Annotated in this window: 260 protein-coding genes, 2 tRNA genes and 3 pseudogenes (1 of these 265 cut by a window edge); 138 read left to right on the top strand and 127 right to left on the bottom strand. The window is 52.7% G+C overall.

Features of this window, described 5'->3' with window-relative positions; all coding sequences use genetic code 11:
• Window positions 1-84 precede the first annotated feature (84 nt).
• Window positions 85-1,761: a SulP family inorganic anion transporter gene (locus SynPROS91_RS07845; protein WP_186515929.1), complete on the top strand. Its 1,677-nt coding sequence runs from the start codon at window positions 85-87 to the stop codon at window positions 1,759-1,761.
• Window positions 1,762-2,844 (top strand): dihydroorotase, encoded by a 1,083-nt coding sequence (gene pyrC, locus SynPROS91_RS07840; RefSeq protein ID WP_186515928.1) that lies wholly within the window; start codon window positions 1,762-1,764, stop codon window positions 2,842-2,844.
• A gap of 134 nt (window positions 2,845-2,978) precedes the next feature.
• On the opposite strand, the gene SynPROS91_RS07835 is transcribed toward pyrC, so the two are convergent.
• Window positions 2,979-3,064: transfer RNA gene (locus tag SynPROS91_RS07835), tRNA-Leu, on the bottom strand.
• Between the two features lie 54 nt (window positions 3,065-3,118).
• Here SynPROS91_RS07835 and SynPROS91_RS07830 point away from each other — a divergent pair.
• The 4 genes from SynPROS91_RS07830 to SynPROS91_RS07815 all read left to right on the top strand — a co-directional run bounded on the left by SynPROS91_RS07830 (window position 3,119) and on the right by SynPROS91_RS07815 (window position 4,978).
• Entirely contained in the window at window positions 3,119-3,370 is a 252-nt protein-coding gene (locus SynPROS91_RS07830; RefSeq protein ID WP_186515927.1) for an NAD(P)H-quinone oxidoreductase subunit L, read from the top strand.
• A gap of 3 nt (window positions 3,371-3,373) precedes the next feature.
• Window positions 3,374-3,721, top strand: coding sequence for a DUF3007 family protein (locus tag SynPROS91_RS07825; RefSeq protein WP_186515926.1), 348 nt, complete (start codon window positions 3,374-3,376; stop codon window positions 3,719-3,721).
• A gap of 28 nt (window positions 3,722-3,749) precedes the next feature.
• Window positions 3,750-4,556 (top strand): tryptophan synthase subunit alpha, encoded by an 807-nt coding sequence (gene trpA, locus SynPROS91_RS07820; protein ID WP_186515925.1) that lies wholly within the window; start codon window positions 3,750-3,752, stop codon window positions 4,554-4,556.
• Window positions 4,557-4,708: 152 nt separating this feature from the next.
• Window positions 4,709-4,978: a YciI family protein gene (locus SynPROS91_RS07815; protein ID WP_186515924.1), complete on the top strand. Its 270-nt coding sequence runs from the start codon at window positions 4,709-4,711 to the stop codon at window positions 4,976-4,978.
• Here SynPROS91_RS07815 and SynPROS91_RS07810 read toward each other — a convergent pair.
• Complete coding sequence (locus tag SynPROS91_RS07810; RefSeq protein ID WP_186515923.1) at window positions 4,954-5,280, bottom strand: c-type cytochrome; 327 nt, start codon at window positions 5,278-5,280, stop codon at window positions 4,954-4,956. The genes SynPROS91_RS07815 and SynPROS91_RS07810 overlap by 25 nt on opposite strands.
• Window positions 5,281-5,382: 102 nt before the next feature.
• Here SynPROS91_RS07810 and SynPROS91_RS07805 point away from each other — a divergent pair.
• Window positions 5,383-5,838, top strand: a pseudogene (locus SynPROS91_RS07805) (Nif11 domain/cupin domain-containing protein); the annotation flags it as partial.
• Here SynPROS91_RS07805 and SynPROS91_RS07800 read toward each other — a convergent pair.
• The 5 genes from SynPROS91_RS07800 to SynPROS91_RS07780 are packed head-to-tail and all read right to left on the bottom strand — an operon-like array spanning window position 5,801 to window position 8,363.
• Window positions 5,801-6,373 (bottom strand): phosphate-starvation-inducible PsiE family protein, encoded by a 573-nt coding sequence (locus SynPROS91_RS07800; RefSeq protein WP_255439687.1) that lies wholly within the window; start codon window positions 6,371-6,373, stop codon window positions 5,801-5,803. The pseudogene SynPROS91_RS07805 and the gene SynPROS91_RS07800 overlap by 38 nt on opposite strands.
• Before the next feature lie 6 nt (window positions 6,374-6,379).
• Window positions 6,380-6,637 (bottom strand): hypothetical protein, encoded by a 258-nt coding sequence (locus SynPROS91_RS07795; RefSeq protein WP_186515921.1) that lies wholly within the window; start codon window positions 6,635-6,637, stop codon window positions 6,380-6,382.
• A gap of 40 nt (window positions 6,638-6,677) precedes the next feature.
• A complete protein-coding gene (locus SynPROS91_RS07790; protein WP_186515920.1) occupies window positions 6,678-7,007 on the bottom strand; it encodes a hypothetical protein in 330 nt (109 codons plus the stop codon).
• On the bottom strand, window positions 7,004-7,378 hold the full coding sequence (locus tag SynPROS91_RS07785) for a YkvA family protein (RefSeq protein WP_186515919.1): 375 nt from the start codon (window positions 7,376-7,378) through the stop codon (window positions 7,004-7,006). The genes SynPROS91_RS07790 and SynPROS91_RS07785 overlap by 4 nt, the downstream gene beginning before the upstream one ends.
• A gap of 58 nt (window positions 7,379-7,436) precedes the next feature.
• A complete protein-coding gene (locus SynPROS91_RS07780; RefSeq protein ID WP_186515918.1) occupies window positions 7,437-8,363 on the bottom strand; it encodes an RNA polymerase sigma factor RpoD/SigA in 927 nt (308 codons plus the stop codon).
• A 225-nt stretch (window positions 8,364-8,588) separates the two neighbouring features.
• Between SynPROS91_RS07780 and SynPROS91_RS07775 the strand changes: the two genes are divergently transcribed.
• Entirely contained in the window at window positions 8,589-9,080 is a 492-nt protein-coding gene (locus SynPROS91_RS07775) for a DUF2214 family protein (RefSeq protein WP_186515917.1), read from the top strand.
• A gap of 8 nt (window positions 9,081-9,088) precedes the next feature.
• Window positions 9,089-9,727 (top strand): peptidase, encoded by a 639-nt coding sequence (locus tag SynPROS91_RS07770; protein WP_186515916.1) that lies wholly within the window; start codon window positions 9,089-9,091, stop codon window positions 9,725-9,727.
• Here SynPROS91_RS07770 and hisIE read toward each other — a convergent pair.
• Window positions 9,724-10,392: a bifunctional phosphoribosyl-AMP cyclohydrolase/phosphoribosyl-ATP diphosphatase HisIE gene (gene hisIE / locus SynPROS91_RS07765; protein WP_186515915.1), complete on the bottom strand. Its 669-nt coding sequence runs from the start codon at window positions 10,390-10,392 to the stop codon at window positions 9,724-9,726. The genes SynPROS91_RS07770 and hisIE overlap by 4 nt on opposite strands.
• 67 nt (window positions 10,393-10,459) lie before the next feature.
• Here hisIE and SynPROS91_RS07760 point away from each other — a divergent pair, with 67 nt between their 5' ends.
• Window positions 10,460-10,963: a 6-carboxytetrahydropterin synthase gene (locus SynPROS91_RS07760; protein WP_186515914.1), complete on the top strand. Its 504-nt coding sequence runs from the start codon at window positions 10,460-10,462 to the stop codon at window positions 10,961-10,963.
• Between the two features lie 141 nt (window positions 10,964-11,104).
• Here the strand turns inward: SynPROS91_RS07760 and clpB are convergent, their stop codons facing one another.
• Window positions 11,105-13,696: an ATP-dependent chaperone ClpB gene (gene clpB / locus SynPROS91_RS07755; protein ID WP_186515913.1), complete on the bottom strand. Its 2,592-nt coding sequence runs from the start codon at window positions 13,694-13,696 to the stop codon at window positions 11,105-11,107.
• A gap of 158 nt (window positions 13,697-13,854) precedes the next feature.
• Between clpB and SynPROS91_RS07750 the strand changes: the two genes are divergently transcribed.
• Window positions 13,855-14,052 (top strand): hypothetical protein, encoded by a 198-nt coding sequence (locus tag SynPROS91_RS07750; protein WP_186515912.1) that lies wholly within the window; start codon window positions 13,855-13,857, stop codon window positions 14,050-14,052.
• Between the two features lie 295 nt (window positions 14,053-14,347).
• Here the strand turns inward: SynPROS91_RS07750 and SynPROS91_RS07745 are convergent, their stop codons facing one another.
• A complete protein-coding gene (locus SynPROS91_RS07745) occupies window positions 14,348-14,647 on the bottom strand; it encodes a hypothetical protein (protein WP_186515911.1) in 300 nt (99 codons plus the stop codon).
• 573 nt (window positions 14,648-15,220) lie between these two features.
• Here SynPROS91_RS07745 and SynPROS91_RS07740 point away from each other — a divergent pair.
• A complete protein-coding gene (locus SynPROS91_RS07740) occupies window positions 15,221-15,427 on the top strand; it encodes a hypothetical protein (protein ID WP_186515910.1) in 207 nt (68 codons plus the stop codon).
• 14 nt (window positions 15,428-15,441) lie between these two features.
• On the opposite strand, the gene SynPROS91_RS07735 is transcribed toward SynPROS91_RS07740, so the two are convergent.
• The 12 genes from SynPROS91_RS07735 to SynPROS91_RS07680 all read right to left on the bottom strand — a co-directional run bounded on the left by SynPROS91_RS07735 (window position 15,442) and on the right by SynPROS91_RS07680 (window position 24,949).
• Complete coding sequence (locus SynPROS91_RS07735; RefSeq protein WP_186515909.1) at window positions 15,442-15,672, bottom strand: TIGR03643 family protein; 231 nt, start codon at window positions 15,670-15,672, stop codon at window positions 15,442-15,444.
• Between the two features lie 89 nt (window positions 15,673-15,761).
• Window positions 15,762-15,965 (bottom strand): Nif11-like leader peptide family natural product precursor, encoded by a 204-nt coding sequence (locus tag SynPROS91_RS07730; RefSeq protein WP_186515908.1) that lies wholly within the window; start codon window positions 15,963-15,965, stop codon window positions 15,762-15,764.
• On the bottom strand, window positions 15,962-16,330 hold the full coding sequence (locus SynPROS91_RS07725; RefSeq protein ID WP_255439684.1) for a c-type cytochrome: 369 nt from the start codon (window positions 16,328-16,330) through the stop codon (window positions 15,962-15,964). The genes SynPROS91_RS07730 and SynPROS91_RS07725 overlap by 4 nt, the downstream gene beginning before the upstream one ends.
• 112 nt (window positions 16,331-16,442) lie before the next feature.
• Entirely contained in the window at window positions 16,443-16,802 is a 360-nt protein-coding gene (petE, locus tag SynPROS91_RS07720; RefSeq protein WP_186515906.1) for a plastocyanin, read from the bottom strand.
• Window positions 16,803-16,836: 34 nt separating this feature from the next.
• A complete protein-coding gene (locus SynPROS91_RS07715; protein WP_186515905.1) occupies window positions 16,837-17,838 on the bottom strand; it encodes an NAD(P)-dependent oxidoreductase in 1,002 nt (333 codons plus the stop codon).
• Entirely contained in the window at window positions 17,839-18,894 is a 1,056-nt protein-coding gene (gene hemE, locus SynPROS91_RS07710; protein WP_186515904.1) for a uroporphyrinogen decarboxylase, read from the bottom strand.
• Window positions 18,895-18,990: 96 nt separating this feature from the next.
• Window positions 18,991-21,288 (bottom strand): 1,4-alpha-glucan branching protein GlgB, encoded by a 2,298-nt coding sequence (glgB, locus tag SynPROS91_RS07705; RefSeq protein WP_186515903.1) that lies wholly within the window; start codon window positions 21,286-21,288, stop codon window positions 18,991-18,993.
• 81 nt (window positions 21,289-21,369) lie between these two features.
• Complete coding sequence (locus SynPROS91_RS07700; protein ID WP_186515902.1) at window positions 21,370-22,110, bottom strand: DUF3887 domain-containing protein; 741 nt, start codon at window positions 22,108-22,110, stop codon at window positions 21,370-21,372.
• Between the two features lie 36 nt (window positions 22,111-22,146).
• Entirely contained in the window at window positions 22,147-23,742 is a 1,596-nt protein-coding gene (locus tag SynPROS91_RS07695) for a CocE/NonD family hydrolase (RefSeq protein WP_186515901.1), read from the bottom strand.
• Window positions 23,732-23,968: a hypothetical protein gene (locus tag SynPROS91_RS07690; protein WP_255439683.1), complete on the bottom strand. Its 237-nt coding sequence runs from the start codon at window positions 23,966-23,968 to the stop codon at window positions 23,732-23,734. The genes SynPROS91_RS07695 and SynPROS91_RS07690 overlap by 11 nt, the downstream gene beginning before the upstream one ends.
• A 139-nt stretch (window positions 23,969-24,107) precedes the next feature.
• A complete protein-coding gene (locus SynPROS91_RS07685) occupies window positions 24,108-24,512 on the bottom strand; it encodes a DUF4332 domain-containing protein (RefSeq protein ID WP_186515899.1) in 405 nt (134 codons plus the stop codon).
• Window positions 24,509-24,949: a Ycf51 family protein gene (locus tag SynPROS91_RS07680; protein ID WP_186519625.1), complete on the bottom strand. Its 441-nt coding sequence runs from the start codon at window positions 24,947-24,949 to the stop codon at window positions 24,509-24,511. The genes SynPROS91_RS07685 and SynPROS91_RS07680 overlap by 4 nt, the downstream gene beginning before the upstream one ends.
• Window positions 24,950-25,037: 88 nt before the next feature.
• Between SynPROS91_RS07680 and SynPROS91_RS07675 the strand changes: the two genes are divergently transcribed.
• Genes SynPROS91_RS07675 through SynPROS91_RS07655 form a run of 5 tightly spaced genes read left to right on the top strand, consistent with a single transcriptional unit; the run spans window position 25,038 to window position 32,701 of the window.
• A complete protein-coding gene (locus tag SynPROS91_RS07675) occupies window positions 25,038-29,459 on the top strand; it encodes a translocation/assembly module TamB domain-containing protein (protein ID WP_186515898.1) in 4,422 nt (1,473 codons plus the stop codon).
• Between the two features lie 3 nt (window positions 29,460-29,462).
• Entirely contained in the window at window positions 29,463-30,353 is an 891-nt protein-coding gene (locus SynPROS91_RS07670; protein WP_186515897.1) for an ROK family protein, read from the top strand.
• Between the two features lie 40 nt (window positions 30,354-30,393).
• Window positions 30,394-31,716 (top strand): glutamate-5-semialdehyde dehydrogenase, encoded by a 1,323-nt coding sequence (locus SynPROS91_RS07665; protein WP_186515896.1) that lies wholly within the window; start codon window positions 30,394-30,396, stop codon window positions 31,714-31,716.
• Between the two features lie 5 nt (window positions 31,717-31,721).
• On the top strand, window positions 31,722-32,096 hold the full coding sequence (locus SynPROS91_RS07660; RefSeq protein ID WP_186515895.1) for a dihydroneopterin aldolase: 375 nt from the start codon (window positions 31,722-31,724) through the stop codon (window positions 32,094-32,096).
• Window positions 32,096-32,701 (top strand): triacylglycerol lipase, encoded by a 606-nt coding sequence (locus SynPROS91_RS07655; protein WP_186515894.1) that lies wholly within the window; start codon window positions 32,096-32,098, stop codon window positions 32,699-32,701. Before SynPROS91_RS07660 ends, SynPROS91_RS07655 begins: the two co-directional genes overlap by 1 nt.
• A 225-nt stretch (window positions 32,702-32,926) precedes the next feature.
• Here the strand turns inward: SynPROS91_RS07655 and SynPROS91_RS07650 are convergent, their stop codons facing one another.
• The 6 genes from SynPROS91_RS07650 to thrS all read right to left on the bottom strand — a co-directional run bounded on the left by SynPROS91_RS07650 (window position 32,927) and on the right by thrS (window position 41,052).
• A complete protein-coding gene (locus tag SynPROS91_RS07650; protein ID WP_186515893.1) occupies window positions 32,927-35,044 on the bottom strand; it encodes a M3 family metallopeptidase in 2,118 nt (705 codons plus the stop codon).
• 5 nt (window positions 35,045-35,049) lie between these two features.
• Entirely contained in the window at window positions 35,050-36,621 is a 1,572-nt protein-coding gene (locus SynPROS91_RS07645) for an NAD(P)H-quinone oxidoreductase subunit 4 (RefSeq protein WP_186515892.1), read from the bottom strand.
• Between the two features lie 56 nt (window positions 36,622-36,677).
• Window positions 36,678-37,625, bottom strand: coding sequence for a homoserine kinase (thrB, locus tag SynPROS91_RS07640; protein ID WP_186515891.1), 948 nt, complete (start codon window positions 37,623-37,625; stop codon window positions 36,678-36,680).
• 14 nt (window positions 37,626-37,639) lie between these two features.
• A complete protein-coding gene (glk, locus tag SynPROS91_RS07635; RefSeq protein ID WP_186515890.1) occupies window positions 37,640-38,713 on the bottom strand; it encodes a glucokinase in 1,074 nt (357 codons plus the stop codon).
• Window positions 38,714-38,791: 78 nt separating this feature from the next.
• The gene (locus SynPROS91_RS07630) at window positions 38,792-39,202 is read right to left on the bottom strand and encodes a DUF1824 family protein (protein ID WP_186515889.1); all 411 of its coding nucleotides are present in this window, start codon (window positions 39,200-39,202) and stop codon (window positions 38,792-38,794) included.
• Complete coding sequence (thrS, locus tag SynPROS91_RS07625) at window positions 39,202-41,052, bottom strand: threonine--tRNA ligase (protein ID WP_186515888.1); 1,851 nt, start codon at window positions 41,050-41,052, stop codon at window positions 39,202-39,204. Before thrS ends, SynPROS91_RS07630 begins: the two co-directional genes overlap by 1 nt.
• A gap of 25 nt (window positions 41,053-41,077) precedes the next feature.
• On the opposite strand from thrS, the gene SynPROS91_RS07620 reads away from it, so the two are divergent.
• A complete protein-coding gene (locus SynPROS91_RS07620) occupies window positions 41,078-41,395 on the top strand; it encodes a DUF2605 family protein (RefSeq protein WP_186515887.1) in 318 nt (105 codons plus the stop codon).
• Here SynPROS91_RS07620 and SynPROS91_RS07615 read toward each other — a convergent pair.
• The 4 genes from SynPROS91_RS07615 to SynPROS91_RS07600 form a co-directional block, all read right to left on the bottom strand.
• Entirely contained in the window at window positions 41,392-42,066 is a 675-nt protein-coding gene (locus SynPROS91_RS07615; RefSeq protein ID WP_186515886.1) for a glycoside hydrolase family 104 protein, read from the bottom strand. The genes SynPROS91_RS07620 and SynPROS91_RS07615 overlap by 4 nt on opposite strands.
• Window positions 42,067-42,312: 246 nt before the next feature.
• Window positions 42,313-43,323, bottom strand: a complete 1,011-nt coding sequence (gene trpS, locus SynPROS91_RS07610) for a tryptophan--tRNA ligase (RefSeq protein ID WP_186515885.1) — start codon at window positions 43,321-43,323, stop codon at window positions 42,313-42,315.
• 3 nt (window positions 43,324-43,326) lie between these two features.
• A complete protein-coding gene (locus tag SynPROS91_RS07605) occupies window positions 43,327-43,863 on the bottom strand; it encodes a hypothetical protein (protein ID WP_186515884.1) in 537 nt (178 codons plus the stop codon).
• Between the two features lie 76 nt (window positions 43,864-43,939).
• The gene (locus SynPROS91_RS07600; protein ID WP_186515883.1) at window positions 43,940-44,845 is read right to left on the bottom strand and encodes a cation diffusion facilitator family transporter; all 906 of its coding nucleotides are present in this window, start codon (window positions 44,843-44,845) and stop codon (window positions 43,940-43,942) included.
• Between the two features lie 159 nt (window positions 44,846-45,004).
• On the opposite strand from SynPROS91_RS07600, the gene SynPROS91_RS07595 reads away from it, so the two are divergent.
• A complete protein-coding gene (locus tag SynPROS91_RS07595) occupies window positions 45,005-46,345 on the top strand; it encodes a YcjF family protein (RefSeq protein ID WP_186515882.1) in 1,341 nt (446 codons plus the stop codon).
• 163 nt (window positions 46,346-46,508) lie between these two features.
• The gene (psbA, locus tag SynPROS91_RS07590) at window positions 46,509-47,585 is read left to right on the top strand and encodes a photosystem II q(b) protein (protein WP_186515881.1); all 1,077 of its coding nucleotides are present in this window, start codon (window positions 46,509-46,511) and stop codon (window positions 47,583-47,585) included.
• A 128-nt stretch (window positions 47,586-47,713) separates the two neighbouring features.
• Here psbA (SynPROS91_RS07590) and SynPROS91_RS07585 read toward each other — a convergent pair whose 3' ends face one another.
• The gene (locus SynPROS91_RS07585; RefSeq protein WP_186515880.1) at window positions 47,714-48,769 is read right to left on the bottom strand and encodes a metallophosphoesterase; all 1,056 of its coding nucleotides are present in this window, start codon (window positions 48,767-48,769) and stop codon (window positions 47,714-47,716) included.
• A 183-nt stretch (window positions 48,770-48,952) separates the two neighbouring features.
• On the opposite strand from SynPROS91_RS07585, the gene psbA (SynPROS91_RS07580) reads away from it, so the two are divergent.
• Window positions 48,953-50,032, top strand: coding sequence for a photosystem II q(b) protein (gene psbA, locus SynPROS91_RS07580; protein ID WP_006854385.1), 1,080 nt, complete (start codon window positions 48,953-48,955; stop codon window positions 50,030-50,032).
• A gap of 149 nt (window positions 50,033-50,181) precedes the next feature.
• Here the strand turns inward: psbA (SynPROS91_RS07580) and SynPROS91_RS07575 are convergent, their stop codons facing one another.
• The 5 genes from SynPROS91_RS07575 to nth form a co-directional block, all read right to left on the bottom strand.
• Window positions 50,182-51,003: a PfkB family carbohydrate kinase gene (locus tag SynPROS91_RS07575; RefSeq protein ID WP_186515879.1), complete on the bottom strand. Its 822-nt coding sequence runs from the start codon at window positions 51,001-51,003 to the stop codon at window positions 50,182-50,184.
• Entirely contained in the window at window positions 51,004-51,513 is a 510-nt protein-coding gene (locus SynPROS91_RS07570) for a hypothetical protein (RefSeq protein WP_186515878.1), read from the bottom strand.
• An 82-nt stretch (window positions 51,514-51,595) separates the two neighbouring features.
• On the bottom strand, window positions 51,596-51,865 hold the full coding sequence (locus SynPROS91_RS07565; protein WP_186515877.1) for a hypothetical protein: 270 nt from the start codon (window positions 51,863-51,865) through the stop codon (window positions 51,596-51,598).
• A 63-nt stretch (window positions 51,866-51,928) separates the two neighbouring features.
• Complete coding sequence (locus SynPROS91_RS07560; protein ID WP_186515876.1) at window positions 51,929-52,165, bottom strand: high light inducible protein; 237 nt, start codon at window positions 52,163-52,165, stop codon at window positions 51,929-51,931.
• A gap of 58 nt (window positions 52,166-52,223) precedes the next feature.
• Window positions 52,224-52,877 carry an endonuclease III gene (gene nth, locus SynPROS91_RS07555; RefSeq protein ID WP_186515875.1) on the bottom strand — a complete coding sequence of 218 codons (654 nt, stop codon included), beginning with the start codon at window positions 52,875-52,877 and terminating at the stop codon, window positions 52,224-52,226.
• 50 nt (window positions 52,878-52,927) lie between these two features.
• On the opposite strand from nth, the gene SynPROS91_RS07550 reads away from it, so the two are divergent.
• Entirely contained in the window at window positions 52,928-53,152 is a 225-nt protein-coding gene (locus SynPROS91_RS07550) for a hypothetical protein (protein WP_255439681.1), read from the top strand.
• Between the two features lie 307 nt (window positions 53,153-53,459).
• Entirely contained in the window at window positions 53,460-53,684 is a 225-nt protein-coding gene (locus SynPROS91_RS07545) for a hypothetical protein (RefSeq protein WP_186515873.1), read from the top strand.
• Here SynPROS91_RS07545 and SynPROS91_RS07540 read toward each other — a convergent pair.
• Both SynPROS91_RS07540 and SynPROS91_RS07535 read right to left on the bottom strand, forming a co-directional pair.
• Window positions 53,669-54,205, bottom strand: coding sequence for a rhomboid family intramembrane serine protease (locus SynPROS91_RS07540; RefSeq protein WP_186515872.1), 537 nt, complete (start codon window positions 54,203-54,205; stop codon window positions 53,669-53,671). The genes SynPROS91_RS07545 and SynPROS91_RS07540 overlap by 16 nt on opposite strands.
• The gene (locus SynPROS91_RS07535) at window positions 54,202-54,891 is read right to left on the bottom strand and encodes an SIMPL domain-containing protein (RefSeq protein WP_186519624.1); all 690 of its coding nucleotides are present in this window, start codon (window positions 54,889-54,891) and stop codon (window positions 54,202-54,204) included. Before SynPROS91_RS07535 ends, SynPROS91_RS07540 begins: the two co-directional genes overlap by 4 nt.
• Window positions 54,892-55,069: 178 nt before the next feature.
• On the opposite strand from SynPROS91_RS07535, the gene SynPROS91_RS07530 reads away from it, so the two are divergent.
• The gene (locus SynPROS91_RS07530; protein ID WP_186515871.1) at window positions 55,070-56,602 is read left to right on the top strand and encodes an NAD(P)/FAD-dependent oxidoreductase; all 1,533 of its coding nucleotides are present in this window, start codon (window positions 55,070-55,072) and stop codon (window positions 56,600-56,602) included.
• 241 nt (window positions 56,603-56,843) lie between these two features.
• Here the strand turns inward: SynPROS91_RS07530 and SynPROS91_RS07525 are convergent, their stop codons facing one another.
• The 3 genes from SynPROS91_RS07525 to SynPROS91_RS07515 all read right to left on the bottom strand — a co-directional run bounded on the left by SynPROS91_RS07525 (window position 56,844) and on the right by SynPROS91_RS07515 (window position 58,763).
• On the bottom strand, window positions 56,844-57,497 hold the full coding sequence (locus SynPROS91_RS07525) for a class I SAM-dependent methyltransferase (protein ID WP_186515870.1): 654 nt from the start codon (window positions 57,495-57,497) through the stop codon (window positions 56,844-56,846).
• A gap of 47 nt (window positions 57,498-57,544) precedes the next feature.
• Window positions 57,545-57,760 carry a TIGR02450 family Trp-rich protein gene (locus SynPROS91_RS07520; protein ID WP_186515869.1) on the bottom strand — a complete coding sequence of 72 codons (216 nt, stop codon included), beginning with the start codon at window positions 57,758-57,760 and terminating at the stop codon, window positions 57,545-57,547.
• A 466-nt stretch (window positions 57,761-58,226) separates the two neighbouring features.
• Complete coding sequence (locus SynPROS91_RS07515) at window positions 58,227-58,763, bottom strand: hypothetical protein (RefSeq protein ID WP_255439680.1); 537 nt, start codon at window positions 58,761-58,763, stop codon at window positions 58,227-58,229.
• A gap of 451 nt (window positions 58,764-59,214) precedes the next feature.
• Here SynPROS91_RS07515 and SynPROS91_RS07510 point away from each other — a divergent pair, with 451 nt between their 5' ends.
• Window positions 59,215-59,856, top strand: a complete 642-nt coding sequence (locus SynPROS91_RS07510) for a hypothetical protein (protein ID WP_186515867.1) — start codon at window positions 59,215-59,217, stop codon at window positions 59,854-59,856.
• A 163-nt stretch (window positions 59,857-60,019) separates the two neighbouring features.
• On the top strand, window positions 60,020-60,196 hold the full coding sequence (locus tag SynPROS91_RS07505) for a DUF4278 domain-containing protein (protein ID WP_186515866.1): 177 nt from the start codon (window positions 60,020-60,022) through the stop codon (window positions 60,194-60,196).
• A gap of 97 nt (window positions 60,197-60,293) precedes the next feature.
• On the opposite strand, the gene SynPROS91_RS07500 is transcribed toward SynPROS91_RS07505, so the two are convergent.
• Window positions 60,294-60,560: a hypothetical protein gene (locus SynPROS91_RS07500; RefSeq protein WP_255439679.1), complete on the bottom strand. Its 267-nt coding sequence runs from the start codon at window positions 60,558-60,560 to the stop codon at window positions 60,294-60,296.
• 104 nt (window positions 60,561-60,664) lie between these two features.
• On the opposite strand from SynPROS91_RS07500, the gene SynPROS91_RS07495 reads away from it, so the two are divergent.
• On the top strand, window positions 60,665-61,342 hold the full coding sequence (locus SynPROS91_RS07495; protein WP_186515865.1) for an SDR family oxidoreductase: 678 nt from the start codon (window positions 60,665-60,667) through the stop codon (window positions 61,340-61,342).
• Window positions 61,343-61,469: 127 nt separating this feature from the next.
• On the opposite strand, the gene SynPROS91_RS07490 is transcribed toward SynPROS91_RS07495, so the two are convergent.
• Entirely contained in the window at window positions 61,470-62,405 is a 936-nt protein-coding gene (locus tag SynPROS91_RS07490; RefSeq protein ID WP_186515864.1) for a bestrophin family ion channel, read from the bottom strand.
• Window positions 62,406-62,461: 56 nt separating this feature from the next.
• On the opposite strand from SynPROS91_RS07490, the gene SynPROS91_RS07485 reads away from it, so the two are divergent.
• Complete coding sequence (locus SynPROS91_RS07485) at window positions 62,462-63,598, top strand: FAD/NAD(P)-binding protein (RefSeq protein WP_186515863.1); 1,137 nt, start codon at window positions 62,462-62,464, stop codon at window positions 63,596-63,598.
• A 225-nt stretch (window positions 63,599-63,823) separates the two neighbouring features.
• On the opposite strand, the gene SynPROS91_RS07480 is transcribed toward SynPROS91_RS07485, so the two are convergent.
• Complete coding sequence (locus tag SynPROS91_RS07480) at window positions 63,824-64,225, bottom strand: DUF1499 domain-containing protein (protein WP_186515862.1); 402 nt, start codon at window positions 64,223-64,225, stop codon at window positions 63,824-63,826.
• Between the two features lie 138 nt (window positions 64,226-64,363).
• On the opposite strand from SynPROS91_RS07480, the gene SynPROS91_RS07475 reads away from it, so the two are divergent.
• On the top strand, window positions 64,364-65,686 hold the full coding sequence (locus SynPROS91_RS07475; protein WP_186515861.1) for a Rieske 2Fe-2S domain-containing protein: 1,323 nt from the start codon (window positions 64,364-64,366) through the stop codon (window positions 65,684-65,686).
• A gap of 21 nt (window positions 65,687-65,707) precedes the next feature.
• On the top strand, window positions 65,708-65,977 hold the full coding sequence (locus SynPROS91_RS07470) for a cupin domain-containing protein (protein ID WP_186515860.1): 270 nt from the start codon (window positions 65,708-65,710) through the stop codon (window positions 65,975-65,977).
• A 52-nt stretch (window positions 65,978-66,029) separates the two neighbouring features.
• Here the strand turns inward: SynPROS91_RS07470 and SynPROS91_RS07465 are convergent, their stop codons facing one another.
• Window positions 66,030-66,278, bottom strand: coding sequence for a DUF1651 domain-containing protein (locus SynPROS91_RS07465; RefSeq protein ID WP_186515859.1), 249 nt, complete (start codon window positions 66,276-66,278; stop codon window positions 66,030-66,032).
• Window positions 66,279-66,457: 179 nt separating this feature from the next.
• Between SynPROS91_RS07465 and SynPROS91_RS07460 the strand changes: the two genes are divergently transcribed.
• On the top strand, window positions 66,458-67,462 hold the full coding sequence (locus SynPROS91_RS07460; RefSeq protein WP_186515858.1) for an NAD(P)-dependent alcohol dehydrogenase: 1,005 nt from the start codon (window positions 66,458-66,460) through the stop codon (window positions 67,460-67,462).
• 49 nt (window positions 67,463-67,511) lie between these two features.
• Here SynPROS91_RS07460 and SynPROS91_RS07455 read toward each other — a convergent pair whose 3' ends face one another.
• Window positions 67,512-67,862 carry a hypothetical protein gene (locus SynPROS91_RS07455; protein ID WP_186515857.1) on the bottom strand — a complete coding sequence of 117 codons (351 nt, stop codon included), beginning with the start codon at window positions 67,860-67,862 and terminating at the stop codon, window positions 67,512-67,514.
• 198 nt (window positions 67,863-68,060) lie between these two features.
• On the opposite strand from SynPROS91_RS07455, the gene SynPROS91_RS07450 reads away from it, so the two are divergent.
• From SynPROS91_RS07450 to SynPROS91_RS07440, 3 genes are all read left to right on the top strand, one after another.
• The gene (locus tag SynPROS91_RS07450) at window positions 68,061-68,225 is read left to right on the top strand and encodes a hypothetical protein (RefSeq protein WP_186519827.1); all 165 of its coding nucleotides are present in this window, start codon (window positions 68,061-68,063) and stop codon (window positions 68,223-68,225) included.
• Between the two features lie 255 nt (window positions 68,226-68,480).
• Window positions 68,481-69,176, top strand: coding sequence for an AhpC/TSA family protein (locus tag SynPROS91_RS07445; RefSeq protein ID WP_186515856.1), 696 nt, complete (start codon window positions 68,481-68,483; stop codon window positions 69,174-69,176).
• Complete coding sequence (locus SynPROS91_RS07440; protein WP_255439678.1) at window positions 69,148-69,753, top strand: pyridoxamine 5'-phosphate oxidase family protein; 606 nt, start codon at window positions 69,148-69,150, stop codon at window positions 69,751-69,753. Before SynPROS91_RS07445 ends, SynPROS91_RS07440 begins: the two co-directional genes overlap by 29 nt.
• Here SynPROS91_RS07440 and SynPROS91_RS07435 read toward each other — a convergent pair.
• A complete protein-coding gene (locus tag SynPROS91_RS07435) occupies window positions 69,743-70,216 on the bottom strand; it encodes a hypothetical protein (protein WP_186515855.1) in 474 nt (157 codons plus the stop codon). The two genes, SynPROS91_RS07440 and SynPROS91_RS07435, sit on opposite strands and share 11 nt — an antisense overlap.
• 136 nt (window positions 70,217-70,352) lie before the next feature.
• Between SynPROS91_RS07435 and SynPROS91_RS07430 the strand changes: the two genes are divergently transcribed.
• Genes SynPROS91_RS07430 through SynPROS91_RS07420 form a run of 3 tightly spaced genes read left to right on the top strand, consistent with a single transcriptional unit; the run spans window position 70,353 to window position 72,270 of the window.
• Window positions 70,353-70,589, top strand: coding sequence for a DUF1830 domain-containing protein (locus SynPROS91_RS07430; protein ID WP_186515854.1), 237 nt, complete (start codon window positions 70,353-70,355; stop codon window positions 70,587-70,589).
• Window positions 70,590-70,614: 25 nt separating this feature from the next.
• On the top strand, window positions 70,615-71,865 hold the full coding sequence (locus SynPROS91_RS07425; RefSeq protein ID WP_186515853.1) for a glutathione S-transferase family protein: 1,251 nt from the start codon (window positions 70,615-70,617) through the stop codon (window positions 71,863-71,865).
• A gap of 60 nt (window positions 71,866-71,925) precedes the next feature.
• Entirely contained in the window at window positions 71,926-72,270 is a 345-nt protein-coding gene (locus SynPROS91_RS07420) for a molecular chaperone DnaJ (protein WP_186515852.1), read from the top strand.
• A gap of 264 nt (window positions 72,271-72,534) precedes the next feature.
• Here the strand turns inward: SynPROS91_RS07420 and SynPROS91_RS07415 are convergent, their stop codons facing one another.
• Window positions 72,535-72,753: a chlorophyll a/b-binding protein gene (locus SynPROS91_RS07415; protein WP_186515851.1), complete on the bottom strand. Its 219-nt coding sequence runs from the start codon at window positions 72,751-72,753 to the stop codon at window positions 72,535-72,537.
• 83 nt (window positions 72,754-72,836) lie between these two features.
• Here SynPROS91_RS07415 and SynPROS91_RS07410 point away from each other — a divergent pair, with 83 nt between their 5' ends.
• Together SynPROS91_RS07410 and SynPROS91_RS07405 are read left to right on the top strand one after the other, a co-directional pair.
• A complete protein-coding gene (locus SynPROS91_RS07410) occupies window positions 72,837-73,256 on the top strand; it encodes a nuclear transport factor 2 family protein (protein WP_186515850.1) in 420 nt (139 codons plus the stop codon).
• A 305-nt stretch (window positions 73,257-73,561) separates the two neighbouring features.
• Window positions 73,562-74,044, top strand: coding sequence for a DoxX family protein (locus SynPROS91_RS07405; RefSeq protein ID WP_186515849.1), 483 nt, complete (start codon window positions 73,562-73,564; stop codon window positions 74,042-74,044).
• 13 nt (window positions 74,045-74,057) lie between these two features.
• On the opposite strand, the gene SynPROS91_RS07400 is transcribed toward SynPROS91_RS07405, so the two are convergent.
• A complete protein-coding gene (locus SynPROS91_RS07400; RefSeq protein ID WP_186515848.1) occupies window positions 74,058-74,225 on the bottom strand; it encodes a hypothetical protein in 168 nt (55 codons plus the stop codon).
• Between the two features lie 262 nt (window positions 74,226-74,487).
• Between SynPROS91_RS07400 and SynPROS91_RS07395 the strand changes: the two genes are divergently transcribed.
• Window positions 74,488-75,366, top strand: coding sequence for a GNAT family N-acetyltransferase (locus SynPROS91_RS07395; protein ID WP_186515847.1), 879 nt, complete (start codon window positions 74,488-74,490; stop codon window positions 75,364-75,366).
• A gap of 11 nt (window positions 75,367-75,377) precedes the next feature.
• Here SynPROS91_RS07395 and SynPROS91_RS07390 read toward each other — a convergent pair whose 3' ends face one another.
• The gene (locus SynPROS91_RS07390) at window positions 75,378-75,605 is read right to left on the bottom strand and encodes a hypothetical protein (protein ID WP_186519618.1); all 228 of its coding nucleotides are present in this window, start codon (window positions 75,603-75,605) and stop codon (window positions 75,378-75,380) included.
• A 94-nt stretch (window positions 75,606-75,699) separates the two neighbouring features.
• Between SynPROS91_RS07390 and SynPROS91_RS07385 the strand changes: the two genes are divergently transcribed.
• On the top strand, window positions 75,700-76,359 hold the full coding sequence (locus tag SynPROS91_RS07385; RefSeq protein WP_186515846.1) for an SOS response-associated peptidase: 660 nt from the start codon (window positions 75,700-75,702) through the stop codon (window positions 76,357-76,359).
• Between the two features lie 200 nt (window positions 76,360-76,559).
• Here SynPROS91_RS07385 and SynPROS91_RS07380 read toward each other — a convergent pair whose 3' ends face one another.
• The 6 genes from SynPROS91_RS07380 to SynPROS91_RS07355 form a co-directional block, all read right to left on the bottom strand.
• Entirely contained in the window at window positions 76,560-77,111 is a 552-nt protein-coding gene (locus SynPROS91_RS07380; RefSeq protein WP_370586756.1) for a hypothetical protein, read from the bottom strand.
• Window positions 77,112-77,791: 680 nt separating this feature from the next.
• Window positions 77,792-78,589, bottom strand: coding sequence for a sulfite exporter TauE/SafE family protein (locus SynPROS91_RS07375; protein ID WP_186515845.1), 798 nt, complete (start codon window positions 78,587-78,589; stop codon window positions 77,792-77,794).
• A 456-nt stretch (window positions 78,590-79,045) separates the two neighbouring features.
• Window positions 79,046-79,366 carry a hypothetical protein gene (locus tag SynPROS91_RS07370; protein WP_186515844.1) on the bottom strand — a complete coding sequence of 107 codons (321 nt, stop codon included), beginning with the start codon at window positions 79,364-79,366 and terminating at the stop codon, window positions 79,046-79,048.
• A gap of 41 nt (window positions 79,367-79,407) precedes the next feature.
• Complete coding sequence (locus tag SynPROS91_RS07365) at window positions 79,408-80,157, bottom strand: fatty acid desaturase (RefSeq protein WP_186515843.1); 750 nt, start codon at window positions 80,155-80,157, stop codon at window positions 79,408-79,410.
• The gene (locus SynPROS91_RS07360; protein ID WP_186515842.1) at window positions 80,144-81,100 is read right to left on the bottom strand and encodes an orange carotenoid-binding protein; all 957 of its coding nucleotides are present in this window, start codon (window positions 81,098-81,100) and stop codon (window positions 80,144-80,146) included. Before SynPROS91_RS07360 ends, SynPROS91_RS07365 begins: the two co-directional genes overlap by 14 nt.
• A gap of 81 nt (window positions 81,101-81,181) precedes the next feature.
• Window positions 81,182-82,000: an oxidoreductase gene (locus SynPROS91_RS07355; protein ID WP_186515841.1), complete on the bottom strand. Its 819-nt coding sequence runs from the start codon at window positions 81,998-82,000 to the stop codon at window positions 81,182-81,184.
• Between the two features lie 44 nt (window positions 82,001-82,044).
• Between SynPROS91_RS07355 and SynPROS91_RS07350 the strand changes: the two genes are divergently transcribed.
• A complete protein-coding gene (locus tag SynPROS91_RS07350) occupies window positions 82,045-82,344 on the top strand; it encodes a hypothetical protein (protein ID WP_255439675.1) in 300 nt (99 codons plus the stop codon).
• On the opposite strand, the gene SynPROS91_RS07345 is transcribed toward SynPROS91_RS07350, so the two are convergent.
• A complete protein-coding gene (locus tag SynPROS91_RS07345) occupies window positions 82,339-82,503 on the bottom strand; it encodes a hypothetical protein (protein WP_186515839.1) in 165 nt (54 codons plus the stop codon). The two genes, SynPROS91_RS07350 and SynPROS91_RS07345, sit on opposite strands and share 6 nt — an antisense overlap.
• Window positions 82,504-82,616: 113 nt before the next feature.
• On the opposite strand from SynPROS91_RS07345, the gene SynPROS91_RS07340 reads away from it, so the two are divergent.
• Window positions 82,617-83,426, top strand: a complete 810-nt coding sequence (locus tag SynPROS91_RS07340) for a prohibitin family protein (protein WP_255439674.1) — start codon at window positions 82,617-82,619, stop codon at window positions 83,424-83,426.
• 810 nt (window positions 83,427-84,236) lie between these two features.
• Here SynPROS91_RS07340 and SynPROS91_RS07335 read toward each other — a convergent pair.
• Window positions 84,237-84,614, bottom strand: coding sequence for a DCC1-like thiol-disulfide oxidoreductase family protein (locus SynPROS91_RS07335; RefSeq protein WP_186515838.1), 378 nt, complete (start codon window positions 84,612-84,614; stop codon window positions 84,237-84,239).
• Window positions 84,615-84,663: 49 nt separating this feature from the next.
• Between SynPROS91_RS07335 and SynPROS91_RS07330 the strand changes: the two genes are divergently transcribed.
• Window positions 84,664-84,966: a TIGR03894 family protein gene (locus SynPROS91_RS07330; protein ID WP_186515837.1), complete on the top strand. Its 303-nt coding sequence runs from the start codon at window positions 84,664-84,666 to the stop codon at window positions 84,964-84,966.
• Between the two features lie 149 nt (window positions 84,967-85,115).
• Here the strand turns inward: SynPROS91_RS07330 and SynPROS91_RS07325 are convergent, their stop codons facing one another.
• A complete protein-coding gene (locus SynPROS91_RS07325; RefSeq protein ID WP_186519613.1) occupies window positions 85,116-86,576 on the bottom strand; it encodes a glycosyl hydrolase family 57 in 1,461 nt (486 codons plus the stop codon).
• 149 nt (window positions 86,577-86,725) lie between these two features.
• Here SynPROS91_RS07325 and SynPROS91_RS07320 point away from each other — a divergent pair, with 149 nt between their 5' ends.
• The 4 genes from SynPROS91_RS07320 to SynPROS91_RS07310 all read left to right on the top strand — a co-directional run bounded on the left by SynPROS91_RS07320 (window position 86,726) and on the right by SynPROS91_RS07310 (window position 87,923).
• Complete coding sequence (locus tag SynPROS91_RS07320) at window positions 86,726-86,944, top strand: Nif11-like leader peptide family natural product precursor (protein ID WP_186515836.1); 219 nt, start codon at window positions 86,726-86,728, stop codon at window positions 86,942-86,944.
• A 341-nt stretch (window positions 86,945-87,285) separates the two neighbouring features.
• Complete coding sequence (locus tag SynPROS91_RS12075) at window positions 87,286-87,492, top strand: hypothetical protein (protein ID WP_222929388.1); 207 nt, start codon at window positions 87,286-87,288, stop codon at window positions 87,490-87,492.
• A gap of 3 nt (window positions 87,493-87,495) precedes the next feature.
• Window positions 87,496-87,684, top strand: a complete 189-nt coding sequence (locus SynPROS91_RS07315; protein ID WP_006853144.1) for a hypothetical protein — start codon at window positions 87,496-87,498, stop codon at window positions 87,682-87,684.
• A gap of 83 nt (window positions 87,685-87,767) precedes the next feature.
• Window positions 87,768-87,923 (top strand): hypothetical protein, encoded by a 156-nt coding sequence (locus SynPROS91_RS07310; RefSeq protein ID WP_186515835.1) that lies wholly within the window; start codon window positions 87,768-87,770, stop codon window positions 87,921-87,923.
• Between the two features lie 300 nt (window positions 87,924-88,223).
• Here SynPROS91_RS07310 and SynPROS91_RS07305 read toward each other — a convergent pair whose 3' ends face one another.
• Complete coding sequence (locus SynPROS91_RS07305) at window positions 88,224-88,382, bottom strand: hypothetical protein (protein ID WP_186515834.1); 159 nt, start codon at window positions 88,380-88,382, stop codon at window positions 88,224-88,226.
• A 104-nt stretch (window positions 88,383-88,486) separates the two neighbouring features.
• On the opposite strand from SynPROS91_RS07305, the gene SynPROS91_RS07300 reads away from it, so the two are divergent.
• From SynPROS91_RS07300 to SynPROS91_RS07285, 4 genes are all read left to right on the top strand, one after another.
• On the top strand, window positions 88,487-88,726 hold the full coding sequence (locus SynPROS91_RS07300; protein WP_186515833.1) for a hypothetical protein: 240 nt from the start codon (window positions 88,487-88,489) through the stop codon (window positions 88,724-88,726).
• A 527-nt stretch (window positions 88,727-89,253) separates the two neighbouring features.
• Complete coding sequence (locus SynPROS91_RS07295) at window positions 89,254-89,571, top strand: hypothetical protein (RefSeq protein WP_186515832.1); 318 nt, start codon at window positions 89,254-89,256, stop codon at window positions 89,569-89,571.
• A gap of 695 nt (window positions 89,572-90,266) precedes the next feature.
• Window positions 90,267-90,551: a DUF427 domain-containing protein gene (locus tag SynPROS91_RS07290; RefSeq protein ID WP_186515831.1), complete on the top strand. Its 285-nt coding sequence runs from the start codon at window positions 90,267-90,269 to the stop codon at window positions 90,549-90,551.
• 201 nt (window positions 90,552-90,752) lie between these two features.
• Complete coding sequence (locus SynPROS91_RS07285) at window positions 90,753-90,968, top strand: hypothetical protein (protein WP_255439670.1); 216 nt, start codon at window positions 90,753-90,755, stop codon at window positions 90,966-90,968.
• A gap of 1,170 nt (window positions 90,969-92,138) precedes the next feature.
• On the opposite strand, the gene SynPROS91_RS07280 is transcribed toward SynPROS91_RS07285, so the two are convergent.
• Window positions 92,139-92,300, bottom strand: a complete 162-nt coding sequence (locus SynPROS91_RS07280) for a hypothetical protein (protein ID WP_186515830.1) — start codon at window positions 92,298-92,300, stop codon at window positions 92,139-92,141.
• A gap of 854 nt (window positions 92,301-93,154) precedes the next feature.
• Here SynPROS91_RS07280 and SynPROS91_RS07275 point away from each other — a divergent pair.
• Window positions 93,155-93,349: a hypothetical protein gene (locus tag SynPROS91_RS07275; RefSeq protein ID WP_186515829.1), complete on the top strand. Its 195-nt coding sequence runs from the start codon at window positions 93,155-93,157 to the stop codon at window positions 93,347-93,349.
• Window positions 93,350-93,553: 204 nt separating this feature from the next.
• On the opposite strand, the gene SynPROS91_RS07270 is transcribed toward SynPROS91_RS07275, so the two are convergent.
• From SynPROS91_RS07270 to SynPROS91_RS07245, 6 genes are all read right to left on the bottom strand, one after another.
• Window positions 93,554-93,919 carry an AbrB family transcriptional regulator gene (locus tag SynPROS91_RS07270; RefSeq protein WP_186519609.1) on the bottom strand — a complete coding sequence of 122 codons (366 nt, stop codon included), beginning with the start codon at window positions 93,917-93,919 and terminating at the stop codon, window positions 93,554-93,556.
• A 384-nt stretch (window positions 93,920-94,303) separates the two neighbouring features.
• A complete protein-coding gene (locus tag SynPROS91_RS07265) occupies window positions 94,304-94,534 on the bottom strand; it encodes a hypothetical protein (RefSeq protein WP_186515828.1) in 231 nt (76 codons plus the stop codon).
• Window positions 94,535-94,724: 190 nt separating this feature from the next.
• Entirely contained in the window at window positions 94,725-95,027 is a 303-nt protein-coding gene (locus tag SynPROS91_RS07260; protein ID WP_186515827.1) for a hypothetical protein, read from the bottom strand.
• A gap of 164 nt (window positions 95,028-95,191) precedes the next feature.
• Window positions 95,192-95,602: a YccF domain-containing protein gene (locus tag SynPROS91_RS07255; RefSeq protein ID WP_186515826.1), complete on the bottom strand. Its 411-nt coding sequence runs from the start codon at window positions 95,600-95,602 to the stop codon at window positions 95,192-95,194.
• Window positions 95,603-95,612: 10 nt separating this feature from the next.
• Window positions 95,613-96,311 carry an isoprenylcysteine carboxylmethyltransferase family protein gene (locus tag SynPROS91_RS07250; protein WP_255439669.1) on the bottom strand — a complete coding sequence of 233 codons (699 nt, stop codon included), beginning with the start codon at window positions 96,309-96,311 and terminating at the stop codon, window positions 95,613-95,615.
• Window positions 96,312-96,434: 123 nt separating this feature from the next.
• Complete coding sequence (locus SynPROS91_RS07245; RefSeq protein ID WP_186515825.1) at window positions 96,435-96,674, bottom strand: DUF2973 domain-containing protein; 240 nt, start codon at window positions 96,672-96,674, stop codon at window positions 96,435-96,437.
• A 117-nt stretch (window positions 96,675-96,791) separates the two neighbouring features.
• On the opposite strand from SynPROS91_RS07245, the gene SynPROS91_RS07240 reads away from it, so the two are divergent.
• On the top strand, window positions 96,792-97,013 hold the full coding sequence (locus SynPROS91_RS07240) for a hypothetical protein (protein ID WP_186515824.1): 222 nt from the start codon (window positions 96,792-96,794) through the stop codon (window positions 97,011-97,013).
• A gap of 40 nt (window positions 97,014-97,053) precedes the next feature.
• Here SynPROS91_RS07240 and SynPROS91_RS07235 read toward each other — a convergent pair whose 3' ends face one another.
• From SynPROS91_RS07235 to SynPROS91_RS07215, 5 genes are all read right to left on the bottom strand, one after another.
• Window positions 97,054-97,869, bottom strand: coding sequence for an alpha/beta fold hydrolase (locus SynPROS91_RS07235; RefSeq protein ID WP_255439668.1), 816 nt, complete (start codon window positions 97,867-97,869; stop codon window positions 97,054-97,056).
• On the bottom strand, window positions 97,866-98,393 hold the full coding sequence (sodC, locus tag SynPROS91_RS07230) for a superoxide dismutase family protein (RefSeq protein ID WP_186515823.1): 528 nt from the start codon (window positions 98,391-98,393) through the stop codon (window positions 97,866-97,868). Before sodC ends, SynPROS91_RS07235 begins: the two co-directional genes overlap by 4 nt.
• 48 nt (window positions 98,394-98,441) lie before the next feature.
• On the bottom strand, window positions 98,442-99,665 hold the full coding sequence (locus SynPROS91_RS07225) for a glycosyltransferase family 2 protein (protein ID WP_186515822.1): 1,224 nt from the start codon (window positions 99,663-99,665) through the stop codon (window positions 98,442-98,444).
• Window positions 99,666-99,912: 247 nt separating this feature from the next.
• Window positions 99,913-100,704, bottom strand: coding sequence for a DUF924 family protein (locus tag SynPROS91_RS07220; RefSeq protein WP_186515821.1), 792 nt, complete (start codon window positions 100,702-100,704; stop codon window positions 99,913-99,915).
• Window positions 100,704-101,000: a hypothetical protein gene (locus SynPROS91_RS07215; protein ID WP_186515820.1), complete on the bottom strand. Its 297-nt coding sequence runs from the start codon at window positions 100,998-101,000 to the stop codon at window positions 100,704-100,706. The genes SynPROS91_RS07220 and SynPROS91_RS07215 overlap by 1 nt, the downstream gene beginning before the upstream one ends.
• 69 nt (window positions 101,001-101,069) lie before the next feature.
• Between SynPROS91_RS07215 and SynPROS91_RS07210 the strand changes: the two genes are divergently transcribed.
• The 3 genes from SynPROS91_RS07210 to SynPROS91_RS07200 all read left to right on the top strand — a co-directional run bounded on the left by SynPROS91_RS07210 (window position 101,070) and on the right by SynPROS91_RS07200 (window position 102,115).
• Complete coding sequence (locus SynPROS91_RS07210; protein WP_370586755.1) at window positions 101,070-101,465, top strand: hypothetical protein; 396 nt, start codon at window positions 101,070-101,072, stop codon at window positions 101,463-101,465.
• A 104-nt stretch (window positions 101,466-101,569) separates the two neighbouring features.
• The gene (locus SynPROS91_RS07205) at window positions 101,570-101,740 is read left to right on the top strand and encodes a hypothetical protein (RefSeq protein WP_255439667.1); all 171 of its coding nucleotides are present in this window, start codon (window positions 101,570-101,572) and stop codon (window positions 101,738-101,740) included.
• A 21-nt stretch (window positions 101,741-101,761) separates the two neighbouring features.
• The gene (locus tag SynPROS91_RS07200; protein ID WP_186515819.1) at window positions 101,762-102,115 is read left to right on the top strand and encodes a hypothetical protein; all 354 of its coding nucleotides are present in this window, start codon (window positions 101,762-101,764) and stop codon (window positions 102,113-102,115) included.
• 201 nt (window positions 102,116-102,316) lie between these two features.
• On the opposite strand, the gene SynPROS91_RS07195 is transcribed toward SynPROS91_RS07200, so the two are convergent.
• Window positions 102,317-102,475, bottom strand: coding sequence for a hypothetical protein (locus tag SynPROS91_RS07195; RefSeq protein WP_186515818.1), 159 nt, complete (start codon window positions 102,473-102,475; stop codon window positions 102,317-102,319).
• A 137-nt stretch (window positions 102,476-102,612) separates the two neighbouring features.
• Here SynPROS91_RS07195 and SynPROS91_RS07190 point away from each other — a divergent pair, with 137 nt between their 5' ends.
• From SynPROS91_RS07190 to SynPROS91_RS07120, 15 genes are all read left to right on the top strand, one after another.
• Window positions 102,613-102,849 (top strand): hypothetical protein, encoded by a 237-nt coding sequence (locus tag SynPROS91_RS07190; RefSeq protein ID WP_370586754.1) that lies wholly within the window; start codon window positions 102,613-102,615, stop codon window positions 102,847-102,849.
• A gap of 340 nt (window positions 102,850-103,189) precedes the next feature.
• Window positions 103,190-103,348, top strand: coding sequence for a DUF2256 domain-containing protein (locus SynPROS91_RS07185; protein WP_186515817.1), 159 nt, complete (start codon window positions 103,190-103,192; stop codon window positions 103,346-103,348).
• A 117-nt stretch (window positions 103,349-103,465) separates the two neighbouring features.
• On the top strand, window positions 103,466-104,362 hold the full coding sequence (locus tag SynPROS91_RS07180) for a metal ABC transporter substrate-binding protein (protein WP_370586800.1): 897 nt from the start codon (window positions 103,466-103,468) through the stop codon (window positions 104,360-104,362).
• Between the two features lie 14 nt (window positions 104,363-104,376).
• Window positions 104,377-105,129: a metal ABC transporter ATP-binding protein gene (locus tag SynPROS91_RS07175; RefSeq protein ID WP_186515815.1), complete on the top strand. Its 753-nt coding sequence runs from the start codon at window positions 104,377-104,379 to the stop codon at window positions 105,127-105,129.
• A complete protein-coding gene (locus SynPROS91_RS07170) occupies window positions 105,129-105,992 on the top strand; it encodes a metal ABC transporter permease (protein WP_186519597.1) in 864 nt (287 codons plus the stop codon). Before SynPROS91_RS07175 ends, SynPROS91_RS07170 begins: the two co-directional genes overlap by 1 nt.
• 139 nt (window positions 105,993-106,131) lie before the next feature.
• Window positions 106,132-106,416, top strand: coding sequence for a DUF3721 domain-containing protein (locus SynPROS91_RS12215; protein ID WP_255439665.1), 285 nt, complete (start codon window positions 106,132-106,134; stop codon window positions 106,414-106,416).
• A 166-nt stretch (window positions 106,417-106,582) separates the two neighbouring features.
• A complete protein-coding gene (locus tag SynPROS91_RS07160; RefSeq protein WP_186515814.1) occupies window positions 106,583-106,924 on the top strand; it encodes a c-type cytochrome in 342 nt (113 codons plus the stop codon).
• 15 nt (window positions 106,925-106,939) lie between these two features.
• Complete coding sequence (locus SynPROS91_RS07155) at window positions 106,940-107,899, top strand: permease (protein WP_186515813.1); 960 nt, start codon at window positions 106,940-106,942, stop codon at window positions 107,897-107,899.
• Window positions 107,900-107,903: 4 nt separating this feature from the next.
• Entirely contained in the window at window positions 107,904-108,593 is a 690-nt protein-coding gene (locus SynPROS91_RS07150; protein WP_186515812.1) for a TIGR03943 family protein, read from the top strand.
• Complete coding sequence (locus SynPROS91_RS07145) at window positions 108,590-109,978, top strand: hypothetical protein (protein ID WP_186515811.1); 1,389 nt, start codon at window positions 108,590-108,592, stop codon at window positions 109,976-109,978. The genes SynPROS91_RS07150 and SynPROS91_RS07145 overlap by 4 nt, the downstream gene beginning before the upstream one ends.
• A gap of 11 nt (window positions 109,979-109,989) precedes the next feature.
• Window positions 109,990-110,706, top strand: a complete 717-nt coding sequence (locus SynPROS91_RS07140; protein WP_255439663.1) for a metal ABC transporter ATP-binding protein — start codon at window positions 109,990-109,992, stop codon at window positions 110,704-110,706.
• Complete coding sequence (locus tag SynPROS91_RS07135) at window positions 110,699-111,481, top strand: metal ABC transporter permease (RefSeq protein ID WP_186515810.1); 783 nt, start codon at window positions 110,699-110,701, stop codon at window positions 111,479-111,481. Before SynPROS91_RS07140 ends, SynPROS91_RS07135 begins: the two co-directional genes overlap by 8 nt.
• Window positions 111,482-111,529: 48 nt before the next feature.
• Window positions 111,530-112,423, top strand: coding sequence for a metal ABC transporter substrate-binding protein (locus SynPROS91_RS07130; RefSeq protein ID WP_186515809.1), 894 nt, complete (start codon window positions 111,530-111,532; stop codon window positions 112,421-112,423).
• Window positions 112,424-112,463: 40 nt separating this feature from the next.
• Window positions 112,464-113,408 (top strand): hypothetical protein, encoded by a 945-nt coding sequence (locus SynPROS91_RS07125; protein ID WP_186519592.1) that lies wholly within the window; start codon window positions 112,464-112,466, stop codon window positions 113,406-113,408.
• Window positions 113,409-113,453: 45 nt separating this feature from the next.
• Window positions 113,454-113,717, top strand: coding sequence for a 2TM domain-containing protein (locus SynPROS91_RS07120; protein ID WP_186515808.1), 264 nt, complete (start codon window positions 113,454-113,456; stop codon window positions 113,715-113,717).
• Between the two features lie 87 nt (window positions 113,718-113,804).
• Here the strand turns inward: SynPROS91_RS07120 and SynPROS91_RS07115 are convergent, their stop codons facing one another.
• Window positions 113,805-114,185 carry a hypothetical protein gene (locus SynPROS91_RS07115; RefSeq protein WP_186515807.1) on the bottom strand — a complete coding sequence of 127 codons (381 nt, stop codon included), beginning with the start codon at window positions 114,183-114,185 and terminating at the stop codon, window positions 113,805-113,807.
• A 640-nt stretch (window positions 114,186-114,825) separates the two neighbouring features.
• Between SynPROS91_RS07115 and SynPROS91_RS07110 the strand changes: the two genes are divergently transcribed.
• Both SynPROS91_RS07110 and SynPROS91_RS07105 read left to right on the top strand, forming a co-directional pair.
• Window positions 114,826-115,338 carry a hypothetical protein gene (locus SynPROS91_RS07110; protein WP_186515806.1) on the top strand — a complete coding sequence of 171 codons (513 nt, stop codon included), beginning with the start codon at window positions 114,826-114,828 and terminating at the stop codon, window positions 115,336-115,338.
• A 686-nt stretch (window positions 115,339-116,024) separates the two neighbouring features.
• Complete coding sequence (locus tag SynPROS91_RS07105; protein ID WP_186519590.1) at window positions 116,025-116,213, top strand: hypothetical protein; 189 nt, start codon at window positions 116,025-116,027, stop codon at window positions 116,211-116,213.
• A 113-nt stretch (window positions 116,214-116,326) separates the two neighbouring features.
• Here SynPROS91_RS07105 and SynPROS91_RS07100 read toward each other — a convergent pair whose 3' ends face one another.
• The gene (locus SynPROS91_RS07100) at window positions 116,327-116,923 is read right to left on the bottom strand and encodes a PCC domain-containing protein (protein WP_186515805.1); all 597 of its coding nucleotides are present in this window, start codon (window positions 116,921-116,923) and stop codon (window positions 116,327-116,329) included.
• Window positions 116,924-117,017: 94 nt separating this feature from the next.
• On the opposite strand from SynPROS91_RS07100, the gene SynPROS91_RS07095 reads away from it, so the two are divergent.
• Window positions 117,018-117,254 carry a CopG family transcriptional regulator gene (locus SynPROS91_RS07095; RefSeq protein ID WP_186515804.1) on the top strand — a complete coding sequence of 79 codons (237 nt, stop codon included), beginning with the start codon at window positions 117,018-117,020 and terminating at the stop codon, window positions 117,252-117,254.
• Between the two features lie 8 nt (window positions 117,255-117,262).
• On the opposite strand, the gene SynPROS91_RS12210 is transcribed toward SynPROS91_RS07095, so the two are convergent.
• Window positions 117,263-117,802 (bottom strand): transporter substrate-binding domain-containing protein, encoded by a 540-nt coding sequence (locus SynPROS91_RS12210; protein ID WP_255439661.1) that lies wholly within the window; start codon window positions 117,800-117,802, stop codon window positions 117,263-117,265.
• Window positions 117,778-118,350: a transporter substrate-binding domain-containing protein gene (locus SynPROS91_RS12205; RefSeq protein ID WP_255439660.1), complete on the bottom strand. Its 573-nt coding sequence runs from the start codon at window positions 118,348-118,350 to the stop codon at window positions 117,778-117,780. Before SynPROS91_RS12205 ends, SynPROS91_RS12210 begins: the two co-directional genes overlap by 25 nt.
• Before the next feature lie 307 nt (window positions 118,351-118,657).
• On the opposite strand from SynPROS91_RS12205, the pseudogene SynPROS91_RS07085 reads away from it, so the two are divergent.
• From SynPROS91_RS07085 to SynPROS91_RS07075, 3 genes and pseudogenes are all read left to right on the top strand, one after another.
• Window positions 118,658-118,846: pseudogene (locus SynPROS91_RS07085) on the top strand (serine/threonine protein phosphatase); the annotation flags it as partial.
• On the top strand, window positions 118,843-120,342 hold the full coding sequence (locus SynPROS91_RS07080) for a hypothetical protein (protein WP_186515803.1): 1,500 nt from the start codon (window positions 118,843-118,845) through the stop codon (window positions 120,340-120,342). The pseudogene SynPROS91_RS07085 and the gene SynPROS91_RS07080, both read left to right, overlap by 4 nt.
• A gap of 48 nt (window positions 120,343-120,390) precedes the next feature.
• A complete protein-coding gene (locus SynPROS91_RS07075) occupies window positions 120,391-120,549 on the top strand; it encodes a hypothetical protein (RefSeq protein ID WP_186519825.1) in 159 nt (52 codons plus the stop codon).
• Here SynPROS91_RS07075 and SynPROS91_RS07070 read toward each other — a convergent pair.
• On the bottom strand, window positions 120,546-121,016 hold the full coding sequence (locus SynPROS91_RS07070; protein ID WP_186515802.1) for a CBS domain-containing protein: 471 nt from the start codon (window positions 121,014-121,016) through the stop codon (window positions 120,546-120,548). The two genes, SynPROS91_RS07075 and SynPROS91_RS07070, sit on opposite strands and share 4 nt — an antisense overlap.
• A 31-nt stretch (window positions 121,017-121,047) precedes the next feature.
• Here SynPROS91_RS07070 and SynPROS91_RS07065 point away from each other — a divergent pair, with 31 nt between their 5' ends.
• Window positions 121,048-121,596 carry a CDP-alcohol phosphatidyltransferase family protein gene (locus tag SynPROS91_RS07065; RefSeq protein WP_186515801.1) on the top strand — a complete coding sequence of 183 codons (549 nt, stop codon included), beginning with the start codon at window positions 121,048-121,050 and terminating at the stop codon, window positions 121,594-121,596.
• Here the strand turns inward: SynPROS91_RS07065 and SynPROS91_RS07060 are convergent.
• The gene (locus SynPROS91_RS07060; RefSeq protein ID WP_186515800.1) at window positions 121,562-122,485 is read right to left on the bottom strand and encodes an NAD-dependent epimerase/dehydratase family protein; all 924 of its coding nucleotides are present in this window, start codon (window positions 122,483-122,485) and stop codon (window positions 121,562-121,564) included. The two genes, SynPROS91_RS07065 and SynPROS91_RS07060, sit on opposite strands and share 35 nt — an antisense overlap.
• A 107-nt stretch (window positions 122,486-122,592) precedes the next feature.
• Here SynPROS91_RS07060 and hisA point away from each other — a divergent pair, with 107 nt between their 5' ends.
• The 20 genes from hisA (at window position 122,593) to fba (ending at window position 140,465) form a co-directional block, all read left to right on the top strand.
• Complete coding sequence (gene hisA, locus SynPROS91_RS07055) at window positions 122,593-123,363, top strand: 1-(5-phosphoribosyl)-5-[(5-phosphoribosylamino)methylideneamino]imidazole-4-carboxamide isomerase (protein WP_186519588.1); 771 nt, start codon at window positions 122,593-122,595, stop codon at window positions 123,361-123,363.
• 143 nt (window positions 123,364-123,506) lie between these two features.
• Window positions 123,507-123,881: a Fur family transcriptional regulator gene (locus SynPROS91_RS07050; RefSeq protein ID WP_370586799.1), complete on the top strand. Its 375-nt coding sequence runs from the start codon at window positions 123,507-123,509 to the stop codon at window positions 123,879-123,881.
• Window positions 123,882-123,950: 69 nt separating this feature from the next.
• Entirely contained in the window at window positions 123,951-125,588 is a 1,638-nt protein-coding gene (locus SynPROS91_RS07045; RefSeq protein WP_186519584.1) for a DUF3685 domain-containing protein, read from the top strand.
• 38 nt (window positions 125,589-125,626) lie between these two features.
• Complete coding sequence (locus tag SynPROS91_RS07040; protein WP_186519582.1) at window positions 125,627-126,181, top strand: thylakoid membrane photosystem I accumulation factor; 555 nt, start codon at window positions 125,627-125,629, stop codon at window positions 126,179-126,181.
• A 58-nt stretch (window positions 126,182-126,239) separates the two neighbouring features.
• A complete protein-coding gene (locus SynPROS91_RS07035) occupies window positions 126,240-127,406 on the top strand; it encodes a F420-0:Gamma-glutamyl ligase (protein ID WP_186515799.1) in 1,167 nt (388 codons plus the stop codon).
• Window positions 127,407-127,423: 17 nt separating this feature from the next.
• On the top strand, window positions 127,424-128,494 hold the full coding sequence (locus SynPROS91_RS07030) for a hypothetical protein (RefSeq protein ID WP_255439659.1): 1,071 nt from the start codon (window positions 127,424-127,426) through the stop codon (window positions 128,492-128,494).
• 17 nt (window positions 128,495-128,511) lie between these two features.
• On the top strand, window positions 128,512-128,967 hold the full coding sequence (gene ruvX, locus SynPROS91_RS07025) for a Holliday junction resolvase RuvX (protein WP_186519578.1): 456 nt from the start codon (window positions 128,512-128,514) through the stop codon (window positions 128,965-128,967).
• Window positions 128,968-128,986: 19 nt separating this feature from the next.
• The gene (locus SynPROS91_RS07020; RefSeq protein ID WP_186515798.1) at window positions 128,987-129,532 is read left to right on the top strand and encodes a DUF3727 domain-containing protein; all 546 of its coding nucleotides are present in this window, start codon (window positions 128,987-128,989) and stop codon (window positions 129,530-129,532) included.
• Window positions 129,532-130,041, top strand: a complete 510-nt coding sequence (locus SynPROS91_RS07015; RefSeq protein ID WP_186515797.1) for a YqeG family HAD IIIA-type phosphatase — start codon at window positions 129,532-129,534, stop codon at window positions 130,039-130,041. The genes SynPROS91_RS07020 and SynPROS91_RS07015 overlap by 1 nt, the downstream gene beginning before the upstream one ends.
• On the top strand, window positions 130,038-131,153 hold the full coding sequence (gene proB, locus SynPROS91_RS07010) for a glutamate 5-kinase (protein WP_186515796.1): 1,116 nt from the start codon (window positions 130,038-130,040) through the stop codon (window positions 131,151-131,153). The genes SynPROS91_RS07015 and proB overlap by 4 nt, the downstream gene beginning before the upstream one ends.
• 4 nt (window positions 131,154-131,157) lie before the next feature.
• On the top strand, window positions 131,158-132,198 hold the full coding sequence (lpxD, locus tag SynPROS91_RS07005) for a UDP-3-O-(3-hydroxymyristoyl)glucosamine N-acyltransferase (protein WP_186515795.1): 1,041 nt from the start codon (window positions 131,158-131,160) through the stop codon (window positions 132,196-132,198).
• A 28-nt stretch (window positions 132,199-132,226) separates the two neighbouring features.
• Window positions 132,227-133,300 carry a 3-isopropylmalate dehydrogenase gene (gene leuB, locus SynPROS91_RS07000; protein WP_186515794.1) on the top strand — a complete coding sequence of 358 codons (1,074 nt, stop codon included), beginning with the start codon at window positions 132,227-132,229 and terminating at the stop codon, window positions 133,298-133,300.
• A gap of 74 nt (window positions 133,301-133,374) precedes the next feature.
• Window positions 133,375-134,277: a phosphoribulokinase gene (locus SynPROS91_RS06995; protein WP_186515793.1), complete on the top strand. Its 903-nt coding sequence runs from the start codon at window positions 133,375-133,377 to the stop codon at window positions 134,275-134,277.
• 52 nt (window positions 134,278-134,329) lie between these two features.
• The gene (locus SynPROS91_RS06990) at window positions 134,330-134,659 is read left to right on the top strand and encodes a hypothetical protein (protein WP_186515792.1); all 330 of its coding nucleotides are present in this window, start codon (window positions 134,330-134,332) and stop codon (window positions 134,657-134,659) included.
• A 5-nt stretch (window positions 134,660-134,664) separates the two neighbouring features.
• Window positions 134,665-135,489: an A24 family peptidase gene (locus SynPROS91_RS06985; RefSeq protein ID WP_255439991.1), complete on the top strand. Its 825-nt coding sequence runs from the start codon at window positions 134,665-134,667 to the stop codon at window positions 135,487-135,489.
• 196 nt (window positions 135,490-135,685) lie between these two features.
• Window positions 135,686-136,564: an acetyl-CoA carboxylase, carboxyltransferase subunit beta gene (gene accD, locus SynPROS91_RS06980; RefSeq protein ID WP_186515790.1), complete on the top strand. Its 879-nt coding sequence runs from the start codon at window positions 135,686-135,688 to the stop codon at window positions 136,562-136,564.
• Window positions 136,561-136,959: a hypothetical protein gene (locus SynPROS91_RS06975; protein ID WP_186515789.1), complete on the top strand. Its 399-nt coding sequence runs from the start codon at window positions 136,561-136,563 to the stop codon at window positions 136,957-136,959. Before accD ends, SynPROS91_RS06975 begins: the two co-directional genes overlap by 4 nt.
• A gap of 19 nt (window positions 136,960-136,978) precedes the next feature.
• Window positions 136,979-138,058 carry a Gfo/Idh/MocA family protein gene (locus SynPROS91_RS06970; protein ID WP_186515788.1) on the top strand — a complete coding sequence of 360 codons (1,080 nt, stop codon included), beginning with the start codon at window positions 136,979-136,981 and terminating at the stop codon, window positions 138,056-138,058.
• Between the two features lie 139 nt (window positions 138,059-138,197).
• A complete protein-coding gene (locus tag SynPROS91_RS06965) occupies window positions 138,198-139,265 on the top strand; it encodes a class I fructose-bisphosphate aldolase (RefSeq protein ID WP_186515787.1) in 1,068 nt (355 codons plus the stop codon).
• A 126-nt stretch (window positions 139,266-139,391) separates the two neighbouring features.
• Window positions 139,392-140,465, top strand: a complete 1,074-nt coding sequence (gene fba, locus SynPROS91_RS06960) for a class II fructose-bisphosphate aldolase (RefSeq protein WP_186515786.1) — start codon at window positions 139,392-139,394, stop codon at window positions 140,463-140,465.
• Window positions 140,466-140,518: 53 nt separating this feature from the next.
• On the opposite strand, the gene SynPROS91_RS06955 is transcribed toward fba, so the two are convergent.
• The 3 genes from SynPROS91_RS06955 to purS all read right to left on the bottom strand — a co-directional run bounded on the left by SynPROS91_RS06955 (window position 140,519) and on the right by purS (window position 142,698).
• On the bottom strand, window positions 140,519-141,499 hold the full coding sequence (locus tag SynPROS91_RS06955) for an LD-carboxypeptidase (RefSeq protein WP_370586753.1): 981 nt from the start codon (window positions 141,497-141,499) through the stop codon (window positions 140,519-140,521).
• 288 nt (window positions 141,500-141,787) lie between these two features.
• Window positions 141,788-142,447 carry a phosphoribosylformylglycinamidine synthase subunit PurQ gene (gene purQ / locus SynPROS91_RS06950; protein ID WP_186515785.1) on the bottom strand — a complete coding sequence of 220 codons (660 nt, stop codon included), beginning with the start codon at window positions 142,445-142,447 and terminating at the stop codon, window positions 141,788-141,790.
• A complete protein-coding gene (gene purS, locus SynPROS91_RS06945) occupies window positions 142,444-142,698 on the bottom strand; it encodes a phosphoribosylformylglycinamidine synthase subunit PurS (RefSeq protein ID WP_186515784.1) in 255 nt (84 codons plus the stop codon). Before purS ends, purQ begins: the two co-directional genes overlap by 4 nt.
• A 101-nt stretch (window positions 142,699-142,799) precedes the next feature.
• On the opposite strand from purS, the gene SynPROS91_RS06940 reads away from it, so the two are divergent.
• The gene (locus SynPROS91_RS06940; protein ID WP_186515783.1) at window positions 142,800-143,036 is read left to right on the top strand and encodes a hypothetical protein; all 237 of its coding nucleotides are present in this window, start codon (window positions 142,800-142,802) and stop codon (window positions 143,034-143,036) included.
• A complete protein-coding gene (locus SynPROS91_RS06935; protein ID WP_186515782.1) occupies window positions 142,990-143,568 on the top strand; it encodes an isoprenylcysteine carboxylmethyltransferase family protein in 579 nt (192 codons plus the stop codon). The genes SynPROS91_RS06940 and SynPROS91_RS06935 overlap by 47 nt, the downstream gene beginning before the upstream one ends.
• 336 nt (window positions 143,569-143,904) lie before the next feature.
• Here SynPROS91_RS06935 and cobW read toward each other — a convergent pair whose 3' ends face one another.
• Window positions 143,905-144,999 carry a cobalamin biosynthesis protein CobW gene (cobW, locus tag SynPROS91_RS06930; protein ID WP_186515781.1) on the bottom strand — a complete coding sequence of 365 codons (1,095 nt, stop codon included), beginning with the start codon at window positions 144,997-144,999 and terminating at the stop codon, window positions 143,905-143,907.
• Window positions 144,999-145,517 carry a pentapeptide repeat-containing protein gene (locus SynPROS91_RS06925; RefSeq protein WP_186515780.1) on the bottom strand — a complete coding sequence of 173 codons (519 nt, stop codon included), beginning with the start codon at window positions 145,515-145,517 and terminating at the stop codon, window positions 144,999-145,001. The genes cobW and SynPROS91_RS06925 overlap by 1 nt, the downstream gene beginning before the upstream one ends.
• 85 nt (window positions 145,518-145,602) lie before the next feature.
• Between SynPROS91_RS06925 and SynPROS91_RS06920 the strand changes: the two genes are divergently transcribed.
• From SynPROS91_RS06920 to ilvD, 3 genes are read left to right on the top strand one after another with little or no spacing between them, the layout of a single operon-like run.
• Window positions 145,603-146,220 (top strand): uracil phosphoribosyltransferase, encoded by a 618-nt coding sequence (locus SynPROS91_RS06920; RefSeq protein ID WP_186515779.1) that lies wholly within the window; start codon window positions 145,603-145,605, stop codon window positions 146,218-146,220.
• Between the two features lie 24 nt (window positions 146,221-146,244).
• On the top strand, window positions 146,245-146,535 hold the full coding sequence (locus SynPROS91_RS06915; protein WP_186515778.1) for a hypothetical protein: 291 nt from the start codon (window positions 146,245-146,247) through the stop codon (window positions 146,533-146,535).
• Window positions 146,536-146,588: 53 nt separating this feature from the next.
• Entirely contained in the window at window positions 146,589-148,262 is a 1,674-nt protein-coding gene (gene ilvD / locus SynPROS91_RS06910) for a dihydroxy-acid dehydratase (RefSeq protein WP_186519574.1), read from the top strand.
• 128 nt (window positions 148,263-148,390) lie between these two features.
• Here the strand turns inward: ilvD and SynPROS91_RS06905 are convergent, their stop codons facing one another.
• The 7 genes from SynPROS91_RS06905 to glpX all read right to left on the bottom strand — a co-directional run bounded on the left by SynPROS91_RS06905 (window position 148,391) and on the right by glpX (window position 155,327).
• Window positions 148,391-148,774, bottom strand: a complete 384-nt coding sequence (locus SynPROS91_RS06905; RefSeq protein ID WP_186515777.1) for a hypothetical protein — start codon at window positions 148,772-148,774, stop codon at window positions 148,391-148,393.
• Window positions 148,771-149,307, bottom strand: a complete 537-nt coding sequence (locus tag SynPROS91_RS06900) for a CIA30 family protein (protein ID WP_186515776.1) — start codon at window positions 149,305-149,307, stop codon at window positions 148,771-148,773. Before SynPROS91_RS06900 ends, SynPROS91_RS06905 begins: the two co-directional genes overlap by 4 nt.
• 26 nt (window positions 149,308-149,333) lie before the next feature.
• Window positions 149,334-150,050 carry a 6-phosphogluconolactonase gene (gene pgl, locus SynPROS91_RS06895; protein WP_186515775.1) on the bottom strand — a complete coding sequence of 239 codons (717 nt, stop codon included), beginning with the start codon at window positions 150,048-150,050 and terminating at the stop codon, window positions 149,334-149,336.
• An 8-nt stretch (window positions 150,051-150,058) separates the two neighbouring features.
• Window positions 150,059-151,477: an NADP-dependent phosphogluconate dehydrogenase gene (gene gndA / locus SynPROS91_RS06890; RefSeq protein WP_186515774.1), complete on the bottom strand. Its 1,419-nt coding sequence runs from the start codon at window positions 151,475-151,477 to the stop codon at window positions 150,059-150,061.
• 115 nt (window positions 151,478-151,592) lie between these two features.
• On the bottom strand, window positions 151,593-152,888 hold the full coding sequence (locus SynPROS91_RS06885; RefSeq protein WP_186515773.1) for a glucose-1-phosphate adenylyltransferase: 1,296 nt from the start codon (window positions 152,886-152,888) through the stop codon (window positions 151,593-151,595).
• Window positions 152,889-152,981: 93 nt separating this feature from the next.
• Complete coding sequence (locus SynPROS91_RS06880) at window positions 152,982-154,295, bottom strand: glutamyl-tRNA reductase (protein WP_186515772.1); 1,314 nt, start codon at window positions 154,293-154,295, stop codon at window positions 152,982-152,984.
• 27 nt (window positions 154,296-154,322) lie between these two features.
• Complete coding sequence (glpX, locus tag SynPROS91_RS06875) at window positions 154,323-155,327, bottom strand: class II fructose-bisphosphatase (RefSeq protein WP_048348193.1); 1,005 nt, start codon at window positions 155,325-155,327, stop codon at window positions 154,323-154,325.
• A 138-nt stretch (window positions 155,328-155,465) separates the two neighbouring features.
• Between glpX and rpe the strand changes: the two genes are divergently transcribed.
• A complete protein-coding gene (gene rpe, locus SynPROS91_RS06870) occupies window positions 155,466-156,134 on the top strand; it encodes a ribulose-phosphate 3-epimerase (RefSeq protein ID WP_186515771.1) in 669 nt (222 codons plus the stop codon).
• A gap of 762 nt (window positions 156,135-156,896) precedes the next feature.
• On the opposite strand, the gene SynPROS91_RS06865 is transcribed toward rpe, so the two are convergent.
• Window positions 156,897-157,139: a hypothetical protein gene (locus SynPROS91_RS06865; protein WP_186515770.1), complete on the bottom strand. Its 243-nt coding sequence runs from the start codon at window positions 157,137-157,139 to the stop codon at window positions 156,897-156,899.
• An 80-nt stretch (window positions 157,140-157,219) separates the two neighbouring features.
• Here SynPROS91_RS06865 and mfd point away from each other — a divergent pair, with 80 nt between their 5' ends.
• Window positions 157,220-160,762: a transcription-repair coupling factor gene (gene mfd / locus SynPROS91_RS06860; protein ID WP_186515769.1), complete on the top strand. Its 3,543-nt coding sequence runs from the start codon at window positions 157,220-157,222 to the stop codon at window positions 160,760-160,762.
• 86 nt (window positions 160,763-160,848) lie between these two features.
• On the top strand, window positions 160,849-161,013 hold the full coding sequence (locus tag SynPROS91_RS06855) for a hypothetical protein (protein WP_186515768.1): 165 nt from the start codon (window positions 160,849-160,851) through the stop codon (window positions 161,011-161,013).
• A 167-nt stretch (window positions 161,014-161,180) separates the two neighbouring features.
• On the opposite strand, the gene SynPROS91_RS06850 is transcribed toward SynPROS91_RS06855, so the two are convergent.
• From SynPROS91_RS06850 to SynPROS91_RS06835, 4 genes are read right to left on the bottom strand one after another with little or no spacing between them, the layout of a single operon-like run.
• Window positions 161,181-162,530: a S41 family peptidase gene (locus tag SynPROS91_RS06850; RefSeq protein ID WP_186515767.1), complete on the bottom strand. Its 1,350-nt coding sequence runs from the start codon at window positions 162,528-162,530 to the stop codon at window positions 161,181-161,183.
• Window positions 162,531-162,538: 8 nt separating this feature from the next.
• Window positions 162,539-163,759 (bottom strand): (E)-4-hydroxy-3-methylbut-2-enyl-diphosphate synthase, encoded by a 1,221-nt coding sequence (ispG, locus tag SynPROS91_RS06845; RefSeq protein WP_186515766.1) that lies wholly within the window; start codon window positions 163,757-163,759, stop codon window positions 162,539-162,541.
• Window positions 163,759-164,364 (bottom strand): uracil-DNA glycosylase, encoded by a 606-nt coding sequence (locus tag SynPROS91_RS06840; protein WP_186515765.1) that lies wholly within the window; start codon window positions 164,362-164,364, stop codon window positions 163,759-163,761. Before SynPROS91_RS06840 ends, ispG begins: the two co-directional genes overlap by 1 nt.
• A gap of 20 nt (window positions 164,365-164,384) precedes the next feature.
• Window positions 164,385-164,789, bottom strand: coding sequence for a VOC family protein (locus SynPROS91_RS06835; RefSeq protein ID WP_255439658.1), 405 nt, complete (start codon window positions 164,787-164,789; stop codon window positions 164,385-164,387).
• A gap of 121 nt (window positions 164,790-164,910) precedes the next feature.
• On the opposite strand from SynPROS91_RS06835, the gene SynPROS91_RS06830 reads away from it, so the two are divergent.
• The 6 genes from SynPROS91_RS06830 to SynPROS91_RS06805 all read left to right on the top strand — a co-directional run bounded on the left by SynPROS91_RS06830 (window position 164,911) and on the right by SynPROS91_RS06805 (window position 171,447).
• The gene (locus SynPROS91_RS06830) at window positions 164,911-166,089 is read left to right on the top strand and encodes a pyridoxal phosphate-dependent aminotransferase (RefSeq protein ID WP_186515763.1); all 1,179 of its coding nucleotides are present in this window, start codon (window positions 164,911-164,913) and stop codon (window positions 166,087-166,089) included.
• Window positions 166,090-166,107: 18 nt separating this feature from the next.
• Window positions 166,108-167,022: a putative selenate ABC transporter substrate-binding protein gene (locus tag SynPROS91_RS06825; protein ID WP_186515762.1), complete on the top strand. Its 915-nt coding sequence runs from the start codon at window positions 166,108-166,110 to the stop codon at window positions 167,020-167,022.
• Entirely contained in the window at window positions 167,019-167,780 is a 762-nt protein-coding gene (locus tag SynPROS91_RS06820) for a phosphonate ABC transporter ATP-binding protein (RefSeq protein WP_186515761.1), read from the top strand. The genes SynPROS91_RS06825 and SynPROS91_RS06820 overlap by 4 nt, the downstream gene beginning before the upstream one ends.
• Window positions 167,777-169,306, top strand: coding sequence for a phosphonate ABC transporter (locus tag SynPROS91_RS06815; protein WP_186515760.1), 1,530 nt, complete (start codon window positions 167,777-167,779; stop codon window positions 169,304-169,306). The genes SynPROS91_RS06820 and SynPROS91_RS06815 overlap by 4 nt, the downstream gene beginning before the upstream one ends.
• Window positions 169,307-169,331: 25 nt before the next feature.
• Window positions 169,332-170,006 carry a GDSL-type esterase/lipase family protein gene (locus SynPROS91_RS06810; protein ID WP_186515759.1) on the top strand — a complete coding sequence of 225 codons (675 nt, stop codon included), beginning with the start codon at window positions 169,332-169,334 and terminating at the stop codon, window positions 170,004-170,006.
• A 592-nt stretch (window positions 170,007-170,598) separates the two neighbouring features.
• Window positions 170,599-171,447, top strand: coding sequence for a sigma-70 family RNA polymerase sigma factor (locus SynPROS91_RS06805; RefSeq protein ID WP_186515758.1), 849 nt, complete (start codon window positions 170,599-170,601; stop codon window positions 171,445-171,447).
• Here the strand turns inward: SynPROS91_RS06805 and SynPROS91_RS06800 are convergent.
• The gene (locus SynPROS91_RS06800; RefSeq protein WP_255439656.1) at window positions 171,374-172,126 is read right to left on the bottom strand and encodes a DUF92 domain-containing protein; all 753 of its coding nucleotides are present in this window, start codon (window positions 172,124-172,126) and stop codon (window positions 171,374-171,376) included. The two genes, SynPROS91_RS06805 and SynPROS91_RS06800, sit on opposite strands and share 74 nt — an antisense overlap.
• An 86-nt stretch (window positions 172,127-172,212) precedes the next feature.
• Here SynPROS91_RS06800 and SynPROS91_RS06795 point away from each other — a divergent pair, with 86 nt between their 5' ends.
• Window positions 172,213-172,662, top strand: a complete 450-nt coding sequence (locus tag SynPROS91_RS06795; protein WP_186515757.1) for a translation initiation factor 2 — start codon at window positions 172,213-172,215, stop codon at window positions 172,660-172,662.
• Here the strand turns inward: SynPROS91_RS06795 and SynPROS91_RS06790 are convergent.
• From SynPROS91_RS06790 to SynPROS91_RS06760, 7 genes are all read right to left on the bottom strand, one after another.
• Entirely contained in the window at window positions 172,593-173,393 is an 801-nt protein-coding gene (locus SynPROS91_RS06790; RefSeq protein WP_186515756.1) for a 16S rRNA (uracil(1498)-N(3))-methyltransferase, read from the bottom strand. The two genes, SynPROS91_RS06795 and SynPROS91_RS06790, sit on opposite strands and share 70 nt — an antisense overlap.
• Window positions 173,394-173,398: 5 nt before the next feature.
• The gene (locus tag SynPROS91_RS06785; RefSeq protein WP_186515755.1) at window positions 173,399-174,331 is read right to left on the bottom strand and encodes a glycosyltransferase family 2 protein; all 933 of its coding nucleotides are present in this window, start codon (window positions 174,329-174,331) and stop codon (window positions 173,399-173,401) included.
• Window positions 174,332-174,431: 100 nt separating this feature from the next.
• Window positions 174,432-174,587, bottom strand: coding sequence for a hypothetical protein (locus SynPROS91_RS06780; protein WP_006171625.1), 156 nt, complete (start codon window positions 174,585-174,587; stop codon window positions 174,432-174,434).
• A gap of 38 nt (window positions 174,588-174,625) precedes the next feature.
• The gene (locus tag SynPROS91_RS06775; protein ID WP_186515754.1) at window positions 174,626-175,318 is read right to left on the bottom strand and encodes a DevA family ABC transporter ATP-binding protein; all 693 of its coding nucleotides are present in this window, start codon (window positions 175,316-175,318) and stop codon (window positions 174,626-174,628) included.
• A 4-nt stretch (window positions 175,319-175,322) separates the two neighbouring features.
• Window positions 175,323-176,495, bottom strand: coding sequence for an ABC transporter permease DevC (devC, locus tag SynPROS91_RS06770; RefSeq protein ID WP_186515753.1), 1,173 nt, complete (start codon window positions 176,493-176,495; stop codon window positions 175,323-175,325).
• Window positions 176,492-177,397 carry an HlyD family efflux transporter periplasmic adaptor subunit gene (locus tag SynPROS91_RS06765; protein ID WP_186515752.1) on the bottom strand — a complete coding sequence of 302 codons (906 nt, stop codon included), beginning with the start codon at window positions 177,395-177,397 and terminating at the stop codon, window positions 176,492-176,494. Before SynPROS91_RS06765 ends, devC begins: the two co-directional genes overlap by 4 nt.
• Complete coding sequence (locus SynPROS91_RS06760) at window positions 177,394-178,131, bottom strand: phycocyanobilin:ferredoxin oxidoreductase (protein WP_186515751.1); 738 nt, start codon at window positions 178,129-178,131, stop codon at window positions 177,394-177,396. Before SynPROS91_RS06760 ends, SynPROS91_RS06765 begins: the two co-directional genes overlap by 4 nt.
• Window positions 178,132-178,782: 651 nt before the next feature.
• Between SynPROS91_RS06760 and SynPROS91_RS06755 the strand changes: the two genes are divergently transcribed.
• Window positions 178,783-179,289, top strand: coding sequence for a hypothetical protein (locus tag SynPROS91_RS06755; RefSeq protein ID WP_255439655.1), 507 nt, complete (start codon window positions 178,783-178,785; stop codon window positions 179,287-179,289).
• 234 nt (window positions 179,290-179,523) lie between these two features.
• Here the strand turns inward: SynPROS91_RS06755 and SynPROS91_RS06750 are convergent, their stop codons facing one another.
• Window positions 179,524-179,787, bottom strand: a complete 264-nt coding sequence (locus SynPROS91_RS06750) for a Nif11-like leader peptide family natural product precursor (protein ID WP_255439653.1) — start codon at window positions 179,785-179,787, stop codon at window positions 179,524-179,526.
• Window positions 179,788-180,429: 642 nt separating this feature from the next.
• On the opposite strand from SynPROS91_RS06750, the gene SynPROS91_RS06745 reads away from it, so the two are divergent.
• Window positions 180,430-181,626 (top strand): pitrilysin family protein, encoded by a 1,197-nt coding sequence (locus tag SynPROS91_RS06745; protein WP_186515749.1) that lies wholly within the window; start codon window positions 180,430-180,432, stop codon window positions 181,624-181,626.
• Window positions 181,623-182,885, top strand: a complete 1,263-nt coding sequence (locus tag SynPROS91_RS06740) for a pitrilysin family protein (protein ID WP_186515748.1) — start codon at window positions 181,623-181,625, stop codon at window positions 182,883-182,885. The genes SynPROS91_RS06745 and SynPROS91_RS06740 overlap by 4 nt, the downstream gene beginning before the upstream one ends.
• Window positions 182,886-182,982: 97 nt before the next feature.
• Here the strand turns inward: SynPROS91_RS06740 and SynPROS91_RS06735 are convergent, their stop codons facing one another.
• Complete coding sequence (locus SynPROS91_RS06735; protein WP_186515747.1) at window positions 182,983-183,228, bottom strand: hypothetical protein; 246 nt, start codon at window positions 183,226-183,228, stop codon at window positions 182,983-182,985.
• A 353-nt stretch (window positions 183,229-183,581) separates the two neighbouring features.
• Here SynPROS91_RS06735 and SynPROS91_RS06730 point away from each other — a divergent pair, with 353 nt between their 5' ends.
• Together SynPROS91_RS06730 and SynPROS91_RS06725 are read left to right on the top strand one after the other, a co-directional pair.
• Window positions 183,582-184,049, top strand: a complete 468-nt coding sequence (locus tag SynPROS91_RS06730) for a hypothetical protein (protein ID WP_186515746.1) — start codon at window positions 183,582-183,584, stop codon at window positions 184,047-184,049.
• A gap of 302 nt (window positions 184,050-184,351) precedes the next feature.
• Window positions 184,352-184,576: a hypothetical protein gene (locus tag SynPROS91_RS06725; RefSeq protein ID WP_186515745.1), complete on the top strand. Its 225-nt coding sequence runs from the start codon at window positions 184,352-184,354 to the stop codon at window positions 184,574-184,576.
• 249 nt (window positions 184,577-184,825) lie between these two features.
• Here the strand turns inward: SynPROS91_RS06725 and SynPROS91_RS06720 are convergent.
• The 6 genes and pseudogenes from SynPROS91_RS06720 to SynPROS91_RS06695 form a co-directional block, all read right to left on the bottom strand.
• Window positions 184,826-184,899: transfer RNA gene (locus SynPROS91_RS06720), tRNA-Pro, on the bottom strand.
• Window positions 184,900-184,913: 14 nt separating this feature from the next.
• Complete coding sequence (locus tag SynPROS91_RS06715) at window positions 184,914-185,261, bottom strand: hypothetical protein (protein ID WP_186515744.1); 348 nt, start codon at window positions 185,259-185,261, stop codon at window positions 184,914-184,916.
• A 67-nt stretch (window positions 185,262-185,328) separates the two neighbouring features.
• Window positions 185,329-185,490, bottom strand: a complete 162-nt coding sequence (locus tag SynPROS91_RS06710) for a hypothetical protein (RefSeq protein WP_186515743.1) — start codon at window positions 185,488-185,490, stop codon at window positions 185,329-185,331.
• Window positions 185,491-185,494: 4 nt separating this feature from the next.
• Window positions 185,495-186,217 (bottom strand): peptide-methionine (S)-S-oxide reductase MsrA, encoded by a 723-nt coding sequence (gene msrA, locus SynPROS91_RS06705; protein WP_186515742.1) that lies wholly within the window; start codon window positions 186,215-186,217, stop codon window positions 185,495-185,497.
• A gap of 24 nt (window positions 186,218-186,241) precedes the next feature.
• The gene (locus SynPROS91_RS06700) at window positions 186,242-186,493 is read right to left on the bottom strand and encodes a hypothetical protein (protein ID WP_048346672.1); all 252 of its coding nucleotides are present in this window, start codon (window positions 186,491-186,493) and stop codon (window positions 186,242-186,244) included.
• Between the two features lie 74 nt (window positions 186,494-186,567).
• Window positions 186,568-188,319, bottom strand: a pseudogene (locus tag SynPROS91_RS06695) (ABC transporter ATP-binding protein).
• Between the two features lie 209 nt (window positions 188,320-188,528).
• Between SynPROS91_RS06695 and trpD the strand changes: the two are divergent.
• The 8 genes from trpD to SynPROS91_RS06655 all read left to right on the top strand — a co-directional run bounded on the left by trpD (window position 188,529) and on the right by SynPROS91_RS06655 (window position 198,715).
• Window positions 188,529-189,575 (top strand): anthranilate phosphoribosyltransferase, encoded by a 1,047-nt coding sequence (gene trpD, locus SynPROS91_RS06690; RefSeq protein WP_186519568.1) that lies wholly within the window; start codon window positions 188,529-188,531, stop codon window positions 189,573-189,575.
• Window positions 189,576-189,605: 30 nt separating this feature from the next.
• Window positions 189,606-190,745 (top strand): glutamine-hydrolyzing carbamoyl-phosphate synthase small subunit, encoded by a 1,140-nt coding sequence (gene carA, locus SynPROS91_RS06685; protein WP_186515741.1) that lies wholly within the window; start codon window positions 189,606-189,608, stop codon window positions 190,743-190,745.
• An 85-nt stretch (window positions 190,746-190,830) separates the two neighbouring features.
• A complete protein-coding gene (locus tag SynPROS91_RS06680; protein ID WP_186519566.1) occupies window positions 190,831-191,187 on the top strand; it encodes an STAS domain-containing protein in 357 nt (118 codons plus the stop codon).
• Window positions 191,184-191,591, top strand: a complete 408-nt coding sequence (locus tag SynPROS91_RS06675; RefSeq protein ID WP_186515740.1) for a Mini-ribonuclease 3 — start codon at window positions 191,184-191,186, stop codon at window positions 191,589-191,591. Before SynPROS91_RS06680 ends, SynPROS91_RS06675 begins: the two co-directional genes overlap by 4 nt.
• An 11-nt stretch (window positions 191,592-191,602) precedes the next feature.
• The gene (rlmB, locus tag SynPROS91_RS06670) at window positions 191,603-193,291 is read left to right on the top strand and encodes a 23S rRNA (guanosine(2251)-2'-O)-methyltransferase RlmB (RefSeq protein WP_186515739.1); all 1,689 of its coding nucleotides are present in this window, start codon (window positions 191,603-191,605) and stop codon (window positions 193,289-193,291) included.
• Between the two features lie 55 nt (window positions 193,292-193,346).
• Entirely contained in the window at window positions 193,347-193,592 is a 246-nt protein-coding gene (locus SynPROS91_RS06665; protein ID WP_186515738.1) for a DUF1816 domain-containing protein, read from the top strand.
• Between the two features lie 43 nt (window positions 193,593-193,635).
• Window positions 193,636-195,099, top strand: coding sequence for an Asp-tRNA(Asn)/Glu-tRNA(Gln) amidotransferase subunit GatA (gatA, locus tag SynPROS91_RS06660; protein ID WP_186515737.1), 1,464 nt, complete (start codon window positions 193,636-193,638; stop codon window positions 195,097-195,099).
• A gap of 88 nt (window positions 195,100-195,187) precedes the next feature.
• The gene (locus tag SynPROS91_RS06655) at window positions 195,188-198,715 is read left to right on the top strand and encodes a DNA polymerase III subunit alpha (RefSeq protein ID WP_186515736.1); all 3,528 of its coding nucleotides are present in this window, start codon (window positions 195,188-195,190) and stop codon (window positions 198,713-198,715) included.
• Window positions 198,716-198,742: 27 nt separating this feature from the next.
• On the opposite strand, the gene SynPROS91_RS06650 is transcribed toward SynPROS91_RS06655, so the two are convergent.
• From SynPROS91_RS06650 to ruvA, 3 genes are read right to left on the bottom strand one after another with little or no spacing between them, the layout of a single operon-like run.
• The gene (locus SynPROS91_RS06650) at window positions 198,743-199,159 is read right to left on the bottom strand and encodes a PAM68 family protein (RefSeq protein WP_186515735.1); all 417 of its coding nucleotides are present in this window, start codon (window positions 199,157-199,159) and stop codon (window positions 198,743-198,745) included.
• A 27-nt stretch (window positions 199,160-199,186) separates the two neighbouring features.
• The gene (gene rpsO, locus SynPROS91_RS06645) at window positions 199,187-199,456 is read right to left on the bottom strand and encodes a 30S ribosomal protein S15 (protein ID WP_186515734.1); all 270 of its coding nucleotides are present in this window, start codon (window positions 199,454-199,456) and stop codon (window positions 199,187-199,189) included.
• 56 nt (window positions 199,457-199,512) lie between these two features.
• Window positions 199,513-200,172 carry a Holliday junction branch migration protein RuvA gene (gene ruvA / locus SynPROS91_RS06640; RefSeq protein ID WP_186515733.1) on the bottom strand — a complete coding sequence of 220 codons (660 nt, stop codon included), beginning with the start codon at window positions 200,170-200,172 and terminating at the stop codon, window positions 199,513-199,515.
• 1,891 nt (window positions 200,173-202,063) lie between these two features.
• Here ruvA and SynPROS91_RS12200 point away from each other — a divergent pair.
• Together SynPROS91_RS12200 and SynPROS91_RS06635 are read left to right on the top strand one after the other, a co-directional pair.
• The gene (locus SynPROS91_RS12200) at window positions 202,064-202,189 is read left to right on the top strand and encodes a hypothetical protein (RefSeq protein ID WP_255439649.1); all 126 of its coding nucleotides are present in this window, start codon (window positions 202,064-202,066) and stop codon (window positions 202,187-202,189) included.
• Window positions 202,190-202,325: 136 nt separating this feature from the next.
• Entirely contained in the window at window positions 202,326-202,799 is a 474-nt protein-coding gene (locus SynPROS91_RS06635) for a hypothetical protein (RefSeq protein WP_186519564.1), read from the top strand.
• Window positions 202,800-202,817: 18 nt separating this feature from the next.
• Here SynPROS91_RS06635 and SynPROS91_RS06630 read toward each other — a convergent pair whose 3' ends face one another.
• The gene (locus SynPROS91_RS06630) at window positions 202,818-203,732 is read right to left on the bottom strand and encodes a DMT family transporter (RefSeq protein WP_186519562.1); all 915 of its coding nucleotides are present in this window, start codon (window positions 203,730-203,732) and stop codon (window positions 202,818-202,820) included.
• A gap of 101 nt (window positions 203,733-203,833) precedes the next feature.
• Here SynPROS91_RS06630 and dnaG point away from each other — a divergent pair, with 101 nt between their 5' ends.
• The 3 genes from dnaG to SynPROS91_RS06615 all read left to right on the top strand — a co-directional run bounded on the left by dnaG (window position 203,834) and on the right by SynPROS91_RS06615 (window position 207,257).
• Window positions 203,834-205,915, top strand: coding sequence for a DNA primase (dnaG, locus tag SynPROS91_RS06625; protein WP_186515732.1), 2,082 nt, complete (start codon window positions 203,834-203,836; stop codon window positions 205,913-205,915).
• 785 nt (window positions 205,916-206,700) lie between these two features.
• Window positions 206,701-206,958 carry a hypothetical protein gene (locus SynPROS91_RS06620; RefSeq protein WP_186515731.1) on the top strand — a complete coding sequence of 86 codons (258 nt, stop codon included), beginning with the start codon at window positions 206,701-206,703 and terminating at the stop codon, window positions 206,956-206,958.
• Entirely contained in the window at window positions 206,958-207,257 is a 300-nt protein-coding gene (locus tag SynPROS91_RS06615; protein ID WP_186515730.1) for a hypothetical protein, read from the top strand. The genes SynPROS91_RS06620 and SynPROS91_RS06615 overlap by 1 nt, the downstream gene beginning before the upstream one ends.
• A gap of 44 nt (window positions 207,258-207,301) precedes the next feature.
• Here SynPROS91_RS06615 and SynPROS91_RS06610 read toward each other — a convergent pair whose 3' ends face one another.
• From SynPROS91_RS06610 to SynPROS91_RS06600, 3 genes are all read right to left on the bottom strand, one after another.
• Window positions 207,302-208,576, bottom strand: a complete 1,275-nt coding sequence (locus SynPROS91_RS06610) for a Y-family DNA polymerase (protein WP_186515729.1) — start codon at window positions 208,574-208,576, stop codon at window positions 207,302-207,304.
• Window positions 208,577-208,592: 16 nt separating this feature from the next.
• Window positions 208,593-209,036, bottom strand: a complete 444-nt coding sequence (locus tag SynPROS91_RS06605) for a LexA family transcriptional regulator (RefSeq protein ID WP_186515728.1) — start codon at window positions 209,034-209,036, stop codon at window positions 208,593-208,595.
• A gap of 375 nt (window positions 209,037-209,411) precedes the next feature.
• Window positions 209,412-210,167 carry a GAF domain-containing protein gene (locus tag SynPROS91_RS06600; protein ID WP_186515727.1) on the bottom strand — a complete coding sequence of 252 codons (756 nt, stop codon included), beginning with the start codon at window positions 210,165-210,167 and terminating at the stop codon, window positions 209,412-209,414.
• 293 nt (window positions 210,168-210,460) lie between these two features.
• Between SynPROS91_RS06600 and SynPROS91_RS06595 the strand changes: the two genes are divergently transcribed.
• A complete protein-coding gene (locus SynPROS91_RS06595; protein ID WP_186515726.1) occupies window positions 210,461-210,874 on the top strand; it encodes a hypothetical protein in 414 nt (137 codons plus the stop codon).
• A 19-nt stretch (window positions 210,875-210,893) separates the two neighbouring features.
• Here SynPROS91_RS06595 and SynPROS91_RS06590 read toward each other — a convergent pair whose 3' ends face one another.
• Genes SynPROS91_RS06590 through SynPROS91_RS06570 form a run of 5 tightly spaced genes read right to left on the bottom strand, consistent with a single transcriptional unit; the run spans window position 210,894 to window position 213,330 of the window.
• Window positions 210,894-211,277 (bottom strand): hypothetical protein, encoded by a 384-nt coding sequence (locus SynPROS91_RS06590; RefSeq protein ID WP_186515725.1) that lies wholly within the window; start codon window positions 211,275-211,277, stop codon window positions 210,894-210,896.
• A gap of 42 nt (window positions 211,278-211,319) precedes the next feature.
• Window positions 211,320-211,754: a 23S rRNA (pseudouridine(1915)-N(3))-methyltransferase RlmH gene (locus tag SynPROS91_RS06585; RefSeq protein ID WP_186515724.1), complete on the bottom strand. Its 435-nt coding sequence runs from the start codon at window positions 211,752-211,754 to the stop codon at window positions 211,320-211,322.
• Between the two features lie 27 nt (window positions 211,755-211,781).
• Entirely contained in the window at window positions 211,782-212,213 is a 432-nt protein-coding gene (locus SynPROS91_RS06580; protein ID WP_186515723.1) for a hypothetical protein, read from the bottom strand.
• Entirely contained in the window at window positions 212,210-212,689 is a 480-nt protein-coding gene (locus tag SynPROS91_RS06575) for a pentapeptide repeat-containing protein (protein ID WP_186515722.1), read from the bottom strand. Before SynPROS91_RS06575 ends, SynPROS91_RS06580 begins: the two co-directional genes overlap by 4 nt.
• A 35-nt stretch (window positions 212,690-212,724) precedes the next feature.
• Window positions 212,725-213,330 (bottom strand): AAA family ATPase, encoded by a 606-nt coding sequence (locus SynPROS91_RS06570; RefSeq protein ID WP_186515721.1) that lies wholly within the window; start codon window positions 213,328-213,330, stop codon window positions 212,725-212,727.
• Window positions 213,331-213,396: 66 nt separating this feature from the next.
• Here SynPROS91_RS06570 and SynPROS91_RS06565 point away from each other — a divergent pair, with 66 nt between their 5' ends.
• Window positions 213,397-213,819, top strand: coding sequence for a YraN family protein (locus tag SynPROS91_RS06565; protein ID WP_186515720.1), 423 nt, complete (start codon window positions 213,397-213,399; stop codon window positions 213,817-213,819).
• Here the strand turns inward: SynPROS91_RS06565 and SynPROS91_RS06560 are convergent, their stop codons facing one another.
• Window positions 213,820-214,434: a uridine kinase gene (locus tag SynPROS91_RS06560; protein WP_186515719.1), complete on the bottom strand. Its 615-nt coding sequence runs from the start codon at window positions 214,432-214,434 to the stop codon at window positions 213,820-213,822.
• A 62-nt stretch (window positions 214,435-214,496) separates the two neighbouring features.
• On the opposite strand from SynPROS91_RS06560, the gene rsmA reads away from it, so the two are divergent.
• The 4 genes from rsmA to SynPROS91_RS06540 form a co-directional block, all read left to right on the top strand.
• Window positions 214,497-215,330, top strand: coding sequence for a 16S rRNA (adenine(1518)-N(6)/adenine(1519)-N(6))-dimethyltransferase RsmA (rsmA, locus tag SynPROS91_RS06555; protein ID WP_186515718.1), 834 nt, complete (start codon window positions 214,497-214,499; stop codon window positions 215,328-215,330).
• Between the two features lie 4 nt (window positions 215,331-215,334).
• Window positions 215,335-216,267, top strand: coding sequence for a 4-(cytidine 5'-diphospho)-2-C-methyl-D-erythritol kinase (gene ispE, locus SynPROS91_RS06550; protein ID WP_186515717.1), 933 nt, complete (start codon window positions 215,335-215,337; stop codon window positions 216,265-216,267).
• 11 nt (window positions 216,268-216,278) lie between these two features.
• Window positions 216,279-216,596 (top strand): DUF3082 domain-containing protein, encoded by a 318-nt coding sequence (locus SynPROS91_RS06545; protein ID WP_186519560.1) that lies wholly within the window; start codon window positions 216,279-216,281, stop codon window positions 216,594-216,596.
• A 200-nt stretch (window positions 216,597-216,796) separates the two neighbouring features.
• Window positions 216,797-216,844: the 5' end (the start) of a pyruvate dehydrogenase complex E1 component subunit beta gene (locus SynPROS91_RS06540; RefSeq protein WP_186515716.1), read on the top strand. It continues 936 nt past the right edge of the window; only the first 48 of its 984 coding nucleotides appear in the window; the start codon lies at window positions 216,797-216,799; its stop codon lies beyond the right edge, outside the window.

The raw sequence follows: 216,844 nt of genomic DNA, 5'->3' as shown, positions 1-216,844 counted from the left end.
TTTAGAGACCATTTTCCTTGCCAGCCTCAACGGACTTCTCTGTGAAGAGGCTTAGCATCATTCAACTTCAAGGACGAGACTCTGGTGCTCCTGAATCACATCAGCACCCGCAACATCCGGGGTGATGCCTTTGGTGGGCTAACCGCAGCTGTGGTTGCACTTCCAATGGCGCTGGCTTTTGGAGTGGCTTCTGGTGCTGGTGCGGCAGCAGGGCTGTGGGGTGCTGTGATTATTGGCCTGGTGGCGGCACTGTTTGGCGGGACATCCACGCTGATCTCTGAGCCCACTGGTCCGATGACGGTGGTGTTCACTGCGGTGATTCTCAATTTCACCAGCCAAATCCCAGACCGAGCGACAGCGTTGGCTCTGGCTTTCATGGTGGTAATGCTCGCAGGCCTTTTCCAAATCCTGTTTGGGCTGTGTCGATTAGGCAGATACATCACGATGATGCCTTACACCGTGATTTCAGGCTTTATGTCTGGCATTGGTGTGATTCTGGTCATTCTTCAGTTGGCCCCATTTTTGGGACAGAGCAGTCCAACTGGTGGTGTGATCGGGACGCTAACCAGTCTTCCTCAATTGATTTCGGGCGCACAACCACTGGAGTTTTTATTAGCTCTGATTACCTTGCTAATCCTTTGGTTTACCCCTGAAAACTGGAAGCGTTTTTGCCCTCCCCAACTTCTCGCTCTTGTTGTGGGAACAATCCTTTCACTTACAGTATTTGCGAATGCGGGATTGAGCCGAATTCCAGAGTTTTCAGCTGATTTCCCTAGTTTTCAGCCCCCTACCTTTTCAGCAATCACCCCGGATTTGCTTCGATTAATGGTGGTGAACGGAGCTGTGTTGGGCATGCTCGGTTGCATTGATGCCCTGCTTACTTCTGTTGTGGCAGACAGTCTGACGAGGACGGAACACAATTCTAATAAAGAATTAATAGGACAGGGCTTGGGGAATTTGGTGTCTGGTTTGTTTGGTGGCTTGCCAGGCGCCGGCGCCACGATGGGAACGGTTGTCAATATTCAGGCAGGTGGCCGTTCTGCTCTTTCAGGAATTGTTAGAGCGATCATCTTGATGCTTGTCATTTTGGTGGCAGCACCTTTGGCTTCGCGCATTCCCTTAGCTGTGCTTGCAGGTATTGCTCTCAAGGTTGGATTTGACATTATCGACTGGAGTTTTTTAATGCGTGCTCATCATCTATCGATGAAGGCGGCATGCATCACCTATGGAGTGATTGGACTCACGGTTCTTGTTGATCTGATTTGGGCGGTCTTTATTGGAGTTTTTGTTGCCAATGTTTTAACGATTGAACGCATGACGGCCCTTCAGTCCAAGGGCGTGAAGACGATTAGTACGACCGATGATGATGTGACTCTTCCGCTTGTAGAACAAGCACTGCTCGATCGAGCTTCTGGGCGATTGTTGCTCTTTCAGCTCACCGGTCCAATGATTTTTGGTGTTGCTAAAACCATCAATCGTGAGCACAACGCGATTGATGCCTGTGAAGCTGTTTTGTTTGATCTCAGCGAAGTCTCTCACCTTGGAGTGACTGCCTCACTAGCGCTTGAGAATGCGATTAAGGAGGCTGTCGAGGTGGGACGTTCGGTTTATGTGGTGGTCTTGCCAGGCGCAACTCGTAAGCGTTTGGAGAAACTTAAGTTGCTAGCCCTTCTTCCTGAGAATCATGTCAGCGCAAATCGCTATGAGGTGTTGCTGAATGCAGTGAATCAATTGCCTGCGCTTCAGGAGATATCTTCTTAGATGAGCTTCGCGGATCGTCTGGTCATGCGTCGTCCGGATGACTGGCATGTCCATCTCCGAGATGGACCCATGTTGGAAGCGGTGCTGTTTGCAACGGCCAGAGTGTTTGGAAGAGCGGTTGTGATGCCGAATCTTCGCCCCCCTATTACCACCGTTGGAGCGGCTCGAAGGTATCGCAAGAGGATCGAGGACGCGCTGAGCGAGGGCTTGGTTTTTACACCGTTGATGACTGCGTATCTGACGGATGACCTTGATCCAAATGAGTTGGAGAGAGGTTTTGTTGAGGGGGTGTTTGCAGCAGCGAAGCTCTATCCAGCCAATGCAACAACCAATTCAGCGGATGGTGTGAGCGATCTGGTTTTGATTGCGCCTTTGCTGGAAAGGATGGAGGCGATCGATATGCCCTTGCTGATCCATGGAGAAGTCACCGATCCAGACGTGGATGTGTTTGATCGGGAGGCGGTTTTTATCGAACGCCATCTCATCCCTTTGCGTGAGCGTCACCCTGGATTGCGGATTGTTTTAGAGCACATCACCACAGAGCAAGCTGTGGATTACGTGGCCAATGGAGACCAACGTTTGGCGGCCACAATTACGCCCCATCACCTCCATCTCAACCGCAATGCGATGTTTGTGGGTGGCTTGAAAAGCGATTTTTACTGTCTTCCTGTAGTCAAGAGAGAATGTCACCGTCGCGCTTTGGTGAAGGCGGCGACGAGCGGCCTTCCTTGCTTCTTCCTCGGGACGGATTCAGCCCCCCATCTCCGCTCGGGTAAAGAGTCTGCTTGCGGTTGTGCCGGGATTTTCAACGCCATGCACGCCATTGAGAGCTATGCCGCTGTGTTCGAACAGGAGGGTGCTCTGGATCGCTTGGAGGCTTTTGCAAGTGAATTTGGTCCGCGCTTCTACGGTTTGCCCTTAAACACTGACACCATTGCGTTGGTGCGTCAGACGCAGATCGTGCCCCAGCAGCTCACTCTTCCTCCAGGCGGTTTAGAAGAATTGGACTCAGGAGAAGCGCCTGTTTTGTTTCATGCCGGTGAGTCTTTGGCTTGGTCTGTTGACTTGATGGATCGGGCTTAGGGAATCTGCATCAAGTTCAACACCTCTTAAGCACCTCGAAGACACATTGAATTGAATCTGGGATATCAGGCCCCCTTCTGTTTTCAGCTCGTATTTCTGGAATTTGTGATCTGTTTAGACCACGTCTTGACTGATGGGGGCGGGGGGACTTGAACCCCCACAGACATTTCTGCCCAAACGATTTTAAGTCGCGTGCGTCTACCGATTCCGCCACGCCCCCGCGTGCCATGGCTCGCTCCGACATCTTAGATTCACCCCAACCAGGTCGTCTTCTGTGTCCATCGAGAATCTCCTGTCTTCGGTCTCCTTAGACACGCTGCTTGTAATCGGTGGCTATGCCGCTTTGGGTGGCCTCTACTTAGTAGTCATGCCACTCGCACTCTTCTTTTGGATGAATTGGCGTTGGCACGTCATGGGGAAAATTGAGCGCTTCTCTGTGTATGGGCTGGTTTTCTTCTTCTTCCCAGGAATGATTGTGTTCGCACCATTCCTTAATCTCCGCCTCAGCGGTCAAGGGGAGGTTTAGTCCTTGACGCGTGCCGGTGTTCTCAAGCTTGGTCTAGGTCTTTTACTCGCTGGGGGTGTTGGTTTTTGGCTGTTTAAGGCCGCAGGATTTGAGGGGTTTTCAGCGGGAATCGCTGCTGAGGCCGTGTTGGTGGTAATTGTCGTGGGCTGGACAGGCTCCTACCTGTTCAGGGTGGTGACGGGGCAGATGACGTACATGCAGCAGCGACGCCGCTATAGAAAGGAGTACGACCAACTCACAACCGATCAGCTTCAGGCTCGTTTTGATGCTTTAAGTCCGGATGAGCAGCAAGCCCTGCTCGCCTCTCTCAATTTGGATGAGTCTGAATCGGAACAGACCACAGAACCGTAGGCTCCGTTAATCAGACCCTCTGCTTTCTGTGACGGAACAACTTTCCAGGATTGAAGCGGTTTTCTCCCGAACGGCTCAGGAACAACGCATGGCATTGATGCCATTTCTGATGGCAGGGGATCCAGATCTAAGTGCAACCGCTGAAGTGCTCCTGAGCCTTCAAGCCAATGGCGCTGACATTGTGGAGCTTGGCATCCCCTACACGGATCCATTGGCTGATGGGCCTGTGATTCAGGCTGCTGCCTTTCGGGCCTTGGCGCAAAAGACCACGCCAGCGAAAGTGATCGAGATGTTGGCTGGCTTGAAAGATCAGCTCAGCATGCCTGTGATTCTGTTTACATACACCAACCCGCTCCTCAATCGAGGACCGGAGCGCTTCTTTAAGGAAGCTGCTGCTGCTGGTGCTGCAGGCTTAGTGGTGCCTGATCTTCCTTTAGAGGAAGCAGAGAGATTGTCGCCTTTGGCTGCAAGGTTTGGATTGGATTTGGTCTTACTCGTTGCACCAACAACACCACAAAATCGCATGAAGAGGATTGCTCAATCCAGTCGTGGGTTCACGTATTTGGTGAGTGTGACCGGTGTGACCGGAGAGCGCGTCAAGCTCCAGGATCGAGTAGCGACTTTGGTCAGCGATTTAAAGGCCTGTAACAGCGGTCCGGTGGCTGTTGGGTTTGGGATTTCTGGTCCTGAACAAGTTTTGCAAGTGAAACAGTGGGGGGCTGATGGTGCAATTGTTGGCAGTGCTTTGGTTAAACGAATTGCTGCTGCATCGCCAGGGAATGCTGCACTAGAAGCGGGAGAGTTTTGCCGGCAACTGAGGGAGGCTGCTGGATGATCTGGCTAGCGGATAGATGCTGTTGTTGCAACGGGATCGAATCGAAGGCTCCTTAAGGAAATCGTCAATAACGATTCAATGAATACAAGTAGTTTGTGCACCTAAAAGATGCCATTCTATCGCTAACAAAATACTTAAAGAGGGATGGACCAATGGCACGTTTTGTTCTTTGGGGAACATATTGTGATGGCGCACTTCAAAAGCGTGAGCCTTTTCGCGATGAGCATCTTGCTGGACTGCGTGAGCTCAAAGAACAGGGAATATTAATCACGCTGGGCCCTACAGAAGGCAGCACGCACGTGTTTGCGATTTTTGAATCAGACAGTAAAGCAAGCGTTTGTGCTCTGCTTGAACAAGACGTGTATTGGCGTGAAGGGATTTGGACTCAGTTGGATGTTTATCCCTGGGTCCAGGCATTTTGAGCTTGTTGCCAAACCCATTCGGCCACAATCACATCCCCTCCCTCACCAAGGGCATCGGCGTAACCACTCATTTGTCCGATTCCTGCTCGGGCGACTTGCGCGATGGCCTCACTGCTATCGAGTCCACGCTTTGTCAAAGCTTTGATCTTCAGTGTGCGGCCTCGACGAATAATGTTTTCGCCATTGGGGTGGCAGCTCGCGCAATTGTTTTGAAATAACGAGGCTCCAGACTCAACGGCAAGTGCTGTTGACGGCCACAAGAGCATCACGGCAAGCAGGATTGATGAGAGGAGTCGAATCATGCTCACAGAGGGTGGTAGAGCAATAGTTTGCTGCCTTGTTTGGCGGCATGCTGATGCTTGTCTCGATTGTTGGCAGGATTAGAGAATTGATGGACGTTCCAGTTGGCCGAAAAGGATCTTCAGCGATTCCTGCAGAAGGTGAATCATCTGAATGGCTTGGTTCAGTCACTTCACGAGCATCCTGAGCGACGTCGGCAGCTCGCTGCTTGTGACGATCACAACTCAGTGGTGAAACTTGCCCGTTCCTGGGGGTTTGAGATCGCTCGACGATGGGGGGATGGAGAGGGGGCAGCCCTTGATAGGCCTTCTAACAACTTGTTTCTTGGGCAGGATTTAGATCCTGGAGAGGAGCAAGAGCGGATGCTTTGCCAAGGTCCTGATTGGCGGTTGATGCGGATCGAGTCGTGCGCGGCTTCCAGCCCCGAAGGGTTCTGGTACGACCAGGCTGAAAACGAGTGGCTGACCCTGATGCGTGGCAGTGCCAGATTGCAATTCAAGGATCCCGATGAATGGCTCGATCTCAGCGTGGGTGATCAGCTCTTGATTCCAGCCCATCGTCGCCACCGCCTGGTGAGGACAGATCCGCATCCTGGGACGCTATGGCTCGCTCTGTATTGGCCTGTGAACTCCACTCCTCCTGTCTTGCCGCTGAATCAAGAGGGGTTGAGCGTTTGACGAGCCAGTAGGAGCCAGCAAGGGCAATCGAAGCAATACCAAGCCCTATAAGGAGTTGCGGTTTGTTTTCCGATCCTGCAGGTAAAACAATCACTTTTCTGGCAACAGCCGTTAGAGCTGTTACCAGAACGAGTTCAATCTGGATGACATGTTTCCTGAGGTAGCTGGTGACGTTCTGAAGGACTTCCAGGGCAATCAGGACGGTTAGCAGATCTCCAAGAATTTTGATGAGCCCATCACCGAGCCAATAGGAATTGCTATCGGTGTCAATCAGCGCAAGGCTGACTCGGATGGTGAGTTGAGTCAGGGCCGCCACAATCACCACGGCTGTGATGACCGTGAGCAGCTTGGCTACTTGTTGCTCTGCGGAGTCAACGAGCAGTAGGAAAGTTCGACGCTTGCGACGGGCCTGAGGCACGGCTGATCAGTTGGTGAATGGGTTGTAGTAAGGCTTGGCAGGGGTCGTACCTGCTGGGTTTTCGATCTTGGTATCACAGGTGATCGAACCGTCGTCTCCCGTCACGCAATCAGTTGGAACCACAGTGCTGCCCTGCCCTGAACGGCTATTGGGACCTAGTAACCATGTTTCAGTTTGAGCCTGCGCAATCTGGGGCGCAACAACACAAAGACCAGCACCAGCCATGAGTCCGACGCTGAAGACGAGGGAAGCGGATAAACGCAAGGCAGCAAGGCATCTGGTACTACTTTGCCTGTGATCTCGTTTAGTTGCCGCGATCGTCGCGGATTTCGCGCAGAAGGAGATCGAGTTGGCCAAATGGATCAGTGTCTGTCGTTAAGTCTCCTGCGGAGGCGCTGGCATGGGCTGGGGCATTGTTGATCCAATCGGCTTCGATGCTGCAGAGCTTCGCTGCGACACGGGGGAGCCCTCCGAGGCGATGCTCCATTTCAAGCACTTGCATCAGAGCGGGCATGCGAGTTGAAGTCGCTCGGAGGCTACGGCGAAGATCGGCTTGGGTTCGGCCCTGCTGTTTCAGCCAATCCTTCAGAACTAAGGCCAGTTCTTCCTCAACGTCGGGAGACCAGGGATTCATGAGCGTCCGAGGGGAAACCATCGATCCAGTCTGCGTTGTGCCCGTAGACGGATTTCTGGTGTGATGTGTTTACTGCATAAACCGATCACAGCTGTCAAGGCAACAAGGTCATCGCTAAACCCTGCGACAGGAAGAAAGTCGGGAATGAGGTCGGTTGGTATGAGCAGGTAGGTCAGCCCTGCCAGCATGGTGAGCCTGGCTTGAGGAGGAGTGGCCTGATCCAGCACCATCTCAAGGGCTTCGAGGGCTGGAGCCGCAATCGTTCTTCCCGCGCGCCTGAGCAACCGTTGAAAAGCTCCCTCATCAATGACGGAGCTGTCGATCACGTCAGCTTCAAAAACGGAATCGGTGCCAGAAGAGGCATCAGTCATGAATGATGCAGCGTTGAGCAGTCAAGGCGCCTCCACTATCACTTAATTCGCTGGATTCTTAGTAGGCGGGTTCCACTAAACCATGTTGGATGCTGGTTTTACGCAGTTTGCGCAATGCCCTTTGCACCACCTGGCGGCAATATTCTCTGCTGCAATTCATCTGTCGAGCAACTTCGGCAAGGGTGCGCCACTCGTGGCTTCCATCAAGCCCAAACCGAAGCATGACGATGGTTCTCTCTTTTGGAGTCAGGTTCGAATTGTCGAGCAGCTTCCAGGCGGAGTCTGTGCGCTCAGCAATTTCAGCTCGCTCCATCGGTGGGATTTCGTCGCTTGGCAGCACATCCACCAATTCCGATGGATCGGATTTCGACTTCACCACACCCTGAAGGCTCACCGTGACACTGCGAAGTTCACAGCCCAACAAGTCCTCGACTTCGCTGATCGGCAGCTTCATGCTTTCGGCCAATAGCTCCGCGGATGGGGCAAGTCCATTGCTTTGCATGAGACGCGCTTTGGCAGCACGTAATTTCGTCAGTTTTTCATTGACATTTACAGGGATACGAATCGTTCTGCTTTGCGTAGAGAGGGCGCGGTTCAAACCTTGACGAATCCACCAATAGGCGTAGGTAGAAAAACGATGGCCTCGGGTGGGATCGTATTTTTCAACAGCTCTGGTCAGTCCGAGAGTGCCCTCTTGGATGAGGTCAAGAAGATCAAGTCCCTTGCCTTGATAACGCTTTGCAAGATTGACAACCAGCCTTAAATTGGCCGTAATCATTTGATTTTTTGCCTTTTCTCCTCGCTTAATTGTGCGTTTCTCTTCGTCGTTGTAAACGCATGCATCTCCTTCTCCACCTGCCATCGTGCAGCGCCCGGTGAGAGTTGCCATGGCCTGCACCTTGCGGCCCAGGGTTAATTCCTGCTCAGGCGTCAACAGTTGATGCCGACCTATTTCGCCGAGAAAAGCACTCAGAGAACTCACCATCTGTGACTCCTGATTTTCTTGAACTTAGGGCGAAAGTCTTTCTATCCAGATTGCGTAATAAAGACTGCGGAATTTATATTTATACCTTAATTCATCTTTTTATCGTTTTTCATTATTGCTCCTGATTTCTTTTTGTTGCGCGCTGGTCAGAGGCCTGCAGGTGGTCCTTACCCCAGCGCGAGTGGCAAGCCAGCAGCTACGGTCAGCCCCACTGAATCATTTGTTATGCAGCTGGCCACTTTGCTGACTCCAGAAATCGCCAAAAGCGCTGGTGTGGCCTATGTGCACTATCTAAGTTTCATGCTTTGTTTTGCCGCTCTCGTCGTGGAGCGTCGCTTATTGCGTCCAGACCCCGATCGTCGGGCAGCCACGGCGATGGTGATCACCGACGTCATCTACGGGATCGCCGCTTTAGCACTGCTGATTAGTGGCATTTTTCGTGTCCTGTATTTCGGGCAAGGCAGCGAGTTCTACACGACCAATCCCTTGTTCTGGTGGAAGATCGGTCTGTACCTATCCGTGGGTGCTTTGTCGTTATATCCCACAGTGACTTACATCCTCTGGGCGATTCCTTTGCGCAAGGGAGAACTCCCCAAGGTGTCTGAGGCGCTTGCTACCCGCTTGGGCTGGATTGTCAACATTGAGCTGGTGGGATTTGCTCTGGTGCCTTTGTTGGCAACACTGATGGCTCGTGGTGTCGGACTGCCGGCGTCGTGATGTAAAGCATGCAAGTTGACCCCTGTCCTCCAGTTCAGGCTCAGCAGATCAGGCCCGATTCGTTGCGACGTAGTGATCTGACCAATGCGCCTGGGTATGGCTCCAGATTGGCGATTAGCTCATCTGGATTCCCTGTTTTGCCGCGCTGGTGCGTCTGGGTTCAGCCAGCCGAAAGCGCTGAGCCCAATCGCTGGGAAAGGCGATGGTTCGGCGCTGTTGATCGTGCTCTCGATGAGTGGTCTGCTGTTTTGCCGATTGTCCGGGTTGACGATCCTGAGCGGGCTCATGTCCGAGTGGAACGTCGCAGGCCGCCCCGGCGACGTCTGGCTGATGGATGGCGAGCAAGCAATGGCAGAAGCGTGCTTCAGGTGTTGGAGGTGCAACGGCAGGGGGTGTGGCGTCTTGAGCCCCTAGTCACTGTGATGGTGTCACCTGAGTTGAGATCTGAGTCTCAACAGGCCACAGCGCTTCATGAGTTAGGGCATGCGTTCGGACTGTGGGCCCATAGCTTGGTGCCGAGTGATGCGATGGCACCTGTCCAAGGAGCCTCCCCGGTGTTGAAGTTGTCTCCCCGTGATCAGCTCACCCTGGAGTGGATGCGACAGCAGCCGAGTCGATTTGGTTTGCCTTTGCCTCCGAGGCCCTAGGAACGCCTGGGCGCTCCCCGGCGGCTGGCCAGAACGGCTTGGACATCCCTCCAGCTGACGTTGTGATGGGCTAGAGCCACCTGGAGGTGAAAAATTAAATCAGCCGCTTCACCTGCGATTTCGTTGGCGTTGTTGTCTTTGCATGCCATCACAAATTCTGCGCTTTCTTCGCCGATTTTTTTGAGAATTCGATTGTCACCCCCTTCAAGCAATCGATTGGTGTAACTCCCTTCATCTGGGTAGTTCCGCCGATCTTCAATTACTCGCATCAATTCGGTGCAGGCATCGGCTGGTGGGGGTGCTGCCTCGGGTCCTCCTTGGCTAGGTACTGGACCATCGTCATAAAAACAGCTGCGTGCTCCTGTGTGACAGGCCACATCGCCGGCTTGTTCGATCGTGAGGAGCAGCACATCAGCGTCGCAGTCGTAGCGAAGGCCCTTGAGGCGTTGGATGTGACCACTGGTCGCTCCCTTATGCCACATCTCTTGTCGAGACCGGCTCCAGTAGTGCACTTCACCAGTACTCATTGTGAGTTCCAGTGCTGCACGATTCATCCAGGCCTGCATGAGGATGGCTCCGTCTAGCCAGTCTTGAGCGATCGCAGGAATTAGCCCCTTGTCATTGAAGCGGAGTTCGTCAATGAAGGCGACATCAGCGGCTGGCATCGGGCCTCGGTGCATGTAGATGTAGACAAGGTCAATTCTCCCGCAGTGTGCTCCCTCATTCGAGCTGATGTTTCTGCCTCCCGCCGGCTTCACCTGCAGCAAGCATTTCGAGGGGTATCCCTGCTGTCATAGGCAGTGGCAACACTCCGGACATTGTCATTTCGTCCATGGCTACAGCCGCAGCTTCACGTTTTGGTTTGCCGCCAAAGAGCTGGATATTTGTGGCTTTGTGGTGGATTTCTCAAGCTTGCGTCCCTTAGAGAAGCAGTTGAGAGATCAGTTTGATCACACTTTTTTGGTCAACCAAGATGATCCTTTGCTGGAACAGTGGCGATCTCTGCATGCGCAGGGAGCCCTAGACCTTCGGGTGATGAAAAATGTAGGAATGGAAAATACAGCACAATTATTGTGGAACTGGGCCAATGAACTCCTGAACGAACGTGACCTTGGCCGAACTTGCTGTTGGAAAGTAGAAGCAAGAGAAAATGTTAATAATGAAGCAACATATTCTTCAGTACCCGAGTGGTTTGAATCTTCGAACTCGGAGAACTCTGCTTCTACTGCGATCTAATACCTCTCATTGCTTGAATAGTATTGATCGTGAATTCATTATTAATTAATTCATTAAAAGGGCCACAAGATTCAGGATGTTTAAGTTTAATCTTTGCTATTCCGAATTCTTAGGATCGCCTTTCCTGATTTGAGCGTGCTTTTAGAGCAGGCTTAGGCGTTTTTCTTTGACTTGGATTTGAACGCTGCTGCCTTCCTCATAAGCACCGGCGAGGATTGCTTTGGCAATGGGTGTTTCCAGCTCGCGCTGAATGGCTCGTTTGAGGGGCCTCGCTCCATAAACGGGGTCATAGCCGGCATTGGCTAACCAGTCGGTGGCCTCTTCGCTGATGTTGAGTTCCAGCTTGCGCTCGTTGAGGCGTTGTCGTAACCGTTCCACTTGTAGAGCAACGATTTGGCGCAATTCATCGCGACGAAGACTGTGGAAAATGATGGTGTCGTCGATTCTATTTAGGAATTCTGGGCGGAAGTGGCTGCGTAGCGCTTCATTCACCCGATTCTCCATCTCTTGATGTTGGTTGTCATCACCTCCTAAGTCGAGGATGGATTGACTGCCGATGTTGCTCGTAAGAATTAGCACTGCATTGGTGAAATCAACAGTGCGGCCTTGGCCGTCGGTGACGCGACCATCATCCAGGATTTGGAGCATCACATTGAAGACATCCGGATGAGCTTTTTCGACTTCATCGAACAAGATCACTGCGTAGGGTCTGCGCCGCACAGCTTCTGTGAGCTGTCCTCCAGCTTCATATCCCACATATCCGGGAGGTGCTCCGATCAATCGGCTCACCGTGTGTTTCTCCATGTACTCCGACATGTCGATGCGAACCAAGGCGTCTTCGCTATCAAACAGTTGGGCCGCCAAGGCTTTCGAAAGCTCTGTTTTACCCACTCCGGTGGGGCCTAAAAATAAAAAACTGGCGATGGGTTGATTTGGATCGCTAAGACCAGCTCTGGATCGCTGAATGGCGTCGGCTACTGCCGTGACTGCTTGGTGTTGTCCCACCACACGTTCATGGAGTTGGTCTTCGAGTTTGAGTAGTTTTTCCATTTCGGATTGCACAAGCTTGGCAACGGGAATTCCTGTCCACTTCGCAATCACCTCAGCGATGTCGTCTTCGCTGACCTCCTCTCTGAGCAGTGATTTTTCGGCAGTGTCATCGGTTTCTGCCAAGGCTTGTTCCTGGGCTTGCAGTTGCTTTTGGAGTCCAGCGAGCGTTCCGTATTCCAACTCTGCAGCCTTGTTGAGGTCATAACTCCGCTTGGCTTGTTCAACCTGTAGCTGCACGCGTTCGATCTCTTCCTTTAGAGCAGAGAGCTCATCAATGGCACCTTTTTCTTGCTGCCATTGAGCATTAAGAGTGCTTTGCTGTTCAGATAAGTCGGCAAGTTCTCGTTCCAATCGCTGCAGTCTCTCTTGACTGGCCGCATCAGACTCGCGTCCTAGCGAGAGCTTTTCCATTTCCAGCTGCAGGATTTTGCGATCGATCTCGTCGATCTCTTCTGGTTTGGAGGTGATTTCCATCTTGAGCCTGGCGGCTGATTCATCGACAAGGTCGATCGCTTTGTCTGGAAGGAAGCGATCGGCGATGTATCGACTACTCAAAACAGCTGCTGCGACAAGGGCGCTGTCAGCAATGCGGACCCCGTGGTGCACCTCGTAGCGCTCTTTCAGTCCACGCAAAATTGAAATGGTGTCTTCGACGGTGGGTTGATCGACCAGCACTTGCTGAAAGCGACGCTCGAGTGCAGGGTCTTTCTCAATGTGTTGCCGGTGCTCATCAAGGGTGGTGGCTCCGATGCAGCGCAGTTCACCTCGCGCAAGCATGGGCTTCAACAGGTTGCTGGCGTCCATGGCGCCCCCGGTGGCACCTGCACCCACCACGGTGTGGATTTCATCGATGAACAAGACAATTTGTCCCTCGGAGTTGGTGACTTCCTTGAGCACGGCTTTAAGGCGTTCCTCGAATTCCCCGCGATATTTGGCTCCAGCGATTAGCGCTCCCATATCAAGGGCAATCAGCTGACGATTTTGCAGTGCCTGAGGCACATCCCCATTCACGATGCGTTGGGCTAGCCCTTCCACAATGGCTGTCTTGCCCACCCCTGGTTCACCAATCAGGACAGGATTGTTTTTGGTGCGACGGCTGAGAATTTGAATCGTTCGCCTGATTTCTTCATCGCGACCGATCACGGGATCGAGTTTGCCGTCGCGGGCAGCGCTGGTGAGATCGCGACCGTATTTTTCGAGAGATTCGTAGGTCCCCTCGGGGTTTTGGTCGGTCACTTTCTGACTGCCTCGCACGGCATTAATAGCGGTTTTTAAACGTGAGGTATCGGTTCCAGCTTGGCTGAGAAGTTGACGGCCACAGCGGCCATCGTCTGCGAGGGCCAGCAGTAGATGCTCAATCGAAATAAAGCTATCGCCATAACTTTGTTTCAGCGTTTCAGCCCGATCGAGCAAGCCATTGAGGTCCTTACCTAGAAACACCGAGTCAGGGGCGTTGGTGAGTGATGGCTGCTGACTGAGATAAGTGTCTACAGCCGTTTGGAGCGCTGGTGTCGAAACCCCTGCCTTGTCGAGGATTCGCCCCGCCAAGCCTTCTTGGTCCAACAAAGCCCTCAACAGGTGCTCACTTTCAAGCTGTTGATGCCGGCGGTTCTGGGCCAGCTGCTGGGCGGCCATGATCGCGGCCCAGGCTTTTTCGGTGAACTGTTCAGCTGTCGGTTGCATGCTTCTGTCTACGTATTAATGATTGAAACCGTATGTGGATCTTTTGTCTTTGTAGAGCGGAGAACCGATCCAGATCTGTCGGACTTTGCGCCAGTCTGCGGCTTACCGACCTGCACTTGTAGGGTCAGCCGACTCTTCTCGATAAGTGGGACATAAGGATGGCAACTGATCCAGCTCTGCTGACAGCTCTAGTGGAGCGTGTTCATGCCCTGTACGGAGCCCAACTCAGTGATGTGGAACGCAAGTGCTGGACAGTGGTGCACGAACATCTCCATGGCGCCATGCCTACGGAATACGATGTCCGTGAGATTGACGAGGATCTTTATCTTGCGTTGTTGGAGGCAGTTCGCAGCTGATTTCAACTCCCTTTAAGAACTGAATGGAGTTGTCTCAACGAATGACGCGTTACCAACATCCGGCATGCATTCCAATGTCCATAACCGTGAATCAATGGTTTGTGGCATTGCGTTGTTCGTACCCAAACCTAAGGAGTGATCTCAGCTTTTACATTATAAATGTGAATAGAATTTTTGGAAAAATAGAGTTATTGGAAACTCAATGATTGAGCTGTATTGATTTGTTGGTGTAGAGATGCTTAAAGCTGGCAATTGCTTCTCTTTGGTTTTTTTGATCAAAGAGATGTTTCTGTCTTCAAGTCCTTGATTTGGGGTGACCAGATGGATAACCATTCAAAGCATTTGCCTGTTTGTCGCTTGCGAAAAATTCGTGCCATCTGCTTAGCGCTTCTTGGCGTTGACCAATTGGGCGGGATGCCATGATCAGTCCCGCTTCCACAAGTGCGCCTGAGCCAGCCTCAGGCATTTCTAAGCGCACTTGCTGTAGGGCTTCATCGTGCTCGGTTCGCCAGGTCTCGCCATTGTTTTGATACTCCTCCCAGGCCTGGGAATAGGTCATTTCGCTTGGGCTTGGGCGGTTGCTGATGTCAGCCATCTCTCTCGCTCTGGTATCACTAACTCAACCTTAGTCAATCATTGCTTAGGTAAAGACCGTGTCATTCGGTCTTGATTCTTCCATGTGTCTACCGCTACTTGTTTAAAAGTTTGATATTTGCGGTACAGGAAATCACTGTATGAGATTGATGTGCCTTGTCTTGACCTTGAATTGAGTTGTATTAAATTATTTCTTGTAGCAATGATCATTTGATGCTGCTATCTGTAGGAACATTGTGCAATGTTATTGATTAGGGTCTTTGTTGATCCTGATGGTATACCCGGGACTCATGTCCCCTAAGCTCAACAAGTCTGAAGAGAAGGCTCCGAAAGTCTCCTTCATGCTTGCCCCAAATCTCCAATCTCCATATTACGTTGTCGGCTGTGCCAATGCAGCGGCTGTTGACGCTTCAACCCTTTTTAAGACGTTCCGTGTGTTGATCGTCATCCTTGTCTGGTACATGATGCTGTTCTTGGTAAGTGAATCAGATCATTCAAGAACGTATCAGTTGTATAGAAGATGATGCTCTTGGTTGAGTGAGCTATTAGCCTAAGGAAAAGATTATTGAATTCGATGAATCCTAAACAAGTTGGGGCTCTTCGCCGGGCTGGTATTTACTTTGTCGTTGGCTATGGAGGCTTGGTTCTCATTAACAACAGCGGACTGGAGCTTGACAACATGTGGATTGCTTACTTGCCGATGTTTATTGCTGTTTATTTTTTCTCGCGTTGGGCTGATGCCAAAATTGAGAGTCGCTCAAGCAACCCATCTGACGATTAATTTCTTGATATTGCCTAGTGGTGACATGCTGCTCTGAAGCGTTCGGCATTGCTCGTGGCCGCATGCTTCGTTTTGCGGCCAGAGACACGTTGACGCCAGCTGCGGAAGGATCCTGGTTTTAATGTCTGGCGCATCAAGCTGATCACATCTTTCTCCATGAGACCGAACTGATATTCAATGGCTTCAAACGGTGTGCGGTCTTCCCATGCCATCTCAATGACCCGATCCAATTGTTCGCTGGTCATTGCATTCGCTTTGATCAACGCCTGACGTCCCTACAGATGCTCCACGCTAATGGTGAGATTTGTACCTCGTGATCTGGAGGTTTGTCTGGTTATTGGATGGTGCTTTGCTCGAACCACTTGCTGATGGTTTCGGCTTGAGCATCTTGGTTGAGGTCGTCTAGGCACAATGAAAAGCCAAGGCGCTTGCCAAGCTCAACGATGTCTTTTGTTTCGCTACAGCCGTTGAGCTCACGCTGAAGAGCCGGACTTCGTTCTGCAGCATGCAAGAAGTCTTTCCAACCCTCTCGGCTCATCGCTGCCAGCCTTTCTCAGCCTTCAGTTCTACGTAGGCGGCTACATCAATAATATCTTGCTCGCTCAACTTTCCTACAAACGAGGGCATCGCATTTTTTCCATTTTCAATTTGGTGCTCGATGGCTTCAATGTGATCGTCGCCGTACTCATTGAGATGAGCTTGCAGATCGCTTTGACTCAACGTTCTGGATGCACTGATCACGTTGCCACCACCCATATGACATGCCGCACAATTCGCAGAAAAGAGCTGGCCTCCATGTTCGAGGTCAACGGCAGGAGTGCTGGCCGCAAATGCAGCTGAAACTCCCAACAGATTGAGGCTGATGCTGAGCACCAATGCGAACACGGAAATGGACTTGGGCATCACCACCAGCTTTGCTTTCTCAAACCCTATCCATTTCGGAACCCAAAAAAAGAGTCCGGTGGGCATCTGTTAAAACGCTCGCCGGACTTGTGTTCAACTGCTGATCTAAAGATCACTCAACGATAACTTTGCCGACCATGCCAGCGCCACGGTGGGGCTCGCAGTAGAAGTCAAAAGTTCCGGCTTCGGTGAAGGTCTCTTCCCAGGATTCGCCAGGAGCAAAGGCTAGATCGCTGTGGCTGAGTTCATCATGGCCATCAAACACGGCGTTGTGAGGCGCCAGCTTGTTGTTGACGAATTTGACGGTGTCACCAGCTTTGATGTTGAGAGTGTTTGGCTCGAAAGCCAGCATTCCGGAATCTGTACCGAGCTTCACTTCAACAGTTGCAGCATTGGCTGTACCAACGGCAAGCCCTAGAACGAGAGCGAAAGCAATCGCGGCTGAAAGGAGAGAACGCAAACGGCTGATCATGAGCTCATATACACTTCTGCCACTTTAACGCTGTTCAGACGTTTCCACGATGTGGAAGCCCTGAATCGATCAGAACTGTTTCAAGATCTGGCCCAAAGCTTCGACCACCGAAGCGTTCAGGCTGGGTGACGGGATCATGAACGAAGTGACGCTGGTGAATTGAAAACCGATCCCATGCGTTGATTTCGATTGGAAGGATTTTGATCAGCCCTTCAATTAGCCAGCTCCAAAGGGGTATCCCAGGAGTTCGCGACACACCTCTCCAGCGACAAAGCGTGGCAACTGCATCGTTCACGCTGATCCATGGTTGCCCCATCACTATTCTGCGGACTGGTCCTTGGCCAGGTTCCGGATTGGGCTGATGAGGCGTGGTCGCCAGGATTCCGCAGATTGCTGCAATGTCAGCCGCATGGATGAAATGAAAGCTGGCATCGGCTCTTAGCCAGCGAGCGAGCCACAACCATTTGCTTGCTTCCGCTAGGCCTTCCGTGAGGTAACTGGTTGGGAAGGGACTTGTCCCATCCACCCTTCCGCCGAAGACCAATGTTGGAAATACCGCAACAATGCGTTCAGCTAGGGGGTGTTGCTCAAGCTCCCTTAAGCATTGGGCTTTGGTTTGGATGTATTCGGTGCCGTAGGCCAGTGCTTCTTGAAGCGGCTGCAAGGAACGATCGAGAATGCTGGCGGTGGAGAAATAGATGATCTGTTCAATGACTGCTGGATTCAGAAGGGCCAGCATCCTCTTGACGGCCACAACATTCACTTGATGGGCACGCTCAGGATCTCCCCATGCGGTAGCCGTATGAATCACCCGGGTCACGGAGGAGAGTTCGCTGGCAAAACGATCTGTTTCACGCAGATCTCCCACTAACAGTCGGACACGTGGTTGATCCGCTGAGATCGCCGAAAGTTTGGCTGGGTCACGCAGCCAAAGCAGTAACTCGGCATCGGAATGTTCCAGTAGCCAAGCCGCTGTGTATTGGCCGACGCAACCACTTGCGCCGGTAATCAGGATTCGAGCGGGTGCCGGGATCAATCAGCCTCTCCCGATACGATCCATCACAGTCTTGCCAGCTTCAAAGAAAGCGCGGCCGTTCTCCTCAGGAGTGCCAGGCAAAATTCCATGGCCCAGATTCAGGATGTGGCGGCGACCACGGGCCTTACGCACGCAATCATCGATGCGATCGCGAATGGCCTCAGGTGTGCCAAACAGCAATCCTGGATCGACATTGCCTTGCACTCCGATGTGGTCGGGAAGGCGGGCGAGTCCCTCAGCCATGTCCACCGTCCAATCCAGTGAAATGATGTCGACACCTGTGCGACCCATTCGTTCTAAAACCCCTGCGCTTCCAGAGATGTAAAGGATGAACGGGGTGTCGGGATGCGTTTGTTTGACGAGATCGACAACTTTTTTCTGATACGGAGCAGCAAAGGTGTCGTAATCGGCTGGGCTGAGCTGTCCTGCCCAAGAGTCAAACATTTGTACGACCTGCGCTCCGGAATCAATTTGATAACGCAGGTAGGTGGCAATCGAAGTCGCGAAGTGATCGAGGAGTTTGTGCAGGAGTTCTGGCTCCTGAAAGGCCATCTTTTTAATGACGGCATAATTCTTGCTGCTTTTCCCTTCCACCACATACGCCGCCAGGGTCCAGGGTGCGCCTACAAAGCCAAGGACGGCAGCCTGATTTCCAACACTGCTGCGGAGGCGTCCAAGGACTTCGCCCACAAAAGGCATGCTCTCTTCAGGCTGAAGAGGTCTAAGCGCTTCAACTTGACTGAGGCTCCGGATCGGATCACCAATTTGAGGGCCTTTGCTTTCAACAATGTCGAACTCAATCCCCATGCCAGGTAGAGGGGTCAGGATGTCTGAGAACAGAATGACTCCATCAGGCTGAAAGGCCTTGAAAGGCTGCATCGAGATCTCGTAAGAGAGATCAGGGTTTTCAGATCGTTCTCGGAAGCTGGGGTGGCGATCGCGAAGGTCGCGATAGACCTTCATGTAGCGCCCTGCCTGACGCATCATCCAGACAGGAGGACGCTCTACCGATTCTCCGCGGGCGGCACGGAGCAGTAGGGGCAGGGTGTCGCTCATGAATGCGTGAAGATCCAGGCGGCAACCTACCTGACGAAACTGACCAAATCGCTTTGCTTTTCGGCGATTCGGCCAGTTTTGTCACATCACCTGAACCTAATCACTCCCTTTTTTGCTGGCTTCAGCCAAACTTTTCTTGGCATCGTGCTTAAACACCATCACGCTGAGAGGTGGCAGGCAGAGATCCAAGGAGTTTTCGTAGCCATGGATCCCCCATTCATCGCTTCTCTTCCCACCAAGATTTCCAAGGTTGCTGCCACCGTATTTAGCAGCATCGGTATTGAAGATTTCTTCGTAGAAGCCAGAGATAGGAACTCCCACCTTGTAATGGGAATGGCTTTGGGGTGTGAAGTTGGCCACGACGATTAACCAAGAGCCACTTGTGCTTTCTCGGCGCATGAAGCTAATCACGGAATGGCGATTGTCATTGCAGTCGATCCACTGAAAGCCGTACTGATCAAAGTCGTCTTTCCAGAGAGCAGGCTCTTGCTTGTAGAGCGCATTGAGTTCTTTCACCATGCGATGAACACCCGCGTGCGGCTCGAAGTTCAGCAAATCCCACTGCAAATCTCCCCAAACGTTCCATTCAGAACGTTGGCCGAACTCCATACCCATGAAGATCGTTTTCTTGCCTGGATGGGTCCACATGTAGGCCAATAAGGCACGTGTATTGGCGTACTTCTGCCAGTCATCTCCTGGCATCTTGTGAAGGAGATGGCTCTTTCCATGCACGACTTCGTCGTGACTCAGGGCAAGCATGAAGTTTTCGGTGTACGTGTACCAGATCGAAAACGTGATGTTGTTTTGATGAAACTGGCGGAACCACGGATCCAGCTCGAAGTAATCGAGCATGTCGTGCATCCATCCCATGTTCCATTTGAGATTGAAGCCAAGTCCGCCATTCTCTGTGGGCTGGGTCACCATGGGCCAGGTGGTGGATTCTTCAGCGATAGAAAGAGCACCTGGGAAATGCTCGAACAGAACGTGATTGGCTTGTTGCAGGAAGCGGACGGCTTCGGTGTTTTCTCTGCCCCCTTGTTCGTTGGCTAACCACTCACCATCGGGTCGCAAATAATCTCGGTAAAGCATCGATGCCACGGCATCAACCCGGATGCCATCGATGTGGAACTGGTCAAACCAGAAGACGAGATTGGCAACCAGGAAATTTCGAACCTCATTCCGGCTGTAGTTGAAGATCAGCGTCCCCCATTCCTTGTGCTCGCCAATCCGTGGGTCGGCATGTTCGTACAGGTGGCAGCCATCGAAGAAGGCAAGCCCATGACTGTCTTTGGGGAAGTGACCAGGCACCCAATCGATGATCACCCCGATGCCCTCGGCGTGGCAGCGATCCACGAAGGCGCGAAATTCGTCGGGAGTGCCGTAGCGGCTTGTGGGTGCATACCAACCAGTGACTTGGTATCCCCATGACCCATCGAAAGGATGCTCTGTGATTGGCATCAATTCGATGTGGCTGAACCCTTGCTCTTTGATGTAAGGAATCAGACGATCGGCAAGCTCGGGATAGGTGAGCAAGCGGGCACCTGGCTTTAGATCAGCGGCAGGCACCGGTGGGCGTGGAGTTCCATCGGCTTCGATGAATGGATCGTCAGCTGAGGCGTGAATCCAGCTGCCAAGGTGCATCTCGTAGACCGAGATCGGCTGATCGAGAGGGTTGCGTCTATCTCGGCCGCTGATCCAGGCGTCATCATTCCACTGAAATCCATCGAGATGACTAACGATGGAGCTGGTATCAGGCCTGACTTCATGCTGGAAGCCGTAGGGGTCAGCCTTCTGATAGCAGTGGCCGTCTTGGGTGCGGATTTCGTATTTGTAGAAATGTCCTTCCTCAAGCTCGGGAACGAACAATTCCCAAATGCCGCCCAGCCTTTGCTGCATGGGGTGATAGCGGCCATCCCATGAGTTGAGATTTCCGATGACGCTGACGGTGAGGGCGTTCGGTGCCCACAGGCAGAACATCACACCTTGAATGCCACCTTGTTGGCATTGGTGGGCCCCCATCCGACGCCAAATGTGATGGTGATTGCCTTCTGCAAACAGATGGCGATCCATCTCGCCCATCCACTCATGCCGAAAGGCCCAAGGATCGAATTGCTCGTGCTCGAGCCCGCCTCGGCGGATCTTCAATTTGTAGTTATGCCCTGGATCCCTTGAACATTTGGCTTCAAAAACCCATGGATGATGAGGAGTCTGCATCGATAGGCGTTCGCCATCGAGGATCAACTCAACGGTTTCAGCTTCTGGAACCCAAGCCCTAACAATCCATTGGCCCGACTCCAGCTGTTGGGGCCCAAGAAGAGAAAAGGGATGATCGTGTCGGCATTCAGCCAGCCTCTGGCTGTCCTGAACCATCCAGTCGAGAACAGCGCCGGTCATGCAGGGGAATGGACTTCGTTAGGCCGGGAGCTTAGGCGGAAAACCCGCCTTGGCTGCATGGATTCCCCCGAGTTTTTGGGATCAGACCAGATCCTCTGAGAAGTCCACGTTGATGATCCGGCCTTGAGCATCGAAAATGACAAACAAGTTGTCGGTCACGGTTCCAAATTCAATGGTGACCAGAACGAGTTGTTGTTCGGCTCCTCTGCTGGAAATCACAGCGTTTTTGATCCGCTTTACACCACCTAGGACGCGGCTCAATTTGCTCCACTTGCGCTCTAGATCTTCTGGAGAAATCTCTTTTTGAAAATCAAGTGAAAGGTAGTAGCGAGCTGCAATCCAGCGTTGTGCGTTGAGATCGCGAACAAATTTGAGAGCCGTTGTCTCGATCGGCAGCGTTTCACCCAGCCACTTCCAGGCCACTAGCTTGCCTTCATCGTCAAGAACGAGAAGCAGCTCCTTGCTTCCCTGGTCGGTTTGGGCAATCACATCCACGGTGGTGTCATCCATTCCTGGATAAATCGCCACAACACGCGTGGATTGGATGCGATGCGCATGGTTTAAGCGCCCCTTCACGGCTTCAACGGTGGTTGCGTTTTGCAGTGGGGTGGATAGGCGATCAAATAAAGCCTGGGCGTTACGGGTTTGTAGGGCCGTCAACAATGAATCTGCTGCTTCACTGGCTTCACTGGCACTCAGAGGAGTACGTGGGGCCAGCGCTCCCTGGGCCAAAAGCTGTTCTCCTCGTGCCTCTGGCACAGGGAACGCCTGCAGCATCGGTGCCGCGAGAGCGCAGACCAGAAGGCAGGAAGAGAGCTTCATGAATGTGGGGCAACAATGGAGTTAGTTTGCCGGAGTTCATCCGGCTTGGGGAACGAGCAGTGGCGCCATTTGCAGTGTCGCCTCATCCAGGTGTAAGCAAAGGGTGATGACGCGGCAATCGCTGTTGGCTGGGCCAAAGCATTGCTCCCCATCTCCTGGATTGACACCAATGGCCGGCCATGAGGCCCCCGCAAGCGAGAGCCGAAGTCGATCTCCAGGTTGGAAGCTCACGAGCAACGGCTGCAGTTCCAGTGTGATGTTGCCGAATTCGGAGTCAATGGCCCGTCTCACTCGCAACACACCTGTTGAGAGCTGCTGCACCTCCTCTCCATCAGCGGGGAGTCTTGAAAGTGCAGCGCAAAGATCAAAGGCTGGCTGATCTGCAGACACCTTTAATTTCAAGAGCGGGCGACCGCATAGCTGGAGAGCTGTTTGGAGCGGCGTGGAGCTAAAGACGGCTACGTCCGAGCGTTGATCAACCACCCTCCGGTCGCACGGCCCAGCCGTAGGACTCAAATGCCCGCCAACGGCCGGTGCGGGTCGCCATGGGTCATGAACGATGACGCAGGTTCCAGATCCAGACATCGCTGTATCGAGCAATGTCCCATCGCTGAGATCAAGGCAAGCCAACCCTTTGCTGCCCAGATGCCAACAGGCGCTGGGGCACTCGTTTCCACTTTGACGAGACCAGGTGGCATCGCCTTGATCCCAAAGCCTGATCTCTGCTGTCTGGTCTTGGCTGTGGGTCGGGGAACTTTTGAGATTTTGATTGAAAAAATCCAGCAGAAGTTGGTTGGTTTCTGGCCACCACTGCAGATGGGTGGCTGGGCCGATGTGAAGTTCTGGATTGCCGCCCCTGGATCGGGCCGTATTGAGAAGGTCGAGGAGACCTCGCAAATGGGGATCCCACCAGCCGCCGATCAGCAGCATGGGTTTGCGGAGCCAGGCTTCTGGTGGGCGATGGAGAGTCCAGCCTTCGGCCTGATCTGCAGGTTGTTTCAACCAGCGCAAGGCCATTCCCTCGGGGTCATGTCGCTCCAAGAGCCTTTCTCCTTCGTGGAGATAGCGACCATCGACCAAAGCGCTGTGGATCTCGTCCCAGACGACTGGATCGTTGCGGCGCTTGGCTTGCAGGGCTGCAAGCTGCAAGCCCCAGCCAAGGCCGAGGTGCCACCAGTGAGCGCCTCCTTCGCAACTCCAATGCTCCCGTTCATCCAAGCCGCACATGGCTGGTGCGAGGCAATCTGGAGCTGGGCAGTCCGGTGGTGCAAGCAGCTGAGTTAGCCCTTGATAGGACAATCCAAAAAGGCCAATGCGGCCATTGCATTCGGGCCGCTCGCGCAGCCAAGTCAGGGTCGCGGCGGTATCGACAGCTTCTTGGCCGAACCCTTGAAACGTCCCATCCGAACTCCCCTGTCCGCGAACATCTTGGACGACGATTGCAAATCCTTGGTCGGTCCACCAGAGCGGGTGGGGGAGGGTCACGGTGGAAGCAATCGCCCGTCCGTAGGGCTGTCTCATTAGCAGGGTGGGCCATGGACCAGCCCCCTGTGGGGTCCAGATGCGCGACACCAAAGACACGCCATCAGGGGTGATCAATGTCGCGTCAGCGAACCTCTGATCAGCGGACATCCGAGCAATGCAGTCCGATCACGTAAGTAGCCAAGATTTCTGCATTGGTTGTGCTCAGGTTGCGTTGACTTGCCAGCTGATTGATGGCTTCAGATGACAATGCTGACTGGCCATTGCTGTTCATGGCTCTGAAGGACTGGCAAAGCGCTTTGGCTTCCGCTGGGTTTCGCTTAACGCTCTCTAAAAGGCTGGATTGAGCGAGCCCTGCTGAAGCGAATATCAACATCGAGAGTGATAAGCATCGAATCGTCAGTTGGCTCAAAGTCCAAGTCTTGACGAAAGCTTGTTGGAGGGGACGCATGGTTCCTCCTTTAATAACTAGAGCTATTCCATAGGGGTGAGACCAGGGTTGCAGCCTTGAGCGGTCAGTTCGTGGTTTGCCTGGCTTTCGCCAGCAGGATCCAGTGTTTGGCAATCGCAAGATCCACAACCGGAGCTCTGCCGCTTCCTAGTTGGCGTTCCAGGCGTCCGGTGCGGTTCGTAATCTCCTGCGGGGAGGAGGTGGCGATGGATGCGACCGTTGCAAAGCCTGAGTGCATCAATAAAGCCGCATCGGCTGGGGCAAGTTCTAAACAGCACACCAGCTCAGCGATGCCGCGGAGGCGTTTGAGATTGCGTGCTGTGGAACGCCCAGTTGCGACAAGACGGCTGAGGTTTTGATCTGTGAGCTCGCGTAACTGCCCCCAGTTGGTAATACCAGCCTTTTGCAAATCAAGCTGCTCATCGCGAAAACCCTGCGGCAATGCATGGAGAGGGGCATTTGCGGTCATCCCTGACTGAAGTCTCGTTTGGTTTCTCCGAGCACCACGGGTTTTGAGGTTCCTTCGCTCACGGCCTGAAGCTGCCGAAGTCGAACACGCACTTCCCTGCTGCGGCCTCCGGGGCGGAGGTTCTCAGCGATCTGGTTCAGGGTGGGTGTAATCGCTTCTTGTTCAAAATCATTGGAAGCCTGTGCCACCACAAGATCGGTGCCGTTATCAAACACAATTGGCACTTGTCGAGCTCCTTCCACGCGCACTGGGGGCGAATAACTAATTGAAAAAGCCCAGCAACTCACCGCTAATAAGAACGTAAAGCTACTGACGCCAACAAGGCGAAAACGCAGTCCCCAACGGGTAACGAACGCAACCACCGTTAGAACAGAGAGGCCCAGACCACTCCAGGCCAGCCATTTGCTGGATACCTCCAATAATTCAGGCAGCGGCATGGGCTGGTTACTGTCAAATCTCCTCCCTATATTGCGTCGACCTTGGCTGGGATGACGCTCATCAATGGGGAGCACAGGCAAAAGCGCGATGGCTCCACGAGTGGTGATCTCTGGGCTTGGCCTCACAGTTGTTGCTGCTGCTGCCGTTTGGATCACTGCTGACCGATTAATTGCACGGGCGGTGAATGGCCTGCGTCCTTCCCTTGAACAGCAATTTTCAGTACCACTTGGGCATCCGATTGAGATCGGCCCTTATCGCGGTCTTGGTCTTGATGGAATTGGGATCGGACCGATCAAAATTCTTCCTGGAACGAAGGATGCCTCAACCCTTCGTGTCCAGAAACTCAGCTTGGGGATTGATCCTCTCTCCAGTATTCGCCATTTGCGGCTGGTGGTCGTAGCCCGACTGAAAGGGACCAACGTCTCCCTAAGCCGCAATCAGCAAGGGCAGTTTTGGGTGCCAGGCCCTCGGCCAAACGGTGAGTTTCTTCATCGAGTCGACCTGCGAGTGCGGCTGATCGATCCAGCTCAAATTCGTGTTGAGCCATCCGACCTTCAACTCTCTTTGGCGGGAGCTACCCGTCTCCGTCTCAATGAGAAATGGGCTGATGGTGCTTTTCAAATTGGTCTCCCCGATCGAGGCTCGGTGAAGGTGAGAGGGAGGGCTCACTGGGATCGTCCTGAATTTCTGCTCACGACGCGTCTGAAGCGGATTCGCCTGGACCGCTTGCAAGGGTTGCTTCCGATGGCGCAGCCCATCCAACTGAGGGGCCAAGTAGGTGGTGATCTCAGTTTCGAATGGAATCGAGGTCAGACCAGCTGTGGTGGTGGACTTTCCATCGTGGGCTTGAGGGCCAGCGGTAAGCCGCTTCAGCACACGCTTGCATCGCGACAGCTGCGCCTCCACTGTGATGTGGATCGACTCACGATTCCCCGCAGTCAGTGGCGGTATGGCCCTTATAGGGCCAGTTTGGGCGGTCGCTTTGATCTGAATCAGCGCTTTGATTTAAGCGCCACCCTGAAGGAGCTGAATCAGGACAATCAGTTGGCTCTGAGCCTTGATGGTGACTGGTCTCAGCCCCGTTTCAAACTTTCAGGGCGATGGCGATTTCCCGAGGCCAACGTGCTGGATCAACCCGTTGCGATTGATCTGCAGGTGCGTGGAGATGGGCGCCGCCCGAAGGCATGGAAAGCCAGGCTCGAAACATTGGCTTTAGAGGCTCCAGGTGTATCGGTTAAGGCGCAGGGTGCCTTGTATCCGCTACTGGATATCAAGACGAAGCAGCTTCAACTGGTGGGGAGTGCCTGGAAGGGACTCCCTTTGATTCCTGAGCTGTTGGGGACCAAAGCCTCTCTCAATGGAGAGTTGCGTCTGTTAGGCCCCAGCCTGTCGCCTCAACTTCAGTTGGCGCTCCACCAGGACAGCAATCCTTTGCTTGAACGTTGGTCTCTTCAGGCCGATTGGTCCTCAGATCAGGGCTTATTGAGTCTGAATCGCTTCAGCAGCCCTCAGCTCAATGCAGATGCTGTATTGCCCCTTCAAATCGGGAAGGGTGGGCTGAAGTTTGGCGCGTTGCAATCCAATGTGCGCTTACGGGCCTATCCGCTCAGCAGGATCGGTTCTCTTCTTGGCACGACGATGGACGGCACGATTGCGGCCCATGGGGAGGTTCGTGGTCCTCTTCAGTCGTTGCAGCCTGATCTTCAGATCGAAGTCCATAGCCCTCGTGCGGGAGCTATTCGCCTTATTGAACGTTGGAAAGGCCGTTTAAAAGGACGACCTGGTGGTGGTGGTCAGCTCCAGATGGCATCCGTTGGAGCTTTGATTCCTGGCTCCTTGGAGGCTCAAATCGGGGACAATTGGTTGCCAGAAAGCTTTCGCTTACAGCGCAGGAACGGTGAGCTTCAGATCAGTGGTAGCCCTGCCCTTTACCGCTGGACAGCAAAAGACCTGAGTGTGGATGGTTTTGAGTTGGTCTTGCCTCCAAAACCGCGATGGGAAGGGGTATATGGCCGTTTAAGTGGTTCGGGTGATTTGAGCTTGGGGCCTTGGAGCATGTCGGCCGATCTGAAGCTTGCGCAACCGGGATTGCTGGGGATTCAGTTGCGCCAAGCTCTGATCACTGCCAAGTACAAAAATGATCGGTATGACATCAGCGGCGAGCTGTTGCCTCGTGATAGCGGGCAGATCACTTTTGAGGCTGATGGATATCGCAATGCTGGACTGAACGCCAACCTTCAGGCCCGTGGCTTGAGTGCGCGCTGGCTAACAGCCAGTGCGCTCAGCCTCCCACAGCTGACCCAGGCTCTGCCCCCGTATCAGGGCGATGCCACTGACCTAGGCACCTTGTTGGTCAACACCTTTGGTGGATCTCTGGATGGTCAGTTGAGGGCCCTTAGGGGATCGCAATTGGCACTAGCGGATGCCCGTCGTGATCGCAGAGAGAAAAAAGCGTTTCATCCTGAAGATCTAAGCGGTCAAGTCGACGCTGTTGTTGATGTTCAGGGGCCAAGTTTTAATCGCCTCGAGGTGGATCTCACCGCGCGAGGTCATCTTTGGATCGATGGTGAAGACGAAGATCTTGCCCTGCAGGTGAAACCGTTCATCGCTGAGCTCAAGGGGCCCCTGCATGCCGGAGAAGGCAGCTTCTCTTTGGCACATTTGCCGTTCAGCCTTCTTGCACTGGTGGCACCTGTGCCACCAGCCTTACAAGGGGCTTTGGGGCTTTCGGGCAGCTATCGCTTGGGTCAGGGGTCACCAAAACTGACGACGGAGCTGGTGCTGGAGGAGGCCCGTGTGGGTCAGGAGCCGATTGCACTCGATCGTGGTCAGGTTTTGCTTGCTAATGAGTCGTTGCAGCTTGATTTGGCTTTGCGGGCAGAGGGTGCTGATGAGCCGCTGACGTTGATTGGGCAAGTCCCCCTGACGCCCGAGCGACCCTTGGATGTCAGGGTTGAAAGTCATGGTGATGGTCTTCACTTCCTGGCTGGATTGTCAAGAGATGTGGTCGCTTGGAGTCAGGGAAATACTGATCTCAGGTTGTTAATTGGCGGCAGCCTTCTGGCCCCTGAGGCCAATGGATTCATCGTGATGAATGATGGCGAATTTGTTGTTCAGAACCAAATTATTAGCAAGGTCAAAAGTTCCATTTTGTTCGATTTCGATCGCCTTGAGGTGCAGGAATTTAAGGGGCGAATTGGTCGCTCAGGAACCATTCAGGCCAGTGGAGCACTGAAGTTGTTTAATCCTGCGCCGGAGGAGGTGCCGCTGGCGATCACTGTTGAGCAGGCTCGAATCAAGGTGCCCACCGCTGATGTAGCAGTTGCTGCTGATCTTCTCGTGAGAGGAGCACTTGTGAGTCCCGATTTCCAAGGGAATCTTCAGTTGAGTGAAGGGGCGATTACTCCGAACCGATCTCTGTTCAGAAGATCAAAAACCAGTAATGCAGATAGTGCTAAGAAGGGCAATCAGGTGGATCCTGCCAGCTCTTTCATCTCAGCTAATGCTTTGCTTGAAGAAGATTGGAATTTTAAAGCCCCACTTGTTTCGCTCGGACCCAATGTTGAGGAAAATCCAAATAAGAGTTTTAAGACATCTCTACCCAATTTGCCATTCATTACTTTTGACGACTTTCGGGTGCGGTTTGGACCTGATTTGAAAGTCCAAGTCAAATCTTTAACTACTTTGCCTGATTTAGCCAATTTCACCACAGCAGGATCAATCTCTCTTAATGGTCCTCTGGATCCAAATATTGAGCTAAGAGGTGTATTGCAGTTGCTTACAGGGCGTATTTGGCTGTTCACGAGCAACTTTAATTTGGATCGTAAAGCTCCGAATGTGGCTGTCTTCACTCCTTCGCAGGGTCTGATCCCTTATATGGATATTGCAATGAAGACCAGGGTCTCAGATAGTGTCAACCTTGGTTTTGGGAGTAATCCTTCAAACACAACCGTTTTTGATACCAATGGCACAGGCACTCTTGGCGCTGGAGGTGAATTGCGTTTGGTGAAAGTGATGCTTCAAGCCGAAGGTCCAGCTAATCGTCTCTCTAATGGCATTCGTTTAAGAAGCTCGCCTCCAATGTCGCAGCCCCAGTTGCTTGGCTTAATCGGTGGTAACTCGTTAGCCGGACTCTCTGGCGCAGGTGCAGGCACTGCTCTAGCAGCGGTGCTTGGCCAATCTCTGCTTTCACCGGTGTTGGGAACATTCACCGATGCTTTTCAACAGAGGCTTCAATTCGCTCTCTATCCCACTTATGTCACGCCTGCAGTGGATGACAATAGTGAGCGAGTTTCAGGTCGTGTTCCGCCACAAATGGCAGTTTTGACTGATTTTGGAGTGAACATTACGGACCGCTTTGATTTATCTATTCTAGCTGCACCTAATCGCAATGATATTCCTCCTCAGGGAAGCCTTAGTTACCAAATAGATCAAAATCTAAGCATTTCTGGGGCTGTTGATTCCCAAGGTACTTGGCAAAGCCAACTGCAGCTTTTCTTCCGGTTCTAAGTGATGTATCCCTCGGAAGTGATCGGAGTTGATTTGGGTGGAACGGCGATCAAGCTGGGTCGTTTCTCAGCAGACGGCTTTCTTCTTCAGAAGCAGCAGATACAAACCCCTCAGCCAGCAACACCAGGTGCTGTTTGTATCGCCTTGGTCGAAGCGATTGAAGCTTTGGATCCCGATCACCGCGCCTTGCTCGTTGGGATCGGTTTGCCCGGTCCGATGGATGTGAGGGCGCGTGTGGCAAGAGTTTGTATCAACTTGCCTGGTTGGGAGGAGGTGCCTCTTGCTGATTGGTTGGAGCCTCGTCTTCAGCGACGAGTCACCCTGGCCAATGACGGTAACTGTGCCTTGGTGGGCGAGGCGTGGAAGGGGGCGGCGCAGGGTTATTCCGATGTGGTCATGCTCACTCTTGGTACTGGTGTGGGCGGAGGCGTGATGCTTTCCGGCCGTTTATTCACGGGTCACAACGGGGCCGCGGCTGAACCGGGTCTGATTGGTCTCGATCCCAACGGACCTTCCTGCAACAGCGGTAATGGCGGCAGCCTTGAGCAATTTGCCAACATTTCGGCGCTGAGGCGACTGTGGGATGGAGATCCGGCTGAGTTGGCAGCCTTGGCTGGGAATGGCGATGCCGACGCGCAAGCTGTGTGGTCCTGTTACGGGACCACACTCGGTGTAGGGATCAGCTCTTTGGTGTACATGTTCACGCCAGAAATGGTTCTGCTTGGTGGCGGAATATCTGGAGCTGCCTCTCATTTCCTTCCTTCGCTGCGCAAGGAAATTCAGCAACGGGTCCAGGCCGTGAGTCGTGAAGGGCTGCGCATTGAAGCTTGTGCCCTAGGGAATGGAGCAGGTCGTCTTGGGGCTGCACGACTGGCCATCGAACGCTTGACGTGAGGCGAAACGAGATGATGAAGCAAAGAACAAGCGCGCGACGATGACCAGTCAGGGTGTGCCCGAACCATCAGCAGATCTGTTGCTCCTGGCTACAGCGGTTCGGCGTGCTGCTGTTGGCTTGGGACAGAGCTCAAATCAACAGCGCCAACAGGCGCTTTTGTCGATGGCTTCCTCACTTGAGACCCATGCTGATCGCATTGTTGCCGCAAATGCAGACGATCTCGCACAGGCCTCCGCTGATGGTTTAGCCCCTGCCTTGGTTGCACGTCTCAAATTGGATGCGGGCAAGCTGGCCGGAGCCATTGATGGCGTTCGTCAATTGTCGGCACTGGATGACCCTCTGGGTGCCAGGCAGTTGCATCGCGAGCTTGCCGATGGCTTGGTCTTGGAGCGCGTCACGGTCCCTCTCGGGGTTTTAGGGGTGATTTTTGAGGCGAGGCCTGACGCTGTGATCCAAATCGCGGCACTGGCGATTCGTTCAGGCAACGGCGCAATCCTGAAGGGTGGCAGCGAGGCCAAGTGCACCAATCACGCTGTGATGCAGTCGTTAAAAGAGGGCCTCGATGGCACATCGGTGTCTGCAGATGCCTTGGATTTACTAACAACCCGAGCGGAGAGCTTGGCTCTGCTCCGGCTCGATGGTCTTGTGGACTTGATTATTCCTCGGGGTAGCAACGAGCTGGTCCGTTTCATCCAGGACAACACCCGAATTCCGGTCCTTGGCCATGCCGATGGTGTTTGCCATTTTTATGTGGATGAGGAGGTCGATTGTGCGCAGGCTTTGCGCATTGCGATCGATAGCAAGACCCAATACCCGGCGGCTTGCAATGCAATTGAGACGCTCCTGGTTCATCAGACGATTGCGCCAACCTTTCTAAAAAAGGCTGTTCCAGCCTTCAAAGATGCTGGTGTGTGCTTGCGCGGCGATGAGGCGAGTAGAGGCTTAGGGGTGGAGCAGGTCGCCACCAGTGATGATTGGAGCCAGGAATATCTAGATCTCGTGCTTGCTGTACGAGTGGTGAAGGATTTCGACGAAGCCCTCGAACATATAAGGAGGTATGGCTCACGCCATACCGAGGCCATTGCAACGCTGAATCAAGGCACTGCAGAACGGTTCTTGCGGGCAGTTGATAGCGCCGGTGTGTATCACAACTGCTCAACCCGCTTCGCTGATGGCTTTCGCTACGGCTTTGGTGCAGAGGTTGGCATTAGCACCCAGACCTTGCCGCCGCGTGGTCCTGTAGGGCTGGAAGGATTGGTGACCTATCGCTACCGATTGCGCGGTGAGGGGCATATCGCTGCTGATTTTGCTGAGGGGCGTGAACAGTTCAGCCATCGCGATCTACCCACCGCTACGAAGTAACTCCCGTGGATTTGATTCATATCCATGATCTGCGCCTCTGGGCTCATGTTGGAGTTCTGGACCATGAACGACGGGATGGCCAATGGTTTCAACTCGACATCACGTTGGGTTTAGATCTGAGTGAATCGGCGACGTCCGATGATCTCAGCGCGACCGCCGATTACAGCCTGGCAGTGCTGGCGCTTCAAATGTTGGTGAGTGAGCTGAGTTGCCTCACCATTGAGCGTTTCAGTGAGGAGGTCTTTGAGGTGTTGGAACGTCTCTATGGCCCCTTGCCAATGCATCTGGTCTTGCAAAAGTGCCGCCCTCCTATTCCTGGTTTTACAGGCACGGTTGCCATTGAGCGCCGGCGTAATTGGTCAGATCAGCAGGGTTTTTGATGCAACCTGAAGCTGCCACCCGACCCCTTGTTTTGGTGCACGGCCTTCTCGATACGCCCCGGTTGTTCTCTCGCCTGGAGCGTCGTCTTGAAGGACAACATCGTTCAGTCTTTTCTCCTCATTTGCCTCATCGATTCGGTGCGATTCCGTTACGCAAGCTCGCTCAGCAGCTGGATGGCCTGATTCAAGAACGTTGGGGACCGAAGACGCCGATTGACCTTCTTGGCTTTTCAATGGGTGGGGTGATTGCTCGGACTTGGCTGCAAGAGTTGGGAGGCGCCAAGCGAACGCATCGGTTCATTAGTGTTGGCAGCCCTCACCAGGGAACGTTCACAGCACAGTGCCTTCCTGGCTGGTTGTTTGCCGGTTTGGCAGACATGAAGCGCGGTAGTCCCCTGCTGTGCTCCTTGAATCGCGATTACGCCGAGTTGCAGGCTGTGGAGTGCCTGAGCTTCTTCTGCTATTGGGATCTCATGGTGTGCCCTGGGTGGCAAGCCGTGCTTCCAATCGGGAAGAGCACAGCTGTGCCCGTCTGGACGCATCAGCAATTGATGTCACATCCCAAATCGCTCGATCTGTTGATCGAATCACTGCTTGTTGATTGAGCGAATACATCCAGGAGTAGGGGACTCCTCAGGTCCTCTCAACTGTTCCGGCAGTGATGCAGGCTCCTGGCGCCGTCACGATAAACATGGCGACGTCTTTCAGGAGCTCCGCAAGACAATCTCTACGGCTTATCCCTTTCTTCAAACTGCAGCTCTGATCGAGCGGATTGAGCGGGGGTCCAGCTAGAACTCAGCGCAAGCAGGTCATGGTCCATATCTGCAAGCTCAACGACCGGCTGCTGCCAGTCCAGAATGGCGAATTAATGCATCAGTGCTGGCCGTTCGACCCCTGAAGGATTTGTAGACATCAGCTGGACGCTGACTTCCTCCGAGGCTGAGAACCGTGTTGCGGAAGCGTTGACCGGTGGCTTGTACGTCCGCTTCTCGATCGAGTCCAACTTCCTCGAAAGCGGCAAAAGCATCGGCGCTTAAGACCTCTGCCCACTTGTAAGAGTAATAACCAGCGGAGTATCCACCAGCAAAAATATGGCCGAAGGCGCAAAGGAATCGATCTTCCGGGATCGGTGGCAATACGGTTGTGTTGTTTGCAATCGAGCGTCTGAATGCATCAGGGGATTGACCAAGCTCGGTTGTCCAAGTGCTGTGAAGACGTAAATCGGTCAAAGCGAAATGAACCTGGCGGAGCGTTCCGCATCCCTGCATGAAGGTGCGGCTGTTGCGCAGTTTGTTGTAGTCCTCTTCAGGCAATGGTTCCCCTGTTTTCCAATGACGGGCCATTCCCATCAGGGTCTGGTGATCAAGGCACCAATTCTCCATGAACTGACTGGGAAGCTCGACCGCGTCCCATTCCACATTGTTGATTCCGGCGGCTTGAGGATGTTCCACCGTGGTGAGCATGTGTTGAAGCCCATGGCCAAACTCATGAAAGAGGGTCTCCACCTCTTCGAAACTCATCAGGCTTGGGACGTCTCCAGCAGGTGGGGTCTGGTTGCAAATCAGATAGGCCACAGGGTGGGTGAGCTCACCCTCAGAATTGCGAGACCGGTTTAGACATTCATCCATCCAGGCTCCACCTCGCTTGCTGGCCGGTCGGCTGAAGGGATCGAGATAAAAGGCTGCGAGGGGTTGGCCTTCTTGATCGTTGACTCTGAAAAAGCGCACATCCTGATGCCAGATCGGTGCTTCGCCATCAGCAGCTTCAATCTGGATGGAGAACAAGCGTTCGCAAAGATGGAAAAGGCCATCTAGTACTTGTGGAAGTGGAAACCATGGACGCAACTCCTCTTGATTGAGGTTGAACCGCTCTTGACGAAGTTTCTCCGCCCAGTAGCTCACATCCCAGGGGCTGAAATCATCCGCTTCTGTCGCACCATGATGACGAGCACAGTCCCTCAGTTCATCAATCTCTTGTTCCGCGACGGGCAGGGCTGCAACGCGAAGTTCTTCAAGAAGCTGTTCAACGGCTTGTACGTTGTCAGCCATTTTTGAGGCCAGGCTTCGTTCGGCCCAGTTTTGGTAGCCAAGGCGTGCAGCCTGATGGGTCCGTAGGTCGAGGATCTCCTCGATGAGAGGAGTGTTGTCGAGCTCTCCGGAGCTCGCTCGACTGACCTGTGCCCGGTAAACGGTTTCTCTCAGGTTGCGGTTGTCGGCATGGGTCAGGACGGGTAGGTATCTGGGCATATCGAGACCAAGACGCCAAGGCCCCTCCAAGGCTGTGGGATCTTGTCCATCGCGATGCAGATCTCCAGCGTCTTTGGCGGCGGCAGCCAAAGCCTGCAAGGCCCGTTCCGGTATGCCTCGGAGTTGGTCTACTTCATGCACCAGCAGGGTCCAGCCTTGGGTGGCATCGAGAACGTGATTGCTGAATCGGGTGGACAGTGAAGCGAGTTGTTCGCTGGCTTCGTTAAAGGACTCTTGGGACGCTCCGCTCAAGCCCACCCCTCGATGGCGCATCGACAACAGCTCGGCATCAAGGATCCGGATTTGGGTGGAGTCCAGCGGATGACTGGGGTTCCGTTGAAGGCTTTCCAGGGCCTGGTGGATCACTTGGCTCTGTCCAGCGCGGTTGCTAAAACGCACGACCTCCGGTTGTTGAGCCGCGTGGGCTTCGCGCAGCTCGGAGCTATTGCAGACGCCGTTGAGATGGCTCACCACCCCCCAGCTCCAGCGCAATCGTTCCCCAAGGTGGTGAAGTGGAGTCATCACCTCATCCCAGCTCAGCGGTGTGTTGTCAGATAGGCGTTGCTGAAGCGTGGATTCCAGCGTGCTGAGCTGTTCTCCCAAGTCCTGGATCAGTGCTGGGATATGAGCTTCTACCTGGGATGCATCGATGGCCTCGAAGCGCGGTAGGCCGGATCCGCGCAAGAGTTCTGGGTTGGTCATCGATGTCAGCCCGCCGGCAGCAGGGTTGTGAGAGCAACCAGGCTATGAGTGCCTAGATCACTGGCGAGAGCATTGGTGGCTGCTTCGTAGAAATCCATGGCGATACGGGGCCAAATTCCAATCACCAACGTTGGCACCATCAGGGTGAGCCCGATCACTAGTTCTCGTGGGCGCATGTCATCGATGAAGGCCAAAGCTGGGATTCGTGGGCCAAAGAACACTCGTCTGCACATGGAGAGGAGATACATCGGGGTAAGCACGAGCCCAATCGCTGCGATGGCAACCGTCGTGATGCGGAACAAGGTGGTGAAATTTTCCTGACTGGTTATGCCCAGAAAGATTGTGATTTCACTGATGAATCCGCTCATGCCAGGAAGGGCAAGGGAGGCCAGGGAGCTGGCAAGAAAGAATGCAAAGGTGATCGGTAGCACCTTCGCAAGTCCGCCCATGTTGGGAATGGACAGCGTTTTGGTGCGTTCGTAAAAACAGCCTGTCACGAAGAACATTGCTGCTGCGATCAGTCCGTGACTAATCATCTGGAGCATGGCGCCACTCAGGCTGAGGGCATCCACAGCACCGATGCCAAGCAACACAAAGCCCATATGGCTGACCGAGCTGCAGGCGATACGCCGTTTGACATTGTCTTGAGCGAAAGCGTTCAACGCTCCATAAATGATGTTGACGATGCCAAGAACGATGAGTGCTGGCGCAAGAACGAGATGCGCATCGGGGAGCATCTGAACGTTGAAGCGCAGCAAGGCATAACCGCCCATTTTCAACAGCACACCAGCCAGCAACATCGACACGGGAGCATTGGCCTCTCCATGGGCGTCTGGAAGCCAGGTGTGAAGTGGAAACATCGGTAACTTCACACCAAAGCCGATTAGGAAGCCGAGGTAACAGAGCAACCCAAAAGTTCCTCCTGGAGAACGTGCAGCGAGCTCAGTCAGGTTGAGCGTGAAGCTGTCTCCGGATAGGGCCAGGGCAAGGCCGCTAATGAGAATTAGAAGGGATGCGACAGCCGTGTAGAGGATGAATTTTGTGGCTGCGTATTGACGATTGCTTCCACCCCAGATCGCAATCAGGAGATAAACAGGAACGAGTTCCAGTTCCCAAGAGAGGAAGAACAGCAGAAAATCCTGGGAGAGAAAGACCAGTCCCTGAGCGGAGGCTTGAACCAGTAAAAGACCGAAGTACAAGTTGGTCTTGTGTTGAACGTTCCAGCTGGCGGCAACGGATAAAAGCGTGACTAGCCCACTGAGCACAACAAGTGGAGCTGACAGTCCATCGGCGCCGAGGGACCATTCCAAGCCGATCGATGGAACCCAGCTGACCCGTTCAACGAGCTGAAGACTGCTATCGCTGGGGTCGAAATGCTTACTAAAGACCACCAACATCAACACAAGGTCGATCAGAAGGACTCCGATGGCCAGATTTCGCGGCAAAGGTGATGGCTCTGTGTCATCACCTGGCAGCAATGGCATCAACAGAGCCATCGCCGCAGGAAGCAAAACGATGAGCGAGAGCCATGGGAACGCTGTCTGAGACGCAGCCGTCAGCGGCAAATTGGCGTCCATGGCATTCGCAAGATTGTGATTGAACTTATCAGCCCCAGGGGCCTTGATGAGTAATTCTACTCAGTATCTTTGGGGTGCCAGTGGCTCCCAGCCGTCTGAAGGCTAAGCAGTGGAGCGCGACTAGCGACGCCAGCCGCTTCCCAAGCCTTGACCATGGCATGGCTCACGGTTTGCCCTTTCTCTTCTGAACACAGGGCCAAAATGCTTGGGCCTGCGCCGCTGATGGCACATCCCCAGGCTCCAGCCGCTAGCGCAGCCTCTTTGACTTCTTGCCCGCCTTTGATCAGCCTCCAGCGATAGGGCTCATGCAGGCGGTCATGCATACCGTCTGAGATCAAATCGCCGTTTCCAGTCCTTAGGCCCTGCAGCAGCAGGGTGAGGGCACCAAGATTGACCACTGCATCACCAATGGGGACCGATTTCGGCATGGCCCGTCTTGCTTCGCTGGTGCTGAGACGAATGGCTGGGATCGCAACGACTGCTTTGATGCTGTGCATCCATTCGCAACGCACCACTCGCCAGCGCTGAGAAGCAGCCTTTGCCGTCATGCATAGCCCCCCCAGGAGCGAAGGCACAACATTGTCTGGGTGTCCTTCGATATCGATTGCAAGCTCCAGCAGTTTTTCTCGACTGAGAGGCTCTCCCACTAAGGCATTGGCACCCACCAGTCCCGCCACGATGGCTGTGGCGCTGCTGCCTAGACCCCTCGCTGGAGGAACGGCTAGGCGCACTCGAGCTTCGATGGCTATGGGCTCTTGGCCGGCTGCTTTCCAGACCCGTTGCGCTGCTCGATACACGAGGTTGTCTGGCCCTCCCCGTAAATGAGACCCCTCCTGCCCTTCGATGATCAGTTCAAATCGCTCTCCATCGCCATCGATTCGACGCATGGTGAATCGGTTATTGAGATCCAGAGCAGCGCCTAGACAATCGAATCCTGGTCCAATGTTGGCGGTGGTTGCGGGAACATCCACTACCACTGTTTGGCCTATACGCGGCTGCGCCATCCCTGCGTTTCCACTCAGGCCAGTGTCCCACTCGACTCAGCTAGTTTCCGTGCTCTGCAAGCTGCACTGAACAGACCAGCTTCCGGATCGATCACAGCACGCACCGTCAAACCTTCCAAAAAAGGCTGAAAGCGCCCTTTCTGCCGCATGGCATTTAAAAAATGCATCGACTTCAAGCCATCTTGGTTTTTTTCGGCCGTTCCTCCACCGATCCAAAGCCCACCAGTGCACAATTCCTGTAAGGCCAAGTCACCTGCTGCTGCTCCGTAGGCACTGAGCCAAAGCGTCATCGCAGCGTTAGCAAGCTGGTCGCCTGCTTTGGCGAATTGGCATGTTGAAGCAGGGATATCGTGATAATCAGGATGGTCTGGTGTGTTGTATCTCCATGCCTTGGCCTTCTCTTGAAGTGGGTGCGTCGCGTTTTCAGACTGCTGAAGCATCCAGTGCATGACATGGCCCAATCCGGTTCCGCTTACAACTCTCTCCACGGAGATCCGCTCAAGGGATAGATCACGCTTGAGCCATTGCACAAGGGCCCATTCGTCGTTGCTACGTGGTGCGAACTCTCGATGACCACCCTCGCTGGGTAAAGCAATCCATCCTGTGTTGCTTGGAAGTCCCCGAGCCATTCCCAGCCCTGTTCCTGCTCCAAGAATGGCGACGGGACCCTGCTTGGCTTGGGTGACATCAGAATCGATTCCCGATCCGGTTTGAAGCGTGATCTGCTGGCTGTCACTGAAATGTGGAAGGCCGTAGATCAGAACAGCGAAATCATTAACGAGTTCGACCTGCTCTAAACCGGCCGATTGTTGCAGTGACTCTTGGCTGATACTCCATCCCAAATTGGTGAGTTCAGCAGCACGGTTCTTCACGGGGCCGGCGACGGCGAAACAGCTGGTTTGAGGTTTGGAGTTGGCGTCTGGGCGTGTTTGGAGGAAGTGCTTGAGCATGGAGTCCAGAGACGTCCATTCCGCCGACACGTAACGCTGGACATGCTCTTGTTTCAGCTTGCCGTTTTGATCGCTGTAGATCGCTAGGAGCGTTTTGGTGCCACCAAGATCACCGGCCAGGTAAGTCGTTGCCTGCATTGGATCGATCGGCGCATCTCAGCTCAAGGCTGATGGCTTTGATCGGAATCGACAAGTTTTGATGAGGCTCTGGAACGCTCAGTTATGAAAAAGGTCGAGAGGGAGGGGACCCCATGTAGGGCCTGACTGTGGACCTAATTGTTGAGACTCAGCTTGATGTCCGCTGATTAAAAAGCCTTCACCCAGCCCCGCCTCTGCTCGGATGCGAATGCAACCAGTCGATTGGTTGGCCTTTAGGAAGACCCCGCTGTCAATGGGTGTTTCGTCCTCGAGCTGCATGGCAGGCCAACCCATCGCCAGCTCAAGGTCGCGAAGACAGATCATCGCGTCAGTGGATGAGGGGGCCATGATGCCAACTGTGAACCAGGCGAACTTATTCATCTCAGCGATGAGCTCGCTTTTGAGACCCTTCCGCTCGCTCGAACTCAGCTGAGGGGCACTGAGTAATCGATTGAGATCGGCCAGAGCCGTGATCGCTGGGTCGCTCATTACCCGATGCCCCCATTGTCGGCAAAACAAAGTGAGGCGTGCCGTTCTTGGTTGGCCGATTGTGCCGCTGTGATTAGACGCTCCTTTGCGATCACACCAAGGTCGCCATCGCGGCGGCTGCGCAGGCTCGCAGCGCCCTGATCAGCTTCTTTGGCTCCAATAACAGCCAACACTGGGATTTTCATCTGTTCTCCCGTGCGGATCAGCTTCCCAAGTCGGTCTCCGCTGCGATCAATGCTGGCGCGAATACCAGCTGCTTTGAGCTTGTTTTGAAGCTCTTCTGCGTAACCCAGTACTTCATCGGTCACAGGCAGCAACCGGATCTGTTCTGGGGCGAGCCAAAACGGAAAATCTCCCGCATAGTTTTCGGTCATGATTCCGAAAAATCGTTCCAGTGAACCGAAAATCGCTCGGTGAATCATGATCGGGCGCTGTTTGCTTCCATCAGCTGCGATGTAATCCAGTCCGAAACGCTCAGGCAAGTTGAAATCGAGCTGGATGGTTGAGCACTGCCACATTCGACCAATCGCATCCTCGATTTTCAGGTCGATCTTGGGTCCGTAAAAGGCTCCGCCACCCTCATCAATTTTGTAGTCCCAGCCCTTGCGCTCTAAGGCTTCGATCAGGCCTTTGGTGGCGAGCTCCCAGACAGCGTCATCGCCGATGGCTTTGTCTGGTTTTGTTGAAAGGTTGATCTCGTAGTTGCTGAAATCGAATGTCGACAGAATCCGTTCTGTGAGATTCAGGATTTGCAAGATTTCATCACTGATTTGTTCTGGTAGGCAAAACACGTGGGCGTCGTCTTGGGTGAAGCCCCGCACTCTCATCAGCCCATGCATCACCCCAGGTCGCTCGTAGCGGTAAACGGTTCCTAGTTCCGCCCATCTAATGGGGAGTTCCCTATAGCTGCGAAGTTTGCTGGCGTAGGTCAGAACGTGGAACGGACAGTTCATCGGCTTGAGCTGGTATTGCCTCTCATCCACCTCCATGGGGCCGAACATGCTCTCTGCATAGAAGTCGAGGTGTCCTGAAGTCTTCCAGAGGCTGATGTCCGCAACGTGGGGGGTGTAAAGCAGCTCGTACTCCCCTTCAAAGTGCGCTTGCCTCCAGAAGTCTTCAATCAGAAGACGCATGCGTGCGCCCCGGGGATGCCAGAACACAAGCCCGGCGCCCGCTTCGTCTTCGATGGAGAACAGATCGAGGTCTTTGCCGAGGCGGCGATGGTCACGACGGAGTGCTTCTTCTTTGCGGCGTCTGTGCTCTGCCAGTTGATCGGCGGTCTCCCACGCAGTGCCATAGATGCGCTGCAGCTGAGCCTTGGTTTCGTCACCACGCCAGTAAGCACCTGCCACACTTTCGAGCTCAAATGCTTTTGGATTGAGTTCGCTTGTGTTGGCCACATGAGGACCAGCACAGAGATCCCACCACTGATCCCCCAGGGTGTAAAGCGTGATTGGCTCGACCAGTCTCTCGAGAATTTCCAGTTTGTAGGGTTCGTTTTGAGCCTTGATTCGACGTTCTGCTTCGTCTCGACTGACTTCAATGCGCTCTAACGGGAGCTTGCGGCCAATGATTTTTCCCATCTCCTTCTTGATCGCCTTGAGATCAGCTTCCGTAAAGGGTTCCGGATTGTCGAAGTCGTAATAAAACCCTGTTTCAGTCCAGGGACCAATGGTCACTTGGGCAGTGGGAAACAGCTTCTGGACGGCCATGGCCATCACGTGGCTCATCGAGTGGCGAATCTTCAGCAGGCTTTCGCTGTTGCTGGTCTTGGGCAGAACCACAGGCGCGATCGTGGCTGGGGTGGTTGCTGCGACGCTGCTCACCGTTTCCTGTTCAGGGCCCGCCATCCTATGGGTGTGAGTTGAACAGACAATGAATCAAGAGGCGGACGCTCTGCTCGAGTCGTTGTTGGACTCGTTGCTCAATGACTTCAACCACTGCTTCAAGCGTGGGCAGGAGCTTTTAGCGGCTTGCCCGGATTCAGTCATGCCCCTGGACGAACGCGAAGCGATGGGAGTTCGAATTGATGAGGGCCTTAAGGCCATTGCTGCCACAAGAGCCCTTGTGAATGCCACCCCTACGGCAATGGCCATCTCGATGGAGGCGATGACTCCTTGGCACCAGCTCGTGATCGAGGTTTGGGGGCTCTCAGCCCGTGTGACGGAAGCGAATAGGAAAAATTCGCTTTAGGCGCCCTGACGGAGCGTCTGAAGGTTTTTTGAATAAAAGCTTGCTAGCTCAGCATGGCTTTTGACGGGTTGACCGTAGGCACTGAGTCCTGAGTGGGTGGGAAAAGAAGCCCATTCCGGGGCGAGGCTATTCATTGCTTTTGCCGTTAAACCTTTCTGGTCCACCTCATGGAGAGCTCCGCGTCTCTTGACCAGATGAAGAGCCGCTTGGTCTTGGTGGTCTGGAGAGAAACTGGGCAAGTTCAAACGACCTGAAACCTCTTGCCAGGTGGTGGGCAAAAATTGATATGCCCCGGCCGCGGCACTGACGTAACGCTTCACGACCACCCTTTCTGGATGTTTGGAGAGATCTTCAAATTGTCCACCTCCATAGAGGGTGCGATACCCAAGGTCGTGACCGTCCTTCCAAGTCCCTTCAGCAAAGCGAATGGTGTTGAGCAGGGCGCGTCGTTCGTGAGTGATCGTGTATGGAGATGCTTTTTGGTCCGTCTTGACGTCTTGTTGGAGGGCTGATGCCACCTGTTCTGCTTGGTTAAGCCTTTCGCTGGAGCGTTCAGAATGAATGCTGTGTGCAAGGCCGAGTAGCAGCCCCATGCTGACAACACCGATGCCGCTGGCTTGACTGAAAGCCGGTAAGACGGCGCGGGGCAGCTTGGCGAAGGAGCTCAGCAAAAGGTGACGTTCTGTAATAGGACTGCCACCTTCGTAGGGATGGGAAGCCTTTGGCGAGTCCTTTGCTACCGGCCTTGACGAGTGCGTATCAGCTGTGCATAAGCAGAAACACTCAATCAATCCCTGCTCGAGACTCGCGAGACGCGCCGTTTTAGCTGGTTCTTAGTTGCATTTCTCGGGACTGGGGTCAAGTCTTCTCAGGAAGCCTTAAGTATTAGAGAATCTTTTCAAAGAGCTGCCGAATGATTAGGCCGTCAGGAAGCCCATGGCCTTGCGTACACGATCCACGGTGGCTATTGCTACGGCTTCAGCCCGCTCACGGCCTTGATTCAGCACCTTCTCTAGCTCGGCCCGATCATCCATGAGCTCGTTGTATCGGCTTTGAATCGGCTCTAGAGCGCTCACGGCGGCCTCTGCCAGCAGAGGCTTAAACGTTCCCCATCCCATCGCTGCACATTCCTCTGCAGCGGCTGATCGGCCCTTGCCGCTTAGCAGGGCGTAGAGGCCAAGGAGGTTGTCGGTTTCCGGTCGATCCGGGTTGCTGAACTCAAGACCCATTTGAGGATCTGTTTTGGCCCGCTTGATCTTCTTCGTGATCAGTGCAGGTGGGTCAAGCAGGGTGATCCGACTGTTGTCGTTCGGATCGCTTTTGCTCATTTTGTTGCGGCCATCCGTCAGGCTCATCACCCTTGCTCCTTCGCGCATGATCAATGGCTTGGGAACCTGCAGGAGCGGTTGATCCTCTGAGCCGAAGCGAGCGTTGATGCGTTGTTGGGCGATGTCGCGCGCTAACTCCAGATGTTGTTTCTGATCTTCCCCAACAGGCACAAGGTCTGCGTCATAGAGAAGGATGTCGGCGGCCATCAGCACTGGGTAGTCAAGAAGGCCTACAGAGACGTTGTCGCCTTGCTTCACTGCTTTTTCTTTGAACTGAATCATGCGCTCCAGCCAGTTCAAGGGAGTCACGCAGTTCAGAAGCCAGCACAGTTCGCTGTGAGCTTTGACATGGCTTTGGACAAAGACGGTGGATTGATCTGGGTCGAGACCGCAGGCCAGGTAGAGGGCTGCGGTGCTGAGGGTGTTCTCCGCTAAACGATTTGGGTCGTGCGGAACGGTGACGGCATGCAGATCAACGACACAAAAGAATGTGTCGTTGTCGTGCTGCAGATCAACCCAATTACGAATGGCGCCCAACCAGTTGCCCAAATGAAGTGCACCTGTTGGTTGAACGCCGGAGAGAACCCTCGGCCGCCCCATCGATCAGGCTCCTGTCTCGGTGTTCTCTTCACTCGCTTGCGTGGCCGTCCCATCGCTAGCGCTGGTGTCTGCAGGAGCTTCTGTCTCTGGTGCAGGCTCTGACTCCGCTGCAGGCTCTGGCTCCGCTGCAGGCTCTGGCTCCGCTGCAGGCTCTGGATCAGGGGCCGGAGGTTGGGGTTTGGCTGGCCGTGCAAAAGGATCAGGACGAGGTGTTCGATTCCGTTCCCCCCGATTGCCTTCTCCACGTCCGTCCTCGGATCGCCGCCCGCCGCCTTGGGCTTGCTGCTGAGCGACGAGCTCAGTCAATTTGCCGTCCTCCAGCATTTGAGCAAGAGTGCGAACGGCAAAACCCAGCACTGCAACTGTTGAACGCAGATTGAAAGCCTCTTGAAGGGCTCTCACCGCACGCATTTCGTTTTCACTGAGTCGAATACGAAATCCGCCCCCCTCTTTGTTGCCGGAATTGCGGCCGCCACGGGAGCCGCCGCCGCCCTCACCTTGTCTGCCCTGTTGACGGGAATCGCTGTTGGAATCAGTCATGGCCCGAGGCCTGGAATCAGGGGCAAGTGTGACGCATCATCGAACTCCAAGTGGCGTCCTTTCTTGATCTCCGTTTTTAACCGTGGGTTCCACGGAAGGTGATCACTTGTTCTGCATAGTCCCGTGGCTCGAGATGGATGGTGCAACGAACGGGTCCGAAGCGGGCTTCCAGGCGCTCTTCAACCCGCTCAGTGATCTGATGCGCCGCAATCAGATCATCGACATCCACCACCATGTGCATGTCGATGAAGACCTGTTGGCCCAGGATCCCTCTGCTGGCGATGTCGTGGCAATTGACGACTCCGGGTACAGCCAACGCCTGCTCGTTGATGGCTTCGGGTGCAATCGCAATGTGATCAACAAGCCAGGGGAGGTTGTCGCGTAAAACCTGCCAGCAGACACGAATCAGAAGCACGGCAAGGGGCATGGCAAGCGCGACGTCCAGCCAGCTGATCTTGAGCAGCCAGGCCCCTGTCAGACCCACGAGCACGATCACGGTGGTCCAGATGTCACTGGTGGTGTGATGAGCATCGGCTAGAAGCAGAGGACTGTTTAATCGGCGCCCCTCACGTCGCTCGTAGCTGGCGAGCAAAAGATTGAAGACGAGCACCAGGAGCAGAAGCAAAAGCTCCGTTTCATTAATTCGCAGTTCAGGCAACCCCTCAGCGAGTCTTTCGCTTGAGGTGATCAGGATTTCGATTGCTGTGAAGAAGATGAAGCCGGCGACCGCAAGAGCTCCAATCCCTTCGTATTTGTGATGGCCGTAGGGATGATCACGGTCTGGCTTGGGATCCGAGAGCCCATTGGTGATCAGTCCCGTCAAGCTTGAAAGGGCGTCGGTTGCGCTGTGCATCGCGTCAGCAACCACTGCCAGTGACCCACTTGCCAGTCCCACCAACATCTTCAGCAACGTCATGGCCACGTTGATGGTGAGGGCCACCATTAGGACCCGTTTGACCTCATGGCGACGATCGCGGGCCATCGATGTCAGGCACAGGTCTCCTTACCATATAAATACTTCGCTCTTAGGTCTCGTTGTGTGGACGGAGTGGGCGCTGCCAGTTTTCATACATGCGCAATTGCTGGTCCTGACTAGACAGGTTGAGCTAAGAAAGCCTCAAGTTATGGATTTGTTGTGCTGATGCCGGTTCCATCAATCAGCACCATCAAGCTGATTCCATCCATCGCAGGGAAGCTTGCTTTGGCTGGAGGGACCCTGGCATTTGGGAGTTGGCTGTTCAGTGACCTTGTTCACCTTCCCGGTGGAGGCGCAGGCTTCCTCGTCTTGGGGGCTGGCATCTGGTGGGTGTCCCGTCCTGCTCGGCCTGCTCAATTTTCAGAGCCGTCCTCAATCCCAGGTTGGATCCGTCGTTGTGAGACGGTGCTGGCGCAGTTCACTGAGCTGGAGCTGTCGTTAGGTCTCGATGGTTTGCGTCGTCCTCGCGAACAGGAGCTTGAGCTGTTGAAAGCTCAACATGCACCTCTCAGTGTGGGTGTGGTCATTAGTGAGGGCGGGACCCATCCGAGCAGTTCAGACCTTCACACCGCTTTGGAGGGAGCCAATTCACTTGAGCTGTGCATTGCCAAGCCGTTGCCAGTCGTTTCTGATGCCTGGAGCTGGCCTCAGGAGCTTGAGCAGCTTGATGTGATCTTGTACGGACTTCCAATGCCTCTCAGGGCAGCTGATCTTTTACGGCTGGAACAGTTGCCAACTGATCGTCCTGCGTGGTTGCTCATCAAGGATGCTGTCCAAGACTCGCGCGAAGCACGACAGGAAGCCTTGAGCTGTCAGTTACCCAAGCCATGGTGCGATCGATTGTTGTTCTGGAGCGGAGAGTCCGCTGATCTGCGGCGGGGCTTGCTTCCTGTACGACGGCATTTCGCTCAGCCTTCTCGGAGCCGCGAGATCACCAAGCAACGCTTGTTGACCTCGCTTCATCGCCGCTGGCAAGCAGAGCTAGAGCAGCTGCGTCGTGAGCGATTCCGCTCCCTGCTTCAACGGAGTCAGTGGATTGTGGCGGGTGTGGTGATTGCCTCCCCTGTTCCAAGCGTTGATCTACTTGCTGTGGCTGTGGTGAACGGTTTGATGGTGAAGGAAATGGCTCAAATCTGGGGGTGTTCCTGGAGCTCTGAGGTGTTGCAGGTGGTGGCGCGCCAATTGGGGACCGCAGCCCTTGGGCAGGGGGTTGTGGAGTGGAGTGGTCAAGCGTTGCTTGGCATGGCAAAACTTGACGGTGGTACCTGGTTGGCTGCAGGGATGCTCCAAGGCCTGAGCGCTGCCTATCTCACGCGGGTTGTGGGAGCGTCAATGGCTGATTGGATGGCCCTCAATGCCGGAGTGGCCCAGCCTGATCTCGACGATCTCAAGCGACAGGCCCCACTGTTGGTGGCGAAGGCGGCGGAGCGTGAACGATTGAATCTTCCCGGTTTTGCCGATCAGGCCCGGGATTGGCTGAAGACTCAGAGATACGCCGGCGCTTGACATAACTTCATGAATGGTTCATGAAGTTGTCATGAAAAATGTTGTCGAGATGATGAGATCCGTTTGTTTCTCTTGAATTGTGGAGGCCTGTTCATCATCCTGAGCACGATCATTTGCCCTCTTTTGAGGATGGATTGATCGATCCCGTTCTTATTTTCATCTCATGGCAACTGCCGTTCGTAGCGGTCGCTTAAGCAGCTGGCAAAGTTTTTGTCAGTGGGTCACAGATACCAACAACCGTATTTATATCGGTTGGTTCGGTGTGCTGATGATCCCTTGTCTGCTTGCCGCGACCACTTGCTTCATCGTCGCTTTCATCGCCGCCCCTCCGGTTGATATCGACGGCATCCGCGAGCCTGTCGCTGGCTCCTTGCTTTATGGCAACAACATCATCTCTGGTGCTGTTGTTCCTTCCAGCAACGCCATTGGCTTGCACTTCTACCCAATCTGGGATGCTGCCTCACTCGACGAGTGGCTCTACAACGGCGGCACCTATCAGCTGGTTGTGTTCCACTTCCTGATCGGCATTTCGGCCTATATGGGCCGTCAGTGGGAACTCTCCTACCGCTTGGGCATGCGCCCTTGGATCTGTGTTGCATACAGCGCTCCGCTGTCTGCAGCCATGGCTGTTTTCCTGGTCTACCCCTTCGGTCAGGGTTCGTTCTCTGATGGCATGCCTTTGGGCATCTCTGGAACCTTCAACTTCATGTTGGTGTTCCAGGCTGAGCACAACATCCTGATGCACCCCTTCCACATGCTTGGAGTGGCTGGTGTCTTCGGTGGTTCACTGTTCTCCGCCATGCATGGTTCATTGGTGACCTCCTCCTTGGTTCGTGAAACAACCGAGAATGAGTCGCACAACTACGGCTATAAGTTCGGCCAAGAAGAAGAGACGTACAACATCGTGGCTGCTCACGGCTACTTCGGTCGCCTGATCTTCCAATACGCCTCCTTCAACAACAGCCGTAGCCTTCACTTCTTGTTGGGAGCTTGGCCTGTTGTTGGCATTTGGTTTACGTCCATGGGCGTGTCAACCATGGCCTTCAACTTGAACGGCTTCAACTTCAACCAGTCGATCCTTGATAGTCAGGGCCGCGTCCTGAACACCTGGGCTGACTTGGTGAACCGTGCCGGTCTCGGCATGGAAGTGATGCACGAGCGCAACGCTCATAACTTCCCTCTCGACCTGGCAACTGTTGAGTCCACACCTGTGGCTCTTCAGGCACCTGCAATCGGTTGATCTGGAAATCATCCAAAGTTCAGATCAACTGAACTAGAAAGCTCCCGCCGAAAGGTGGGGGCTTTTTTGTTGTGATGGCTCAGTGAGAACTTCAAGAAGATGCAATGTGTTCACGTCAGGGAGCGTCTTTAGGAGCCATAGGACCAGTTGGTGTTTCGCCGATTCAAGCTTGGAAACGATTTTGCGCTCAACTGCTTTGGTAGGGAGTCAAGGCTGATGGTCTTCAATGTTTTCAAGCTGAATGTGGTTTCACGAACAGCCTTTGTGGCTTGAAAAAGATCAAGCAGTGTGAGGCTCGGATCAGATGTGCGTTGCGTTCCTAGTAACCGACGAGGTCCGTTTCCCATGGCACCAAGACTGAGCAGGCGCTGTCCCTTGAGTTCGCCCGGATACCAGGCATGGTGATGTCCTGAGAGATAGAGGTCTACCTGATGACGTTGCATTAAATCGGTGAGGTGCATGGCGTCTGCGATGCACTCGCCGGCACGATCTCGACCAACACTGATGGCGGTCAGTGGGAGATGTCCCATCACCACACAGCAATCGTCTGGAGATCTGGACTCTGAGGCAAGTGCTTGCTCAAGCCAGCGCCGTTGACCTCGATCAACATTGGCGGAAGAGGCATCAATCACGACTATGAACAAGCCAGGTTGTTTAACGCTGAACTGGAAGGGATAGTGCTTCGCGTCGATGAACTCGAGCCCAAGCCGGTTCTTCTGACGTTCCCAAAAGGTCTTTGCCTGATGGCGTTCTCTTGCAAAAACGTACCGAGAGGCCGTTGTTTGACTGGATGCGTCGTGATTGCCCATGGTTGGGATTATTCCAATCCCTTGCTGAAGGAGGGGATTGAGAATCGTGGATTGGAAGCTGCTCCACATCGCTTCAAGTTGAGAATCCGTCAGGCTGATCTTCTGGCCGGCCACCATGTCCCCTGCGCAAAGCACCAGATCTGGTTTCAGTTCAGACAGCAGATCAAGTCCTGTTGCCACGCTTGGGCTGTATCGGGTTGACCCATAAGGTCCGTTGAGATCACTGATCAAGGCCAGGCGAAGATCTCCTCGCTCTGAGAGGGCCGTTGATTCAAACGTTTTTGGGTTGGACGCTGCTTGAACGGCATGAATCAAGCCCCGACTCACTGCCGTGGTTGCTAACAGCTTCAGAAATAAGCGTCGACTTGTTTGCATCCTCTTAATGCTATTAGCGCCAGCAATAAGGCCAATGATCAGCTGAGCTAATCGTTGGGATCAGGAGGGCTCACGGCGGAGATCGTGTTAGCAGCGCAATCTTCCGTTACATTGCCTGTGTCGGGTTAACCGACCTTCCTTATTCGCCACCGGGATTCATCCCAAAGGCTCTTTTCCGTTCTCATGACTACCACCATCCAGCAGCGCTCCGGCGCTAACGGCTGGCAGCAGTTCTGTGAGTGGGTCACCTCCACCAACAACCGTCTTTATGTCGGTTGGTTCGGTGTTCTGATGATCCCCACACTGCTTGCCGCTACCACTTGCTTCATCGTTGCTTTTATCGCCGCACCTCCGGTTGATATCGACGGCATCCGCGAGCCTGTTGCAGGTTCACTGATGTATGGCAACAACATCATCTCTGGTGCTGTTGTTCCTTCCAGCAACGCTATTGGCTTGCACTTCTACCCAATCTGGGAAGCTGCCTCACTCGACGAGTGGCTCTACAACGGCGGTCCTTTCCAACTGGTTGTTTTCCACTTCCTGATCGGCATCTACGCCTATATGGGACGTGAGTGGGAACTTTCCTACCGCTTGGGCATGCGCCCTTGGATCTGTGTTGCATACAGCGCACCTGTTGCTGCTGCATCTGCAGTGTTCCTGGTCTACCCCTTCGGTCAGGGTTCGTTCTCTGACGCCATGCCTTTGGGCATCTCTGGAACCTTCAACTACATGTTGGTCTTCCAGGCTGAGCACAACATCCTGATGCACCCCTTCCACATGCTTGGAGTGGCTGGTGTCTTCGGTGGTTCACTGTTCTCCGCCATGCACGGTTCATTGGTGACCTCCTCCTTGGTTCGTGAAACAACCGAGACCGAGTCCCAGAACTACGGCTATAAGTTCGGCCAAGAAGAAGAGACGTACAACATCGTGGCTGCTCACGGCTACTTCGGTCGCCTGATCTTCCAATACGCCTCCTTCAACAACAGCCGTAGCCTTCACTTCTTCCTTGCAGCCTGGCCTGTTGTCGGCATCTGGTTCACCGCTCTTGGCGTGTCAACCATGGCCTTCAACTTGAACGGCTTCAACTTCAACCAGTCGATCCTTGATGGTCAGGGCCGCGTCCTGAACACCTGGGCCGATGTTCTTAACAGAGCTGGACTTGGCATGGAAGTGATGCACGAGCGCAACGCTCATAACTTCCCTCTCGACCTGGCTGCTGCTGAGTCCACACCTGTGGCTCTTCAGGCACCTGCAATCGGTTGATCTGGAAATCATCCAAAGTTCAGATCAACTGAACTAGAAAGCTCCCGCCGAAAGGTGGGGGCTTTTTTGTTGTGATGGCTCAGTAAGAACGGAATCGAGCTCCATCACTCTGGTCAGCCCACCACTGTTTTTATTCAGTGTTTTTGTGCTCAGGCGTAGGGACCGAAGTGGGTTGCACAGGTCGCACCACACTGGGCCCCAAGCTTGATGGCGTCAGTGGTGGACCATCCAGCAGCGAGTCCAGCCGTCACGCCAGCCGCAAAGCTGTCGCCGCATCCATAGGTTTCCGTAAGGGCTCCTGGCAGGGGTTGGGCTTCAAATCGTCCTCCTGGAATGAGGATCCCTCCCTTCTCTCCTTCCGTGGCAATCCGCAAGGTTGGTGCTGGTGTGAGTGCACCCTCTTCGATGCATTCGCCTGGATCCAAATTGCTGCCGATCAAGGCATCGAGACTGACTCCTGCCCCTTGAAGAACGGGGACCCGAAGGCGGGGCGTTGCCGTTAAAACTTTGGCTGCTCGTGCCAGCTTGAGGCCCTCAGAATCGGTTGCAGAGACGAACACCCCAGCGCAATCGGCGAGATGCTCCCAGGGCAGTGGGTCATAAGCGACTGGCGTCAGCCGCTCTCCAATCACCGTGATCGCCCGATCGCTGCTGCGATCAACCAAGCTGATCCCGCGGCGGGTGGGTTGGTCACGCCAGGCAACGATTGGGGTGACACCCAACTCGCGCAGGCGTGCTTCGCTTCGCGCGCCGATCTCATCCCTGCCAAGGGCCGTGAAGAAAGCCACTTTTTGCCCCGTCAACCTGGCCAGTTGAACAGCCACGACAGCTCCGGCTCCAGCTGGTTCTTCGAGGGAGCGATGGGCACGGCTGATCTGCCCAGGCGCAGGGAGTTCATTGACGGCAAGAAAAGTAACCCACTCGAGGTGCCCGACAACAGCAAGCGTGAGATCAGCGGGAAGTGAGGCCATTTAAGGAATTGGCAGGATCGATTTCGCTGCATCTCGCAGGCGAACATTGATCCGACCGCCTACTTCAGTGACTTCTACCGCTCCACCAACGGTTAACTGATCTTCGTCGGATGTTCCTACAAGTACAGGACCTTCATGCACACCTTGCACTTTGACTGGCGTTGTGACCTCATCAACTGAAACCTGACCTTGCACCTCGAGTGTTTGATTTGAGTCAATCAAGACGGGTTTATTGACGGAAACTTGGCCTTGAACGGGAAGGACTTCCGCGGCCTCAATTGCGATCGCACCCTCACTTCTCACACTGACCGGTGCCATGATTTCGTCAACAGTGACTCCGCCGACGAGGCGCACTGGCAACGGCTGATCGAGGGGCAGGCCGATGGGAATGGGTTGACGGAGAATCTGGGTTGCAGCAACGGCAACTGACCACGCCGCAATCACAACAGCGAGGGGCCAGTGGCTTGCCATTGCCAATGTGAACCAGCGTGGATCGTTGTTCTCTGGCATCAAACCATTTCTAAAAACCCATCCGGTTGTACCGGGTTTTTAGCAAAAAATTAGTAGGTGAGGTCCAGATTCTGAAAATGTCCTAGAGCTCATAATCTTCTTCAAATTGATTGAGAAGACCTTTGTAGAGAACCAGTGTGCCTTCACTTTCTTCAGTGATGCCCTCAGCGTCATAAAGCTGGGCGAGATGGCTACATGCGGCATGCACTTGCACAAATGCTTCCGCATATTCGTTTTGAATGTCTTCTTCGCGGATGTCTCGAATTAACGCAGAAATAAACTCAACTTTTTTATGGGCCGCTTTAATTTCGGCTTCCATGTCTTTGCTGAGTTTGCGCCGCTTTCGAGCCATTGGCCAATCTCTGTCAGCCCTTCATTCTAAGGGCAAGTGGCTGACAGAGATTGGCTGGTCTGATCAGAAACAGAAGGGGAGCATCTGAGCGCTGCAATTCACGTAGCCATCAACCAGGGGGCCTAGGCCGATCTGGTGAAGGATGCCTTGGCCTGTGAGCCCTTCCGTAATGACCCCGATCACAAAACCGATCATGGCGGCGCGACCGTTGAAAAGTTCAACCTTCTTGAGTTGATCTTCGTGAATGGAGCGAGCTGCTTTGCCTTGGAACCAGGTGTCGTTAGCGGGAGTGCGTTCCATGGTGGTGTTTCAATTGAAACGAACTGTAACAGAGATTTGACGTTGGACCGTCTTGCGGCTATTGCCTTCTCCAAATCACAGGCTGTCTTCGCTTCGGGTACAGCTCGCGGCACATTGGGCAAACGGTTCCATCGCATCCACGAGCAGTGCAGTGCTCGCGTCCATAAAAAATGATTTGCAGGTGGAGCTTGTTCCAGCTCTCTGGGGGGAATAGGGATTTCAAATCCTTTTCGGTGCGCTCAACGCTGTCTCCATTGCTGAGCCCCCAGCGCTGCGCTAATCGATGAATGTGAGTGTCCACAGGGAAGGCCGGTACTCCAAAGGCTTGGGCCATCACCACGCTGGCGGTTTTGTGGCCTACGCCAGGCAGCGCCTCCAGTTCTTCAAAGCTTCTGGGCACGTTTCCCCCATGCACAGTGATCAACAGGTGAGCAAGTTTGTGCACGTTGCGGGCCTTCGTTTTGGCGAGGCCGAGCTGGCGGATGTGTTGGAAAATCTCTGCTTCTGTTAAAGCCGCCATGGCAATTGGAGTTGGTCCAGCAGCAAACAAGGCCGGCGTCACTTCATTGACCTTTTTGTCGGTGCACTGCGCGCTAAGGAGCACAGCGATCAGCAGGCTGAAAGGGTCGCTGTGATCGAGAGGAATGGGTGGATCTGGATAGTGCTCATCCAGGCGGCAGAGCAGATGGGCAGCACGCTCTTTTTTGAGCAATGGTCATCGAGTTGCAGGACTGCCATCATGACCACACTGCTTTTGCGGCCATGTCATCTGTTCGTAACGACGGTTCAACAGACGTCACTTCGGCCTATGAGCGTGCGATCGCACGAGAAGAAAAGGGCGTGAGTTCCGATGAACATTGTTCAGAAGTTGAGTCCCCTCAGCTGCGATCTCGTCCCCAGTCCCAAGCGAAATCTGAGAGCAACACTGATGGAGATAGCGACCTGTACCGCCATCACAGCCAGCAGCAATCGGCGGAAGGGGGATGAAGTCTTGACTCTTGGGTCTATTGATCTTCGTGATCAGAACAGCAAGGATTGAACCCTTACGAGCCAGGCTGAATGGCTTTTTTAAGGGTGTACACGCCTTTCTGGATTGCTTCTTTGGGCGCTTTGATCATTCTTATCTACGTGTTTGACCAGATTGTGACGGCATAGACCAGCGCACCTCCAAGAATTAATGCCGCCAGAACCAGGCCAATGCCAATGCCGCCGCCTCCTTAATTAGAGGAAGGTGTTATCTGATGAACGTTTGGCTTAGCGTCGGGTCGAACAAGCATTTTCAAAAGGAGCTGCCGTGAACACCGCCGTGAGGGGGATTCTCTACGTTTCGGTTTGGGTTGTTGTGTGGGGTGTCGCCTCATCACTCATTGATTGGGTGTTGTTAAGCGGAGAGGTCTACGAGATGGGATCTTTTGGTCAAGTGGCCACATTTATCGGCTATGGAGCGGCTTGTTCTGTCTTGGCTGTTCGATTGTCTGGTCGCTTTCTCAAATCAGCTGAGGATCAGGCTGACGACTGATGGGGCTCACGTGACACAGCTCCGGCTGCCAAAAGGCCAGCGATGAATCCACTCGCATGGCCAATCCAGCTCACTCCCGCGGGTGAAGCCCAAGGCAGCAATCCAGGGAGGGCGCTTCCGTAGAAGGCAACGGCAATCACGCTCAAAGCGATGGCCATCGGTCGTCGTTCGAGAAATCCGATGAGCACGAGATAGCCAAGGAGTCCATAGACGACACCAGAGAGTCCGTGGCTGCCCACAGGCCAAAACAACCAGAGCGGAATTTCGAGAAGAATCACGGCAATCCAAACCGCCACATAACCGCGCAGGCTTTTCAACAGCACGAGATAGCTAAGGGGTAGAAAAACAATGCTGTTCCCGATCAGGTGACCTAGATCTCCATGGCTGAATGGAGCGGTGATCAGGGTCCACCAAGGTGTGCCAGGCCCCATAGCCAAATTCCATCGTCCGCCTAGCAGGAGTTGATCGATGCCTTCCTGAAGCCAGGACAGACCTAAAAGGATCAAGGGAAGAACGATCACTGCACTCTGAATGTCACTCCCATCACCGCAGTGATGTCTTTGTCGATGGTGCTGGTGTCATAGGAGCCATAGCTCCCCATTTTGGTGGAGTTCGGCACGGTGATTTGGAAGGTACCTGTGTCGGCATTGGTAATCGCTCCAATGCCGGAACCAGCCTCACCTGCGATCGCAATCGCTCGATCTCGAGCATCGGCAGTGGCTTTGGCCAGCATGTCAACGCGCTTTTCAGCCAATTTTGTGTAGGTGTAAGCCGGTGGCTGAATCGCCAACGACACACCATCACCAATCAGGTTGCTGATGGAGTTCGATGCCTTGCGGATTAAGGCCACATCTGAGCTGCCAACGTGGATGGATTGACGTGCTGTCCACTCCGTATTGGTGAGCATCCCGGTCACACGGTTGCGAATGTCGTTGCGATCAGTTCGTAAAACAGTGAGTTGGGTGTTGCTTTCTGGAATGCCCGCATCTTGCAGAAAGGCGAGCGCTCGCTTCAAATCGGGTTGCAGATTTTGATAGGCCTGCTGCTGGCTGAGACCATTGCCGCTCACGGTCACGGTCCAATCTGCGTAGTCGCTACGAAGCCGTTCGGTGCTGGCACCGGTCACGGTCACGGTGTCTGTTGCGGTTCGAATCCCTTTCACGGCAACAGCTCCAGCCAGAACAAGCCCGCAGCTCAGCACCAACATCGGCAACACCAGGGGAGGCGTTCGACGCCATAGGGAAAGTTGGTGCTGGCCTGGGGGGGGGTGTTCTGGCACTGACTTTCGGCTTTCCACCATTTCAACCGATCTTTGGATTGAGACGTGTTTTTCGCGATCACAGCTGTGACTGGCTATGACCCAAATCAAGACCGTTGAGTCATTGATGCCAAAAAGCGCTGAGGTGATCGTGATCGGCAGTGGGATCGGCGGCTTGTGCTGTGCCGCACTCACTGCCCGAGCGGGTAAGGAGGTTTTGGTCCTTGAAGCCCATAGTCAGCCAGGCGGTGCTGCCCATGGCTTTGAACGGCAGGGCTATCGCTTTGAATCTGGTCCATCCCTTTGGAGTGGGTTATCGCGTTGGCCAAGCAGTAACCCGCTCGCCCAGATCCTGCGTGCTTTGGATCAGCCCCTGGATGTCCTGACCTACAAAGACTGGGATGTCTTGTTTCCGGAAGGCCATCTCCGCGTTGGGGTTGGCGGTGATGGATTTGAGCGCGTGGTGGAGAGGTTGCGCGGACCTGAGGCTGTGGCTGAGTGGCAGCGGTTTACAGAGGTGCTGCAGCCGATCGCAGCAGCAGCAGATGCCCTGCCGTTGCTGGCGTTACCAGCATCCGTGGATGGGATTGGTCCTCTGTTGAGACGGAGTGGACGCCTGGTGCAGCACTTGCCAGCTATCCGCCATCTCAGTGGTGCATTTGGCCCTTTAGTGGACCGTCATCTGCAGGATCCATTTCTGCGTCACTGGGTGGATTTGCTCTGTTTTTTGATCAGCGGTATGCCGATGGCTGACACCAACGCAGCCGCGATGGCCACCTTGTTTGGTGAGTGGTTTGACCCTGAATCGTGCCTCGATTTTCCCAAAGGAGGCAGTGCGGCCGTGGTGGATGCTCTCGTGTGTGGCCTCGAGGCTCACGGCGGCAGCTTGCGGCTAGGTGCAAGGGTGAGTCAGGTGTTGCTCGATGGTGATCGGGCCATCGGAGTGCAACTCAGTAACGGCGAGACCCTTTACGCCGATGTGGTGGTGAGCAATACGGATGCCTGGGGTACGGCGGCTCTTTTACCCGAGACGGCTGCGAAGGCTTGGAGTCAGGAACGACTGTCCACACCTGCTTGTCATTCGTTTCTGCATCTTCACCTTGGCTTTGATGCGACTGGTCTTGAGGACCTACCGATTCATACGGTTTGGGTCGGAGATTGGGAACGTGGGATCGATGCTGATCGCAATGCTGTGGTGGTGTCGATTCCATCTGTGCTCGATCCCTCGATGGCACCGGAGGGCCATCATGTGCTGCATGCCTATACCCCTGCCAACGAACCCTGGTCAGAGTGGGCCGATCTCAAGAGGGGAACGGCGGATTATCAGGAGAAACGCGGACAACGCTGTCAGGTGTTTTGGGATGTATTGGAGCAACGCATCCCCGATCTGCGCAGTCGTTGCCAAGTAGTAATGGAGGGGACTCCTCTTACCCACCGTCATTACCTATCCACCCATCAAGGAAGTTATGGGCCTGCTTTGTCAGCAGCGAAGGGGCTGTTCCCTGGGGTCACCACTCCCATTCAGGGATTGCTGCAGTGTGGATCGAGTTGTTTTCCTGGAATTGGAATTCCACCTGTTGCTGCGAGTGGTGCGATGGCAGCTCATGCAATCACAGGTCGTAAGGCTCAGCGGGACTTGCTTCGCAGGCTAGAGCTGTAAGCATTTTATTTGTAATCCTGAAAAGATCAGTTTTTCAATGGTAAGGAATGATTTAAGTGATAAGCAAGTTAATTGCTAAATGGCTTATTCTTGATTCACTTTAATCTAGGAAGATTAATAATGCAAATGTGATTTAAGATTTATTGCTTTGATTGGCATGGAATATTTTAATTTTATTGCATCATTGGCTAGGCGTAGAAAGCTGAGCTTCTTTTCAAGTATTTTCTTGCCTTGTTGATAATTAGCCAATACTTTTACGTGCGACCACTGCAAAAAATGGGTCGCCTTTCCCACCCACTATTCCCATCAACCCAGCGGATTTTGTTTCTTCAGCAAACACCCGTACGTCAGACCAGCCATTGGCTTGCAGCACTGTGCCCACGTAGTCGAGATGCTGTTTGTCGTCGTTATCAGTCCACACTTGTGGTGCCTTTGTAAAAAACATCCGATTTGAGAACGCAACGATGGCTGTGCCATTGGGCCTCGTGACGCGAAGCATTTCCGCTGCGACATTTTCGGGTTGTGTCCAGTACTGCCATGCAGCAACGGCAAGACAGGCATCAACGGATGCATCCTTTAAGGGGATGGTGGGCTCCAGGTTCATGTCTTGGACGTAGTGGCTGTCGAGCCGTGGGTTGGCTACGAGTTCCGCCTCATTCATGCCATGGCCAATCACGCGCTCGTAATGGACTTCTTCTGGCAAGTGACTCACCCAAGACGATCCCAGGTCAAGCACAACAGCTCCAGACGGAATGTGCTCTCTGTAAAAACTGGTGAGACGTGTCCTAAAGCCTTCGTCTAAATGCTGGACGAAGCGAGGTTCTGAATAAAAAACGCGATCAGGCTCGCGGTCGAGCTTGTATCGCTGGTCTTCAGTAAGAATTTGAACTGCCATGAACGCATTTTGGCGAGTTTGTTGGCTGCCCTGCGAGCACGAAGTCCTCACTCATCTGGTGGAAGCTGTTGCCAACCGCTGGTCCAAAGCTCTTGGTTCTTGAGTTCGTTCCAGTTGATGCGTAGACGAACGCTTGAATCAAGCACTGCTTCCAGTTCCACCCATCGCGATTGTCCTTTGCCGCCCTGAAGGATCAGGCGAAAATGCCGGAAGCCCTCCTGGGGCATCACGCTTGTCCAGGCTTTAGCAATAGTCCAGCTCATGTTTAAGGTATGGAGATTTTCCTTGAAAAGTTTTAATTCTGGCTGGTCGATTGTGAGTCTCAGTATTGGTAGGCCATCAAACTATTTTGATTCTCAGGAGCGTAAGTCGTGAGATTCCCTATAAAATTCAATTGTTTCGATTGTAAGACGGTCAATTCTGTGGGGAATCTGCTTGAGCTTATGATCAATTGAATTGAATCGGCGCATTGGCAAAATTAGCAGAAACAGGCGTTAAAAGTCTCCAGCAATTCAATACAGCAGGAGATGGTCGAATTGTCGCATTCCATAAATCTGTTTTGAACGGATTGATTAGGAGATTTGGCCTTTCGACGTATCAACTTCTATGGCTTTCATTTTTAAAGGGAATCGTGCTCACCATGATTGCGATCTGTGTTTACTATGAGCTTCGTTGAGACTGTATTATTATCGCATCTTTAGTTTCTAGGATACATTGTCTTTATGTTGTTCAATTCTGAACGGTTAACTTATTGATCTTGGTGGCTTTTACCCATGCGGCAATTGCTTCAAGGTCAGTGCGATTAGGAATACAAAGGCATCCACTTCCTGGATTGCAATGATGGATGCCGAGTCCGCTTCGCTCTGTTTTGAATTGTGGCTGAAGGTTCAACCAGATGTCTGTTCCCCATGGCTCTGGCTGCCCAAGTAGATAATCTCCGATTGGTAGAGCTGCTCCATTCCCTGGACTCCAACGTCGATCAGCCGTTGGCTTGGTGTTGTATCCGCTGATGGCAGACCATCGGGCAAGGCGTTCGCTCCCTTGAAACAATTCAACCACCCATGGGCCGTTGCTGGTAAGACGCCTAGCTTTGAGCGAAAAGCTATCTTGATTTCCCTGTAGGAGGGCAGGATTTGGACCTGTTTGGCCAGGATCAAGCTGTTTTGTTTTTTCTGTCTTGCTGCGTTGGGTGTCATGTTCGCTTGTGGACTGCTTTGCCGAATTTCCTGGCTCACAGCTCATGATCAACAGCAAGGATGCTGCCAAGAACAGCCCTTTGATGACGTGAAGCATTGCTTTGAAATGCATAGCTTTTCTCGTGGTTGCTCTTTGCTGTGATCTGAAAAAATCAATGTTTCCTTGTCAAGCTTCGATGCTTGTTAGTCAGTGACTTTGGATTATTTGAGCTTTAGCAAATCATAGCTTATCATGTAAAAACTATCTTTGATTCAGCTTTTTGTTCGCCTTTTGTTGTCGATCTGACTGATTTCTTTTCCCGCATTGGCTATTTAGAATGGCTGTTTTGGGCCTAAGTGTTGCATGATCTCTTGCTAACCAATGGCTTTTGGTTGATACCGGTTTTTTGGCTGTGAACGAGAGGTCTTGCTACCCATGAGTGGTGATCTTTTTTACTGATATGAAGCGTTTGGTTCGTTTTGGTGTTGTGGTGTCTGGGGTAGCCACTCTTTCATCTCTGCACTTTTAAACGGGTCCTGCAATGGTCTCTGCTAAAACCATTGCTCGTGCTCAGGGCGTGTGCCGATTGATGAGTGGCGGTGCTGTCGAATTTCAGGGTCATTGCCTGAGTCAACAAAAGGTCAATGCTGGCAACACCGTGTTGGTGATCAAGCTTGAAAATGGCTCCACCTATCGCTTTCGCGGACCTTCCAAGGAGGCTCTGCAAATTGAAACATCCTCTGGCTTGCACAACGCCCAATTTCGTGATGGTGGGACTAGAAATGTTTTTGCATGGAACGATCGAGGTCAAGCGCAGCGCCTTGCAGTTCGTTTAGAAACCGCGCACGATCCGAGTCCTCGCTATGACAATCCTTCTTCAACGAGTACGGGGTCTGCAATCGGAGCGTTTGCAGGAGCTTTAATCGGAAGTTTGATTCAAGGTCACTCTGGCCATGGCGGTGGAAATCAGCGCCAGCATGCAGAGTCAACCTGTCTTCGCGCGGTCTCAAATCAGGTTGGGCGCAGCCGTGATTCCCTTCAGATCGTTGGGACTGAAAGGTATAAGGGTGGTTTTTCCGTACGTGTCAATGTTCCTCGAGCAAAGGCTCCCTGGCTTTGCCGTGTGAATGGTGAAGGTCATGTGGTGCAAGTGGAGCACACCCATCCCAATGGCTTTCTTTGATCCTGATTTGTGTCTTTGTATCGTGATGAACGACGATCTGCTTGACCAATCACTATGTTTATGCAGTAGCAACCGCTACGCATTGCATCGTTCACCTCGTTTTTGCGAGGCGCAGACCAGCCCAAGCCAAGGAACGGGGACTTGGGCTTTCTCGGAGAACATCATGAGCACTCTTCTTTATAGAGGCCAGTCCTACGCAGCCCATCAGCCTTCTGCTGCTAAATCCTGTGTGGAGCTAACCTATCGCCACGAGCATTACAACACTTGTCGTGAACAGGTCAGGGCTGAAATGCAACAGCATCCAGTTTTGAGTTATCGGGGCGTTCGTTACTCCAAGTAACCAAGCTCCCACACCCATTATTTTGAGTGGTTTAGTTTGTTGCCCGGTTGCTTCTGCAATCGGGCTTTTATTTGGAATGTTCAGATAAATTTAGTTGTTATTTATCCCAGATACTCTTGCAGTTTGCTTTTTTATATTGTGCTTTTGCTTTGCGGTAGCTTTTGTTTTGCTCTGATAGTTCCTTGCTGGCCTCTTTTGTGGCTTCACCATCGTCATTGCTTGAGATGATATAGCGATTGATGCTCATTTTTGAGCCAAGGCTATTCATGATTCTTGTGAGTAGCTCACACTCTGTTGTTGCTTGGCTTTGGCCTGCATGCAAGCTCATAAGGGTCAGTATTGCTGCAGCTATTGAGGTTCTCATGGTTTGATGCGTCAGTTTTGACGTTGATGATGATGCGTTGCTGTTCGGTTCACCTTAGATCTCCCTTATCATCAATTTCAAAATTATTCTATTAACGCTTTCACATGAGTCAGCGAATGATTGCGATTTCTGGGGCCTCTGGAAAAACAGGGTTTCGAATTGCAGAGGAGTTAATGGCTTATGGAGACCGTCCGCGTTTGTTGTTGAGATCTGAGTCGGTGATTCCCGATACCCTCTCCAAGGCTGAGCAAGTTCGGCTCAGCTTGCAAGATCCAAGCGCTTTGGATTCAGCCTTAAAGGGTGTGGATGCCTTAGTGATTGCAACGGGTGCTAGGCCTTCGATTGATTTGTTAGGCCCGATGCGGGTTGATGCTTGGGGCGTGCGCTCTCAGGTGGAAAGCTGTCTGAGAGTTGGGGTGTCCAGGGTGATTCTCGTGAGCTCTCTATGTGCGGGTCGTTGGCGACACCCCCTGAACTTGTTTGGTCTGATTCTTGTCTGGAAACGAATTGGAGAGCAAGCGTTAGAGCACAGCGGTCTGGATTGGACGGTCATTAGGCCAGGCGGTCTTAGCGAAAGAGAGCCATCACTGAAGGAAGAGGGGGTGTATTGGTCAGGTCCTAATCAACAGGAGAAGGATTCCATCCCAAGGCGTCTGGTTGCCCGTTGTTGCGTAGAGGCGTTGAATACCCCGGCCTCGATTGGAAGGATTCTTGAAGTGACAAGCAGTGCGTCTCGACCAGTGATCTCACTTTCCGATGCATTATTGAGTATTGATTCCTAGGGACCAGCTCCTGTGGATATGCGATAAATCCATCGTCAGGGTTTGATCTCTGTTCATTGCAATCAAGTTGAAAAGATGGGCCGCCACCCGTCTTTTTTAATGGCTTTTGATTTCAGCGGTAACTATTTTATGTCCAGCGAACAGGGTCTTTGGAGAAATGGTGGAGACATGAATCGGTTTCATTCCCAAGTAAGTCGCGGCTAATCGTGAGACAGATTGCATTGAGAGGCAATGCAAATGTGCTTCCATCTCCGTCGAATGGACCTTCAACGTAGGCACCAATGCGTTCGGCCATTAAAAAGCCCAGGAACAATGTGATCCCTGTGATGCTCCCGACGACAGATGTTCCATCCATCTTGAAGTTCAGCAGGAGCTGAAACCCAAAGATCCAGCTCAGCATGCGTACAAAGACGTCGTAACTTGCGGGCAATGGGGTATTCCTAATTCTCTCCAGGCCGCCGATGGCATCAACGGTGGCATTTGCGACGTTCATTAATTGTTCCCGGCCACGAGCGTCGATGCTTTTATTCTCATATAGCTTGCGAATTTCGCTCGCTCTTGCCTGCCCTAATTGCCTTAATGTTGTCGTTGGCTCCAACCCCAGATTCTCCAAGAGATAGTCTTGGAAGCGCCTTAGATCATAATGATAAAAATTCCTCAACTGAAAATTGAGTTGCCACGCCATGGCAACTTGATAGCGTATTAAATTCCGTCCGTGTGTACTCACTAATTGTTCTTCTGGAAGCAGACTCGTAAGGATGTCGGACCAATTGCGGCTGTGGTTAACGATTGCTCCCCATAATTGCCGCGCTTCCCACCAACGGCCAATCGCCTGAGTATTTCTAAAACCTATAAAGATCGAAACCGTGATTCCCATAATGGAGACCACGCTGCCGCTTTGTTGCCAATTTGTAGGCACGGTTTCACTCAAGATCAGAGTGCCGACGACTGCCAGTAGCAGTAGGTCGTAGCGCATGCGCCACAGCAACATCAATAAAACAACGACATAGTCCCGTCGAGCTGTACGCGGTGGCTCTCCGTAGGTCCCAGACTTAATCGTCATGGCGTTTCCAACGATTCGCTTTGACACAATCCCGCGGCCCTTGGCGCTTCACAAGCATGACCCTATTTGCTGATTCCCAGCACTCAGACGTTGATCTTGCTGTGATTGGAGCTGGTCTTGCCGGCACTGGTCTTGCTGCTTCGCTTCGCCAACGTGGTTATGACGGCACAATTCTGCTGTTAGAGGCTGGTCGTGGTCCGGGCGGTCGAGCGGCTTCGCGGCGACGACGTGATGATTTGCTCTGGCGGCTCGACCATGGAGCACCTTGTTTCAGCTTCAGCCAACCACCGCAGGGTTGTCTCGCTGAATTGTGGAATTCTCTTCTTGAGCAGGGGGTTGTCCAGTCCGACCGAGGACTTGTTGTTGGGCTAAGTGAGACGGGTTGCCTTGTTGACCCGCCGGATCATCCACTGCTCCAGGGTCCACGTTTTCGTGGTGTGCCAACCATGGCATCCGTGCCGGAGGCTTTGCTGCAGCTTGCAGGTTCAAAAACGCAAGGGGCGTTTGGAGAACGAATCAGTAGCTTGCGCAGGGAAAATGGATGGTGGTGTCTGTCCGGTCAGCTCCGAGCACGATCTTTAGTGGTGACTGGCAATCTTCTGGCCCATCCCCGCTCCCTGGCGATGTTGGGTTGGCGCGATGTTCCTTTGCGTTCGGCAGTTCCATTGAATGTGGATCCCTCCTTGGACGCTGCACTCGAGCAAATTGCTGAGATGCGTGCAACGGTGCGCTGGAATTTGATGCTCGAATTCCCTCGCTGTGCCGACCATCTGCCGAGGCAAATTTGGTTGACATCTGAAGCCCAAGAAAAATTTGGCATCGAACGGATTGTTCTCCATCGTCAGCAGGATCAAAGGCTGGGCTTAGTGGTCCATGGATTAGACGACGGATCCCCGATCACGCCAGCCAGTCAGCCAGGTTTGTTGGTGGAGCAGGAATTACGTCAACGAAGGGCTCTGACTGAACTGTTGCTGCCTTGGCCAGAGTTGGCTCAGGCACTTCCCCTGGCCCGTTCCTTAGGGGTCATGCGCTGGGGCGCGTCACAGCCCCTGGATTACCCCCTCCCCACGTCCCTGCAATGGTGCGAGTCCAGCGCTGTTGGCTTTTGTGGGGATTGGATCGACGGCCCAGGTTTTGGCATGGCTGAAGGTGCTCTTCAAAGTGCGGTTGATCTCGCCGCCCAACTGATTTGAATGAAAACGGATCGCTCAACAATTGATAACAACAATTTCAGAATGGATTGCCAGCACTGGTGAGCAGTTCATTGATGCGTCAAAACAACTCAAAGCGGATTACCCATGCGCCCCGGTTATCGCCCAGTTCGGCTCCATGCCAGCGTGCATGATGACGACCCTTGCATGTGTTTGAGCTGCACTGATTTACGTGGTCGCTTGACATTCAACGCGACACGATCTCAATCACTCTTGATTGGACAAGGCAGCCTGCAAGCTTCGAAGACGTTGTTCGTTGACACCAAGATCTGACTCTCCAAGTCTTGAAACTGAGCGTGCCTGGAGAACAGATCGTTCCGTATCGGCGTAGAGCTCTAGATCGTCAACGAAGCCGAAAATCTGACTGCTTGCCGTGGCATGGAGATAGTCCGCTTGCTGTTCGATGATCTCGGATCGCGGGGTTTGTTTGATGACTTCGGCGAGTTCCTTCAGGCTCCCGATCGGGTCGTTTCGCTCCCACTCGAGTCGGGCGCAATGTGCGGGTGATTCGCATGAACTCAGTTGACCTTGATGGATGCCCAGATCGGTGGGCATCGGCCCGACGAAATGAAACAGAGCCAGAAGGATTGAAAAAACGGTCAAAACCATAGGGAAGGTGTCTCAGTCTTGATTAAGAGTGTGGGAGCCGATGGTCATCGCGCTGAACGCCCAATTTGCTCCGTTCGGCGTACCTTCTCACGTTACGGATCACGATCCGACGATCATGGCGTCAGTCGTGAAGCAACCATGCCCCCCAGCTGGAGTGATCAGTGGTGGCCCGTTGCCTATACGCGCGATCTTGACCCAACCCGTCCCCAGCGATTCACCCTTCTTGAACAAGACCTGGTGTTGTGGTGGGATGCTCCGGGCGAAAGCTGGAGGGCCTTTAAAGATGTGTGCCCTCATCGACTTGTGCCTCTCAGTGAAGGCCGTATCAACGAGTCCGGTCAATTGGAATGTCCTTATCACGGTTGGAGTTTTGATGGACAAGGCACGTGTAAAGCGATTCCTCAAATGGGGGAAGGCGCTCGCTCTGAATCCCAGCGAACAAAATGCGGGAGCTTGCCCACTGCAATAGGCCAGGGCTTGTTGTTTGTCTGGAGCGGCACGGCTTCAGCTGCTGACCCTGCATCGCTTCCTTTGGTTCCCGTTTTGCAGGAGCAGGGAGACGGCTGGGCGGATGGCTGGATTGTGCAGGACACCTTCCGCGATTTGCCGATGGATGCTCTCACCCTCCTTGAAAATGTCTTGGATGTGAGTCATGTCCCTTTCACGCATCACCGCACCGTCGGCAAAAGGGAAAATGCGTCTCCATTGGAAGCGGTAATCACCCGCGAGGATTCGCAAGGGTTTGAAGCGTTTTGGCAGGAAGGCCCTCGAAAAGGAAAGCTCGGTTCACAGGACACTCACTTTCGAGCTCCCCAACTGATGTGGCATGACCTCACGGCTAAGGGGTTTGCGCGCATTTTGACGGTGGTTTATGCCGTACCGATCAGCCGAGGAAAATGTCGTTTGTTTGCTCGGTTTCCTTTTCAGTTCAAGGCAGCTGCTCCTCGTCTCTTGGTGGGACTGCGACCTCGCTGGTTGCAGCACATCGGCAATCACAAGGTTCTGGAAGACGATCAGGTGTTCCTGCACTGGCAAGAACGGGTCTTTGAAACCGCTGGAGGTAGTGCTGCTGCTGAACAGGCCTTTACCCTCCCCACATCAGCCGATGTGTACGTCAAGGCGCTGCATCGTTGGGTCAACCGCCAAGGAGGTGGACCTTTTGCAGGCCGACCGCTGCCACCGCGGCAGGATGTAGAGGTCTTAATGGACCGATATCACAGTCATACAAAGCATTGTCGCAGCTGTTCGGGTGCTCTGCGCCGCATTCGCTCGCTACGGCCTTGGCTCTGGGGCTTGCTGTGGTTGTCTGCTGTATTGATCGGAGCGGCTCAGTTGAGTTGGCTGTTTTGGTTGGGTATAGGTCTCGCTGCATTGAGCGGTCTTTCTCTCCGACAAACGTCGCGTTGGCAACGTGGATTGCTCGTTGGGGATGGTCAGGCGCCCCGCAATCAGCGAATCTGAGAAAGTCCGCTCAATTACACGATGATCAGCGTCACATCGCCTTGTCCCGAGAGCACGATCCTGGCGCTGGGGTTACGTGATTGGCCGATTTGGGGCTGTGAGATCAGTACATTCCCCTGGACCTATGACCAGCGCGAAACCTGCTTGATCCTGGAGGGGAAGGTGACGGTGACTCCGGATGGCGGCGTGCCCGTCCGCTTTGGGGCGGGAGATCTTGTTGTGTTTCCGAAGGGGATGAGCTGCACCTGGGAGGTCCACCAATTTGTCCGCAAGCATTACCAATTCGGCTAGACGCTTCGATAGAAGCATTCCGAATCAAGCCTTGATTGGTGTTGGAGGAAACTCAGATGTCTGAGTCTGAGCTCCACTGTGGGCTGCAGGGCCTCCAGCCAACGCGTACGAGCTCTCGCCAAAGTTGATCAGCCGTTTGCTGGCTCAAATGGACACGCGTTTTCAACAGGGGAGAGTCACCTGAAAGAGGTCGCCCTGAATCCACGAAGACGTGTGGATCACGGCTCCAACTCCTTTCGTCGGGGTGGAAGCGTTTCGTGTCAGTGGAGTTGGGATCCTGGATCCAGTTTTGGTGTGGCATGTCTTTCGAGGGCTGATGACAGAGTCATGCATCCACGCTTCAGCCTGGAAGGGGGCGTAGGGCGAGCTCGGAGCCAAGAGTCTGCTGCTGGTACAGATGTTCTAGTTGAGTTCTGTGCGTGCGTCAACGCCCATGCCGTTGTTGCTGGCTAAAACTGAATCAGGCTGGCTGGATTCATCGTGGATATTGCTGTTTGGGAAGCGGAGTGTGCATCCGCGTCTCTTCAAAAGGTCAAACGAGTCTTGCTTGAGCCTGGTGCTGACGAACTTGTTTTAGAGGTCCTTTACTGCGGTCTTTGCCACAGCGACCTGTCGATGATCGACAACAGCTGGGGGGTTAGCCAGTACCCGCTCGTTCCTGGCCATGAAGTTGTGGGCCGGGTCGTGTCTATTGGAGCTGGCGTGGACTCAAGCGTGATCGGACAGATCCGTGGGTTGGGTTGGATCAGTGGCAGTTGTTTTCGATGCAATCAATGTCTGGCGGGAACCAGCAATCTTTGTCCGTCCCTGGAGGCGACGATCGTGGGCCGCCAGGGCGGGTTTGCCAGCCATGTCAAAGCGCATCAGGATTGGACCGTTGTTCTGCCGAAAGGGTTGGATCCGGCTGTGGCAGGACCTTTGTTCTGCGGTGGAATCACAGTTTTCGCGCCTCTCCTGGATGAGCAGGTATCGCCGATGGCCCATGTGGCGGTTGTAGGGATCGGTGGACTAGGTCATATGGCGCTGCAGTTCGCTAGAGCCTGGGGCTGTGAGGTGACCGCGCTCACCACGGACCTCAGCAAAGCTGATGAGGCGAGGGGCTTTGGGGCCCACAACGTGATGCTCTTGGAAGAGCTACCCGCATTGCCGGGACGTTTTGATCTTGTGATTAACACCGTGAATCAACCGCTCGACTGGTCTGCCGTGATGGGATCTCTGGCCCCAAGGGGTCGATTGCATCAGCTGGGAGCCGTCTTGCAGCCCATACAAGTTGGTGCTTTCGATTTGATTTCCTTTCGTCGGTCGATCACGGGTAGTCCCACGTCCTCACCAGGGAGTCTTCGGAAAATGATGGAATTCTGCGTGAGGCACGCCATCAAACCCCAGGTGGAGCATCTTCCGTTCGATCAGGTCAATCAAGCGATTGAGCGCTTGCATCGTGGTGATGTGCGCTATCGCTTCGTGCTCGATCAGACGGCCTCATAGATGTATGAATCTGCGCTTGGCTGTCTGGTTGGTGTTGGGGAACCACCCATCATTCAGAACATCCGGAGAAGAAGCGTTCAGTTTTTATGTTCTCTCGCTTGGCCTGCCAAGTCGCAGCTTCAACAGCCCATTTTTTTTTGAACTCTTCGCTATTCCGAGCACTGAGTTTGCAATTTAAATACTCAAATCTTCTGGATCCTGCCGCTCCTCCGATCCAGGATTGGCTTTGAGTCCCGCATTTCTTTTTTACGTGCTTTTTTCGGGCTTTTCTCAAGGACTCTTGTTCTTCAGCATTAATCCTGTTCAGGGCGGTTGAAAAGATGTCGCAACTGGCATGAACTGAGCTGGGTCCTCCCAGCGCAAGCAGCAGCAGAGGAAGGCAAAGACGATGGGTTTTCATGCTGACTGCTGCATTCACAGATGGGTCATCATCGCTCCAGGGCTTTCGAATCTCAGTTCTCAATTCCCGATCGCCATGGCTTGTGATCGTGGCTGGCGGTAAGGAGAGTTCATCACCTATTGATGTGCTCCCCAAGACAAACCCTTGTGACTTCCTACCTAGTCCGATCAGATTTGAATTGTTGCTGGAGACTTTTCGTTGATCGTCACCTCTAAAAAGATGGTTGATCCCAGCCAGTACCTCGTGACTGATGGTCACATTTACAAACGCATTGAGATGCCAAATTCTTCCTCCAAGCAGTGGAGGCTAGAAGAATTAGATATTGAAGAAGCGATCCGATCGATGATCTCGGATTTTGGATGACGCAGTGATGAGCCTTAATCACGTTGTGGAGACGCATGCCGATTGAGCACTTGGCTATACCTAGACGCGATAGTTGGTTGTTGCCTCATCTTGTGGTGGTGTTGTTGATTGCTAATCATTGATTGATGGGGTTTACCCCGATCTCTCTTCTGCCTTGAGCTTGGGCATGAAATTTTTAGATCAGGAGATCGGATCAGATTTTGATTAAGGTTTAGATCTTCAGCATCGAATTGCGCTGTTAAGGCTCGATCCAACATGAAAGCACCAGAAGCCTTACTCGCTTATCTCCAACAAATCCCTGGCCTGGAATCAGGTTCCAAGCGTTTGGTGTTGCTTTTCACTCAGCTTGGTGATTTCGACTCCATGGAATATGCCCAAGCTCTCGTGCCTGCGCTTTCTCGTTTAGAGCATGTAGGAATCAAGACCTTGGGCATCGCGATCGGTGATCAAGCAGGTGCTGATCGTTTTTGCGTTTTTACTGGATTTCCAAGGTCTCAGCTTCGGGTGGTTTCTGATGCGGACCTGCATCGCAGTGTTGGTCTCTCACCCGGGCTTGAGGTTGCTGGCGGTCCGTGGCCATCCCTCTTGCTGATGTGTGCGGGGATTGGCTCGCCAGGCACTCTTGCTGAAGTCCTGAGGGGATATACGGGAGACCGCAGTGCTCCCCCCCGTTTTGATGACTCTTCTCTGTTTCGCCTGGCCGGGGGAAGCGGATTCCAACGTCCGTTCGAGCTGGCCACGGTTCGTCTTCGCAACATGAATGAAGTGTTGACGAAGTGGGGTACCTATGTACCCAACAACGCTTACATCACGCAGCGAGGCGGCACATTTCTGTTGGACGAGGATGATTCCGTTCTCTATGTCCACCGCGACCAGGGCATCTTGGGCTTCTCGGAGACCATGAATCAGCCACTCTCTTTTCTTGACCCTTGGCTGGAAAGTGAGCACTGAAGTGGATCCAGCTCAGCCGCTTCCCCCTTGGAGACCTCTGTTGTTTGCGGCGCGTAAGCGGGAAGGCCGGTCACCGGGTGGTCGCTGGTTGCAACTTGCAAGCCTTTCCATTGATGGCTACCCGAGGGTGCGAACGCTCGTTTTCCGCGATTGGAGTGCGGCGGCGACGCTGGATCTGCTCACAGATGCCCGCAGTGAGAAATGCTTAGAGATTGAACGAACACCTGAGGTGGAGTTGTGCTGGTTGTTTCGTAAGGCTCGCGAGCAGTTTCGCCTCCGTGGAACGGCAAGACTGATCGCTCCCACCGCGAATGAGGGTGTGGCTTTGGATCAACACTGGAAGCGTCTCCCACCCTCTGGGCGTTCGGTCTGGGCGTGGCCCTCTCCTGGTGATCCATTTGACGCTCAAGGGCCATGGCCTCAGGAGCTGTCAGACGATTCAGGGATGCCAGAGCACTTGCGCCTGCTTCGGATTTCCTTGCACCAAGTGGAGCAGCTCGATTTAAAGCCACACCCTCATTTGCGGCGGTTGTGGACATCTGCAAGGCAATGGCAAGAACAAAGGCTCAATCCTTGAGTCTCCAGAGTGCGAGTCCGCCACCCCGTCCACGGGCCGCCATCCAGCCATCAGGGTTGCGTTCGATCAGAGCAAAAAATGGAGTGCGCTTTTGGTCTGGAGTGGGCAATGCTTTTTTGAGCAACACAATGCCACCAATCCTTAGCGTGAGTGAGTCGAAGTGAAAGGTCAGCAATGGGCGCTTCCCCTTTAACAAACCTGGACCTTGAAATTTGAGTTCAACAGGCCCCAAGTTGACGGCGTTAGAGAGACGCAAATCACTGCAGTTGTCCTCTAAATCTGCTTTGATCTCCAGGCGGGCATCCAGGCTTCTCAGCATCCAACTGCTGAATGGATTGGCTTTCTTGTCTCCCTTCGACCAAACCGTTTGCAGGAGCCAGCAACCCAAGAGATCACTACTCTTGAGGCCAGTGCCTGTAAGGCGCACAGCCTTTTCCCTCGCGTTCAGAATGGCGAAATTCATGAGAGCGTGCAGGAGTAAGGGAATCGTCGCATTGGAAATAAAAAGAATCTAAAGATACGTCTGTTTTTGTGTTGAGTTAGACAATTTTTATGAGGTTTTCAGAGGATGTTCTTTTGATCGTGAATGGAATTCTTAGATGGGTGAATGTTGCTATCGGAACGATTCCTCAAAAATGGTAATCCTCAAATGTATTGGCGAGAGTCAATTCTTTTGTGAAAAAGTTTTGATGCCGTCTGAGGTGTACTTTTTCGAGGCGCCTGATGATGCTCGGCTTGAATTCTGGTTGCTGAATGGCGGCGAGCCCATGCTGCACACCACGGCCGAGGCTCGGGAGTATGCCCTTCTGAGCCCCCACAGGCTCGGTGATCCTTGATCATGCATAGATCCGAACGTGGGCTATGGCCGATCTGCTCGCTGACGCTGTTGCCCTGAGCTGGGAGCAGCTGGATGCTTTGGCTCCTGACCCTGCAGAGCGTTGTGAAGGCCCAGCGAATGCCCAAGCCACATTGCGCTTGTTTGGGCAGTCGGAGTCTCAGGTGAGGGTCACCTTGTTTCGTGATCATCACGCTTGGTGCCCGTATTGCCAGAAGGTATGGCTATGGCTGGAGTTTCGTCGAGTCCCCTATCGGATTCGAAAAGTCACCATGCGCTGCTATGGGCCGAAGGAGCCCTGGTTTACCGCCAAGGTGCCGTCAGGAATGCTTCCTGCGCTTGAGTTGGATGGACGGCTGTTCACAGAAAGTGATCGCATCCTTGAAGCGTTAGAGCATGCCTTTGGCGCCTTGGGCGCAGGGATGCATGACAAACGTGTGCGCCGATTCCGCGATCTCGAGCGTCTTTTGTTTCGTGCTTGGTGCATTTGGCTATGCACACCCAGGCTGAACAACAGGCAGGAGGTTCAAGCGCAAGAACAGTTTCAGACGGTGGCACGTCAAATGGAGGCGGCCCTCATGGCGGGAGGTGGCCATTGGCTTGATCCTGATCGTCCGGGTGGAGCTCATCCTGGAACGGCAGACCTGGTGTTCGTGCCTTACGTGGAGCGGATGAATGCCTCCTTGGCTTACTTCAAGGGCTTTGCACTTCGTCAAGAGCATCCAGGCATCGATCGATGGTTCAACGCTTTGGAGCAGCTGGCGACCTATCGCGGTACCCAGAGTGATGTCCATACCCATGCCCACGACTTGCCACCACAAATGGGTGGTTGTTGGAGCAATGGAAGCCCTGAACAGCAAGCGATGGCGCATGCAGTGGATCAAGGTGCTGGCCTCGCTGAACTCGAAACAAGTTGGTCCACGCAGATCGAAGACGATGGTGTGATGTCTTCGCAAAGGGCTCTGGAGAGGGTGTTGCGCCATCGCTCTGCGCTAATGGCACGCAATCCTCTCGGTGCTGCTTTTGATCAGCCCCTGCGGGCTGCATTGACCTATCTCATGTCTGGCAATCTCTGCCAGCCAAATACTGACACTGCTTACGGTCTGCGCTATTTGAGGGATCGAATTTCGGTGCCGCGAGATATGCCTTTGCAGAGTGCTCGACTGTTAAGGAAGGCCCTTGAATCCACAGCAGCTCTTGATGGTGAGGCTCAGCCAGCCCCGCCAGCTTTTGAGAATCGTTTCGATCAAGATCCAAGGCCATTTTTGAACTCGTGAGGGCTTTCTTTGCGTCCGGTGATCGCGATCCGGCAGGCTGGCAGGTCATGTGAGATCACCATGGCGAGCAGTCAAGAGGCCAAAGAGGGCTCTGGTTTCGGAACCGGCAACGCTGGCGGTAGTAAGCGCAGCCGAAGTAAAAAGCGCAAGCCTGGTCACTCCAACCATGGTCGCGAGCGTCAGCCCTTGGGCCGCGATCCTGATTTTGAAGCGATTTGCGCGAGGCAGGCCCTGGGATTGGTTCTTTCGGGTCGGTTAACAGAGCAGGCGGTGAAGAAGGTGCACAAGGCTCTCGCTGTGCAGCATCACCCTGATAAAGGTGGCGATCCAGACACGATGACGCGTTTGAACAATGCCCGCGATGTTTTGCTCCAGCCTGAGATGTCAGACATCGCGGCGCCGTGACCGAGGGGTTGGATTACAAAAAAATTGGCTCTTTTGCATCCACTTGAAGATTATACATTCACATTCATCGAAAAGGTTATCCAATTAGTAAGACAACTGTCGGCCAAAATTTTTGTAAAAAGAGATTACTTTCTTCACTTAGATAGATATATTAGTATAGCGATAATCGAGCTTGTTTTGCTTTGCGGTCTTTGAGGATTAAGGAATTAAGTATCGACCGTTGAAATAATTTTTTATTCAGGTAAAAGTTTTTTTCTGTTTAGTTTATAGAGACAAGTACCAGCGGATCACATCTGCAACTTGGCCTGCAGGTCCATGACCACTAATCAATTCTCCAATGATGGCAGCCATAAAGCCCAACATCGCCACTCTTCCGTTGAGACGCTCAACAAAGCCCAGAGATCCTTGATTCCAGGGGCGTTTCGTCGTTAGGCCTTCACCGAAAGCTTCCAAAGGTTCGTACTGGAAATTTTGAGGTGACAAATGGTCTCCATTGAATCGACATCGATCTTATGCAGAGATCCAGCTTCTTTTCATAGGCTTAGGACACCCTTAGGCCCGAACCCATGGATTCTGTTCGTTTAAAAGCACTTTTTACCAAACCCTATGGACAGTCAGCCCCAACGGAGTCTCAATGGAGAGAGTTGTATGACGAGCAGGTTTGCTTTCAGGATCCAACGCAGGAGCGTCAAGGCATTGAGGCTTACATTGCTGCTCAAGATGGGCTGATGAAGCGGTGCGACGATATTTATCTGGTGCCTGGAGCGATTGTCATCAATGAAGAAATTACTTTCATTGAATGGGAAATGGGCTTAAAGATTAAGGGGATTGAATTTATTTACCCTGGTGTTTCTAGGTTAGAGATTAATGCTGATGGAAAGGTTATTAGCCATAGGGATTATTTTGACTTTATTGGTCCTACTTTTGGCCCTGTCCCAGTTCTTGGTGGTTTTGTCAGATGGCTTTACAAGAGGTTTGTGGATTGATCAGGCCCTTCAAGTCAGCGCAAGAAGCATTGCCTTTGGTTTGCTTCAGCGCGTGGAAGAATTTTGTGGTGAACGGCTTTGGCTGAGCTTCCAAAACATGAGGCTCGTAACGGCTGCACCAAATCCGAGGAAAACAGTGATCAATGCTTCGCTTGACATGTCAATAATTTGATACAAATCTCATTATGGCGTACGCGCCACCCTGGGCGCGAGTAAGTATTTATTCCTAATGACACGTCTTGATGGCGTGTTTCTTCACAAAGCGGCTGGGGTTTCATTACGGTGTGTTGAGAAACGTAAACTCAATGCTGAGATCCATTGCGACGAAACCCTTCCTTTCGGATTTCGGGATTTTGATTCTTCGGGTCATTACAGGAACTCTTCTGATCCATCACGGGTATGAGAAGTTAGCCAATATCGAGAATTTCGCAGACGCTTTCGTGCGTCCGCTTCACCTGCCCTTCCCAATTCTTCTCTCTTATATCGCTGCCTTTTCGGAGGTGATTGGTAGTTGGTTGCTGATCACTGGATTTCTGACCCGTTTTGGTGCACTCGCGATCATGGGAACGATCTCAGTGGCCATCTATCACGCCATCATTACTGCTGGATTCAACATCTATTTGTTGGAACTTCTCGGTCTCTACTTCGGTGCAGCCGTGGCGATTCTTGCCATGGGCCCCGGACGTTTTGCTATTGATGAATTAATCGTGCGCCGCTTCAGTCCTGAACTTGAGCGAGAACTGTCTGGTCCGATTGATACGGTTGTATCAGAAGGCGGTCTCGCTTAGGTCTAAGTCAGCTTTATGGAAGGGTGAATCCGGATTGAAGATGCTTGACGTCGAGCATCACCCAGCTCAACCAAATCACCACCCCGATCACTCCTGACACTGCCGCAAACTTCCCTACATTGCGAAGTAGCAGTTCGCTCACACTCATTTCGCGCACGGTTCTGTCCCGATCAGCCTCCATCCTGCTTGATCAGTGTCACAGCAATGAACGTTCCTCTTAATTCCCCCACAGTCAGCCTTCTGATTGTGGGGTTTTTCTTTGTCGTTCTTCAGGTCTGGTGGATTCGGTCGTTGCTGTTTAGAAATTCAGCGCGTCAAAAAGCTCAGCCTTTGAGCACCCAACAGTTTCGAAAAGATTTGGAACGAATATTCAAGAATGAATTCTGAGTCCTTAGGCGGGGTGTTCCCCATGATTGAGGACGTGCCACGTTTGTATTGGTTGGATGGGGTCTCTTCAAATTTGCGAATTGGAGTCAGACCAGATTCCAATCGTGACGGATTGGTCCCGTCGTGAGGGATTTGCCCCAGGCCTTGGGGATATTGAGATTTACCGGCACACGGATCGGCAAGGGTTGTGGATTGCCTGGCTCGATCAGGAGCCGATTGGTTGCATTGCCGGTGTTCGTTACAACCTTGATTATGGATTTATTGGCCTGTATCTCGTTGTTCCGCATCAGAGAGGTCATGGGTATGGACAACAGCTTTGGAGGCATGCTCTCGATCACCTTGCGGATCTCACCTGCATCGGATTGGAGGCAGCCCCAGCTCGAATCTTGGATTATGAGGGATGGGGATTTAAATCATCTTCGTTGACCACCCGTTGGAGCTGCCTTAACAAGGGCATTTCAGAGGGCTCCAGAGGCGATCTCCCACCAGGACTTCATGTTGTGGAGGGCCGCGATGTTCCTTCAGAAGCTGTTCAGCTGTACGACGCTCAGCGAGAGCCAAGTCCTAGGCCCCATTTTCTTGCCGATTGGCTTGGACATCAGTCTGGTCAAGTTCTTGCGCTTCTTGATGACAGCGGCAATTGTCATGGTTTTGGCCGCATTCGTCCATGCCTTTTGCGAGATGGTGAAGGTTGGCGTATCGGCCCTCTCCTCGCCGATTCACCTGGGTTAGCCACCTATCTCATTCGAAAGCTTCAGCAGCGCCACCCAGGAATGTTGTTGATCGATACGCCTGGTTTTAACGCTTCTGCGAATGAGCTTATGGACGCACTGGGTTTTAAGGCTGAGTCGGAAACCATGCGGATGTATCGGGGTGATCTGCCGAAAGTGGCTTTGAACGACGTGTTTGCTCTGGCCTGTTTGGAATTGGGATGAGTGGTTTGGCTTTATTTCTTAGCCGCGTAGACGACCGCTCCACCTGCAACAAGCGTCAGGGCGCCAGTGGTGATTAGGAAACCAACCAACAGGGTGAAACCAATCAAGGAGCCAAGAAGCGACATCTTGACGCGTAGAAGCTTGGACTTCATCAGCATCACCATCAAGATCACGATGGTGGCTTTAAGACCAGCCACCTTGCCTGCACTGATCAGGAAGAACGGATTAAGAGGAAGCATGTCTTCGCCTACAAAGAGACACCAATTCTGACGAGTTTGATCTCTCATCCGTGAGATCTTCCATCGCGAGCATCAGCCATCGATGATGGATGGCATGTGTGGACGTTTTGCACTCACTGCGGATGCCCGTGAGCTCCCGGAGACGATTCGGGAGCTCATGGGTGATGTGCATCTTTCGCGCTATGCGCCACGGCAACTGATCCGCCCTTCTGAACCCGTGTTGGGATTGCGTCGAGAAGAGTGCAAGACCGAAGCTGCGCTCATGCTTTGGGGGTTGATTCCTTCCTGGGCGAAAGACCCCTCTGCTGGGCCTAGACCCATCAATGCCCGCTCTGAGACCGTCGCCGAGAAAGCGAGTTTTCGAGCAGCCTGGCGCCACCGGCGATGTTTGATTCCAGCGACTGGATTTTTCGAAAAAAACTTCTTTGTACGCCGTCTTGATCAACGTTCCTTTTGGATGGCTGGATTGTGGGAGCGCTGGCTTGGTTCGGATGGGAGTGAACTTGATACCTGCACGATTCTCACCACTGCAGCGAATTCTCTGATTCAGCCGCTGCACGATCGAATGCCTGTGTTGATTCCTGATGGTCTGGAAGAGGCCTGGCTGGCCGTTGCTGATGGGCATGACCTCCGGGCTCTAGAGCCACTCCTGATGGGTTGGGATCCTCAAGGTTGGATGGTGGAACCGATTCAATCGGGCGGGAAAGAACCATCTCCATCTCCTTTCCAGGGTTCGCTATTTGACATCCAGTGATCGATCCCCGTTCCTTGCTGTTCAATCTCGAATCCGTTGGTCCCTGAGGCGTCGCATGCTGTTGCGGGGCATGATCCGATTGTCTTTGAGTGAATGGAGAGGGGCGTCTCGATTCTCTGCTCTTGGGTTCAAACTGATGAGCAACATCAAAGCAATCAAGCCCAGCAATATGATCCCAGACCTAATCGGTGAGATCATCTTCAATCCTCCACTGCCGTCACAACATTCTGTTCAAGTGGTAGCAATTCGTCGTCGTCGTTTGCCCGAGTACGAACAGGAGCATTGAACCCACGTGCTCGTGGGTTCTTGACATCAAAAGGGCCTGGAGTTCCTTTGGGAACAGCGAGTCGTAGTGCGAACGGATGGGGCCCAGGGTCTACATCTCCAATGGATCCAACCCGTGTGCGGTTTTGAAGCACTGGCTCACCGCTGCGATCAAGAATGCGTGCATAAACATCCGTATCGACGACAGCCCGTTTGCTGGGATTCTCCACTGTTCCGCTGAGCACGTAGCAGCTGGCTCCCTCAGGACTGGTGATGGTATTGCGAGTATTCCCTTGAGCCTGACTTGGTTGTGCCCCTGGGTCCTTGGCATCGCAGGGAGCTAAGGCCACGTCACTCAACCGCAATTCAGCTGCCAGAACGGGGGTACTGATCAGCAAACACATGGCGATCAGAAGTGAAATAAGAGAGCGCTGAATCATGGCTTGGACGGGGTTCAGACCTGCACCATGCCGCAGCTCAGGCTTCATTGTGCCTTCCTTTCTTCCTTTGGGTTGATTTTTTGCAGTGAACAGAGAAGTTGAGGCCAGAGGCTTAGGTGTGAAGGATGGACTGTTCGCGAGCGATTGGAAAACATTAATTCGTCTTATTTATGATGCGTTATATTTTTTATTTTATTTCCATCTTGATTGAATCATTGGCGTTGTCTATTTTGCTGGTGATTACTTAAAGGAAGAGAGATTCGCTTTTGCCATCTTTAGTGCATCCTCGCAAGCCGATCGATCTTCGGAATCAATATCCCCCTGGCTTCCATTTAGTCGTGCTTCCAGGAAGGCAATTTCGTCGATCCAATAGTCTTTACTGTTGTCTGAATCGTTCGTCATCTGTAGTAGGTTGGCTTTCACAGTATTCTCTCTTCATTAGGAGCAATTTGCAAGATGCCATCCTCGGTAACCAGTGATTTCAATTACCAGAGTTGAAACTTTGTTGTATGTGTAGATGATTGGGATAGTTTGTGGCTAAGAGCAACTGCTGCTAGGACTGGTGCAAACACTCCTATAAAAACTGTCTTAGTAAAGAGCTGCCGCAGTTGATTGTTTTTGGAATTGTCATTTCAGAAATACTATTGAGTTAGATCTTTTTGTCCTTTGAATTAGCTGAATGATCGGTTAGGTATCAATGAAATCTGAGGCTCAGAAGGTTAGAGATATCAATTCAGTACCAGTTGAATGGCGCGGCGACTGCTGTCGATGGCCAAGACGATGGCTAATCCTCGTAGACAACGAACCAACACTGACGAATCAAAAAGATCGAGGCGTCTCGCTGACCATTGGGCGGCTAATGCCGCAACGCAGCCCAGCGTGAGTCCCATCCAGGGAATGCCCCTACCTTCGTGCAGAAACTGGAGTGACGCTGCACTTGCTGAGCAAAGCACTGCCACGGTGCTCAGTCGAATCGCCTGATGGATGGGGACTGCAAAAGGCCCACTCATGAGTGGTACGAGCACGAGTCCTCCGCCCAGGCCAAGCATGCCTGCTGTCCAACCCGCGATGCAGCCCACCCCAGCCAGCAGGGGTGCGGATGTTTCTTCTATTTCTGCGTCTTCGACTGTTTCTTCCTCTTCAGCTTCATTTGTCTCAGCTTGTGGCGGCTCTTTGATGGAAAAAGCCAACAAGACATACACCGATGTCTGCATGGCTAACAGCATCCATCCAGTGGCAAGGCCACCGAGTCGTCCAAATATCAATGCTGATCCGAAGCCTGCTAACCCAATGGCTAAGGCCGATCGTGTTGGCAGGCTTCCGCTTTGAAGGTGCACGATTGTCCCAGCTAAAGCGGTTGGGACAATCGCAAAGCTGCTAGTGGCGAGGGCCTGATGAGCCGGAAGGTTGAGCCAGAGCAGAACCGGCGCAAAGATAAGACCGCCGCCGATTCCTAACAATCCAGCCAATCCACCCGCTAGGAGTCCGAGGCTGATCAAGATCGGGATATCCCACCAAGGCACCACGGCGTCTGTTTGATTGCTGCCTCAGCATGCTTTGAACGGCTGTCGCAATGGGGTTGATGAGTTCAGATGGTTACTGATTTTGTTGAAAAAGTGCCGTGTTATACCACACTTTTGCATCTACCACGGTTATTGTGCTATTACTGGAAAAGGTAGGTGAAAAATGAATCCGGCAAAACAGCATCGCAAGCTTCATAAGCTTTTATCAAGAGCTGAAGTGTGCCTCACGAGAGACGAGGCGCAGAAAATTTTAAAGAAGGCTGCCAAAACGCAACGCAAGCTCGAGCAGGGTCCTTCCGCCGTAGGTCTTGAAGATTCTGTAGCCTAGCTTTCAGATTTGTTTGATAATATCAACAATGTACCTTTTGTTAAGAGGAATGTATCAGACTTAGTGAATAATTAATTTCTGTTGGTGCAAATTCAGACAAGTAAAGTATGTTTTCTTGGCTGAGTAGAAGCCTAGAAAAGAGACATCGCTTTAATCTTTGACACTTTTTTGGGATCCAGGCCTTGTAGGTCATTGGCTTCAATAAGATCTCTTTTCATCATTTCTGCGAGAGAAAAGAGGATTGTGTCGTGGTTGAATTCCATTCGACCCTCTATCTCGAACCTCTCCGTACTGAGATAGTCATGAAGTGAGCAAACTGATTCCAGTGAGTTCAGGGATTGACTCTTGTTTTGTATGACACCAATCAAAACAGTCACGGCCCTCTCATTGCCTTTATGGAAGGCTTTTCGAGCAATTTCTGTTTCTGTGGAAGGCCAGTCAACTTGCGTCATGACGTGAATCAAAAGGGGTGGTGTTAGCCGGAGGTGGAGGTTCAGGCCGTCTGACTCAATGGGGATCGTTGGCGCAAACGCGGAAGATCAAACCAGGGGGTGGACGGTGATAGGTGGTGTTCGCGATGATATCCAAAGTGATAGCAAGCTGCGAACGAGAGCCATGGATGAATCGTCAAACTCCTCGGTGTTTGACGATTGGGATTGTTCTTATTGAGGTGGTGGGGAAACCATGTACCTACAAAAAAGAGTTGCAGAGCGCTCAGAATTAAAGGGAGAACACAGAACACAGCAACGGATAAAACTGCTTGTTGATCCGTTGATGGGATCAGGATGATCAGTGTCATCCATTGCGCAACTAAAATCGTGAGTTGTCCGGCATTCAAGTACCGGCTCATGAAGTCCCAAAACCATCGCAAAGCGGATTGGTCTGGATGGCTTAGGTAATCAGGGTCTCTCTCGGTTTCAGCCTTGAGGTGGTGAAGATTGTGGTTGCTCTTGCACCAGTGATAACTCAGACCTGCATAAAGAATTAGCGCAGCAGTACCAATGCCATGGTTGAGTTTTGAACTTTTGGGGGCAAGGGTTCCATGCATGGCGTCGTGGCCAATGATAAATAAACCCGTTTGAACAAAAGTTCTCAACAGAACGAGTGGGATGAGTGTTGCAAGCCGCAATGATTCAAGATTCAACGAAAGGCAGCCCACAAGTGTGATACACCAAATCGCTGTGATCATTGCGGCAAGTACCAAACCCAGCTCACGCTGCTGAACTGATTCAGCTTTTACCAAGTTTCAAAAGTTCAGCTGGTGATGCGAGGAGGTCGATGGCAACAAAATAGATTTTGTTGTTCTCGTCCAGAAGGAAACGCCAAGCAACATTCATGCCGACTTCTCCTCCAAACCAAGGTGTTTGAACTTGTCCGGTCACTTTGATTTGGTTGAAACCGCCATCTGTAGGTTCGCCATAACCACCCTTAGGCAATAGCTTTAGGTTCTGACAATCGCGCTTGAAGAATTTGAGAATGGCTTCTGTTCCGACGATCGGTCTTTGGAAGGGGGGTTGAAGAGCGCCATCCGATAAAAATAATTTAATCAATCCATCAAAATCATTGGAATTCAGAAGTTCCATGTAATCGAGAACTGTTTGGTTCAACACACCAGGAATGAAAACCTTTTCGCGAGCTTCTGAAGGTGTTGGAGCAACAATCGGTTCAGAAATAATGGCTGAATCGTCGCTGTCAGGGTCAAAACCCATATCAACTACAAAATTCCGCAAGATGCTGATCTGCTGTCCCTGCTCAACTTTTTTGACTGATTCAAGAACAGCGTTCGCATTGGATGACAACTTATAGCCCTCGGGAATTGGGGCGACTTTCCCCTGATTCATCAGCTCACCGAGTTCGTACCAGAAACCCAATTTCACATTGATCGACCAGAAGGCATAACGCTTTGAAATTGGAGCATCAACTTTTCCAGCCAGGTCGCACATCACGCGGCTTTGCTCGCTGAAGCTCATACTTGTAATTTCATCCAGCGTTGGCTGTGCGATCGCCATACGTGCAGCGCCTGGAGCTGCAACTGTGATCGTGCGCCCCATCTCTAAATAGGCAAACCAAATCAGTGCGAGTTGATCGTCCGCGCTCAACAACTTGTAGCGAGCAGTAATCGCTGGAACAGCATCAGCTGTGCGTGTATCTGGGAATATCTGCGCGGCCTTATCGATCGTGAACATGGAAGTACCGCGCTTGAAGATTCGTGAAGTGTAACACTCTGTGTCGAAGGAGTAGCGCTTTTGGCGTTGATTTGGTAACGGTTAGGTCATCTGATTACGAATGATGCTATCCCACAGGCTTGTGGGCAGAAGTCTTTGTATGACTGCAGACTGGGCCCGGTGGCCGCATCGATAACGTGCTTTTGGGGCGCGGGCATCTAAGGCCTTGTGGATGGTCGCAGCAACGACGTCTGCCGGAGATGCCCTTTTGAACCCCTCAACCCAGTTTCCTTGCACTTTCTTCATCATTGGAGCCCATGCGAGATCTCTTTGGGCTTCAGCCATTGATTTGCTAGCGACGGTTTCGAAGCGGGTTGCAATTAAGCCGGGTTCGATAATGACCACTTTGATTCCGAATTGGTGAAGCTCTAGACGCAAGGCATCGCTCAGCGCTTCCAGGGCAAATTTACTTGCCCCATACCAACCGGCTCCAGGGGTAACAAATCGCCCCGCGATCGATGAAAGATTGATGACTCTTCCCTTGCCACGCTTTCTCATTTCCGGCAATACCATTTGGGTGAGTCCGATTAAGCCGAAGACGTTGACCTCAAACAGCTTCTGAGCGGTTTGTATTGGCATGGTTTCTATCGGACCTACGTCTCCAAAGCCCGCATTGTTCACAAGGGCATCAAGAGTTCCAAATTGTTGATGGATATGCCTCACAACAGATTGCCTTGATTGGCTGTCAGTGATATCGAGAGATAGGACTTCGGCACCTGACGCACGAAGATCGTTCATTGATTCTGTGTTTCGTGCTGCAGCGATGACCTTCCAGCCTTGAACCAGAAGGAGCTGAGCGGTGGCTTTGCCAATCCCGCTCGATGCCCCAGTGATCAAAACAGTCCGTTGAGGCTTGGACATCCGGGACTGATGTGGAAGAGTGCGCTAAGGCTGACAGCGATGACATGAAACAGCTTCCAGGTCGCACGCGTCCTCGTTGGCAGCAGCAACTCATTTCTGGTCTTGTTGTTGGCTTGGGATTGGTAGTGATGGCGGCGTTGCTACCCATCGTGTTGCCGATCATGCTGATCGCTGGCTTGCTGGCCGCGCTAGCCCTGATCCCGATCCTGCGTCAATTGCGCAATGAACTCGAGCAACTGGATCAAGTTCAGAGGAAATCTTCCAAACGCATTCCTATGGATGTGACTCCTTGGCAGCGAAAAATGTGGGATCGATGGAAATCGTCGTTGAATCGAAACCTATAGGGCGCTGCCGTCGTCAGGAGTTCGCACGACGGAAATAGTACGGGCTCCGAATTCATCCAGAGCTGCAGCCCATGCCGCTGCATGGTCTGAGGCAAACACTGTGATGGAGCCGACACTCTCACCAGTGAGTTTGAAGAAAACGGTGAATCGCTGGGACATCGCTCTCCAGTCGATACCAAGATCACTGTGGCATTTTGAGCACGATCATCGACTGATTACCGTGCATTTTCGCTAGAGAAGGGTCAGAAAAGTTTTAGCGGACAACATTTCCTATGCAGACCCCATCTCAGATGCGTTCGGTGACCCCAGGAGGGCCTGAAGGAGGACTGGTCGCGATCCTTGGTCTCGTCTTAGCCGCTCTGCTGTTGCTTTCTCAGGCTTTATTTGTGGTGCCAGCTGGTGAAGTTGCTGTTGTGACAACACTTGGCAAGGTCAGTGGTGCGTCACGCCAACCTGGTTTGAATACCAAACTCCCCCTGGTGCAGCAGGTTTGGCCCTTCAGTATTCGCACCCAGGTTCGACCTGAAAATTTTGCGACCCTTACCAAGGATTTGCAGGTGATTGAGGCTACGGCCACGATCAAATATGCATTGCGTGCTGATCAAGCTGGTCGGGCTTACAGCACGATCGCAAGCAGTGATCGTGATATTTATCCCCGTATCATTCAGCCTTCTTTGCTGAAAGCACTTAAATCTGTGTTTTCTCAATATGAATTGGTCACAATTGCATCCGAGTGGAATGACATCTCAACTCTTGTTGAAGAAACGGTTGCAGATGAACTTCAACAATTTGATTATGTACAGGTTCTCGGGCTTGATCTCACAGGACTAGAAATTGCCGAAGAGTATCGAGCAGCGATTGAGCAGAAACAAATTGCTGAGCAGCAACTTCTCAGAGCTCAAACCGAGGTGAAAATTGCTGAGCAAGAGGCTTTGCGCTACGACACTTTGAACAAAAGTCTTGATGATCGAGTGTTGTACAAATTATTTCTAGACAAGTGGGACGGCATGACCCAAGTTGTTCCTGGTTTGCCAGGAACCAACGGTGGTATGCCTTCCGTGATCGTTGGATCAAAGAAGTAAGGGTTCCATAGTCCTGAAATCAATTCTAAGCTGATGGGTGCATATTTTTGCAACCATCAGCTGGATCTAACTTTATTTCTGCGTTGATGTATTCTTAGTATTGTTTGAAACGCCAATCCTTGAGCCGAGGGCTCATTGTTTTTTGGAATTGGTGTGGTTATGTATAGGGAATTGAACCCTTCTGGATTCCATGAGCATTCTCTACAGGTTGATTTAACGTGATATCGCTGATTTCAGAACCAGCTCTTGTGAGGTGAGTGAGTGAATCGTCGTGTAATTAGGGGGCTTTTTGTGGTGTTGCTCTTGGGTTTGATCACCCATTGCGCATCCAAAACCCAAGTGCGTGTTCGCTATCGGGTCGTTCCACAACGGTCGCCAGAACGGTTTCAGCCCCCGAAGCAAAGTCCCTCGCCACGTGGGCTTTTGCTTTGAAAAATCAAGCCATTGTTAAGGCATAAGCCTGAGTTTGTTTGTGTTTGGAACTATTCGATCATGCCGAACACGAAATTGTGTTAATCCAATTCATCATCAAGAAAGCGGCTTGAGCGAACTTTTCTTCACTAGCTGTTTGTATTGACCTGATCTTTTGCTTGACATGCATTGAGCTGTGTAACAGCAAGCTCACCTTATCCACGAACGGACGTTCAAGTCACTTAGAAGAGTTTCGTCCTGATAGTGAGCAGCATCCATGCAGAATTGCTTCAGCAGGGACCTTGCACGTTCACTCGTGGTCATGCTCTTAGAGATGCAAGCAGAGCTTCGCGAATTCTCTTATCAAATGGATCTTGAAGAACAGCGCTATCAAAAGGCTCAGGCTCGATCTGGATCCACAGTCAGTCCCTTGAGTGCTAGAGCGAGCTGACGGGCTGCAAGCAACCCTGGATATAAAAACCTAGCTCTCTTGCTATCTCGGAAGAGTCCATTCAGCAATACCAAAAGTGGATCGCTTGGTTTGAGTTGGCTGCAGAGAACAGAAATTGCTTCGCTTCCGTGCCAAATCCGATCTCCGTCCATCAATACGGCTCCTTCGCTCAAATCGAATCCCCGCTGGCGTAAATCGTTGCGGAGTCCATGTTCAAGCCTTCCATCCCGGATCAGGAGATCTGGAATGCCTCCTTTCAGTTCGCTTTGCAAGGCAAATGCTTTGCAGAAAGGACAGCCACCGTCGTAGACCAGCGTTTTCAGCAACCCCTCCAACCGTTCGTTCGGTAAGTTGATGTGATTGACAGTAATTTAGATGGCAGACAAGGAGCTACTCAAAGAAGTCGGACAGGAGTTGTGGGGGTCAGTCAAGAAGCTGCGTCCGGGTTTGCCTCGTGAATCTCGATTGGAGCTCACCCTCAAGGCACTGATGGTGATTGGTGATCTTTCCGACCAGGTTCAGGCTGCGGTTGTTGTGGGTCTCATTGCCGAGCAAGAACCGCCTGAGAATGAACCTCAGGGCAAAGATGTCACAACCAGTCCTGACAACGAGCCTGAGGTGGAGCAGACACCTGATGGTCGTCGAGTGGTGCGTCGTCGATCACGTGCTGCCGGTTGATCAAGGAAGGGATTGTTCGATGAGCAGGTGTTGATCGACTCATTGAGTCCTGCTCAGATCTTGGATCGGCCTACAAACGAACTTTTTGCTTCTCCCATATGCACTGCAGGACCTCATTCTGCAGTGCATTTCAGTGCAAGTTGGGTGGGTTAGTTCAGTAAAGCCTTGCCTCGGCTGTGAATGTTGCGGGCGTACTCCGTCCATGTGCCTTGGCCCCAATAACGAAAGCAGCTTGTTTCAAGTAGAAGCAGATGCAGCAGTGCTTTTTGGTACCTCTCATCTGTCGTGAATGATGGATTTTCTGCCGTTTGCTGGTCGAAACGTTGATGAAAGGCTGCGCTGAGTTGGTTCATCGGTTCCAACACGTTGTCGTACCCCTCAACCCAACTGAGGTTGTTGGTCCATGAGGCTCCCTCCATCGAGAAGCCACTATTACTGGCTTTGAGTTCATCGATTGCTGCTTTGACAGTCTCACGATTTGAACCACGTCCCACCTGCTGCCATAGCCGGTGCTGCTGTACTGCCTGTACTTCGGGGAAATCGGTGGTCGTTACTCCTGCCTGCTCGAGAAGCTCAAGCCATTCGCTTCCGTTGATTGCCACCGTTTGGGCTTGCCCCTCTCCCACCGGGTTCTGATTGCACGCTTTGCGGTGCGCTTGAAGAAACGCCTCTGGGAATTCATTCATCATCACTCCCCCGTTTTCGCCATCCGCGATTTGCGTTACCACTGATGGAATATGCCTGCGTCCAAGCGGTTGTTGCCCCAGGGTGAGCGCCTCGTAATAGGGCTGCATTTGGCCCACCAGTTTGGTGTCAGAGCCTTGTGTCTTGATTAAAACAGTGATCCGTGCTGTGTCTCCTGTTGAGCTCCGTGCGACCAGTTGATTGGGGAGGTACCTCTGTGCATGGGTCAGAGGTGAGCCATCTGGGTTTTCTACACTGTGTTCTTGAACCATCAACCAGCTGTAACCACAATCATTGAGAGCCTGGATGAAGGCATGAAGGGTATCTGGGTGGTTTGGAAGATGCATTTCGGGGGGTGAAAACCCTTTCACCCGTTTGAGTGCTTCCTCCCCGAAAAGATCAACAAACTGGTGTTGCCAGGCACTGATCTGAAGCTTGAGATCGGGAATCGGTGTGGATGGAGCTACCGCATGGCTCCAGAACGTACCTAGCCATTCCACATGGCGTTGCATGTCTGGATCACAGGCGAGATAGCGCAGTGCGCGTGTGATGTCTTCTCGACCCATCTGGTGAACTCCCCAGAGGAGGTTGCCCGAATAATCGAGCATGATGCGTGGATTGCATCCTTCGCTGATCAGTTGCGGAATGAGATCAGCCATCCGTCGATAGCACTGAGCGAAGGGTTCCGCGTTGTGATTGTCACCCTCTCCCTGGTTCTCAACCATGTATTGCAGATGGGAAACCAGTTCTCCACTTTTGCCGGCCGGGATCGTTGGCTGATGCATGTGTAGAGCACAAGCGAACGCTGAGCTGATCCCCTCAAGCTTCAGATTTGTGTGCTCTATCCAGACAGGCTCGCGATTCTGCAAAAGGGAATGCAGATCGGCTTCTCGGCCGGCGATCGCTGGAGATTGGTGTTGGGTCATGACTTGATTCGTACTCCATCGCGGCTTGGACGTCATCTGACGATCGATTCAGCAGCTCATCCCGGTTCTTGGGTTTCGCTTGCATGGGGTCCCGTTGTGGTCTCATTTCGTGATTCACTAACGGAGAAAAAGGGCATGGGATATCTGTTTTGAGCGCTCTCCAGTCCTTTTTGGAGCACTTGCAACGCGATGGTCGTTTGCAAAGCCGCGTCCAGTCAGCAATGACAGCCGCTGAGGTTGCGATGATCGCTCAGGAGCTCGGCTACCCCGTGTCTGGAAGCGAGTTGCTGTTGCTATCTGGCAAGTCACTGACAGGGATGCGAGTTCTTCGTATCGATCATCCTGGTGAATACCCACACCGTTACTGATTCAAGCTGCTGAGTACAAACACTGATGTGTCTGAGAAATGGCATGCGCCATAACGAAAGAGCCCAATGGGAAGGGCTCAGATCAAGTTCGATGAATGCGTCTCGTGGGCCGTGGCCGGGGGGTCACGGCCTTTTTATTGGTCTGTTGCATCCAGGTTGGATGAGTTCTGTTCGCTGTCTGTTATGCCTTTGAATGTGCTGAAAGCTTGAAAAATCGCGGTTATTTGTGTTTATCACCACATGAATCATCCGTGATCCCGAAGACTTCTGATCGATGTGCGTGGTTTTCACCGTGTTTGGCAGGTTGGGTGCATAAATTGAGGACATACGAAATGCCATTGATGTACAGAATTCAAGAGCTGAGCTCTTCCGGCTGGACCGATCATGCAGCCAGAGCAACCGAAATCGAGGCCTTTTGGGCTGCTCATGCCCTCAGCCAGCAGGAAGGACAATCTGCGAGAGTCCTCAACCCTTTGGATGAGATGGTTTGCATCATGAACCGCTCTGGATCGACTGCGATTCAAACTGATCACGAATTGGTGGCTTAACCGATGGCTTATTTCAGTCACTACAAACATTTCACGATTCGCTACAAGATGTCTGATGGCAGCAAGCAGGAGGCCTGTTTCTATGCATCTGATGCTTGGGAGGCTCGCATCCTTGCTATGGAGTTTTACGAGCACATTCGTCGATGGCCCAACAGCATCGATCTGATCCACGAAGTGGGTTGTCGCTTCTGATCATCAGCTGCCGAATCTTCCATTAAGTCAAGAAATTGCAAATAATGGGGTCAGAGGCATGAACTGGCTCCAAAATTGGCTTCATGACTTTGACTCACTGTCCACTCTGTATCGGCTTAGCGCTGCTCTCAGCGATTCGAACCACGGCTCATATCGTGATGATTGCTCAGCTCGAGCGTCGCAGTGCAGAGAAGTTTGAGCATCCAGCAAGCCTGCTTGGAACCGTTTTTCAACTCTGAATTTGGTGAGGGGCTGAGCTCATCCCTGTGAAAATGAAAAACGGATCACATCCTCTTGATCAATAGTCTTGCTGGCAGCGGTAGCTCATTGTCTCTTAATCACGCTGACCACAAACGCTGTGCCTTGATGTGATGAGGCAGGCATCACGATGGAGGGCTCAACGCTCTTGAATTAAATCAAGTCTGCTACTGCATTGAACGAAAAGAGAACTTTGTGAGAAAGATCTTAAAAACGAAGCTGAAATGTCCTTGGAGCCACAGCAGAAAATTTAGTGTTGGAAAGCGATGACCATTGCTGGATCATTTATTTGCAATCACCCAAGCAGTGGCAACGCGTTGCTTTAAGTAGAGATCTGCAAGATGTTTGGCAAGCTCTTTCAGCTCCGCTACGTCAGTTGAGGAGTCGATTTGACGCTTGATTGCCTCTGTTTCGAATTGCTGGGCAAGAGTAGCTTGCATGGAATTGCCTATTGATCTAGCAATCTTAAAAACTCTTCATTAGGACCGTGGGCCACGGTTGGCCGAGCGAGGCGCCAGGATGTAACGAAATCGTTACAAACCCCATGACTGTTGGCGAACTCGTGCTCGAAACCCTCTCCACTGGGGTAATTACGGAAGATGAGGTCACTTGGTTGACTGATCATTTGCAGACATTTTCGCGGCCTGAAGAAGCAGCTGCCATTCGCTTGGGTCGTCTCATGGATGACGGTCAAGTTAATCTCGGGTGCCGGGTCTCGAAGCGCTGGCTACATCATCGTGAGGTCCTAGTGGACTGGATTGAACCTCTCGGACGTCACAGCTGATCACGATTTGGCTTGGCGAATCGAATGCCTCTATTCACTGGGATGACTAATGCATCCAGATTTTAAAGTGCATAGATCAATCGCTCATTCCTGTCAGATCGGCATGAATTTTCTTCGGTCAAGCTAATTATTTCATGAATTGCGTAGGGGCAAGTTTTCACTTTTGCAATGGTCTTGACAACTTTTATCTTGCATAAATATCTTACCCTCCCATTCATTCGAGATTGATTGCGCCTAACTTAAATCTTGTATTCTACGAAAGATGTTCAAGATTTGATCACGATCTCCATCTTCGAGATGCGTCGTTATGATCTTTGTGCGGAATCCATTTGTTTCGCGCTAATCAGAGCAAGGCACGATTAGGAGTTTTTGCTTACTTCTTGAAATATCTTGATTGTTTTTCATTACTACACCTAGTTGAAAATTGATCCCGTTTTTAGTATATTGATAACGTATATGGGAAGAATATGCTTAAACGATTACGCCCAGCAAATAGGATGGAATTATTGGTAGGAATAGGCTTCTCTTTGGTTGGGTTCTCCGTTGGTTCACTTTTAATTGGACACACCTTAAACAGTGAGATTCAGCTGGATTCCCCCAAGGAAGTGAGTAATCCTGAGTCTAAGCCTTACTTGAGTGAATTATCTCCTGATAGTGAGTATCCCAATGTCTCTAACCCTCAAGCAGCAGATATAAAACAATTAGAAAATACAGATCAACCATCCGGCTCTTCTGCAGTCAAGACATTCAAAAGTTTGTCGAAAGAACAGAAGAATTGTGTTATTTGGAAGAACGCACATCCTGAAGCTGCTTATAAGCTAAAGCAGGGTGATGCATGTTATTGATCCATGGACCTATGACCTGGGTGGGAGATCATGACTTTGTTCTTCTCTTATAACTGTCGCTATGTACAAGCTTGGTCTAAGTGGAAGTCTGTTCAGTTGTATGGACGCTCATACATCTGTTAGCTCACTCGCTGTTCCTTAGCTTTAAGCATTTCATAGGCTTTCCATAACCCAACAACCTCTGAGCATGTGAATTCCTTGTCACACACTCGATATTTCCCATTCCCAACGGCATCGATTGTTGAACCCTTGGATGTTGCGCAGATTCTGCTGAGAAAGGCCACTGGATTGACTCAGTTATCCATGGTCTAGGTCAGCATCTGGGCATTGCGTCCGTTTTGTGTCCGTTCCTTTTCAGATCGAAATAGATTTTTGCAGAGAATAAAGACTTGTTGCATTGTCTGCTCTTTTGATGTCGTTACGTTTTCGTTGCTAACACTAACCAGATCTCTTGTGATTGTTTGATATGGCTTGAGTATTGCTGCCGCACCTTCCAGATACCTTTTTTAGTGTATTAATCTTTTTGTCTTATTTGACACAAGCTGAGTTGGCTTTATTATCTTCACTGGTGCTTGTTGTATGCAATCTCATTCTATTGGTTATTCCTTACGGTTTCCTCCGATCCATTGGATGTGTGATGCCAATTCGCACACCTCAGCATATTGCTACTTAATATGGTAAAAAGACTGTTCGCAATGAAAGCAATTTTTAACGGTAGCATTCTGGCCATAAGCGATGATATCGTTTATGTGGATGGAAATGCTTATTTCCCTCGTGATGCCCTGCATCTCCAATACTTTCGCGACTCTAGACATACATCGGTGTGTGGTTGGAAGGGTACAGCACGCTACTGGGACTTGATTGTTGACGATCAGATTATTACGAATGTGGCATGGAGTTATGAGACACCAAAGCCTGATGCAGAAGCCATTCGTTATCGGGTTGCTTTCTATTCCGGAAAGGGTGTCGTTGTCTCTTGATGGTTTAGACGCGAGTTTCGTTTGAGTACGTCCAATAGCCCCTTATGCTTTGTGTCTAACTTGCGTTGAACTTTGTTTAGAGTGAGACTTCCTTGGGTTCATAATAGTATTTGATTGATCGACTTACTCCTTGCTGTTTTGCGTTAATTGTCATTGGCCTATTAATGACCTAGAGTGATTCTTTGTTTGCATTGTATTTATATGGAAAATGACTCTTTTGAAACCATGCGTTCGAGTGCAAAAAAGCTAAATCCGATTGTTCCTTTGTATCACATCGTTCGGGACGATTTTCAGGAAGATCCGATCACCAAGATGCAATTTGTTTGTTACGATGATGCCTATGATGAACTAGAGCGCTTTTATGGAGATTTATGCTGCTCTGACGAGAGAATAGAGTATTCAATTGTGCCAATTTGATTGCTTCTTCTGGTTGTATTATTTGGCCTTGATTAAGCTAATTGTGTTTTTGTCGAGATGATCAATGGTTGATAGCACTTATATGAATTTCTGGCCATCAATTGATATTGCTTCGGTATCGCGACTTGGCGAAGTTTTGAATTTTGCTGCTGAATATGTATGTGTAGTGTTATCTCAGCACACCAACGGTTTTATTAGCTATTGCCCGTTTTCATAGCTTTACACAATGTAGTCACAATCTTGAGTAAATCGATACTCATGCTCATTTGGTGTATGTCGTTACTATGATCTGCGCATCACATCTCAATGTGGTGTAAAAGGCCGGGTGATGGGGATTGCTTGGTAGATGACCGTTCTTGTATTGAGCGGTTTTTTTGTACCTACTCAACCTGCCGTATTGGATTTGTTCAATGGTGACTTTCTCTTGTCCATAATTTTCCAGATTGACTTGCCCCCGTTTGCTCATATATCTTTCATTCTGTTATATAAGGGGCTATTTTAATGCTACCTAGTTTTTTGTTAGGTCTAATTTGCTTGATATGTGCTTGCTAATTTGTTGGGATGTTTCATTGACTTAGATTTTTTTAAATTCTTCCTATAGTTGATTCAATCTTGTTCTCTTTATGACTCCTACAAAAATTTTACTTGTAATCGTTATTATTGCCTTTCTTGGCTTTGCGATTTTGGCGTTTCAGCTAACTCGTGGAGTTAGCGATTTAGACTCCTCTTCTGAACTTCAAGAGGCTATGCCGGCCTTGCCGTAATGATTTTTAGAAATAGTTGTTAGTGATTTGAAAATAGTTGCTTTTTGCATGCATCCAGTGTGATTGTATACCTCACATTGTGCTTGTCGTCCACAACCCTATAAATTTTCCCTGTGGCCATACATTTTGTCCGAGCATCTACAAATGCTTTGAACTCGGTTTCTCTGGTCACCTCAGGTGTCCAGCTTTCCTCGGACAAGTGTTCAATCGTGTACATCAAGACATCAGCGTTATCGATATTTTGGCCTCGATCGGGGCAAATGTGTGGGATCTACTGAATAACCTTGGGATCAGAAAGACTTTTTACTTGTTCCGACGCATTTCTGTATTTTTTATTTAGTTTCGCTTTAATCGCCATGGGCTTATGAGAAGAGTTTGAATGATCCGCCGAGCACTGCTGATGAGATTATTTTGGAATTTCTATTGGTTCAAGGCACTGGGTTTGGCGTTCAATGGCTTGTGCCTGACTCATTTTGCTGAGCAGCTTATGGATGTCATGGGTAGAGAGTTCTCCATTTGACGCCCACTTCATCGACGACAATTCGTATTTTTGAAGAGGTGCGGACATCGACCAATTAATTAGGTATTTGAGCTTACGTTGGATCTTGAAATCAGAACAGGCTCATCCTTCAGTTTGCCCTTCAGAAATTCTGTAATTCGTTGTTCCCGTCCGCGTGCCCCCCTGAGTCGCTGGTTTCAGGGTGCGGGAGGCTTTGTTGTTAGCTGTGTGACTCAGATCTGCTGAATGCCCTGTTCAGTGTTTCATCTGAACTCTTTCCTGCTTGAGCATTGCGCAACGGCGGCCCAGAGGAGCATGATAAAGAAAATATGTAGTTATTCCGCTGTGAACCACGGACCCTGTTGCCCCATTCATCAATCCACTCTCGATTCACCTGACTATTGGACCGATCCAGCCTTGATGTCATCTGCGGCACCTGCCTCTTCCACGGAATGGCGCCGTTGGGAACTCGAGAGTCGGAATCGTCACGCCAAGTGGGCGACTCGTCATGGCCAATGATAGACGACACCCGGCCATTGCTTTCATGGGTTGATTAAGCTTTCCCCCTTTTCTTCCTATGGTTTTCAAGGGAAATACTTCTGTGATTTTACTTGGTTGTTAATAATAGATGCGCTGAAAGGTCCTGCTGTTACACGGTTTTGTTCGCTAGGTGTGCTTTTTAATCAAGGTTCTATTGTTTTGTCCAGAGAATGTTGCATTGGCTGAGCGTTTAGCCACTCTTGATGCATTCGTTCCAGTTGTGTCCTTTCAGCATTGTTGTCCATCTTTTGGGGATTGCTTAGATGAGCTTGAACGTTGCTGGTCGAGATGCATCTCAGTTTTAGGTTGATGACCTAACTGGCTCCGTCCAGTCAGCTGTTGCTGTCGGTAAGGCAGACTGGGCTTAGGTCAAGGATCCAAACATGGCAACAGCAGAAGAGAAGCGCACCATTACGAAGAAGCGCCTTCAGGAACTGCGCAATTTGTGCCGAGAGCACTACAACGTTCTCATTGAGGAGGGCACCATGCCAGATGCTGCCGATGTTCGTGTGACGAATCAAAAGCTTGAGGAACTTATGGAACTTCTTGATGGCAAAATTAAATGGGATAATGCCTGATTCTTTTGCTTGATTGTGTTTAAATCTAGTGTCTTACTTGGCTGTAATTAAGAATCATCGTTATAAGTAAATTGTTTTTCGTTTGATTAATCTTCTGATCTATAGGCTTCGACTGTCTTGCTGCCGATCTTACCCTATCATTTTCAATACATATACCAAGAGAGGCTTCGTGAGCCTCTTTTTTTGATGTTTTGTTTGCAATAATCATTCTTCGGTGTCTTCCGCACCTTCAGGGATGAGACGAATTTGCTTTCGACCTAACTTGATAGTGAAATTATCTCCTGGGTTGAGCTCAAGCATTGCTGTATAGGCTTTCCCGATCAAAAGATTTCCATTGCCTTGAACTTTGGCGATGTAGCTCAGTTTGCGTCCACCTTTGCCAATCCCCCCTGCTCTGCCACCGAGATCAATGCCTTTCGCGTTCAGGAGTGCTTCATAAAAGGCTGTGAAATTTACTCGATCACTTCCATCTTTCTTTTGTGAAACGTAGCCGCACTGAGTGGCTAAATCGGTTTTGGACACATCGCCAAGATCTTTAACCTTGGCGAGAAGATCAACACCAGTAAGCATTTGGGTAAAGCCTGAATAAACCATTACTAACAGCTCCTCCTCATCTACGTCAACTATTTTGACCGAGTTTCTTTTCTTTTGTGTATTTTATTTTCGGCTCTTGTTGTGTTGATGAAGTTGTTTTTCCACTTGGTTGTTTTCTACGGATTTTGACTGCTCGAGCTGCAGTATCCAGTGTTGTGTTGGCAGTTTTTCTTGGCTTCTTTTCTGTTCTGAGTTCAAGCGTTGTCGCTGTTGTTGTTTAGGTCCTTATGCCTCTGGGCTCTTCTGTATTCAGCTTGTTCTATCCATGCCACTGATGTGTTGGCTTCTGGGTTGTGTGTTCAAAGCGATCGGGTGGAACAGGGATGCATGAGGATCCAGCTGTTTCTGGTCTCAGCTTGGTTACCCAGCTGCATGCAATTGGGATAAAACCCTTGCGGCCAGCCCTCGTGAGATCCTTCGTTCGATCAATAAATTGCAAACCCAATTGAACAGGGGGGGATTGGCTGGGTTCGAGTTCAGCCGGCTTTGCAAGAGCATCAGCTCTTGCTTTGTTTTGATCCCTCGTAAGGCATCAATCAGCATGTCTTCCCCTGTTTGGGCTTCAATTGTGCGTTGAGCTGTGCTTGTCATCTGCCAAAGGCCTATGTCCCTTTGTTCTGGCACGTCTTGACTTGAATTTGCAACCCTTGTTTCACTGCTCAATCAACTGCTTTTATGTCTTCGCTTTTGAATTGAGCTTTCAAAGCAGCTTTTCCAGTCCTTGCAGGCTTTTTGGGGATTTAGCTGTCAGGCTTCCTGGCTCTTATTGTTGCGCTTTTCCCTACTGTTCCGCCAGCTTTTCCAGGGAGTTAGCTGTTCGATACAACTGGTGTGAAGCCTGCGGGCTGATCCCGTCAATGGAACTCGCTGAATAGATGCTCCCGTCCCAGGCCAGATATTGGATGCCTTTGTCTTCGCTCCACATCCAACCGAGCACATTAATGAAAGCACTGCCGTCTCTGATGGCGTGGACGTTGGAGAAGGCTTGAAATTCGCTAGGAATGTTCATTGCGATTCTGATTATTGTCATGCTCGTTGTTTGCAGCTTGGCAACGGATGCCTTGTCGGACCACATCAGTTGCAAGCTGTCTTATCCCCTCCCTCAACGATTTCTTTTCCATCGCAGCATGTTGATCCAGATTGCAAACAGGGTCCCAACGGGGATCACGATCACCAGGAGCTGTCCGATCACCAATTGTCGTACTTCTGGATCCATAGATTCTGTTCCTTGGGGTTAGCTCCTTGCCATTAGTCAGTGCGATGGGCTGGAACGATCGTCATTCCGATCGGAGCTATGGCAATGAGAGCAAGTTTGATGTGCTGAATTCCGAAGGGGATTCCAATGATGGAGACGAAGCAGGCGAGTGCCGATGTGAGATGGCCAATCGCCAGCCACCAGCCAGCCACTAAAAACCAAATCACATTTCCGATCAGACCCATCGGACCGGTGCCTAGATCAACACGTCCGCTTAGGTCGAGACGGTTGATGGCTTCAAAACCAAAAGGCCACAGAGCAAATCTCCCAATCACAAAACATGATCGGCTCCATGGCAGACCCACGATGCTGATGGCAGAGACAAGTCCCGCCAGCCACCAGCCCAAGGCCATAGGCAGGCCACCTAAGACGACCCAAAGAATATTGAGAATGGATCTGAACATGAACTCATTCTTACCAAATTCCAGGGATCAATCGAAAACTTGTTGATTTGTAATCTGAAAAGTCCTGATATTTGCTTCTCATTAATGCTTCTTTGGCTCGAATACGCTGAACATATAAGACGAGAATCGAGAGTGGTACTAGAAATGCCCATAGGGACCCTGCTACCACGCTGAAACTTAAGTAGCGCATTAAATCACCCGTGTAATTAACATGCCGTACTCCACTCCAGATCCCAGTGCGAACTAACCCGGCCTCACTGGCTTTAGCTGTTGTTTTCTGGATGTCGGCGGCGGTATTGATCAGGCTGCCAAAGTAAAAAAGTGGGATTGCTGTTGCAGTAGCTGCGATAGATAATTCCGTTGGATTGGTGAAGGCCAAGAATGCTGGAAGTGAATAAAAGACACCCACGATCAACAAAGCGCCTATGAAGCCAACTGCATCTACTTTTTCTGTGAAAATCTGCTTGCAACGATCAGGATAAATTTTTTGCTCGAGTAACCACCATACGCAATAACTGATGTGCATGCACGCGTAAAGAATCTGCCTTTGCCCATTAATGCCAAAAAGTGCAATTAAAACTGCAATGACTGCAATTGTGAGCACTTTTGCCCAATTAATCGCCGTTAGTTGTGTTGTCATCATTGAATGAAAAATTATTTCCTTAATAGTCTGAATACAACTAAAGCCGTGCAAATTGCGAGTATCCACCAAATCCAGGTTGCACTTGTTAGAACCGCTATCGCGATGCCTATGACCAAGAAGATCAAAAATTGATTGAGGGTCATGGGCTCGAGAGATGGTTCCTCATTCTGAATGCGACCTAGCCCCGCTTCAATCCGTGATCGATACTTCAGGTTGGTCTTGGCTTGGGAAGCGGACAACCAGCAGGTCTTCACCTGTGATCGAACCGTTGGCGTCAAGGAGTTCTGGATGAGTGGTCAACAAACCTGTGCGGTCTTTTCGGCGAGTTGTATTCGCAGGGGCGGAGCTCAAGCGCATCATCCGAAAGGCTTGAACCAACAGGAAGACAAAAACGGATCCGTAGACCAAGGGGAAAAGCATTGAAAGCATGAAACAAACCCTATTGTTACGAAACGTTAACGGGTTTGTTGCTGCTTCGCGTCTGTGAATCAGCTGGAAACTGGAAGTTTCAGTGGTGTTGGGCATGCTTTGGGCCAGCTTGTGGTCATGACGATCTCCCTTCAACTGGCTGTGGCTCGATGCACCGCTCGCGGTTTGATCAATGGAACTGCTGCTGCCGACTACAGCGAGGTCATCAGCCTTCACCGAATGATGCAGCTTGAGGGTGAAACAGTTCTGGCCGCTGGACTGTTGGCGCTGGCGCGTTCGTTGAATCCATCTGGGGCCATGCGTGATGTTTCAACCCATGCTCGTCAACCGTTGGTATAGGGGCATGCTCGAAGTCTTGAGCATTCGATGTGAAGGTGGCTCAGTTGTTCAACAACCAGCTTTGGAGTTGGCTCACGCACTCAGCGGTTGATTCATAGGGAAGAACGTTGCGCCCATCAATACTTGCGCTCACAGCGTTCGGCAGCTGCTGCCCATAAGAGTGGATGCGTTCTTGTGCATCATCCCAATGCTTGGAACGGCCGATTCTGGTTGCCTTGAGCCCAAACAACAGCCACATTGGTTGCTTGATCTCTTGCCATTGCTTGGTCCAGTTGCGTCTCCAAAAACCAGCTAAAAAAGAAAATGTTGCCCAGCGTGTCGTCATGTTGGCTGCTTCTTGTTCCAACGTGTCGAGCCATTCAGCGTCAACGTCTTCTTGGTTGGCAAATAAATTATTGACTGAAAATGATTCTAAAAATTCACGCCGGCGTGCGTAGCGGTAAAACCAAGATCCGATTGGTCCCTGAAACAGCAATCTCCAGAGAAGTTGAGATTGTGGTTTCGGAAACGGTTCCTCAAGAATCCGCCAACTTGGTGGGCTGATCGCAACTAAGCCAGCAACGAGTTCCGGTGCGGTCTCGAGTACAGCCAGAGCGATCGGTAAAGAGGCGCCTTGCGAGACCAGCACGGCTGGGGAGTTGTTGTGTTCTCTCAGCAGATCGATGAGTGCTGCTGCCCAATCTTCAGGAGCAAGCTGTTGATTTGGATGCTCGCCCCCACCGCAACCGCTTAGGTCTGGAGCGAGCAAGGCAGTCGTGTTGTCTGAGGCTTGCCAACAGCTAATGAAACGATCCCAAAACCGACTGGACAAGCCAACGCCAATGGGATGAATAAGGAGCAAGCGAGTTGCGTTCAAGACCCGACACCGCAGGCAATACGAGCACCACCTCCCCCTAGGGGAGGTGTGTCTGTGTAGGTGTCACCGCCTGCATGCACGACAAGGGCACGTCCGCGAAGGTCGGAGGCCTTGAGCCTTGGGGCCACAACGCTTGTGTTGGTGTTGCCATCTCGGTCCACCACTAATCGGCTGAGGTCACCGCGATGGCCATTCCCGAAAGGTCCGAGATGGGTGTCGGTTTGGTCGGGATCCCAATGTCCGCCTGCTGCCAGACCTGCAATGGAGGCCCCTTCAGCATTGGTTTGTGGATCACACTGATCGCCAGCATGTAAGTGGAACCCATGCTCGCCCTCGCTCAGGCCACTGAGTTCAGGAATAATCACCAATCCTTGGTCTGTGTCTCGAGCACTGATCGTGCCAATGGATTCACCGATTCCCTCGGTGTTGATGCTGTTGATCGTGACTTCAATCGTGCTTGCTTGCACGGTTGGAGGCAGTAGCAATGCCAAGCACAGAGCTAGAAGTGCACCAAGTCGGTACATGGGGTTTCTACAGATGCACTCATTTTGTCTGGATGATGGCTCTTGCTGCTAACGCGCTTGCGCTTCTGCAAGGGAGCGGCCTTTCCAGGTCCAGCCCCTTCCCGTCAGGCTCTTCCAAACGGATGTGGGTGCGATCAGCCCGATGATGAAGCCGCCTATGCCCATCAGCCACCAATGGCGCAATGGCACCGAAAAACGGGCTCGGGTCCAGAGTCGAACGCTGAGCTGCATCAGGATTGCGACCAATCCGAGACCAGCATCACTGAGCCACAGGATTTGATCGTGGCTGCTCAGGCATGCCATCGTCAGGCTGGCCGGCAAAAGCAGCCATGGCAGCGTGAACATCAACACCACCACTCCGCCAGCTCCCAGGGATTTGCTGATGCTGCGATCAAGTCCGAGAAACCAGTTTTTGCTCCAGCCTTCCCAGAGAGCCTGGAGATTGGCATACATCTGAAGGTTGACTGCATCGATTCCAAGCACGTATCGCAAGCGAAATCCTCCCTCCTTAATCCGACGCGCTAAGGCAAGATCCTCAACAACTTCACCCGCGAGGGCCCTGTGCCCACCGATGGAGTTGTAGCTGTCCCTTCGGAACAACATGAAGGGTCCTGCGGCAAAGGCCACCGTTGAGGCAGGGTCGTTGGCTTCAAGGATCGGAAACCCAAGCCCTAACAAACTCGCCATGATCGGTTGGACCATCCATTCGGCGAGACAGCCACAGGTCAAGCGTGGAGCCAGGCTGAATAAATCGGCCTTCTCATGAATGCTCTGATGGAGTGCTCGACGTATGGCATCGGGTGCCAGGGTCACATCTGCGTCGATGAACAGCACCCACTCGCTTTTGACCAGCTCCATGGCTTGGCTGCAACCCCAGTTTTTTCCTACCCAGCGCTCTCCTTTCGGACGAGGACCTGCTTGGAGAACGGCTGCACTGGGATGGTGAGCATCAGCGAAGCTGCCGATCGCTTGTTCCGCAATCTTGACTGTGTTGTCGCTCGACTGATCATCGACAACGAGCACGTCCCATTGAGAGCAAGGCTTGTCAGACATCAGCACGTGAGTCAAGCAACCCTCAATGTTGTTTGCCTCGTTAAAGGCTGGGATCACAACGCTGAGACTGGTGTCCGTGATGTCCTGATCGCTGTTGTGCCAGAGCGTTGGAGCTGAGGCAAACACGCGTTGTAGGCCTAATAGCAGGATGCTCAATCCAATCGAGGCCGCTAGAGCTGTGACTCCTGCCACCAAAGCCACAATCTGGAGCAGGTTCAAGAGCTGGGCGGCGTCTGCTGACTACTTTGATCAACTTCTACCTCGATGTTGTCTTTGCAGGTCGAGCAAAGCAGATGACCCTTGTGTTTCCAGTAGGTACGGGTGGAACGTTCGATCGTTTGCCTGCAGATCAAACACTGAAACATGGGGCTCATGATTTCAATCCCATCACGCTTATCCCTTATCCCACGTGCCCAATGCACGTTTTGTTCATGGAGAGGCAAATTGACGACGCATGGCTTGCTCTTCAAGTCTTCAGGGGAGATTCGCTTGTTTTGAGCCATGAGTGATTCGTTGCTTCTCGGCGTTGTCGTTCACGAAGATTTGCTTTTCGCGTTCCCCCGTATTGATAGCCAGGCTGGTGGTGCAGCTTGTTCCAGCAGCTGGGGCATGCAAATTGCCAGTTTGGTTGGGCTGCAGTTTTTACCCGGTAATGAATTGGCCCGTGACTGGAGCATTGGTCACAAGCGAGAGATTGGGTTCGCTTGTGTTTGCCAGGGGAGTGCCAATCCTTTAAAAACGTCAATTCTTCTTGAGTGGAGACTCTCCCCAGTGCGGCATTGCGTTGGGGATAACGTCCATAGCGCTGGATCAAAGTCTTGTTGCGACAGGCGACTGCAACTGTTGCTGGATCGCTCCAGCGCTCCATGAACGAGATCGCATCCAGGATCACCCCCAGCTCCTCGCTGTGAAGCATTGGCATCAACCAGAACTGGCGACGCACCCGCTCTGGTTCTGCCGCGAGCCATCCCTCTGCGATTGCTTTGCGGGTCAGCCTCAGGGCGTAAGCATCGCCTGCAAATGCTCTGGGTTCATGTCTCCAGATCTGCCGGGTGAATTGATCCATCATCAAAACCAGCGCTAATGCGCTGCTGCTGCTCTGCTCCCAGTGGCTCAGTTCGCCATTCAGCGCTGAGGACGTGAGCTTGCCGAAGCGCTCCAACACCATGGCGTCAAAGCCCGCATTTTTGCGAAACCATTGGTGCGGGCGACACTCTTGAAACCAGAAGCGGAGCACCGCATTCGGCCTGGTCTCCATCAGCTGTCTTGACGCACTGCCTTCACAGCCAAGCCTGCTTCCGCGCTGGTTACAACGGCAAGACCAATCAAGCCAATCAGCCCAACGAGTTGGTTTTGCGGTTCAGCTTCCGCTGCGGAGTTTTGAGCCACGACGGCTCCGATTACAAACCAGGTTGTGGCGAGTAGGGAGGTGATCCAGTAGGCCTTCCAACGTCGCTGATACAAATAACCAGCCCCAAGACCGGGCACCACGTTCAGCACTACGGCCACCCAGCCAGCGGATGTGGCAAGCACCTGATCTCTTGTCGGGGACATCAAAACGCTGCGTCTTCACAACACTCTGTCGTGTTTGGTGCTTGGGTGGGGTGAACGCCTTCGCCTGACTTGCGCACTTTGCTTTCGTTTTGCTTGGTGGCTTTGTTTTGGCTTGCCCCATGTTCTCCTGTGTTTGCCAACAGCTATTGGTGTGAAGGAGACCTGCTCATTGCGGAGCGAACCAATTTGGGACAGGAGGCGATCGGCGCTGTTTTGGAACCGATTCCGAACAGTTCTGATGGAACGGTTCCTGGCGATGGAATCCTGCTCCATTGGAGAGACCTCAGCCTGCAACTTCCACGCACCAACAATGCTGGTCCACCCAGCTACACCGATGGGCGTTGGTGGTGGCGGGTGGAGGATGCGGATCATCCTGAATTCCGCCAAAGGAAAGCGTCGATTGAAACCTATGCCTGTGAGGCTCAGGTGGAGGGTGCTAACCCTCTCAACAACAGGAATTCATAGATCGCGACTGCGCTCACCAAGAGTCCAATGGCACCAACTACGAGCTTGCCGTTCATCGCCGAAATCCCTACAGCCACCATCATGGAGGTATTCACAAGTTTGTCGTGCACGGTTCTGCCTGGATCTTGTTGGCTTGGTTCGTCGTCGCGATTGCTTGCGCAAAACGTTTCTGGCGGATCACAGCAGCCTTTCGTCGAAACAATGGATTGGCTGAGCCCTCTAGCAAAGCGATGAGAGAGTCACTTGAACGGGCATGGGAGCGCAGTCCCCGTTAAGAACGGCGATAACTTGGGGATATGGATCCTTCTTCCAGCACGGACAAGCTTGAACGTGAGTTCAAGCAAGCACAACAGTTCGGACGTTGGCTGAGTGATGACGAGCGTTTGGCCTTGGAAGAGGAGGAGGCCGAAGCGTTGAGAATGATCGAACAGCAACGTCAGAGACGTTTGCGTTTGATCGTTTTCACAGGTGTTTGTGTACTAATTCCTCCTCTTTGGGGACTTGCAGCAGGCCTAAGTTTTTATTTGTTGTTTCCAGACGCAGCCAAACGTGTGGCCTTGATTGCTGGCGGTGGACTTATTGTTGTGGCAATTCTATCAGCGCTAATGATCGGATATTTGATGCTGACCGCTGTAAATATACTTTTTTAGATATTGCGCTTACGTTGCACTATTTATTTGAACTTGATTGACTTTTAATTGAATCTTCTCTCTGCAATTGATAAGGGGATTCAAAGCTTGAGAATCAGCCAGGCGAGTGAACAGCTCAGTATCAATGAAACGATTCCAGCAACCGCTTTCCAGAAGCGCGGATCATTCGTTTGAAACATGGGACCATTCTGACCAGATCCGTCAGGATGACAGCTGAATCGTTCCGGCTTCAACGCGTTTCAGAAGATTGCTCCTCAGCTTTTGATCCTGTTCGTCTAATCCGCGATTCAGCAAAACCTCGCGATAATGCTCAACAGTGATCTGGTTGTGCAAGGTTGCATCCAGGTAAAGCTCGACCATGACGCATGGATATGTAGTTCTGTAAAGCTATGCGTCTGAGTCGGCGACTGCGTGCAAGTTTTCGTTCGGTTCTCCTCAGCTCAGCGATGGCAGCAGCTTTCCGCTCCTTTGTTCAGCTTTAGCCGTGCAGGTTTTGCTTGGCCCGCCCGTTGCTGCGTTTGTTTGAACTCCGATGCTTGTTGCTTTCGCGTATGGATGATCGATTGCGTCAATACAGCCGTTTTGGCCTAAGAGCATTGCGAATCGGGGCAAGCACTTTGGCATTGATTGCGTTGCTGCGCTCCGAATGGATGGCGGGAGCAGGAGCGACGTTGGCCTGGTTCCTGTTTATTCAAGTTGAGCGACGCTGGACAGATCAAGCTGAAAGCGACTGATGCTTGCTCATCAAGAATGAGCCTCTTCCTGATCCCTTGATTCGCGGTATGACTTTGATGAATCCCATGAATCATTTGGCAATAACTTTTTAATTCACTGAATCACAAGAAAGCTTAGGTAACAGTATTTATAGACAAAAGTGTTGAGAATAAAAGTTTTTTAAGACACTACTTTGACAGATTTGTTGTTGGTTGTAACGGTTTGGTTGAAATTAAATCAATATGACCTGCTGATCCCGTTGATCATTCAATCAGGCTCAATCAAGCATCTCTAGTCTTATACTGGAAATGCGGAGGTTCTCTAAGCCTGATCAGCTGATTCTTAGGGGTGTTTTATCTGATGACGCCATCACTGAATCGTCCTACAAAAATATGTGTTGTTTGTGGTCGCCCATTCCAATGGCGTCGTAAATGGAAAGATGTTTGGGACGAGGTGCGTTACTGCTCTGAACGCTGCAGGCGCCGGAGTGGAACAAGTGCAGCAAAACCCTTCTCATGAACCGATGTGCTTCCCATCACAGATTTAACGATTTTGAAAATCAATAGCATCTTTTCGACAAGGAGATTGAGAAGGCGCATTTTGCGTCAGGTGACGACAGTCGTTATCGCTTTGCCTATAGCTGTTGCCTGCTCAAGTAAAGTTACTTTGTCTAATAAATCAGGAAATAGTTCAGATCATCGCCCAGTTGTTTTAACAACATTCACGATCCTCGCTGATATGGCTCGTCAGGTGGCTGGTGATCGTTTGCAAGTTAGATCGATTACCAAGCCGGGTGCAGAAATTCATGGATATGAGCCTTCACCTCGGGATTTAGAGCAAGCCTCAGGCGCAGATTTAATTGTTGAAAACGGGTTGGGTTTGGAGCTTTGGGCTCGCCGCTTTGTTCAATCTGCTGGTGATGTGCCCACTGTCAGCCTCACTGAGGGGATGCAGCCGTTGCTTATTGAGGGTGATGTCTACGCCGGTAAGCCCAATCCCCATGCCTGGATGTCACCTCTGAGAGCTCAGGGATATGTGGATCGACTCGTGGATGCGTTTTCTGAACTTGATCCAGACGGGGCCCAGTTGTATCGCAACAATGGCAACAGCTACAAGCTGCAGTTGGAAAACTTGGATGCTGAGTTACGCAATCTCCTTGCTGTCATTCCTCAAAAACAACGTGTTCTTGTTAGCTGTGAAGGGGCTTTCTCTTATCTAGCGCAAGATTATGGATTTGATGAGGCGTATTTGTGGCCGGTTAATGCTGAAAGCCAGATCACTCCAAGACGTATGGCTCGTTTAATCGAGCGTGTGAAGAAGGATCAGGTCCCTGCGGTGTTTTGTGAAACAACAGTGAGTGATAAAGCCCAACGAGAGGTGGCTCGTGCATCGGGAGCTCGTTTTGGTGGCAGCTTCTATGTGGACTCTTTATCAAAACGCAACGGTCCTGCACCAACTCTGCTCGACCTTCAACGCCACAATGTGAAACTTATTAGGCAGGGATTGGCTGCTTCCGCCGAAAAGTCCTCATGACCCGGAGTGAATTGATGCGGATCGAGGCAGATCAGATCTGTGTTGACTACAACGGCACAGTTGCCCTCTACGACGCTTCTCTTCATCTGCCTTCGGGATGCATCTGTGGATTGGTGGGGATGAATGGGTCCGGTAAGTCGACCCTTTTTAAGGCTCTGACTGGTTTTATTCGCCCCTCACGCGGACATATCAGAATCAACGGTCGCAGTGTTGCCCGGGCTCAGCGAGATCAAGCTGTTGCCTATGTGCCTCAGAGTGAAGGGATCGATTGCGATTTCCCCGTCTCTGTTTGGGATGTGGTGATGATGGGCCGCTATGGAGCCATGAATGTGCTCCGGATTCCACGGCAGTCAGACAGGGTTGCGGTTCGCGATGCCCTTGAGCGCGTTGAGCTTCTTGATCTCAGGGATCGTCCGATCGCTGCTCTCTCTGGAGGTCAACGTAAACGGACATTTTTGGCAAGAGCCATTGCACAGCGCGCATCGGTTTTGTTGTTGGACGAACCCTTCAATGGCGTGGACGTTCGTACAGAGAAGTTGATGGCAGAGTTGTTTTTTCAGTTGCGTAAGGAAGGACGCACCATTTTGATTTCAACGCATGATCTCAGTCATGTCAGAGATTTCTGCGATCTCACGGTTCTGATCAATAAAACGGTTTTGGCTTACGGTGAAACCTCGGAGGTGTTTACTCCGGAAAATCTTTCTTTGGCCTTTGGGGGCCTCCCTCCGGACTTATTGACAGGAAATAGTTCATTGGAGGACGCTTGATCACATTTTTGCTCGAGCCTCTTCAGCACGCCTTTATGGTGCGGGCTCTGCTAATCAGCGCCACCGTTGGTGGCGTTTGCGGTCTCCTCTCTTGCTACATGACCCTTAAGGGCTGGGCTCTGATGGGTGATGCGGTGTCTCATTCCGTGTTGCCAGGAGTCATCCTGGCCTATGCCATTGGGCTGCCTTTTTCGGTTGGGGCTTTTGTGTTTGGTGTGGGATCAGTCGCCACGATTGGCTTCGTAAAGCAGAAATCCCGAATCAAAGAAGATACGGTGATTGGCCTTGTTTTTACGGGTTTCTTCGCTCTAGGACTGGTTTTGGTCTCCAAGACGCGTAGCAATATTGATCTCACTCATATTCTTTTTGGCAATGTGCTTGGTATCTCTATTGCTGATATTCAACAAACGGTGCTGATCTCAGCTCTTGTAACGGCTGTTCTTTTGTTGTTTCGTCGTGATCTGTTGTTGTTTTGTTTTGACCCCACGCATGCACGCTCGATTGGAATCAATACTGGTTTTCTTCACTATCTCCTTCTCTCCGTACTCTCTCTTGCTGCAGTTGCTGGATTGCAAACGGTAGGCATCATTTTGGTGGTTGCCATGCTCGTCACGCCTGGCGCTACCGCTTACTTACTCACTGATCGCTTTGATCGAATGAGTTGGTTGGCGATTGGCAGCAGCATTCTTTCCAGCCTCCTTGGGGTGTACACAAGTTATTGGACCGATAGTTCAACCGCCGGTTGCATCGTTCTTGTACAGACAGGTTTGTTTGTGATTGCTTTCCTCTTTGCTCCTAGGCACGGGATCTTGCGCCATCGATTCGCATCGTCGCTGCCCATTTCAACCTTGCCCAAGCGATGAGATCCGGCTTTGACGCTTTGGATTGAAACGGTGGGATCGTTCTGCATCACACTTCAGCATCATTTGCGGCTTGTTAAATAGCGCAGCGGTCTAGCGAGGCCTCATGCATTAAACTCAATTGATTGCAATCAAATCTGAGATGCGTCTCTCCCCATCCGCTGGACTGCTTTTGAGCTTGCTGGCTTTGATGACTCCTGCAATCGCTCATCACGAGATTGGTTCTGACCACAGCGGAACACTGCTGTCGATGGAGATGGAGCCTTCCGCATCAAACGTTGGCACTGAGCCCATCAAAGCGATGTATGACACCAAGGCAGAAGCCGAGAAGGCAGCAGCTTTGTTCAACTGCAAGGGGGCCCATCAGATGGGGGCGAAATGGATGCCTTGCAACGCTCATAACCATGGCTCTAGTGCAGGACACTGAATGATTGGAACCGACGTTCGCCATGGCCTCGCTTCCTTTTTGGGCTGCACTCTGGGCTGAACTGATGGTTGAACCACTCGCAGATTCATTCCATAACGATCTGCAGCAAGGTCACCACCGCTGCTTCAGATCTACTGAGAATGGTGAAAATTGATCTGGGGCACCAATGCGTTTTTTGCTATCAGCTGTTTTTGCCTTGTTGCTGGTCTTGAGCATGCCCATGCGTGCGATGGCTTCTGACACCGTGAGAGGTGGTCAGATTTTTAATACCAATTGCGCTGCATGCCATGCCGGCGGTGGAAATATCGTGAAAAGTGAGCGCACGTTGCGGCAGGCCGACCTTGAGTCGTTTCTCCCCAACTACTTGACTGGTCATGAGACCGGAATCGTGGCTCAGGTGACCTACGGGCGTAACGCGATGCCTGCATTCCTGGATGTGCTGAGTGAGAATGAAATTGCGGATGTTGCGGCCTACGTTGAAGATCAAGCCAGCCATGGCTGGAGTTAACAGCTTCAACGCTTGATGACACGCTTCGCCACTGGCTGGGCCATTTTTCAAGGCCTGTTAATCGAAGCGCTTCCTTTTTTGCTTTTGGGCGTTTCGATTGCTGGCTTGGCGAGATGGCTTGTCCCCCAGTCCACATGGATTAAACGTCTGCCTCGCCACCCCCTGCTTGCACCAGTTGTTGGAGCCTTGCTTGGTTTCGCGTTGCCGGCCTGTGAATGTGGGAATGTTCCAGTCGCGAGACGTCTGCTTGCAAGCGGAGCGCCATTGGGGACTGGCTTTGGTTTTTTGTTTGCAGCGCCGGTTCTTAATCCGATCGTGTTAGCGAGCACTTGGGCCGCCTTTCCTGATCAGACCTGGTTGCTTTGGGGTCGACCCATTGGAGCTTTTCTGATTGCGATCGCGCTCAGCGCACTGCTGGGGTTGTTGCCTGAGTCGAGCTTGTTGGCGTCTGCCCTGCTCGAGGAGCGAAGACTGAGTCAACCCCTCTCTCGGGTGGGACTGCTTGAACGTCGCAGTGGGCTGGTTGGTGTGGACTTCAATGCTTCTGAACGTCGGCTGGAGGAGGTTCCGCTCCGACCTGCGGAGCTGCTCCAACACAGCACGCGTGAATTTTTGAGCCTGCTCACCTTGCTCGTGTTTGGCTGTGCGCTCGCCGCTGCGGTGCAAACCTGGTTGCCGCGCAGTTGGCTGTTGGCTTTGGGCTCTGGCCCCACCGTTTCGGTGCTCGCTCTGATGCTCTTGGCTCTTGTGGTCTCGGTTTGTTCCAGCGTTGATGCGTTTCTTGCGCTTGGCTTTGCAGCTCAGGTCACGCCTGGTGCCTTGTTGGCATTTTTGCTTCTCGGTCCAGTGGTGGATCTCAAGCTTGCTGGCTTGTTCACTGTGCTTCTTTCAACGCGAGCCATTGCCATCACCGCAGTCGCAGCATCGTTGCTCGTTCTCTTGATCGGGCAGTGGGTCAATCTTGTTCTGCTCTAACGCGATGCCACGTCTGAACCGGATTCGACAAGCGCGATACCTACCCCCCCTTGTTTTGCTGCTTTGGGGATGGTTGTTGGTTTGGAGCAGCGTGTCTGCTCGTTTGGATCTGCTGCTAAATGCGGTTTTCCATCCGGTGGTTGCGATTGCAGGAGTTGTTCTGATGGTGCTCGGCGCAGTACAGCTTCGCTCTGCCCCACGCTTGAAAACTCCCTTAAATCCTTTGAGTTGGCTGGTTTCGGTTGCGGTGGCCTTGTTGGTTTTGCTGTTTCCCCCAGCACCCTCCTTCAGTGATTTGGCTGCGAATCGCAGCGAAGCCTTGCCTGAGGCGCCGCGATTGAGTTTTTTTCTTCCGCCGGAACAACGCACGTTGACGGAATGGGTGCGGCTGCTGCGCAGTCAACCCGACCCCAATTTGCATGCAGGTGATCCCGTGCGTATTAGTGGTTTTGTGCTTCAACGCCCTGGGATGCAACCCCAGCTCGCCCGTCTCACGGTGCGGTGTTGTCTGGCTGATGCCACCCCTGCTGGCCTACCCATTGATTGGCCTGCAAACGCGGATCCGAAGCCGGATGAATGGCTGGCTGTCGAGGGAACGATGACATCACAAACCAAGGATGGACTGCTGATCAATGTGGTGAAACCCACCACAATTCAATCCATCCCGAGGCCTGAACGGCCTCTGGAACCATGAGCTCAAAGGGTTTTGGCTCATCGACGGGCAAGGTTCGACTCTTAAGCGTCGCTTTGATCGGCTTGGGCCTTGTCGCTTTGGTTCAGCAGCAAATTTTGTTGCGTCGTCCCCCGCGTTTGCGATCCGTCGCGATTCAATCGATTCGTTCAGGCGCTGCAGCACTTGACGTTCGTTTCAGTCGTTCGATGAACCGCAAGTCGGTGGCTGAAAACAGTCGTTTAGTTCCCCATCAGCCCCATCAGTGGTTTGGTCAACAGAATCAGTTCCGCTTGCTTCTCGATCCTGGTGCCCTGATCCGTTCGCCCCAGAGGCTTGTTCTTGCTGGTGATGATCAACGGGGGCTTGCACTGCCTAACCGCTCGCTTTGGTGGGACCCTCGTTCCACTCTCGTTGCAGTGGTGGTGGAGAAGGAGGGAGAGCAGTTGAAATTGCGTCGTAGGGATGGCAGTTGGTTGCCGTTGTCTTCTGTTGAGCAGCGCATTCTTCAGCTTGAGCCGCTTGGCAATGGAGAGGGTGTTGCCTTCGTGACCGATAACGATCCTTCCCAGCTGGAGGTGTTGCTTCGCAAGCTCACCCCTCGGGCGATCAGCGATCAAGCTCAAGGATTAGCTGAACCTTTGCCAGCTGCCATCCAATCATTGGCGTCTGGGTCACTTTTATTTGCTCACTTAAGTAGCAATCAGCGCGGGGAATTACTTGTGCAAGTTGGTGGAATTGAAGTTGGTAGCGATCGAACCTGGATTCGTTCGGTTGATGCCAAGCGACGTGATCTCAACCTCGAGGTTGCAGGCGCAATTCGTCTTCTTCCTGATGGAAGCGGAATGGTTGTTCCTTCTTACAACGGTCTTGATCTTCTACCAATGAATCCTGATCGACAAGGGAATTCTCTGCAAAGCCTCCCTGGCAGCAGGGAGCTCAAGTCGTTTTGCTCTGGCTCCGGTCGCGCTGTGTTGTTGAGGAACTGGCCTGATTATCGACGGTCGATTGAGCTCGTTATTCCCGGACAGATCCCACGGCAGGTTTGGTTGGGGGAGGCAGGGGTGATGGCAGCGGCCTGCGACAACCGGGGAGAAAAGATTTGGATTGTTCTGCGTAATGCATCACCAACTCTTCGGGATGAACTCCTGCTTCTGAACAGCTCTGGATCAGTTCTCAAGCGGAGATTTTTTCCTAAATGGTATTTAGCTTCAGGAGCGGTGCTTGATGTGGATCCCGCCACGAATCGTCTTCTTACGGTGATGACAGATGGTGATGGTGCGAAACGCCGAGCCGCCCTAATTGATGGCGACAGCCTTGAGTTTGAGCTTCTTAAGCCTCAGGTTGTGTTGGCGCGATGGTTGCCTTCAGGTGGCGAATTGGATGAATTTTCTAAGGTTCGTCGATAGGTTGAGTCAACTTGACGTTTCGATTTTTGGAAGAGCCAGTTCTCAGAGCAAGGGATGTGAATGTTCAATATGGCGATAGCGTTGTGTTGGAAAATGTCTCGCTGTCGCTGCAATCAGGCACATTGACTGCTCTAGTTGGTGCAAATGGAGCCGGTAAATCCACTCTGCTGCGTGTGCTTAAGGGGCAATTACGTCCGTCAAGTGGCTCGGTTTATTGCGATGGCGACTTGATCGAGACTTGTCGTGAACGGGTGGCGTTAATGCCTCAGCGCAGTCGGATTGATTGGTCGTTCCCCATCAGCGTGAGTGATCTCGTGGATCTTGGATCCATGAATGGCCGTTCTTTTGGATGTTGCGATCGAGAGGCTGCACTCCAACGTGTTGGGCTTGCCGATCTTGCAAACAGACGCCTCGATGCACTTTCAGGTGGACAGCAGCAACGAGCCTTGCTTGCTCGTTCTCTGGTGCAACCCTCTCGCATGCTTCTTCTTGATGAACCCTGTGCAGCGATCGATCCGCCCTCTCGTGATCAGTTGTTATTGCTGATGCGTCAGTTGGCTGATGCCGGTCATACCTTGCTGGTGAGCAGTCATGACTGGGGTGAGGCGCTTGATTCCTATGACCGCGTCATTGTGGTGGATCGGCGTGTTCTTGCTGATGGCCCTCCTGCAGAGGTGAGACGCTCTCTTAAAGGTTTGGTCAATCCGGGGAATCATCACTGTGGATGAAATCGTTTTTTGGTTGTTGCCTCTGTTGATGGCACTTTTGGTGGGGATTTTGTGTCCTGTGATGGGAACTCTGTTAGTGACCCAGCGACGGGTGCTTCAGGCCAACCTCATTTCCCATGCCGTGCTTCCAGGATTGGCGTTATCCGTTGCCTTTGGTTTTGACCCAGCCTTGGGGGGCGTGATCAGCGGCATTCTTGGTTCCTTATTGGCGGAACGATTGCAGCGCAGCTCAAAACTGAATGAGGAAGCTGTGATCAATACCGTGCTTGCTGGTTTCCTTGGGCTGGGCGTTTTGATGATCCCTTTGCTGGGTTTGCGCCTGGATCTTGAGGCCTTGCTGTTTGGTGATTTGCTCACGGTGGGTTGGCTTGATATAGGCCGGGTTTTGGTTGCTTGTCTTGCGGTGGCCTGGCTTCTTGGCACTCGCTACCGGGAGCTTGTTTATTTGGGTGTTGATCCAGAGGGGGCTGCCTCGGCGGGACTGCCGGTGCGAGGTCTACGTCTTGCCCTATCTGCGGTAACGGCTGCGGTCATCGTCAGTGCCATGGCAGCAGTGGGAGTGATTTTGGTCATTGGCTTGCTGTGTGCCCCGGTTCTTCCAGGGCTACATCGAGTGAAAAGCCTTCGCGCCGCAATGATTCAGGCCGCTTTTGTGGGTTTGGCCCTCAGTGGCGGTGGTTTCCTTTTGGCTTTGCCTCTCAATCTCCCCCCAGGACCTTTGATCGGGGTGGCATGTGTTGTGTTGCTTTGCCCACTAGCAGGAAGAAGTACCTAGACAAAAATTTGAGAATGATTATCATTTCTGAAACTTCACCTTTCTTAAGTGCCCCTGCCTGCTTCTTTACTGTTTTCAAGTGTTCTGCTGGCGGCAGCCAACACGGCAACTCCCACCGTGGTTGCTGCCGATGGGATTCTTTGCGATCTCACGCGCACTTTGGTGGGAAATCAAGCAAATGTGATCTGCTTGATCAAGCCGGGCACAGATCCGCACTCCATGGCATTGCGCCCAGCTGATCGTCAAACTCTTGCGAAAGCAAAAATTGTGCTCTTGAACGGGTATAACCTCACGCCGGCGTTAAACAAGATCAGAACCCCAGGCACCGTTGTAAAGGTTGGAAATATTGCTGTCCCCAACAACTCTGCAAAAGACCCCCACATTTGGCATGACCCAGCCAATGTGATTGCAATGGCTAACACCGTTGCATCCAGCTTGAAGCCTCTGTTTGATGCCAATGGAGATGCTGCAATTGATCAACGCCGGGCAAAAGCTGATCGTGTTCTTGCCTCACTTGGAAGTTGGATTGGTCAACAAGTCGCAACTGTTCCCGAAAATCAGCGTGTGGTTGTGACCGGTCACCGCACTTATGACTTCTTGGCTAAGCGTTACGGCGTTCGTGAACTTCCCGTTCTTGATGACTACACCACGGGAGGAACATTGCGTCCTTCGAGCTTGTCTGCGATCAGCAAGTCGATCAAAGCATCTGGAAGTAAGGCCATCTTCCCAGAGTCACTTCCTCCTTCTAAAACGATGCGAAGGATTAGTCGCAGTAGCGGGGTTCCCATTGCCAAGCAAGTGCCTTTTGGTGATGGTCAGGCACCAGGGAAAAGCTTGGTGCAAACAGCGACGAGCAATGTTTGCATTTTCGTGAATGCTCAAGGCGGTAGTTGCGATCAGGAATCAGCTTCTCAACTTCAGAAGCGTTGGTCCGCTATTTAGTAACTCTTTCTATCTTCTTTTCCAACTATTTGTTATTGTCATGAATTCAATTTTTCGTCGAGTCCTTCAAGGTGGTGCTGTTGCCGGACTTTTGCTTGGGGGCGATCTTGCTTCTCAACCTGTTCGAGCTCATGGATCACATGGAGGTGGTGGAGAGCAGTTGCAACCGGGCGAATTCAAATTAAGCCCCATAATCACCCTTGAGGGTCATGGCGGTTTTGAGAATAATTTGGAAAATCGTCCCCAGCATTACGCCATTGACGGCATGTTCGGAATGGTTATGGAATGGGGACTAGAGAATGAAGGTTCCTTTGCGATCGAGGCTTCCTTTGGTCCTGCATTTGTTTGGGGAGAGTCTGAACATTTCTATGGTGCAATTCATGTTGAAGAGGAAGGTCATGATCATGAAGAGGAAGAGCATGCACATGAAAAGGGCACTAAATGGAAAAAAACAGATATGAAAGGGTTTATACAAGCTCGTTATCAGCCCAATGATCGGTTGTCCATATCAGCGAAGTGGATGCCTTACTTTGAGATTGGTAGTGCAGAATCAAACGTTGGTATGAAAAATGAAGTTGGAGCTACCGTCGTCTATGCCTTTGGTGATGGTGATGTGAACTTCGCTTTGGGTGACGGACTGGAATCCGTTATTGACGGCATTTTTGTTTCTGTTGAAAATCGAACTGGCTGGGATACTCAAGGCACATACTTGGGTAATTACACTGATCCTTGGCTTGGATTCGGCTTTTTTGTTGATCAGCTCAACGTGACTCTCACTGGAGGACCTCGGTTCTACTCACCTGGTTCATATTCTGGACTCTCTCAAAGGACAGATTGGGGTGGTGAGTTCGGGATGGAATATCCTCTTTCAGAAAATGTGGCTTTGTTTGGCCATTGGAAGCCCATCTACAGCACCGCTGGAGGAACAGGCTGGGGTAAGGGTTGGAGTCATCATGTAGGAACGGGTGTGACTTTTAGTTTTTAAGGGGACTTCTTGCTATAGAGATAAATAAGTGTTCTCTATAGCAAGATGACGATCGACGAACAATCAAGGCGTCATGCCATTAGCCGTCTCAGCCGCAAGAGGGCCTATCGCCATCAAGTGATTAATTACCTATGGGTGAATGGTCTCTTGATTGTGGTTTGGGCTTTAACAGGATTTGGCTTCTTCTGGCCGATCTATCCTCTCTTCGGCTGGGGGGGCGCCCTTTTAATCCAAGGATGGAAGATCACTCATCCTCATCGTCACTCATTTAGTGAAGAGGAGATCAATCGAGAGATCGAGAGAATCTGAAACTGAGTTCCATCTCTGCGAGATCTGATTAAGGTGTCATTTAAGCAAAACATATCTGCCTGATCATCTCGTCATGCGCCATATTTTTCAATGATTTAGGTTGGAATCACATACAAATTTGCTCTCTTGTTGTACTTGGGAGTTGGGGATTGCACTGTGCCACCGCATCTTTTTTGTAGCCTCTTGCGTGCTAGTACTATCAATCTCAGATACATACCAATATTTTACTGAGATCTTGTCTGCATTACATTTTACAAGGATAATATTGTTATCTGAGTTTTGATAGGAAAATTCTTGATCTCCCAAGCTCCGTACTTTTTTAATTGAGATCTTGCTTATCTCTTCTGATGTTTCAACATTAATCGAATTTTGGGTCTTTTGTTCGTCTGCAGTTGAAGGGTTTAGCAGTGTTAATCCTGCCAGCAGCGCACTAATGAGAGCCTGCTTTTTATGGATGAGACTCTTCATCCCCTTAACTTCGCTTGGCGAATTCTACAGACGATTGATTCCATACCATGGGCCTTTGCGATGAGTCAGAACTCGTTTTCGTGGTTCCCGGCTTCACTGAGCCGGTTTTTTTTGAGTTCGCTGCTCAATGGATCCAGATTTTTCCTCAAATTTTCGTCTGATACGGCCTGGCTTGCAATCCTTGAGATTCCTTGGCCTCACTGGTTTTTTGATAGGAAAGGATGTATTGAGTTAACTCTTTCACGAAGGAATAATAAGAACTCGTCGCAATCTTTTATTTGTCGTATTCTCATCACAGCTCACAGCATGAAAATTATGGCAGAAATTCAAAGGCGAATTCGTTTTAATACCATCAGCATGAGTGTACTGATGATCACAATTGCTGTGGGAGTGATGACAGCCATGTGGATGTATGCAGATTCAATTGTTTAATTTAAAAAAAGTTGCCATTTTAGACTTGTTTACAATTTTGGGCTTATTCAATCCTTAGCCTTTGTGCTAATTCTGCGTCTATATGGTTCTGCCGCTTAATAATAGTTGTTAAGGGTATTAGCTTTGGAGGTTCTTTTGGAATCTTTTTTGCTTTTCTCAACTTGATGGAGTCTTAGCAGCAGTCGTTGCTAACCGTTATTTTGTATGCATGACTATTTCAGAAGACCGCGTCAAACGATTGGTGGAGCAGTTGTCTGAACCACTGACAGTGATAGCCGCTGATGTGAGAGAACGCCTGGTATGGGATTTCAACCTTCCAGTCGCTGTCATTGATGCTCGACATGAGCCACCAGTGTTAATGCAATCGTCTGTTGGCAGCTTAGGAAATGTTTTGCGTGTTTCTACCAAAATCGATCACCCCTTAATCCGTCAATTGTTTAATATTTATCCTGATCGTGGCTCTGATGCTGCTATTGATGAAATGCTCAATGGTCAGGATGGAAAAGAATTTGCAGATGTTTTTGCTGATTATCAAGAAGAAAGAAAAGCGGGAACTTTGATGTGGGGTGCTGATGATTTAGCCAATTTTGTTGTCAAATCTAGGACATGCTTTGAGGACGATGAGTTGGCAATTGCAGCGGTATTCCCTACAGATTCGGGTGACAATGGTCATGCACTAGCGACATTTGGTATCCCTTGGAGATATTTTACCGCCCATTGATTTTCTTGTTCAACTAAATTAATAGCTTCCCTTAGGAGATATGGCCTGATTTGGTTGATGGATTATCGTTAATTCTGATTATTATAATGTATGTGACTGAAGAGCGGCTTGTGTCTTCATTGATCATTGTAATCTTTAATTGCTGATTTATTTTTGATGAACGAAGTTAACTTGATTGAATGACAATCACAATTAGCAGTGTGCCAAGTCCAATGGCCCACCATATCCATTGTCGATTCCCTTGGCGAAGTGAATTTTGATTCGTTCGTGTGCTTTGTCCTTGACCGACTGATGCACCACAGTTCATGCATACCAAGCGTCCACCGAGTGAACGATCAGCTCTGATGGAGGTTGATCCACAGCGCGGGCAACTTCGGATGGGCATTGACAGGTTTCTCCTTAAATTATTATCCCTGCAGGGTATGTCTAGTACTTTATGATTATACTATTCTAAATCGCTGATTTGTCGATAAACCAAAGGGCGTTTGATAGCTATCTCGATTGTTTAATCCTGGCCTTTTGTTCGTGTATTCCGTCATTAGATCTTGGCTCTTGAGATTTAGCGCTCTTTGATCCTTTGTTGAATGGTTTTCGCTTTTGCTAGGACAAGTTCCAATGCTTCGGTTACAAATGCTTCTCAAGGTACCAACGGTGTCATAGCCTCTTTTGATGAGACCCACTCAGCCATGAATTTTTCAGCAAAAATTGATGCCTTGCAGCTAATGCTGACGGATCTAAGAACGCGAAACGAGCCGATTCGTCATAAAGCAGCGTTTCGTGGATGTCAACCTGAGTTTCAGGCGCTTGTTACGAAGTTGATTCATCAATTAGAAACCGAGTTGCTTCATGAGAAGCAGCAGTTTAGAGAGAAGTAAATATTAAACTTAGTGATATGATTTTGTGAAGCTTTTTTGGTATTGTCCCGCTATTTTGAGGAATATTTGTTACTTGGAGCTATTTTAAATAGAAACTTCGATAATGACTTTGATCATTTCATTGAGAGCAATTCGCCTGAACGTTGTAGCTTTTCAAGGCTATCGAAGCCACCAGCAGTCGCTCCATCAATAAAGACTTGTGGAAAGGTATTCATCCCACTGCGTTGCTTACACTGTTGAAAGGTGACGTCATTGTCAACAGTGATCACCAGGTGAGGAATGTTGTAAGACTCTAAAAGTCGGAGTGCACTATCGCACCATGGACAGCCAGGAAGTACTGCGATCTCTAAGTGTTTTTTGGTTTTGCTTCGCGCTTCTTTCCCCTGTTTGAGAATTCCCAGGAGAAGATCTGCTCCTTTCAGTATCAGGGAGCCGCTTTCGAGATGCCCGCCCCAAACCTGACATGCACCATCTGAAAGGCTCAAGTGGAGATGAACTCCGTCTGAATGAAAGGTTCCATTCAGGGTGATGATCTCTAGTTCACCCTCTAAGACTGTTGGTTTATCACGTCCGGGACATTGAAATGATGCCTTTGACAGATTTCCAACAACCCCTAATAGAAATCCACTGATCTGCTTCTTTTGGGCTACCTCCGACAGGGATAGCAGTAGGTCTTGGCCTGGCTCAAGATGAAGCGTCAGCGTATTCATTCGTCGAATTGGTCTTCCCTTTTGTAGTAAAGAGACTAACCGGAGCCAGATCCCTTGTTATGGTACGCAATAGTAACGTCTACGTAACTTAACCGTGTCATTTCTTGAGAGTCTTTTGCATGAGCTGCAGGATCAGCTTGTTCCTGCAGAGTCTGCAATCAGTGCTGGCCAAGTGGCCGAGTCGGCCACGTCTGAGCGACTCAACGTGACACTTCCCGCTGGCATTATGAGCCGGCTGAAGCAGCAAGCCCTTCAGGAAGGGAGGAGCTGTAGCAGCCTGGCAACATTTCTGATTGAAGATGGTTTACGACGCCACACTGTGATTCGATAAATGTATTCTTAGTCTAACAATTTTGTCTCAATTCTTTCTGTTACTCCGTTCCATTCCATTTCCATTATCTCAATATTTAATCGGGTTATTAATGAGCTGCCTTTCGGTAGTACGAATCCATACGTTTGAACAGCAAGTGGAAAATCCGCTAATTTAAGATTGCTGTCTTTGTTCTGCTTGAGGTAGTAGCGAAGCGGCGCACGGTCAAAAATAACTCCTTCTACTTCGTCACTCCTTAGCATTGTTATTGATTCATTTAAATTTTCGGTTTGGAAAGCATCGGTTTCATATATTTCACCCCATCTTAGGCTTGTCGTTCCTTTTATAACGGCTAATTTTTTGCCTTTCAAGTCGTCTTTATTCCGAATCCCTGAAGGCGCCATCTGTGCCAGGGATAATGTAAATGCTGATGCAAGGCCGGCAGTAATTGACGATACCGCTACAAGTGAGATCACCATCCAAATGCCTGCAATTGCTCTGCCACTTCTTGATAAAGGTGCACGATCTCCATACCCCACTGTTGTTAGTGTGACAAGCCCAAACCACATGCCATTCCCAACACCATGGAAATTGCGCGGGGAAACTGTTTGCTATTTTTGCGTCGCTCTGCCAACCAAATGAGGTTTCCAAAAATAAATAGAACTATCACAAGTATGCCTATTGAAGACAAAGCGGCCCAGCCAATAAATGGTCGTAAACGCTCAATAATTCCTGGTTGTTTCTTATGAATGAGTAAGCCCTCATGTCCATGATAATAGGGTTGCGTAAAATTGATCTTTGGATTGGCTAATCGTGTTGGTGTAATGCTGATTGGACCGATGGCTAAATCAACGTTCCCATCAGCTACAGCTTGTATATTTGCATTGGTATTTGGCTGAACAATAAATGTGTAGGGTTGATCTAGACGCTTTGACACGTCTTTCCAAATCTCAATACTTATGCCACTTAGTTCACCATCCTGCTCCATTACAAATGGAGGGGTCCCACTCACCCCAATCCGTAACTCCTTGATGGCTTCCTGCGCGACTTGCTTCGCAACCGTCTGAATGGGAAGTGAAATCAGAGCGATTCCAGTGAGAAAAAGCGTACGTATCACGACGATCCTGGTTTGATTAGCCCTTTTCGAGGCGTCGAATAATGAAACCCATGGCCATCAGCGATCCAAGGAGTGCAAGTAGCAGTGCCAGGGTCATCGTTCCAATGCGTCCTATTTCAAAGACTCTCATCATGGCTGTCTGGAGTGACCTCTTCAAGGTCCTTATGTGTGATAACTGCAATCAAGTTGTTGCCTTGCTCTTCTGCCTTGTCTTTCATCGCTCCCAGGCCTTCTGGCTCTAGCGGAGGGAGCACTTTTTGAGCCCAAGGGGTGTCCCATCACCTTGTTCGGAGCCTCAGCTCTGGGGGATCGTCTTCGTCTTCCCTGCTTTGCCTTCGACGCTAAGGAGGAGAGATTGCTGATTCCTGTCTTTGGTGAGTTGACGGGAGGGCATGAATGCGGTCAGGTTTACCGCAAATGGTTGGTGGCTGAGGGCACCATTGTTCCTTGGCAGAACCCCGAATCCCGAGCTCGAAAAAAAAGGCTGGTCCGGTGATTCGAAATCGGACTTCAGCTTCTGCTGCTGACATCTCCGCTCAAAAAAAGAGACGTAAGCCCAAGCCCCAGCGTTCCAGCCTCTGGCGCAAGCGTTGGTTGATCGTGGTGGTCCCCATAACGGTCTTCACGGGTCTGATTGCTCTTGCGCCTAGAACTCCCGAACAAAGGGAGATTGCGACAGAGCCTGAGCCGATTGAAACCGCCGACTCTGAGGCGGGGCCTTTTGCTTACCAACCGGATGACGAGGTTTATGCCCTCGATTTCGACCCACGTGATGTGCGGCTCGGTCTCCTTGAAGGCTGGGATCGTGAACAGGATGCCTTCGAAGACACTGCTGCTCTCGCCTACGTCTCTGGACCGATGTATGAGCGGCATATTGATGAGTCTGGACAGGAAATCACCGTTCCACTAGGTGATTTGAAATTCGGCAGCAGGGTTTGGCGTGGACGCAATCGAACGGCTTCAAGACAGCGTGCCTTCATTGGCATCCTCAAGGATGGAAGCGTTGATTTTGGCTATGGAGAGTTAACTCCCGATCGGGCCAAGACCTACGACATGTTTGTGGGGGGTCTGCACAGCATCTACAACGACCTGGAGGAGCCACCTGAGACCTATAAGGGGGCCTACAGCATCAGCATGGGCCAACGGATTCGTTATTACCTCCCTCGCATCCGCATGGTCTACGGCTTGAGGGCCGATGCCCGAATTGAAATGCTGATGAGTAAAGACGGTCTCACGCTTGAGCAAACGAAGGATCTGGCACGTCGGCGGGGTCTTGTGGCCGCCTACATGCCTGATCACGCTTCGAAGAGTCGTCTGATCATTCCTGGAGTGAAAGGTTTCACCGAAGAGGATGCCAACTGGATTAGTGGCGGCGCCACCAGCTTTGTGCATGTTCCCTACCTCCTGCGACTGAGTGAGCGCCGTGTCCGACTGGAAGGAGGGCTGATCGCTGATTTGACCAGACGCATCGAGACCAGCCAGCGCTGTGAAGGTGCATCGGACTGTGCCTTCTTCTATGGAGGGCAGCTGATCGATCGTGCTTTGGCTGGATTGAACCGTGTGATGGAGCAGGGTGTTGAGCCGATTGCGCGCATGATCTGGGCGCCTAAGCCCACACCACGTCTCGATCACAACAAGACCGCACCTGTCACCGAAAGAGTTCCTGCGAGGCAACCGCTGCGCGAACCTCCGATTACCGCCGACCCACTCGTGCTCCGAGAACGGTATGACATTGAGAGCGATCAGGACGAGTTGTTCAACTCAGATGCTGAGACTCAGCAATGGGATTTCGATCTGCCTCCGGACCTACCGCCACCCGTGTTGCTTCAGGAGGATCAGATCCTTCCGGAGGATCCTGAAGCTTGGCCAGAGCCCATCTCTCCAACCCCTGGGCTTAAGGAACAGGAATCAGTGTCCTCAGCGGATGACGAAAAAAGCATCATTTATGGAGCACCGCCTGCACCAGTGCTCCCTCCCCCACCTTTGCCCTGATTCACTGGGCTTCAATTTGAGCTAAAAATTGTTGCTCTGGCATCTCTCATGCTGAGTCTTCGCGGGCCATTCGGGAAGGTTCACAATCTCGATGTCAGCAAGCGAATGCCTGGAATGGTGTTCGATCAATTAGCGCTCGGGGATCTGGTGGAGTTCCGTTTCATCAAGCCTGTAGCGATTCGAATCACTCCACTCGCTTCTCGCTAAGGCTGTCCTGAGGCCAAGGCTCGGACGATGTCACCCCGCGTCAAAACACCCACGGGATGTTTGTTGTCGTCCACCACGATCAGTCGCTGGGTACTGCGTTCATGCAGCATCGATGCGGCTTTGGGGAGAGGCAGATTCTCTGAACAGCTATGAAGATCACGTCCCATCAGATCGCCCACCGTGGTGCCCAACACTTGATGAACCTGTTTGTCCCAGTTGAGTGGGTTCTTCAGATAAATCACGCTGTCCAACAGCATCACGTAGGGGCCGGCATCAACTCCGCTTTCGCGCACCATGAGGTTTTGTTCGGTGAGTTCACCGATCAGAATCCCGTTCTGATCCACCACAGGCAGGCCACTGATGTGGTGATCGCTCAGCAGACTCACGGCATCTTTTAATGCCGTTTCTGGTGTCACAGTCAATACCGGTGATGACATCACCTCTTTGACCGTCTGCTGAAGCACCATGGAATCCACGCATCTCAAAGCATTCTGAGCCTTGATCTCTCCCTGGCGCCTGTGGGCTGATCGACTCACCCTTGCTCGAGCCCTGATGGGACTCCCGCTTCTTGTCGCCTTGGCGACGCATTACGACGCGTTGGCCTGGTGGTTATTGCTGATTGGAGGCTGGAGCGATGCAGCGGATGGCTGGTTGGCGAGACGTGCCGATGGTGGCAGCACCTGGGGAGCTCGATTGGACCCTCTCGCTGACAAGTTGTTGATCAGTGCTCCTCTGATCTGGTTGGCGTCAGAGGGAATCCTTCCGGTTTGGGCTGTTTGGCTGTTGCTGGCCCGCGAATTGCTGATCTCTGGCTGGCGTGGAGACAGCAGTGATGGGGCACCAGCATCCGCTGCAGGAAAAGCCAAAACAATCCTCCAATTCCTCAGCCTTGCGCTCATGCTTTGGCCCCCCCTATGGGGAGATCCAGAACTGGTTCAGGGTTTGAGAGGGGTCGGTGTGGGTTTGTTTTGGCCCTCGTTGTTTTTGGCGTTGTGGTCAGCCTGGGGCTATCTCAAGCCTCGTCGATCAGAGCCTGGTCAGCGCTGAAGTCAGGATCCGATGTGGGCTGGCCTTTGTACTCCCGTTGATAGCTGTCAACGAGGGAGGCACAGGCATCAAACCGTGGCTCCCAAGCCAGTTCACGCCTAACGCGAGTGGTGTCGGTTAAAAAGTGACTCAGCCTTAGAGGAAAGGCCTTGCGAGCTTTGGGATCCAGTCCACTGGGGTCAAACGGTCGTAAATCCAATCCCTTGGGGTCTCGGCCACAGGCCATGGCTGCCGCTTCGATCAAGCCGCGGAAAGTAATGCCACGGCTTGCGCTGCAGTTGTAGATCCGATTGCTAGCGGCATCCACTTCAAGCGAGCGCGCCATGGCCTCAGCAAGGTCTTCAGCATGGCCAATCTGGGTGATGGTCTCACCTGAGCCTGGAAGAGGAATCGGTCGATCATTCACGATTCGGTCAAAGAACCATCTCTCCACTGGGTTGTAATTCCCAGGCCCCACGATGTAAGTGGGACGGAAGCTGGTGAAGGGAATCCCCTGCTCTTGCAGCCATTGTTCGGTGTCGGCCTTGCCGGAGTGTCGACTGGCGGGATCGATTGCGGCTGTCTCATCCAACGGCCACTGCGTTGAGGCGGCATAGACCCCAGCGGAACTCACATACAGAAAGCGATGGGTTGGGGCGCCCGTCACCGCTAGGACGCGACGACTGTCGTCCAAACTGCGCCCCGAGCTGTCGATGATCACCTCAAAGTCATGTCCTTTGAGTTGGTTGAGATCGGCATCAACGCTGCGATCTCCTTGGATTGACGCCACTCCTTCGGGTGAGGGAAGTCGGCCTCGTGTGAACAGGGTGAGTGCATGCCCCTGGTCCTGAAGCCTTGCCACCAATGGCTTCCCAACAAAGCGGGTGCCACCCATTACGAGAATCTTCATCAGCAAGGCGCTCAACCCAGCCATTGAAGCGCGGCCATTCCATGGCAGACATCACGCTTGCCCCCCTGGCCTGCAGGATGGGGAGAGCGAAACGTGCCACCGGCGTCATGGAGATCATCCCCGCCATTGACCTTTTGCAGGGCAGCTGTGTTCGTTTGCATCAGGGTGACTACGACCAGGTCACTCGCTTTAGCGACGACCCACTGGCTCAGGCGCAACAGTGGGTCAAACAGGGTGCAACCCGTCTGCATCTGGTGGATCTCGATGGTGCTCGAAGTGGTGAGCCCATCAATGATCAAGCGGTGCGCTTGATTGCCAAAGAGCTCTCCATTCCTGTGCAGCTGGGTGGCGGAGTGCGCTCGTTGGAGAGGGCTGAAGAGCTGCTCAGCTGTGGACTGGATCGGGTCATTCTCGGCACCGTGGCGATTGAGAACCCAGAGTTGGTGATGGAGCTTGCCAGCCGTCACCCTCACAAAATTGTGGTGGGCATTGATGCACGCAACGGTTTCGTCGCCACCCGTGGATGGGTTGAGGAGAGCAACGTGGAAGCCACGGCTCTGGCGCAGCGCTTCAGTGCCGCAGGAATCGCGGCCATCATCAGCACCGATATCGCCACCGATGGCACGTTGGCTGGGCCGAATCTCGAAGCCTTGCGAGCCATGGCTCAAGCGAGTGAGGTTCCTGTGATCGCCTCGGGAGGCGTGGGTTGCATGGCAGATCTGCTTTCGCTACTCGCCCTGGAACCACTGGGTGTGGAGGGAGTGATCGTGGGTCGAGCGCTCTACGACGGTCGCGTCGACTTGCATGAAGCAATCCAGGCGATGGCGGAGGGTCGTCTGCAAGACCCTCTGAGTGATCAGTGCCGCACGATCGCTTGAGCGCGACGAAATCTTGAATAGGGTCTTAAGATGCCATTAATAAAGTTGCATTAGTGGCGGTCGGCAGCACCCATCTAAGTTCCGATTTGTCCGCTGCTTCCAGTGGACTCCAAGCCACTTTTGAGTTGTGCCGAACGCTTGGGATGCGCTTGAGTCAGCAGAGGCGGATGGTTCTTGATCTGCTTTGGACTGAAGCCAGCCATTTGAGCGCGAGGGATATTTTTGAAAAATTGAATAATCAGGGGCGACGGATTGGCCATACATCGGTATACCAAAATCTCGAAGCTCTCCAGAGAGCTGGCGTGATCGAATGTCTTGATCGGGCGAGTGGTCGTCTTTATGGCTATCGAAGTGCCCCCCACAGTCATCTCACCTGCCTTGAGAGCGGACGAATCGAGGACCTCGATGTTCAACTGCCCGATGAACTCGTGCGGGAAATCGAAGAGCGCACTGGCTACACAATTGAGACCTACACCCTTCAACTCAGTGGACGTCCTAAAGAGTTAGAAGACCGCTGATCATTCTTGCAGGAGCATTTGCTCGTTCACCATTTCCCTGCGATCATTCGTGTGGGTCGTATTACAGCGGTGAACGGGATTCCAAACAAGATTTTGCTTATCGCAAGGAATCTGCTTGCTGAATCTCTTTTGTCGGGGTTGGCTGGCAACAAAGATCTCGAGGTTTCTGTTTCAACAGATCAGCTGGATGGACAACCTGATCTTGTGATCTGGTCCGTCGAAACGATTGCATCCCCGGCCCTGCTCCAGCTCGAGGTTTTGAAGCTTCAAAGCCGTTGGGGAGAAGCTCCTCTCTTGCTTCTGCTTCCTGCGAAGCTTCCTTGTGATCCCACTCAGCTTCTTTCCCTGGACTGCGCGGGATTGCTTCAAGATCCTGATCTCGCGCAATTGCAGCAGAGCATTGAAACCCTGCTATCTGGGGGCAGGGTGGTCGAACTGACGGCGCATGCTTCGTCGGAGTCGTTTGGATCGTTTCAGAGCCCAGGGCTGGGCCCCTGGTTGTTGATGACTGGGCTTCAGCAAATCAATCACGACCTGCGCATGATCGAGGTCCTGTTGAATCCACCACCAGAGAATCCGATGTTGCGATTCATGCTGGAGGGTCGCTGTCGTGAATTGTGCAGTGCTCGTCAGCTGTTGCTCTGGCTTTGGGGTCCACTGCAATTAGGGCTTGAAGGTGCCGTTTCTCTCGAGCAATCGTCTCCCTTCCGTGAACCGTCAGGAACATCGATTCAGTTAAAAGAGAGAAATGGGGCGGCGGTTTGGGAAGCCATTCATCAACGCCTTGAAATGGCGGTGACTGGAGGTTTAAGCAACGCCACCGGTCAGATGCTGGCGATTGAAGGTCTCCACCCTGAGCGACGACGCGAGCTCTTGCTTGCCCTCTTGCGACAGCTCAACGCGGTGCTGCAAAGGTTGCGCTTGGATCAGCAAGCTTCCGCTGAACAGCGATCGGATCGCGCGCTCTCGGAGCAATGGCAAGCTCTTCAACCGGAATTGCGCAAGCAGGCTGTGTGCACGATGGCGGGCCATTACGTGCGCCTTCCTATGGGAGAGGAATTAAGCGGTGTAGCTGATCACCTGCTTCTCAACACAGAGCTCGAAGACATCGATGAGGAACTGCCGAATCCAAAGCGGATGCTGGCACCTTTTCTTAACGACCAGCCCGTTCTGGTGGATGGGCAGCTGCTGCCTGCCGATGACCCGCGCGCGTTGCTCCAGCTCGAAACGTTGGTGAGCAATTGGTTGGTGCGCACAGCTGAACTGATTGGTTCTGAGCTTCTTGGCGTCTGCGGAGACTGGCCTGAGTTGAGACGCTACTTGTTAGATCATCGCTTGATTTCCACCCGAGAGCTGGAACGCCTACGCAACCAACTCAACACCCAGTCTCGCTGGCAATCCTGGATTCAACGTCCGATTCGCCTCTACGAAAGCCAGCGGCTTCTCTATCAACTCAATGAAGGAAAGATCGCACCGCTGCTGCTAATGGAACCCAGAGACGAAGAGTTGCGTCGTCTTGGCTGGTGGCAACAACAGGTGGCTCTTCTGCTGGAAGCGCGGGATGCAGTGGCTCCTCAGCTTCAACTTCTCGTCCGCAGAGTGGGTGATCTACTGGCGGTACTCCTGACCCAAGTGATTGGTCGAGCTATCGGACTGGTCGGTCGAGGGATCGCTCAAGGGATGGGCCGCAGCTTCAACCGCAGCTGATCCAAGCGGTCAGAATGCTGTATCCACTGATCAGCACCATGCCTTTGCTCAGCATCATGCGCTCGGTCCTGCGTTCTCTACTCGCTGCGGGATTTTGCTTGCTGCTGATTGCAAGCCCAGCCGAGGCAGCTAGGGACACCGATAGTTACGACGGCAATATTTTTGCGTTGTACGCAGGCAATGGATCGCTGGTTCCGCCCGCTACAACCCTGAAGGATGCCTTACAGAAAGAACGCACCAGCGTGATCGTTTTTTACTTGGATGACAGCAGTACCAGCAAAATTTTTGCGCCTGTTGTGTCTGAACTTCAGCGTTTGTGGGGGCGTGAGGTGGATCTGTTGCCATTCACCACCGATGCCTTTCAGGGGGATGACAGCCAAGATCCAGCCGATCCAGCGACCTACTGGCATGGCACCATCCCTCAGGTCGTCGTAATCAATGGCGAGGGCACGGTCCTGCTCGATCAGGACGGACAGGTTCCTCTTGAAGCGATTAACGCTGCAATCAGTACAGCCACTGGAATTGAGGCACCTGCCCAGGGCAGCACCACAATCAGTTTCAACGAGCTCAATACTGAAGTGATCTCGCGCTGATCAATCCACCAGAACGCTTACGCTGCTTGATTGTTTCCGGTCTGCTGACCGTTTCCCTATGTGCACGCTGCTGCTGATCTTGCTTCTGCTCGGCATCGGTGTGGTTTGGATTGAGGCGCGGCACAGGCTCAGGCCTTCATCACCCCTTCAATTGCGCGCCCACGACTGGCAAGTCCAACACACGCCAAACAGCCTCGTTCTTGAGGGTTGGTTGACGATCACTAATCCCCATCAGCGCATGGAAGTGATGGTGCCAGAGCTCGTCGTGGAACCGACACTGCTCGGGAACAACGACCTGAGTTCCGTCAACGTTCAAACCACAATCACACCGCATCACCCTGATGAGGAGGCCCGCCCAGATGGATATTGGGCCGCTTACATCGTGAAAGGGCGCAAGACCACTCAGGTGAAGGTGCAACTCACATTCAGTGCGGATCAAGAGGTCGTGATCAACGATCGCGTCGACAGCGTTTGGGTAGATGTGCACTGGGTGAATTACGGGCCGTTTGGCCGTTTACATCGCCGTCAAGGGATGGTTGTTCCAACCCGTCAACCCGAACCGCTTCAACTGTCTGATGCTTCATTCCGTCAGGGAGACGGCTGCGCGGTTTTGCCCATCAAAACGCACTTGCTTGGTCCTTTAGATGACACGGTTGATGTGCTGAGTCACTACGCAGGTGGTCTGATTCAGCCTGGAGATGTCCTCACGATTGGGGAAACTCCTGTTGCTGTGATTCAGGGCCGATACGCTCATCCCTCCACGGTCCAGCCAAGTTGGATTGCCCGCTTGCTGTGTCGTGTGTTCCATCCAACGAGCAGCCTGGCAACAGCCTGTGGCCTTCAAACGTTGATCGATCAGGTTGGTCCTACACGCGTTTTGGTCGCTTGGAGTGTGGGGTTCGTTTTAAAACTCTTGGGTCAGAAGGGTTGGTTCTATCGACTGGCTGGTGACCAAGCTCGACTGATTGACGACATCACTGGCACCACACCTCCCTATGACCAAACCATTGTTCTTGGTCCGGATTCTCCAGCAGAGCTTTGCAATGCTGCCGCTAAGACGCTTGGCGTGTCGGTAGCGATCGTTGATGTCAACGATCTAGGTCGGGTCAAAGTGCTGGCTTCCAGTCGTGGTTGCGATGAAGCCTTGCTCCACCGTGCTCTAAAGCCAAACCCTGCTGGCAATGCCAACGAACGGACCCCCCTTGTGTTGGTTCGACCTGTCTAAATCCTCGGCCGCTCGAGGTGAGCGATACATTAATGATCTACAGCGGACGCGATGTGGATCAAGCATCCGGCAGCTCTCCAAGGGTGGAAGCTCTCAACGCAGCCCATTTGCGCTTGCTGTTGACGTCTGCTCAGATCAGTTCATCGAACCAATGGGCCGATCAACCGCAGGCCATGATGATCCAGGCCTGGCTGCTCCGCAAGCTGAGGGTGCTGGTCGCTCTGGAGCAAAACGAAACAAGAGCTGATCAATTGCTCTCCCTTGTGGTTTTGCGCTCTCTTAACCGCCGTCGTAGCTGTTGGCAACTCGAACTCGAGGAACGGCAAGAGCCAACGGGCACGAGCAGAATTTCTGTGATCCGGACGTTGCTTCATGAAGCACTCAGCGATGGGGTCGCCCGTTCACAGAGTTGGTTGATCTGCTGCGATAGCAACGATCAAGACCAGCTTGATCTAGCCCGTGAACTGGGATTTCAACCGCTCAGGAGGTTTGGGGTTTGGCGGCTTGATCCGTCGTCCCAGTCAGGGACACCAACCTCCGAGATGCCACCCCATTGTCGTTGGAGCGCTCTCGACAACAGCACCGCAAGACAACTGCTCGCTCTCGAGCAAGCCTGTTGTTCGACACATCATCGGCACATTCTTGATCGCCAATGGCAAGACCTTATGGATCAACGTTCGAAGGGTTGCGGCCTCTTAGAGCGGATCGATAGCGATCAAAGGCAGGTGCTTGCAGGACTTGTTGCCAGACCCTCTGGCTTTGCCAGACCAAGGCTTGAACTGTTGCGTGGTTTGGCCTGGGATGACCGCCTCACGGAGGCCTTGCCTCCGGCTTTGGAGCGCTTGGCCCGGCTTCAACCCACCCCTGAACTCCTGGTGGATGAGGATGATGCACGACTCCAAGCCATCGTTCAGCGTTGTGGATTCAAGTCGCAACAAACCCAGCTCGTCCTGGGCCGTAGCCTCTGGCGCAAACTTGGTAGCCGAGAGCTTAGTGGCATCCGTCCCCTGGAATCGATGCTGGGTCGTCTCCAGCCACAGCAGCCGCCCTTGCCTACGCCAACTTTGGGTCGAGAGCGCTCATCGTGAGTCCATCGCCCCGCTCCATGTTGAGCCTGGATGTGGGGCGCAAGCGCATCGGTTTGGCAGGGTGTGATGCTCTGGGCATCACGGTGAGTCCCCTCCCCGCTCTTTTGCGCAGAACGTTGAAGCAAGACCTTGGGCATTTGGAACAGGTCTGCCTCACCCGACGAGTGCAGGGCCTGGTTGTGGGTCTACCCCTGGATGCAGAAGGTCAATTCACAGAGCAAGCGGTCCATTGCCAGCGTTATGGCCAGCGTTTGGCGATGGCTTTAAAGCTGCCTCTTGCGCTCGTGAATGAACACAGCAGTAGTTGGGCCGCGGCCGAACGTCACGGCCTGCAAGGGGATCGCAGCGGCAGACTCGACAGTGCTGCCGCCTCACTACTCCTGGAGCAATGGCTTGCAGATGGGCCAGAGCCAGAACCGGTCGACATGGCGACCCCGTCTGCTAGCAAGACGGACGCTGATGAAGGATCCTGAAGGTATTGATTCTTGAGCAATGAGTTCTAGCGGCCCGAACAACAGCGGAGACGTGCCAACTCTGCTGGTTAAAGATAGTGAAGGGCGTGATCTTCTTTGTTTTCTTGAGCAGCTGATTCCCCTCGATGGTCAGGATTACGCGTTACTTACCCCTGTTGATACTCCGGTCTGCTTGTTCCGGTTGAAGGATGGAGATGAGCCTGAGCTCATCGACAGCATCACAAGCAATGAACCGATTCTTTCGGTTGCAGATGTGGTTCTTCAAGAGCATGACCTCACCCTTGTGCGCTCTGCAGTCACCCTCACGGTGAATGGTGAGCTCGATGAGCCCGATCCTGAAGATCTCGATGAGGATGAGGCGGGTGACGATGAATCAGAGACCTATGAATTGCTGGTGAGCTTTTTGGTCGATGAATTGGAATACGGGCTTTACATCCCCTTAGATCCCTTCTTTGTTGTTGCCCGAATGGATGAGGGTGCTGCCGTTTTGGTGGAAGGGGATGAGTTCGATCAAATTCAACCTCGAATCGAGGCTGAGCTTGATGAGCGTGAGCTATCCGAGTGATGCGTCGTGATTGGCTGCGACCTGATTGGGATCCAGGCTTAACCCTGGCCCATCTTCCGTTGGAACCCTTGCTTGGCAGAGGGATCAAGGCTTTATTGCTTGACGTTGATCGGACCCTTCTTCCAGGACGCGATGTTGCGTTGCCTGCCTCTGTTCTTCGCTGGGCTAAATCTGCTCAACGCCATACGGATCTCTATCTGATCAGTAACAATCCCTCCCGGCAGCGAATTGGGGCTGTTGCTGAGCAGCTTGGGATTGGATTCACCAGCTCAGCCTCCAAACCGCGTCGGGGTGCGATCCGACGTGTCATTGAAACCCTGAATTTCAAGCCGGAGCAGATCGCAATGGTTGGTGATCGCGTGTTTACGGATGTTCTTGTAGGAAACCGGCTTGGTCTTTACACCGTTTTGGTGAGACCTCTCAGTGCAGACGGAACGCCCTGTCGTCACGATCGCGTTCAAGTATTGGAGCGACAGCTCGCCCGATGGCTTGGAGCAGGCCAGGCATGAGCCTGCGAGTTGTGAAGGTTGGGACCAGTTTGCTGCGCAGCACGGAACGTCGCAGCACTGCTGATGCCATCTCAGCTTTGTGTCTGAATCTCGCCCAATGTCTCCAACGAGGCGACCGTGTTGTCTTGGTCACAAGTGGGGCTGTCGGACTCGGATGTCAGCGCCTAGGCCTAAAGGCCAGGCCTTCTTCGTTGCGCGGTCTTCAAGCTGCGGCGGCGATCGGTCAAGGCCATCTGATGGCTCTGTACGAAGAAGCGATGGCCGTCCATGGCATCCCCGTAGCGCAGGTTCTTCTCACTCGATCTGACTTGGCCGACAGTCGGAGTTATCACAACGCTTCTGCGACCCTGCATCAGTTGATCGAATGGAAGGTTTTACCCGTCATCAACGAAAACGACACGGTGTCTTCCGCTGAGTTGCGTTTTGGCGATAACGACACGCTCTCAGCCTTGGTGGCAGCAGCGATTGATGCGGATGATCTGATTCTTTTGACCGATATCGACCGCCTCTATTCCGCTGATCCGCGCAGTGATGCCTCGGCGCGCCCTATTTCGGACGTGCATCACCCAGAAGAACTGCAGGCCCTTGAACAGGGCGCAGGAGATGGAGGTCGTTGGGGAACCGGCGGGATGACCACCAAAATCGCGGCCGCTCGGATTGCCACAGCGAGCGGAATCACCGTGCATCTGGCGGATGGTCGCGATCAGCACACCCTTCAAACGATGTTGGCTGGGGGGCGTGGAGGCACGGTCTTTCATCCCCATCCCCAGCCCCTTGGTCATCGAAAAAGCTGGCTGGCCCATGCGTTGCAACCCCAAGGGAGCCTGCACATTGATGGCGGAGCCTGCCTAGCGCTGTGCGACAAAGGTGCCTCCTTACTTTTGGTTGGAATTACGGACATCACCGGAGAGTTTCAGGCCAATCAACCCGTGCGGATCCTCGATCAGGAAGGCGATGAAGTGGCCCGTGGCCTGAGCTCCCTCAGTAGTGAGGCGCTTCGAGGTCTTGTTAAAGAGCCAGCGCGGACCGATCGCCAAGGGGGTTCGCCAGTTGTGGTGCATCGCGACGTGCTTGTCCTCAGCACGCCTACGATCCGCCAACCAGACCCCTGAATCGATGCGTTTCAGCCAGTTAATCGCCGTCCTTCAGGACGGAGAGGCAGGTCTGCTGGAGCATCAGCTCAGCAGCGATCCTGAGCTCCGTGGTGCTGCATCTTTGGAGAGAGCCAGTGCCGATCAACTCAGCTTCCTTGAAAAGGGCAACGCTCTGATTCAGAGCCTAGAAACCAGCCATGTCGGCGCCGTTTTGATTCCGAATCAGAACGACCTCAAGGCTATGGCTGAGCAGCGTGGTCTGGCTTGGGCCGTGATGCGTGATCCTCGGTTGGCCTTCGCAGAAGCCCTCGAGCGCTTGCATCCTCGGCCCAGAACAGAAGCAACCATTCATCCTTCTGCGGTGATCGGTGACAGGGTTCAGATCGATGCTGGAGTCTCGATTGGCCCTCACGTTTGCATCGGCGACGACACACGCATCAGTGCCAACAGCACCATTCATGCCGGTGTGGTGATTTACGGCGATGTGAGGGTCGGTCAGTTTTGCGAATTGCATGCCAATGCTGTGCTTCACCCCGGAGTGCGTTTAGCCAACCATTGCGTTGTTCACTCCAACGCGGTGGTGGGCTCAGAGGGGTTTGGATTTGTTCCGACCGCCAAGGGATGGCGAAAAATGCCTCAAACGGGTCTGGTGGTCCTTGAGGAGGGTGTTGAGGTGGGTTGCGGCAGCACGATTGATCGCCCGTCCGTTGGTGAAACCCGAATTGGGGCGGGAACAAAGATCGATAATCTCGTGCAAATCGGTCATGGCGTTGTCACCGGACGGGGCTGTGCCCTGGCCTCACAGGTGGGCATTGCGGGCGGCGCTCGCCTTGGAAACGGGGTGATTTTGGCTGGACAGGTGGGTGTGGCCAATCGAGCGGTGATTGGTGATCGTGCGATCGCAAGTTCCAAGAGCGGGATTCATGGTGAGGTGGAGCCCGGTGAGGTGGTGAGTGGCTATCCGGCGATTCCCAATAGGCTTTGGCTGCGTTGTTCAGCGGCATTCAGCAAATTGCCTGAGATGGCGAAACAGATCCGCGAACTCAAGAAAGCCGCTCAGTAACCTCTCTGGTTCCCCCCTCTGAGACCCAATGCCACAGCATCGCGTTGTTTTGCTTCCGGGTGACGGCATTGGTCCAGAGATCACTGCCGTGGCGAGGCAGCTCCTTGAAGCCGTATCTGCTCGACATGGTTTCACGCTCGAGTTCAGTGAAGCGCCGATCGGTGGCTCTGCCATCGATGCCACTGGCGAGCCCTTACCGGCGAGCACCCTTGAAGCTTGCAAGGCTGCCGATGCCGTTTTGCTTGCAGCGATCGGTAGCCCTCGATTTGATGCCTTGCCGCGAGAACAACGGCCTGAAAGTGGATTGCTAGCCCTGCGCTCTGGCATGGAGCTCTTCGCCAATCTCCGTCCAGTCAAAATTGTTCCAGCCCTGATTGGTGCTAGCAGCCTGCGATCTGAAGTGGTGGAAGGGGTGGATCTGATGGTGGTGAGGGAACTCACCGGAGGTATTTATTTCGGGAAGCCGAAAGGTCGTGTGCAGGCCGATGGTGAAGAGCGAGCGTTCAACACCATGACCTACTCCGATTCTGAGGTCGACAGAATCGCCAGGGTGGCGTTCAAGCTCGCCTGTGAGCGACGAGGGCAGCTCTGCTCAGTGGATAAGGCCAATGTGCTCGACGTCAGCCAACTGTGGCGTGATCGCGTGGAGGGCATGAAAGGTGAGTACCCCGCAGTGGATGTCAGTCACCTGTATGTGGACAATGCGGCGATGCAACTGGTGAGAGATCCACGCCAGTTCGATGTGGTGCTCACTGGCAATCTTTTCGGAGACATTCTCAGCGATATTTCTGCAATGCTCACCGGCTCGATCGGCATGCTTCCCTCAGCCTCTTTGGGAAGCGAAGGGCCTGGTTTGTATGAACCCGTTCATGGTTCAGCCCCTGATCTGGCTGGTCAAGACAAGGCCAATCCGATGGCCATGGTGCTCTCTGCAGCGATGATGTTGCGGACTGGTCTCAAGCAAAACGCAGCTGCGGACGATCTGGAACACGCTGTGGATCGCGTTTTGGCAGCCGGATTCCGCACTGGAGATCTGATGTCTGAAGGCTGTACTGCTCTGGGCTGTCAGGCGATGGGGGAGGAACTTCTTAAGACACTCTGATGCGACCTGGAAGGAAAAATGTGGAATTTGCCCTTTGACCTGCCAAACTCATCGGGCCAGATCTTCCTCCGTCGATGTCGAAGCGTCACCCCGTCGTGGCTGTCACGGGTTCCTCAGGTGCAGGCACCAGCACCGTTAAGAGGGCTTTTGAGCACATCTTCGCTCGGGAGAACATCACTCCTGCAGTGGTGGAGGGCGACAGCTACCACCGCTTTGAGCGGATGGCGATGAAGGCCGCCATGTCTGAATCGCTTGCGAAGGGTGAGAATTTCTCGCACTTCGGTCCAGAGGCCAACCTCTTCGACAAGCTCGAAGAGCTCTTCCGCGTCTATGGCGAAACCGGTGGCGGTCAGAAGCGTTACTACCTCCACAGTCCAGAAGAAGCTGCTGAACACAACGCTCGCCTCGGCGTGAGCTTGGACCCAGGTCAGTTCACCCCCTGGGAAGACATTCCAGGTGGCACTGACGTGTTGTTCTACGAAGGCCTCCACGGTGGCGTTGTTGGAGACGGCTACGACGTGGCATCCCGCGCCGATTTACTGGTGGGTGTTGTTCCGATCACCAATCTCGAGTGGATCCAAAAGATTCAGCGTGATAACGCCGAACGTGGCTACTCAGCCGAAGCGATTGTGGACACGATCCTGCGCCGCATGCCGGATTACATCAATCACATCTGTCCCCAATTCAGCCTCACTGACATCAATTTCCAGAGGGTGCCAACGGTTGACACCTCCAATCCATTCATCTGTCGCAACATCCCAACGCCAGATGAAAGCTTTGTGATCATTCACTTCCGCAAGGGAGCTCGTGAGAAGTGGGGAATTGATTTCAGCTACCTGCTGAGCATGATTCATGATTCCTTCATGAGCAGTCCCACCAGCATTGTTGTGAATGGAGGGAAAATGGGCTTCGCGATGGAACTCATCTTGACCCCCATCATTCACCGCATGATTGAAGACCAAAGCAAGCTCTCCTGATTGCTTTGCTCGATACACATCGAGCGATTAGATCTATCGTGGACTCATCTGAATGATCAGGTGGGTCCTTTTTTTGTCCTCTCCCTCCTTTGAAATTGCAGGTGCAGGGGGATCAACAACTCCTCCACCGCGTTGGGACAGAGTGGATAGTCGTCGCCTGATCGCATTGGCACGACGGATCTACTTCCGCTTCTTAACTGACTCTGGGCAGCAGCTTGAACCGATGGGTGTTGTTGTAAATGAGCGGTTAGATGAGGGCAGGGTTGTGTTCGCAAGCCCCACACTGTTGCTTCAAGAGCATTTCATCAGCATCGATCTAATTGGTCGACGACTGCGTCGCCCGCGTGGCTGGCGAGACCGACCCAGGGGATCAGCGCTTTGACAAGTGTGTTGGGTCTGATCCTTGCGTTGGCTGGTGCCTGTGTGGGGAGTTTCGCCAATGTGCTGGCCTGGCGATTGCCTCGCGAAGAATCAGTGGTTTGGCCTGGCAGCCACTGCCCAAAGTGTGGTCAGGCGGTGCGCTGGCACGACAATGTGCCGGTGTTGGGGTGGGTCTGGCTTCGGGGACGTTGTCGCGATTGCCATCAAGGCATCTCGAGCCGCTACCCATTCGTGGAATTCTTCAGCGCCCTCCTTTGGTTGAGCGCGTTGTGGGGTCATGGATTGCTCGCCGCTTCGGATCATGTAGGCCTGGCCTTGCTCAATGTGCTGGCGGGGATTGTCCTGATCAGTGTGCTGCTTCCACTGGTGTTGATTGATATCGACCATCTCTGGCTCCCCGAACCTCTTTGCAGGATCGGGGTATTGCTCGGCCTTGCCTTCACGGGGGCTCTCTATCTGGTCATTCCAGCCCCTGAAGCGAGTTCGTTTCTCCTCAATCATCTGTTGGCGGCATCAGCGGGATTGCTGGTGCTGGAGGGATTAAGTGCTCTCGCGGAGCGCATGCTTGGACAACCTGCCCTCGGGCTTGGTGACGCCAAATTGGCTGCTGTCGCCGGAGCTTGGCTTGGCTTGGGCGGTGTCTTGGTTGCTATGGCGATCGCCGTTTTTAGCGGCGCATTCTTTGGCACGATTGGACGTCTTTCTGGACGACTAGGGCCGAGACAGCCCTTCCCATTTGGCCCTTTTATTGCCCTTGGGATCTGGCTGACCTGGCTCGGAGGTTCTGAGTGGTGGGGGCAGCAATGGTTCAGCCTGTTTGCTGGCCTTTAAAGGAACAGAAATCAGCTCAATGGCTGTTGTGCTGAGAGATTGCAACATCCCTGTCCTAGCCTGATGTGATTGGTGCAAAATTCAGGCCTTTGGCTTGATCATTTGTTCCCTCGGATCTCCCCAATGTGGCGCTCGTACAAACCGAAAGCCCCAATGCCAACTGAGATCTGCTGTTGCCATTAAGGAGTAATCAACCTTGAGTTTGTTCGACTGGTTCGCTGACCGCCGTAAAGGTCAGTACGTCGGCAAGGTGAATCAAGAACCCGATGAAGGGGATGGTCTTTGGAGCAAGTGCCCCGAGTGCGGTCAGGTGGTGTATCGCAAGGATCTGCTGAGCAACGCCAGTGTTTGCAGCAACTGTGGATATCACCACCGCATCGATAGCACCGAGCGCATTGCGGTGTTGGTGGATCCCAACAGCTTCGTGGCGATGGATCAAGAGCTTCAACCCATGGATCCATTGGGTTTTAAAGACCGCAGGGCCTATGCGGATCGACTGCGCGAAACCCAAGCCAGTACAGGGCTTCGTGATGGTGTCATTACTGGACTCTGTGAGGTCGAGGGGATTCCAATGGCTCTTGCTGTGATGGATTTCCGTTTTATGGGCGGTTCGATGGGGTCGGTGGTCGGTGAAAAGATCACCCGCTTGGTGGAAGCAGCGACCGCCAAAAAGCTGCCACTCCTCATTGTTTGCGCGTCGGGTGGAGCGAGGATGCAGGAGGGCATGCTCAGCCTCATGCAGATGGCAAAGATTTCCGGTGCTTTGGAACGCCACCGCGAAGCGGGCGTGTTGTACATGCCTTTACTCACTCACCCCACCACTGGCGGCGTCACAGCAAGTTTTGCGATGCTTGGTGATTTGATTTTGGCGGAGCCAAAAGCTCTGATTGGCTTTGCTGGGCGACGCGTGATTGAACAGACACTGCGCGAAAAATTACCGGATAATTTTCAAACCGCCGAGTATCTGCAAGATCACGGATTCGTGGATTCGATTGTTCCGCGTACGCAATTGCGTTCCACTCTGGCGAGTCTGCTCAGATTGCACGGCTGTGAATCCCGGGTCGCTAGCTCATGATTCAGGTTTTGGCCTCACGCTTTAGGACCGTGGCTGCTGTTGTTTTAGCCCTGATCCTTTGCGCCGCTCCTGTGTGCGCAGGTCAGGTTGAATGGCGAGAAGTCCCCTCCAGTGAGGAGGGACAGCAATGGTGGGATGCCGGCAGTTTGCGGCTGAAGAAAGATGGCACTGTGTCAGTGCTGAGCCGCTATAGCTTGCGTCAGGAGGATGACAGCCCCGCTTTGGGAACGCTGGTCGTGATGGAGATCGACTGCAGCCAACTGCTGTATCGGGACAAGCAAAAGAATGGATTGCCCCAATTCAGGGCCGAATGGCAACCTTCTGGTTCTGATCCTTTGATCGACGGCGTTCTCTCCGGTGTGTGCTCATCGGACGAGTTTTCGTCGCTCTCCTGACCCCAACTCGGCCTCCCTTATGGCTCTCCCATCCTCAAGTCCTCCCCCGATTGGAGTGGCGATTGCGGGTCTTGGCTTTGGTGAATCGGTTCATCTCCAAGCCCTTGCCTCTCAACCTGATCTCCAGGCGGTAGCGCTCTGGCATCCCCGTCGTGAACGTTTAGATCAGGCCTGTCAGGAGCACAATCTCCCTGGTTATGACGATTGGGAGGCTCTTCTCAGGGACCCTCGCGTGCAAGCCGTGATCATTGCCACCCCTCCGGAGCCACGCTTTGCCTTGGCCCTTCAAGCGCTGAAAGCGGGCAAACACTTGTTGCTTGAAAAGCCTGTTGCTCTGAAGGCTGAATTGGTGGCAGAGCTCCAACGCGTTTCTATCCAGAACCGGCTCAGTGTTGCGGTGGATTATGAGTATCGGGCTGTGCCTCTGTTCATGCAGGCCGCCAGAATGTTGGAGGCAGGTGCCGTCGGTACTCCCTGGCTGGTGAAACTCGACTGGTTGATGAGCAGCCGTGCGGATGCGTCTCGAGCTTGGAGCTGGTATTCACAACGGGAAGCCGGTGGTGGTGTGGTTGGCGCCCTTGGTACCCATGCCTTCGACATGCTGGCGTGGTTGATCGGACCGATTCGATCCGTTCAAAGTCTCAATAGCGTCTCGATCAAGGAGCGTCCTCAGCCCAGTGGAGGCATGGCTCCCGTGGATGCCGAAGATGTTTCCCTGATTCAGATGGAGCTCGAATGGGAGGGCCGCAGCGACCAGAGGGTGCCAGCACAGGTCAATTTGGCGTCTGTGGCTCGCAATGGTCGAGGCTGCTGGCTCGAGGTCTACGGATCTCATGGAAGCCTCACTCTCGGTAGCGCGAACCAAAAGGATTACGTCCATGGCTTTGGGCTTTGGCATACGCCCATGGGAGAGCCCACCCGCAATGTTGAAGCGGAGGCTGAGTTCATGTTCCCCACGACCTGGAGTGATGGCCGGGTGGCACCGGTGGCTCGCATCCAAAGCTGGTGGGCTCAGAGCATTCAAACCGGTGCTCCCATGGTGCCTGGCCTCTCAGAGGGGTTGATCAGTCAGCAAGCATGTGATCAATCGATCATGTGACCTAATTGTTTTTGACAGACTGATGAATTAATATTCATTTCTCTGCGGCCTTGGATACTGGTTGCGGTAACGAATATTTGTTTTCGTGAAGATATGGTGTTTAAAATTCAGGATCTTTCCTTGTTGTCGCGTCGCTCCTATGTCTCTTTCCGCATACTCCAAAGAGTTAATTGAAACAGCCAACGCTTTGGCAGTGTCGGGGAAGGGAATCCTTGCTGTTGATGAATCTACGAAGACGGTCGGTAAGCGATTAGGTGCAATCCAAGTTGAAAATACTGAGGCCAATCGGCAGGCCTACCGGGGAATGCTATTTACAACAGCAGGTCTTTGTGACTTTATTAGTGGCGCAATCTTGTACGAAGAAACCCTGTTTCAGAGTCATGCCGATGGCGAAACAATGGTTAATAAGTTAATCAAAGCTGGGATTGTTCCTGGTATCAAAGTTGATAAAGGTCTTTCCCCTTTGCCTGGTGCTCATGCTGTTGAGACCGTTTGTACGGGCCTGGATGGCTTGGTGGAGCGAGCAGAAGACTATTACGCCCAAGGTGCACGTTTTGCAAAATGGCGCGCCGTACTGCAAATCACCGCTGATGGATGCCCCTCTGATCTGGCCATTCGTGAAAATGCATGGGGCTTAGCGCGTTACGCACGCTCTGTTCAGGAATCAGGGCTCGTGCCAATCATTGAGCCTGAAATCTTGATGGATGGTGAGCATTCGATTGAGGTCACTGCAGCGGTGCAAGAACAGATTCTTAAGGAGGTGTACTTCGCTTGTCAGCTCAATGGAGTTCTTCTGGAGGGAACGCTCCTTAAGCCTTCGATGACGATTCAAGGAGCCGATTGTGCTCAGAAATCAGATCCCCAAATCGTTGCAGAAATGACCGTGAGAACACTGGAGCGATGTGTTCCTGCCAGTGTTCCTGGAATTGTCTTTTTGTCAGGCGGTTTGAGTGAAGAAGCGGCATCGGTGTATCTCAACAACATGAACAAGATTTCAAGAAAAGCGCAATGGAATCTCGGCTTCTCCTATGGGCGTGCCCTGCAGCATTCCTGCCTGAAGGCATGGGCTGGTAAGGACAAAGAGGCCGGTCAGGCAGCGTTACTTGCGCGGGCAAAAGCGAACTCGGAGGCCTCACAGGGGCGTTACGTCCCGGGCTCTCAGCCGTCATCGGACGAGCAGCTTTTTGTAGCTGGTTACACCTACTGACCCATCATTTGCTGACACTCCGGCGTGCTTTCTGCCACGAAGTGTCGTGACATTCACACGACTCAACTGTAAAGTCGCGCGGCTACGGACACATGTCCGTTTATCTGCCTTCGTTAGGACTTCACTATGGCGCTCGTTCCGCTTCGACTTTTGCTCGACCATGCCGCGGAAAACGGCTACGGCATCCCTGCTTTCAACGTCAATAACCTTGAGCAGGTGCAGTCGATCATGGAGGCGGCTCACGAGACTGACTCTCCTGTGATCCTGCAGGCATCACGTGGAGCTCGTGCCTATGCAGGTGAGAATTTCTTGCGTCATCTGATCCTGGCGGCTGTTGAGACCTATCCCGACATCCCTGTCGTGATGCACCAGGACCATGGCAATAGCCCTGCAACATGCTTCGGAGCGGCTGCCAACGGTTTCACCTCCGTGATGATGGATGGTTCCCTTGAGGCTGATGCCAAGACTCCTGCGAGTTACGACTACAACGTCAACGTCACCAAGGAAGTGGTGGACGTTGCCCATGCCATCGGCGTGAGCGTTGAAGGTGAACTGGGTTGCCTTGGTTCCCTTGAAACCGGTAAAGGCGAAGCCGAGGACGGCCATGGTTTTGAAGGTGAGCTCTCCAAGGATCAGCTGCTGACCGATCCGGCTGAAGCTGCTGATTTTGTGGCCAAGACCAAGGTTGATGCCCTGGCAATCGCCATCGGTACGAGCCATGGTGCTTACAAGTTCACCCGCAAGCCCACGGGTGAAGTGCTGGCCATTAGCCGCATCGCTGAAATTCACAAAGTCATCCCCAACACCCACCTGGTGATGCATGGCTCCTCCTCCGTTCCCCAGGAATGGTTGGCAATGATCAACAAGTACGGCGGAGCGATTCCTGAGACCTACGGCGTTCCCGTGGAAGAAATTCAGGAAGGCATCCGTAATGGTGTTCGCAAAGTGAACATCGACACCGACTGCCGTTTGGCCTTCACTGCTGCCGTACGTGAAGCAGCCATGGCTGATCCTGCCAACTTCGACCCCCGCCATTTCAACAAGCCGGCTCGCAAGTACATGAAGCAGGTTTGCTTGGATCGCTTCCAGCAGTTCTGGGCTGCCGGCAACGCCAGCAAGATCAAGCAGCGCGACATCAACTTCTATTCCGGCCTGTATGCAAAAGGCACCCTTGACCCCAAGACAGCAGTTGCTGCCTGATTATTCGGTCAAAACCAACCAAGCGGGGGGCAATAGCCCCCTTTTTTATGGCTTCATCGAGGCATGCGATCAGGCGTGAGTTGCAGCGTTCCTTGATTGGCATCGAGTGTTGCTGTTGCGCCAAGGGGGAGGGCCATGTTGGGGAGTCCATGTCCAAGGGGCAGATTCATGAGCAAGGGGATGCCTAGATCAGAGAGTCGCTCCTCGAGGATTCCATCCATTGAAAAATCACCTGGCTCTACCTCCCCTTTCCAGCTGAATCGTCCTGTCGCTACGCCAGCAAGGCCACGAAGCACCCCGGAGCTGCGCCACTGCGTGAGCATGCGATCCACTCTGTAGGGAGCTTCTCCAACATCCTCCAGCACCAGGATGGATCCACGCAGATCAGGGAACCAGGGTGTGCCAATCAAATGGGTCGCAACCGTGAGATTGGTCACCACAAGCGGACCTTTGACCACCCCGGCGCGTACGGAACGCCCTTGCAGTGGGGCGACCGGTTGCCCCTTCAGGAGATCCACCGTTCGTTCCCACTGTTGGTCAGGTCCAGCGGTGGATCCATGGATGGCGCCATGTAAACCAACGGACCATTGAGCCATCAGCATCGAGCTGGTGTCAGAAAACCCCAGGGTCCAGAGCGGGCGATGGGGGAAGCGAAAGCCAGCTTCTAAAACCCTGGCACCTCCCCAGCCAGCACCGACATAAATCAGACCATCCAGAGAAGGATTGTTCCAGGCACGCTCAAGATCATCCGCTCGCTGTTGATCGGTTCCTGAAAACCATTTCCATTGACGTTTCACCGATTCTGGGACTTCTAATATCCAACCCTCGGCTTCACAGCGTTCCACTAACGGGCCAAAGTCTGTTTCAGGATCCAGCCAAGTTCCGGCATTAACGACTCGAAGCCTTGAGCCCTTGTTTAACGGACGAAGTGGGGACTTCTTTTGAGTCGATGCCGCCAAACCATTAGCGGAAAATGAAACGGCCATCGCTACGGCCGCCGGGACTCCCAACCTAAAAAATGATCGACGATGCATCAAAGGGCTTCATCTTTAATGAACCTTAGTCTGATAATTCAACCGGGATTGTGCTTTAAACGATCTCTGAAAACCAGTTTTGAGGATAAATTGCAATAGTAAAGGTCTGCTTTGACTGTGATCAGGCCTGATTCATGCCTTGAGTGGTCTAATCGATCAAAATTAATAAATAATTGCCTTATTTGATTGACTCAATGAATATATTTAATTGTTGGATTGACTCAAGTCAGTGTCAATCAACTGATGCTCTTGATTTTCCTGTCTTGTGTCAGAGCTAGTAGGGACGGGTCATGATTGTTGGATCAGGGCTTCAATCAATTGGCGTCCATCAACGCCACCTGTTGCTGGATCACAGGCCCGCTCAGGATGGGGCATCAATCCGAGCACATTGCCCGCTGGATTTGTGATTCCAGCAATGTCGGCAACGGAGCCATTGGGATTGTTGTTGTATTTCAGCGCGATGCCGTCATTGTCTTGAAGGGATTTGAGTGTGTCTTCGCTGCATTGATAACGGCCTTCTCCATGGGCAATCGGTAGTTGGATCTCACTGCCTGCTTTGAAATGAGAGAGCCAGGGAGTGCGAGCACTCACCACATTGAGAGGAGTGTCTTCGCAGATGAAATGCAGACCGCTATTGCGAGTGAGTGCTCCTGGCAATAATCCGAGTTCAGTGAGCACCTGAAATCCGTTGCAGATGCCCAGCACTCGTCCTCCCTTGTTGGCGAAATCGACCAACGATTCCAGCACTGGGGCAAACCTGGCGATGGCTCCGCAGCGCAAATAGTCGCCATAACTAAAGCCTCCCGGCAGGACTACAGCTTCTAGGCCGCTGAGATCTGTCTCCTCATGCCAGAGGTAGCGGGTTGGCATGCCAAGGCATCCCTGCGTCGCCCAACGGACATCCCGGTCGCAATTGGAGCCAGGGAAGACAACAACACCAATGCTCATGACAACTTGAGTTCCAGAGTCCAGTTCTCAATCACAGGGTTGGCTAGCAGGCGATCACTCAACAGCTCAACCTGTTGGCGGGCATCGGCTTCATCAGACGCCTCCAGTTCCAGCTCGACAGCCTTGCCGATGCGTAGGCGCTCGATGCCTTCCACCCCTAATCGACTGGCAGCCGAACGCGTGGCCTCACCGGCTGGATCGAGGACAGAAGGGCGCAGATGCACCAGAACACGAGCTTGATAACGCGGCACGGGCTCGGAGCAGGAATTGTTAAATCTTGGCAGGCCGTAGTCCCGCTCCAGTCACTTTCTTTTCAGGTTGAAAACAGACCACGTCTCCATGCCCTTGATCTGTGATCCAATCCATCGGATTCACACTCAGGTTGATCACACCACTTCTGCTGATCGATTCAGGCTTCGTGCGGCTGGCACACGCTGAGGCCGTGGATGAGCCCGAGGGCAGCGGTTTGATGCGGATGCGCTTTGCTGGGGTGGGGTCTGCGCTCGAGGCGACCTGCCGATGGACTCATCCTGCAGATCACCATGGAAAACAAAGGTCTTCCGTTCAAGGAGTCAAGGCAACAGGGTGATTGGCGTGAAAGTTTTCAGGGTTGGGGGCTGAGCTGGACAGGCTTGCTCAACAATCAAAAGGGTGAGTGGTGGTTGGTGGCGCAAGTGGTTCTGATCTGCGCTCACATCCTTCCAACCTGGCCCTCTGAGCTCATCGAGGCCTGGAGTTGGCCTGGCTGGCTTCATGTCACGGGGTTGATGGTGTTCGCTGTTGGGCTTGGCTTGGCTCTGCAGGGTTTTCTGGCGTTAGGCCCCAGCCTTTCCCCATTACCGGATCCAAAGCCCAACGCCGCTTTGATCACCACGGGGGTGTATGGCCGTTGCCGGCACCCTCTCTATCGAGCTGTTGTGATTTGCTCCATTGGTGTACTCCTTGCCAAAGGAAGCCTGCTTCACCTGGCACTGTTGTTGCTCTTGGTTGCGGTGCTCAATGGCAAGGCCCACCGCGAAGAACAACGCCTCTGCAGCGTCCATCCGGACTATGTGACGTATCGCTCCAATACACCAGCAATCCTTCCCGGTATTCCTGGCTTGGATTGGCGCCAGGGTTAGGGCCAGCTAGACCACCTTTTATTTTTTCCAAAAGGAGTGAATAAACCCCTTAAAAAAAGTTCTTTCGATCGTTCGGATCATTTTGTCTGCGCCTTTTCAGCTGTTGTCAAGCAAAGCGACGCCTTGCCTGTTGCTGCTCAGTGCTGTCTGCGCAGGTCTCGAATTCAGTGCCTCGAGTCAGGCCCAGGAATTTGTGTTGACTAGCCCCAAACCTATTGAGATCAGTTCAAGGCTCCTAGCGATTCTTGAGCCTCAGCTCGTCCTTTAGCGAAAATAAATTTCAGTAATTAGTTAGTGAAATTGTCATTCCTCAATGACTGAGAGCTTTTCCTTGACTCATTGGCTCGAAGCAGTGGAAGCAAGGAGGAGGGTTGTGAGTTTTTCAGAGGCGCTTGGGTCGAATCCAATCACAACCAGATCCACCCCTGATCGGCTTTCAGGAGTCCAGGCCTGATGAGGAGCGGCTTCAAACCAAGTCTCTAAGCGTGGGCCAACCATTTGCACTTGCAGAGGAAGGGATTTGCCAGGTAACCAGACCCTTCCTTTTAGGCGCACCACCTGATGTTCAGTCACGAAAGAAGGAAGGATCCGTTCAAAGTCCGAACGTTGAATCACGCCTTCAAAACGAACATTGCCGCCAACAACATCTAAGTGCGTGTGATCGTGGTGATCATGTGCATGGTCGTGATGGTCATGGTCGTGATGGTCATGGTCGTGGTGCTCATGGTCATGGACCCCTGATGTCTCTCGCTCCACTCCTAGAAGCAAACTCGGGTCGACTTGACCACGAGTCATGGGGATCACCGTTGTCCCGGTTCGGATCTTGGGGACAAGTGATTGCTGGATCTGGTCCAGTTCGGTGGGCTCTAAGCAATCAGAGCGGCTGACCAGCACCAGGTCAGCGGATTGAAGTTGATCGGCGAACAACTCATCAATGGCCGTGAGGTGGTCCAGGCTTGGGTCTTCCTGGCGTTGCCGTTCCAACGCCTCTGGATCTCCCACAGGACTTCCGTTGTTCAGGGCTTCTCCATCCACAACAGTGACCACGCCATTCACATGCACCCGGGCCCGGATGGCGGGCCATTCGAGCGCCTGAAGCAGGGGCCTAGGAAGGGCTAAACCACTGGTTTCAACAACGATTCCATCGAGCTGATCAGCGCGAGCGAGCAGCGTTTCCATTGTGGGTAGAAAATCGTCCTGCACGGTGCAGCAGAGGCACCCGTTGTTCAGCTCAACGAGACGCCCATCGATTTCATCCTCAGGGCAGAAGCCGCAGCTTCGGATGAGATCGCCGTCGAGGCCGACGGTTCCGAACTCGTTGACCATCACCGCGAGTCGTTGGCCGCTGTTGATCAATAAATGGCGCAACAGTGTTGTTTTCCCGGCTCCAAGAAAGCCGGTAATCACCGTGACGGGAAGACGTCCCGACATCAGCGGCACCCCAGGCTTTCGCGAGTGCTGACGCCGCTGACGCTATTCACACCACTGGCACGACCACATAAAGCCTTCATCTGAGTGAGGTCGATCACGGCGTTGGTGAAATCCGTTCCTTCAATACGTGCATCCACAAACCGGCTTTGCATCAGCATCGCGTTCGTGAAGTTTGCGTCGCTTAGGTCGGTTTCATCAAATCGGCTAGAAAATGCCACCACATCCTCAAGGTTCGCTCCATGTAGATCGGCCCCTTGCAGTTGAGAGGTGTTGATCACAGCTCCGCGCAGGTCGGTCTCACTGAGATCAACACCACGGAGATCAGCTTTCAAAAATTCTTTTTCTTTTAAATCCCTGCCATGCATGTCGTCGCTGATGTCTTGCACCGCAAACTGACCGCGCAATTCAGGCGCAGTGATCGCTTGAGCAGCAATTGGAAAGGAGATCAAGCTCGACGTAAGAAGCACCCCGAATAAAACGGGTAACAGGTGCTTACGGAACAATTCGGGAAGGAGCATCAGAGATGGATGCAGCCGGCTTCAGGCTGCAGCTGCCGTAACTTGAACGGTCACGTTATGGCAGACACCTGCCCCGCCACGTGCCATGGCCAAAACCTTGAGGGTGGTTGTTCCCCCCCATCCACTCATTGCTCACTGGCTCACGATGTTGCGTCATGCGGGCACACCACCATCGCTGTATCGAACAGCGCTCGAGGAGTTGGGACGTTGGCTCACCTATGAAGCCTTGCGAGATTGGCTTCCCCATCGCCGTGAGGAGGTACAAACCGCGCTGGAGCTCACGGAAGGAACCGTGATCGAAACGGGTGTTCCCTTGCTTGCCGTGCCCTCTCTTCCTGGTGGGCTGATGCTCTGGGAAGGAGCTAGGCAAGTGTTGCCCCACGCAGAGCTCTGTCTAGGTGGCTTGCCTGAAACGATCGAAGCGAACGCTGGTCTCGTGTTGCTGATCGATCAAATCAGTGATGGAGAGGAGCTTGTCGGGCTGATGGAAGAGCTTGTCTCAAAAGGTGTTGAGAGCCGAAGGCTTCGTGTGATTTCTGCTTTAACAGCTAGCCCTGGACTCAAACGACTGGGTGAAACATTCCCCGAACTCACCATTCATACCGCCTGCATTGATGAAGAACTCAATGCGAATGGTCAGATTTCTCCTGGGATTGGCAACACATCTCAACGGCTGCAAATCAGAACAGCTCCCTCGACCTAGGCTTGAAAAAATCCATCGGCGGCGATGAGCAGGCAGCAGGAATCCACCTCAGGAACACTCTTCACACTCCTGAGCGGAGCTCTCATTGGGGCAGCAGGAGTGGGTTGGTGGCTGCTCACCGAAGCAGAACGGCGTCAGCGGATCAAGCGTCAGCGTTCCATGCTCTATGCGCCAAGGATGCAAGACGGTAGTGAGGCATTTGAGGCCAATCAATACGCCGATCGTGAGGATCAGCTTGAACATCGTGTTGAGCAGCTCAATTCAGCCATCTCTGATGTCCGTCGTCAGCTTGAAGACCTCGGCTCAAAGTCGTAATCACCACGGCCGGTAAGTTGGGGCTTGTCCCCATCTGCGATCCAGTCGTTGCCATGCTTCGCTCAGACGCCGTTACTCAAGGCATTCAGCGCTCACCAAATCGAGCAATGCTGAGAGCGGTTGGCTTCGGTGATGATGATTTCGGCAAGCCAATCATCGGGATCGCAAACGGTTACAGCACGATCACACCGTGCAACGTGGGATTGGATGCTCTGTCCCGTCGTGCTGAAGACTCTGCTCGAAAAGCAGGCGGAATGCCTCAGATGTTTGGCACGATCACTGTGAGTGATGGCATTTCCATGGGCACCGAAGGAATGAAATATTCCTTGGTGAGCCGTGAGGTGATCGCTGATGCGATTGAAACCGCATGCAATGCCCAGAGCATGGATGGTGTTCTGGCCGTTGGTGGCTGCGATAAAAATATGCCCGGAGCCATGTTGGCGATGGCACGTATGAATATTCCCTCGATCTTTGTGTATGGGGGAACAATTAAGCCTGGGAAACTAGGAGGCTGTGACCTCACTGTTGTCAGTGCTTTTGAGGCTGTCGGTCAGATTACGAGCGGGAAAATTGATGAAGAGCAGCTAACAGCAATTGAAAAAAATGCTTGCCCAGGTGCTGGCAGCTGTGGAGGCATGTTTACGGCCAATACGATGAGTGCTGCGATTGAAACGATGGGGCTGAGTCTTCCCCACAGTTCAACAATGGCTGCTGAAGATGAGGAAAAGGCAGAGAGTGCGGCGCGTTCTGGTGAAGTTCTTGTTGAAGCAATTAAATCCAATATTCGTCCACTTGATTTGTTAACGCGTGAAGCCTTTGAGAATGCCATCAGTGTGATCATGGCGGTGGGCGGGTCCACCAACTCTGTGTTGCATTTGCTCGCAATCGCGCGCACAGCAGGCGTTGATCTCAGCATTGATGATTTTGAAATGATCCGGGAGCGTGTGCCTGTGATTTGCGATCTCAAACCGAGCGGTCGTTTTGTCACCGTGGATCTTCATCAGGCAGGCGGCATTCCCCAGGTGATGAAATTGCTATTGGATGCAGGGCTGCTCCATGGCAATTGCCGCACGATTGAAGGCAAAACACTGCAGGAACTGTTGGCGAATGTTCCTTCAACACCTCCCGAAGGACAAGAAGTGATCAGGCCACTGAGTGATCCCCTTTATGCGAAAGGGCACTTGGCCATCTTGAAGGGGAATTTGGCAAGCGAAGGAGCTGTCGCCAAAATCAGCGGCATTAAAACCCCTGTCCTCACCGGTCCTGCGCGGGTTTTTGAAAGCGAAGAAGATTGTTTAGCGTCGATTATTGGGAAACAGATTCATGCCGGTGATGTCATCGTGATTCGCCAGGAAGGTCCAGTGGGAGGACCTGGAATGCGCGAAATGCTTGCACCAACCGCTGCCATTGTTGGGCAGGGACTAGGAGACAAGGTGGCGCTGATTACGGATGGTCGCTTCAGCGGAGGAACGTACGGTTTGGTCGTTGGCCATGTGGCTCCAGAAGCTGCCGTTGGTGGAGCGATCGGCCTTGTGATGGAGGGAGATAGCATCACCGTGGATGCCAATCAGAATCTTCTTCAACTCAATGTGAATGAGGTTGAACTCGAAAGACGCCGCAGCATTTGGTCAGGACATCAGCCTAAATATAAGACAGGAGTTCTTGGAAAATATGCTCGACTTGTCTCGAGTTCAAGCCTTGGTGCCGTGACAGATCAGCCTGATTAAGGCACTCCCAGAGGGGGGATGGATGATGGATTGGTCATTACATGGTTGATATTTAATTGTGAAATTCCTTTGTTTAAAGCGACATTTTGATTGTTTGGTAAAGAGCTCTCAAACAGATTGCTTGTTAGTCATTCCACTCGAGATTGACTAACAAGTTGTGCTCTCAGTCGTCGTGCCATCGCTTCCAAGGGTTGGCCGTCGGCCGGAGCCGTGCAGCGCATGCCGTTGTCTCCATGCATCCAAACAGGATGCTGCCCTTGCCAAAGCATGGGGCGCTCAGCTTGATCACACCAACTCAGCATCAGATTCAGATCACTGCCGCTCCGATAGATCTCGAGTTCGAGGTCCATGTCCTCCATCCGAGATCCAGACGCATCACGGGTTTCGATGCGAACAAAGAGATCGTCAATGCTGGATGTTCCTTCATCCTCGTGAATCGGAACAACAGCATGCTGATAAGGCTTGCGGCAGAGATCAGCCGTGTGGGCAATCACAACCGCTAAATCGATCATTTGTAGGCTTCGATCGAATGAATGAGGATGCGGATCGCACCCGCACGGAAGCCTGGATTCGTGGATCCCGCCTCATCAAACCGCGAATGGAGAACTTGTAAGCGTGTGATCGCGGACGCATCAAAGCGCAAAGGCAGTCCTACCGGTTTGGCACGTACCACGGGCTGAAGATCTTTGAAGGCAATCTCTGCAACGGTGGTTCCTTCCAGCTTGGTGGGAACGGGCATGACCCAGCGCAGTCCGCCTGGAATCATCTCCGTGAGTCCCATCAATCCATCAGAGCTGGCCACTGCAAATTTCAAGGTTCGCCCTTCTGCTTCGATCGCTAAGCGCAATCCGCTGAAAGCCGAAAGATCGAGAGGCGGTCTTAACAAGGGGGAACGGCAGCTCACAAAACCTCCCCCATCTGCGACCACCTCACCCTCCAGCAATAGACCTTCAGGAGTGAGGCAGCAGCCAGCTCTGCTTCTTCCACCCATGATCGTGTCGTTGAGCGTGGCCCAGGAATCGAATGAGACACGGGAGGTGGTCATCTCAACCCTGCACAAGGAGTGCTTATTTAAAGCCCTTCGCTGGCAGCTTCGTCGGCCAGCACAATAATTTCAGCCTCTGGTTGGGCCAATTTTGCGGGAGTTCGTTGTGAGGACTCAGTTGGATCGAGCAGGCGTCGCAGGGCTTCCCTTTTATTGGCACCACTGACGAGGAACATCACTGTTCGAGAAGCGCTGAGCACCGGTGCTGTCAGTGTGATGCGCTCCAACCCCTTCCCCCGTCCAATCGTGGTCCAGCGATCACGAACTTCAGGAGCGTCAGTGCCGGGGAAGAGTGAGGCGGTGTGACCGTCATCACCAAGACCCAACACCATCATGTCGAAGATGGGTGGTTCTCCACTGCAGCTGTTGGCAATCAGCTGTGCGAAAGCGTCGGCGCTGGCTTCTGGTGAGGGCAGCTCAACGGTTGGAACAGGATGAAAGCAGGCCGCTGCACCAGGCTCACCGGCTTGGAGCAACGTGGAGCGGAGCATGCCGGCATTGCTGGACTCGTCATCAGCAGACACCCAGCGTTCGTCGCCAAGAAAAACATCCACTCGATTCCAGGGCAAATGTTGTTGGCCTAACCGCTGATAAGCCTTGGAGGGAGTGGTGCCTCCCGATAGAGCAATCTGAGCACGATCGCGTTGATCGAGCGCCAGTTGTATCGCGTTGGCGATGTATTCAGCGGCCCGCAGCGCTAGATCCTGGGGATCTCGGGCCCTTTCGATGCGATAGGTGGTCATCAATCAGCTCAATCCAGCCACTCGGTGTGAAAACTGCCTTCCTTATCAACGCGTTCATAGGTGTGTGAGCCAAAGCAGTCGCGCATGGCTTGAACTGCATTTTGAGGCAGACGAGCTGTGCGGTAGCTGTTGATGTAGTCGAGAGTGTTGCTCAGGCAGGGCACAGGAATTCCGGCTTCCGCTGCTCCTGCAACAACTTTGGCTAAGCCAGGGAGTCGGGTGTTGACCTGATTGGCAAACCAAGGATCAATGAGCAGATTGCTCAGCTGCGGATCGGTCGTGAACGCATCCTGAATCCGCTTGAGCAGTCGCGCGCGAATGATGCAGCCGCCCTTCCAGATCTGAGCGATGGAGGGCATATTCAAGTTGTAATCATGTTCTGCGGATGCGATCCGCATAAGCTCCATCCCTTGCGCGTAGCTGGCCATGCAGGCGAGCACCATCGCATCCATGAGGGGTGCCATTCCATCGGCAGGGGTACCCAAATCAAACGACTTCACCGCGGGCCCTTTAAGGATGGTTTCCGCTTTGACGCGCTGATCTTTCATCGAACTCATCACGCGGCCATTAAGAGCGGCGTAAATGGTTGGCACAGACGCACCCATCTGCAGGGCACTCACCACAGTCCACAAACCCGTGCCTTTTTGGCCAGCTTTGTCCTGAATCTTTTCGATCAGATCGCTCCCATCTTCGGGATCTTTGGTGCGCAAGCAGACCTCTGTGATCTCAACCAGGTAGGAGGCGAGCTCCTCTGTGCTGTTCCAGTGGGCAAAGACGTCGGCCATCTGAGTGCCATTCATGCCCCCAACCCTCTTCATGAGGTCATAGCCCTCAGCAAGGATTTGCTCGATGCCGTACTCAATGCCGTTGTGCACTGTTTTGACAAAGTGCCCTGATCCTCCTGGGCCGATGTAGGTGACACAAGGACCGTCTTCGACTTGGGCCGCCATTTTGGTGACGAGGCTCTCAATGGCGTCGTAAGAGGCTTTGGTGCCTCCGGGCATCATGCTCGGACCTTCAAGAGCACCTTTGGCGCCGCCAGAGACGCCCATGCCAATAAACCCGAAGCTCTTGCTTTCCAACTCGGCAACTCGACGCTCCGTGTCGTGATATTCCGAGTTGCCACCATCAATTAAGAGATCTCCTTCATCTAAAAAAGGAGAGATCTGTTCGATTACCGCATCAACAGGACCCCCCGCTTTCACCATCATCAAGATGCGGCGAGGTCTTTCCAATTTGTTGACAAAATCCTGAAGGTCGGTGGCACCTTGAATGTTTTTACCGGCGCCTAGACCTTTCAGAAAGTCTTCCGTCTTTGAATAAGTGCGGTTGTAAACAACACTCGAAAAACCGTTGCTCTCAGCATTGAGAACAAGGTTTTCGCCCATCACGCCTAGACCGATAAGACCAAAGTGAGACTTGGACATCAAAAACTGCATTCACTGAGGTCAGTGTGACCACAGGATCAACAAACGGCTGCGAACTGGTCCACCTCTGTCAGGGATAAGAGATGGAAGCGCCGATCCTCAAATCACTTTGTCGTCAAATCACTGTGTCGTCGGCAATCGATGCATTTTTAACGACAACGATGATTCCGTTACGGATGTAGAAGCCTTGGTCAGGACGATCAGCTTCTTCCACGTGATCCTTATTCACGATGGTGACGTTCTTACCAAGACGAGCATTCTTATCAAGAATGGCTCGTTTTACAGTGGTGCCTTCACCAACTCCGACAGGAATACCGCCTCGCGCTCTCAGCGTTTCGCGTTCGATTTGAGATTCAAAGAAGTCAGCTCCCATCAACAACGAATCCTGGAGGACCACATTGTTTTCCACGCGACTTCGAACACCTAGTACGGAGTGGTGAATACTGCAGGCCTTAATAATCGATCCCTCACTAATGATCGAATCTGTGATCTGACTGTCCACAAACTTGCTGGGGGGCAAATACCGCGGGCGTGTGTAGATCGGGAAGGCTTCGTCGTAGAAACTGAATGGAGGAGTTGGCTGCTGCGTGAGGGCCAGATTGGCTTCATAGAAGGCACCGATGGTGCCAATGTCTTCCCAGTAATCATCAAAGACATAGCTCTTGAGGGTGTCGCCACGAGACAGCGCTTCTGGGATCACCTCCTTGCCGAAATCCTTATGTCCGGGATTTGAATCGAGAAGATCGAAAAGGGTTTTACGACTGAAGACGTAAATGCCCATGGAAGCGAGGTAAGGACGCTCCTTAGAAGACTCAACGCTGAGGCCAAAACGGGACGTGTCAACGGCCATTTCCTTTAAGGAATCGCCCTTGGGCTTCTCGCGGAATTCCTTGATGTTTCCGTTCTCATCGGTTCGCATCAAACCGAAAGCTTCTGCTTGCGCAGCGTCCACAGGCAGTGCTGCAACCGTGAGGTCTGCTCCCGTACTGCGGTGATGCTCCACAAAACGGCTGTAATCCATCCGGTAGAGCTGATCACCGGAGAGGATCAAGTATTCATCAACATCCCATTCGCTAAACAGGGTCTGGTACTGGCGCACCGCATCAGCCGTTCCTTCGAACCAAGACGGGCTATCGAGGGTCTGTTGCGCCGCTAGAACTTCGACGAACCCTTGCCCAAATCCAGCATTGAGGTTGTACGTCTGGCTGAGATGACGATTCAGCGAAGCGCTATTGAATTGTGTCAACACATACATCTTGTTGATGCTGGAGTTGATGCAATTGCTGATTGGAATATCAATCAGGCGGTATTTTCCCGCCAAAGGAACTGCTGGCTTGGCTCTCATCTTTGTGAGTGGTTGGAGACGGGTGCCAGCCCCTCCCCCGAGAATGATTGCCAGTACTCGCTTCATGCAGCTCCCGCCTTTCGGCTATGCGGGGCAAACTTACCGGATTTTTCGCGTTCAAAACCAACCCTTGGGCCAGATGGTGGAGATTGCAGGAAATTAATCTTGCGAGGCCGCTCCGGATTCCAAATCAAAAATTTTTTCAACGACCTGAAGAGCCTGTTGTCGCTCGCTGCGTTGCTGTGCGCTGCGGAGCTGAGTCACAGGGGTGTGAAGGATCTTGTTAATCATTCCCTTGGTTAAGGCCTCCACCACCTTGCGTTCTCGCGCTGAGAAATCAGGACCCATGCGGCTCAGCGCTTTAGTGAGTTCCTCTACGCGGATCTCCTCTAAGGAAGCTCTCAAGCGGTTGATGGTGGGAACGGCCTCGAGGCTGTCCCACCATTCCAGGAACAGGCGACTCTCTTCAAGAAGTAGTCCTTCAGCCTCCCGTGCAACCTGTTGTCGGGCCTCTTGGTTGCGCTCTACAACCTCTTGAAGATCATCCACATCGTGGGATTCCACCCCAGACACATCGTGTACATCGGATGCGATGTTGCGAGGCACGCCGATATCAACCAGTCGCAATGAGCTGCGGCGATTGAGAGCGTTCAATCTGTTGGCGTCAATGATTGGATCATCAGCGGCTGTGCTCGTAAAGACCAACGAACAGGTGCTCAAGCACTGATCAAGATCGTCAAGCCCACGGCACTGAATGGGCAGGTTTGGAAAGTCGGTTGCTAGCGCTGAGGCCCGTTCGATGGTGCGATTCAGCAACACCACTCCAGAGGCTCCTTTCGCTTGGAGGTGTTGGAGCAACAAACGACTCATGCGTCCAGCGCCGACAACGGCGATTTGCTCCGTTTCAAGCGTGACCAACGCATCCTGGCCGCGAGATTGTCCAAGTTTGAGTTGAGCCAATTCAACCGCTGCTGAGCTCACGGACACAGCGCCGGTGCTGAGATTGGTTTCAGAACGGACTCGCTTTCCTGTGCTCACAGCCTGCGTCAGCAGACGATTGAGAATGGGCCCGATCGATTTGTGCTCTTGCCCCAGGCGCATCATTTTCTTGACCTGGGACAAGATCTGACCCTCCCCAAGGACAAGGCTGTCGAGTCCTGCAGTCACTCGCATCAAATGCGCAATGGCTTCGTCGTGGTGATAGGTGAAGAGGTGCGGAGAGAGATCACGGCTTTCCAAACCGGAATGGCCACTGAGAAAATCGCGGACAGCAGCAATCCCTAAATCTGGGTTGCGCACCAAGGTGTAAATCTCAAGTCGGTTGCAGGTGCTGAGGATCGAGGCCTCCAACACCTGCTCATGATTTCGCAGGTTTTGTAGGGATTCCTCCATGGTTTGCTCAGGAATGCTGAGCTTTTCGCGCACTTCGACCGGAGCCGTTCGATGACTGAGGCCGACGACGGCGATATGCATAGAGAAATCCCTCTGTTGCTGCGTGAATCAGTTCAAAGCGATGCTTTGAGCACCATCCTTCATGTGAATGGTGTTTGTGAAACTGCAGGTGTTGTTCAGGTTGCTGATGATCAAGCTGCTCGTGCGGGTGCAATCAGTTTCGAACTTCACTCCGTTGAAAAGAAGACCATCTGTGATGCCGCTGCCGGCGAAAACAACGTGCTCTCCGCAGGCAAGCTCACTGGCTTCGTACACCTTATCGGGGTCGGTAATGCCCATTTCTGCGAGGCGGGCGAGATTGCCTTCCTTCGTCATATCTGCCCACTCAGACGTCTGAGCAATGGCTGGGTCATACACCAGTTGTCCTTGGAAGTGTCCGCCAAGTGCGCGCATCGCTGCAGCTGAGATCACACCCTCAGGTGCAGCACCAATGCCCATCAAGCAGTGAGTTCCAGTTCCAGCAAAACCACAGGCGATAGCGGCCTGCACATCACCATCTGAAATGGGTTGAATACGAGCACCGGTGGCGCGGATTTCAGTGATCAGATCTTTGTGACGGGCACGATCCATCACAACGATGGTGAGCTCGTCAGGAGCAAGACCCAAGCACTCACTGAGGATTTTGATGTTTTCAGTCGCAGATTTGCGAATGTCAACCTTGCCCTTGGCTGCTGGAGGAGCAGCCAACTTCTTCATGTAGAAGTCGGGAGCATTAAACAGTCCACCGCGGTCGGAAGCGGCCAAAACCGCCATGGAGCCGCGCTGGCTGTAGGCACAAAGATTGGTGCCTTCGCAAGGGTCAACGGCGAAATCCACGCCAGGGCCAGTGCCGGTACCGACTTCTTCGCCGATGTAGAGCATGGGAGCTTCGTCGCGCTCCCCCTCGCCGATCACAATGCGGCCCTGCATTTGGATCTGATTCATGCGCTTGCGCATGGCATCAACAGCCAATGCATCCGCTTCATCCTTCAGACCTTTGCCGGAGAGCGTGGCGGAAGCGATGGCGGCCTGCTCGACGATCTCGAGAATTTCCTGGATGAGAGTGCGATCCACGTAAGTGCTGCGGGGGTTAAAGAGAGGCTTTGAGGAGAAAGCCTGCAACAGCAGGGATTTCTGTCTCATATGCGCGGCTCACTGTATCAGTGGTATCAGCGCTCTTTACAATCGACCCATCCTTAAGCCGACTCCGCCATGAGCACCAAACCCCTGGTGATCTCTCCATCGATCCTGTCTGCTGACTTCTCTCGCCTGGGTGAGGACGTCAAAGCTGTTGATGAGGCAGGTGCTGACTGGATTCATGTCGACGTCATGGATGGTCGATTCGTTCCCAACATCACGATTGGCCCGCTGATTGTTGAGGCCTTGCGCCCGGTTACTAAAAAACCTTTGGACGTGCACCTCATGATTGTGCAGCCTGAGAATTATGTAGAGGATTTCGCAAAAGCCGGCGCAGACATTATTTCTGTGCAAGTTGAGGCTTGCCCTCATTTGCATCGCAACCTCGCTCAAATTAAGGATCTCGGCAAAATGGCTGGGGCTGTTCTTAACCCCAGCACCCCTCTAGATACCCTCGAATACTGTCTAGAACTCTGTGATCTCGTATTGATCATGAGTGTGAATCCTGGTTTTGGCGGTCAGAGTTTTATTGATAATCAAGTCAAGAAAATTAGTGACCTTCGCCGTATGTGCGATGAAAAAGGCCTGGATCCCTGGATTGAAGTGGATGGAGGCGTTAAGGGCGCTAATGCGTGGAAAGTGATTGAAGCCGGTGCGAACGCCATCGTGAGTGGTTCTGGTGTGTTCAACCAACCCGATTACGCAGCGGCGATTCAGGGAATCCGTAATAGCAAGCGCCCTTAGCTTCGGCGTGCAGCCAAGCGACTCATTGTTGCTGCTATAGATCAAACTCTATCTGTCTTTAACCCCTGCAAATTGTTGGGGTTTTTTAATGTACTGGCGAATGCTCAATGGTTTTAAGCGATGTATTTCCCTTTGAGGCTGCTAGAGAGACATCACTGTAAGTTGTTTTAGTTTTCTAGATGGTTGCTTCGATCGTTTAGGGATTGTCTTGCCTATTTTTTGACGCACCAGTTCAATGATTAGATTTTTTCTTTGAGGGCTTCTCTGTAGTCCCTGCACTGGTAAGAGGAGTGAAGGCTTCGAGTTGTTTCGTCGATTGCGCAGTTAAAGCCTTCTCTGAAGGCAGCACGCTTCATGGCTTCGATTTGAGAGACAGCGTAAATTCCGAGCACAATCAAGATGAATAGTGAAATCCCTGCCCCGGTGCCTTTTGGATACAACTTCATCGCTTCTGGGTCATGTCTTGAATGAGTTTAGGACGCAATTAATCAGATGTAAATAATGAAAGATCAAGACCCTCAAATTGATTCTGTTCAGTGATTGGTTTTGGATTGTTGAGGGCGTGGATCTCCTCTTAGGTTCCAAGGATGAAACAGCTAACGCTGCCAAGGAGGCTCATCACAACAGGCAGGATGGTTACCAATCGGAATCGGCAAAGCAAATGTTCAAAACGAGATTCGAATCGGGCTCTCCGATTTTTTTGTTCTCAAGTTCTGCCTTTTGATCATTCGTGTTTGATTGTTAATAACTAGGTTCTTGTAATTAAACGGTTGTGGCTGGTGGATTGGTTTGAGGCGGTAGTGGCCGCGGTGTAAAAAGTGCCGGAATGGACAGCGTGATCAACGCGCTACCCACGACAAGCAACACGAGGAGGGGCACCGGTTTAACGAGGGGCTGCTTGTCTAAAACGGTTCCACAGCGCACACAAATTGGTGTGGCTCCTGGGGGTGGATGTAGGACAACGGCTGGTCCACAACAGCACTCTGGGCAGCGAAAACGGGGCATGAATGTTTTGGGTGGTGGCGAATCCCGCGCTACCAGGCAGTGAATTGCGACAATCATGCGTTGCCGACAGTTGTTCTGCCATGCCCCTCAGCTCTTTGGTGCGTCTGTTGCAGACCTCAGCGCTGAGCGGTGAGTTGTGCGAACGAGCGGAACGGGACCAAAGGCTGTTGATGCGCAGCGCTGGCCGAGCCGCTCGGGCGTTGGTGGCCAGTGCGTTGGCGCGACGCATGGATCAGCCCCTGCTGGTGGTCGTTCCCACACTGGAGGAGGCCGGACGTTGGACAGCCCTCTTGGAGCTGATGGGTTGGTCTCGTGCGCAGCTTTACCCCACCAGTGAAGGGTCTCCCTACGAACCTTTCGACTCCACCACCGAAATCACCTGGGGCCAGCTCCAGGTGTTGAGCGAACTGCAAGCAGACCGCAGCAAAAGCGATCTAGCGATCGTGGCTACAGAGCGATGTCTGCAGCCCCACTTGCCGCCTGCGCAGGCACTGGCAGAGCATTGCCGGGCCTTGAAGAAGGGTGATGTTGTGGATCTTGAAGAGCTATCGACCTACCTCAGCCAACTTGGCTATGAGCGCGTCTCGACGATTGATCAGGAAGGAACGTGGAGCCGTCGTGGCGACATTGTTGACGTCTATCCCGTTAGCAGTGAACTCCCCGTGCGTCTGGAGTTCTTTGGGAATGAACTCGACAAGCTTCGCGAATTTGATCCAGCCAGTCAGCGCTCCCTTGACGCCGTCGACACGCTCAAGCTCACCCCAACCGGCTTCAGTCCTCTGATTGCTGAACGTCTGCGCGAGCAGGTGCCTGATGACCTTGACCAATTGCTGAGTCAGGCGCAGATCACTGAGCTGCTGGAGGGCGGAACCCCTGAGGGGATGCGTCGATTGATGGGATTGGCCTGGGATGCACCTGCGTCCCTACTCGATTATTTGCCTGCGGACTGCTGCATCGCCATCGATGAGCGCCGGCATGGCAGCGCCCATGGGCAGCAGTGGCTCGATCACGCTGAAGAGCAACATGCCGAGCTTCCAGTTCCCATTCCTTCTTTGCATCGGCCCATCAAAGAGGCGATGGAGCTTGCCGAGTCGTTTGCTGGCTTCGATCTGGCAGAACTTCAGGAACACGACAGCCACCCCAATGCCTTCGATCTCGCCAGTCGCCCCGTTCCGTCTTACCCCAATCAATTCGGAAAACTCGGTGAATTGATCAAACAGCACCAAAGGGAGCGTCAGGCTGTTTGGTTGTTGTCAGCGCAGCCCAGCCGCGCTGTGGCTCTGCTTGAAGAACACGACTGCATCACGCGCTTTGTACCCAATGCAGCCGATACGCAAGCGATCGATCGCTTGATTGAACAGGGCACACCTGTGGCCTTAAAAACCCGAGGAACAGCTGAGCTCGAGGGACTGCAACTTCCCGCTTGGAGGGTTGTTCTTCTTACCGATCGCGAATTTTTTGGACAGCAGTCGCTCACCAGCAGCGGCTACGTGCGTCGACGGCGCAAAGCGGCCAGCCGCACCGTTGATCCCAACAAGATGCAGCAAGGGGATTTTGTGGTGCATCGCAACCATGGAATTGGTCGCTTTAAAAAGCTCGAAAAATTAGCGATCAGCGGAGAGGTTCGCGATTACCTCGTTGTTCAGTATTCCGATGGCATCTTGCGAGTGGCCGCCGATCAACTCGGAAGCCTGGGGCGGTTTCGCGCCAATAGTGACACTCCGCCGCAGCTCAGCAAAATGGGCGGCTCCGCTTGGGTGAAGGCGAAGGAGAGGGCCACCAAGGCGGTTCGCAAAGTTGCGCTTGATTTGGTGAAGCTGTACGCCGAACGTCATCAAGCTGCAGGGTTTGCCTTCCCGATCGATGGGCCATGGCAGGTTGAACTCGAGGATTCCTTCCCCTACGAACCCACCTCTGACCAGCTCAAGGCCACGGTGGATGTCAAGCGAGACATGGAGAAACCAGAGCCGATGGACCGGCTGGTTTGCGGTGATGTGGGTTTCGGGAAAACGGAGGTGGCCATCCGTGCGATTTTCAAAGCCATCACCGCTGGCAAGCAAGTGGCGATGTTGGCTCCCACAACGGTGTTAGCTCAACAGCATTGGCGCACGCTCTCGGAACGCTTTGCTCCCTACCCGATCAAGGTGGCTCTTCTCAATCGTTTCCGCACGGCAGGTGAGCGCAAAACAATTCTTGAGGAGCTGAAAACGGGCACCATCGATGCCGTGGTGGGCACGCACCAGCTGCTCAGCAAAAACACCTGCTTCGACAAACTGGGTTTGCTGGTGGTGGATGAGGAACAACGTTTTGGTGTGAATCAAAAGGAAAAAATCAAGGCCTTGCGCAAGGACGTAGACGTTTTAACGCTCTCGGCGACGCCCATACCGCGCACCTTGTACATGAGCCTGTCTGGGGTGCGTGAGATGAGTTTGATAACCACTCCGCCACCGTTGCGTCGTCCAATCAAAACCCACTTAGCAGCTCTGGATGATGAGGCAGTGCGGAGTTCCATCCGCCAAGAACTTGATCGTGGTGGGCAGGTGTTTTATGTGGTGCCTCGGGTGGAAGGGATTGAAGAGGTGGCGGGCAAGCTTCGCGAGATGCTTCCTGGTCTCAAGCTCCTCGTGGCCCATGGACAAATGGCCGAAGGCGAGCTCGAGAGCGCGATGGTGGCGTTCAACGGTGGGGAAGCCGACGTGATGCTTTGCACCACGATTGTGGAGAGCGGGCTCGACATTCCTCGTGTCAACACGATCCTGATTGAAGATGCTCACCGGTTTGGACTCGCTCAGCTGTATCAGCTCAGGGGGCGCGTAGGGCGCAGTGGTGTTCAAGCCCATGCTTGGTTGTTTTATCCCGGCGATGCCTCGCTCAGTGAAGCGGCACGTCAGCGCTTACGCGCCATCCAGGAATTCGCCCAGCTCGGCAGTGGGTATCAATTGGCGATGCGGGATATGGAGATCCGCGGGGTGGGCAACTTGCTCGGAGTGGAGCAAAGCGGGCAGATGGAGGCCATTGGTTTCGATCTCTACATGGAGATGTTGCAAGAGTCGTTGGCAGAAATTCAGGGACAAGACATTCCCGCTGTGGACGACACGCAGGTGGATCTGCAGGTCACTGCCTTTATCCCTGCGGATTGGATCGTCGATGCCGACGAGAAAATGTCTGCGTATCGAGCTGCATCCGAGTGCCAGAGTTCAGAAGCCTTGGTGGAACTGGCTGCTGGTTGGGCTGATCGCTATGGGGCTTTGCCTGGACCAGTTCAATCCCTCTTGCAGTTGATGGAACTCAAGCTGCTTGCGAAACGCTGCGGATTTGCGCGGATTCGCCCTGAAAAACCAAATATTGCGCTCGAAACGCCGATGGAGGAACCCGCGTTCCGTCTTCTTCGTCAGGGGTTGCCCCAACATCTTCATGGCCGACTTGTTTACCAGGCGGGGAGTGGAAGCGTTGCCAAGGTCCTGGCACGAGGTCTTGGCGTCTTGCCCATGGAGAGGCAGCTTGATGAGCTCAAAGGCTGGCTAGAGCAGATGGCAGCACAGATTCCTGATGCTGATGGATTGACGCGTGAGCAGCGCGACCGACAGCAAAAAGACCGGAATGAGGCTGTTTTGACGGTTTGAGCTCCAGTCCCATGCTGGAAAGATGAGAAAGTCCAACACAATTCGCAATCCTTCGTTACCATGTAGGCATACGACGTGATACCCCTGTGGCTGAATTCATCGATCCAATTGCATCGGGAAGCTCCCTCAGCCTTCTAGGCAGTTTGGTTGGTGCAGCTGCACTGGGAATCTTTGCTCTGTGGCAGAACGATACGGAAAATGATGACGACGACTCGTCTCCAGGCGGTGGCCTGATGCAGCCTGTGGCCTGAGCTGCACTTCGCTGATCTTTCGTTGCTGAAATCACCCTGATGGGTGATTTTTTTATGCGTCGATGCCCAACTTTCAGGTTGCCACCTTGGCAAGGCTCTCGAGCAAAGGGCTCGAAAGGCCCCCTAAGGCAGGACAGCCACGATTCCAGCACCCACCGTGGCCGCCGTTAACGCTGAAGTGCCGATTGAAGGTTGGCAGCTCCTGGTTGATAGTTTCTTCCAGTTTTCGGAGCTTGCAACGCTTTGATCAGGGTGGTTTCCGCGACGCGGTACTGCCCATCTTTATTGGTCCCTAACTGTTCAATCGTGAGGGTTTTAATTTCCTTCTCACTCATCTCCACGGAAACATCCGGCAGGATGCCGTTTTTGTGGATATCGGTGCCCTTGGGCGTGAGGTATTTGGCAATCGTGACGGTCATCCCAGATCCGTCGGAGAGACCTCTTACGGATTGGACGAGCCCTTTGCCAAATGTTTTTTGGCCCACCAGAAGCCCGCGCTCATTGTCTTGAAGCGCTCCTGAAAGGATTTCGCTTGCACTAGCTGAGCCTTCGTTCACCAACACCACGACTGGCCGGTTGGTTAAGGCATTCCCTGTGGCGCGGCGCACGTCCTGAATGCCCTCACGGGTTTTTGTGCTGACAATCGTTCCTTCATCAAGCCACTGACGCGCAATGTCGATGCTGGCTTCAAGCAATCCGCCGGGATTACTGCGCAAATCAAGGACGTAACCCTGAGATCCTTGCTTTTCCAGTTCGCGAATCGCTGCACGCATCTCTTTGGATGCATTGGCATTGAATTGCTTCAGGCGGATATAGCCCACCTTGGTGCCATTGGCACTGGTGTTGAGTTGACTGTCGACGGCATGAATTTCAATGCGCGCCCGCACAAGGGGGACGTCGATGATGGAGCCCTTGCGGCGCAAGCCCAGCACCACGTTGCTTCCTTCCGTTCCACGAATGAGCTTCACCGCATCTTCCGTGGTCATCCCCTTAGTGAGTTGACCATCAATCGAAACGATGACGTCTTTGGGTTGGACCCCTGCTTTTGAGGCAGGTGTGCCTTCGATCGGAGACACCACCACGATCTCTTTGGTGTCTTTGTCCAGTGAAATTTGAATGCCGACACCGGTTAATTCACCTGAAGTGTCAATCTGCATTTCCTTGAACTCTTTTGGGTCCAGGAATCGGGTGTAAGGGTCATCAAGACTCGCCAACATGCCGCGAATCGCTTCATACGATTCCGCTGTTCCTGCATAAGACTTAGAGAGCAAATCCTTACGAAGAATTGACCATTGATCGAGGTCATAATCGCCCGATGAATCAAGGAAATCTCGATAGACGATCTGCCATACCTGATCAATCACCTCTTTCGGGCTGTTGGTGATGGACGACGAGGCTGTGCTTGGTAAACCCAAACCAGGATTGGCCACAACCACTGCTGCTGTGACAGTCCCTGCGCCTAGCGCCAAAAACCAACGACGTGGAGAGCCTTTGATGCTGGATTTTTTTGCGCGCATGCCGTCCACTAGGGCCTTTTCAGCACCTTAACGACATCAGTCGGTTCAACCCAGCGACCGTCGTCTTTGATCAACTGAACCAAGGCTTCTACACCTTCAGACTCGGGTACTTTTCGGATCTCATCACGATTGCGATAGAGAGCGATCACTCCAGGCCCTTTGCCGACATAACCGTAGTCAGCATCAGCCATCTCGCCAGGACCGTTGACAATGCAACCCATTACCGCAATGTCGAGACCGGTGAGGTGACAGGTGGCGTTTCGGACCTGATGGAGGACCTCCTCAAGATTAAACAAAGTGCGACCGCAGCTCGGACAGGCCACGTATTCGACCATCGTTTTGCGGATTCCAAGCGCTTGCAAGATCGAGAAGCACACAGGAATTTCCTTTTCAGGAGCTTCTGTTAAAGACACCCGGATGGTGTCTCCAAGTCCTTCCGCTAGCAGCGTTGCGATTCCGGCCGTGCTCTTGATGCGGCCGTAGTCGCCATCACCTGCTTCGGTGACACCCAAGTGCAGTGGATAGTTGAACCCTTCCCGATCCATGGTGTCGGCCATCAATCGGTACGCCGCCAGCATCACGGGCGCACGGGAAGCCTTCATCGAAATCACGATGTTGTGAAAATCGAGTGAATCGCAAATGCGCACGAATTCCATGGCCGACTCGACCATGCCTTGAGGGGTGTCCCCATAGGTGAACAGCATGCGTTCAGCCAAGGAGCCGTGATTGACTCCAATCCTCAAGGCCTTGTTCTGCTCTTTCAGCACCTTCACGAGAGGAGCAAACGTTTCTTTGATCCGATCTCCAATCGCATCAAACTCGTCTTGGCTGAACTCCTGGCGATGGGGATCCGGTTTGTCGAAAACAAACAACCCAGGGTTGATGCGCACTTTGTCGACGTGCTTCGCGACTTCTAGGGCGATGCGCGTGCCGTTGTGATGGACATCGGCCACGAGGGGGATGTTGCATCCCTGAGCTTGAAGCGCTGAGCGAATCTTCCCCATCGCTTTGGCATGACCGATCGACGGAGTCGTGACCCGCACGATTTCGCAGCCTGCATCGGCAAGACGACGGATTCCCGCGACCGAACCGTCGATATCAAGCGTGTCCTCATTGATCATCGATTGCACCGCAATCGGGTGCTCACTCCCAATCGGTACATCGCCGACCATCACCGTGCGAGTCACCCGGCGATGAATCTTTGTGTCGTATCGCTGCGAGGCGGTCATCAAGGATCGCTTGAATCTTGGGTTAACCCTGACACAACCCCGTTCAGAGCGTGCTTGACGTTGGCTAGATCAGCCATGAATAGCGAGCGGGGCTTACCAGAGTCTCTTGAAGGATTGCGCAACAGGTAAGAGGGATGAAAACTCGGCATCACATAACGCCCTTGCCATTCCGTCCACTGACCCCTTAAGCGACTAATCGGTGTGCGGCATTCGAGCAGGGTCGCTGTGGCTGTCGCTCCAAGAAGGAGCAGGATCTCCGGATTGACCTCAAGAATTTGACGATCCAGCCACGGTCTGCAGGCCTTGAGCTCAGCTGGGGTTGGACGCCGATTGCCAGGGGGCCGGCATTTGATCAAGTTGCAGATGTAGGTGTCGTCGGTTTGATCAAGACCGACATCTGCAAGGCATGCATCCAAGAGTCGGCCGGAACGCCCAACAAAGGGACGCCCCTGAGCATCCTCATCAGCCCCTGGTGCTTCACCTACCACCATCAGCCGCGCTGAAGGATTCCCGCGACTAACCACAACATGCTGGCGTTCTTTCGCTAAGTCACAGCGTTGACATTGGAGACAGGATGCCTCGAAGTCTTCTAACGACACGCGCATGGGCAGCTCAGCTCAAAACCCTATGAGCCCACGGCACCTTGCGGCAGCACCAAGGTGAGAAAGGGCTGCCCCTCAGGATCCTCCATCCAGCATTCCGCTCCAAACGATTCGAGACGAGCGGCTTCGCGTCGCCGCGCCCCCAACGCTTCGAGTTGCTCGATCCAACATCCGAGCTCCGTCTCTGGATGGTCGGTTCCGATCCGTTGAAAACAAGGGGCAAGGGCCGCACCGCGAATGGGCCAAGGCCGTTGACGAGAAGGGCGATAAATCTGAAGCGTTCCTCCGGTTGGTAGAGACACCATCCAGTGCTGGTCAGACAGCCCTACACGGCACGAACATCCCAAAGCCTCCGCATAAAACTCAGCGAGAGATTGGGGATTGTTGGCCGCCAATACCCAACTCATTGAGGTCGTTCCAGCTGACATGTTCGGCATGGTCAACATTTCGATCCAGGCTGTCATCAGCACATCGGTGTTGTCACTGACGCCACATCAGGCAGGATGATGTTTCACATATCCGAGCATCCATCGAGGGGGTGCCGTGCTGATGCCAGGCCCTCTATCTCTCTCGCACCGAGCTTTGGCTCTGCAGCCATCGCTCACACTTGCCATCAGCGCCCGAGCAAAAGCCCTGCAGCAGCAGGGTGTAGATGTTTGCAGTTTGAGTGCAGGAGAGCCTGATTTCGGGACCCCAGATTTCATTGTTGAGGCAACGATCCAGGCCCTCAGGGATGGCATGACTCGGTATGGCCCCGCTGCTGGCGATCCAGAGCTGCGTGCTGCCATCGCCCAGAAATTGAGTCTTGAAAACAACATCCCCACCACCACCGATCAGGTCTTGGTGACCAATGGCGGCAAACAGGCGATTTACAACCTGTTCCAAGTTCTCTTGAACCCAGGCGATGAAGTCATCATTCCGGCTCCGTATTGGTTGAGTTATCCGGAAATTGTTCGTTTGGCAGGGGGAAAGCCGGTCAAGGTGTCGTCGTCAGCAAGCGATGGGTTTGGCCTTGATCTGAACTTGATCGAACAATCCATCACCCCAGCAACCAAGGTTTTGGTTCTCAATTCACCGGGCAACCCAACGGGCCGTGTGTTGAACCTCAGTGAACTGGAAGCCTTGGCAGAGCTGGTGCGAAAGCATCCAAGCCTGATGGTGATGAGCGACGAGATCTATGAATATCTGTTGGAAGATGGTGAATCTCACCATAGTTTTGCCGCTATAGCTCCAGATCTCAGAGAGCGATGTTTTGTGGTGAATGGTTTTGCCAAAGGTTGGGCCATGACCGGATGGCGACTCGGATATCTCAGTGGTGACAGCACGGTGATTAAGGCCGCGGCCGCCCTGCAAAGCCAAAGCACCAGCAATGTGTGCAGCTTTGCGCAACGGGGAGCATTGGCAGCGCTACAAGGGTCTCGGGACTGCGTCCATGCAATGGCCGCTAGCTACAACACGCGGCGTGCTGAGCTTTGCAATGGGCTTCAACAGATGGAGGGCATCACCCTTGTGCCGCCAAGAGGCGCGTTTTATGCGTTTCCTCGCTTGCCTGATGCCATTACTGATTCGCTGGCCTTTTGTGAGCGTGCTCTTGAGGAGGAAGGCTTGGCGATTGTTCCTGGTGGGGCCTTTGGCGATGATCGTTGCGTGAGGCTTTCATGTGCTGTCTCGCGTGAGACGATTTCGGATGGACTGAGTCGGTTTCAGAGTTTGCTGACTCATCCCTAACGCCATCATTTTTCAAGCATGACCAATCCTTGGACTCGGGTCCGAAAAAAAGGGGCCGTTGTTCTTATGGCGCTTCTTTGTAGCCAGGGCGCAACGGTCCTTCCCGCTAACGCGGAAGCAACACTTCGCATCGGAGCGATACCCGATCAAAACCCCGAGCGGTTGAACCGTCGTTACGGCCAACTTTCTGCAGAACTAAGCGACACACTCAAGGTTCCTGTGCGCTATGTGCCAGTGAGCAATTACCCAGCAGCCGTGAGTGCCTTTAGAGCCGGAAGTCTGGATCTTGTTTGGTTCGGAGGGCTCACAGGTATTCAGGCCCGTCTTCAAACTCCAGGTGCCCAGGTTTTGGCACAACGGGCGATCGATGCAAAGTTCAATAGCGTTTTTATTGCCAATACTTCAACAGCTTTACAACCAATTATCAGCATTGATGGTCTGAAATCCCTTAAAGGAAAGCGCTTCACCTTTGGATCAGAAAGTTCCACGTCGGGACGACTGATGCCTCAGCATTTTCTGGCCCAAGCAGGGGTGACCCCGAAGCAATTCGCTGGCGGACAAGCAGGCTTCAGTGGAAGCCACGATGCCACGATCGCTTTGGTGCAGAGCGGCTCTTACCAGGCTGGTGCTCTTAGTGAGCCTGTCTGGAATGTGGCCGTCAAGAACGGGAAAGTAGATCCCACAAAGGTGAAGGTGATTTGGAAAACCCCTCCTTTTGGGAATTACCACTGGGTGGTACGACCCAATCTTGATCAACGCTTTGGGAAGGGATTCACAACCAAACTCCAGCAGGCCATGTTTGGTTTAACCCCCACCAGCGAGCGGCAGAAAAATATCTTGGAGCTGTTTTCTGCCAAGCGTTTCATTCCAGCGCAGGAATCTCAATATCAACCCATTGAGGAGGTGGGTCGTCAGCTCGGCAAGATCCGTTGACCTCTCTCCTTGAGTTAGTGAACGTCAGCCTGAGTGGCCCGAGAGGAGATCGACTGCGTTCGATTTCCCTCTCGGTTTCCGAAGGAGAGCGGATCGCCTTGTTGGGACGGAGCGGGGCTGGCAAGAGCACCTTGCTGGCCATCGCTAATGGCAGTCTTCGGGTGGAACAGGGAGAGGTGCGTTGGCGCGGTGCCTCGATTCGCACCATGCCTCGCCGCAAAAAAAGGGAGATCGGAATGCTCTGGCAAGACCTGCTGCTTGTCGAGGAGCTGAGCGTTGGCCAAAACGTCAACAGTGGCGCGTTGGGCCGTCACAACCTGATCTGGGGATTGGCCAACCTGTTGTTCAACGTGGATCAATCCGCCTGCAAGCATTGCCTTCAGCGAGCCGGTCTGGATACCGATCTCATCGAGCGTGGATTGATCGATGCTCCGATCCGCCAGTTGTCCGGAGGGCAGAGACAACGCGTGGCTCTTGCTCGTTTGCTGCGTCAGCAGCCGCAACTGATCCTGGCCGACGAACCGATCGCGAATTTGGATCCTGCGATTGCCAATGAGTTATTGGATCACTTGCTGAATCGTTCGCCAGAGGGGCAGCTGAATTGTGGCGCTGAGGCGATTGTGATCAGCTTGCATCAACCCGAACTCGTTCATCGCTTTGATCGCGTGATCGGTTTGCAGGATGGGGAGCTTGTGATGGACCAGCCTTCAAATCAACTCACTCCTGCCGACCTTTCCAGGTTGTACGAGGCCGGATGAACCGCCTGAAACTAGCGGCACCCCTGCTCACCTTGTTGCCTGCCATGGCAATGGTGCCCGTTTTGATCGTAACTTGGACGGGGCTGCATGGAGGCGGGCTGTCGATTTGGCAGCAATGCCTTTCAGGAGCCCTGCATCCATCAATGGATGCCGATGTTTTGCATGCGGTTTGGCATGGCCTTGGCGTCACCATGGCCACGGCTTTGTTGAGCTGGAGTCTCAGTTTGTTGTTTGGTGTGCTGCTCGGCAGCGCTTGCTCGGATGTGGTCTGGAGAAGCTGGACGCTTTCCTCCTGGCCAGCGAGGGGGCTTCGAGGGGTACTTGCGATTCCAAGAGCAGTGCACGAGCTGGTTTGGGGCCTGTTGCTTCTGCAGGTGTTTGGGCTCCATCCCTACGTTGCAGTTGCCGCTATCGCGATTCCTTACAGCGCTCTGGTCGCAAGGATTTGGCGGGATCATCTCGACAGCGCAGACCACCGTCCTCTCAACGCCTTGATCAGTGCTGGGGTGCACCCTTTGTCTGCCTTGATGACGGCTCTCAACCCAGGGATGGGAACCGTTTTGATGAGCTACGGCGGCTACCGGCTCGAATGTGCCTTGCGAAGCGCCACCTTGCTCGGGGTCTTTGGTTTGGGAGGGCTTGGCACCGAACTGCAGCTCACCCTTCAGTCATTGCAATTCCGCGAGCTGTGGACAGGTTTGTGGGTTCTCGCGGCCGTGATGCTGATTCTTGAGCAGCTGTTGAGGTTTTGGCGAGAACGGTCTGGAGTCGGCGTTCATGGTCAGCGTCGCATCTTGTTGTTCGGACTATTGGCGGTTGTTTTGGGAGTGATCGGCTCGTTTTGGCTATGGCTCATCGTTCCTGATCAGTTTTCAGGACTCAGCTGGATCGGGATGGAGGTTCCTTCTTGGACCCAACTGAATGCGGCCGCCATTGAACTTCCTTGGTTGCGCATGATTTTGGAAACGCTGGGTCTCACCGTGTTGGCTGCGGGGATTGCGATCGGACTTCCCCCCCTGGCCTTGCTCCTTTGGCCCTCGCCAAGGTGGCATCAGTGCTGCTCAATGTTCTGGGCCTGCATGCGTTGGATTCCCCCACCATTGATGGTGCTTCTGTTGCTGCTCAGCAATCGGCCGAGTCTGGCGATTGGTGCCTTGGCGATTGGTCTTCACAACAGTGGGGTGATGGGGCGTTTGCTGCTCGAAGGTCTTCATCAACAAAGTGGCCAGCGTCAAGTGGCTCTCAGAGCGATGGGAAGTTCGGAGCGGATGAGTTGGTTCTACGGCCTGCTCAGTCCTCAAAGCCCTAGTTATCTGGCTTACGGGGCCTACCGCAGCGATGTGATTCTCCGCGAAACAGTGGTGGTGGGAGTGATTGGTGGAAGTGGTTTGGGCTGGCAGCTGCTGGAATCACTCAGCTCCTTTCATTGGGCAGCGGTGGTCTTAGTGCTTTGTTGCTACTGCGCCCTCACGATCAGTGGGGAGTCGCTCAGTGATCGTTGCCGTTCGCTCTGGCTGCAAAGCTGACATCTGGATTGCGTGCCCGCCAGTGATGACAACAGCGCCCCGCCAGCTTGTCGTGATCGGTGATAGCGGTGTGTACGGATGGGGTGATCCAGAGGGGGGTGGATGGTGTGAACGCTTGAGGCGTCAATGGATGACGATGCCATCTGCTCCAGTGGTGTACGGGCTTGGCATTCGTGGGGATGGACTGGAGTGCGTCGCTCAGCGTTGGCAGCAAGAGTGGAGTTGCCGCGGTGAACTCCGTCGTCAGAAGCCCGATGGTCTGCTCCTTTCGGTGGGACTGAATGACAGTGCACGGGTTGGGAGGCTCGATGGACGGCAGCAATTGAGCGCTGAAGCGTTTCGCTTCGGGCTGGAGCAATTGCTTGCGGCGATGACGCCTGCCACCCAAGTCATGGTGATGGGGCTCAGCGTTGTTGATGAAGCAGTGATGCCTTTTGCTGACTGTCTTTGGTACAGCAATGAGGCAGTGGCCATCCATGAAGCGCAATTGGAGGAAACATGCCTGGAGGCCGATGTTCCGTTTTTAAGTCTGCACCGAGCGATGGCAGCAGAGCCTGATTGGCTCACCTGGTTGGAACCCGATGGGATTCATCTCAACAGCACAGGTCATTACTGGATTCATCAACGTCTTCAGGGTTGGAAGCCCCTTCTTAATTGGGCTGGTCTAGAGCCCCACCGTCAGTTCACACCAACTATTTAGTTGTTGAACCCTTCACTCCTGCAATCCTTGCTAAGGGTGTTTTTTAATACAAGGATTAGTGCTGATTACTACCAGTATTGAAGTAGAGCTCGTTAATATAAGCGGGCACCAAAAACAAGGGTAATGAGATTCCGCCAAATCTTATTTGCTCTTTTTACATTTTCCTTCCTCGCTTCATTGTTGCCGTGAGAAGACCAGAGGTTACTTCTACGCATCTTTGGTTTGTTTTTGGTGTGTTGATATGTTTCTTGGTGCAGGCTGGCAAGTATTAGCCAGTTTGATTAGGCTGGGTAGCAATAGTTAAACTAGCAAGTAATAGCTAACGTAGGCGGAAAAGTAAAAAGATAATAGATGAGAATTTTCTTTCATTGGTACAATTCTTTTTTTTTGAGTCTATCCAGGATCTTCATTGATTTATTGTTTTAGTGGGCTAAGTGGACTTGTGGATTAATCAATCTTCCCCAGCGTGAGGAGTAGGCATCGAAAGGATGAACTGGCTTTCATCCTTTCGAGTGGATCTTTTCACTGAAAAGAAGGAGGGGAGATTGGGAGATCAAAGCGACGTTGAAAGGGTCGTATCAACCCACGCGTTATGCCATCCAACCAATGTCTTCGACGGCGCGAGCAGCGCAGATCGTTGCCAAAGCTAATCCTTGAACGCAACGATGCTGTGCTCGAACACCTTGGATTGGCACACCATGCCGCCATCTACCAGGCGGCTCGTTATCCAGGTGAGCAAGACGACTTAGTTCAAGAGGGTCGTTTGGGGTTGATCAATGGAATAGCCAATTTCGACCCTCAACGCGGATTGCGGATCAGCACCTATGTCCTGGCAAGAGTTCACGGTCAAATCCTGCATTTCCGTCGTGATCGTCAACACACGCTGAGGATTCCTTGGCGCTTGAAGGACTTGCATCGTCGGGGCATGCGTCTTCAGGCTCAACGCTTGCAGCAGAGACTCGAGCCACTGGATGAGCCAGGCCTCGCTGCATCCCTCCGCGTGAGCCCTCAACGTTGGCGAGAGGCCCTGATCGCTCATGCCTTCGGTCATGTGGAATCGCTGGATGTTGCACCATCGATTCAGGCGGTAGAAGGAGGGCTGAGAAGCTCCCTGCTCGATCTGATCGAGGATTCCTCATCCGTGCCTTCATCTTTAGATGAGACAACCCTTCGGTGGTTGCAGGATGCGTTGCAGACCCTTGAGCCGCAACAGCGTTCCTGGCTCCTTGCTCGCTATGTCGACAACATTCCTATCAAAGATCTTGCCTTGCGAGAGAAGGTTCACCCAGGGTTGCTTCGCAAATCCATTCGAGCGGCTTTAAGCATGTTGCGACAGGCAGCAAAATCCTCTACCGCACAGCCTCTCGTCAACCAGCAAGTCCCAAAGGGACCGCGATCAGCATCGCCAAGACGGCGGCCCAAGAGGTTTGCAACCCGTTAACGACCTCATTGGTTAACCAACTGACCTTCTCTTGAGCCAGAGCTCCCAGCAGGCTTTCCAGCAGGGTTGCGATTAGACCCACAATCGCGACCACGATCATCGCCGTGGGAGAGGTCAACACCGATAGCCCGGCCATCACAAGCATCATCAGCAGGCTGCCGGCGGCACTCGCCAGGGTGCCTTCCAAGCTCACGGCACCTTCCGTTCCTGCTGGCACTCTGCGAAGACTCGTAATCAAAACGGTGGTTCGTCCCCAGCGTTTACCGATCTCACTGCCAAAGGTGTCAGCAAGTTTGGCCGCGAAGCTGGCTGCAAATCCAATCAGCAAAAGCGTTGCGGAGCCAATGCCTGCTCCAATCAAAAGGGCGATCACCGTGCCAGTGAAGGCAGATCCCCAAACGTTTGCTGGTCCTCGACGGCCTCCACGCGCCTCTGCAAGCCCTTGCTTTTGTTTTTGTGCAAAGCCAAGGCGCGTGACCAGTGATCCCAAGACGAGATAGATCACTACTGCGATCCAGCCTCTCCAACCGAGGCAGCCCCAAAGAATGGTTCCCAGGATTCCTGCATGCACCCAACCCATGCGTGTCAGGAGGGGAAGGCGCTGCGCAAAGGCGATCAGCACGCCATTGAGAAGCAGGGCTATTCCCCACATCGTGATGTTTTGGTCGGGCAAAACCATCGAGCTGTGTTGCACTGCCCTAAGCATCAGCCCATTCAGCCTGTTTGGGTTGGATAATCAGCCCACGTTGTCCACCGGAACCTGGCATGGCTCTGAAGAGCAAAGGCTTTTTCCTCAACCTCGAGGAAGGCACTTCGACCGACCAGGCGATTCAGATGGCGCCTGTGCGAGATCTTCCTGTCGAGGACAGTGAAGAGGAGATTCTTGCGCCGATACCCGCCATCTCCAAACCAACAGATGGAAGTAGCACGGTTGAGACCGCCAAACCAGCTCAAGCGGTCAAGACGCCCTCGGCTCCAGTTACAGCTTCTGCACCAGCTGCATCTGCTCCAGTTGCCTCTTCAGGCTCCCTAACAACTGCGCAAGCGATTGCAGCTGCCCTTGCAGAGGCAGAAGCGGCCCGTCCTGTCGTAACGCTCAGCACCTTTGCTCCAGAGATGCTTCGGCCTGGTCGTGATCTTCGGTCTCAGCCTCGTCGTCCGGGCCGAAATTTGAAGGGTTTCAAGGACATGGCCTCAGAACTGTTCAAAAGCTGACGACGCCAACTGCTGAGCGTTACCACCCCGGCAATTGCGGCTGTGGAAGAGCGCAAAATATCCTCATTGAGACTGATGGGTGACCATCCTTCCCTCAGGGCTTGCGCTTGTTCCTCAGGGTCCCAGCCTCCCTCTGGGCCAATCGCAAGCCAGATCCTGTTGTCTCCAGGGGTCTGGCGCCGCAACCAAGGCTCCAATGCAGTGAGCCCTTCTAATCGTGTGGTGGCAATTGCCAGCGTTTCGCTGCTGTTTGGCATCGTCCACCAGTCTTCCGTGGATGCCAGAGGTAGGAGCTGGGGCATCCAAAGCCGCTCGCATTGCTCGACCGCTTCTTTGAGGATCAGCTGCCAGCGCTCTGGTTTGTAGTCCGCTTGGGGTGTACATCGCGTTGCTTGCAAGGGCTGGATGCAATCCACGCCCAACTCACAAGCCATGCGCATGACGTCATCCATGCCACGTCGAACCAGAGCAATCGCAAGGCCGAGCTGAGGGGTGCTGGCTGGGGTTGTGGTTGTACAACTTCCAGGGAGCAGGAGCTGTCCCTCCTCCTGTAGGCATCCTTCCCAAAGATGGCCGCGGCCATCCACCACCGCCACAGCTGCTCCAGCACGAAGCCGTAAAACACGGCGGAGGTAATGACGTTCGTCATCACTGAGCACTAGGCATCCATTGCCATCAAGATCAGCCAATCGGTTGGGCTCGATCAGTAATCGACGCAGCTCCGCCACCATTCGGTTCAGTTCAAGCCAGCTTGTCGGGCTTCGCGATAGAGCGCCTCAACCCCAATCCTGTTGAGGGGAAGGCGCAACAACTCAAGAGCCAGGGATGGTTGGCCCCGTTGAATCAGCCATGACATAAGTGGCCGAAGGCTGTGTTCATTCAGCAGCCCTCCGATCGTGAGCAAGGACCAAAGCAAGCGATGCAACAACGTGAACTGAATGATGAACCGGACCCGCCGACTGGGGTGCTTGCGATAAAAAACCAATCCCATGCGGGCTCGTTCCCGCTCCACGCGAATCAGGTCTGGGATTTGCTCCAGGCGAAAGGCTGGATGCCAGTGATACCCAACCGCTTCTGGACACTTCACCAGTTCAACACCCATTTGCCTGAGCCGCTCGCCGAGCTCCAAGTCTTCCCATCCGTAAAGGCGGAATCCAAGATCAAATAACCCTGAACGCTCCAAAACTTCACGGTCGATCGCCACGTTTCCCGTTGCGAAGTACGCCCAGGAGAGATCACGCAGTTTGTGGCGTTCTGCCGTTGGTTGATCAAAGTTGGCCGTATTGATGACGGCTCCGTAGGTGAAACAGAGACGATTTCCCTGCTGATTCCAACGTCGACTTAAAGCTCGGGCATGGGATGCCAAGAAGCTAGATGTGACCACTAAATCACTATCGATAAAGACGATCACATCTCCTTTGGCATGATCAACGCCGCGATTACGACCTTCGGCAGGTCCGCCATGTTGTTGTTCCACAAGGCGGACATGGGGGAATCGAGCTGCGTTTTGACGCAACCAGTCGGGAGTGCCATCGCTGGAACCGTCATCGACGACAACCACTTCGTAGGTCTCGATCTCTCCGCTGGGATCCTGATGTTCCAGGGCCTGCAGACACTTCTCAAGAATGGAGCGCCGGTTGTAAGTGGGGATGACGACGCTGATGAACATCCGCGTGAAACAGAGGCATTAGGGGTTCAGCCTAAAGCCATCAAAAAAGAGGGGTCTCCCCCTCTCTTGATGCAAACGATGCAGGGTCACGCCTAAGCGATCAATCCGCAGCACCACCGTTGTTCGCCGTACCGGTTACTCCGTTACCAGCACCTTCACCACGGCCATCGTTGCGAAGCTTGCGCTTTTTAAATTTGCGGGCGTAAGCGCGATTGCGCTCCTGCTTTTCCTTCTTGAGGTTTCTGCGCTTAGCCATGCGTTCTGGAAGATTCCAATTCTTTTACTCAGACCAACTTAACGAATCGTCTGGTAAAGACGCCCATCTTCCATTCGAACAAGACGATCTGCCACATCAAGGATGCGCGGATCGTGCGTCACCATCAGCACAGAACACGACTGTTCGCGAGCTAGCCGCTTCAACAACTCAACAACTTCTCGGCCTGTGCCGCTGTCGAGAGCAGCGGTTGGTTCATCGGCTAGTAGGAGCTGAGGTTTGGCTGCAAGGGCTCTGGCGATCGCTACGCGCTGCTTTTGGCCCCCGGAAAGGTCATGGGGAAGCTTTCCCAATTCGTCTTCAAGTCCCACAGATCGCAACCACTCCCGTGCTTGATCGCGACGAGCCCTGTAGCCAAGATTGGGCAACAAATCAGCGCCCATCTGAACATTTTGTTCAGCGGTGAGACAGCGCAAAAGATTGTGGCCCTGGAAAATCATGCCAATGCGACGGCGCAAGCGCTGACGCTGGCCTCGAGCTGCTCCGCGTAGCTGCTGCCCAAACACATCAACATCGCCCTCCTGAACCTTTCGCAATGCTCCGATCAAGGTGAGCAAGGTTGTTTTGCCGCAGCCGGAAGGCCCGGTGAGCAGCACCACCTCACCTGCAGAAATTTGTAAGTCCACGCCTTGCAGAACCTGCCTGCGGGTGGAGCCGTTGCCGTACCAATGGCTCAGAGCATGGATATCAACTGTGAGTGCACTAGTGCCCATCGCCTTAAAAGATCTCCGCCGGATCAGCATCAACAAGTCGTTTCATGGCAAGACCTGCGGAGAGCATGCACATGATCAAGATCATGCTGAACACGCTCACGGCTCGAACCGTGTTCATCGCCACTGGCAACTGGGTGGCGTTACGCACCAAAAGGTACAGGCCCTGTCCGGCGGCGTAAGCCGGCAAGTAGCCAAACAGAGCAAGCAACAGGCCTTCTCTGACCACAACTCCCAGCAAACTATTGAGCTTGTAACCCATCGCCATCAGGGTGGCGTATTCGGGCAAATGATCGCTGACATCTGAATACAGAACCTGATAAACAATCACGCAGCCCACCACGAAGCCCATGGCGGCGCCAAGGGTAAAAATGAAGCCGATTGATGTGCTTGTACGCCAGTAATTTTGCTCGAAATCGATGAATCCCTGCTTGGTCAGCACGGTCACATCGTCTGGTAACTGAGATTGGAGGCGTTGAGCCACCTGCTCTGCATCACTTCCAGGCTTAAGGCGCACTAAGCCCACTTCAATGCTTCCTGAAGGGGTGTTTGGAATTAAATCCAAAAATGTTTCGCTGCTCGTTAATAAGTTGCCATCAGCACCAAAAGAAGCCCCGAGTCCAATCAGGCCGGCGACGCGAACTCTTTTGCCATTGATTTCACTTTCAACGGTGCGTCCCTCACGAAACCATTCGGCTACAGGACCAAATTCTGCTCGCGATTTTTCGTCAAATAAGACCCGGCCTTTCTGTGTGAGCAGCTTGGCTTTTGCTGCCAGCGTTGGATCGGTGAAGAGGGGATGGCCGGGCTCAAATCCCAACGCAAGAATCGATCGTGTCCCAAGGGTTTCTGGATTCCTCCAAAGCAGCAGATTCCAGTGGACGGGTGTAATCCCTTCCACTTCAGGAGAGGCCATGGCTTGAATCAGTCGCCTACGAGGGAAGCCGGCCATGCTTACGGAGCTGGTGGAGCGCGGGCTGATTAAAACGATGTCGGCATCAAATAAACGATGCACGGTGACGCTGGCGTCAAACAAGCCGTCGCGAAAGCCCAGCTGCATGAACATCAGAATTCCGGCAAAGCTGATGCCTGCCAGAGCAACCGCCAAACGCACGGGCTGGCGGATGAGCATTAAGGATGCCAATGGGATCCTGCGCCGCTGCCAAAAGGCTCGGATCATGGGGTCTTGAAGCGGGCAATCACTTTCAAACCGGAGAGTTGAGTCACTCTCTTTGCCGACGTTGGCGAAAGAACGACATCCACCTCAATGACCCTGGCATCGGCATCACCGGTGGGATCGGTTGAAAGGACTTTTCGCTGTCGCACCTGTGGAGTGATTCGCTCGACACGGCCCTCGAGTGTTCCTTTGAATCCGCCGTTTTCGCTGATCAAGCTGACCGACTGGCCGATTGCAATTCGATTGATATCCGACTCGTACACCTCAACCAGGGCCTCCATGCTTTGGCTGGCTCCCACTTCCATCACACCGTCGTTGCCAGGACGCTCTCCAACGCGGCTGTGAATTTTGAGTACAACGCCATCAATCGGAGACAGCAACTCGCTGTCAGCAAGATCGGTCTCGAGGCTTCGTCGCTTTGCGATCAGCTCGACACCTTCGCGTTGGAAGCGTCTCAGTTCATCCTGTTTTTCCTCATAGGCCACCATCGCAGCAGCTCCTACTTTGGCCGCGGCTGCATAGCGAGAAACCTCTCGCTGTTGAAGTTCCACTTCGAGCGCAGCCGATTGGATTTGAGCGTTCACTTCAGCGATTTCGGCTTCGATTTGGGGGCGGCTGTCAAAGATCGCTAAGGGTTGACCCTTGAGAATCCGCTCCCCTTCCTTCACCAGCAGGGCGGCAATGCGTGGTGTGCCGCCAAACCCACTCACTGGAGCCGCCAAGCGACGCACTTCACCAGCAGGCTTGAGTTGGCCAAGGGCAGCCACCGCTTCCGGTGCAAGAACTGTTGGAACTGCAGCAGCAGGTAAGGATTCCGGTGCAGGCCTGCGGGTGATCCAGACACCGGCACCGACAACGACAGCTCCTAGGACTCCAACCATCACCCACAGCGGAAATTGCTTCATGGAAGAGGAGGAGGATCGTCGAAGAGCATCTCCTCGATGTAGCGATCTGCCCAAGCGCTGCCGAAGGCTTTCTCTAAGACGCGTCGGGTCTTGTCGTTGCGTTTCTGTTGCCGGCAATAGGAGAGTTGGCCTTGATGACGTTTGATCGTAGGTAGTTCATCAAGATCATTGGGAGCGGTTGCCAGAATCGCTTGTCGAAGGATGTTGAGGTATTCAGCGACGAGATCAACGAACCATGTCTCCTCTTGCTCATCCACGGGGCGAATGAATTTCACATAGGGAGAAAAAATGGTCCCCCATGCGGGTAGATCTCTCACTTGCTGAAATGGTGGCAATTGCAGTGCACTGAGCGGTTGACTCACCGCATCGGGTAACGAGGTGCATACCGGTGAGAGATCAACGATGGCTGCTGAAATCCCAGCTTTGCTGGCAACAATATCGGCACCAAAGATGGGTAAGTCGAATCTGGGATCTGGAAAAAAGACGCAGTGAAGGATCTGCAATCCCATGCCCAGTCGAGCAATTTCAAGATGGAGTTTGCGTAGACCAAGGCATTGATGCAGCTCGTTGCGAATGAAGAGGGATTCACCATCGAGCATGCCGCTGATCGCCTCTAATGCCGGGTCTACAGCCAGAGGGGACAGGTCAGGGAGGGCCGTCCGACACGTGCGAATTTGCTCCGCTAATGAGGTCACCAGCGGATGCAATTCAAGACCGTTGGTGGATTCGGACATCAGTCCAGCGAGGGACAGCACAGGATGGGGCTACCCATGACTAGTCAACTGATCAAGGCTATGACGGGAGTTTGCTTAACCCTCAGTCACTGTTGTGTCAGCGATATGTCAGTGGCTATGGGCCATCTGTTGGATATCTAAGGTTACTTGAGGGTGTTGCGGGAACAGATCAAGCGTGGAGAGTTTTTAAGCCTTGATGACGCACCTCGGACATGGTTCTCCACGAGCTAGGCAGCCTCTGCTGATGGCCTTTCGCTGCTCATAGAGCAGATACAGGTGTTTTGTTCAAAAGCCGCTAGACCTGTTGACTTTGAACGTCCTGGGAGAAGGTGACGTGCTTCTCCGTTAGTAGATGTGCTTCCTGTTTTTATGTCATCCAGGGAGTTGAGTGTTGGTTAGTTGCTTGCTGCCTGCTGTTCATCTCCTCGTTCAGCAATAAGCAATAAATGATAAGTTGAATAAATATCACCGATATGAATGTCTAATAGTAGTTCTGATCATGTCTGCTCGCCAAGGCAAGTGTAGCGGCTCTAGATCAGTATTTAAGAAGATTTGTTTTGCAATGACCAGCCTGTAAGCGTATCTTTTGATACCCTCATTAAGACATCAGAAGTTTTCAGGCGTGATCTCCTGAGATCTCTTAAAAGATAGATGAGTAAATTTTCTGGCATGAAGCATCTCTTTTTTAAGCTGGGTTTATTCTTAAAGAATTCTCTCTCCAAGAGCGGCAATAAAGATCTGTCTAGCTTCATTTGCAGTCTTCAGCCTGGAATGATCCAATGCAATTGGAAAATCAGAAGAGGCACGAAAATGCTAATAGACAGCGATTTTAATTCTGCTCTATTCTTAAGGATAAGGGACGTCTCGGGAGATAGGACAAGCGCTTCTTTGACAATAGAAACGACGACCAGTCAGAACAGCGCAGAGATTAATCTTCCAACTGACAATGGAAGGGTTTTGCTAGAGCTGGGATACAAAACAGAAGGTGGAGACTTTATAACCCTTGAATACAAATTCTATGACTTAGGAGTGAAAAAAGTTGAAGTGCCTAAATATGCTGATTGGTTTCAGAGAGAGTCATCCAGTATTCACCAAGAGATGTATGAATTGGGTAGAAGAGGTTTTGCGATTGGAGGTTCAGAAGAACGTATGGCTTGAATCGGATAGCAGATCAGAAGATTGCAGTACTTACAGTGTTGATGTAATCAAAACTTTAGTTGATCTTGGCTCATATATCCTGGTCTATGTCAATCGTGGGTCGTTCTGTCGGATCTCGTTTGAGGTGGTTCATTGATTGCTGAGTGAACGCGAACGGCATTTCCCCTCAGTGGTCGCAGAGTATTTTTTTCAAGTCTGAAAGTCTATGCACTAAAACTACGCACAAGCAAAGGCCTAGTTGGATTCAAGAGAATGAAAATACCATCCACGAAGTCCGGCCTTTCTTTTAAAACTTCGGTCTTCGTACAGCCAAATGTCTTCAGCTGAAGGGTTGAATCCGGCTTCTTTGGCAATCCTCACTAAGCCATCATTGTTATTTGCAGTACTAACTCTGTCACGTAACTTGTAGTCATTGATCACTTTGTCTAAGAAAGCTATTGCTTGCTTACGTCGTTCGGAAGAGTGGTAGAAGGCAAAAGGTTGGACTTCTTTAAGCACGATTATTCTTTTTGATCTCAGCAATTATTTTGCAATGGATTTGGCTGCAATTACTATAAAAAATTATTACTTAAGTATTTATACTATCTCGCAACGATTGGTCGTTCTAGTTCATCAAGTTTTGTCTGCGTCGCCTGCGCTTCTAGAGCTTTCCCCTCTGATTCTCAGAACCGTTAAGGCTGTGCCCATCAGATCTCGTTGGTCCCCATGAAGACTTCCAGTTCTGGTGCTATTGGCCACCGCCAGGACGAGGTGCTGCCCCCAGGGGATTGTCCTGGACTAGGTCTCTCTCATCCTTCCAGCTCTATCTGAGCCTCTTGTTCACTAACAGTGTCCATAAGTTGTCAGATTTCCCAACCGCTGGACAGCGCTTCTTCCCTTTCATCGTCAAACTGTTCTCTATAAGACTGATAAGCAATCACAGCTGGTCGGCACTCGTTGAGTCGTTCTTCAATGGTTATCAGGTCAGCCCGTAGTGTCAGTAGAGGTCAGTGGCCATCAATAGATTTGAGTCGTAGCAACGAATCTGATTTTGCCAATAAGAAGCTGGGGTCTTGCCACGGGACCCTGAACAAGATCGCCTCCGGCCCTGAGCTGCATCATCAGCTTTTGAAAAATGGTTGTCGAACCGTGAGTGCGCTGATGCCAGATGCAGACCTCACCTGTCTCGACTTTTGGTGTCGAGGAGGAAGCGTTTGGGAAGACCAGGGGGAAGAGGGTCTCGCTCACTTTTTAGAGCACATGGTGTTTAAGGGCAGTGCAACGTTGCAGGCTGGAGAATTCGATCGTCGGATTGAGGCTCTTGGTGGCAGCAGCAATGCGGCAACAGGTTTTGATGATGTGCACTTTCACGTCTTGGTGCCATCCAGTTGCGCTCAGAACGCCCTCGACCTGTTGCTTGACCTCGTGCTTAATCCCGCGCTGAGAGATGACGCCTATGGCATGGAGAGGGATGTGGTGCTGGAAGAAATTGCCCAGTACCGAGATCAACCCGACGAACAAGTATTCAAAACCCTGTTGTCTCAGGGTTTTGGACAGCACCCCTATGGCCGTCCAATTCTTGGCTGGGAACAGAGTTTGCTCGACAGCACTCCAGAGGTGATGCGCCAATTTCACAACAGGAGGTATCGCGGTCCCAACTGTTGTTTGGCCATTAGTGGCGCTGTGACATCGACCTTGTTGGAGCAGATTCACTCGAGCCAGCTCGCCGAGCTCGAAGCCAGTCTTGATCAGGGGGATGAAACAGCATCTTCTTCGCGTTCGCTTGCGTTTCAAAGCGGACGCCAAAGCATCCGATTCCCTCGCCTAGAAGCAGCTCGTTTGCTGATGGCATGGCCGATGGCTGCCGCCAACGATCAAGACAGCGTGATGGGTGCCGACCTGGCGACCACGCTTCTGGCGGAGGGGAGGCGTAGTCGTTTGGTGCAACGCTTGAGGGAAGACCTACAAATCGTCGAATCCATTGATATGGACGTCACGGTGATGGAACAGGGAAGTGTGGTGATGTTGGAGGCCTGCTGCCCTGAAGACCAGATCGAGCAGGTGGAAGCCGTGATTGAGGAGGAATTGAAACGGGCAACGGTGGATGCCATCGGTGATGAGGAACTGCATCGAGCAAAGCAGTTGGTGGGGAATGGCCTTCGCTTTAGCTTGGAAGCACCAGGATCCGTGGCTGCAATTGCTGGATCCCAATCCCTATGGGGGCGAACCCAGACGTTGTTGTCTCCGCTCAGTCATCTGCAGACCTGGAAGGTGGAGCGTTTGCAACAGTCTCTGCTACCTCGTTTGCAACCTGACCAAGCGTTCACGCTGCTGGCCTTGCCGGAGGACTCGGAGTGAGCACGACCGATTTGGTTTTGGATCCGGTTCAGACACCAGGGGTGTTGGCCGCGAAATTGTGGATCGGTCGCGGAAGCGCCGCTGATCCGATCGGCCAGAGGGGAGCGCATCAACTGCTGGCATCCGTGCTAACTCGCGGGTGTGGATCCCTCGATGCCATGCAAATGGCCGATCTCGTGGAGGGTTGTGGCGCTGGCCTGCGTTGCGACACCAACGAAGACGGCTTGCTGATCAGCATGAAATGCCGGGATCTCGATAGCCCTCAATTGCTTCCCTTGTTGAGCTCGATGGTTCATGAACCCCATCTGCAAGCCGATCAGGTGACTCTGGAGCGGGAGTTGAGTGTTCAGGCGTTGCAGCGTCAGCGAGAAGATCCCTTCCATCTGGCCTTTGATGGCTGGCGCCATTTGGCCTATGGCGTGGGCCCCTATGGCCATGACCCCCTCGGAGTTGCTGGCGAGTTGGAGCAACTCAACGCAGAGTCTCTTCGGCCGATTGCCACATCCCTCAGCGCCGAGGGAGCGATTTTGGCGTTGTCGGGTTCGATTCCAGCGGGATTGTTGGACCAGCTTCAAGCAGACGGAATTTGCCCTCAATCCAAATCAGCTGAACCTGATCTGCTCGTCAAAGAGTCGAGTGATCAAGGATCTCTGAGCGGGGAACAAACGGTTTACCTTCACCCTCAGACCACAGAGCAGGTCGTGCTGATGCTCGGTCAGCCCACGCTTCCTCACGGACACCCAGACGATCTTGCTCTTCGTTTGCTGCAAACCCATTTGGGTACCGGGATGTCCAGCTTGCTATTCCGCCGTCTTCGCGAAGACCATGGCGTGGCCTACGACGTAGGCGTTCACCATCCAGCAAGAGCACAGTCCTCACCTTTTGTTTTGCATGCTTCCACCGCAGTCGATAAGGCCTTAACCACCTTGAACCTGCTGATCATGAGTTGGCAGGAACTGATCGATCACACGCTTGTGAGCGCAGATCTCAATCTGGCGCGTGCCAAATTTCGTGGTCAGTTGGCCCATGCCTCGCAAACAACAGGTCAGAGAGCGGAGCGTCGTGCTCAGCTCAGAGGTCTTGGCTTACCCGACAACCACGACCATCGCTGTATGGAGGTTATGGAGACCCTTGATGGCACGGCATTGCGTTTGGCTGCATCTCGCCATCTGACTCATCCTCTTCTCAGCCTCTGTGGACCAAAATCTGCCATCGAATCATTGGCTGAGCGATGGCACCAAGCGCTTAGTAAACAGTGAGCTTCTGAAAAAATTTAGGTTGTTTGAAAACTAAGGCCTAGGCAGGAGGAACAAAGTATATTTTTCACTGATCAGTGATTCTCTATGGAAGGAAACATTACTTGTCTTCAAATACAGCAAATTCTTTCACGCGGGACATGAAGTCTTTCATTTCATGCTCTGAGATGCTGCAGGCCATGTTGGTCCAGCGATCCAGCTGCATTTGTAGTTTCTGTCCAGAGTATTGATCTGCAAATCTGTGGAAAGTGTGATGAAGAATGAGAATCAAATCACGTTTGGGAATCCATGGATGTGCCAATGAGATCTGATCCAGTCTGTTTAGCCTGCCGAGCTGCAAGTCCATTTAAATATCAATACGATATAAATTAGATTAAGGCGGTTGGCTTTGCTCTTTTTATCCAAAAGAAGAAGAGATTGGTATAAAATGAATTAATCAGGCCAATGATGTATTACTTGATTGTCATCGCTGGATGTTCAAGGCTGGATGCACTCAATTCCTGTTCAGGATGTCTTGAATTGATGTCTATTCAAATCTGTCATTTATTACATCAATCTAGCGGTGATCAAGTATAGATGATGATTCTCAGTTGCTGCTGTCCGAGATTGAGTGTGATTTATGGAATCATTCTCGATGAGGTTGGCTGGGTCTGATCAGCTGACTCACGGCAAAGGCCCGAAACTCGCCAAAATGCTCTGATGAAACATTTGCTTCCCAAGCTGATCGCTCCGCTGTTTGCGGCAATTGGTGTGTTTGGTCTCGCTGGCTCGGGAATTGTTTGGAATTTCTTGGGCCGTTCACTCGGCCTCCCCAGCACAGTGATCTCACTTCTCGCTTTGTTGGTTGGATTGGTGCTTCTCCGCCCCCTTGCTCCTACGACTGCATCTGTCTCAACTTCAACTTCAACTTCTGCTCCAAGTGAATCTGAACTCAAAGCAGATGAGTTAAAACCTTCCACCGATGATATAAAGCCGGCAATGACGACAGCCGAATCCATTGCTCAAGAGCTAGCGGATTCCCAAGAATTAGTTGAGTCATCTCCGCCAGTTAACTTTGCACCCGTGATGCTTCTGCCTGGCCAAGGCTTGCGTGATCGTAGGCGTCGTCCAGGCGCATCTCTGAAGCGCTATAAGTCAATGGCTGGAGAGCTATTTGAAGCTAAATAGTGACAATATGTTCTCCCTGCCTTTGATAGTGGACGCTACGCTATTGTTGAGCAATTAATTATATAAAAAATGTTGCAAGATTGTTCTATTTGCTATGGATTCTAATCATTTTACCTTCAGAATTGATATTTAAATGAGTATAGCTCGCTTCAATTTGCGCATGAATATGGAGTTGTTGTTTGGCTGGATTCATGGCCTCAATCTTTTTATTAAATGTTCCTTCGGCTAAGAGTTAAGGTCTGGCTTGCTGGCAAGTGCTGAATGTGTTGCTAAAAAGAGTTCATCGTCACGATCTCTTTTGTATGAAATCCATTCTTTCGTTTGCAGCGGTTGCCTTGATGATTGGTACCTTCGGGAGTGCCTTTGCTGGATCGGCTACTCAAGAGGCGATGGATGAAGATGTTGCGACAAGCAGAGCTTTGTCCAAAGTTCCGCAAGGCAAAAAAGTGACCGGTACTTCATGCACATCCATAGAGATCGGCATGGGTGGCGAGACCTCCTATCGCTGCACAGTTAGCTGGGAGTGAGGATGAAGCAACGCATCCTCGAGGAGTCGCTTGTGAAGTGGTGAAAAGGGTCTAAATCACTCGTCAGTGTTGTCCAAGATGTTCTCCTCGATGACCAGCAGTCATCAACTCTGTCTGTTTTTTTGAGATCTTCATCCATCGTGTGAACTTCATAAGTCAGCTTTAAGGTTTTAGAGCGACATTGCAGGTCATAAAAAAGCCGGTCCTAAAGAACCGGCTTCGTAAAAGGGATTTGAGTTTTGTTTGAAATCGGAGCGGCGGGATTTGAACCCACGACCCCCACTACCCCAAAGTGGTGCGCTACCAAGCTGCGCTACGCCCCGTCAGAAGGAAGCTATCACAGCGCATTCCCCGCTTTGTTGAACCGTTTGGAACGTTTCAGCAGGCGTTCTGTCAATTCGTTGCGGGGATCGCTGCTGTATCCCCAAAGTCGCAAATCCCTTGCAAGCAGACGCAACTCATTGAGCGTCATCGAAGCCAGCTGGAGCTCAGGCAGTGTGCGCCAAGCTCTGCTGGTCATCGGCATTGCGGAGCGGCTAGGACGCTCGTTCAAGGCAAGCGTTCCATCTGCGAGCCACTCAGGAATGAGCACAACCAACACGGCAATCAAGCCATAAAGTTCTACCAATCCCTTAGGCAATGGGTGGAGCCGACGGCGCTGGCGTGGGTCAGGTGAGGGCTTCACGAACCTTTTTTAGCTGCCTTGATGGATCTAAATAAGCGAATTTTCACTCTCAAAACTCTGTTTGTGATCAAATCGCCAAGGAGCTCCTGCTTGGGTTGGATTGCTCTTTCCACAGGAATGGCTCTGAGTTGTTGTTATTGGGCCTCAGACTGAAGATCAAAACGAACACCACAACAAGTGTGAGCGCAATCGCCGCCATGACGACCCTGTCTGGCAAGGCGTTGTTCATGGGTTTAAGCCTTCAGAGAAATAGGACTGTTGTCACCGCGCAAAACACAGTGACTGATGGACCAGTCGTAGTTGCTCCAAACAGAACTGGGAAGCTTGTAGTTTGCACCTGCGAAGTCTCCGAGCAACACACCGCTTGGCATGGCTGAGCAATAAGGCCTGCTGCCTGGTCGGGCCAAGTATTGCTGGTGGTACTCCTCGGCTCTAAAAAACACTTGATCGGCCGCGATCTCTGTTGTGATTGCAGCACTGTCTTGTTTGTTCAAGGCTGTCTGATACCAATCACGGCTTGCGCTTGCCAGCTCTGCTTGATGTTCAGTGCTGGTATAAATCGCGGATCGATACTGGCTGCCTCGGTCGTTGCCTTGTTGGTCGCCTTGCGTTGGGTTGTGGCATTCCCAAAACAGCTTTAGCAGATCACTGAAATCAATCGCTGTCGTGCTCCACACCACACGCACCACTTCCGAGTGGCCTGTACGGCCGCTACAAACTTGCTCATAGCTTGGGTTTTCGACCTTTCCACCTGCATAACCAACGGCTGTTGAAACCACACCAGGAAGTCTCCAAAAGCCTTTCTCAGCGCCCCAGAAGCAGCCACAACCAAACAATGCCTCTTCCTGATCGTCCATGAGAGGCGCATTCAGTGCAGTGCCTAGCACCACATGCCGCCCTTGATTGCTGGACGGCTCTGATGGTGTTGTCTGTCCGGTAAGCCAGGAGGGCAGCATCGCGATTAAGCCAGTGCCAAAACCCTAGGCAACTGATTTGGGTTCCAGTTGAATGTGATTCAGCAAAGTCGTCACAAAGGCGAATAACAGAAAAGGCAAGCTCAACACCAGAATGAGACCTACACCCACAAGCGCGAACAGCGGCTTGGATGACCCCATGAGAGCTAGGCCAGAGGCCAAACTCACAAAAATCACCGCCATCCAGGCCAAGATTTGGCCGTAAACGTCCCCGAAGGTGAGGGTGCAGCGCACCGCGAAAGGAGGGCTGGAAGACATCGCTAAAACCTTTTGATCCAGCTAAGCCCCGAACGCATCATTTGTCGTGACTTTATGGATAAGCGTTTCATGTTTCAAGCCACGGCATCCAATCGTTCTGCGGCCTGTTCCCGCTCCCAAAGGCTGCGGTAAGGGCCTTTGACGGTAATGAGTTCGTTGTGATGCCCCTGCTATACGACGCGTCCCTGCTCCAGAACAAGAATCCGATCGCAAGCTGCCGCTGCCGACAACTGGTGGCTGATCATCACAATCGTGCGTTGGGTTTGACGACGGACGGACGCGAGAATTTCTGCGGCCGTGTTGTTGTCAACGCTGGCTAATGCGTCATCGAGAACAAGTAACGGTGACGTCATCAACAAGGCTCTGCCAAGGGCCGTTCGTTGCCGTTGACCTCCGCTGAGCGTGATTCCTCTTTCTCCCACCAAGGTGTCAAAACCATCGGGAAATCCCTTCACATCAGCAAGCAGTCGCGCTTGATCTGCTGCTGCTTCAACCCGATCCATTCCTGCTTCTGGATCTCCGTAGCGCAGGTTGTCGGCAAGGCTGCTGGTGAACAAATAGCCCTCCTGTGGCACGAGCGCAATCTGCTCTCTGAGGTCTTGAAGTCGGAGCTGTGTGAGATCGCAGCCATCTAAAAACAGCTGTCCCTCAGGGACTTCCACCATGCGACCAAGTGCTCGGGCCAAGGTGGTTTTTCCGCAACCAACAGGACCAACGACCGCCACCAACTCGCCAGGAGCAATGTGGAATGAAAGGCCTCTCAAGGTGTCTTGGTCGCTGCCGTCATAACGAACATGCAAATCCCTTGCTTCTAGTTCGCCCTGCATCTGTTTTTTAACAGTGACGGGCTCCAATGGATCTGCAACACGAGGACGGCGCGAAAGGAGTTCCTCGACTCGCTCCAGGCTGACCTGGCCGGTCTGAAAGGTGTTGAGCGTGAAGCCCAATAAGGCCGTTGGGAAGACCAGTCGTTCGACGTAAAGGATGAGAGCAACCAAGCTGCCGATGGTGAGCGCACCTCGCTCCAACTGCCCACTTCCGAGGGCAATTAAGAGCAGCAAGGAGATGGAAGAAATCCCCTCCAGTAAGGGAAAAAGGGTGCTGCGGGTTCGAGCTAATCGAATGGCCGAATCCCTGTAGTTTTTGTTCCGATTGCTAAAAGCGTCCAACTCAGGAGCCTCTTGCCCGTAAATCTTGATCGCTGCGATGCCGGAGAGATCTTCTTGAATGAGCTCACTCAGACCAGCCAAATCCTCCTGTTGGCGGCGCTGTTGGCGCATCATTCGACCACCAAACAAGCGCACTGATCCGAGCATCACTGGATAGAGGGCGATCGCTGCAACGGTCAGTCCTGGATCAATCGCCAACATCGCTGGGAGCGTGAAGGCATAAGCCAAGACGGTGTTGGTCAGGCTGAGGACAGCAAAGCCAAGAAGCCTTCTGACGTTTTCAACATCGCTCGTGGCACGGCTAATAATTTCTCCGCTACCTGTTTGCTGCACCCAGCCGGGCTCCTGCAGCAGCATTTGATCAAATAATTTTTGGCGTAATTCCACTTCAACCTGCCGCCCAACCCCAAACACCAATTGGCGAGAAATCAGCCGGGCAATTCCCATACTTGTGGCTAGCAGCACAATGAAGCCGGCTTGACGCAGCACGTCGGAAATTGCGAAGCCGTCCTGTAGGTCATCTATCACCCGCCTCACTTCAAGCGGGATCGTGACACTGAGAATATTCACGACGACCAGAGTTAGGGCTCCCACCACAACCGTGCGACGGTGCGGACGCAGATAGCGACCGATTAAATCGAGACGGAAGGCGGCCATGCCTGGTGCAGAACAGCTATCAACCTAGGCATTCGTCATGGCTAGAAGTTGGTTCGCAAGCTCTCTTTCTGCGAGTCAAAGCTGGTTACTGATCGATCTGGTCATTGCCTCATTTGTGGGTGATAGTGGAGATGACCCCATCACCCGGCCCGGCGTGCATCTGCACACCGGGCTTTTTTCTGACCAGCTACTTCAATCGCGTTTCTTTCATGGTCACTGCTTCAGCGTCCTGGCCCCAACTGCTTGAGCATTTGTTGGTTGGAAACGTTTTGTCTAAGGAGAATGCTGCTGCGCTCATGGAGGCCTGGCTCGCGGAAGAGCTCACTCCAGTGCAGACAGGTGCATTCCTCGCCGCGTTTCGCGCACGCGACGTTCAAGGCACCGAACTCGCTGCGATGGCCCAGGTTTTGCGCAAGGCGTGTGCGCTCCCAGACGCGAAACCAAACCTGGCGCTGGTCGACACCTGTGGCACTGGTGGTGATGGGGCCAACACCTTCAATATCTCAACAGCTGTTGCTTTCACAGCGGCGGCCTGTGGGGCCAATGTCGCGAAACATGGCAACCGCAGCGCCAGCGGAAAGGTCGGCTCTGCCGATGTTCTTGAGGGATTGGGATTGCAACTCAAGGCTCCATTGGAAACAGTGGTAGGCGCTTTGTCTGAGTCGCGGGTGACGTTTCTCTTTGCACCGGCATGGCACCCAGCACTCGTCAATCTCGCTTCGCTTCGCCGCAGTTTGGGGGTGCGAACGGTGTTTAACCTGCTCGGCCCTCTCGTGAATCCACTCACACCAGAAGCGCAAGTTCTCGGTGTCGCTAAAGCTGAACTATTGGATCCGATGGCGGAGGCGTTGCACCAACTTGGGCTCATGCGCGCTGTTGTGGTGCATGGCTCAGGAGGGCTGGATGAAGCCTCTCTAGAGGGGCCCAATCAAGTGCGCATTCTTGAGAATGGAAACGTTCGTTCCGATCAAATCAACGCCTCTGATTTTGGTTTGACGCCAGCCCCCCTTGATGCATTGCGGGGTGGGGATTTGGTGACCAATCAGCAGATTCTTGAGGCGGTTTTGAAGGGTGAAGCGCCTGACGCGCATCGTGATGCTGTTGCCTTGAACACCGCGCTGGTCCTATGGGCTGCAGGCGTTCAGTCTGATTTATCTGAGGGAGTCAAACAGGCTTTGACAAGTTTGGAGGAAGGTCAGCCGTGGCATCGACTTGTGTCTCTGCGTGATGCCTTGGAGGGTCGCAAGGAAGAATGAAGAGGCCATGGCTGACACTCGCTTCTGCTAATGACCGCTCTTAACCCATGTACAGCGCGTCTGGTCCTGCAGGACGGCACGGTTCTCGAGGGCTTTGCCTGCGGGCAGCGCGGCAGCGTGGTCGGCGAGGTGGTGTTCAACACCGGGATGACGGGATACCAAGAGGTCTTAACGGATCCCAGTTACTCAGGTCAGCTCATCACTTTTACGTATCCAGAGATTGGCAATACGGGTGTCAATCCAGATGACCAAGAGGCGGATCAGCCTCATGCCCGTGGATTGATCGTGAGGCAGCTGGCCCCTCAAGCGAGCAACTGGCGCAGCCAACAATCCCTTCCTGAATGGATGGAGCAAAACGGTGTGATCGGAATACACGGTGTTGATACCCGTGCTCTGGTGAGGCATCTGCGCGAATTAGGCCCCATGAACGGTGTGATCAGCAGCGATGGTCGCCCGGCTCTTGAGCTTTTAGAGGACCTCAAGCAAGCCCCTTCGATGGAGGGGCTCAACCTGGCTGATCAGGTGACCACTCCAACCGCCTATCGCTGGACCAAGCCCTGCAGCGTCAGGTTTGACCAACGTTTTCAAACGCGTCCTGAACGCCCTTATCGGGTTGTAGCCATTGATTTCGGGATTAAGCGAGCCATTCTTGAACGAATGGTTAGCCACGGCTGTGACCTAACCGTTTTGCCCGCAAATACAGATATCAACACCGTGCTCTCCTATGAGCCTGAAGGTGTTTTTCTGTCCAACGGACCTGGAGATCCAGCGGCTGTGCAATCAGGCATCACACTGGCCCGCAGTTTGCTGGAACACAGACAGCTGCCAATGTTTGGGATCTGTTTAGGCCATCAAATTCTGGGATTGGCCCTCGGGGGCACAACGTTCAAGTTGGCCTATGGCCATCGTGGCCTCAACCATCCTTGTGGCAGCACCGGTCAGGTGGAAATCACCAGCCAAAACCATGGGTTTGCTCTTGATGCCGCTTCATTGCCTGAGGACAAAGTAGAAGTCACTCATTTCAACTTGAACGACCGCACCGTGGCGGCATTAGCCCATAGGAATCAGCCGGTGTTTGGTGTTCAATACCACCCCGAAGCCAGCCCAGGCCCCCATGATGCAGATCATCATTTCGCCCGGTTTGCAGGCTTGATGGCTGATCGCCGTTGAATCCTGATCAGATTGTGGTGAGAAGAAGCCAATCTCCCTAGTATTTGCTGCAACATAATTTCGGGGGATTAGTCCCATTACTGAACTGCAGCGATTAACAGTTTCGCTTCGGGGTGGCTTCGAGCAAAAGGGTGGCTGCGTCGTGTTTCATTTCACCGGTCAGCTCGATGCCTATTCCGAGAGTCAGTTCTTGACCTACGTGACTGATGTTCTCAAAACCAATAAGTCACCGGCCGTGATCGACCTTGTCAAGGTTGATTTTCTCGACTCTTCTGGCCTGGGTGTTCTTGTTCAATTTGCCAAACAGTGCAAAGACTCCAAACGACTCTTTGCGGTGGTTGGCAATGCCCGCGTTGTTCAAACTGTCAAGTTGGTGCGGCTTGAGGAGTTTCTCCACCTGTCCGAAGATCTGGATAAGGCTGTTAGCCAATTTTCAACTTGAGTGACTGGATTCGTTCTCAGTTGGCACAAGAGCCTGAGCGTGATCTTGGATCGTTACAGCTGGCTTGGCTTGGAGATGCTGTGTGGGAACTGCATCAAAGACTGAGATTTTGCAAAACCCCAGGTCGATCTCAGGATTTACACCAAGCCGTTGTTTCTCTCGTCCGGGCTGATGCCCAAGCCGCTGCATTAGAGAAACTCGAGCCGTTTTTGACCGATCAAGAACGTGATTACGTGCGGCGTGGGCGCAATAGGGCCGGCCGAGGACCCAAGCGGGCTGATGCCGGCGTGTATGGGAGAGCAACGGGATTTGAGACAATGATTGGCTGGCTCTTTTTGCAGAATCCGACGCGGCTTGCGCAGCTCTTGGATCGACTCGAGGAGACCGACACCGCCCTGTCATAACCACCCCTGCTATGAGCTCACGATTCGATCGCCGCCCCCCCTCCAGCTCTGGCAGCGGCTCAGGTTCCCGCGGTCGACGTCCGTTTCGTGATGGATCGCCACCCATCCGCCGCGATCGCGATGACAGCTGGGGGGGACGTCCTGACAACGGAAACAGCGACCGACGTTCCAGTGACCGCCGCCCCTCGGATCGGCGCTTTTCAGAACGTCGTTCTGGCGATCCGTATGGAACGGACCGTCGGCCTGCTTTCGATCGCCGCTCCACCGATCGCAGACCCTCGGATCGACAGCCTTCTGAGCGACGTTTCTCAGAGCGGCGTTATGGGGATTCTGGTTCCAATGATCGCCGCCCTTCCTTTGATCGTCGCTCCAGAGATTCGGGCTCAAGTGACCGCCGGTCTTCCTTCGATCGTCGACCCTCAGCCGATCGCTCCTCAGATCGTTCCTCCTCGGACCGGTTCACGGAAAGACGTCCCCCTGAAGGCCCTTTCGCAGATCAACGTTTATCCGAACGTCGTTTTAAAGATTCGGGCTCAACGGATCGTCGGCCATCTTTTGATCGCCGCTCTTCTGATCGTTCCTACGGAGAGCGACGAGCGCGTTTTGCGGAACGTCGTGGTCAGGGCGGCAGCGGCGGCAAAAAGTTTTCAGGACACTTGGATGACAAACCGCGCGGTGAGTCGAGTCCTCATGCCGCAGAGGCTGTGGCCGATGATTTGCTCTGGGGGCGTCATGCCACTCAGGCGGCTCTAGAGGCAGGCAGGCCCATTCATCGCATTTGGTGCACTTCTGAGTTGCGCAGTGCCTCGAAATTCCTTCAGCTGCTCAGAGATGCCAAATCGTCCGGGGTGTTGGTTGAGGAGGTCACCTGGGCAAGGCTGGGCCAGCTCACCGGTGGCGCTGTACATCAGGGCATTGTTTTGCAAACTGCTGCAGCTGAAACCTTCGACCTTGAGGATTTGGTGAAGGGATGCAGCGCCTTGGACGATGCTCCACTGTTGTTAGCCCTAGATGGTCTGACCGATCCCCATAATTTGGGTGCCATTGTGCGCTCATCTGAAGCGCTCGGAGCTCATGGGGTTGTGCTTCCTCAGCGAAGAAGTGCTGGTTTAACCGGCTCTGTCGCCAAGGTTGCTGCCGGTGCCCTTGAGCACTTACCTGTTGCTCGGGTTGTCAATCTCAACCGTTCCCTTGAAACTCTTAAATCGTCTGGTTATCGCGTGATCGGATTGGCTGAGGAAGGTGATCTCACCCTTGAAGAGGTGGATCTGGATGGTCCCCTTGTGATTGTGACTGGCTCTGAAGGGCAAGGATTATCGATGTTGACGCGTCGTCATTGCGATCAGCTGATCCGCATTCCCTTGCGAGGCGTCACTCCCAGTTTGAATGCATCGGTTGCCACGGCCCTTTGTTTGTATGAGGTGGCGCGTCGCGGCTGGATGAAGGGTCTCAAGGGACAGAACCCATCGCCACGAATTACCAGGCCGAAGTTGGCCGGACCAGCTGTCGAAACTGCTCCTGTGGTTCCAGAGCTTGGTGAAGCCCCTATCTCTGAGCAGCCCTCAGAACAGCCATCTGGTGCGGCTTATGAGCAAGTTGCTGAGCAGGCCTCGGCGGAGGGTTCACTGGTCAGTCTTGATTTACAGCGGGACTCTGAAATGTCAGGACCTGATGCTTTTGCAGTGAGTATTGATCTCTAATTTCGAGCAAATGTCTTGAAGCAAGGCAAAATATATTTACCTCGAACGCTCTTCCATGAGCCCCTTGATCAGGCCCCTCCGCAGTCTCGCCAATGGTCTTGGCTTTGCATGGTGGGCTCGTGTCCAAACCCATGGGCCTGATGTCACGTATTGGTTCGGTCCCTTTGTCACCAAGAACGGTCTCGAACAAGTCCTGCCAGCCTTTCTCGACGACCTGTCCTCAGAAGCACCTTCCTCGATTGATCATTCGGTTCTCCGTTGCCGTCGATCCGAACCTCTAACCATCAACGCTCAAGGGTGATCCTGCGGCTGATAGCGTCGATGTTGGAACCCAAATCCTGCAGATGGCGATTGCCGAGTGGCGTCAGCAACTTGAAAGCGGTGAAGTCTCCGCCAGGGAGCTGACAGATCATCATCTGGCCCGAATTGAGGCAGTTGATTCAAGTGTTCATGCCTTTTTGGAGGTCACAGCAGATCGAGCTCGTGCCGATGCCGATCGGTTAGATGAGGCCCGTGCCGCAGGGGAGGATCTTCCCCCCTTGGCAGGTGTGCCGATTGCCATCAAGGACAACCTCTGCACGAAAGGCATTCGCACGACCTGTTCCAGCCGGATGCTGGAGTCTTTTGTTCCGCCCTACGAATCCACCGTTACGGATCGCCTCTGGCGTTCTGGAGCTGTTCTGATTGGAAAGACCAATTTGGATGAGTTCGCCATGGGCGGCTCAACCGAAACCTCAGCGTTTGGACCCACAGCCAACCCCTGGAATACGGAGCACGTGCCTGGAGGGAGTTCTGGAGGAAGTGCAGCAGCCGTTGCTGCGGGTGAATGCATGGCTTCCTTGGGGTCCGATACGGGCGGATCCATCCGACAACCAGCATCCTTTTGTGGCGTGGTGGGTCTGAAACCCACCTACGGCCGCGTGAGTCGTTACGGGCTGGTGGCCTTTGCAAGCTCGCTTGACCAAGTGGGCCCTTTTGCCACCTCAGTGTCTGATGCAGCCGAGCTGCTGCAAGCGATCGCTGGAGAAGATCCGCGAGATTCCACCTGCCTTAGGGCGCCTGTCCCCAATTACAGCGATTGTCTTGGTCGCTCAGTAACTGGGCTGCGCATCGGAGTGGTGCGTGAGTGCTTTGACCAGGAAGGACTCGATCCTCAGGTCAAGGCTTCGGTGCTTGCCGCTGCCGATCTGTTGCAGTCCTTAGGGGCTGAGCTCGTGGATGTGAGCTGCCCTCGTTTCAACGACGGTATTGCTACTTACTACGTCATCGCCCCTTCCGAAGCATCAGCCAACTTGGCTCGCTACGACGGCGTGAAGTATGGCTTCCGAGCTGACGATGCTTCCAGTCTTGCTGCGATGACTGCTCGAAGCCGAGCTGAAGGCTTTGGGAGTGAAGTGCAACGGCGCATTTTGATCGGTACCTATGCCCTCTCTGCCGGATATGTGGACGCTTACTACCGCAAGGCCCAGCAGGTTCGCACCTTGATCCGTCGAGACTTCGAGACGGCATTCACCACCGTGGATGTGTTGCTTACTCCCACCGCTCCGTCCACCGCCTTTGCTGCGGGTGCCCATGCAGATGATCCCCTGGCGATGTACCTGGCGGATCTACTCACCATTCCTGCCAACCTGGCAGGCTTGCCAGCCATCAACGTGCCTTGTGGTTTTGACAGCGCTGGGCTGCCGATTGGGGTTCAACTGATCGGCAACGTGCTCGAGGAACCTTTGCTCCTCCAGGTGGCCCATCAGTACGAGCAGTCTGCGGATGTGATGGCCCGACGCCCTGAGGGAAGCTTTATTCCCGCTTGAAGCCTCAGCAAAGTGCCTCAGCACCCTGCATGTAGCGCTTGCAGGGATTGATACCCCTACATCTTGCGCCTGCGTTTACGCTGGTGGCATGGCATTTGTTCCCCTCCATAACCACAGCGACTACAGCCTTTTGGACGGAGCCTCACAGCTCCCTCAAATGGTGGAACGTGCCAAAGAATTAGGGATGCCGGCACTGGCACTCACGGACCACGGAGTGATGTACGGAGCCGTAGAGCTTCTCAAGCTGTGCAAAGGAGCAGGCATCAAGCCGATTATCGGCAATGAGATGTATGTCATCAACGGTTCGATTGATGACCCACAACCCAAAAAGGAGCGCCGCTATCACCTTGTGGTTTTGGCGAAGAATGCCACTGGCTACCGCAACTTGGTGAAGCTCACCAGCATCAGCCATTTGCGTGGAATGCGAGGACGAGGAATCTTTTCCCGTGCCTGCGTTGATAAACAGTTACTGAAGCAATATGGCGAAGGATTAATCTTGGCAACCGCTTGTCTCGGTGGTGAAATTCCGCAGGCGATTATGCGTGATCGTCCTGATGTAGCCCGTGATGTGGCGCTTTGGTATCAGGAAACCTTCGGCGATGACTTTTACTTAGAAATTCAGGATCATGGCTCACCTGAAGATCGAATTGTCAATGTAGAAATTGTTCGGATCGCCAAGGAGCTTGGAATTCGTTTGATCGCCACCAATGATGCTCATTACCTTACGCGTAACGATGTAGAAGCACATGATGCCTTGCTTTGTGTTTTGACCGGCAAGCTGATCAGTGATGTTAAAAGGTTGCGTTATACCGGCACCGAATACCTTAAAAGTGAAGAGGAGATGTCACGGCTTTTTTCTGATCATCTCGAGCCAGATGTGGTCTCGGAAGCGATTAGAAACACTGTGCAAGTCGCTGAGAAAGTTGAGGATTACGACATCCTTGGCCGATATCAGATGCCGCGTTTCCCAATCCCAGAGCCACATACTGCTGTGAGCTATTTGAAGGAAGTCACAGAGCAGGGTTTACGCAATCGTTTGGAGATTGATTCCGAAACAGTGATTGATCCTATCTATGGAGATCGGTTGTCCCATGAATTAAAGATTATGGAACAGATGGGATTCCCCACCTATTTTCTTGTGGTGTGGGATTACATCCGCTTTGCGAGAGAGCAGGGAATTCCGGTAGGACCGGGGCGAGGCTCTGCGGCGGGATCATTGGTGGCCTACGCCCTTGGAATTACCAATATTGACCCTGTTAGTAATGGCCTCTTGTTTGAGCGATTCTTGAATCCTGAACGGAAGTCGATGCCTGATATTGATACCGATTTCTGTATCGAACGTCGGGGTGAAGTGATTGATTACGTTACCCGCCGTTATGGCGAAGACAAGGTCGCTCAGATCATCACGTTTAACCGTATGACCTCCAAGGCGGTCTTGAAAGATGTGGCAAGAGTGCTGGATATTCCCTATGGCGATGCAGATCGACTAGCTAAACTGATTCCTGTTGTTCGCGGTAAACCTGCCAAGTTGGCAGCGATGATCGGTGAGGAATCTCCCAATCCAGAATTTCGTGAGAAGTACAAGAAAGATCCTGTAGTGAAGCGCTGGGTCGATATGGCGATGCGCATTGAAGGGACCAATAAAACCTATGGAGTTCACGCTGCTGGAGTTGTCATCGCAGCGGATCCTCTGGATCAACTTGTTCCCCTTCAGAGAAATAACGATGGACAAGTAATTACTCAATACTTTATGGAAGATGTGGAGTCTATGGGACTCCTGAAGATGGACTTCCTAGGCCTTAAAAACCTTACGATGATTGATAAAACTCTGGAGCTCGTTGCTGCCACGAGTGGAGAAAGGATAGATCCAGACAAGCTTCCAATTGAAGATCCTGAAACGTATGCCCTGCTTGCCCGTGGTGACTTGGAAGGAATCTTCCAGCTTGAATCCACTGGAATGCGTCAAATCGTTCGCGATCTAAAGCCTTCATCTTTGGAGGATATTTCCTCGATTTTGGCTCTTTATCGACCTGGTCCTTTAGATGCAGGATTAATCCCTAAGTTTATTAACCGTAAGCATGGTCGTGAGGCTATCGATTTTGCGCACCACTCTATTGAGCCGATCCTTCAAGAAACCTATGGGATTATGGTTTATCAAGAGCAAATTATGAAAATTGCTCAAGAGATGGCCGGGTATTCATTGGGCGAGGCTGATTTGCTTCGTCGCGCGATGGGTAAGAAAAAAGTGTCAGAAATGCAGAAACATCGCGGGATCTTTGTGCAAGGTGCGTCCGATCGTGGCGTAGATCAAAAAGTTGCTGATGAGCTCTTTGATCAAATGGTGCTGTTTGCTGAATATTGTTTTAATAAAAGCCACTCCACGGCCTATGGAGCCGTTACTTATCAAACGGCCTATTTAAAAGCGCATTACCCTGTGGCTTATATGGCTGCCTTGCTCACGGTGAATGCTGGAGCCAGCGACAAAGTGCAGCGCTATATCTCCAATTGCAATGCGATGGGCATTGAAGTAATGCCACCCGACATCAATGCTTCAGGTATTGATTTCACTCCTAAGGGTGATCGCATTTTGTTTGGGTTGTCTGCTGTTCGTAATCTCGGCGATGGCGCGATCCGTGCCGTGATTGGGTCTAGGGAATCAGAAGGGGCATTCCAATCGCTTGCTGATCTCTGTGATCGTCTTCCCTCTGCGGTGCTGAATCGCAGAAGTATGGAGTCGTTGATCCATTGCGGAGCGATGGACGCTCTTGAGCCCGAGGCGAATCGGGCTCAACTGATGGCTGATTTAGATCTTCTTCTTGATTGGGCCACATCAAGGGCTAAAGATCGGGCCAGTGGTCAGGGCAACTTGTTTGATCTGATGGCAGCATCCAGTGATGGCGCCGATGCCGATGATGCGGCGACCGATCTCAGCTTGGCGCCAAAGGCTCCTGCAGTGAAGGATTACCACCCCACAGAAAAGCTCCGCTTGGAGAAGGATCTTGTTGGTTTTTATCTCTCTGATCATCCTTTAAAACAGCTCACTCCTCCAGCGAAGCTTTTGGCTCCGATTGGGCTCGGGAGTCTTGAAGAACAAGCCGATAAAGCCAAGGTCAGTGCGATCGCGATGATCAGTGAGATGCGTCAGGTCACCACGCGCAAGGGAGATCGAATGGCTGTCTTGACTCTGGAAGATCTCACTGGATCCTGTGAAGCGGTGGTCTTTCCCAAAAGCTATGCACGTTTGGCTGATCACCTGATGGCTGAGGCTCGTTTACTGGTCTGGGCAGCGGTGGATCGCCGAGACGAGCGGGTTCAATTGATTGTGGATGACTGCCGAGCCATCGATGATTTGCGTTTACTGATGGTCGAACTTGATCCAGAACAGGCCAGCGATGTGGCCGTCCAACACAAATTGCGTGAATGTCTTCAGGCCTACCGTCCAGATCAGGAACAGTTGGGAGTCCGAGTCCCCGTTGTTGCCGCAGTTCGAGAGGGCAATACGGTTCGCTATGTGCGGCTTGGACCCCAGTTTTGTGTAAGCGATGCTTCCGCTGCAGCGCTTCATCTCCAAGAGAAGGCCTTCAATGTGAAATGCAGCGAACCTCTACTGAATTAATTGCGGTGTGAATCGCCCCGCTTTGGTTTAGCTCTGTTTTTGAGCCCGTATGGATTCGCGCATTCGCTGGATATTTGGCTTGATGTGCTCAAGACCAAGCAAAGTTCCGGCATCCTGTTCCCAACTGGCTGATAGAACTCCATAACTCAGCCCTCCAAGTCCCAACAAAAAGAAACCGCCAGAGCCGAGCAAGGTGATCCCAGGAGGAACATCCATGATTTGGCGTGAGACTAAGAAATAACTTCCTACAAAAACACCCATCCCCATGATTGAAGGGATTCCTGTGGCGATTGCCACACGTCTTGCCATTCGGTTGGCCACCGACTTGGGAATGGGTTGGCTACGACCTGATTGAGAAGCAGGTCGTTTGGATTTGGATTCTGATTTCGTTCCTTCTGCTGACCGGCGCGGCTCGAAGGGCAGAGAGTTGCGTCGATCAGCCATGGGCTCCTGAAGTCCTGTGCAGCTTGCTTAGCCGCGGATTCCAAGCTTAGAAATGAGATCGCTGTAGCGCTGCTCGCTTTTGCCTCGCACGTAACCAAGCAGACGCTTGCGACGACCAATCATCTTCAGCAGACCCTGGCGGGACGAAAAGTCGTGGATGTTTTGCTGAAGATGGCCGCTGAGCTTCGAGATGCGCTCGCTGAGCATGGCGACCTGAACCTCTGCCGATCCGGTGTCGGTGGCATGGGTTTGGTGACTGTTGATGAGTTGCTGCTTTTCAGTTGTATCGAGCGACATGCGAAGCGTCCGGCCCTACTTGTGCAAAGAAACAATTTACCTCGTCGTGGGCACGATTACGCCGAAGGCCGGTTCAACCATCGCAGACTGGCGCGTAACCACCCATCCCCGTCATCCGATGCCGGGACCTCTTGCCCTGTGGCGACTGCGCGCATGGCGCGACGGATCTCTAAATCCTCATACCCCAGTGTGTTGAGGGTGAGCTGTAAATCTTGCAGTGGGTCGGGTTCAATTGGCAGTGATTTGAGATCACTCCTGTCCACCAAGGAGAGGTCGGAACGATCACTTTCTCGCTCTGCACTCCAGCCACTCAGCCGATCGCGAAGCTCCACCGCAAGGCGTTCTGCTGTGCGTTTCCCGACGCCCTGAGCTTGGGTGAGGCGACGCAGGTCTCCATCGATGATCGCTTCGATCAACTCTGCAGCGCTGCAGCTCTCCAGCAACGCCAGTCCCACTTGAGGACCGACACCATTCACGCTGATCAGAACTCGAAACAAGTCCCGTTCCCTTCGATCCGGGAAGCCAAACAAACTCGAGCCATCGTCCCTTTGAACTTGATGAATCCAGACGGTGCAGGTGGTCCCAGCGGAGAGAGGTTGCAGGTACCTCGAAGCCAGTTGAACTTCATATCCCACACCAGCGCAAGCAATGACCAATCCCTGACGACCGCCCTGACTCCAGTGTTCGATTCGTTCTCCTTGCAGCCAGCCAATCATGCGACAACCATCGTTTTCAGGCTGATGAAGAGACCTTGGGCCATCGCATCAAGCCAATCGTTAATCGAAAGGTCACACAGGGGATCGCCTTGGTGCAATGCCATGGCATAAAAAAAGAAGGCGAATCCGCCTTCTTCGGGGGTGTGAGGAGCCAAATCTTGTGAGGAGATGGCTTTTCCATATTCGATAAGAATGTGCCACTCAGTCAACCAACTGATACGTAGAGACGTGTTTGCTTAGATGTCGGCGTCGTTTTTCACTTGAAGATGGCGTCTTCTGGAGACGGAAACAACAAGGCAACCTGTCCAACAAGAGGGAATGTGCGCCCTTTGTGGGGTTTTGGTTCAATCACTCTCCTTGAATTGCGTGAGTGTTGATCGGCTTTGCTTGGTTGTTTTTACAGAGTTTGCATGCCATTCAGGCCACCCGCTGGCAGCGGAGTGTGCTCTAAAGATGAAAATTTTTTATAGACATAAAAAAAGAAGGTGTTTGATGCCTTCTTTAGGGGGTGTGAGGAGTCAATCCTTGGTCAGGAGTTGACCGTTTCTTTATAAGTCAATGGCCAAGCTTTGTGGCAATCCAACAAGTGACAAGACGTGTCTTGCACGATGCTTCCAGTCACTCAAGATAGTTGGGTGAGGAGGGCTTCTTCACGGAGTGGAAACAAGGCAACACGTCCTACGAGAAGCCAAGAAACCCTGCCTTTGGCGGGGTTTTCTTTTGTCTTCCGTTATCTGGATGCCCGGAAGGCAGTCTTATCGGATTCCGTCAGACAGCGGCATCAGTCATGAATAATGGCCAAAAAAACGAGCGGTTTCTCAGGCCGCTCGTGCTCTCCCTTTTGTCAGCAGCTCGATGCCGCTGCGCAAAGGATCTTCTATGTCCATGTTTTTGTTTGTAGCGATACATACCCTGCTGAACACTGGTGAAACTTTGGTGATATTGCATTAATTGCTGATAGTTATGCATCGCGGGGATGTAGCTGTACTTCAGCATTGCCCCTCCATGAAGAGAGGCCGCCCCTCCCGGATGGAAGAGACGGCCTAACTCGCTCGTTTATGCATATCGCAAACCATTAATCAGTGAACCTGTATCGCGGAAGCCTGAACCTCGTATCGAACACAGTGAACTGAAAGGGGTGGTGCGAAGCGACTGTCTGCAGGATCACCTGGGGCCGGGGCTCTAGGTGTGGGGTCGTGTTCTCCGTAGGGCACCTAAGACGGTGCAGATGGAGCATCGATTGGCATGGCGCGCAAGGCATTGCCTACCAAAGGAACAACCCACGTCTTGTTGAGACTGTTGGAGCAGGGACCTGAAGTCAGCTTGCTTCTGCTGATGACTCAGGTGGAGTGTCGTCTGTCAAAGCGCCTCCGATCTCGATGTCCATAGTTTGTGCCAACAGCGCACACTTGCCATCGGTGTAAAGGCGCATTGCCATCACAGCAAAAACCACCGAAATTAGGAATGGCGTGCCTCAGCGCTAAGGCGTCGGTTGATGGATCGTTTGTGGATGAAAGGCATCTGCAAGGCACTACTGAATCCATCGTCATGCTGACAACCGATCAAAGATGAACCTTTCTTGCCCAACGGTGGCGTCTTATCGGTTCACGAAGACAACTGCCAATCGTTGAACTTTTCGTGATTTGCACCAACTGATCAGCCTCATCAGAGTTGTCATTGCGGATCAAGTCGGATCAACGAAGGATGCAATTAGACGATTTTGCGAATTGCACAATCAACTCCGTTGCCATGGTCGCAATCACAACAGCTTTGCTCGCAAGTACGGCCTCTGATCACCAGGTTTCTAATCATGCGTCCCATGGATGGGCGGTTTTACCTATCGCACCTTGCTCAGCGCGTTTGTAGAACGAATACAGCGAAACACTCACTCATGGAAATTCATACCGCCCATGCTCAACCGATGGGGAGCTTGATTTTCGAAGGTCATCACAAACCATTTCATGCCTTGGCCTGCCCTCTCAATCCTCTAGCAGTGCGGATTGCAAAGAAAAAGTAATCAGCTCCTGCCGCACCAATTATTCAGCATTCATCCGCCTTGTGCGGATTTTTTTTGCACCTTCACTGCTCTATTTCTATTGCGGTCAAGATTGATCCAATTGGCAACTATCGTTGTCAGCATTGATTGGCTGCTCATGCCGCCTGCCCTGCCAAGCCTGAACGTTTGGATCACACCGCTCAAGCGCAGCGTTCAACCTTTGCTGGTTGTTTGCATGGTGTTGCTTCTGAACCTTGGATTAACCGGATGTGGACCATCCGATCAACCCCCACGCGGTGTTTTGCTGAAAGCGCTGGGGCTGCAAATTCAATTAACCCAAACAGCGATTGCGCGTTCCCTGGAGTTAGACCCCGTTGGGTTGCCTGAAGTGAGTCGTGTTCGCGTGGAAGATCAGGAGTCGATCCGCCTCGGTGAGCAACGTGGAATTCATCTCACCGGGCGCTTCGATTGGAGGCTTCCCGCTGATTCAGTGCGAGTTGATAGTCCTTTTGAGCTCTTCTTAGAGCGAGGTGAACGCGGCCAAAGTTGGCGTCTAGCCCAGCCGGTTGGCTCGAGTGATGGAACGTCTCAAGATTGGATCACCCATCCTTTGCCGATTGATTCGCTCTGATTCTGGGCTTGAAAGGATTCAGGTTTCTGCTTTTCGAGCCGTCCTGGCGCTCAGGCTGATCAGCGTGGCGCCCAAGACGCACAAGGCTCCAAGCACTACGGCGCCCGTTATCGGTTCGGCAAAAAACAGCACGCCCCACAGTGAGGCAAACACCACTTGGACGTAATTAATGGAGGTGGCGCGTGCTGCAGGTAGGGCGGATAGGCCTTCGGTTAACCAAATCTGCCCGATCTGAGTGCACAACCCAACCCCGATCAGCCAGACCCACTCGGTTGGATTGGGCCACAGCGCGGCCTGCCCCCAGAGCAAGGGCAGGGTTGCTGGCACCGACACCAAGGGGAAGTAAAAGACGATGACTAGAGGGTGCTCTTGAACCGATAGCTGGCGCACACTCACGTAAGCCAGTGCCGTCAGTAACGCTCCGCCTAGGCCAATCAGAGCCGCCATGGCGGGCAGGCTTCCCATCGTGCCCCCTACCCATTCCGGCTGAACCACCAACGTGACCCCCAGCAGGCCTAACAACACAGCGATGCCGATCCGGCGTCGGATGGTCTCGCCTAAAAGCAGCCATGCCGCCAGTGCCGTCAGAGTTGGATAGGTGTACTGCAGCAGGGTTGCTGCTGCGAGTGGAAGCCGAGCGAGGGCCTCAAAGAAACACAACAAGGCTGCAGTCCCTAAGCCCCCACGGATCAACAACAATCCACGCTGTTCTCCCCAGGGCGAGACCTTGAGACGACGCAACATCGCCAGGGTGATGGCAATGCTGATCAAGGAGCGCACCAGCACGACCTCTGCGACTGGAAGCCTTCCCCCCAGGTGTTTCACGCAAACGGTCATCAAGCTGAACGCCAACGCACAGGCGATCAGGGCTCCGCAGGCTCGCCATTCCTTAGCGGACTGGCTGCCTCTTATCGCGCCTAACAGCCCTTGCATGGTGGTTTCGGCGACACCTGCCAACCATGGCGCATCATGCTTAACAGCCAGCGCATCGCGCTGAACAGCCAGAACGGCATCGGAGCTCGCAGAATGGCGTCATGGCGATGCCCCGTCTCCACCCCCGCACCATCGACGCCGTTAAGGAGCGTGCCGACATCGTTGATGTTGTGGGCGAGCACGTGGTGCTCAAAAAAAAGGGACGGGAATTCGTTGGTGTCTGCCCATTTCATGACGACAGCAAGCCGTCGATGACGGTGTCGCCGCAGAAGCAGTTTTATTACTGCTTCTCCTGCGGAGCGGGTGGCAATTCCATCAAGTTTTTGATGGAGTTTCAGCGGCAGAGCTTCAGCGACGTTGTTCTGGATTTGGCGCGCCGGTATCAACTCCCGGTGGAAACGGTTGATGGTCCTCAACAGGAGCGTCTCCGTCAACAACTCTCAAGGCGGGATCACCTGCATCGTGCGTTGGCCCTCGCTTCCGGTTGGTTTCGCAGTCAGCTGAAGAGTGCATCGGGCGCCGATGCCCTGGCTTACCTGCGCGATCAGCGTGGCTTGAGCGAAGCCACGATGGAGACCTTCGAGCTCGGCTATGCCCCCGATCAGTGGGACGGTTTGCTCAAGCATCTTCAACACGTTGAGGGGTTATCGCCAGAGCTGCTTGAGTCAGCGGGCCTTGTCGTGCCCAGGAAAGGAGGCAACGGGTTTTATGACCGCTTCCGTGGCCGGGTGATCGTTCCGATTCGCGATCGGCAGGGACGGGTCATTGGCTTTGGCGGTCGAAGCCTTGATGGCAGCGATCCCAAGTATCTGAACTCCCCTGAAACAGAGGTCTTTGAAAAAGGCAAGCACCTCTTCGGTCTCGATCAGGCGGCCAATGCGATCCGCAAGGACGATCGAGCTGTGGTGGTGGAGGGTTATTTCGATGTGATTGCCTTGCATGCGGCGGGAGTCACCAACGCTGTGGCGTCACTTGGTACCGCCCTCAGCAGTCAACAGATCACCCAACTGTGCCGGTGCAGTGATGGCAAGCGCATCGTTCTTAATTTTGATGCCGATCGTGCGGGGATCCGAGCTGCGAACAGGGCGATCGGTGAGGTGGAGCAGCTTGCGCTTCAAGGACAGTTGGAGCTGCGCGTGCTTCACACCCCTTCTGGGAAGGATCCAGATGAGTACTTAAAGGACCATGGAGCTGGGGACTATCGCGCCCTGCTCGACCAGGCACCGCTTTGGCTCGATTGGCAGATCGAACAGGTGCTTGAAGACCGTGATTTGACCAAGGCTGATCAGTTCCAACAAGCTGTTAGCGGTTTGGTGGAGCTGTTAGGCAAGCTGCCTCAATCAGCGATTCGCACGCACTACCTCCAGCAAGTTGCGGAGCGGTTAAGCGGTGGTCAAGGCCGTTTGGCCTTGCAGTTGGAGCAGGATTTGCGCCAACAGGTGCAAGGTCAGCGCTGGCATGGACGTTCAGCCCGGCATGAAAAGGCTGGTGAAGTCAGCCAACGAGAGCGTTGCGAAGCCGAGATCCTGCGCATTTACTTGCACTGTCCGATTCATCGCTCGCAGGTGCGTTGCGAATTACGCCAACGGGAGTTGGAAGACTTCGCTCTTCAGCACCACCGTCTGTTGTGGTCTGCGATCACCGATCTTGAGGAAGGCAATATCGGCTCCGGTCGGCTTGAGGCGATCAGTCGGGGGAAAGATCCTGGTCATGAGTTGGCCGACCTTGATCTTCCTCGTTTGCTCACCGACCAGCTGCTGCTCGAAAACAGCGCGTTGGTGGCCAGGTTGACGCCACTTTTAGAGCCTGCAGAACTGCAGCGTTTGGCGTTGGCGCGACCCATGGATGTTTTACGAGGCACTGCAGCCATGTTGGAGCGACAGAAGAGCCATAAACGTTGCCGTCACTTGCTGGAGGCTTGGGGTGGTCAACGGTTAGAGACTCTGGAACGGTGCATTGCTTCGCTGATTGCCAATGAGCAAGAGCAGACATCGACGGCAGTGGAAGTGGATATGGAAGGTCGTATTCATGACATGTTTGAAAAGTTGAATGCGGATGCGCTTCGATTGCAAGAGCTGTATTACTCCGAGAGGAAGCATATTCAGCATCTTGATCAACAACGCTGTGCTGGTTATGAGGTTGCTGCTGCTACTCCCCCTAAATCCATTCCTCCTGCGGCTTGATGGATTGGCACTGGCCAACAACCTGGATTTTTGATTTTGCAACAACAGTGGGCCTCACCTTTGAATCAACGGAAGCAAATTGTTGCGAAAATGTATTTGTTTGCCTTGCTAGATGATGGCGCAGTGTTTTTTTGGAGCTAGCCCTTAAGGGTGTTCTTCAATCCCAATGAAAACTGCATCGCTAGAGCTGTGGAGGCTTACCAGAAAACTCAGCGATAGGACGAGGCTGAGAAAGCTGTTTCATTCCCCAGGGTATAGCTCTATGTTCTCCTCTGTTCAAAATCGAATCGAAGTTTTTTTGCCCTGCTTCTAGCAGGGTTTTGTTTGACATTTTGTTTCTGCCCGTCTACCACGCAAAGCCAACGATGCTGCCAGCTTTTGGGATCAGATTAAATTTTTCATAAGGGTATACTCGTCTCTTAAGTAAATCAATTGATGCATGATTGTTTGATCTTATGCTTCGTTGGTTCGAGGATTTGCCAAGATCACCGCAAGGTCATCGTGATGGCTAACAGTGAGCATCGGCACTGCCCCGCACGGATGGTTTGCGATGGTGATGGAACACCCTTTCGGGTTCTTCAAGTGTGGAGCACTCTCAAGATTCTTTGGCTGCGGTGATTGAGCCCGAAGCACCAAGCCTTGATAGCGATTACTGAGACGGGCCAACAGTGTTTTGTGTGGCAAGCAGTCAACGACGCCATCACAGCTCAATCGCCTTCGAGAAGGGCTTGCAATCTTCCTGGAGATCTGTATCACTGATAATGAGTGAACAGCTCTTCTCAGCGATGTCTGAATTTTTTGAAGCGATCTGGCATGGAGAAGGAATCGGCGATGGTGGCGATCTCGATGAAGCCCTTCAGGCCTTCGTGGTTGTGAAGCCTGAAAATAACGATTGGATCGAGGCATGTGCTGTTGAGGGAGCTAATCCTCATGTCGAGCGTTTCGCCTCCTTCGATTCCTATCTTGATAATCAGGATGCTCTTGAAGTGATTACGGTGACTCCTCAGATGATTGTCGTTGCGATTGAGCAGTTGCCCGTTTGATGGCTGACTCCACGCTTGACTTCTCGACCTACACGCCAGTGAATCACCTCTGGCCCGCTTTTGTGGAACGATTGGGATCTGAGAAAGCACAGCAAGCAGTGCGTCAGGCTCTTGATCTTCAAGGTATGAGTGGGAATGCCGGCAGTCTTCCCGTTCTTTTTGTTGAAACCTGTGGATTGGCTCTCGCTCATACAGATCTTGTGCGAGAACAGACAGGTCTTAACAGCCACGGATATCGCATGGTTTTATTACTCAGTCGACGTGAATTAGAAGTGCAGTTATTGCAAGATTCGTTGTGAATTCATATTTATGATTTGGCGCAAGCATGAGTCTCGGTGTTTGTTTAGGCCCGCACGACCGGCACGTCGCTCAGGCGAGTTGTGGCGGCCCGACCCAGTCGTTCGCGTCGCATGGCCCAGCTCGGATCCAGACCGCAGGCAGCCCATTGCACGGTGCCTCGCCCATAGCGGTGATTGAGACGATCGACCGTTGCCATCAAGCTCTCCCGTTTCTGCTGCTCTTCCTCCGTGCAGGGCACCCATAGATGCTGTTGAAGTTGATCGATCCCCTGCAGGTGTTGCATCAGAACACCTGCCTTCGCCAGCGGTCGGTGCGGTTGGAAAATTCGTTCCACTAGGGGTAATGCAGCTTCTAACAACACACGCGTGTCGTTGCTGGGTAGATCAAGGCTGGTGCTGGCAGCTCGGCTGTAAAAGCCTGGAATGAAAGGGCTTGTGCGCGTATAAATCGTGAGAGCCGCTGTGCGTTGCTGCTGTTTTCGCAGCTTTTCAGCCGCTCGCACCACATAGGTCGCGATTGCTTCGCGGAGCTCTTCCAGGCTGGTAATTGGATGACTGAAGCTGCGGCTTACGCAGGTCTCCTGCTTCGCAGAGGGTTGGAGATCAAGCGGTAGGCAGGCATGGCCTTGCAGTTCTCTTTGGAGTCGAACTCCCACCACACCGGCCTTAGCGCGCAGGCATCCGCTGGGCATATCACGCAGCTCCCGTGCGTTCACCACTCCTCGCATTCGGCACCAGACAGCGAGTTTGCGGCCGATGCCCCAGACGTCTTCAATCGAAATCGTTTCCAGCCAGCGATCGGGATCACGACACAAGTCAAGATCAAAGAGTCCAGCGTGGGCCGGCACCACTTTCGCGAGGCGGTTGGCGAGCTTGGCTTGTCCTTTGCTGGCTCCAAGACCAATGGCAATGGGTAAACCGAGGTTGCGTCGAGCCAAGGTTCGCAACTGCTGGGCCCATGGACGCAGATTTCCGTCCGACGGGCGGCTGAGCCGGGCAAAAGCCTCATCAATGGAGTAGATCTCCAGATCCTCAACCTGGCCTTCCAACAAACTCATCAGCCGTTGACTCATGTCGGCGTAGAGGGCGTAATTCGAGCTGCGAATCACAACATTGTTCTGTTCGAGATGCCGCTTCGCTTTGAAATAGGGGGTGCCCATGGCGATGCCAAGAGCTCGTGCTTCAGCGCTACGGGCCACGATGCAGCCATCATTATTGGAGAGCACCACCACTGGTCGGCCGATCAGGGCCGGATCCAGGCTCTGCTCGCATGAGGCATAAAAATTGTTGGCATCAATGAGAGCCGTGACCTGGGTCATCGCGATGATGTGAGCGCTAGAGAGGATGGATGACGTGAATGGCGACGCCCCAGATCTGCACATCTCCGCAACGATGGAGATCTAAATGGGGATAGTCAGGGTTGGCCGCTTCCAGGCGTAGATGGCCGCGATAGCGAGCGAGGCGTTTGAGAGTGAAGGATCCATCCAGGACGGCCACCACCACTCGGCCAGGACGAGGGTCGAGGCTGCGATCAACCACCAAGAGATCGCCATGGTGAATGCCCGCGCCAGTCATGGAGTCGCCGCTCACCCGCAGAAAAAAGGTGCTGCTTGGATGGCGAATCAGTTGTTCATTGAGGTCGATCCCCACCTCGATGTAGTCGTCAGCAGGGGAGGGAAACCCTGCTGCAACCTGGTCGCTCGCCAGAGGAAGGCTGAGCCCTTGACGCTGGAGTCGCAGAGGCTGGGGTAGCTGAAGCGAGATCCGATCCACTTTCACGGAAGCGCACGTTCACACTCGCTTAATAGTACAAGCGTTCTACTTTTTTCTGCTGCTTCTCGGTGTGCGCGGTGTGCGTTGTCAGGACTGCGAGCAGGTCGTCCCTGGCTTCGAGCAGGCGAATCATTGCAGTTCAATGAAAACCGTTCGCAATCCAATCCGAAAGGAGCCCAAGTTGCAGGTAACTCTCACTTGCTGAAGATTGAGCGGGCATCGCCTCGCCCTTACTCGATGGGCACAGCAATCTTTGACTGATCCCTGAGTAGCAATGCTTTGCAGCGGATGCCGGGCCTACGGGCGCCAATCTCAAAAGCAGGGGCTCTTGTTCTTTGCCCAACTGCAAGGAGGCGATACTCGCTGCTTCAGTGGCAGCTTCTAGAGCACAATCTTTCGATTAGTTGATTTGCATTCAAGCTTGAGTTTTTCTTCTGACTGCCAGACTTCAAGAACATCAGGAAAGTGTTCTTCAATGCATAAATCACAAATTCCATGGCTGAAATTAAGATTAGTGCGCTTAGATAAATATCGATCTAGATGCATCCAATGCCCATCGGTGTCTTTTGCTTTTCTGCAGTAAGAACAGGTTGAGATAATATTTCCATCGTCTACAAGTGCACAATAAGATTCAATTAATTTGATTGATCTTTTTCTTAGTTCTAGGAAGGCAACTGCTTGCCTGGACAGGGATTCCATGATGCTAAGTTGTGAATCGCTAAGTCCATGTGGCTCTCGATCAATAACGCAGAGTGTCCCAATTCTGTGATTTTCATCATTCTGCAAAGGAAAGCCCGCATAGAGTCTGATCTTCGGTTCTCCTTTAACCAAGGGATTGTCAAAGAATCGTTCATCTTGTAATGCGTCTTCAACGATTAAAGGTTCAGAGGAGTGAATTGCATGGGCGCAGAATGACCAATCGCGCACAGTTTCTTGAGCCTCAATACCAACCTTGGCTTTAAACCATTGCCGATCTGAATCAACCAGGCTTAAGAGAGCAATTGGAGTGCCACATGTTAGAGAAGCTATTTTCGTTATATCATCATAATTCTCTTCAGGCTTTGTGCCAAGAATTCTATATTCGCTAAGTGCTTTTAGCCTTTCCGATTCGTTTATGGGAATATCAGGCTTTTTCAAGTGAAACACTTGTGCTTTTTAAAAGTTTGAATGCAAATAGCGGGATGCGCATAAAGGAGAATAAAAGTTAATTTGAAATTGTTTAAGCTTTCAGCTGTTTCGGCTTTTTGGTGGTGGGGTGGCATCAAAAAGGATCTGCTCTAAGCGCGTGTCTCTGAATCGACGCGCTTGCAATCAACGCGCCTGTCAGCTATTGCGCTCTCTTCAAGGTGCTGCCTAATGGTCTTTGCGGAAACATCGTTGAAGCTTGGATCCCGCATCGATCAAAATGGCTCCCTATGTAGCTGCTGTTGATGGCCGACTCTCCCTATCTCCTGGCAATTGCGCTGTTTACACAGAATGGGACACGAGCTATGCCCCTCGGAGGACGCTCCCTGCCGAAGGATGCAACGCAAGATGAGGCGGGTGTTCCTGCGCAGATAGCCCGTGAGCTGGCTTTGGAACTCCTGCTTCGCGTCTGGCAACGCAGTGATCAGGGGCCTTTGCAACGCCAAGCGGGGTCAGGAAGTTTGCTGATCGCTGAATTAGGCATGGAGCATTTGCCTGAGGATTTGCCGCGTCTCAAAGCGGACTGGCTCACCACAGGGGATAAGGCAGCCTTTCGGCGAGGACTGTTGGCGATTAGCTCACGGTGTTGGAGTGTGAGCGTCGCGAAATTCGAGCCAATTGCGTTCACTGCACTTGAGGCGTCGCAGATGGAAGCCTGAACGGGCAGCCAAAACGGTCTCAGGATGGAATCGCTGTGATGAGATCTGCCAATCCAGCTGCAATGGAGTGCTGCTGATCGCCACCGAAGTGAACACCGTCGAGGGGAGAGGTTTCAGCAACTGTTTGTATATCGAAAAAGAACACCGACTCTTGTTCCGCAAGGTTGCGATAAAGGGAGGGAAGCAACAGAGACTTTTCCGTGGCACCTTTGAATCCCCAAGCAAGAGATTGTGGTGTGGTTTGAATCACTCCGGGAGTGACTAAAACAATCATGGGGGGCTGATTCAGAATCTGTTGGAGGAGATTGGGCCAGCGTGTTTCAAATGGCAAGCGCCCACTCCCATCAGGCGCCATTCCCCAGGTATTGGAGTCTCCAAAACACAAAATACTTTTTGGCTCCATGATGTTTTGGTTCAGTAGTAGGCCAACAATGAAGTCTCTTGTCTAGGCACGGTGATATGGACTTCCTTGCTGGATGGCTTGGGCTCTGAACAATTGCTCGATTAAGAGAAGTCTTGCAAGCTCATGGGGGAATGTCATCGGTGAGAGGCTGAGCTTCCAATGGGCCAGGGCTTTCAGCTCAGCTGTTAAGCCATCAGCACCACCAATCACGAATGCAAGTCGCTGCGATCCAAGGTTGCTGAGCCGCTCAGCGAAGCTGATTGACGTCAGGGTTTCACCCTGTTCCATCAACATCACAGGCCATTCATCGCTTCGGAGCGTTTGACGAATCGATTCAGCTTCTTTTTCGGGATTGCCATCACGCAACTCAACGATCTTGAGTCCAGGCAGGCGTTTGAGATAGAGCTCGATTCCTTCCTGCACCCAGGCCTTTCGAACTTTTCCGATGGTGATAATGCGGCAGCGAGATGGATTCATCCCAGGGGATCCCAACGCAGGCAGGACTCAGATTGAGTCTTCGTCATCTTCCAAAAGAAGTTGGCCAAACGCCACATACAGCGATTCTTCTTCGCTTCCATCGGCCACCTTCGGACGAGAGGGACGGGTTGTTTTTCCCTGGCCGCCGCGAAGCGGTTGTCTGGACAGGGTCTGGGATGAAGGAGGCGTCTGAGCCGTTGCTTTCGCTTTGTTCTGAGTTGCAACGTGGCGCTCAGCATCCTTGAGCCGTGCCATCAAATGTTCAGGAACAGTGCCATCACTGCTCGCTTTCATCAGTTCCTGAAAAAGGCGTTCAGGATTGTCTTCGGTTTCAATCCGATGGCGCTTTTCGGTCGCCTTCAAAGGGTGATCGGTGTTCTGTTGGGGAGGCGCGATCGGCTCAGGCAAGGAGCGGCCCAACTCCTTGAGGCGCTCCAAGCTACGGGGATCAAAACTCATGAGCAGCCCAGGGTTTCGCGAGTGTCTCGACCGGTCACAGGGTTAACCCCTTCGGCGTTGGCACACAGCACCTTGAGCGCATCAGCTCGCAGAGGCACATTGGTGAAATCAGCGCCTTCAACGGTGACGTTGATGAAGCGTGTATTGAAAGCAAACGCATCCTCAAGCACCGCATTGGTGAGGTTGGTTCCATCAAAGACAGCTGAATCAAGCGTGGCATCACGAAGATTGCTGTTGCTCAGATTGGCGTCTTGGAGCTTGGCCCCGTAGAGGCTTGCACCCTGCAGATCACTCCCAGAGAGATCGGCTTCTCGAAGGTTGGTGAGGTTAAACGTCACACCTTGCATTTCCCGGTTTGAAAAATCGGCTCCAATCAACACCTGCTTGGCATAATCCATGGCCGCAAATGCAGGTTGTATCGGCAAGGCCAGCATGACCCAAAGAACCATCAGCGGAGCCAATAAGCGCAAACGCATCGGGAGTGAGACAACTGCTGTTCAGCCTAGGACTTTTAGATCCGCTTGTTCTTTTCGCATTCAATTACCTGTTTCAAGAAGTTCAGGCGATCTTCTCTGGCGCCCCAAAGCTCAATCAAGACTGGTGGATTATTGATTGGCATCACAGAGAATCGTTGCTCCCTATAAATTTGTTTGAAGATGGAATCAACTTCATCGCGATAGGGGAGATCGATCGGACGAATCCCATCATTTTCCATAGCAACTGGCCACTCACTTGTGATCGGTAAAAAGATCAGTAGATCAAGATTCTGAAGTGAGTCGCGAACTCTTGCTGCTAATGACTCAACAAATTTATCATTGATGTCGGTCGTTCTATGATTTGCAGTGTATTGCGAATAAGCAATGTAATCAACTGGGCATCGATCGAAAATAACGCAGTCACTATCTTGCTGATAGCTCATTAGTCTGCTGATGTTGTAGTACATCTGGATCCCATTATGTAGTCTCGTGCTTTCTTGGCGAAAGCGAATGTCATAGCCCTCATCATGCAACGCTCGAAACGGTTCTTCTTCGCGAATGTAGCGATGATGGCGATTAGTCCAGTCGTTTACGAATGTGCTTTTCCCTTGTGAATGTGTGCCACTAATAGCGATGCGCATCCGAAGATTTAGCTTTGAAGAGTTATAGCCCCCAAGCGCCGTCCTTTAATCGTGCTGAGCGGGGGAATGGTTGAGAGCACATCGTCATGTCGTGTCTTGTTGCCACACTCTCAAGTGCGAGGAGCTCAAGCAGAGCGCTACGTCAAAGAGATTTTGCTGCGTCATGGATGGCGCTTGCTGGAACACAACTGGAGCTGTCGGTATGGAGAAATTGACCTGCTCTTGACGAAGCAGTCTTTCCCGAATCGTCGACTTTTGGTTGTTGAGGTGAAGGCGCGTCGCCGTTCAGGGTTGGATGGCTGGGGCCTTGCTGCGTTTCATCCAGCCAAACGGAGGCGTTTGGCCCGCACTGTGCGCTGCTGGCAGGCCGCTAACCCCTGGAGTGAGGACAGTTATTTCGAAGTCGTGCTGGCGCTCGTGGCACTTCCAGTGCAAAGGCATTGTGTGCGCTGGTTTCGCATCGACGAGCTCGATCGCGTGAGCCGGTGATCACCTTGGTGAGGATTCAGTGATCAGGGCCTGGATGAACGCAATCGCAGCCCTTTGTCCCTGCCGTGGGTTGTTGATGACGAGCCCCGAGACCAATCGCAGTGGGCGGATAAAACTCCATTCACCAGGAATCATGTGGATCAGCATGTGTTGGATGATCTGAATTGGATTGCGACCTCGCTCTTGTCGATCCCGTCTTAGCCGTCGAATCATGCGCAGCAGTAAGGGTGCTTCGAGATAGAACAGCGCCGTGATCAAGCCATCGTCCAGTAGGTCTTGCGGTCCATAGGCGCCTTCGAGCAAGACAAGTTGGTAGCTCTGGTTCAGGGGTTTGCGAGCAACATCACGCGTGCTCATGTCGTAGGTGCGCAAGCTGCTTGCTGTGTGATGCGTGACCTGATCCAGCTCAGCTCGCAACGCGTGAATGTCGATGGCCTCCAGCGTGTCAAATCCGAAGCGTGGGTGAGGTTGTCCATGCTGCTTGTAGTAGTTGTCGCAGCAGATCACGAGCACTTCAATCTCGATCGCGCCCAGTGCTTCTGCTAGCGCAAGGGTGAACCTGGTTTTCCCAACTGCGGAAGGGCCAGTGATGCAAACCACAGGAACCTTTGCCATCACGCTGTTGCTCGAGTCGTTCAATCCTGCATAGGGCACAGTGAAGCAACGCTTTGAATGTCATGACCTTTTCAGGGCACAAGGCCCGCAAGCGTTTCGGCCAGCACTGGCTGATCAATGAGCGAGTGCTGGATCGAATCGTTGAGGCCGCCGAACTCCAGGACGGGGATCGCGTCCTGGAGGTGGGTCCTGGTCGCGGGGCTCTGACCGAACGTCTCTTGGCCTCCCCGGCAGCGGCCATCCATGCGGTGGAGCTTGACCGTGACCTCGTCGCTGGGCTTCAGCAGACCTTTGGAAGCCATCCAAAGTTTTCCCTGCAGGAGGGAGACGTGTTGTCCGTTCCCTTGGAGCTGTCTGGTGGGGTATCTGCCAACAAAGTTGTGGCCAATATTCCTTACAACATCACAGGCCCCTTGCTGGATCGTTTGATCGGTCGTCTCGACCGTCCTGTTGATCCCCCCTATCAACGACTGGTTTTGCTAGTTCAGCATGAGGTTGCTCAACGCATTCGTGCTCGCTCTGGGCACAGCAATTTCAGTGCCTTGAGTGTGCGCATGCAGTTGTTAGGACGTTGCAGCCACGTATGCCCTGTGCCCCCGCGCTGCTTTCAACCACCCCCCAAAGTGCAGTCGGAGGTGATCTGCATCGACCCTTTCCCTGCGGAGCTGCGTCCTACTGCTGCATTAGCCCGTGGGGTGGAGCGTCTACTGAAAATGGCTTTCTTGAGTCGCCGCAAAATGCTCCGCAACACCCTGGCCCCGGTGTGCTCTCCAGATCACTTGCAATCCTTGGCAGAAGAGGCCGGCATTAGCCTTCAACAACGACCCCAGGACGTGGCACCAGAAGCTTGGGTTGCCCTAGCGAAGGGTTTGAATCAATTCGACTCTGCTGCTTGATCGGATGACCGCCACCGTTCGCGTCACCGCTCCCGCCAAAATCAACCTCCATCTTGAGGTGCTCGGTCAGCGATCCGATGGGTTTCACGAATTGGCGATGGTGATGCAAAGCATCGACCTCGCTGATCAGTTGGACTGCTCCAACAGCGCTGATGGATTAATTCAACTGAGCTGTGACCAGCCCGGACTCAGTTGCGGCAGCGACAATTTGGTGATGCGTGCCGCCGAACTGCTCCGACAGCGGTCTGGTTTCAATGAGCTAGGCGCTCATCTGCATCTGCGCAAACGCATTCCCATTGGAGCTGGTCTTGCCGGAGGCTCCAGTGATGGTGCTGCAGCTCTACTAGCGCTTAATACGCTCTGGGGGCTCGGACATACCGAGGATTCTTTACGAGCCATGGCTGCTGAACTTGGCTCCGACATGCCGTTTTGTCTTGCCGGTGGGATTCAGCTCTGCTTCGGTCGAGGCGAATGTCTTGAAACCGTCCATGATGCAGCGCAATCTTTAGGTGTGGTGTTGGTGAAAGATCCCAGCGTCAGCGTTTCGACGCCCTGGGCCTATGGCGAGTGCCGTCGTCTCAAAGGCGAGCACTATTTGAGTGGTGAAGAGGCTTTTGCGCAACGGCGGCAGGATCTGCGTGCAGCGTCGTGGTTGCACCCTCTGCGAGCGGCTGAGCCACCTCCGCTTCGCAATGATTTGCAGAATGTGGTGGCACCTCAAACGGCCTCTGTGCGAACGGCCCTGCGTTTGCTCCAGGATCTTCCCGGGCAACTGAGAACAGCGATGAGTGGTTCTGGTCCTAGCTGCTTCGCCCTGTTCCCCAATCGACTTGATGCCGATAAGGCTTTGGATGCAGCCCGTGATTCCTTCGCGCAGGCAGGTTTTGACGCGTGGAGTTGTTCATTCGTGGGTCATGGCGCCAAGCTGATGGCATGAGCACGAATGGCATGAGTGGTAGTGAGATCCAGACGCCAGAGGCGCCTTCAAAGCGCAAGAAGGGGCCGATCAGTTTCCTTTCGGGCTCTCTCACAAGTTTGTTGATGAGCTGGCTCAGTCTCAAATTGAGCACAGGGATGGTGACCTATTTCGCAAACCGTCCATCCACGTTTAGTTCTCCCACCGCTCAAAGCATTGCCTCTGCCTTGAAGACGTTGTTGATCGGCATGTGTTTTCTAGGCACATTCAGTTGTGCCTTTATTGGGATTGGGCTGTTCCTTGTGTTTCTTCGCAGTCTTTTCACAGGCAAAGAACCTGATGCTGTCTAGCCTCAGATCACTGTCCTGAACTGCCATAGGCAGTTATTGGTGATGACTCCCCACGATCTTGGTCAGCTGATCCTGCTGCTCTCTCCGGGGTTACTTCTCTCCGTGCTCCTGCTCACGACGTTTGCTGCAGGGGGCTGATTATTTCGTTGCTGAGATAGCTTGGCCACTCACGCCGGCTTGGCCGGGATTGCAGCAACGCCGTGGCAGGGACTCTTCTCTTCAACGCACTTCGTGAGGCCATCGACGAG

This window comes from Synechococcus sp. PROS-9-1, assembly GCF_014279775.1.
GTDB lineage: Bacteria > Cyanobacteriota > Cyanobacteriia > PCC-6307 > Cyanobiaceae > Synechococcus_C.
The sequence above is the reverse complement of the archived record's forward strand: the minus strand, read 5'-3'. Positions and strand labels throughout refer to the sequence as shown.

Coding starts and splice junctions, on each gene's coding strand:
- pyrC (WP_186515928.1), top strand. CDS start 1,762: ATGAGCTTCGCGGATCGTCTGGTCATGCGTCGTCCGGATGACTGGCAT.
- SynPROS91_RS07815 (WP_186515924.1), top strand. CDS start 4,709: ATGGCACGTTTTGTTCTTTGGGGAACATATTGTGATGGCGCACTTCAA.
- SynPROS91_RS07810 (WP_186515923.1), bottom strand. CDS start 5,280: ATGATTCGACTCCTCTCATCAATCCTGCTTGCCGTGATGCTCTTGTGG.
- SynPROS91_RS07790 (WP_186515920.1), bottom strand. CDS start 7,007: ATGAATCCCTGGTCTCCCGACGTTGAGGAAGAACTGGCCTTAGTTCTG.
- SynPROS91_RS07785 (WP_186515919.1), bottom strand. CDS start 7,378: ATGACTGATGCCTCTTCTGGCACCGATTCCGTTTTTGAAGCTGACGTG.
- SynPROS91_RS07780 (WP_186515918.1), bottom strand. CDS start 8,363: ATGGTGAGTTCTCTGAGTGCTTTTCTCGGCGAAATAGGTCGGCATCAA.
- SynPROS91_RS07775 (WP_186515917.1), top strand. CDS start 8,589: ATGCAGCTGGCCACTTTGCTGACTCCAGAAATCGCCAAAAGCGCTGGT.
- SynPROS91_RS07770 (WP_186515916.1), top strand. CDS start 9,089: ATGCAAGTTGACCCCTGTCCTCCAGTTCAGGCTCAGCAGATCAGGCCC.
- hisIE (WP_186515915.1), bottom strand. CDS start 10,392: ATGCCAGCCGCTGATGTCGCCTTCATTGACGAACTCCGCTTCAATGAC.
- SynPROS91_RS07760 (WP_186515914.1), top strand. CDS start 10,460: ATGTTTCTGCCTCCCGCCGGCTTCACCTGCAGCAAGCATTTCGAGGGG.
- clpB (WP_186515913.1), bottom strand. CDS start 13,696: ATGCAACCGACAGCTGAACAGTTCACCGAAAAAGCCTGGGCCGCGATC.
- SynPROS91_RS07750 (WP_186515912.1), top strand. CDS start 13,855: ATGGCAACTGATCCAGCTCTGCTGACAGCTCTAGTGGAGCGTGTTCAT.
- SynPROS91_RS07745 (WP_186515911.1), bottom strand. CDS start 14,647: ATGGCTGACATCAGCAACCGCCCAAGCCCAAGCGAAATGACCTATTCC.
- SynPROS91_RS07740 (WP_186515910.1), top strand. CDS start 15,221: ATGAATCCTAAACAAGTTGGGGCTCTTCGCCGGGCTGGTATTTACTTT.
- SynPROS91_RS07735 (WP_186515909.1), bottom strand. CDS start 15,672: ATGACCAGCGAACAATTGGATCGGGTCATTGAGATGGCATGGGAAGAC.
- SynPROS91_RS07730 (WP_186515908.1), bottom strand. CDS start 15,965: ATGAGCCGAGAGGGTTGGAAAGACTTCTTGCATGCTGCAGAACGAAGT.
- SynPROS91_RS07725 (WP_255439684.1), bottom strand. CDS start 16,330: ATGCCCAAGTCCATTTCCGTGTTCGCATTGGTGCTCAGCATCAGCCTC.
- petE (WP_186515906.1), bottom strand. CDS start 16,802: ATGATCAGCCGTTTGCGTTCTCTCCTTTCAGCCGCGATTGCTTTCGCT.
- hemE (WP_186515904.1), bottom strand. CDS start 18,894: ATGAGCGACACCCTGCCCCTACTGCTCCGTGCCGCCCGCGGAGAATCG.
- glgB (WP_186515903.1), bottom strand. CDS start 21,288: ATGACCGGCGCTGTTCTCGACTGGATGGTTCAGGACAGCCAGAGGCTG.
- SynPROS91_RS07700 (WP_186515902.1), bottom strand. CDS start 22,110: ATGAAGCTCTCTTCCTGCCTTCTGGTCTGCGCTCTCGCGGCACCGATG.
- SynPROS91_RS07695 (WP_186515901.1), bottom strand. CDS start 23,742: ATGTCCGCTGATCAGAGGTTCGCTGACGCGACATTGATCACCCCTGAT.
- SynPROS91_RS07690 (WP_255439683.1), bottom strand. CDS start 23,968: ATGTTGATATTCGCTTCAGCAGGGCTCGCTCAATCCAGCCTTTTAGAG.
- SynPROS91_RS07685 (WP_186515899.1), bottom strand. CDS start 24,512: ATGACCGCAAATGCCCCTCTCCATGCATTGCCGCAGGGTTTTCGCGAT.
- SynPROS91_RS07680 (WP_186519625.1), bottom strand. CDS start 24,949: ATGCCGCTGCCTGAATTATTGGAGGTATCCAGCAAATGGCTGGCCTGG.
- SynPROS91_RS07675 (WP_186515898.1), top strand. CDS start 25,038: ATGGCTCCACGAGTGGTGATCTCTGGGCTTGGCCTCACAGTTGTTGCT.
- SynPROS91_RS07670 (WP_186515897.1), top strand. CDS start 29,463: ATGTATCCCTCGGAAGTGATCGGAGTTGATTTGGGTGGAACGGCGATC.
- SynPROS91_RS07665 (WP_186515896.1), top strand. CDS start 30,394: ATGACCAGTCAGGGTGTGCCCGAACCATCAGCAGATCTGTTGCTCCTG.
- SynPROS91_RS07655 (WP_186515894.1), top strand. CDS start 32,096: ATGCAACCTGAAGCTGCCACCCGACCCCTTGTTTTGGTGCACGGCCTT.
- SynPROS91_RS07650 (WP_186515893.1), bottom strand. CDS start 35,044: ATGACCAACCCAGAACTCTTGCGCGGATCCGGCCTACCGCGCTTCGAG.
- SynPROS91_RS07645 (WP_186515892.1), bottom strand. CDS start 36,621: ATGGACGCCAATTTGCCGCTGACGGCTGCGTCTCAGACAGCGTTCCCA.
- thrB (WP_186515891.1), bottom strand. CDS start 37,625: ATGGCGCAGCCGCGTATAGGCCAAACAGTGGTAGTGGATGTTCCCGCA.
- glk (WP_186515890.1), bottom strand. CDS start 38,713: ATGCAGGCAACGACTTACCTGGCCGGTGATCTTGGTGGCACCAAAACG.
- SynPROS91_RS07630 (WP_186515889.1), bottom strand. CDS start 39,202: ATGAGCGACCCAGCGATCACGGCTCTGGCCGATCTCAATCGATTACTC.
- thrS (WP_186515888.1), bottom strand. CDS start 41,052: ATGGCGGGCCCTGAACAGGAAACGGTGAGCAGCGTCGCAGCAACCACC.
- SynPROS91_RS07620 (WP_186515887.1), top strand. CDS start 41,078: ATGAATCAAGAGGCGGACGCTCTGCTCGAGTCGTTGTTGGACTCGTTG.
- trpS (WP_186515885.1), bottom strand. CDS start 43,323: ATGGGGCGGCCGAGGGTTCTCTCCGGCGTTCAACCAACAGGTGCACTT.
- SynPROS91_RS07605 (WP_186515884.1), bottom strand. CDS start 43,863: ATGACTGATTCCAACAGCGATTCCCGTCAACAGGGCAGACAAGGTGAG.
- SynPROS91_RS07600 (WP_186515883.1), bottom strand. CDS start 44,845: ATGGCCCGCGATCGTCGCCATGAGGTCAAACGGGTCCTAATGGTGGCC.
- SynPROS91_RS07595 (WP_186515882.1), top strand. CDS start 45,005: ATGCCGGTTCCATCAATCAGCACCATCAAGCTGATTCCATCCATCGCA.
- psbA (WP_186515881.1), top strand. CDS start 46,509: ATGGCAACTGCCGTTCGTAGCGGTCGCTTAAGCAGCTGGCAAAGTTTT.
- SynPROS91_RS07585 (WP_186515880.1), bottom strand. CDS start 48,769: ATGCAAACAAGTCGACGCTTATTTCTGAAGCTGTTAGCAACCACGGCA.
- psbA (WP_006854385.1), top strand. CDS start 48,953: ATGACTACCACCATCCAGCAGCGCTCCGGCGCTAACGGCTGGCAGCAG.
- SynPROS91_RS07575 (WP_186515879.1), bottom strand. CDS start 51,003: ATGGCCTCACTTCCCGCTGATCTCACGCTTGCTGTTGTCGGGCACCTC.
- SynPROS91_RS07570 (WP_186515878.1), bottom strand. CDS start 51,513: ATGCCAGAGAACAACGATCCACGCTGGTTCACATTGGCAATGGCAAGC.
- SynPROS91_RS07565 (WP_186515877.1), bottom strand. CDS start 51,865: ATGGCTCGAAAGCGGCGCAAACTCAGCAAAGACATGGAAGCCGAAATT.
- SynPROS91_RS07560 (WP_186515876.1), bottom strand. CDS start 52,165: ATGGAACGCACTCCCGCTAACGACACCTGGTTCCAAGGCAAAGCAGCT.
- SynPROS91_RS07550 (WP_255439681.1), top strand. CDS start 52,928: ATGTCATCTGTTCGTAACGACGGTTCAACAGACGTCACTTCGGCCTAT.
- SynPROS91_RS07535 (WP_186519624.1), bottom strand. CDS start 54,891: ATGTTGGTGCTGAGCTGCGGGCTTGTTCTGGCTGGAGCTGTTGCCGTG.
- SynPROS91_RS07530 (WP_186515871.1), top strand. CDS start 55,070: ATGCCAAAAAGCGCTGAGGTGATCGTGATCGGCAGTGGGATCGGCGGC.
- SynPROS91_RS07525 (WP_186515870.1), bottom strand. CDS start 57,497: ATGGCAGTTCAAATTCTTACTGAAGACCAGCGATACAAGCTCGACCGC.
- SynPROS91_RS07520 (WP_186515869.1), bottom strand. CDS start 57,760: ATGAGCTGGACTATTGCTAAAGCCTGGACAAGCGTGATGCCCCAGGAG.
- SynPROS91_RS07510 (WP_186515867.1), top strand. CDS start 59,215: ATGGTCTCTGCTAAAACCATTGCTCGTGCTCAGGGCGTGTGCCGATTG.
- SynPROS91_RS07505 (WP_186515866.1), top strand. CDS start 60,020: ATGAGCACTCTTCTTTATAGAGGCCAGTCCTACGCAGCCCATCAGCCT.
- SynPROS91_RS07500 (WP_255439679.1), bottom strand. CDS start 60,560: ATGAGAACCTCAATAGCTGCAGCAATACTGACCCTTATGAGCTTGCAT.
- SynPROS91_RS07495 (WP_186515865.1), top strand. CDS start 60,665: ATGAGTCAGCGAATGATTGCGATTTCTGGGGCCTCTGGAAAAACAGGG.
- SynPROS91_RS07490 (WP_186515864.1), bottom strand. CDS start 62,405: ATGACGATTAAGTCTGGGACCTACGGAGAGCCACCGCGTACAGCTCGA.
- SynPROS91_RS07485 (WP_186515863.1), top strand. CDS start 62,462: ATGACCCTATTTGCTGATTCCCAGCACTCAGACGTTGATCTTGCTGTG.
- SynPROS91_RS07480 (WP_186515862.1), bottom strand. CDS start 64,225: ATGGTTTTGACCGTTTTTTCAATCCTTCTGGCTCTGTTTCATTTCGTC.
- SynPROS91_RS07475 (WP_186515861.1), top strand. CDS start 64,364: ATGCCCCCCAGCTGGAGTGATCAGTGGTGGCCCGTTGCCTATACGCGC.
- SynPROS91_RS07470 (WP_186515860.1), top strand. CDS start 65,708: ATGATCAGCGTCACATCGCCTTGTCCCGAGAGCACGATCCTGGCGCTG.
- SynPROS91_RS07465 (WP_186515859.1), bottom strand. CDS start 66,278: ATGCCACACCAAAACTGGATCCAGGATCCCAACTCCACTGACACGAAA.
- SynPROS91_RS07455 (WP_186515857.1), bottom strand. CDS start 67,862: ATGAAAACCCATCGTCTTTGCCTTCCTCTGCTGCTGCTTGCGCTGGGA.
- SynPROS91_RS07445 (WP_186515856.1), top strand. CDS start 68,481: ATGAAAGCACCAGAAGCCTTACTCGCTTATCTCCAACAAATCCCTGGC.
- SynPROS91_RS07435 (WP_186515855.1), bottom strand. CDS start 70,216: ATGAATTTCGCCATTCTGAACGCGAGGGAAAAGGCTGTGCGCCTTACA.
- SynPROS91_RS07430 (WP_186515854.1), top strand. CDS start 70,353: ATGGGTGAATGTTGCTATCGGAACGATTCCTCAAAAATGGTAATCCTC.
- SynPROS91_RS07425 (WP_186515853.1), top strand. CDS start 70,615: ATGGCCGATCTGCTCGCTGACGCTGTTGCCCTGAGCTGGGAGCAGCTG.
- SynPROS91_RS07420 (WP_186515852.1), top strand. CDS start 71,926: ATGGCGAGCAGTCAAGAGGCCAAAGAGGGCTCTGGTTTCGGAACCGGC.
- SynPROS91_RS07410 (WP_186515850.1), top strand. CDS start 72,837: ATGGATTCTGTTCGTTTAAAAGCACTTTTTACCAAACCCTATGGACAG.
- SynPROS91_RS07405 (WP_186515849.1), top strand. CDS start 73,562: ATGCTGAGATCCATTGCGACGAAACCCTTCCTTTCGGATTTCGGGATT.
- SynPROS91_RS07400 (WP_186515848.1), bottom strand. CDS start 74,225: ATGGAGGCTGATCGGGACAGAACCGTGCGCGAAATGAGTGTGAGCGAA.
- SynPROS91_RS07395 (WP_186515847.1), top strand. CDS start 74,488: ATGGGGTCTCTTCAAATTTGCGAATTGGAGTCAGACCAGATTCCAATC.
- SynPROS91_RS07390 (WP_186519618.1), bottom strand. CDS start 75,605: ATGCTTCCTCTTAATCCGTTCTTCCTGATCAGTGCAGGCAAGGTGGCT.
- SynPROS91_RS07385 (WP_186515846.1), top strand. CDS start 75,700: ATGTGTGGACGTTTTGCACTCACTGCGGATGCCCGTGAGCTCCCGGAG.
- SynPROS91_RS07380 (WP_370586756.1), bottom strand. CDS start 77,111: ATGAAGCCTGAGCTGCGGCATGGTGCAGGTCTGAACCCCGTCCAAGCC.
- SynPROS91_RS07370 (WP_186515844.1), bottom strand. CDS start 79,366: ATGACGCAAGTTGACTGGCCTTCCACAGAAACAGAAATTGCTCGAAAA.
- SynPROS91_RS07360 (WP_186515842.1), bottom strand. CDS start 81,100: ATGTTCACGATCGATAAGGCCGCGCAGATATTCCCAGATACACGCACA.
- SynPROS91_RS07355 (WP_186515841.1), bottom strand. CDS start 82,000: ATGTCCAAGCCTCAACGGACTGTTTTGATCACTGGGGCATCGAGCGGG.
- SynPROS91_RS07350 (WP_255439675.1), top strand. CDS start 82,045: ATGAAACAGCTTCCAGGTCGCACGCGTCCTCGTTGGCAGCAGCAACTC.
- SynPROS91_RS07345 (WP_186515839.1), bottom strand. CDS start 82,503: ATGTCCCAGCGATTCACCGTTTTCTTCAAACTCACTGGTGAGAGTGTC.
- SynPROS91_RS07340 (WP_255439674.1), top strand. CDS start 82,617: ATGCAGACCCCATCTCAGATGCGTTCGGTGACCCCAGGAGGGCCTGAA.
- SynPROS91_RS07330 (WP_186515837.1), top strand. CDS start 84,664: ATGGCAGACAAGGAGCTACTCAAAGAAGTCGGACAGGAGTTGTGGGGG.
- SynPROS91_RS07325 (WP_186519613.1), bottom strand. CDS start 86,576: ATGACCCAACACCAATCTCCAGCGATCGCCGGCCGAGAAGCCGATCTG.
- SynPROS91_RS12075 (WP_222929388.1), top strand. CDS start 87,286: ATGTACAGAATTCAAGAGCTGAGCTCTTCCGGCTGGACCGATCATGCA.
- SynPROS91_RS07315 (WP_006853144.1), top strand. CDS start 87,496: ATGGCTTATTTCAGTCACTACAAACATTTCACGATTCGCTACAAGATG.
- SynPROS91_RS07310 (WP_186515835.1), top strand. CDS start 87,768: ATGACTTTGACTCACTGTCCACTCTGTATCGGCTTAGCGCTGCTCTCA.
- SynPROS91_RS07305 (WP_186515834.1), bottom strand. CDS start 88,382: ATGCAAGCTACTCTTGCCCAGCAATTCGAAACAGAGGCAATCAAGCGT.
- SynPROS91_RS07300 (WP_186515833.1), top strand. CDS start 88,487: ATGACTGTTGGCGAACTCGTGCTCGAAACCCTCTCCACTGGGGTAATT.
- SynPROS91_RS07290 (WP_186515831.1), top strand. CDS start 90,267: ATGAAAGCAATTTTTAACGGTAGCATTCTGGCCATAAGCGATGATATC.
- SynPROS91_RS07285 (WP_255439670.1), top strand. CDS start 90,753: ATGGAAAATGACTCTTTTGAAACCATGCGTTCGAGTGCAAAAAAGCTA.
- SynPROS91_RS07280 (WP_186515830.1), bottom strand. CDS start 92,300: ATGTCCGCACCTCTTCAAAAATACGAATTGTCGTCGATGAAGTGGGCG.
- SynPROS91_RS07275 (WP_186515829.1), top strand. CDS start 93,155: ATGGCAACAGCAGAAGAGAAGCGCACCATTACGAAGAAGCGCCTTCAG.
- SynPROS91_RS07270 (WP_186519609.1), bottom strand. CDS start 93,919: ATGCTTACTGGTGTTGATCTTCTCGCCAAGGTTAAAGATCTTGGCGAT.
- SynPROS91_RS07265 (WP_186515828.1), bottom strand. CDS start 94,534: ATGACAAGCACAGCTCAACGCACAATTGAAGCCCAAACAGGGGAAGAC.
- SynPROS91_RS07255 (WP_186515826.1), bottom strand. CDS start 95,602: ATGTTCAGATCCATTCTCAATATTCTTTGGGTCGTCTTAGGTGGCCTG.
- SynPROS91_RS07245 (WP_186515825.1), bottom strand. CDS start 96,674: ATGCTTTCAATGCTTTTCCCCTTGGTCTACGGATCCGTTTTTGTCTTC.
- SynPROS91_RS07240 (WP_186515824.1), top strand. CDS start 96,792: ATGACGATCTCCCTTCAACTGGCTGTGGCTCGATGCACCGCTCGCGGT.
- sodC (WP_186515823.1), bottom strand. CDS start 98,393: ATGTACCGACTTGGTGCACTTCTAGCTCTGTGCTTGGCATTGCTACTG.
- SynPROS91_RS07220 (WP_186515821.1), bottom strand. CDS start 100,704: ATGGAGACCAGGCCGAATGCGGTGCTCCGCTTCTGGTTTCAAGAGTGT.
- SynPROS91_RS07215 (WP_186515820.1), bottom strand. CDS start 101,000: ATGTCCCCGACAAGAGATCAGGTGCTTGCCACATCCGCTGGCTGGGTG.
- SynPROS91_RS07200 (WP_186515819.1), top strand. CDS start 101,762: ATGGATCCTTCTTCCAGCACGGACAAGCTTGAACGTGAGTTCAAGCAA.
- SynPROS91_RS07195 (WP_186515818.1), bottom strand. CDS start 102,475: ATGGTCGAGCTTTACCTGGATGCAACCTTGCACAACCAGATCACTGTT.
- SynPROS91_RS07185 (WP_186515817.1), top strand. CDS start 103,190: ATGACGCCATCACTGAATCGTCCTACAAAAATATGTGTTGTTTGTGGT.
- SynPROS91_RS07175 (WP_186515815.1), top strand. CDS start 104,377: ATGCGGATCGAGGCAGATCAGATCTGTGTTGACTACAACGGCACAGTT.
- SynPROS91_RS12215 (WP_255439665.1), top strand. CDS start 106,132: ATGCGTCTCTCCCCATCCGCTGGACTGCTTTTGAGCTTGCTGGCTTTG.
- SynPROS91_RS07160 (WP_186515814.1), top strand. CDS start 106,583: ATGCGTTTTTTGCTATCAGCTGTTTTTGCCTTGTTGCTGGTCTTGAGC.
- SynPROS91_RS07155 (WP_186515813.1), top strand. CDS start 106,940: ATGACACGCTTCGCCACTGGCTGGGCCATTTTTCAAGGCCTGTTAATC.
- SynPROS91_RS07150 (WP_186515812.1), top strand. CDS start 107,904: ATGCCACGTCTGAACCGGATTCGACAAGCGCGATACCTACCCCCCCTT.
- SynPROS91_RS07145 (WP_186515811.1), top strand. CDS start 108,590: ATGAGCTCAAAGGGTTTTGGCTCATCGACGGGCAAGGTTCGACTCTTA.
- SynPROS91_RS07125 (WP_186519592.1), top strand. CDS start 112,464: ATGAATTCAATTTTTCGTCGAGTCCTTCAAGGTGGTGCTGTTGCCGGA.
- SynPROS91_RS07120 (WP_186515808.1), top strand. CDS start 113,454: ATGACGATCGACGAACAATCAAGGCGTCATGCCATTAGCCGTCTCAGC.
- SynPROS91_RS07115 (WP_186515807.1), bottom strand. CDS start 114,185: ATGAAGAGTCTCATCCATAAAAAGCAGGCTCTCATTAGTGCGCTGCTG.
- SynPROS91_RS07110 (WP_186515806.1), top strand. CDS start 114,826: ATGACTATTTCAGAAGACCGCGTCAAACGATTGGTGGAGCAGTTGTCT.
- SynPROS91_RS07105 (WP_186519590.1), top strand. CDS start 116,025: ATGAATTTTTCAGCAAAAATTGATGCCTTGCAGCTAATGCTGACGGAT.
- SynPROS91_RS07100 (WP_186515805.1), bottom strand. CDS start 116,923: ATGAATACGCTGACGCTTCATCTTGAGCCAGGCCAAGACCTACTGCTA.
- SynPROS91_RS12210 (WP_255439661.1), bottom strand. CDS start 117,802: ATGTGGTTTGGGCTTGTCACACTAACAACAGTGGGGTATGGAGATCGT.
- SynPROS91_RS07075 (WP_186519825.1), top strand. CDS start 120,391: ATGCTGAGTCTTCGCGGGCCATTCGGGAAGGTTCACAATCTCGATGTC.
- SynPROS91_RS07070 (WP_186515802.1), bottom strand. CDS start 121,016: ATGGTGCTTCAGCAGACGGTCAAAGAGGTGATGTCATCACCGGTATTG.
- SynPROS91_RS07060 (WP_186515800.1), bottom strand. CDS start 122,485: ATGAAGATTCTCGTAATGGGTGGCACCCGCTTTGTTGGGAAGCCATTG.
- hisA (WP_186519588.1), top strand. CDS start 122,593: ATGGAGATCATCCCCGCCATTGACCTTTTGCAGGGCAGCTGTGTTCGT.
- SynPROS91_RS07050 (WP_370586799.1), top strand. CDS start 123,507: ATGCGCTTGAGTCAGCAGAGGCGGATGGTTCTTGATCTGCTTTGGACT.
- SynPROS91_RS07040 (WP_186519582.1), top strand. CDS start 125,627: ATGCCTTTGCTCAGCATCATGCGCTCGGTCCTGCGTTCTCTACTCGCT.
- SynPROS91_RS07035 (WP_186515799.1), top strand. CDS start 126,240: ATGTGCACGCTGCTGCTGATCTTGCTTCTGCTCGGCATCGGTGTGGTT.
- ruvX (WP_186519578.1), top strand. CDS start 128,512: ATGTTGAGCCTGGATGTGGGGCGCAAGCGCATCGGTTTGGCAGGGTGT.
- SynPROS91_RS07020 (WP_186515798.1), top strand. CDS start 128,987: ATGAGTTCTAGCGGCCCGAACAACAGCGGAGACGTGCCAACTCTGCTG.
- SynPROS91_RS07015 (WP_186515797.1), top strand. CDS start 129,532: ATGCGTCGTGATTGGCTGCGACCTGATTGGGATCCAGGCTTAACCCTG.
- proB (WP_186515796.1), top strand. CDS start 130,038: ATGAGCCTGCGAGTTGTGAAGGTTGGGACCAGTTTGCTGCGCAGCACG.
- lpxD (WP_186515795.1), top strand. CDS start 131,158: ATGCGTTTCAGCCAGTTAATCGCCGTCCTTCAGGACGGAGAGGCAGGT.
- leuB (WP_186515794.1), top strand. CDS start 132,227: ATGCCACAGCATCGCGTTGTTTTGCTTCCGGGTGACGGCATTGGTCCA.
- SynPROS91_RS06995 (WP_186515793.1), top strand. CDS start 133,375: ATGTCGAAGCGTCACCCCGTCGTGGCTGTCACGGGTTCCTCAGGTGCA.
- SynPROS91_RS06990 (WP_186515792.1), top strand. CDS start 134,330: ATGATCAGGTGGGTCCTTTTTTTGTCCTCTCCCTCCTTTGAAATTGCA.
- SynPROS91_RS06975 (WP_186515789.1), top strand. CDS start 136,561: ATGATTCAGGTTTTGGCCTCACGCTTTAGGACCGTGGCTGCTGTTGTT.
- SynPROS91_RS06970 (WP_186515788.1), top strand. CDS start 136,979: ATGGCTCTCCCATCCTCAAGTCCTCCCCCGATTGGAGTGGCGATTGCG.
- SynPROS91_RS06965 (WP_186515787.1), top strand. CDS start 138,198: ATGTCTCTTTCCGCATACTCCAAAGAGTTAATTGAAACAGCCAACGCT.
- fba (WP_186515786.1), top strand. CDS start 139,392: ATGGCGCTCGTTCCGCTTCGACTTTTGCTCGACCATGCCGCGGAAAAC.
- SynPROS91_RS06955 (WP_370586753.1), bottom strand. CDS start 141,499: ATGCATCGTCGATCATTTTTTAGGTTGGGAGTCCCGGCGGCCGTAGCG.
- purQ (WP_186515785.1), bottom strand. CDS start 142,447: ATGAGCATTGGTGTTGTTGTCTTCCCTGGCTCCAATTGCGACCGGGAT.
- SynPROS91_RS06935 (WP_186515782.1), top strand. CDS start 142,990: ATGGAAAACAAAGGTCTTCCGTTCAAGGAGTCAAGGCAACAGGGTGAT.
- cobW (WP_186515781.1), bottom strand. CDS start 144,999: ATGTCGGGACGTCTTCCCGTCACGGTGATTACCGGCTTTCTTGGAGCC.
- SynPROS91_RS06925 (WP_186515780.1), bottom strand. CDS start 145,517: ATGCTCCTTCCCGAATTGTTCCGTAAGCACCTGTTACCCGTTTTATTC.
- SynPROS91_RS06920 (WP_186515779.1), top strand. CDS start 145,603: ATGGCCAAAACCTTGAGGGTGGTTGTTCCCCCCCATCCACTCATTGCT.
- SynPROS91_RS06915 (WP_186515778.1), top strand. CDS start 146,245: ATGAGCAGGCAGCAGGAATCCACCTCAGGAACACTCTTCACACTCCTG.
- ilvD (WP_186519574.1), top strand. CDS start 146,589: ATGCTTCGCTCAGACGCCGTTACTCAAGGCATTCAGCGCTCACCAAAT.
- SynPROS91_RS06905 (WP_186515777.1), bottom strand. CDS start 148,774: ATGATCGATTTAGCGGTTGTGATTGCCCACACGGCTGATCTCTGCCGC.
- SynPROS91_RS06900 (WP_186515776.1), bottom strand. CDS start 149,307: ATGACCACCTCCCGTGTCTCATTCGATTCCTGGGCCACGCTCAACGAC.
- pgl (WP_186515775.1), bottom strand. CDS start 150,050: ATGACCACCTATCGCATCGAAAGGGCCCGAGATCCCCAGGATCTAGCG.
- gndA (WP_186515774.1), bottom strand. CDS start 151,477: ATGTCCAAGTCTCACTTTGGTCTTATCGGTCTAGGCGTGATGGGCGAA.
- SynPROS91_RS06885 (WP_186515773.1), bottom strand. CDS start 152,888: ATGAAGCGAGTACTGGCAATCATTCTCGGGGGAGGGGCTGGCACCCGT.
- SynPROS91_RS06880 (WP_186515772.1), bottom strand. CDS start 154,295: ATGCATATCGCCGTCGTCGGCCTCAGTCATCGAACGGCTCCGGTCGAA.
- rpe (WP_186515771.1), top strand. CDS start 155,466: ATGAGCACCAAACCCCTGGTGATCTCTCCATCGATCCTGTCTGCTGAC.
- SynPROS91_RS06865 (WP_186515770.1), bottom strand. CDS start 157,139: ATGCCCCGTTTTCGCTGCCCAGAGTGCTGTTGTGGACCAGCCGTTGTC.
- mfd (WP_186515769.1), top strand. CDS start 157,220: ATGCCCCTCAGCTCTTTGGTGCGTCTGTTGCAGACCTCAGCGCTGAGC.
- SynPROS91_RS06850 (WP_186515767.1), bottom strand. CDS start 162,530: ATGCGCGCAAAAAAATCCAGCATCAAAGGCTCTCCACGTCGTTGGTTT.
- ispG (WP_186515766.1), bottom strand. CDS start 163,759: ATGACCGCCTCGCAGCGATACGACACAAAGATTCATCGCCGGGTGACT.
- SynPROS91_RS06840 (WP_186515765.1), bottom strand. CDS start 164,364: ATGCGCGTGTCGTTAGAAGACTTCGAGGCATCCTGTCTCCAATGTCAA.
- SynPROS91_RS06835 (WP_255439658.1), bottom strand. CDS start 164,789: ATGTCAGCTGGAACGACCTCAATGAGTTGGGTATTGGCGGCCAACAAT.
- SynPROS91_RS06830 (WP_186515763.1), top strand. CDS start 164,911: ATGCCAGGCCCTCTATCTCTCTCGCACCGAGCTTTGGCTCTGCAGCCA.
- SynPROS91_RS06825 (WP_186515762.1), top strand. CDS start 166,108: ATGACCAATCCTTGGACTCGGGTCCGAAAAAAAGGGGCCGTTGTTCTT.
- SynPROS91_RS06815 (WP_186515760.1), top strand. CDS start 167,777: ATGAACCGCCTGAAACTAGCGGCACCCCTGCTCACCTTGTTGCCTGCC.
- SynPROS91_RS06810 (WP_186515759.1), top strand. CDS start 169,332: ATGACAACAGCGCCCCGCCAGCTTGTCGTGATCGGTGATAGCGGTGTG.
- SynPROS91_RS06805 (WP_186515758.1), top strand. CDS start 170,599: ATGCCATCCAACCAATGTCTTCGACGGCGCGAGCAGCGCAGATCGTTG.
- SynPROS91_RS06800 (WP_255439656.1), bottom strand. CDS start 172,126: ATGGTTTTGCCCGACCAAAACATCACGATGTGGGGAATAGCCCTGCTT.
- SynPROS91_RS06795 (WP_186515757.1), top strand. CDS start 172,213: ATGGCTCTGAAGAGCAAAGGCTTTTTCCTCAACCTCGAGGAAGGCACT.
- SynPROS91_RS06790 (WP_186515756.1), bottom strand. CDS start 173,393: ATGGTGGCGGAGCTGCGTCGATTACTGATCGAGCCCAACCGATTGGCT.
- SynPROS91_RS06785 (WP_186515755.1), bottom strand. CDS start 174,331: ATGTTCATCAGCGTCGTCATCCCCACTTACAACCGGCGCTCCATTCTT.
- SynPROS91_RS06780 (WP_006171625.1), bottom strand. CDS start 174,587: ATGGCTAAGCGCAGAAACCTCAAGAAGGAAAAGCAGGAGCGCAATCGC.
- SynPROS91_RS06775 (WP_186515754.1), bottom strand. CDS start 175,318: ATGGGCACTAGTGCACTCACAGTTGATATCCATGCTCTGAGCCATTGG.
- devC (WP_186515753.1), bottom strand. CDS start 176,495: ATGATCCGAGCCTTTTGGCAGCGGCGCAGGATCCCATTGGCATCCTTA.
- SynPROS91_RS06765 (WP_186515752.1), bottom strand. CDS start 177,397: ATGAAGCAATTTCCGCTGTGGGTGATGGTTGGAGTCCTAGGAGCTGTC.
- SynPROS91_RS06760 (WP_186515751.1), bottom strand. CDS start 178,131: ATGTCCGAATCCACCAACGGTCTTGAATTGCATCCGCTGGTGACCTCA.
- SynPROS91_RS06755 (WP_255439655.1), top strand. CDS start 178,783: ATGAGTAAATTTTCTGGCATGAAGCATCTCTTTTTTAAGCTGGGTTTA.
- SynPROS91_RS06745 (WP_186515749.1), top strand. CDS start 180,430: ATGCCAGATGCAGACCTCACCTGTCTCGACTTTTGGTGTCGAGGAGGA.
- SynPROS91_RS06735 (WP_186515747.1), bottom strand. CDS start 183,228: ATGGACTTGCAGCTCGGCAGGCTAAACAGACTGGATCAGATCTCATTG.
- SynPROS91_RS06730 (WP_186515746.1), top strand. CDS start 183,582: ATGAAACATTTGCTTCCCAAGCTGATCGCTCCGCTGTTTGCGGCAATT.
- SynPROS91_RS06725 (WP_186515745.1), top strand. CDS start 184,352: ATGAAATCCATTCTTTCGTTTGCAGCGGTTGCCTTGATGATTGGTACC.
- SynPROS91_RS06710 (WP_186515743.1), bottom strand. CDS start 185,490: ATGAACAACGCCTTGCCAGACAGGGTCGTCATGGCGGCGATTGCGCTC.
- msrA (WP_186515742.1), bottom strand. CDS start 186,217: ATGCTGCCCTCCTGGCTTACCGGACAGACAACACCATCAGAGCCGTCC.
- SynPROS91_RS06700 (WP_048346672.1), bottom strand. CDS start 186,493: ATGTCTTCCAGCCCTCCTTTCGCGGTGCGCTGCACCCTCACCTTCGGG.
- trpD (WP_186519568.1), top strand. CDS start 188,529: ATGGTCACTGCTTCAGCGTCCTGGCCCCAACTGCTTGAGCATTTGTTG.
- carA (WP_186515741.1), top strand. CDS start 189,606: ATGACCGCTCTTAACCCATGTACAGCGCGTCTGGTCCTGCAGGACGGC.
- rlmB (WP_186515739.1), top strand. CDS start 191,603: ATGAGCTCACGATTCGATCGCCGCCCCCCCTCCAGCTCTGGCAGCGGC.
- SynPROS91_RS06665 (WP_186515738.1), top strand. CDS start 193,347: ATGAGCCCCTTGATCAGGCCCCTCCGCAGTCTCGCCAATGGTCTTGGC.
- gatA (WP_186515737.1), top strand. CDS start 193,636: ATGGCGATTGCCGAGTGGCGTCAGCAACTTGAAAGCGGTGAAGTCTCC.
- SynPROS91_RS06655 (WP_186515736.1), top strand. CDS start 195,188: ATGGCATTTGTTCCCCTCCATAACCACAGCGACTACAGCCTTTTGGAC.
- SynPROS91_RS06650 (WP_186515735.1), bottom strand. CDS start 199,159: ATGGCTGATCGACGCAACTCTCTGCCCTTCGAGCCGCGCCGGTCAGCA.
- rpsO (WP_186515734.1), bottom strand. CDS start 199,456: ATGTCGCTCGATACAACTGAAAAGCAGCAACTCATCAACAGTCACCAA.
- ruvA (WP_186515733.1), bottom strand. CDS start 200,172: ATGATTGGCTGGCTGCAAGGAGAACGAATCGAACACTGGAGTCAGGGC.
- SynPROS91_RS12200 (WP_255439649.1), top strand. CDS start 202,064: ATGGAAATTCATACCGCCCATGCTCAACCGATGGGGAGCTTGATTTTC.
- SynPROS91_RS06635 (WP_186519564.1), top strand. CDS start 202,326: ATGCCGCCTGCCCTGCCAAGCCTGAACGTTTGGATCACACCGCTCAAG.
- SynPROS91_RS06630 (WP_186519562.1), bottom strand. CDS start 203,732: ATGCAAGGGCTGTTAGGCGCGATAAGAGGCAGCCAGTCCGCTAAGGAA.
- dnaG (WP_186515732.1), top strand. CDS start 203,834: ATGGCGATGCCCCGTCTCCACCCCCGCACCATCGACGCCGTTAAGGAG.
- SynPROS91_RS06620 (WP_186515731.1), top strand. CDS start 206,701: ATGTCTGAATTTTTTGAAGCGATCTGGCATGGAGAAGGAATCGGCGAT.
- SynPROS91_RS06615 (WP_186515730.1), top strand. CDS start 206,958: ATGGCTGACTCCACGCTTGACTTCTCGACCTACACGCCAGTGAATCAC.
- SynPROS91_RS06610 (WP_186515729.1), bottom strand. CDS start 208,576: ATGACCCAGGTCACGGCTCTCATTGATGCCAACAATTTTTATGCCTCA.
- SynPROS91_RS06595 (WP_186515726.1), top strand. CDS start 210,461: ATGGCCGACTCTCCCTATCTCCTGGCAATTGCGCTGTTTACACAGAAT.
- SynPROS91_RS06590 (WP_186515725.1), bottom strand. CDS start 211,277: ATGGAGCCAAAAAGTATTTTGTGTTTTGGAGACTCCAATACCTGGGGA.
- SynPROS91_RS06585 (WP_186515724.1), bottom strand. CDS start 211,754: ATGAATCCATCTCGCTGCCGCATTATCACCATCGGAAAAGTTCGAAAG.
- SynPROS91_RS06580 (WP_186515723.1), bottom strand. CDS start 212,213: ATGAGTTTTGATCCCCGTAGCTTGGAGCGCCTCAAGGAGTTGGGCCGC.
- SynPROS91_RS06575 (WP_186515722.1), bottom strand. CDS start 212,689: ATGCGTTTGCGCTTATTGGCTCCGCTGATGGTTCTTTGGGTCATGCTG.
- SynPROS91_RS06570 (WP_186515721.1), bottom strand. CDS start 213,330: ATGCGCATCGCTATTAGTGGCACACATTCACAAGGGAAAAGCACATTC.
- SynPROS91_RS06565 (WP_186515720.1), top strand. CDS start 213,397: ATGGTTGAGAGCACATCGTCATGTCGTGTCTTGTTGCCACACTCTCAA.
- SynPROS91_RS06560 (WP_186515719.1), bottom strand. CDS start 214,434: ATGGCAAAGGTTCCTGTGGTTTGCATCACTGGCCCTTCCGCAGTTGGG.
- rsmA (WP_186515718.1), top strand. CDS start 214,497: ATGACCTTTTCAGGGCACAAGGCCCGCAAGCGTTTCGGCCAGCACTGG.
- ispE (WP_186515717.1), top strand. CDS start 215,335: ATGACCGCCACCGTTCGCGTCACCGCTCCCGCCAAAATCAACCTCCAT.
- SynPROS91_RS06545 (WP_186519560.1), top strand. CDS start 216,279: ATGAGTGGTAGTGAGATCCAGACGCCAGAGGCGCCTTCAAAGCGCAAG.